The sequence below is a fragment of the Lysobacter sp. GX 14042 genome (assembly GCF_021390425.1).
Taxonomy (GTDB): domain Bacteria; phylum Pseudomonadota; class Gammaproteobacteria; order Xanthomonadales; family Xanthomonadaceae; genus Novilysobacter.
On sequence record NZ_JAJUWY010000003.1, the window covers coordinates 1 to 220,651 of the forward strand.

Genomic DNA, 220,651 nt, shown 5'->3' on the forward strand with positions numbered 1-220,651 from the left:
CACGGCCATCACGCGGTGGAAGCCCCAGGTGGTAACGCGAGGGGAACTGTTCAGGTAGACACCAGGAGCACCCGGGCGAAGGTCCGCTTGCCGACCTGCAACAGGCCCTGGAAGCCGGGCAGCAACACGCGCTGGGCGTCCTCGACCACCTCCCCGTCGATCCGCACCGCGCGCTCGCGCAACTTGCGGTTCGCCTCCGAATTGCTGGGAGTCAGGCCGGCGGCGGTCAGCGCCGCGGCAATCCGCAGCCCTTCGCCCGGGACGGCGACCTCCTGCAGCGGCAGCAGGCGGGTATCGCCCTCTCCACGCACGGCGGCATTCCATCCGGCGACCGCCTCGTCGGCAGCCGCTTCGCCGTGGAACCGGGCCGCCAGCTCGTGCGCCAGGCGCAGCTTGAGGTCACGCGGGTTGAGCTCACCGGCCCCGATCGCCCGCCGCGCCGCCGCCGCCTCGTCCACGCTGATCTGGAAGCTGAGCAGGTCGATCCACTTCCACATCAGCGCGTCACCGATCTTCATCGCCTTGGTGACGATGTCGATCGCCGGTTCGTCGATGCCGATGTAGTTGCCCAGCGACTTGCTCATCTTCTGCACGCCGTCCAGGCCTTCCAGCAGCGGCATGGTCAATACCACCTGCGGCTTCTGCCCGTGGTGCTCCTGCAGGCCGCGGCCCATCAGCAGGTTGAACTTCTGGTCGGTGCCGCCGAGCTCGACATCCGCCTGCAGGGCCACCGAGTCGTATCCCTGCACCAGGGGATAGAGGAACTCATGGATCGCGATCGGCTGCTGCGCGGCGTAGCGCTTGGCGAAGTCGTCGCGCTCGAGCATGCGCGCGACGGTGTGCTGGCCGGCCAGGCGGATCATGTCGGCCGCCGACATCGACCCGAACCACTCGGAGTTGAAGCGCACCACGGTGCGCTCCGGGTCGAGCACCTTGTAGACCTGGTCGGCGTAGGTCCTGGCATTGGCCAGCACCTGCTCGCGGTCGAGCGGCTTGCGGGTGACGTTCTTGCCGGAGGGGTCGCCGATCATCCCGGTGAAGTCGCCGATCAGGAACACCACTTCGTGGCCGAGGTCCTGGAAAACCCGCAGCTTGTTGAGCAACACGGTGTGGCCCAGGTGCAGGTCGGGGGCGGTGGGGTCGAAGCCGGCCTTGATACGCAGCGGTCGTCCGCTCGCCAGGCGCTCGGCCAACTCTTCACGCTTGAGCAGTTCATCGGCACCCCGCTCAATGAGGGCGAGCGCGGATGCCACGGTGGAAGCTGAATTGGGGATCACGGGGTTACCTGTTAAGAGCTCTGAACATTCGCGGTCACGTCATTGAATCCCGGCTGAGCCGGAGACCTGGGTCACGGGTCTGAAAAGCCATGGGGGTCAAGGGTTTGACGCATAATCCTCGCGCCTCTATCGTACCTTCCACACGGCGCCTTCACACAGACGGCCCAGGGGATCCCTTGATGATGTCACCCGGAACCGGTCACGCCCGGCGCGAACGCCTGAAGCAATTGCGCGAAGCCGCCCTGCACCGACCGGTGCCGGCCCACGGCCACACCCACGGATTCACCGGTCGATGGTCGCGCCGGCAGTGGGCCCAGGCCAGCCTGTTGGCCACGATGGCAGCGCTGACGGCGGCCATCGTTCCCGGCTTCGGCGACCTGTCGCCCAGCCACGCGCATGTCCCGCTGCAGTCGACGGTACTGCCGCTGCCGCCGATGCCGGCCCGGGAGGACACCGCACCGGCCGAGCTGTGGCAGACCGTCGAGGTCCGCAAGGGCCAGACCCTGGGCGAGCTGTTCCAGCAGATGGGCGTGCCGGCCACGACCATGCACCGCATCCTTGAACAGCCTGGCGCCGAGCAGGCGCTTACCCGGCTGCGCCCGGGCGCGGAGCTCGGTTTCGAGATCGGCGCCGAAGGCGAACTGCTCGGCTTCCGCTACCAGCGTGACCGCGACAACCGGGTCGAGGTGAGCCTGGCCGATGGCGCGGTCAAGCAGCGCACCATCGAGCTGCCGCGCGAGATCCGCTCGCGCGTGGTCACCGGCGAGATCGGCACCTCGCTGTATGCCGCCGCCCGCAAGGCGGGGCTGTCGCCGGCCTCCATCGCCACGATGACCGACGAGATCTTCCAGTACGACATCGACTTCACCACCTCGCAGAAGGGCGACCGCTTCAGCGTGGTCTACGACGAGGTGTGGCGCGACGGCGAGCGCATCGGCAGCGGCGAGATCCAGGCCGCCACCTTCAGCACCGGCGGCAAGACCTATACCGGCCTGCGTTTCGAGCACGATGGCCAAGCGGGCTACTTCGACGCCGAGGGACGCCCGCTGAAGAAGGCCTTCATCCGCATGCCGATCCCCTACGCACGGGTGACCTCCGGCTTCACCAGTGCGCGCAAGCACCCGGTGCTGGGCAAGACCCGGGCACACAGGGGCGTGGACTACGGCGCGCGTCCCGGCACCCCGATCATGGCCGCCGGCGACGCCCGGGTGACCTTCGTGGGCTGGCAGAACGGCTACGGGCGCACGGTGATCCTCGACCACGGCAAGGGCCACACCACGCTGTACGCGCACATGTCGCGTTTCGGCAACTTCAAGCGCGGCCAGCGGGTCAAGCAGGGCCAGACCATCGGCTTTGTCGGCGCCAGCGGCCTGGCGACCGGCCCCCACCTGCACTACGAGTTCCGCGTCAACGGCGTGCACAAGAATCCGCTGGCGGTGACCCTGCCGCCGCCGGAGCCGCTGAAGGGCTCGGCACTGGTCGCGTTCCGTGCCGCCACCGCACCGGCCCTGGCACGGCTGCAACAGGCCGATGACCGCGCGCGCCGTGCCGCGGCGATGGCGGCGACCGCACCGGCCGACAGCGCGCCCAAGGCCTGACATGACAGATGGCGGTCCGGGGCCGGGCCCTTCAGGGCCGGATCCGTCCGGGCCTGCTCTTCCTGGATTGTTCGTCGGGCTGATGTCGGGCACCAGCGCCGACGGCATCGACGCGGCGTTGGTCGAATTCGACACGGCCGGCCAGTGCCGGCTGGTCCACGGAATCCATAAGGCCTGGGATGACGGGGTCCGCCGGCAGTTGCTGGAGATCGGCCAGGCCCGCGCCGAGCCCGGACTGGACGCGCTGGGAACCCTGGATGTCCGCGTCGCCGAGGCCTTTGCCGCGGCAACCCTGTCACTGCTCGATGCGGCAGCCGTCCCGGCCTCCGCGGTCACCGCGATCGGCTCCCACGGCCAGACCATCCGCCACCGCCCCGCGGGGGCATGCGGCGATGGGCGCCACCCCTTCACCCTGCAGCTGGGCGACGGCAACATCATCGCCGAACGCACCGGCATCGCGACCGTGGCCGACTTCCGCCGCCGCGACGTCGCCGCCGGTGGCCAGGGCGCGCCGCTGCTTCCGGCGCTGCATGCCGCCCTGCTCGCGGCACCCGGCGAGGACCGCGCGGTCCTCAACCTGGGCGGGATCGCCAACCTGACCCTGCTGCCCGGCGCCGGGGAGGGGACCGCCGTCCGTGGTTTCGACACCGGCCCGGCCAACGCCCTGCTCGATGCCTGGTGCGAGCGCCACACCGGCCACCGCTACGACGACGGCGGCCGGTGGGCGGCGGGCGGCACGCTGGACGACACCCTGTTGCAGCGGCTGCTCGCCGAACCCTGGTTCGCGCTGCCGCCCCCGCGCAGCACCGGACGCGAGCAGTTCCACCTGGACTGGGTGCATGCCCGGCTCGCGGGCACGGAACGGGCGCGCGACGTGCAGGCGACGCTGCTGGAGCTGACCGCGTTGACCGTGGCGCAGGCGCTGCAGCGCGAACAGCCCGGCACCTCGCGGGTCCTGGTGTGCGGCGGCGGAGTGCACAACCCGGTGCTGATGGCGCGCCTGGCGGCGCTGCTGCCCGGGACACCGGTGGAGTCGACCGCCGGCCACGGGCTGGACCCGGACTACATCGAGGCAATGGGGTTCGCCTGGCTGGCCCGGCGCACGCTGGCGCGGCTGCCGGGCAACCTGCCGGCGGTCACCGGAGCAGCCGGCCCGCGGGTACTCGGCGTGGTCTATCCAGCGGCGAGCTGACGCGCCGCCGCCCCGCCCTGCGGCTCCTCGCGCGGGGTGCGGGTACGGCCGATCAGCGAGAAACCCGGGTCGTCGGCGATCTGTTCCATGGCATTGATCGCCTCCTGCAGCACCGCCGCGTCGCCCTGGTCGAACCGCGGCATCGCTTCGGCCTCGGCGGCCAGCAGGCCACGCTCGACCAGCTGCCCCAGCGCGTGCTCCAGGCTCCAGCCACGGGAGCCGGCAAACCGGCGCACGCGCTCAAGCAGCAGCGGCTCCAACTCCACCTGTACGTTCCAGCTCATGGTCGTCCACCCTCCTGCGCCGGAGGATATGCCCGGCCGCCGGCCACGCCAACCCGGGGCGTACCCGGGGGCCGGCGGGTGGCCAGCACGATGCACAGCAGCACCCCCGGGATCCCCACCGCGGCGGTGCCGGCGAAGAACAGCGAATAGGCTTCGAGCAGGCCGCGCCCGCTCGCCTCCAGCTGCTCGACCGCCACCCCCGACAGGCCCTTGAGCAGCTTGCCCAGCAAGGCGTAGAACGAGCTGAGCAGCGCGTACTGGGTCGCCGTGTAACCGACGTTGGTCAGGCTGGACATGTAGCCGACCAGGGCCACCCCGGCATAGCCGCTGCAGAAATTGTCGATCACCATCGCCGCGGCGAACACGCCCTCGTCGGCGCCGTGCAGGGCCAGGTAGCTGAAGGCCAGGTTCGACCCCGGCCCGAGCACCGCGCCGGCCAGCAGGGTCGGCATGAAACCGAAACGCACCGCAGTCAGGCCGGCGGCGGCCACCCCGACCACGGTGGCGACCAGCCCGACCGAGCCGCGCACCGCGCCGACGGTTTCCTTGTCGATCCCCAGGTCGGCATAGAAGGGATTGGCCATCGGGCCCATCAGGAAGTCGGGCAGCCGGTACAGGCTGATCACCAGCAGCATCAGCAGTGCCCAGCTGCCGTGCTGGCGGAAGAACGCCACGAATGGCCCGACCACCGCATCGAGCATCCCGTGCCCCGACAGCAGCGGAACCGGCGAGGCGATCGCTGTGGCCGAACCGGTGGCCGTCGGTTCGCGGGCGTACAGGGTCGCGAACACGCCGACGCCCATCAGCACGGCCATCAGCCCGTAGGAAGCCACCCAGCCGACCTGGGCGGCGATGATCAGGATCAGCGCATCGGTGACCAGCAGCGCCCCGCGGTAGCCCAGGGTCGAGGTCGAGGTCAGCAGCCCCTGTTGTTCGGGGCTGCCTGCCGATTCGATGCGCCAGGCGTCGATCACGATGTCCTGGGTCGCCGAGGCGAAGGCCACCACCAGCGCCAGCGCGCCGAACACCAGCAACTGGTCCACGCGCACGCCGGCCAGCAGCAGCGCGCCCTCGCGCGGCTGTACCAGCGCCATGCCGACCAGCGCCGCCGCCACCACCAGCTGCGCCAGCAGCATCCAGCCACGCCGGCGCCCCAGCCAGCGCCCCAGCAGCGGCGCGTCGAGCTTGTCGACCAGCGGCGCCCAGAGGAACTTCAGCGAGTAGGCCAGCCCGACCCAGGACAGGAAGCCGATGGTCGACAGCTCAATGGCGTTTTCGCGCATCCAGAAGCCGAGGGTGTTGCCGACCAGGTAGATCGGCATGCCGGAGCTGAAGCCCAGCAGCAGCATCGCCAGCACCTTGCGCTGGCGCAGGTTGGCCAGGACCGCGCGCCAGCCGGGCGCGACGGTACCGCCGGCCTCAGGACTCATAGTCCACCGTGAACGGCGCATGGTCGGAGAAGCGCGGATCGCGCAGGATCGACCAGCGCTTCAAGCGCTGCGCCAGCGCCGGGGTGACCAGCTGGTAGTCGATCCGCCAGCCGACGTCCTTCGTGTAGGCCTGGCCGCGGTTGCTCCACCAGGTGTAGTCCTGGCCTTCCGGCTCCAGCGCGCGGTAGGCATCGACCCAGCCATCGCCACACAGCCGGTTGAGCCACTCGCGCTCGGGCGGCGTGCAGCCGGAATTCTTCTGGTTGGACTTCCAGTTGCGGATGTCCAGCTCGCTGCGCACGATGTTCCAGTCCCCGCACAGCACGTAGTCGCGGCCGCTGGCCAGCCACTGGTCCAGCACCGGGCGCAGCCAGTCCATGACCTCGAACTTGAAGCCCTGGCGCAGCTCGCCCGAGGAGCCCGAGGGAATGTAGAACGAGACCACCGACAGGTTGCCGAAGCGCGCCTCGATGTAGCGCCCCTCCTCGTCGAAAGGCGCCCAGCCCAGGGCGGTGCGGACCTCGTCGGGCTCGCGCCGGGTGTAGATGGCCACGCCGCTGTAGCCCTTTTTCGTGGTCGCGTCGCGGAAGAAGGCCTGGTAGCCGTCGACCACGAACTCGGGCGCGGCGAGCTGGTGCTCCTGGGCCTTGGTTTCCTGCATGCACAGGATGTCGGCGTCCTGCCCGCGGAACCAGTCGAAGAAGCCCTTGCGGGCCGCCGAACGCACGCCGTTGGCGTTGAAGCTGATGATGCGCATGCACTGCCGGGAATGGTGGAGGGGATGCGGCGGCGCCGCCGGGGCAGGATAGCGCGCCGCCGGCCGGGCGCGGGCAGGCGCGCGGGGCGCGCCGGTATCATCCGGGTTTTCCCCACGCCCGCGACCGCCTTGGACGACCACCGCTCCCGCTTCCTCACGCTGGCGATCGATGCCGGCGCCCTGCGCTTCGGCGAATTCACCCTGAAATCCGGGCGCACCAGCCCGTACTTCTTCAATGCCGGCCGTTTCGATTCCGGGTCCGCCCTGGCCGCCCTGGCGGGCTGCTACGCCGACGCGATCGACGCGGCGGGAGTCGAGTTCGACCTCCTGTTCGGCCCCGCCTACAAGGGCATCCCGCTGGCGACGGCGCTGGCCTGCGAGTACGCCAGGCGCGGGCGCGACCTGCCGGTGGCCTTCAACCGCAAGGAAGCCAAGGCGCACGGCGAAGGCGGGAACCTGATCGGCGCGCCGCTGCAGGGACGGCGGGTGCTGGTGGTCGATGACGTGATCACCGCCGGTACCGCGGTGCGCGAGGCGCTGGCGATGATTGCCGCGGCGGGCGGCGGGGTGGCGGCGGTGGCGATCGCCCTGGACCGCCAGGAGGCACTGGACCCCGACCGCAGCCGGCGCTCGGCGGCCCAGGCGCTGACCGCCGAGGAGGGAATCCCGGTGGTCGCCGTCGCGACGCTCGGGGACCTGCTCGCGCTGTCGGCCGGCAGCCCCGGGCTGGCTGGCCGCCAGCCACTGCTGCAGGCGTATCGTGACCGGTATGGCAGTCGGGACGACACCTGACCGCCAACACTGGCGTGATTCTTGCGTCGGTACTTTGGACGACCCGGGCGCGTCCGACCGCGCCCGGACCGGACCGCAGACAACCGCCTGATGCCATGACCCTGAAGTCGTTCCCGCCCCTGCTTGCCCTCGCCACCGCTGCGCTGCTGGTGGCCCCTCCGGCCGGCGCGCAGAAGCGCGGCGGGGAGACGGCGAAAACCATCTACTGCTGGGAAGAAGACGGCAAGCGGACCTGCGGCGATGCGCTGCCGGTCGACGCGGTGGACAACGCGCGTACCGAGTTCAGCGCCAGTGGCATGCTGACCCGCAAGCTCGGCCGGGCGCTGACCGAGGAAGAGCGCGCCGCCGCCGAGGCATTGGCCGAGATGGAGCGCCAGGCCGCGGCCCAGGTCGCCGCCCGCGCGCGGCAGGAACGGGCGATGGTGCACGCCTATGACAGCGAGCAGGCGCTGGAGCGCGCGTTCGGGGCCCGCCTGGAACTGGTCGATGCCGCCGCGCGAAGCTCCGAGCTGGGCATCGAGAGCATCCGCGGCAGCCTGATGGGCCTGCTGCGCCAGGCCGCGGAGGCCGAACTGGCCGGCCGGCCGGTGCCCGCGACGCTCGCCAGCGGCATCCGGGAACAGCACGGCGGCCTGCGTCGCCAGCAGGCGCAACTGGAGCAGCAACAGGTGCAGCGGCGCCTGCTGACCGAGGAGTTGGAGCAGGCCCTGGTGCGCTACCGCGAACTCAGGCAGGGCACCACGCGCTGAGACACGCCGCCGGCGCCGCGCCCGCCCGCGTCCGGGCGGACCATCGCGCCACGGCGCTCAGAACCCCAGCGGCAGGTCCGGCTCGAGCGCCAGCAGCCGCCGGCGGAACTCGTCCTGGATCCGCTCCAGCGCGGCCTGGTCGTCGGCATCGAAGCGCAGCACCAGCACCGGGGTGGTGTTGGAAGCACGCACCAGGCCCCAGCCGTCGGGCCAGTCCACCCGCAGGCCATCGATGGTCGACAGCCGGGCGCCGCTGAAGTCCGCCTCGGCAACGAAGCGTTCGACGAAGGAGTGCGGATCCTCGCCCGGCGCCGGCACCTTGATCTCCGGCGTCGAGACGCCCTCCGGCAATGCCTCCAGCACCTCGCCGGCGCTCTCCGCACGGGCAGCCAGGATCTCCAGCAGGCGGGCGGCGGCGTAGATGCCGTCGTCGAAGCCGTACCAGCGCTCCTGGAAGAAGAAGTGGCCGCTCATCTCCCCGGCCAGCTCGGCCCCGGTTTCGCGCATCTTCGACTTGATCAGCGAGTGCCCGGTCTTCCACATCAGCGGGCTGCCGCCATGGCGCAGCACGTAGCCCGGCAGGCGCCCGGTGCACTTCACGTCGAAGATGATCTGGGCGCCCGGGTTGCGCTCGAGCACGTCGGCGGCGAACAGCATCAGCAGCCGGTCCGGGTAGATGTTGTGGCCGTCGCGGGTGACCACGCCGAGGCGGTCGCCGTCGCCGTCGAAGGCGACCCCGAGATCGGCTTCCAGCCTGCCGACCATCTGCACCAGGTCGGCGAGGTTCTGCGGCTCGCTCGGGTCGGGATGGTGGTTGGGGAAGCTGCCGTCGATGTCGCAGTACAGCGGCACCACCTCGGCGCCGATCGCCTCCAGCACCTTGGGACCCAGCCCGCCGGCGACGCCGTTGCCGGCGTCGACCACCACCTTGAGCGGGCGCTCGAGCTGGATGTCGGTGGCCACGCGCTGGACGTAATCGTCCTCGATGTCGCGCTGCTCGAGCCCGCCCTCGGCCGGCGCCTCGTACAGGTGCCCGCCGGCGATGCGCGCGTACAGGTCGGTGACCGCATCGCCCGACAGGGTGTCGCCTCCGACCACGACCTTGAAGCCGTTGTAGTCGGGCGGGTTGTGGCTGCCGGTGACCGACACGCACGAGCCGGCGCGCAGGTGGTAGGCGCCGAAGTACACCAGCGGCGTCGGTGCCATGCCGATGTCGACCACGTTGCGGCCGGCCTTGCGCAGGCCTTCGATGAGCGCCGCCGACAGCATGGAGCCCGACAGCCGCCCGTCGCGGCCGACAACGATGTCGGTCAGCCCCTTTTCCTGCATCACGGTACCGATCGCCTGGCCGACCAGGCTGGCGACCTCCGGCGACAGGGTGCGTCCGACGATGCCGCGGATGTCGTAGGCGCGGAAGATGCCCGGGTCGACCTGTACGTCCGGGACGACCGGCGCGGGCGTGGCGGAATCGGACGGGCCGGCGGAGGGGGTGTCGGTGTCGATCTCGTCGTCCTCGGGTTGTGCGGCCGCTTCGGCCAGGGTCGGCGAATCTGCCGTGTCCTCGATATCGGTGGCGTGAGCATGCGCCCGGACGCGCGCGACCAGGCGCGGTGCCAGCAGCACCAGCAAGGCCAGGCCGAGCAGCACCAGCGCGCCGAGTGTGGCGCCCGGCGCGGAAAGCCCCAGCGGCGCCGGGGCCACGTAGGGCACCGCGGCGGACACCCGCAGGCCGCTGCCGGGCACGCGGGTGCCCAGCGCTTCGGCGCTGCCGGACAGGCGGTTGTCGCCACGTTCGAGCACGCTGTGTCCACCCTGGCGCAGCGCCAGGTAGGTCCCATCGGGAATGGCGGCGCTGCTCACCGGAGCGGTGACCACCTCGAGCGGCAGATGGACCAGCGCCACGGCCAGCAGCCGCCCCTGCTCGCCGCGCACCGGGGCGGCGATCGCCATGCGCTCGGCATCGCCCGCGCGCACCACCCAGGCCACCGGGGCATCGGCCGCCAGCGCGGCTTCCATCGCCCCCAGCCGGCCGTAACCGCCGTCCGGCAACGCCTGGTAGGCGGCATCGAGCTCGGCCGGCATCAGCACGCCGTCCACCACGCCGGTCCAATCGTCGTCGAGCAGATCGGCGGCGCGCGGGAAGTCGCCGTCGGCTGCCGCCTGCTGCACCGGCGCCGAACCGACGCGTTCGGCCATCCGTTGCTGCTGCCCACCCAGGGCTGCGCTGATCCCTGCCACCGCCTCGTCGCGGGCACGGGTGACTCCGCTCCGGCGCTCGCCATCGAGGTGTTGCTGCCAGGCGCTCCAGGCAAACCAGGCGGCAAGCAGCACCAGCAACGCCGCCAGCGCTGCGAGCAGCAGGCGCAGCCGGTCCGGGCCGGATCCGATGCCGTTGGTGGTCTTGCTCACTGTCTTCTCCCCTTTTGCCTTTCAGCGCACACCGGTGTGGCCGAAACCGCCGTCGCCGCGGGCGCTCGGCCGGAACGCGTCCACCACCCGCAGGTTCGCACGGACCACCGGCAACAACACCAGCTGCGCGATCCGGTCCCCCGGCTGGATCGTAAAAGCCTCGTGGCCGCGGTTCCACACGCTGATCTTCAGCGGCCCCTGGTAGTCGGCGTCGACCAGCCCGGTGCCGTTGCCGAGCACGATCCCGTTGCGGTGCCCCAGGCCCGAGCGCGGCAGGATCACCGCACACAGCGACGGGTCCCCGATATGGATCGCCAGCCCCGACGGGACCAGCTCGGCGGCGCCGGGCGCCAGTTCCAGCGGCTGCCCGAGCGCTGCGCGCAGGTCCAGGCCCGCGCTGGCATCGGTGGCGTAGGCCGGCAGCGGCCAGTCGTTGCCCCAGCGCGGATCGAGGATCTTAAGTTCCAGCGTATGGTGCATCAGTCGTGTCCCGGAATGGCCGCCAGGCGCGCGGCCAGCAGTGCGACCAGTTCGGTCGCGACGGTGGTTTTCGGTGCCGGACCCAGCCGGCGGTGGCCCCCGGCCCAGTACACCTCGAGGGTGTTGTCGGCCGACTCGAAGCCGCCATCCGCGCCACCGACCAGGTTGCCGCAGACCAGGTCCAGCCGCTTGTCACGCAACTTGGCGAGGGCGTTGGCCTGCAGCTCGCGGGTTTCCGCGGCGAAGCCGACCACCAGCGCCGGTCGCCGCGGATGGGCGGCGACGTCGGCGAGGATGTCGCGGGTGCGGACCAGCTCGAGCACCAGGCCGTCGCCACCAGGCCGCTTCTTGATCTTGTGGCCGGCGACCGTGGCCGGGGTGAAATCCGCCACCGCCGCAGCGCCGATGTAGAGGTCGGCCGGCAGCGCGTCCATCACCGCCCGGTGCATCCGGGCGGCCGAGCGCACGTCATGGCGCTCCACCCCCGCAGGCGTCGGCAGGACCACCGGTCCGGCGACAAGGGTCACCCGCGCGCCTGCCGCGCGCGCGGCGGCGGCCAGCGCGAAGCCCATCCGACCACTGCTGCGATTGCCGAGGAAACGCACGGGGTCGAGGTCCTCGTAGGTCGGCCCTGCCGTGACCAGGACATGGCGGCCGGCCAGCGCGCTGCCAAGCGAAGTGCTCAACCGGCCGCTCCTGCCAGTTCGGCGACCACCTGCCCGGGTTCGAGCATGCGCCCCTCGCCCACTTCGCCGCATGCCTGGCCACCAGCAGCCGGGCCAAGCACCCGCACGCCACGGCCGCGCAGCAGCGCGAGGTTGGACTGGGTGGCCGGGTGCGCCCACATGAGCCGGTTCATCGCCGGCACCACCGCCAGCGGCGCCGCGGTCGCCAGGCACAGGGTGCTGACCAGGTCGTCGGCCAGGCCGTGGGCGAGCTTCGCCAGGGTATTGGCGGTGGCCGGGGCGACCAGCACCTGGTCGGGCCAGCGGGCGAGCTCGATGTGGCCCATGGCGGCTTCGGCGGCCTCGTCCCACAGGCTGGTGCGGACCGGCCGGCCGGACAGTGCCTGGAAGGTCTGCGCGGTGACGAAGCGGGTGGCGGCATCGGTCATGGCGACCTGCACGCGGGCACCGGCATCCCCCAGCCGGCGCACCAGCGCGGCCGACTTGTAGGCGGCGATGCCGCCGCACACGCACAACAGGATCTTCCGGTCCTGCAAACCATCCACGGGCAAAACTCCGACCTTGCGGGCGGCCGTCAGCTTACCCGACCGGCCAAGGCCGCCCGATGTCGGTGATGCCGGGAACCGGCGAAAGTCGTCTACCTGCCCATCAACGCGCATCCACCATGCACATCCGCGACTGGCCGGCGGGCGAGCGCCCCCGGGAAAAGCTCCTTGCCCGGGGCAGCGGCGCGCTTTCCGACGCCGAACTGCTGGCCCTGTTCCTCGGTTCCGGCCTGGCGGGGCGCGATGCGGTCACCACCGCGCGCGAGCTGCTCGCCGCCCACGGCCCACTGCGTGCCCTGCTGGACCGGCCGCCGGCCGAGCTCGCCCGGCTTCCCGGGCTGGGTCCGGCCCGCGCCTGCACCCTGGCGGCCGCCCTGGAGCTCGGCCACCGGCACCTGGAGGCGCAACTGGAGCGTGGCGCCACGCTGAGCGACCCGCAGGCCGCCGGACGCTACTTCGCCCAGCGCCTGCGCGGGCGCCCGCACGAGGTGTTCGCCGCACTGTTCCTGGACAACCGTCACCGGGCGCTCGGCTTCGAGGAGCTGTTCCGCGGCACCATCGACGGCGCCGAGGTGCACCCGCGCGAGGTGGTGCGCCGGGCACTGGCCCACAACGCGGCGGCGGTGATCGTCGGGCACAACCACCCCAGCGGGAACCGGGAGCCAAGCGCCGCCGACCGCGCAGTCACCGCCCGGCTCAAGCAAGCCCTGGCGCTGGTGGACCTGCGGCTGTTGGACCACTTCGTGATAGCCGACGGCCCGCCGGTCTCCCTGGCCGCCCGCGGCTGGGTCTAACGCCTTCACCGCCGTGGACGCCCGGGAGCGGCTAAAATGGGCGGTTCCGTGCAACGCGCAGGTCACCCGTGAAAGCCTCCCTCCACCTCCTGGTCAGCCGGGCCATCGATGCCCTCCGTTCCGCCGGCACCCTGCCAGCGGATGCGGAAACGCCCGATTTCGTCATCGAGCGGCCGAAGAACCGCAACCAGGGCGACTTTTCGACCAACGCCGCGCTGCTGCTGGCCAAGCCGGCGCGCAGCAACCCGCGGGCGATCGCCCAGGCGCTGGTCGACGCGCTGCCGGTCAATGCCGATGTCGCCGCGGTGGAGGTCGCCGGCCCCGGGTTCATCAATTTCCGCATCAGCGAGGCCTCCTGGCGGCGCCAACTCGGCGAGGTGCTGGCGCGCGGCGCCGATTACGGCCGCAACGAGGCCGGGAGCGGCTGCCGCGCCGGGGTGGAATACGTCTCGGCCAACCCCACCGGCCCGCTGCACGTGGGCCACGGCCGCGCGGCGGTGATCGGCGACTGCATCGCCCGGATCCTGGACGCCAATGGCTGGGAAGTGGTGCGCGAGTACTACTACAACGACGCCGGCGCGCAGATCGACAACCTGGCCCTGTCGGTGCAGGCGCGCGCCCGCGGCCTCGGCCCGGATGACCCGTCCTGGCCGGCCGACGGCTACCGCGGCGATTACATCGTCGATGTCGCCCGCGGCTACCTCGGGCGTGCCGCCGTCGAGCTCGACGGCGAGACCGTGACCGCGGCGGGCGATGCCGACGACCTGGACGCGATCCGGCGCTTCGCCGTCGCCTGGCTGCGCCGGGAGCAGAACGAGGACCTGGCCGCCTACGGGGTCGGCTTCGATGTCTACTTCCTGGAGTCCTCGCTGTACACCGACGGCAAGGTCGAGGAGACCGTCAGGACGCTCACCGCCAACGGCCACACCTACGAGGAAGGCGGCGCATTGTGGCTGCGCACCACCGGGTTCGGCGACGACAAGGACCGGGTGATGCGCAAGTCCGACGGCAGCTACACCTACTTCGTGCCGGACGTGGCCTACCACCTGAGCAAGTGGGAGCGCGGCTACGAACGCGCGATCACCGAGTTGGGCGCCGACCACCACGGTTCGCTGGCGCGGGTGCGTGCCGGCCTGCAGGCGCTGGACGCCGGCATCCCGCAGGGCTGGCCGGAGTACGTGCTGCACCAGATGGTGACCGTGGTGCGCGGCGGCGAGGAAGTGAAGCTGTCCAAGCGCGCCGGCAGCTACCTGACCCTGCGCGACCTGGTCGAAGAGGCCGGGCGCGACGCCACCCGCTGGTTCCTGGTCGCGCGCAAGCCCGATTCGCAGCTGACCTTCGACATCGACCTGGCGCGCAGCCAGTCGCTGGACAACCCGGTCTACTACGTCCAGGTCGCGCATGCGCGCATGTGCGGGCTGGAGCGCCAGATGCGCGAGCGCGGGCTGGCATTCGACCGCGCGAACGGCCTGGCCCAGGCGATCGAGCTCGACGACGAGGCGACCCACGAGCTGGTCACCGGACTGCTGCGCTACCCCGACGTGGTGGCCACCGCCGGGCGCGACCTGGAGCCGCACCAGCTGGCCACCTACCTGCTGGAGTTGGCACAGTCGTTCCAGACGTATTACAACGATCACCAGTTCCTGGTCGACGAAGCCGACATCCGCGATGCGCGCCTGGTGCTCGCGGCGGCAACCCGCCAGGTGCTGGCAAACGGTCTTGGTCTGCTGGGCGTCAGCGCCCCCGAGGTGATGTAAGTGGCGGCACGACGCGGCAAGTCCCAGGCCCGGCGCAACAGCGGCAGCGGAGGGCTGCCCGGCTGGGCGTGGATGATCCTGGGCATCCTGCTGACCCTGCTGGCGGTGGCCTTCGTCCCGCGCCTGCTCAAGCCCGGCGGGGACGGCTTCTTCCGCCCCACCCCCAATCCCGATGCCCAGCCTGCGCCGGTGGCGGTGGACGAATTGCCGGCGCCGGCGGCGCGGCGTACCGACGGGCCGGCAGCCGGCGGCGGGAACGCGTCCGGCGAGCAGCCGCGGCGCGGTTCGCAATACGACTTCTACACCGTGCTGCCCGGGCGCGAGGTGCCGATGACCGACGCCGAACTCGCCGCCACCCAGCGCGAGGAGGCCGAGCGCCTGGCGCGCCAGCAGCAGGAGGCGACAGCGGCCGGCAATGAGGACGCCGCCGAGCTGGCACTGCCCGCGCCGGTCCCGGCCGAGCAGGCACCCGCACAGGCTCCCGCCCAGCCGGCCGGCAGCCAGGCGTCCGCCCAGTCACCGGACGCGGCCCCGACCACCGGCGCCGGGATCGGCGATGGCAGCCGCTACCTGCTGCAGGCCGGTGCGTTCGAGGCCTCCGGCCAGGCCGAAGAGCTCAAGGCGCGCATCGCCCTGCTCGGCCTGACCGCGCGGGTGGAGTCGGCGCGGATCAACGACCGCACGGTCTACCGCGTCCGCATGGGGCCCTACGGCACCGCGGGCGATCTCGCCGAGGCCAAGCAGAAGCTGGCCAACGGCGGGCTCGACGCGCTGGCGATCAAGGTCCAGTAACCGGCTTCGGCCCGGCGCGCTTGAGGTCGATGAGCGAGGAGGTGTCCTCCTCGCCGCGGCGGCGCTCGACCAGCTCGCCGTAGTCGGCCAGCGCCTGCTGCAAGGTCGGCAGCTGCAGGCCGGCGGAGGCGGCGATGGCGCTGGCGATGCGCAGGTCCTTGAGCATGTGGGCGTTCTTGAAACCCGGGGTGAAGCGGCTTTCCAGCAGGGTCGCCCCGCGTTTTTCCAGGAACCAGTTGCCGGCCGCACCGGCCATCAGGGTCGGCAACAGGGTCTGCGGGTCCAGTCCGAGCTTCTCGCCCAGCGCCAGTCCCTCGCACACCGCCTCGTTGATCCCGGCCACCAGCACCTGGTTGACCGCCTTGGTCGCCTGGCCGGCGCCGGTGCCGCCCATGTGGCTGATGCGCGCGGCGTAGGCCTCCAGCACCGGGCGCACCTGCTCCAGCACCGCGGCCTCGCCCCCGGCCATCACCGACAGCCGGCCGTTGCGCGCGCCCTCCACCCCACCCGACACCGGCGCGTCGATGAAGCCGATGCCCTCCGCGCCCAGCAGCGCGGCTGCCCGGGTCGCGGTCTGCACCGAGACGGTCGAGTGGTCGACCACCACCGCGCCGCGCCTGAGCACCCGGGCCAGCGCGGCGACGTTTTCCAGCACGTCGGCATCCAGCGAGACGCACAGCGCCACCACGTCGCAGTCGGCGAAGTTGTCCGCGGAACGCGCCGCGCGCACGCCCAGCCCGGCGGCCAGGGCATCGGCCTTGGCCTGGGTGCGGTTGCCGACCGCGGTCAGCAGCCCGCGGGCGTGCAGGTGGCGGGCCATCGGAGCGCCCATTGCGCCCAGCCCGATGAAGCCGGTGCTCATGCGCCACCCCCGTCCATGCCGACCGGTGGGCGGTCCTCCAGGTAGGTGTAGGCGGTAAGCCCGGCCTCCAGCGCGTCCTCCAGCCGCTCGGCCTCCTCCGGCGACAGCTCGGCGCAGGCGACCTTCGCCCGGTAGGCGCGGCGCAGGTCGTCGAGCCTGTAGCCGACGTAGTCCAGCATCACGTCGGCGGTGTCGCCGCGGCGCTGCTGGGTGATCTTCACCCCGTCCCCGTCGATGCGTGCCTCGACCGCATCGGTGTCGCCGAACAGGTTGTGGATGTCGCCGAGGATCTCCTGGTAGGCACCGACCAGGAAGAAGCCCAGCCGGTACGCCTCGCCCGGTACCGGCGCATGCAGCGGCATCGAGCTGTCCAGGCCCTCGTCCTCGACATAGGTGTCGATGCGCCCGTCGGAGTCGCAGGTCAGGTCCTTGATCACCCCCCGGCGGTCCGGGCGCTGGTCCAGCCGCTCGATCGGCATGATCGGGAACACCTGCCCGATCGCCCACACGTCGGGCATCGACTCGAACACGCTGAAGTTGACGAAGTACTTGTCGACCAGCCGCTGGTTGAGTTCCTCCAGTACCGGCTGGTGGGCCTTCTCGCCGGCGTCCAGGCGCGCGCGCACCCCGTGGGCGACCAGGTAGAACAGGTCGTCGATCCGCGCCCGGTGCACCAGGTCGATCTGCCCAAGGGCGTAGGCGGCCAGGCCCTCGCTGTGGAAGTGCGCCGCCTCGTGGAACAGCTCCACCGGCGGGCGCTGGCCCAGCTCGGCGTGGATCTCGCGCAGCTGGCGGATCACCTGCGGCTCGTCGTCGTGCACGTCGGGCACCCGGCCCTCCGGCGCGCGTTCGACCTCGCTGACGTTGGCCACCAGCACCGCGTGGTGGGCGGTCATCGCGCGGCCGCACTCGGTGACGATGCGCGGCGGCGGCAGGCCGTGCTCGGCGCAGGCGGTGGCCAGCGGCTGGACGATGTTGAGCGCGTACTGGTCAACGCCGTAGTTGATCGAGCACTCGCTGCGCGAGCGGGTGCCCTCGTAGTCCACCCCCAGCCCTCCGCCCACGTCCATGTAGCGCAGCTGCGCGCCCAGCCCGGACAGCTCGACCAGGTAGCGGGTCGCCTCGCGCATGCCGCCGGCGATGTCGCGTACGTTGGAGATCTGGCTGCCCATGTGGAAATGCAGCAGCTGCAGGCAGTGGGTCATCCCGCTGTCGCGCAGGCGCTTCCACAGGTCCAGCAGCTGGCGCGGGGACAGGCCGAACTTGGCCTTGTCGCCGCCGCTGTTCTGCCACTTGCCCGCGCCCAGCGTGGCCAGGCGCATGCGCACGCCCAGCAACGGCTCCACGCCCAGCGCGCGCGCCTCCTCCAGCACCAGTGGCAGCTCCGACGGCTTCTCGATGACGATGAACGTCTCCAGCCCCAGCTTGCGGCCGATCAGCGCCAGGCGGATGTACTCGCGGTCCTTGTAGCCGTTGCAGACGATCAGCCCGCCGGGCCGGCTCAGCGCCAGCACCGCCATCAGCTCGGGCTTGCTGCCGGCCTCCAGGCCAAAGGCGGTGGCGGCGGGCGTGGCCGGCGCTCCGGCCACCGCATCGTGGCCGTGCGCGGCCAGCATCCCGGCCACGCCAGCGTGCTGGTTGACCTTGATCGGATAGACCGCGGTGTAGCCGCCGGCGTAGTCCAGTTCGTCCATGGCCCGGGCGAAGGCGCCCTGCAGCCGGCGCAGGCGATCACCGAGGATGTCCGGGAAGCGCACCAGCAGCGGCAGCTTGGCGCCGCTGCCGCGGGCCCGGTCGACCACCTCGGCCAGCGCCACCGAAGGGCCGTCGGCGCCGCGCGGATGCACCCGCACCCGGCCGCTGTCGTCGACATCGTAGTAGCCCTCCGACCAGTAGGGAACGGAATAGGTCTGGCGGGCCAGCTGGGTCGACCAGTCGGTCATTCGTCTCACCGGGGGCAGTGCGTGGGGATGCGCATTCTAGCCGGCGGTCCGGGTGTGTCCCGTCAGTGCCGGTCACGGGGTTCACCGTCCGGCTTGGCTACAATCCGCGGCCCTTACAGCCGTGCCCCGCGCGGCCCCGACCACGGACATCGCATGAACGCTGACACCCAGTGGCACTACGAGAACTTCGAGCCGACCGGTTCGGCCATCGGCTACCGGATCACCCGCAAGCTCGACGAGGTCCGCTCGCCGTTCCAGCGCATCGAAATTTTCGAGACGACCGACTGGGGCAACCTGATGCTGATCGACGGCGCGGTGATGCTCACCAGCCGCGACAACTTCCTGTACCACGAAATGATGTCGCACCCGGCGCTGTTCACCCACGCCGACCCGAAGGACGTGGTGATCATCGGCGGCGGCGACTGCGGCACGCTGCGCGAGGTGCTCAGGCATCCCGGCGTGCGCACCGCGGTGCAGTGCGACATCGACGAGCAGGTTACCCGGATGTCGGAGAAGCACTTCCCCGAGCTGTGCGAGTCCAACGATGACCCGCGCGCGCAGCTGCTGTTCGACGACGGCATCGCCTACATGAGGAACTGCGCGCCGGGCAGCCTGGACATCGTGATCGTCGATTCCACCGACCCGGTCGGCCCGGCCGAGGGCCTGTTCAACCGGGCCTTCTATGAATCCTGCTTCCGCGCCCTGCGCGAGGACGGGATCCTGGTCCAGCAGTCCGAGTCGCCGTTGGCGCTGCTGGAACTGATCCGGGAGATGCGCGCGGAAATGGGCAAGGCCGGGTTCGGCGCGTTCCAGACCCTGTCCTTCCCGCAGCCGTGCTACCCGACCGGCTGGTGGAGCTGCACGCTGGCGCGCAAGCAGGCCGGTGCGGACTTCGGGTTCCGCGAGGCCGACGCGCATGCCAAGGCGTTCGATACCCGGTACTACAGTGCCGGTATCCACCGCGCCGCCGCGGTGCTCCCGCCGTTCGTGCGCGAGGCACTGGACGGCTGAAGCCGGACCTCAGGGCGACGGCGCGTCCACCGGGACGCGCTGTCCGCCGACCTCCAGGTCCGGCCAGCGGCGCGGCAGCACCCCGACCTCGCCGCGGCGCAGGGCCGCCTGCACCTCGCCCTCCTCGCCCGGGGCGACCACCAGCGCGGCGACATCGACCCAGCTGCCGTCCTGCCGCGCGTGCAACCGGCAGTGCCCGGCGGCCCAGCCGGCGCCCAGGTTGCACAGCAGCATGTCGATGGCACCGTCGCCATCCAGGTCGCGGGCGATGGCGATGCAATCACTGCCCGGCTGCAGGCAGGCGATCGAATCCAGTCCCGCATCGCCAAGCAGTGCCGGCCACCAGTCTTCGGGCACCGCGCCCGAAGTCCTCACCAGGTCACGCGCCTGCGCGACATCGTCGATCGTGGCGCCGGCCTCGCGGCCCCAGGGCAGGTAGCGGTACTGGCGCTGCAGCGCGCGGTCGATCCGCTCCAGCAGCGCCGCATCGGCCTGCACCCGCGGTGCGTCCTTCAGCTCGGAGAGGGCCCGGTAACCCGCGCGTCCGGACAGGAAGCGCAGGTAGTCGACGTCGAAGGCCCCGGCATCGGTCCTGCCGTCCAGCAGGCGCTGCACCTGGCTGTGCGCGGCGATCCGTTGCGGATCCAGCACCGGCGAGTTGGCCAGCAGCACCAGTGCCACGCCCAGCAGCGCCGCAGTGACGTTCACCGGTTCCAGCCGGGCCAGCCACGGCCCGCGCCGCGACAGCGCCGCCCAGGCGTAGCCGAAGGCATGCACGCAAAGCACGCAGGCGGCCAGCACGCCCCACAGCCGGTCCACGCTCCAGCCGTACTGGCTGATGCGCAGGCCGAGTGCCACCAGCGCCAGCACCGCGAACACCGGCAGTACCACCAGCCCCGCCAGGGCCAGCAGGCGCAGGGCACGCGGGTACGGTGGCGGCTCGTCGCCGTCCTGGTACACGGCATTGGCGAACACCACCATCGCCAGCACCAGCGACATCAGCACCGTGGCCGCCGAGCGGGTCCCCCACAACGGCGCCAGGCCGGTGAACGGCAGGGTCGCGACGAACAGCAGCGCGATCGCCGCCAGCAGCGGAAACAACCCGGTGAAGATCGCGAACAGCAGGCGCCGCAGCACGCGTACCGGCTTCGACTGGCTGCGCCCGACCAGCACGCCCAGACCGACGATCACCCCGGTACCCAGGTAGACGAACGGGCGGGAGGTGAACAGGTCGGCGAAGAACCCGACCCCGATCAGCTTGAACAGCCCGCCCCACAGGCCCAGCACCGCCCAGCACAGCCCGGTGAATACCGCAGCCACCACCAGCGTCAGCGCGTTCTGCCAGGCATGGGCGAACAGCTCCGGGTACGGCGCGCACCAGCGGCCGTGTTCCTGCCGGCATTGCAGGAACGGGCCGGCGACGAACAGCGCGGCCGCCATGCCCGCCGCGAACGGGGTCAGGATGCGGTTCGGCTCCAGCCCCGGCGCCCCGGTGGCCGCGTGTGCCGCCCAGGCCGACAACGCCAGGTAGACCACGGCGATGAGCGCGGCGTGCTGCCAGAAACGCGCCTCGTCCAGCCGTCGCACCGACAGCGCCATCGCGGTCGGCACCGACAGCACCAGGGTGTACCAGCACACCCGCGGCCCCAGGGTGTCGAGCAGCGGCCAGCCCTGCTCGCCGCCCAGGTGCACCAGCCACAGCGCCAGGCCCTGCAGCAGGGCCAGCAGGACGATGAAGGCGCGGACCTGCGGCTCCAGCCGCAGCGCGGCGTCGTCCGCGGCCGGCGGCTCAGAGCGCGTCGGCATCCAACTCGCCGGTGCGGATGCGCACCACCCGCTCCAGGTCCCAGACGAACACCTTGCCGTCGCCGATCTTGCCGGTGCCGGCGGCCTTCATGACCGCCTCGACCACGGTGTCGAGCTGGTCGTCGGTGACCGCGACCTCGAGCTTGATCTTGGGCAGGAAGTCGACCACGTACTCGGCGCCGCGGTAGAGCTCGGTATGGCCCTTCTGGCGGCCGAAGCCCTTGACCTCGGTCGCGGTGATGCCGGTCACCCCCGCCTCGGCCAGCGCTTCGCGTACGTCGTCGAGCTTGAACGGCTTGATCACCGCCATGACCATCTTCATCGGCTGTCTCCGGCGCTGTCCTGCGACCGGGCGAGGATACGCCAGCCCCGTCGCGCTGCGCTAAAGTGGCGCCACCGGAGTCGGACAATCCCGACCCGCCGGCAGGGCACCCGCCGATGGCGCGGGGCCACCGCGCGGGCGAGGCTGTGCCCCACACCGGAGGAGCCCCAGATGATCGACCTTGCCCACATCGACGACCTCGCCCGGCGCCTGTCCGCGCTGGTCCCGCCCGGCCTGCGCGAGGGCCGCGAGGAAATGCAGCAGAACTTCAAGGCGGTGCTGCAGTCCGGCCTGTCGAAGCTGGACCTGGTGACGCGGGAGGAATTCGAGGTGCAGCGCGCGGTGCTGGCCCGCACCCGCGACAAGCTCGAGTTGCTGGAGCGCCAGGTGGCCGAACTGGAGGCGCGCCAGTCCGGCGCCACGCCGCCCCCCGGCGCCGTGGCGGGCAGCGATATCCCGCGCCACTGATCCACCTCCATGAACCTGGCACTCGTGCACAGCCGTGCGCGGGTGGGCGTGCGCGCACCGGAAGTGCGCGTGGAGGTCCACCTGGCCGGCGGGCTGCCGTCGATGTCGATCGTCGGATTGCCGCAGGCGGCGGTCCGCGAAGCCAAGGACCGGGTGCGCGCGGCGATCCAGTGCGCACAGCTGGAGTTCCCGGCACGGCGGATCACCGTCAACCTGGCCCCGGCCGACCTGCCCAAGGGTGGCGGGCGTTTCGACCTGCCGATCGCGCTCGGCATCCTCGCCGCGAGCGGGCAGATACCGCTGCAGGCGCTGGAGGAGTGCGAGTTCGTCGGTGAGCTCGCACTGACAGGGCAGCTGCGCGAAATCGATGGCGTGCTGCCGGTGGCGTTGGCCAGTGCGGCGTCCGGGCGGCGGCTGGTGGTGCCGGCCGGAAACGGTGCCGAGGCGGCGCTGGCCGGCACTGCAGGGGTCAGCGTGGCGCGCACGCTGTCGGAGGTGTGCGCCGGCCTGGCCGGGCGCAGGCGCCTGCAACCGGCGCAGGCGCCGCAGACAGGGGCGCCGGCCGACGGTCCGGACATGCGTGACGTGCGCGGGCAACTGCATGCCCGGCGCGCCCTGGAGGTGGCCGCCGCCGGGGCGCACCACCTGTTGCTCGTCGGCCCTCCCGGTTGCGGCAAGACCCTGCTCGCCTCGCGCCTGCCCGGCCTGCTGCCGCCGGCCAGCGAGGCCGAGGCGCTGGAGACCGCCGCGGTGCAATCCCTGGCCGGCCGCGCCAGCGGCCGCGGTCTCGACCCGGCACGCTGGCGCCAACGGCCCTACCGCGCGCCGCACCATACCGCCAGCGCGGTCGCGCTGGCCGGCGGCGGCGGCGAGCCACGGCCCGGCGAGATCTCGCTGGCGCACAACGGCGTGCTGTTCCTGGACGAATTGCCCGAATGGGGCCGGCACGCCCTGGAGGTCCTGCGTGAGCCGCTCGAGGCCGGCCGGGTCACCGTGTCGCGCGCGGCGCGCAGTACCGAGTTCCCGGCCCGCTTCCAGCTGGTGGCGGCGATGAATCCCTGCCCCTGCGGGCTGGCAGGCGATCCCTCGGGCCGCTGCAGCTGCAGTCCCGACCAGGTGGCGCGCTACCGCGCGCGCATCTCCGGCCCGCTGCTCGACCGCATCGACCTGCACGTGGACGTGTCGCGCCTACCCCCGTCGGAGCTGCGCGCCGACGCGCCACCGGGCGAAGCCAGCGCGGCCATCCGGGCGCGGGTCTGCCGTGCCCGGGAACGCCAGCTCGAGCGCGGTGGCCGCCCCAACGGACTGCTGGAGGCAGGCGGGACCCACGCCGCCTGCGCGCTGTCGCCGGGCGACCAGCAGCTGCTTGAGCGCGCGGTCGAGCAACTGCAGCTTTCGGCACGCTCGATGCACCGGATCCTGCGGGTGGCCCGCACCATCGCCGACCTGGACGCCAGCACGCATATCGCGACCGCCCACCTGGCCGAGGCGATCGGCTACCGGCGCATGGACCGCAGGAGCGAGGCCCTGGCGGGCTGAACCGGCGGCGGCGGAACTCAGCCCGCCCGCGGCCCGGCCACCTCCCACACCTCTCCGGCCGGATCGAATTCGGCGGTTTCCATCCGTCCGGCACGCCAGCCGAAACCACATACCGCCAGCGGACTCTCCTCCAGTGGGTCCAGCCCGAACGCCTGCTCGATGTCGATCTCGTTGATCGCCGAGGTCACGAACGCGCCCAGCCCCAGCTCGGTGGCCGACAGGTACAGGGTCTGCGACAGGTGGCCGGCGTCCAGCACCAGCGCGCGGTAGGCCTTGGGATGGTGGCGGTACTTCCAGTAGCTGCGGGCGAACCGCGGCACCAGCGCCACCAGCACCGGCGCATCGGCGAACCAGTGCTGGCCCGACAGCGCGAGCAGCGCCAGTTCGTCGAGCGGCGCCGCCGGCGTGGGCAGCGGCTCCAGCGCGTGCTCCACCGGGTGGTAGTGGTACAGGCCGGGCGCCACGTCCTCGACGTTGCGCACCAGCAGGTAGGCACCGGTCGAATGCAGCCCGCCGCCGGAGGGACTGCCCTTCTTCAGGAACGTGGCGCCCGTGCCGGCATCCACGTGGGCACGGGCGCCGAACACCCGCTCCAGCATCGTGGCGAAACGTGCGTGGTCCAGCGGCCGCGCGGTATCGAAGTTGCGGCAGGTCGTGCGCCGGACCAGCAGGCGGTCGAAGTCGGCATCCGGCGTGCGCGGCAACGGCTGCCGTGCCGCCCCGGTCCGGGTGGCCGCCACGTGCGGCGGCGGAGGGCCGAAACGCGACTCCAGGCCCTCGACCGTCAGCAGTCCGGCACGCTCGCTTTCGCCGGCCCCGTCCACGCCCTGCCAGCGCCCGTGGCGATGCGCCACCGCCGACGGCGTCCACCAGCACAACTCGCGCAGCCGGGCATCGGCATCCGACAGGGTCGGATCGGCTGGAGCCTCTTCCAGCATCAGGCCTTCCGCGACCAGGCGCGGCACGGCGGCGGCCAGATCGTCGGGCAGCACGCCGGGCTCCAGCCAATCCGAAGGACTGGCCCGGCCGAGCAGCTCGCGTTCGGCGGCATCGACCTCCACCGGCGCATCCAGGTGCCCGGCCAGCGCAAGCCAGCGCAGCGTGCGAAGCAGCCCGTTGCCGCCGGCCAGCAGGTCCTCCAGCGCGAAGCGCATTTCCTCGCGCGGCTCCAGCAGCAGGACCGCGCATCGACGTATCCGCATGTTGCCCGTCCCCCTTGTGTCCGGCACGTCAGCCACGGCTGCATTATGCTCGGCCCAACCGCGCGCCCGTGCGGCCGACCTGGGGAGGGGAGCCGGCCTACGCGGTGCCGGATCGACAGCTCCATTGAAGTGGCCGACTGACGGGCGCACTCACGTTGTAGCCTGATCATGTGATCCGCCTCGAGGCGGCGGCAAGTACAAGGGGGAAGGGAATGACTGAAAAACGACTGGACCGGTCCGCTCACGAGAGGCTCGCGCCGGAGGTGGCGGACCGACTGCTGGATCTTCTTTCAAGCGACGACGGCTTTCGCGAGCGGTTCCAGAGTGATCCCGCCGCCGCGCTTCGCGAAGCCGGGCATCCGTCTTCAACAACTGAAGGATCAGGGCGACCTGAAAAAGGGCAGCCGTACTACTGCATGACGTCACAGGTGCTCGCCAGCAAGGACGAGTTCAGCCGATCGCGCGAAGTACTAAAGGACTATCTCACGCGTCGCACTGACCACGCCGTGATCTATTACTTCGAAGCCGGGAAGATCGAGGCAATCCTGCGCTCCAAGTGATCTGGCAGGCGGTCACGTGGCCAGGCTGCAAGGAACGCGTTCAGCGCCAACGCCTGCCCCGTGCTGTTGTCCGCGGCCGCGTGTATTTCGGCCAAGTCCAGCAGCGCCAAGCGTGTGTCCATCACATTGAGTGATTGAAGGACCTGCGATGCATTTGCCTCGGCGAATGCACGACCGCGGTTGGCAGCGAGCCACCGCGCGTGCTCTTCTGCCTCGGGCAACCGGCCGGATGCTCGCAAAGCGGAGAGCATGGCCACTCGCGTCTGGACCAACTCCGTGCCGTCCAGTGCTGCGTCCAGTAACTGGACAGCCAGATCGGGCCTGCCAATCAACTCTTGCTCACCAGCCTCGACCAGCAGCGCAATGTCGTCTACAACAGTGCCTGCCAAGCGTTCCCGCAAGGGACGCAGCTCTTCCATTGCGAGGCGCGCAGGCTCCGTGTGTCCCGCGCGCTGCGCCAACCAAGCCGCTGCCATCAGCATCGAAGCGTCCCGAACTTCTTGCCCGCGGGTCGTCCTCAGCTGGTCAGCCATCCGTCTGACCAGACTCCGGGCGTACTCCGCATCGAATGCTTCAGGAGAAACCACCAGCAAGCTGCCCGCTTCAATCAATGCGAACTGCGTGGCGAGCTCTTCGACCGCAAGCCCGCGCTCAATTGCCTTACGCATTGTTGGCCAATCCGCCGTGTCTGCTGCAAACGCTGCCCGGTCGATTTCACGAATGGTGTCATTCACTCCATGTCCTGACGCAGGGATCCCATCGATTACCTGGTACGCAGCTGCATGTTGGCCAAGCACTGCCTGCGTCCATGCGAGTCGCCGCGAGGAGGTTCCAGGCTGCATCGCTTCCGCTGCATGGAACCGTTCCTGCGCATCCCGTATACGCCCCTTTACGAGGTGAATACGCCCGACCCGGTCGTGGGCAAAGAACTGCAGCGGGGCAGCCGGAGCGCCTGAGGCCTCGACGTACGGCAGCGCGTCGTCAAATGCATTGAGTTGAAACAAATGCCACCCTGCATTTGCCTGCCCTGCGTGGTAATCCGGATACATTGAAGCGAGCGTCTTCCATCGCAGCAATGCCAGGCCGGGATCCACCATCTCGGCTTCCCAAGCATCCAGATATAACCGCTCCCGCGGCGGCATCCGGTCACGCCGCGCCAGCGCGGCATCCAGATGCGGCAGGGCGGACGGCCGGTCGCTCAGCGCAACATGCACCTGGCTGATCGCCAGGTGCGCCAAGGCAAACTCACGGTCGATCGCCAGCGCAGCCTCGTACAAGGCGATGGCATCGCGCCATTCACCCTTGGCGAACGCCTCCTTCCCCTGCGCATAGGCCTTCAGTGCATCGAGGCTGGACGTGCTCACCTCGGGCAGCGGCGCATGGTCGCGCTCGATGTTCGCGACCGCTTCCCCCAGCCGGGCGCGCAGTGACGTGGTCACTTGGTCAATCGAGTCCAGCGCCGCCCCCGGGCTACGCGCGTCGGCGAACTCGGTGTAGACGGTGGTCTGGGTGCCCGGCTCTATGACTTCGGCGCTGACGCGCAAGCGGCCACTGACGTCGGCCACGGTGGGCAGGATCACCGCACGGGCACCGCTGCGCAGGGCGACCTCCGAGGCAGTCGCACGGTCCAGCGCCGCGCCCGGCTGCAACTGCATCCGCGCGATGGTGTCCCGCACCTTCATGTCCCCCAGCACGTTCACATGCCGCGACTGCTCCAGGCTCACCCGGAAGGCGAGCGCAAGCGAGTCGTCCAGCAGCGGTTCGCCGGTGAGGTTGCGCACGTCGGCCAGCACCACCCAGTCGCGCTCGCTGAAGGCGATCGCCGGTTGTGGCCGGCCGAGGAACCACATCGCCCCCACCACCACCGACAGCAGGGCCACCTGGGCGACCAGCGCCGCCGGCCGCCGCCACAGCGGCAGGTCGCGCCAGGCCTTGGGGCCGCGGATGGGCATGCGCAGCGGGGCAATGCCCGGTTCGCCGACCTCGATCACTTCCTGGGCTTCCGGCACGCCCTTGAACCGCCAGCGGCCCCAGGACTTCCAGGCCAGGTGCTGGCCACGTTCGCCCAACTCGCGCGCGGCGCGGTGGGCAAGTGGCTCGGCCACCGCCGAGAGCAGGATCTGCCCGGGCCGGGCGAGCCCCATCAGTCGCGCGGCCATCGGCTTGGCCAGGCCTTCCACCTCCAGCGGCTTGGCACCCACGCGCACCGCCTCTTCGCTGTTGCGCCAGGTGAGCACTTCGCCCACGTGCAGTCCGGTGCGGGACTTGAGTTCCGCCTGGTGCGGGGCGCCGACCTCGCGCAACCCGCGCGCATAGTCCAGCGCGAATCCCAGTCCGTCGATCGGCCGCTCGAACAGCAGCAGCATGCCGTCGGAACGGTCGATCAGGCGCCCGTGCCAACGCTGCTGCAGCTGCAGTACCAGGCGGTCGTGGGCGCGGAACAGCTCGGCGGCGGCGCCGTCGCCGAGCTTCTCGACCAGTTCGGTGGAATCGACCAGGTCGGTCAGCAGGATGGTCCGCAACTGCGGCGGGGTCCGCACGGCGGCGGGGGGCGGCGTGGCCTCTGTGTTCGCGGTCTGGTCGATGACGCCCATGCAGACCTCAGCCCGATCCGGTCCCGGCATCCTGCCACTCCACCCGGCCACCGCCAAGGCGCTTGGCCCGGTACAGGGCGGTATCGGCCAGGGCGTACCAGTCGCCCCATTCCCCGCCCTGCGCCAGCAGGCTGGCCCCGACGCTGAGCGCGCACATGCGGGGCGGCAGCTGCGGGATGGTGGTCAGGCTGCGCGCGGTCTCGACGATGAAACGGGCGTAGCGGATGGCCTCCGCGCGGCCGTCGGCCTTGACCAACAGGGCGAACTCGTCGCCACCCAGGCGGCAGGCGAGGTCGCCGGCGCCGGCCACCGAGCTGAGGATGCTGGCCACGCCCTGCAGCACGCGGTCGCCGGCGAGGTGGCCGTGTTCGTCATTGATCTGCTTGAAGCCATCGCAGTCGATCAGCAGCAGGCCCAGGCCCTGCGTGGCGCCATTACGCTGGCGTTCCTGCAGGTGGGCCAGCAGTCCGCGCCGGTTGTACAGGCCGGTCAGCTCGTCGCGCAGCATCAGCGCCTCGGCCTGGCTGAGCTGGTGGCTGGTCGTGCGCAGGCTGTCCAGTGCGCCCTCGAGCTCGGCGTTGCGCCGACGCAGGCGGCGGATCAGCCCCTGCTCGTTGAGCACCACGCGGGCGATCGCCCGGCGCAGGAAATGGGCGACCACCCCGGGTCGCGACTCGACCAGGCGCTGGAATTCCTCGTGGCGGATCTCCAGCAGCTCGCCATCGGCGAGCGCACGCGCCTCGGCGCTGCGCGCGTGGTCTCCGATCAGCAGGCCGAGCTCACCAAAGAACTCGCGCGGGCCCAGCGACTTGCCAACCAGGTCCTGGCCGAAATCGAGCTCCACCCGCCCGCTGGTGATCACGTACATCGTGGTCCCCAGATCGCCGCGGCAGAACAGCACCTCGCCCGCGCGCATCGTCCGCGGCCGGGCGACCGTGGCAAACAACGCGTACTCGGCGTCCGACAGTTCCGGCTCTCCCGGGTCCCCGGGGGACAGCGGGTTGCCTGTATCGGCAGGAGGCTGCGGCGGCTGCGGGTCGACGCCCGCGCGCGCAGCAAGTGCTGTAATGCCCTTCACGCCGGATCCACATGCCTCGGGAACGGCAGCATAGTCTGCCAGACAGGAGTACGCAGTCGACGCGGGTGACCGGCCGCGGGGAAACCCGCGCAACTCCGTCTCAGCCTTGCCGCGCCGAGGCGCCGCGTGAGCGGCCCGGCGGCCGCGGGCGGCGCCAGCGGAAGCGCCGGTCCAGCCAGATCCCGCTGGCCACCCGCAACAGGGCCACGGGAGCGACCAGCGCCACACCCCATCGCAGCGGCGTCGCGACCGCGGCGTGGAGCAACGCGGCACGGCGGGTACCGGGCGCCGCGACCCTGTCCGTCAGCACACCGGCGACCACCGCTTCGCCAAGCGCCAGCAGGCCCAGTGACGGCCACCGGCCAAGGAGCACGAGCACCCAGGCCAGCACCGGCACCGCGACGGCAAGGACCGTCCATGCCAGCAGCCAGCGCCCCAGGGGCCGGCCCTGCAGGCGGGTGATCCGTTCGCCGAAGGGTTCGCGGAACGCATCCTCGATGACCCGCCGCTCGGCGGCGTGCGGGTGCCCGCCTGCGCCGGCGGGCCAGATCCGCCGCCAGGCGCGCAGCGGGCTGCGCAACAGCGGGTCGAACCAGTAGCCCGCCTGCAGCCACCCGACCATGCACGACCAGGCCAGCCGCGGCAGGCGCGACAGCGGCGGTGGCTGCATCCGGGCGGTGACACCGTCCACCCGCACCGCACGGTAGCCCTCGGTGGCGAAGGCACGAGCGATCACCTGCTCCGGCCACGCTCCGAGGTCATCGCCGCGGACCGGCTCGACCCGGTCGAACAGGTCCTGCAGGTAGCGACGCCGGTAAGCCACCGCCCCGCCGGCCGGCAGGGCGATGCCACCGCAGGCGCGCATGGTGGCGCGATCGGACACTTCCAGCCCCAGGCGGGCGACATGCGCCAGCATCGCCGCGGCCAGCCAGGCCTGCAGTCGCCCCAGCCGGCCGCGGGCGGCGAGTGGATCACGATAGACATCGCCGGCGGCCCAGCGGACGAACGGCGCCAGGTGCTCGAGTTGCCGGCGCCGGGCGGGCCACAGCACGGCAGCCCGGCCGCAGGCCGAGGCCACCGCGACCGTTCCGTCCAGGGCGTCCAGGCAGGCCTGCAGGTAGTCCGGGGACTCGAGCACGGTGCAGGGCGACAGCACCAGGAGCACGTCGGCGCCGGACTCGCGGGACTGGCGCTTCAGGGTGGCGACATGGCCGATCGACCAGCGCCGGGCGATGCCGGTCAGCTCCACCCCGTTGGCCCGCGCGAACTCGTGCGCCAGGTTGAGGGCGTGGTCGCGTCTGGCACCGCCATCGTCGACCAGCACCAGGCGTTGCGGCTTCACCGTCTGCTGCAGCAGCGCCGAGAGGCAATGGATGATCGTGGCGTGGTCGCCCGGGCGCAGCGGCACGACCACGTCAAAGGTGGTCCGTTGCGCATCCCCGGCGCGTGCCCTGCCCCGCTCGTCCACCGCCGCCTCCGCCGTTCCCTCCAACGGATCACGCAATAGCCATGCCAAGCCGGGCACGCAGGCTCAGGCGTCGCGGTTCCGCCCCCTGGAAACCTGCCGGTACCAGTGCCTGATCGCGGCGATTTCGCCGTCCATGTCCTCGCCGGTGTGGATCGGCGGGGCGACCACGATGCGCCGGTCCCGGTAATGGAAATAGACCGGCACGATCGGCACCCCGGCGCCGTGGGCGATCTTCCAGAAACCGGTTTTCCAGCGTTCCACCGGCTTGCGCGTGCCTTCCGGCGCCAGGCCGAACCACAGCCGGTCGGACTGCCGGATCATCGCCACCGCCTGGTCGACCACGCCATGCGCGGCGCTGCGGTCGACCGGAATCACCCCCAGCGCCCGGACCAGCCAGCCGACCACGGGTACCCGGAACAGCGAGTCCTTGCCCAGGATCCGCATGTCCAGCCCCAATGCCAGCTTCGCCGCGAAACCCCACACCCCGTCCCAGTTGGAGGTGTGCGGCGCGCCGATCAGCACCGCGCGCGGCAGGTCGGGAAACTCGCCGGCCACTTTCCAGCCGCCGAGCCTCAATACGGCCCGGCCGACGCCGCGGGTAAAACGGTTTTCCGGCACCCGCGGAACGCGGGGCGGCAGCGTCGGCACCACCCCGGTGCCGGGCGTCTTGTGTTCCTGCATAGGCTGGTGCCCCCCTTGTCAGTCCCAGTCGCGCACCGTGCGCTGGCGCTTGAGGTTACCCCGCTGCTGTTTGGTTTCCAGCCGCCGCTCACGCGAGCCGCGGGTGGGCCGGGTGGCAATGCGCCGCGGCGGGGCCTCGCGCCCGGCCTCGATGAAAGCGGCCAGTCGCTCGCGCGCGTCCTGCCGGTTGCGCTCCTGGGTACGGAAGCGCTGGGCATTGATCACCAGCACGCCCTCGGTGGTGACCCGGCGGTCGCGCCGCGACAGCAGCCGCTCGCGGACCGGCTCGGGCAGCGAAGGGGACTGGGCGATGTCGAAGCGCAGCTCGACCGCGGTCGAGACCTTGTTGACGTTCTGCCCGCCCGGGCCCGCCGCGCGCACGAAACGCTCGGTGATCTCGGATTCGGGGATTTCGATCGGCTGTCCAACCATCGGTGCGATTGTAGGCACCCGGCCGGCCCGGCGAGTTGACGGTTGCCCCCCGCGGCCGCACCCTCGTCCGCGGGGATCGCCACAGAAGGAACTACACCAATGAGGGGATTGGGTTTGCTACTTGCCGGCGCACTGGCGCTGGGCGCTGCCACTTCCGCCCACGCGGCGGAACCCGCCGCGGCCGACGTCGACCGGCTGATGGATGCCATGCGCATGCAACAGTCGCTGGACGCGATGTGGCCGCAGATCGGTGCCATGCAGGCGCGGATGATCGACCAGCTGTATGAGGGGGAGCCCGACGCAGAGGCGGAGGCCGAATTCCGGGCTGCCGCCGAGCGCAGCACCGCACGGCTGCGGGACGCCATGTCCTGGGACAAGGTTCGGCCGTTATATCGCGAGATCTACCAGCAGACCTTCGATGCCGCGGACGTGCAGGCGATGACCGAGTTCTATGCCAGCCCGACCGGCCAACGCGTGCTCGACAAAACCCCGCAGCTGATGGCCAACACCATGGCCGCGGCGCAGCAGCTGATGATGCCGCTGTTGCAGGAGATGGAGCGCGACCTGCAGGCAACGGCCGCCGCACTGGAGGAGGGCGACCGGGCGCCGTAAGCCGCGCTCACGGAGCTGCGCGGGGCGTCGGCGACCACGGCCCCGGCCCGAACGGACCGAGCGCCCTGTCGAAGGCACCGTCCGGCGGGGCCTCCACCACCAGCGTGCGGTCATCGCGAGGGTGCTCGAACCTGAGCGCCCGCGCATGCAGCAGCATCCGGTGCACGCCGATCATGCGGAAGGCGCGGTTGTGCCGCCCATCGCCGTGGCTGGTGTCCCCGATGAGATGGTGGGAGGCGTGCTTGAGGTGCCGGCGGATCTGGCGGAAACGCCCGGTCAATGGCTGCGCTTCCAGCAGCGCGTAGCGAGAGGTGTCGAAGCCGGTGCAAGGCCAGTCGCACTCCGCCCGCGCCAGGACCCGGAAGCGGGTGACGGCGGACTTCTTTTCCGGCTTGCCCGGGCCGCCATCGAGTGGGTGGTCGACCTCAAAGGTGTCCTCCGCGGGCCAGCCGCGGCAGACCGCCCAATAACGCTTGTCCACCGTGCCGGCCATCAGCTGCCGGCCCAGCGCCGAGGCGGTGTCGCGGTCGAAGGCCAGCAGCAGGCAGCCACTGGTGGCTCGGTCCAACCGATGGACCAGGAACACCGGGCGGCCGAACTGACGGCGCAGGCGGTCGACCGCGAAGTCGGATTCGCCACGCGCCAGCGCGCTGTCATGGACCATCAGGCCGGCGGGCTTGTCGACTACGGCGAGCGATTCGTCCTGGTGGAGGACGGCCAGGGCAAGGGCGTCCGTGGATTCCCGCGTGCGCGGGAATGACGGTGATGGGCTCAACGCCGCAGCCAACCGGTCACCAGTGCCAACAACCCGGCCACGCCCGGGATCCAGGCTACCAGCGGAATCCCGAGCCAGGCAGGTCCACCTGCCTCCAGTCCGTGCAGTACCGCGGCGGTGACCAGCAGTCCCGCGCCGGCGACCACGCCCGCCAGCCGGCGGCGCGAGCGCTGCAACTCCACGGTGAGCGCCAGGATGTCGGCCGAGCGCATCGCCAGCTGGTGGCGGCCGTCGACCTGCTGCTGCAGCCACTGGTGCACCAGCTGCGGCATGTGCGGGGCCTGGGTGACCAGCTCCGGCAGGCGCTTGCGGATCTCGCCCAGCAGCCGGCGCGGGCTGTAGCGGCGGGCCAGGATGCGCCCGAGCACCGGGCGGGCCACCGCCCAGATGTCGATCTGCGGATCCAGCTGCCGGCCAACGCCCTCGATGTTGAGCAGGGTCTTCTGCAGCAGGATCAGCTGCGGCTGCAGGGTCAGCTGGTAGCGGCGGGCGGTGCTGAACAGCTTGGCCAGCACTTCGGCCAGCGAGATCTCACTCAGCGGTCGGGTGAAGTACGGCTCGCACACTGCGCGCACCGCGGCTTCCAGCTCGTCGACCCGCACGGTGGCGGGCATCCAGCCGGCGGCCACGTGCAGCTCGGCGATGCGGCGGTAGTCGCGGTTGAAGATCGCCATGAAATTCTCCGCCAGGTAGTACTGGTCCTGGTCGGAGAGCTGGCCGACGATGCCGAAGTCCAGCGCGATGAAACGCGGGTTGCTGCGTCGCGCCGGGTCGATGTCGACCCAGATGTTGCCGGCGTGGGCGTCGGCATGGAAGAAGTTGTCGCGGAACACCTGGGTGTAGAACACCCGCACGCCCTTGGCCGCCAGTGCCTTGCGGTCGACCCCGGCGGCGTCCAGCGCGGCGATGTCGTCGGACGGGATGCCGTGCACGCGCTCCAGGGTCAGCACCTGTTCGGCGGTGTGGCTCCAGATCACCTCGGGCACGTACAGGTCGTCGCTGCCGGCCCAGAAGCGGCGCAGCACGCTAGCGTTGGCGCCCTCGCGCTGCAGGTCGAGCTCGGCGGTCAGGGTCGACTCGATCTCCGCCACCACCTCGCGCGGACGGATCTTGTCGGCACTGGGGTGGGTGCGCTCGACCACTGACGCCAGGGACTTCAGCAACCTGATGTCGGCTTGGATCTGCTGCCGGATGCCAGGGCGCAGGACCTTGACCACCACCTCGCGCGGGGCGCCGCCAGCGGCAGCCGGCAGCGTGGCCGCGTGCACCTGGGCGACCGAGGCCGAGGCCAGCGGGGTGGTGTCGAAGCTGGCAAAGGCCTCGGCGACCGGCCGCCCCAGCGCCTGCTCGACGCGCTGCCGGGCAAGCGCGCCATCGAACGGCGCCACCTCGTCCTGCAGCTTCGCCAGTTCGTCACCCAGGTCCAGCGGGACCAGGTCGCGGCGGGTGGACAGGATCTGGCCGAACTTGACGAAGATCGGCCCCAGCTCCTGCAGCGCCAGGCGCAGCCGGACGCCACGCGGCTGGTCCAGCAGCCCCGCCGGGGCGGAAGGCGCGAACGGCCGGACCAGTCCCAGCCAGCGGCGCGCCGGGGTGCCGTCCAGCAGGTCCTCGAGCCGGTACCTGAGCAGCACCCCGCCGATCCGCCAGGCACGCAATGCGGCCCTCACCGGCGGCTCCCCGGGTGCAGGCGCGAGATCCGGGCGGCCAGCCGCCCGACGTCGTCATGCAGCACGTCGACGTCGTCGTTGAAGGCCTCCAGCTCGGCGCGCGCGACCACGTCACGCGATTCCTCGGTCAGGAACTCGGCGGTGCTGGCGGCCAGCGCGGCGCCGGTCTCGCGGGCCTGGCGCAGCGCCGCGCGCACGCCATTGGCCACCTGCACGCCCAGCACGTCGCCGAATACCTCGGTGAATGGCAGGTCCCAGTCCGGGTCGAAGCGGTCGGCCAGCTTGCGCAGCCGGCGGGCGAGTTCGGCATCGCCCTCGATGCGCAGTTCGCCGACCGGCGCGGCGTCGTCGCGGCGCAGCATCGGCAACTGGCCGAGCAGGCCGGCCAGGGTGCCACGCACCGACAGGTCGGCCGGAGCATCGGCAGGCGGCCCGACCCGCAGCCGCTCGCCATCGACGCTCACCTGCAGCGCCAGCGGCGGGCGCGCCAGGTGCAATGCGACGGCCCGGCCGTCAAGCCCCTTGAGGCTGGCACGGGTGTCGGGATCGAGCGCGAGCGCACGGTTGAGCGCCAGTTCCAGCGCGCGGCCGGCGATCGGCTTGAGCATGCCCAGCGGCGAGGGTCGGGTATCGGCCATGCGGGGCATTCTAAGCGTGCGCGGCGGCCCGGCCGCCGCCATCGAGCCACGCCTGGCGCAGCCGTGCCACGCCTTCGTCGAAACCAACCTGCGGCACATAGCCGAAGTCACGCCGTGCCGGCCCCATGTCGTACCAGTGGGTGGTCACCAGTTGTTCGGCGAGGAAGCGCGTCATCGGCGGCTCGCCCTTCAGCGGCAGCAGCGTCCACACCGCCTCGCATGCCGCGCCGAGCCGGTACGCCAGCCTGAAGGAGATGCTGCGCGTCACCTGGGGTGCGTCGACCGCGGCCAGCAGCGCATTCATCGTCGCGCGCATCGTCCTGGGCTCGCCGTTGCTGATGAAGTACGCCTGCCCGGCGCAGCGTGCGCCGGCGGCCAAGGCCTCGAAAGCATCGAAGTGCGCCTGGGCGGCGTTGTCGATGTAGGTGGTGTCGACCCGGTTTTCGCCGTCGCCGACCAGCCGCAGCCGGCCCTGGCGGGCGCGCTCGGCCAGCCGCGGCAGCAACTGGTTGTCGCCCGGTCCCCAGATCAGGCGCGGGCGCAGGGCGACGGTGGCCAGCGCGGCGCTGTTGGCCGCGAGCACGAGCTTCTCGGCCTCCAGCTTGGTGGCCGCGTAGGGCGCCTTGAGGTCGTCGCCATAGGGCACCTCGTGTGCACCGCGGCCTTCGACCGGGTGGGTGGCGCGATGGGTGACGCTGGGGGTGGAGGTGTAGACCAGCCGGCCGATGCGGTGATCGTGGCAGGCCTCCAGCACGTGGCGGGTGCCCACCACGTTGGCCCGGTGGTAATCGCGGTACGGCCCCCAGGCGCCAGCCTTGGCGGCGTTGTGGAAGACCGCATCGCAGCCCTGGGCGGCGGCGAACAGGGCGTCGCGGTTGGCCAGGTCGCCACGGACCTGGGCCACGCCCATCGCGGCCAGCGCCGGGTACTCGCCGCGGTTGAAGCTGACCACCTGGTGGCCGCGTGCGCGCAGGCCGCGGCACAGTGCCTGTCCCAGGAACCCGCCGCCGCCGGTGACCAGGATCTTCACGGCGATTCCTCCAGCTTGCGCGCCGCCCAGGAGGCCAGCTGCTCCCGGCCGATCTTGGCGTTGTGGCGGATGTCGACCGGGAAACCCGGATGCAGGAGCACCCGCTCGATCCCGCTGGTGTGCGTGTGTGCCGCGCCCAGGGCGCGCAGCTCGCCGGCGACGATCGGCCAGTCATTCTCGGGCACGTCCGGCCTGAGTTCCACGCACAGCACCGGCTGCTTCGCACCGGCGATGCCAACCCCCACCAGGGCAGTGCGCAGCACCTTGGAATGGGTGTTGAACACCGGTTCGACCTGCTCGGTGTACAGCGTCCCCGCGGCGCTCTGCACCCGCTGCGTCTTGCGGCCGCAGAACCACAGCCGCCCGCTGTCATCCAGGTAGCCCACGTCGCCCATGCGGTGGACAACGCGCGTGCGCCCGTCGGGCAGCGTCTCGGTGATCTTGGCGGCGCGGGTCTGCGCCTCGCGGTTGAAATAGGTGTCGGTGGCGGTGGGTCCGGCGACGGTGATCTCGCCGACCTGCCCGGCCGGCAGCACCGTGACGTCGTCCCAGTGCCCGAGCGCGGCATCGGTGATGGCGATGATCCGCACCTCGCCCGGCGCGACCGGGCGGCCGACACAGGTGCCGGCACCGTGTTCGGTCGCCTCCCGGGTCGATTGCAGCTCACGGCCTTCGATGATCGACACCGGCAGGCACTCGGTGGCGCCGTACGGCGTCCAGAAACCCGCCTCGTCCGGCAGCAGCCCACGCAGGCGGGCGACCGTGTCCGCCGGCACCGGAGCACCGGCCGACATCACCCGCCTGACCGTCGGCAGCGGCTCGCCGTGCCGCGCCAGCACCGCCATCAGCGCCGGCGAGCCGAACAGCTGGTCGACACCGAAGCGGCGGATCGCATCATGCAGCTTGCGCGCATCGGCTTTGGCTGGCCGCGTGGGGTCCATGTCCGGGATCACCGACGTGGTCCCCAGAGCCGGGTCGAACAGGGCGAACGGCGGGAAGGTCGGCAGGTTCACCCCGCCCGGGCGGATATCAAAGGCCTCGCGCAGCATCTCCACCTGGGCGAGGAAGTGGCGATGCCGGTACACCACGCCCTTGGGCACCCCGGTCGAGCCGCTGGTGAACAGGATCGCCGCGACCTCGTCGGGGGCGGTATCCGCCAGCTGTGGTCCGGCCCCTGCCCCGGCGGCCTCCACCCGGGCCAGGGTGACCCCGGCAAGGAGGGCGCGCCGCCCAGTGGTCACCAGCACCCTGGCCGAACGTGCCCAGCCCAGCAGCCGCCGCGCCAGGTGCGCCAGCGGGATGCCGACGAAGGCGTCCGCCTCCGCCTCGGCCAGGCACTGGCGCAGGGCGCGCTTGTCGATGCCCGGATCCACCAGCACCGGCACCGCGCCGGCCTTGAACAGCGCGAACATCAGCAGGAAGAACTCCGGCGACGGCCGGACCATCACCACCGTGCGGGTGCCCCGGGTGATCCCGTGCCGCGCCAGGCCAGCCGCGATCGCGTCGCTGCGGGTATCGAGCTCGCGATAGCTGAGGGTGACGTCGTAACGCGCCAGGCCATCGCGCCCGCGGCTGCCGGGACAATGCATCGCGATCGCATCCGGCTGCAGCGCCGCCAGCCGCGGCAGGGCCGCGGCGATGTTGCACGGTTCGGTCATGGCGCCAATTGTAGGCGGGACAGGCCGCTCAGCCCTGCAGCCGGTGGCGGTCGAGGAAGCTACGGATCGCCGGCACCAGCACCTCGTGTTTGTCCTCCAGCACGTAGTGGCCCGCATCCTCGAAGGCGTGCACCTCCGCATCGGGCAGCGCCTTGCGGAAGCCGTCCAGGAAGTGACGGTCGAAGACGAAGTCTTTCAGCCCCCAGCCCAGGAACGCCGGCCGGTCCGCGTACTCCGGCAGCCGCCGCGCGACCTCCCGCAGCAACGGCCAGGCCCGGTCGCCTTCCGACAGCGGGATGTCCTGCATGAAGCGCAGCGTGCTGATGGCCTGGCCCCAGCCCTGGTAGGGCGCGATGTAGCCCCGGCGCACCCCGGCCGACAGCGAGCGCTCCGTCCCCAGCCAGGCCGCCCCGCGTGCGAACAGGTTGAAGCGCCGGATCAGCCACCCGCCCAAGCGCGAGTCCCGCCCCATCGAAAGTTGCCAAGGCATCGGCTTGACGTCCGGCAGCGGGAATGCCGCCGTGTTGAGGACCACCAGCCGCTTCACCCGGGGCAGGTGCTCCAGCGCCCAGCCGAAGCCGATCATCCCGCCCCAGTCGTGCACCGCCAGCGTGACCGGGCCGGTGATGCCGAGCGAGTCGAGCAGCGTGCCCAGGTCCTCCACCCGCGACTGCAGCGTGTAGTCGTAGCGCGGCTGCGCGGAGGGTGCATCATCCGGCCGGTCCGACAGGCCCATGCCGACATGGTCCGGGACGATGCAGCGGTAGCGGTCGCGCAGGCCCAGCACCAGGTGGCGCCAGTAGAAGCTCCACGACGGGTTGCCGTGGACCATGACCACGGCCTCGCCATCGCGCGGACCCTCGTCGAGGTAGCTCAGGTGGATGCCCGGGCGGACTTCGACGCGGCGGGGGGTGAAAGGGTAGTCGGGGAGATTGGCGAGCATCATGGCGGCAACACGGGGCAGGTCCGCATTGTGGCCCGGGCGCGGGATGCAGGCACGCCGGTGCCGTTTCCGTTCCGGCCAGCGCGGCGAGGGCTCGACCCGGCATCACCGCGGCGCGGAACCCCAGGCCTCAGCCCCTACCTCCATTGCTGCCGCTGGCGATGGCGCTCGATAGAACGCTCTTCGGTCTCGAGGGAGTCGGCGAACTCCGCCATGTAGGACGGCTCGGGCAGACGATACGGGTCCCCCGGTGCGATAGCACACTCGGCCTCGATCTCCGGAGGGAACACCGGTGCCCGACAGCTCTTCATGGTCAACCAACGGCTCAGCGTCAGTCCCCCATACAGGGGAAACAGCAGGTTCCAGCGAAACGGGTGGAGGTTTGTGCCTGCCATCAGGCACACCATCATCCAGCAATTGCGCCACGTTACACGGGTAGAAAGCGCCACCATCCGGTCGGCGGGGTGATCGAAGCAGTTTTCCGGGCCTTCCTCCATATAGCGCCGGATCAGCTCCCACTCCTCACGCACCCGGTTTTCGTGATCCCAGAAATGCCCGACGGTGAAGGTCTGTTGAACCTTGCGGTCGCGATCCAGCACATGACAGCGCAGGTCCCGCAGCCTCCTGCTCTGCTCACCCCGTCCAATGTGGAAGTAAACGCCTGGATCCCCCCACCGCAGTGTCACTACACCGCCGGTTCCGTTGTGCCGGAAAAAGTGGATCTTGCCGGTCCTGCGGTTGAAACGGACTGGATAGTGGGTGTACTGAAAGAGGTCTTTTCCAAGATATGCCGCCCATATCAATGCCGTGCCGCCTACCGCTATAGGTCCCAACACGAGTACGCTAACTATTAAGGGCCCGACATCTCCGTCAACAAGATCCTCAGCGATGACTAAAAAAAACATCCCCAGCACCAACAGCAGCGAGGCCACGGAGACAGCCGTTACAAGCATTCCCTTGAGCTTGAATGTTCTGTCTACAAACTCGATAAAGGTACTATTGAACCTCACCACACCTATTGCATCATCCGGACTGAATTTCTGTGAAGTGTGGTACGACAGGTGACAGGAGCGCTCGTAATCGTCCAATTCACGATCGACCTTGAACCTGGGAACCCAGCCCGTCAGCATGTCACTGAGCCTGCCTCATAGCCACCAAGGCGTCGCCCTGCATCTCCAAACTGGGAAAAACATCCGAATCGTTCTTGCCAAAGTGCATGACCCGATCCAACCAACGTTGCATTTCATTGGGCTTGAACCATGAAACCACTACCGTTACCACGGCAACCAGGATTAGCAATACGATTGCCACAGGCACAAAGAAGCCGCCAAATATCATGAGGGCTGCTAGTATGGACATGAATCCGACAGCAATCATTGCGGTTCCATACGAATGGTTCAAGGCTCGCTCCTGATAGCCTTCAGCCATCATCACCACCCCTGTAATTACACCGCCAACCCCCGTCAACACGCGCCCCACACCAGCAATCAGCGCGGCGCGCGTGTTTGCGTTGCGCAAGAACCACCTTCCCGGCCGGGACAATGTCTGCGAGAGCCAAGGCAGCCTGTTCCCCGCCGCACCCACGACTTCCGCGCTCCCGCCCAGCAGTCCCACCACGCCGGCCCCGAAGTTGGCTGCCTTCAGGCTCCGTGCTCCCGGTGCCGCCTTCGCGTATTCGCTGCTGAGCTGTCCCAGGCTGCCGCCAGCGAAGATCAGTCCCACCACGCCAAAGCCCAGTGATCGGCTCCCGAGTTGGCCGATGCTTTGCCGCAGCAGCACGCGGAACTCATGGACACGGTAGTGCTGCGGGAGCGAACTGCGATAGCTGTCGCCCGGTGAGATGGCGCGGACGTTCAGTGCATTCATCAACCGCACCTGGCTGGCATTGGCCAGCACCACGTAACCGAACTTCATCCCGCCTGCTCCGCTGGTCGGCGCTCCTCCCGCCCGCAGCGCCTCACGCGCGGGCCCGCGCGCACTCACCTGGTCAGGCAATCCCGCCTGCACGGCGATCGTTGCACCCAACGCACGGGACGCATTCTGCGGGCTGAGGTGACCGACCAGATCGATGATCTCGAGCAACGGGTCGTCGACCTTGACCAGCGCACCCAGCAGGCCGATCTGCATCCTGTGCGGCAGTTGCGTCACGGCGCCGGTCGCCAGGTCGCCCACGTATTTTCCGACCATGCCGGTCAACGGGCCGGCCAGTTGTTCGGTGTACTTGGCGAGGTTCCCGAACGCCCCGGTCACCCTGCCCGCGCCATGGGCATCGAGCAGCTCCTTCAGTGCGACGAACAGTCGGCCCGAAAGCGCGGTCCAATCGACCCGCGGTGCTTCCTGCTGGCCCGCGACTGCGGATTTCCATGCATCGATCGCCGCGTCCTGGTTCCACAGCTGTGCCCGCAGGATGATCGATCCCGGTTGCGCCGGGTCCTGCGCGTGCAGGCAGTGCACGATGTGGTTGTAGACCATGCCACGCGATGCCGCGTCCTGCAGGATCACCGCCACTGCCTCCTGGTACTGGATGCCGCTGTCTACGTTTCCCGGATCGAAGTTGCAGACCATGTGTTCCTGCAGCCGCGGGGCCTGCAGCCATCGCACGAACGCTTCGTCGAGCGCTGCCAGGTTCGCCTGGTAAAACGCCTTCTGTTCCGCCGGATAGGTTTTCGTCAGCCACACCTCGTATGCGTTGCCGTCCTTGAGGTGCTTGCTGTACTTCTCCCAGGATTCACTTCCCAGCCGAAGCACGGCTTCCTCGTCTTCCACCCGGAACCAGTCGTCGTCCCAGTCCTCGGCCGGGACCATCATCCGGCTGCGCGCCGTGGGTCCGGCCAGAACCCCGACGATCGAACGCCCGACCAGGGCCCGGTCCCGGCGCCGGTGCTGCTCGTCTTCCAGTGCACCGTTCCTGATCGCTTCCCGCAATGACACGATGGCCGACGCGGAGGCTTTCTTCTCCTGGCGCTCCGGCTCCTGCTCCCACTCGGCGATGCGCTCCAGCACGATCTGGTTGAGGTCGGCCGCGATCCCGATCGGGTCATCGAGCGCGACGAGCGCCGGGGTCACGCCTTGCGGGTCGTCAGGTGTCGTCTGTCGGGCACATTCCTGCGCCTTCGCCCGCAACTCGTCCACTTGGCCCCTCTCCACGGGAATGCACTCGGTGAGGCTGTGTTCGAAGGGGCGGGCACCCGGCGTCACCACCAGCGTGCCAAGGGTGCGGATGCTCTCCTGCCCGTCGGCGTACGGCCGGTAGCCGGTGGCCAGCCTGAACTCGGCGACCTGGTCGGTTGCCCGGTACAGGCTAGCCAGGTGAGGCTGCGGCGCCGGGGCCTTTGCCCACGCACCCACGTCAATCCGGCGCATGTGCCGCTGCCGGAACGATGCGTCGCGGTGGGCGGCGAGCCGTGCTGCCGTCCACGGCGCAACGCTGAAGGCCAGCCATACCTTCGTAAGCTTTTCCGGATCGGGAAGCACGATGCACCTGGCAAGCGCCGGCGCGCCGTGGCGTGAGCAGACGGCCTGCGGCCCCTCTTCCTGCGGCGGCGGCGACTTGGCCCGGATGTCGAACTCGGCCAGGTCGCCGTAGCTGTCGACCTGGTACGCCTTCCACTCGTCGCCGGCCTCGTTGAAGACATACAGGTAGCCGTTGCGCAGCAGGCGCAGCGTGTAGGTGGCCGTGTCTTGCGGTAGCGCGATCTCCTGAACGCCATCGCCGAACGGCGCCTGGAGACCGGGCGCCCTGTTGCGCACGCTGTCGTCGTTCCGCGCCACCGCGTACCGCACCGGCAGGATCGGAAGGCCGGATCGCGTGCATTGCGGGCAATTGTCCTGTTGTGCCTCTGTCATCGCCATGCGTCCTTGTCTTGCGGCTCCAATACATTCCCCGGCAGGCCCCTGTCGCCGGCTTCCACCAGCTCGTTCAACAGGCGGCGGGCGACCACGTCGTCGGTATCCCCGCCTTCATCGGCCAGTTCGCCCAGGCGGCGGGTCAAAGCCCCGAGTTGCTCCAGCGACCGCCACTGCGCTGGCGACAACGACAGCCCCGCGTGCGGATCAGGCGGAGGGCGCCCGTGCCCGTGCCACTGGGCGCGCAACGGGTCGTACCAGGTCCAGGCCGTAACCGGTCCCATCAAACCGGCCATCTGTGCCGGCGTCAGCAGCCAGCGCAGGTGCCGGAATACGCGTGGATCGTGGAATCTAAGCCAGGCGGAGCTGCCGTCCGGTTTCCGCAGCACCATCCGGCGCCGCAGGTGGAAGACGAGGCGGGATGCCTCGGCCGGGCACGCCAGCAACGCCGAGAACAGTGGCAAGTCGTGTTCGTTGCTCCAGCGTTCCGCGCGCTCCAGCAGTTCCATCCGCCTGCCCTCCGGCAGTCCGCGCAGCTCCGCCAGCAACGGCATCATGCGCTCGTGCCGCTCCAGGCCCGCTGGCAGCACACGTACGACAGCCAGACCGACGTAGCCTTCCGCTCCCACCTGCAGCGGGTTGATGACGGCGTAATCCTGCGCGAGGAACAGGCGGTGGGTCAGTCCCGGCATGGCGTCAGCCCAGCGGTACGACGCCCGCGCCGCCCGCATCCGCCTGCCTGGCGCCCAGCTCACAGAGCTTCGGCTCGGCCGTCCCGAACACCGGTGCCCGCCCGCTGTCCGCCTGCGCCCCCATCCACTCCTTCTTCGCTGCCCTGAACTCCACCGTTCCCGGCGCACCGATCTCGATGTCGCCCCCCTCCAGCTTGAGGTAGGCCCCGGCCGCGGTCGCCAGCAGGTACTTGTTGGGCGCGCCAACCTGGACGTCCGCGGTCGTACTGGCGATCGTGACGCTCTGCTGCGCGGCCACTTCGGCCAGGTTGCTTGCTGCGCGGGCACTCACCCGGCCCTGCGCGGCATGCAGTGCGATCCCGGTTTCCCGGTCGGGCTTGCCCGCTGGCGCGGCGCCACCCTGGGTGTACAGGGCGATGCCGCCGGCGACCGCCAGGACCGCCTCGCCCTGGCTGAGCCACTGCAGGTCATGTGCGGCATCGAGGCTGGTGTGGGTGCCGGAGACCCACAGCTGGTCGGCCGGGGTGACGGTGACGATGCCATCGGGGCTGGTGCCCAGCAGTACCGGGCGGCTCCAGCCCGGCACCTCGCCATCACCGCCGCCGATGCCGGGGCCCGCTGCGCTTCCGGCAGCGGTGGCGGCCAGTGTGTCCTGCAGCCCGTCGCGGGCCTTGGCCGTGGCGAGACGCTCCGGCTCTTCCGGCAGGTCGGCGCCCTGCTGGCGTGCGACCCGGTCCAGGCTTTCGGCCAGCTGGCTTCCCTGCGCCAGCCGGGTCATGGCCCGGGCGGCATCGAGCTGGGTGCGCCCGGTATCGGCGCTCAGCAGCAGCCCGGCGCCGGCGCGCACCACGCCGCTTGCGGCCGTCGCCAGCTCCGCACCGAAACCGCGCTCGGCGTCACGCCGGTTGTCGTTGCCGGCCTTGAGGTGCCCGAGCACCAGCCGGCTGTCGTGCTGGGTGGTGGCGGCTTCCGCACGCCCCTGCCCGGGCGTGTCGTCGAGGCGCAGTTGCTGGTATCCCCCGGCGCCCGCCTGGCTGTCGGCGAGCGCCTGGGATTTGAAACCGGTGAACACCGCCGGATGTCCGTCGCCGTCGAACCAGGCTGGCGCGTTGCCGGTCGCTCCGGCGGCGCCGCCCGGCACCTGGTTGTGCGGGGCATCGGCCTGGCCACGGCCGTTGTAGAGGCTCCCGACCACGACCGGCCGGTCGATGTCGCCCTCGAGGAAGGCGACCAGCACTTCCTGGCCCTTGCGCGGCAGCATGACGCTGCCCCAGTTGTCCCCCGCCCACGCGGTCGCGACCCGGACCCAGGTTCCGGCCGAGCCGTTTCCCGGCGCATTGTCCCCACCGCCGGGATGGGCCAGGCGACTGCTGCCGTCGCGACCGCGCTGCCAGGGAAACTGCACCTTGACCCGATGGTCGCGGTCGGTCAGCAGCGGCCCGCCGTCCGCCACCACCACCGCGGCCTGGCTGCCATGCACCGTGGGTCGGGGATGGATGCGCAGGCCGTGCCCGTCGGCGGTCAACGGGCGGAACGGCACCGCCATCGGCAGCGCCTGCAGGCGGGCCTGGTAGAAGTCCACGTCACCGCTGGCGTCCGCTGTCGACGCGCCCGGGTCAAGCAGTCCAGGCAGCGGCGGTGGCGGCAACGCCACCAGGCCCAGCCGGCGCTCGACTTCGGACCAGACCTCGGCACCCAGGTTGTTGCGCGCGCGGTGGTGCACGTGGATACAGGCGAACCGCGCTTCCTCGCCCGCATACGCGGGATGCCGGGCCAGCTCGAAGTGCCCCCCGGCCGCGACCGTGCGCCAGCTGCCCGACGCGTTGACCACCTCGCGCGACACCTGCAGTGCTTCGAGCTGGCGCCTGGCCACGCGCTCGCCGGTCTCGCGGTCCGGCCATCGGTATGGCCCGGCCGTGTCGATGTCCTCGACCATCACCGGGACGGCCGCGGCATCGAGGGCTTCCGCCGGACGCGCATCCAGCGCGCGATGGTCCCAGCTCGCCCGGCGCAACCGGCCGGCCGTCCAGCGGCGGGCATGCACCCAGGCACACAGGCTGTCCTCCCGCTCGGTCACGTCGCTGCGGTGGAAGCGTATCGGCCCCAGTCCGCTGAAGGCCCCGTTGTGGTCGGCCAGCACCAGGGTGTGCGCGCCCAGGCTGTCGTCGCCGGGGGCGCCGCTGTGCTCGAACCAATAGAACAGCCCCTCCTCCGCCAGCAGCCGCTCGACGAAGGCGAGGTCCGATTCGCCGTACTGGGTCGCCAGGCTGCGCTTGCGGTACACCGGGGGCTCGGCCAGGTCCCAGCGCCAGGCAGGTGCCAGCGCGCCCTGGCCCACGTAGTCGGAGAACACCGACTCGACGATCTCCATGACCGTCATGTCCTGGAACACGTAGCTGTCCACGCGCTGGCGCAGCAGCGCCAGCCAGGGCTCGACCACCAGCCGGTAACGCGCCAGTCCGCCATTGCTGCCGGTGCGCTCGAAGACGGTGACGTGGCCGTGGAAAGGCCGCAGCCGGGTACGCGAAGCCGCGGTCAGCAGCTCCAGCAGCACCGGCTGGCCGGGCAGCTCGGCCAGGTCGATGTGCGCATCGACCGAGAGCGCGGTCAGTTCGAGGCGGTAGCCGGCCGGTGCACCGGGCGCCGGGCCGACGGCCTCGACGCCATCCAGCCGCTCGGCCACCAGCACCTCCGGCCCCAGCGGCGTGTGCAGCCGCAGCAGGCGCCCGTGCTGCCGGGGACCGGCGCCGAGTGCCGACAAGGCTGTTGCGAGGACATCCATGGCATCCGCCTCCGTGCGAATCCGAGCGGCCATCATGGCCACTGCCGGGATGATAGCGTCAGTTGATCCGGTACTTGAAGCCGCCCTTGCGGTCGGCCGACGCCTTGATCCGGGTGATCGTTCCACCCTCGGCCATGGTTGCCAGTACCGAGCCGGCGACCTCCGGCAGCAAGGTCCCGCCGAGGATGTGGTCGACGTTGCGGGCGCCGGAGTCGACCTCGGTGCAGCGGGCCAGGACGGCCTCGACCAGGCCGCCGCTCCACTCGAACGCCGCCTTGTGGTTGGCGAGGACCCGGTCGCGGATGCGGCCGAGCTTGAGCTCGATGATCCTGGCCAGCACCTCGTCGCTGATCGGGTAGTACGGCACCACCTTCATGCGGCCCAGGAAGGCCGGCTTGAAGGTCTTCATCAGCACCGGGCGCAGCGCTTCGGCCAGCGCGTCGGCGGCGGGCAGCTCGCCAGCCGGCCTGTTGAGGCAGGACTGCATGATCTGCGACGAGCCGATGTTGCTGGTGAGGATGATCAGGGTGTTGCGGAAGTCGATGTCCCGGCCTTCGGCATCCTCCATCTGGCCCTTGTCGAAGACCTGGAAGAACATCTCCAGCACGTCCGGGTGGGCCTTTTCGACCTCGTCCAGCAGCACCACCGAGTAAGGGTTGCGGCGCACCGCCTCGGTCAGCACGCCACCCTCGCCGTAGCCGACGTAACCGGGCGGGCTGCCCTTCAGGCCGGACACGCTGTGCGCCTCCTGGTACTCGCTCATGTTGATGGTGACCAGCTTCTTCTCGCCGCCGTAGAGGATGTCGGCCAGCGCCAGCGCGGTCTCGGTCTTTCCCACCCCCGACGGGCCGACGAACAGGAACACGCCGCGCGGCTTGTCCGGGTCTTCCAGCCTGGCCGAGGCGGTGCGCACGCGCTGGGCCACCGACTCCAGTGCATGGTCCTGGCCGATGACGCGCTCGGCCAGCAGCGGGGCGAGGTTGCGGACGGTGCGGATCTCGTCCCTGACCATTCGGCCCAGCGGAACGCCGGTCCAGGCGCTGACGATCTCGGCGACGATGCCGCCGTCGACCTGCAACGGCACCATTGGCGCCTCGCCCTGCAGCGCGCGCAGTTCGGCCCGCAGCAGGTCGAGTTCGGCCAGCTTCGGACTGGCCACCCTGGCGGTTTTCCTCGACTTCGCCGCCTTCGGCCTGGCGACGACCGCGACGTCACCGTCGGCCGCAGCGGCATCGCCCCCGGCGCCGGCTTCGCCCGACGACGCGGCCGCGGTGTTCCCGGCCTGCTCGAGCTCCGTGCGCAGCGCCTGGATCCTGCCGGCGATCCCGCTCTCGGCCTTCAGCCGCTTCTCGTTCCCGGCCAGCACGGTCTGCGCCTGCGACTGCTGCGCCAGCAGTTCGGCCAGGCGCTCGTCATGGCTGGCGCCGCCGGCGGTCTCGCGGCGCAACGCGGTGATCTCGGCAGCGAGGCGGTCGAGGTGCCTGCGGGTGTCCTCGATGACCGCCGGCGTCGCGCTCTGCCCGAGGGCGACCCTGGCGCAGGCGGTGTCGAGCACGCTGACCGCCTTGTCGGGCAACTGCCGGCCGCTGATGTAGCGGTGCGACAGCCGCACCGCCTCGGTCACCGCCTCGTCCATGACCCGGATGCCGAAGTGCTTCTCCATCAGCGGGACCATGCCGCGCAGCATCGCCGCGCACAGCGGCTCGTCCGGCTCCTCGACCTTCACCACCTGGAAGCGACGGGCGAGCGCGGCGTCCTTCTCGAAGTACTTCTTGTATTCGCTCCAGGTGGTTGCTGCGATCGTACGCAACTCGCCCCGGGCCAGCGCCGGCTTGAGCAGGTTGGCGGCGTCGTTCTGCCCGGCCTGGCCGCCGGCGCCAATCATGGTGTGCGCCTCGTCGATGAACAGCACGATCGGGTGCGGGCTCTTGCTGACCTCGTCGATCACGCCCTTCAGGCGGTTCTCGAACTCGCCCTTCACGCTGGCGCCGGCCTGCAACAGGCCCAGGTCGAGCACGTGCAGTTCGACGCCCTGCAGCACCTGCGGCACGTCGCCGGCGGCGATGCGCGCGGCCAGCCCCTCGACCACCGCGGTCTTGCCCACACCGGCCTCGCCGGTGAGGATCGGGTTGTTCTGCCGGCGGCGCAACAGGATGTCGATCATCTGCCGGATCTCGGCATCGCGCCCGATCACCGGGTCGACGTGGCCGTCGCGTGCCCGCCCGGTCAGGTTGGTGGTGTACTGGTCCAGCGCCGGGGTCTTCGACAGGCCGGGGTCGGCCGGTGCTTCGCCGCCACCTGCCGCCGGCGCATCGGCGAAACGCACTTCGGCCGCTTCCGAGGAGCCCTCCGTGAGCCTGGCGAAGTCGTGCTTGAGCTCCTCGCGCCTGATCTTCGCGAACTGCGCGGAGCCGCGACAGGCCAGCTGCGACAGCGCCGGCCCGGTCAACAGCGCCAGCAGCAGGTGGCCGCTGCGGATGCGCGTGGTGTGGGCGTCCAGCGATGCCAGCAACCAGGCGTGCTCGAACAGGCTCGGCAGGTGCGGGGAGAGCACCGGGGTGCGGCTGTTACCGGCCCTGAAGCGGCCCAGTTCGCCTTCAAGATCGCGGCGCAGCGAGTCGAGGCCGATGCCGCTGCGCCCGGCGACCAGGGCGACATCGCCGCGTGGCTCCTCCAGCAGCGCCAGGAACAGGTGCTCCAGGTCGACCTCATAGTGCCCGCGCGCCATGCACAGGTTGGCCGCGCGCTCTGCGGCCCGGCGGCAGGTGTCGTTGAGTTTTCCGATCAGGGTCTTGAGGTTGCTGCTCATGTGCGGTCCTTGCAGGGTTGCTCCATGGGGCTACTGGAGGGTGTTGATGCCATAGGTGGTGTCCGAGCGCGCGGCAGTGGCCGGTCGCGAGCACAGGTAGCTGTCGAAACCGAGCCGGGCGCCCCCTTTCGGTCCCAGGCCGATGCCGCGGACGTGCTCGGCACGCAACACCAGCCGCACTTCGTACTCGAGGCTCGAGCCGGTCAACAGAGTCAGCCACTTGGCCAGCGCCGCGGCGGCCTGGCCGCCGGGCAGGAAGTCGTCGAAGTCCGCGCGGTCCAGCGGGCCGATCCACAGCCGCATGCGCAGATCGCGCTGCCAGACCCGCCCGCCGGCCAGCGCGGTACTGCCGAGCGCGGCGTTGCCGACGCCAAGGCGGGTCCGCTGCGCCTGTGGCACCGGGTACCAGGCACCGACGAACTGCTCGACCTCGAGCGGCACGCGGAAGTAGCCCGCCAGTACCTGCTGCAGGCCTGCCGCCGAGACCGGTTGCTGGCGGATCACTCCCGCGTAATGGGCCACCGCCTGGTCGAATACCGCTCCGTTCCCCCCGCGCATGCGTCCCCGCAGGGACTCCATGCCCAGGCCAGAGAGCGCCAGCACCAAGGGCAGGAACCGTTCCTCGCGATCGAGTTCGTACTGGAAGCCCAGGCGATAGCGTTTCCATGCCGCGTAATGCAGGGCGACCGCACGGTTGCTGAAGATGTCGAGGAAGGCCCGCGCGGCACGGTCGCGACCGAAGGTCTCGCGCTCGTTGAGGGTCTCGGTGTAATGCAGCGGCAGCGCGCCATGGGTCCCGAGCAGGCCCATGAAGGCGGGGGTCAAGTGGACCTCGCCCAGTTCCTCCATGGTCACCGCGTGCTCGACGGCGGCATCGCGGTCGAGCGCGGTGCCGTCGGCGGAGAAGGCGGCGGCGTCCTCGATCTCGCCCGGGGCGAAGCCCAGCGCCGTCGAGTTGCGGAAGCGGATGCGACGGGCAACCACCTCCACGGCCGGAATGCCCTGGCGGACGAACAGCCGCTCCAGGATCCGCATCGCCTGGAAGAAGCCAAAGCGCTGCGGCCGCGCCAGCAGCTGCTGGGCTAGGCCAGGATCGAGTCGCCGCTGCGGGGTGCGCATCGGTGCAGTTCCTCGCCGCTGTTGGCCGATACCAGCACCAGCCGGGTGAAGCTGTTGGCGTGCACGTACAGGCCGAAGAAGTGCTCGAGCACCCGGGCGAAGGCCGCGATGCCATGGCCGACGAACGCCGCCTCGTCGATCTCCAGCCGGATCTCGATCCCGCGCACCACGCTGGCGAAGGTCTTGCCCGGCAGCCAGGCGGTGGCCGGCGCATGGGTGATCGACACCAGCCCGTCGACCTGCCGCCGCGACACGCTGCTGCGGGTCACGTCGTACAGGCGCAGCATCTCCTTCAGTGCCGGCAAGCCGTCCTGGGTCAGCGACAGGTGGTTGAGCGAGAGGTGCGAAATCAGCCGCCACTGCGCCCCACGCCCACGCTCGAAGCGGCGCGGCGGGGTCGGCTTGCGCAACAGGGCGATCGTGCGCGCCGGACCGCCACCCTCCATGGTCAGGTCACCGCCCTGCACCCCGTAGGCGAGCCGGGTCGGCAGGTCGCGGTTGCTGCAGGTCAGCTCCAGGCTGACGACGTCGGCCTGCGGCTGGACCGGGTTGAAGTCCAGGTCGACGAAGGACAGTTCGGTTTCGTAGCCGGGGCTGCTGTGTGCCACCTGTTCGTCGCGCCGGACCAGCCAGTAATGCCCGGTCTGCTCCGGCGTCTCGCCGTGGTGGAGGGCGTAGAACGGGCGGAACTCGGTGACCTGCTCGCCTTGCGGCCCCTGACGGACCCGCTTGACCGAATCGATCGAGACCACCTCGTAGGCGAACGCGCGGCGCGCATCGGCGACCACCGGGTAACCGGTGCTGCGATGGTGCACGCGGATCGGCTCGCCGTGCTGGGCGAACAGGTTGACCACCGGGCTGCAACCGAGGCGGAAGTTGTCCGGTCCCACGCCCTCCAGCAGCCGGTTGGCCGGTTCGTCGGCCGGCTGCGAGGCCAGCACGAAATGGACGGTGAAGCGGGTGCCCGCCAGGCCGCGCAGCGGCCGCAGGTCGAGGTCGAAGAAGCCGAACTTGTCGGGGAAGGCGAACAGTTCGGTGAGCAGGCGGTAGGCCGGCAGCGAGCGTTCGCCGGTGTCGATCAGCGCATGCTCCGGACCGAAGCCCACCTGCTCCAGCGGGACCCCGGCCAGGCGCTGCCAGCGCCCGCTGCCAGCCGGCTCTGCGTAGGCCACCTGGACGCCAAAAGCCAGTCGGTCGCGCAATGCCGCGCAGACCGAGGCCTCGCCATCGATGAACAGGCGCAAGGCGTCGACCCCCAGCCCGTCGATCCCGGTGCAGTCACCCAGCAATTCGAAGCCCAGCGACACCTGTCCGCCGCAGCCCTGCGGCAGGGCAGTCGCCAGCGGCGGCTCGGCGACCGGAACAAAGCGCGCACCGGTCACCCGCACCGGCGCCAGGGCCACGTCATGGGCGGTGCGGAAACGGCAGGCGACCCCGCGGACCGGGCGCGAGTGCAGCAAGGTCCCGCGCGGCACCGTCACCGGGGCGGTCAACCTGGCCAGCCCCGGCCCCATGTCGAAGCTGGCGATGGAACACGACGGGAACGGGCGCAGGTAGTGCGGGTACAGCACCTCCAGCAGCGCTTCGGTCAGTTCCGGATAGTCGTCCTCGACCTTCTTGCTGATCCGCGCGCTCAGCAGCGCGAACGACTCGACCAGCCGCTCCACGTGCGGGTCCTGGCTGCCGTCGGCCGACAGCAGCAGCCGGCTGGCGATCTTCGGGTAGCGTTCGGCGAACTCGCGGCCGTAGGTCCGCAGCCAGGCGAGCTCGCGCTCGTAGTAGGGAAGCAGGTCCTCCATCGCCGCTTCAGGCCGCCGCGGCGCGGCGCAGCCTGCTCACCGAGTACTGCAGGGTGTTGGGCTGCAGCATGGCATCGAAGCTGACCGGCTCGCGCGCCGGGTGCAGGTCCAGCAGGGCGTGAATGGTGAAGTGCAGTGCCCCGGGGCCGCGGCCATTGCCCTCGAGTGCCACCTGCACGTTGTGCAGGCGCGGCTCGTGGCGCGCGATCGAGCGCTCCAGCGAGCGGCAGATCGTAGCGCGGTGGTGGCCGTTGGCCAGGCTCAGGCCGGAGAAGTCGCCCAGCCCGTAGGTCATCATCGAGCGGCGGCAGTTGGGGAACGCTTCCAGCTCGTCCTCGGTGAACGCCGAACGGCTGTTGAGCAGTCCTTCCAGGTCGCGGGCGACCGACTCCTTGTACTGCTCCAGCGAGACCGACTTGAACACGCCGCCGCCGGCACTGCGGGGCGCCTCGTCGAACAGCTTGTCGAGCAGGCTGGGCTCGAATCCCTTCATGTTTCCCCGTCCGCCCGGGCGGCGCCCGTACCGCAAGACGGTGGCGACCCGGAGGCCGCCACCGAACGACACATCAGGCGACCGTGTAGGTCGGCTTGTTGTTGGTGTTGCTCCACTGGGCCACGGTCTTGCCACCGGTGCCGCCACCCTGCTTCTGCTGGGTATAGGACCACTTGATGGCACCGAAGCTCAGCTGGACGTTCTCCGACGGCATGCCGTCATGGCCCATGGTGGTGGCCACGCGGTGCACCAGCACGTTCAGCAGTTCGATCGTGTAGTAGTTGATCGCGTTGCCGTCCTTGTCGGCGCGCATGAACTCGATGCGGGCCTTGGGGAAGGTGGTGCCGTTGGCGCAGGCCTGGAACAACGCGGTGGAGGCGAGGTCGATCCGCTTGTTGAGCTCGATCGGGGCCATCTCCACGCGGGCGGCGGTGGTGCCGCCGGCGCTGGAGGCGGTTGCCGAACGCGGCTGCAGGACGTCCTGGTTGAAGGACTCGATCTCGATCCAGTCCTTGTGCTCGGCGTCCTTGGACTCGCCCTTGATGGTGTCGATCGTCAGGAAGGCGTGTTGCATCATCTGGTTTCCTTTGTTCCGTTCTTCCATGAGGTAGTTACCGGGCAGGCCCGGCGCGGTTTACAGCCAACCACTTGTTGGGAAGTGCGCCGCGGTCAGGACTTCATGCCGGCAGGCAGTTCCGCCACCAGCCGCAGCGACACCGACAGCTCGTCGAGCTGGAAATGCGGCCGCAGGAACGACACGGCGCGGTACACGCCGGGCCTGCCGGGAACCTCCGACACCTGGACCGAAGCCTCTCGCAGCGGGTATTGCGCCTTCGCTTCCTGCGTGGCGTTGTCATCGAGCAGCACGTACTGCGCGATCCACCGGTTGAGGAAATCCTCGACGTTGCCGGCCGAGGCAAAGCTGCCGATCTTCTCGCGCATCATCGCCTTGAGGTAATGGGCTACGCGGGAGACGGCAAAGATGTACTGCAGCTGCGCCGACAGCGAGGCGTTGGCGTTGGCCGCGTCGCTGTTGTACTTCTTCGGCTTCTGCGCCGACTGCGCGCCGAAGAACGCGGCGTAGTCGGTGTTCTTGCAATGGACCAGGGGGATGAAGCCCAGGTCGGACAGTTCCTTCTCGCGGCGGTCGGTGATCGCGACCTCGGTCGGGCACTTGAGCGCGACCTCGCCGTCGTCGGTGCGGAAGGTATGGGTCGGGAGCTCCTCGACCAGCCCGCCGCCCTCCACCCCGCGGATCGCCGCGCACCAGCCGAAGTCCTCGAAGGCCCGGGTCAGGCGCGCGCCGAAGGCATAAGCGGTGTTGCACCACAGGTAGCTGGAGTGGTCGGCGCCGTCGACCTCCTCGACGAAGTTGAAGCCCTCGACCGTGGTGCCTTCCTTCGGGTCGTACGGCAGGCGGCCGAGGAAGCGCGGCAGGGTCAGGCCGACATAGCGGCTGTCCTCGGAGTCGCGGAAGGACTTCCACTTTGCGTACTCGACGGTGTCGAACACCTTGGCCAGGTCGCGCGGCTTGCCCAGTTCGGTGAATGCCTCCACGCCGAACATTTCCTCGGAAGCGGCCGAGATGAAGGGCGCATGCGCGGCGGCGGCAACGTGCGACATCTGCTCGATGAAGTACATGTCCTGCGGCTGCCGGCCGATCTGGTAATCGCCGATCAGCACACCGAACGGGGCGCCGCCGAAGGTCCCGAACTCCTCCTCGTAGACCTTCTTGAACAGCGCGCTCTGGTCGAAGTCGATCGCCGACTTGAAATCCCTGACCACGTCAGCCTTGGGCGCGTTGAGCACCTTGATCTTCAGCAGCGCACTGGTGGAGGTCTGGCTGCACAGGTAGTGCAGCCCGCGCCAGGTGCCCTCGAGTTGCTGGAACTCCGGGGCGTGCATGACCGCGGTGAGCTGCTCGGAGATCATCCGGTCCAGCTCGGCCACGCGGGCATCCAGCGCCAGGTTGAGGTTTTCCGACACCACCACGGTGCCCTCGAGCACCTCGCGGGCGAGCCCGGAAATGATGTCGCGCGCGCGTTTGTGCTCGGCGTCGGAGCGCGCCACCTTGCTCTGCTCGACGATCTGGTCGAGCAGCCCGGGGGTGGCGGCGGCCTGGGCGGCGGGTGCGGCGGCAATGGCCTCAGCGTTCATGGCTTACTCCTGTCCTTCCGGCCCGGGCTGGCCGAGCTGCCGCAGCTGCTCGGTATTGGCGAGTACGTCGTTGAGCAGGTCCTCGAGCTTTTCGTTGCCGGCGACCTTGTTGCGCAGGTCGGCCAGGCGCGAACGGGCTTCCAGCAGCTTGCGCAGCGGCTCGACCTGCTCCACCACCGCCTCCGGACGGAAGTCGTCGATGGAGCTGAACTTCAGCTCGACCGCGAACTCGCCGCCCTCGTCACCGAGTTTGTTGGGTACGCGGAACTGCGCCCGCGGTGCCATGCCCTCCATCACCTCGTCGAAGTTGTCCAGGTCGACATTGACGAACTTGCGGTCCTTCAGCCGTGGCAGCGGCTGCTCGGGCTTGCCGCTGAAGTCGCCCAGCACGCCGACCACGAACGGGATCTCCTTCTGCTCGATGGCGTCGCCCTTCTCGACGTCGTAGGTCAGCTGGACACGCGGTGGCCGCACCTTCTGCAGGCGTTTCTGGGTGCTCTCTTTCTTGGACATCTCATCGTCTCCCTGACGAGAATGGCGGGCGGTACGGCTAGCCGCCGATGCCGCCGAACGGATTGGCGATCTTGTTGCCGGAGCCCTCGGCCGGTGCGGGCTGGCCCGCGGTGCTGCGACGGACCGGGGCGGCGCGCCGGCGCACCGGCGGCTGCGGCTTGCTGGCGTCCGGGTCGGCGAGGATGTCCCCACCCATGGTCGCGCGCATGGTGGTGGCGAGCCGGCCGGCTTCGGCGCGGGCGGATTCGGACGCGATCGCGCCGTTGCCCTGCAGGCGCTGCAGTGATTGCGCGGCGACCCGCAAGCCGGCGACGGTCAGCACGCTGTCGGCGACCGGGTCGGCGGCATCGCGTTGCAGGACCTCCTCGGCGGCCACGATCGCGCGGCCATAGTTGCCGGCGTCGAAATGCAGTTGGGCGATGCGGACCCAGGGCTCCTTGCGCAGCGGATCGGCGCGGGCGGCCTCGTTGAACCCGATCACCGCCTCGTCCACCCGGCCGGCCCCGACCTCGGTCTCGGCCTGGTCCATGAGCTGGGCGAACGGCGGTGCCTCGCGCGTGTCGCCGGTGGTGTTGCAGGCGGCGAGTGCCACCGCCAGCAGCACGGCGGCGGCGATGCGGCAGGCGGATTCCGGACGGAACACGGGCATGGGGTCACTCTCCTTGTGGGCGCGCACGGTGCGATGCGGCCAATCCTTTGGACTTGCGGGCGCCCCGGCCAAACCGGTGGGGCAGGCGTGCACCGGGCGCTAGGTATAGTAGCCTTGCCTGCCCGAAGTCAACCGGCGTCGCACACGCGCGTGTTGCACGGGAGCATGGAAAACGGAGTGGAAACGATGGAGCAACACACCAGGGATGGCGTGGCGCCCGGCGGCCGCACGGGCGTCGGCACGATGCGTCGCGGACTGCTGCTCGCGCTTGCCTGCGCCGGCCTTTGCGCATGTGCCACCGGGGGCGGCGGGGTACGCCAGGCGATGGACACGGCGCTGCAGAAGGTCGGGCTGCAGGACGCGGCGCCGCAGCCCCGGCAGGTGCAGCTGCGCCTGCATGCCGGCGACAACCTCAACGCCGGTACCGGCCCGCAGCCGCTCTCGCTGGTGGTGCGGGTGTACCAGTTGCGTGACCGCACGCGTTTCGAGCAGGCAGCCTTCGAGGTCTTCGTCGACGAACAGCGCGAACGCGACGTGCTCGGTGGCGACGTGCTCGCGGTCACCGAGTTCCTGCTCGCGCCCGGCCAGCGCCACGAAGTGCTCGAACAGCTCCCCGCCGAAGGCCGGCACCTGGGCGTGGTCGCGCTGTTCCGCCAGCCGGCCCCGGTGCGCTGGCGCCTGACCTTCGACCCCGCCGCGGCCGCGCCGGCCGGGATCACCGTGGGGTTGCACGCCTGCGCGATGACCACCCCGTCGGCGGCGGCCCTGCAGACCCCGCTGGCCGGCGAGGCGCACAGCCTGGCCGGCAGCCGCTGCAGCGGCAACCCGGGTTGACCGGCCGCGGTTTGCGGTAACCTGCCGCCGCGGCCGCACGTACGCGGCCACGGACGGCACCAGATCCACGGAAGGAAAACGCATGAGCCGGATGTCGAAGGTCCTGTGGGGCGAGGGTCTCTTCCTGCGCCCGCAGCACTTCCAGCGCCAGGACGCCTACCACGAGGCCAGGCTGCAGGCCATGGCCGCCACGCTGCACCCCTACGCCTGGGGCATGCGCGAGCTCGTCTTCGACCGCGAATCGCTTTCCGGCGGAACACTGCGCGTGCAACGCCTGTCGCTGGTGTTCCCCGACGGGGAGCCCTACGACGCCCCCGGTGCCGACGAGCTGCCCGCCCCGCTGCTGCTGGAACAGCTGCCGGACGGCGTGCAGTCGACCACCATCCACCTGGGACTGCCGTTGCTGCGCGAGCAGGGTGGCAACTGCGTCGATGCCCAGGGTCGCAGCGCGCGCTACCTGCAGTCCAGCCAGCCGGCCGCCGACCTCTATACCGACGCCGGCGAGGCCGAGCTGTCGGTGCTGTGCAAGAGCGTGCGCCTGCTGACCGACGACGAGCCACGGGATGGTTTCGCAAGCCTGCCGGTGATGCGGGTCCAGCGCACCGCGGCCGGCGGCTTCGAGGTCGACGCGGCATTCCTGCCACCGGCACTGTCGCTGCAGGCGCTGCCCGCCCTGCAGGCGCGGCTGCGCCGGCTGCTCGATAGCCTGCAGGCCAAGACCGCCTCACTCCACGGCCACCATCGCGAGCCATCGCAGTCGGTGGTCGAGTTCCGCTCCGGCGACACCGCCTCGTTCTGGCTGCTGCATACGGTCAATACCGCCCATGCGGCGCTGGGCCACCTCCACCAGCACCCCGGCCTGCATCCCGAGCGCCTGCACCAGGAGCTGCTGCGGCTGGCCGGCGGGCTGCTGACCTTCTCCCGCGGGCACACCCTGGCCGACCTGCCGCCGTACCGGCACCGGGAACCGGCGGCGGGCTTCGAACCCCTGCTGGAGATCATCCGCGAGTTGCTCGATACGGTGATCTCGGCGCGCTACACGCGCATCCCGCTGGAGGAAACCAAGCCCTCGTTCCACCTCGGCCGGCTGGATGCGCACGGGATCGACGGCAAGGCCGCGCTCTACCTCGCCGTCGGCGCCGACCTGCCGGGTACCGAGCTGGTCCAGAGCGTGCCGGTGCGTTTCAAGCTTGGCGCGCCGGACGATGTCGAGAAGTGCGTGCTGTCGGCACTGCCCGGGCTGAAGCTCACCCACGCCGCGCAGGTGCCGGCGGCGGTCCCGGTCCGCCCGGGTTGCCAGTACTTCGCCATCGAACCGCGCGGGCCGCTGTACGAGCGCATGCTCAAGGCCGGCTCGCTGTCCGTCTACGTGCCGTCGGGCCTGCGTGAGCTGCGGCTCGAGCTGATCGCACTGACTTCCTGAGCAGGACCCACGGCAGGACGCCATGAACTACCCCAATCCGCCCATTCCGAGCCGCGCCATTCCCTCGCTGGACCCGTCCCTGGCCACGCCCGCGCCCGCGCGCGGCGGCAGCGCGCGCAGCCTGCTGGACCTGATGGCCGACGGCTTCCACCTGCTGATGCTGCTCAGGCGCGGCCGCCTGCCGGGCGACGCGGAGAGCTTCGTCGCCTCGATCCGGCGCTTCCTGGACGAGGTCGAACGCGGCGCCCACAGGCTTGGCATCGCCGCCGAGGACGTGTACGCGGCGCGCTACGCCTTCTGCGCCGCGGTCGACGAGGCGATGCTCGGCCAGCCCTCGGCGCTGCGCGAGGAATGGGAACGCAACCCGCTGCAGCTGCGGCTGTTTGGCGAACACCTCGCCGGCGAGCACTTCTTCGACCGGCTCGAGGAACTGCGCGCCCAGGGCGCCCCGCGCCTGCCGTCGCTGGAGGTCTGCCATTACGTGCTGCTGCTGGGCTTCGAAGGCAAGTACCGGATCGAGGGTCCGGAGAAGCTCGGTTACCTGGTGGCGCGACTGGGCGACGAGATCACCTACCTCAAGGGCCGGCGCGCGGCATTCGCGCCGCACTGGCTGCCGCCGGACCGGGTGGCCCACGCCTTGCGCCGGGTGATGCCGCTGTGGGCACCGGCGGCGGTACTGGCGCTGGTCGGGCTGGTCGGCTGGTTCGGGCTGGACCGGGTGCTGGCCGGGGAGAGCGAAGAGACCCTCGCCGCCTACCAGGACGTGGTGCACATGCCGGGGCGGACTGCGAACCTGACCATCACCCTGCCCTGACGGGCCTAGCGCTCGAGGATTGCCACCACGCCCATTCCTCCGGCGGTGCAGATCGACACCAGGCAGCGGCCGCCCCCACGCACCTTCAGCTCCTTCGCCGCGGTGGCGACGATCCGCGCACCGGTCGCCGCGAACGGATGCCCGGTCGCCAGCGAGGAGCCGTTGGGGTTGATCTTCGACGGGTCGATCCGCCCCAGCGGGGCCTCCAGGCCCAGCCGGTTGCGGCAGTACTCCTCGCTCTCCCACGCCCGCAGGGTGCACAGCACCTGGGCGGCGAAGGCCTCGTGGATCTCGTAGAAGTCGAAGTCCTGCAGGCTCAGGCCGTTGCGCGCCAGCATCTGCGGCACGGCCACGGTCGGGGCCATCAGCAGGCCTTCGCCGTGGACGAAGTCGACCGCCGCCACCTGCACGTCGCGCAGGTGGCACAGCACCTCGTGGCCGTGCTCGGCGGCCCATTCTTCCGAGGCCAGCAGGCAGGCGGCGGCGCCGTCGGTCAGCGGGGTCGAATTGCCGGCGGTCAGCGTGCCGCGGCCGGAGGTCCGGTCGAAGGCCGGCTTGAGCGTCGCCAGCTTCTCCAGCGAGCTGTCCGGGCGCAGTACGTTGTCGCGCGAGACGCCGCGGAAGCTCACCACCAGGTCGTCGAAGAAGCCGCGCTCGTAGGCGGCCGCGAGCTTGAGGTGCGAGGACAGCGCCCACTCGTCCTGCGAGTCGCGGCTGATGTTCCACTGCTTGGCCATGTCCTCGCAGTGCTCGCCCATCGACTTGCCGGTGCGCGGCTCGGCCACGCCCGGGAACTCGGGCTTGAGCTCGCCCAGGCCGAAGCCGCGGAACTGCGCGAGCTTGGACTTCGGGTCCCTGGCGGCGTTGGCCGCCAGCAGGCGCCGGCGCAGCTCCTTGCCATAGACGATGGGCACGTCGGAGGTGGTGTCGCTGCCGCCGCCGATGCCGGCCTCGATCTGCCCGGTGGCGATCTTGGTGGCGATCGTGTTGATGGTGTCCAGCGAGGTGCCGCAGGCGCGCTGCAGGGTGATGCCGGGGGTCAGCGGCGACAGCCCCGACGACAGCGCCGCCTCGCGGCCCAGGTTCCAGTCCGAGGAGTGCTTGATCACCGCGCCCATGGCCACCTCGCCCAGCACCTGGCCGTGCAGCCCGTATTTCTCGACCAGCGCGCCGAGGGTACGCACCGACATCCCGAGGTTGCCGACGTCGGCGTAGGCGGTGTTCTGCCGGCAGAACGGGATTCGCACGCCGCCAAGGATGGCTACGGGGCGGACTGGACGCATCGGGTCACCTCGTGGTCGGCCGTTCGGGGCCGGGTGGGGATCGCGTGCCGCGGCGGCACTGCCCGGACGGGCATAATGGGCCGAGTGTAGCGCCGCCCCTGTGCGTCACCAAACGCCTGCGTACCGTCTGCGTCCCGAATCCATGCCCGCCACCGAAAACCTTCCTGCCGCGGATGCTCCGCGGGTGCTCGGCGCCCTGGCGCTGGAACTGACCGGCCTGTCCCCGGTGGGGCGCGACGCGCTGGCCCGGACCGAGGTGGAGACCCTCGCCGGCCTGGTCGCGCGCGACTTGGCCCGGCTGGCCCCCGAGGCCGCCTCGCTGGAGCTGGTGACGGTGGGCGCGCACTACGATCCGATCGAGCTGCTGCGCCCCGGCTGGCCGCTGCACGCGGAACTGGACCAGCTGGCGGCGCGCGCGCCGCGCGCCGGCATGGGCGCGGACCAGGGCCGGGTGATCGCCTTCGGCAGCCACGAAGGGCGCTTGCCCGGCGCGCTCTCGCCTTCCAGCGAGCATGCCGGCGGCCCGCTGCGGCTGATGCCGTTCCTGCTGGCGGGGGTGGAAGACACCGCCTCGCGGGTGTCGCGCCGGTTCGAAGAGGAACTGCTGGAAACCGGCATGGCCGGTGCGGGCACCGCGCTGGCGGCGCAGGAGGCCTTCGGCCTGCAGGTCGAGCACGCCCGCTACCTCACCGTGCACGACCTGCTGGCGATGACCGCGATGCAGTACGAACACGCCGGCCTCGCGCCGCTCTGGCCGGTGCTCGAGACGGCACTGCTGGCGCCGGCCGAAGAGGTCTGGCTGGACCAGGCGCCCGAGCCGCTGGTGCGCTTCCATGACGGCGAGGCACGCATCGCGATGTTCGATCCGGGCGCCTGGTACGACCGCTACGGCGATGGCGCCCCGCACCAGGCCGGGGCCGAGCGCGAACACCTGCGGCGGATGCACCAGCACTTCGAGGCCCGCCAGCGCCAGCTTGGCGCGGTGCTGGCGGCCCATGGCGTGCCGGTGACCTTCGTGCATTGCGGGCGCGGCGGGGATTGCCGCGCCCTGCTGTCGGGCTGAGTACGGCTTACGGGGCGGCCTTGATGATGCCGCAGGCGACCCGGTTGCCGGCGTCGCCGGTGGGCTGGCTGGTGTAGTCGTCGGCGCCGCCGTGGACGATCACCGCCTTGCCCAGCGCGTCGTTGGGCGCGCCGCCGCCAAGCACCACGCCCATCGCGTGCACGTCCACCCGCGCCACGCCGTTGGCATCGGCGACGATGTTGTCCATGTCGCCACCATGGTGGGCGCCCCGCCCGGCCCGGCCGTGCGGATTGCTGTGGGGATTGAAGTGCCCGCCGGCGCTGCTGGCGTCGGCCGCGCTGCAGTCGCCCTTCTCGTGGATGTGGATGGCGTGGGTGCTGTTGGGCGCCAGGCCGCCGACCTCGCCGGTGACGTGCAGCCCATCGCCCATCGCCATGACCCCCAGGGTGCCGCTGACCAGGCTGCCCGACGCCGAGGCGAGGTTCACCCGGGCGTTGTGCACGGTGGAGGCGGTCGCCATCCGCGGGCTGGCTTCGGCGGATGCCACGGCGGTGCTCGTGGTGGCGGTTTCCGGCGCGCTGGCGCAGGCCGCCAGGCCGGCCACGCCGGCGGCGACCATCAGGGTGCGGAAGGTCTTCATCGCGGTTTTCCTCGGTAGGTGGGGACAGTGGACCCGGGTGGGGACCACCAAAGCTAGCGCAGCACGCACGCCGGGGCAGTGAATCAGTCGCCCTGCTGGCGCCCGAGCTTGCGTCCGAGCGTGTTGCGGCCGATGCCCAGCCGCGCGGCGGCCTGGCTGCGGTGCCCCCCGGTGTGCTCCAGCGCGGCGGCGAATACCGCCTGCTCGAAGCGCTCCAGCGCGCGGGCATGCACGCCGGTGGCGCCCGACTGCAGCTGGGCCCGGATCCAGTCGGCCAGCGGGCGTTCCCAGGCAGGAGCAGCACCCTCCGGCGCGTCCGGGGCGGTGGCGCCGAGCGCGGCTTCGACCTGGGCGCGGTCCACCACTCCCCCCGGCGCGAGGGCGGCAAGGCGCCAGCACAGGTTCTCCAGCTCCCGCACGTTGCCCGGCCATGCATGTGCCTCCAGCCGCGCGGTCGCGTCCGCGTCCAGCCGCTTGGGCACGGTCCCGAAACGCTGCGCCGTCACGCCGAGGAAACGGCCGGCCAGCTCCGGCACGTCGCCGGGGCGTTCGCGCAGCGGCGGCAGGCGCAGGCGCACCACGTCCAGCCGGTGCAGCAGGTCCTCGCGGAAGCGGCCTTCGGCGACCAGCCGCCCGAGATCCTGATGGGTCGCGGCGATCACCCGCACATCGACCCGGATCAGCTCGCGGCCGCCGACACGGAAGAACTCGCCCTCCGCCAGCACCCGCAGCAAACGGGTCTGCAGGGCCAGCGGCATGTCGCCGATCTCGTCGAGGAACAGCGTGCCGCCGTGGGCCTGCTCGAAGCGCCCGGCGCGGCGGCGCACCGCGCCGGTAAAGGCGCCGACCTCGTGGCCGAACAGTTCGCTCTCCAGCAACTCGGCCGGGATCGCCGCGGTGTTGAGCGCCACGAATGGCTGCCGGGCACGCGGTGATTCGCGGTGCAGCGCCCGTGCCACCAGCTCCTTGCCGGTGCCGGTCTCGCCGGTGATCAATACCGACACCGGTGCCTGCGCCAGCCGCCCGATGGCCCGGAACAGCGCGCGCATCGGCGGCGAGCTTCCCAGCAGCGCGCCGTCGGCACGTGCCGGCGGCCGTTCCGCCGGCAACCCGGCACCGGCACCGGCACCGGCACCGGACGCGGCGAGCGTACGCCCGGCCAGCGCCACCGCATCATCGAGATCGAACGGCTTGGACAGGAACTCGCGTGCCCCGCCGCGGAACGCGCCCGCGGTGCTGGCCACGTCGGTCCAGGCGCTCATCACCACCACCGGCAGCTCCGGCAGCCGGTCGCGCAGGCGCCCGAGCAGCACGAGCCCGTCGTCGCCGGGCATGCGCACGTCGGTGAACGCCAGCTCCGGCGGCTCCTCGCCGGCCTGCAGGGCGCCCAGTGCCGCCGCGGCGCGATCGAAGGCCATGACCTGGTAACCCGCCTCGCGCAAGGCGGCCACCAGCACGTAGCGGACGCTGCGATCGTCATCGATGACCCAGATCCGTGCGCTCATGCCGGCCCGTCCGCAGGGGGGTGCTCCCGCGTGAACGGCAGCAGCAGGGTAAATACGGTGTGCCCCGGGCGCGAGCGCCACGCCAGCGAGCCCCGGTGCTCGCGCGCGACCTGCTGGGCCAGTGGCAGGCCCAGGCCGGTGCCCTCGGCGTGGCCGGTCACCAGCGGCAGGAAGATGCGCCCGGCCAGGTCGGCCGGCACCCCGCGCCCGTCATCGACCACCTCCAGCCGCAGCGCCAGTGGCCAGGCCTGGTCACCGATACGCAGCCCATGCTCGGCCCGGGTGCGCAGGACGACCCGGCCGGCGCCGGCCTGGATCGCGTTGCGCACCAGGTTCCACAGCGCCTGGACCAGCCGGTCGGCGTCGCCTTCCAGCTCGGGCAGGCTGGGGTCGTAGTCGCGTACCAGCCGCACCGCCCAGCCGGCGTCACTCTCGGCCAGGCGCAACACCCGTTCCAGCACCACGTGGATGTTCACCGGCGCCTGTGCGGCCGCGGCTTCCGGGTGCAGCAGCTGGTCGACCAGGGTCGCCAGCCGGCCCACCTCGTCCTCGATCAGGCCGACCAGTTCGCGTTCGCCGCCCGCCGCCCGCCGGCCCAGCAGCTGCGCGGCGCCCTTGAGGCCGGCGAGTGGATTGCGCAGCTCGTGCGCCAGGCCCTTCAGCGTCGCCGACAACGCCGACGGCAGCAGCAGCGCGGGGTCGTCGCCGGGAAACTCGTCCACCGGATGGGCCTCCACCAGCACACCGGCGTCCGTCATCGACAGCCACAGGTCGGCGAAACGCTCATCGGCTTCCGGGTGCCGAAGGTGCATCCGGCGCAGCCGCAGCGGGGCGGCATCCACGTGCAGGCGGGCCAGTGCCGCCTGCAGCCGGCCGGGTTCCTCCGCCTCGAGGTCCGGCAGCGGACGGCCAAGCAGGCGCCGCGCCCCCACCCCCAGCCAGCTGGCGAAGGCGGGATTGCAGCCGGCCAGCCGCCCGTCGCCACCGGTCCACGCCACCGGCGTTGCCAGGCTGTCGGACTCGGGTGCGGGCGGTGCGGGCGGTGCGGGCGGCATCTGCACCATGTTAGTGCGCGCCGGGCGGCGTGGGTTGGAACGCCGCGGGGCGCGACGGCGCGTGGATTCCCGCGTTCGCGGGAACGACGCAAGGGGTCACCCGAAGCGGCCGCGCCCGGTGTCGTTGACCGCCAGCACCTGCACCGCGTCATCGCCCACTTCGACGATGCTGACCGAACCCATGTCCACCACCAGGCGCAGCATCAGCTCCAGCGGCATGCCCAGGCAATGCGCCAGTGCCGCCCGGATCATGTCGCCATGGCTGACCACCACCACCGTCTGTCCCGGGTACTGGCAACGCAGCGCCTCCAGGCCGGCGACCACCCGGGCCTGGGCCTGGACCATCAACTCCCCGCCGGGGGCGCCGGAACAGCTGCGCAAGGCGTTGAAGCGGCGGAAGTGCGGGTCACCGTCCAGCGAGTCGAAGCGCCTGCCGGTCCAGTCGCCGGTGTCCAGTTCGAGGAATTCTTCACGGGTGCTGGTCCGCATCCCCAGTACGGTCGCGATGGGCGTCGCGGTCTGGACCGCGCGCTCCAGCGGACTGCTGCAGACCGCGGCGACCGGCACGCCGGCAAAGCGCGAGGCCAGCGCGGCGGCCTGGGCGCGCCCGGCCTCGTTGAGGTCGATGCCGGGACTGCGTCCGGCAAAGGAATGGCCGGAGACGTCGTTGGCGGCGTGGCGGATCAGGAAAAAACGGGTCATGGCAGGGTCCGTGGCGGCAACCGCCATTGTGGTGCGGCCATGGATGAGTGTCATGGCCATGACAGGCATGGCTCACACCGAGCCGGTTGGAGGCGCGCGTGCGGATCGGAGTACTGACGTTCCATCGCTGCATCAATTACGGCAGCTATTGGCAGACCCGCTGCCTGGTGGAGGGACTGCGGGCGCGCGGGCACGAGCCGCTGGTGATCGACCACGCCTCGCGGCGGGTCGACATCGCCGAGTGGAAGTGCGCCTTCCGGCCGACGCTTCCCGACCCGCCCGCCGAGGGCGACCATTTGCGCTACCGGACCAAGATCCATCATTTCGGCGAGGCGATCCGCGCCCTTCCGTTGTCGCCGCCGTATCCGCTCGACGGCCACGTCGAACCGGGCTGCGACCTGGTGGTGGTGGGCAGCGACGAGGTGTGGAACCTCGCCCACCCGTGGTACGGCGGATGCGGGCTGTTCTACGGCCAGGGGCTGCGGGCACCCCGCCTGGTGGCCTACGCGGCCAGCTTCGGCAACCAGGACGCGCAATGGGCGCTGGGCCCGGAACAGGCCGGCTGGCTTGCGGGTTTCGACCGCATCTCGGTCCGCGACGGCAACTCGGCGCGCATCGTGGAGGGCGCATTGGGACAGGCACCGGAACTGGTGCTCGACCCGTGCCTGCAGTTTCCACCCACCGCCGGGGCGATCGACGGCGCCGGCGACCCGGCGCAGCCGGAGGCGCGGTATCTCGCCCTGTATGGCCATGGCTTCTCCCGCGGGCTTTCCCTGCGGGTACGCGAGTGGGCGCGCCGGCGCGGCCTGCAGGTCGTCAGCATCGGCTACCGCAACGACTGGGCCGACCGGCAATGGCTCGACGCCGGGCCGCATGCCTTCGCCCGCTTCATGGCCGGCGCCGAGGCGGTGGTGACCAACTTCTTCCATGGTTGCGTGTTCGCGCTGCTCAACGCGCGGCCGTTCGTGTGCGAGCCGACCGCCTACCGCAGCAACAAGCTGCACGGACTGATGGAGACCGTCGGCGGCCAGCGCCACCTGCTGGAGCCGGATGCGGCCGGCGGCCAGCACCTGGAGGCGCTGCTGGGCCGGCCGCTGGAGGACGCCATCGGCGAGCGCATCGACGCGGCCCGGCTGCGCTCCAGCCGGTTCCTGGACCACGCGCTCGCCGCATGAGCCCCTCGGCGCAGGAAGACCCGGGCCCCGCCGACATCGTCCGCTCCGGACTGTGCATCGGCTGCGGCGCCTGCGCCGGGCTTGCACCTGCCGGGCGCGCCAGGATGGAGTTCGACGCACACGGCCTGCTGCGACCGCGTGCCGATGCCGGCTGGATGGCCACCGGGCCGCGCGGGTTTGCCGGGATCTGCCCGTTTTCCCCCCGCGCCGCCGACGAGGATGCGATCGCCGCCGATGTGTTCCCGGCGGCGCCCCGGCATGCGGCAAGCGTCGGGCGCTACGAATCGGCCTGGGTCGGGCACGCCGCCGAAGCCGACTTCCGGCTGCACGGCAGCTCCGGCGGACTGGTCAGCTGGGTCGCCTGCGAGCTGCTGGACAAGGGCCTGGTCGAAGCGGTCGTGCACGTGGTGCCCTGCGAAGAGCCACAAAAGGAAGGACGCTTCTTCGCCTACCGGATTTCGCGCACCCGCGGGCAGGTCAGGGACGGCGCGCAATCGCGCTACCACCCGATCGAGCTCTCGACGGTGCTGCGGGAGATCGCCGCGCAACCGGGCCGCTACGCGGTGGTCGGCATCCCCTGCTTCATCAAGGCCGTGCAGCTGCTGCGGCGCCACGAGCCGCTGTACCGCGAACGGATCGTCCACACCCTCGGGCTGTTCTGCGGACACATGAAGAGCGCGCGCTTCACCGAGAGCCTGGCGATGCAGATGGGCCTGCCGCGGGAGCGGGTGCGTGGCGTCGAGTACCGCCACAAGGCCGCCGACCGGCCGGCCAACTGGTACAGCAGCCGGCTGACCCTGGACGACGGCTCGCAGCCGACGCAGGACTGGTGGCACCTGGCCGATGGCGACTGGGGCGCGGGCTTCTTCATGGCCCCGGCCTGCAATTTCTGCGACGACGTGGTGGCCGAGACCGCCGACGTTTCCTTCGGCGATGCCTGGGTGGAGCCGCACTCGTCGGACTGGCGCGGGACCAACGTGATGCTGGTGCGCTCGCCGGTGATCGGCCGGCTGGTCGAACGGGCGCTGTCGGAAGGCCGGCTCTCGCTGGACGCAGTCGACGACGCCTACGTCGCCAACACCCAGGCGGCGGGGCTGCGCCAGCGGCGCGAGGGGCTGGCGTGGCGGCTGGCGCATCGCCGCCGCGGCCTGGTGCCACGCAAGCGGGTGGCGCCGGATGCGCGTTCGCCGGCCCCGCGGCGCCGGCTGGTCTACGCGATGCGCCAGGCGATCTCGGCCTGGAGCCACCGGATGTTCCGGCTGGCCCGGGCAAGTGGCCAGGCCTGGATCTACGTGGCCTGGGCGCGGGGGGCGGCCGCCACCTACCACGCGCTGGCGTACCACCGCGGCCGCTTGGGACGGCTGGTCGAGCGGCTGGGACTGCGCTGAGCGCCGGGCGCGCCAGGCGACCGACGCTGGACCGCGCCGGTCGACCGCGGCCGCTCACGCCCGCGAATGCGGGGAGGCAAAGCCGTGCGCGGCCAGCGCGGCCATGACCTGGTCGACCACCCCGGCCCAGTCGCCCGCCGCGCGCTGGCGGAACAGGCGCATGCCCGGATACCAGGGGCTGTCATCGCGCCCCTCCATCCAGCGCCAGTCCGGCTCGTGGTGCAACAGCACCCAAGTGGGCACGCCGAGCGCACCGCCGAGATGGGCGGGCATGGAATCGATGGTCACCAGCAGGTCCAGCGCCGACAGCACGCTGGCGTAGGCCGGTATCCCGAACTCGCCGGGGTACTCGCCGGTGCAGCCGTCCCAGCCGGCATCGCGGGCCTGCGGCTGGACGATCAACGCCCGCACGCCCGGCAGCCCGGCCAGCGGGGCGATCTGCCGGAAGTCCATCGACCGCGCCGGATTCCAGTCTCCGCCACGCCACACCAGGCCGATGCGCGGCCGGACGTCCGGGCCGGGCAGCCCATGTGGTTCGGCATGCAGGTAAGGCACCCGCCCGGGCAGGTCATCGGGCGTGCTGCGGAACACGTGGGCCAGCTCCATCAGTTCCACGTCGACGTCGTAGTCCACCTCCGCATCGCCGTCGTGCAGCGGCAGCAACCGGTCGATGCCGGGGACCTGCGCCAGCAGCGGCAGCAGGCCCGGCTGCGCCCACACGGCCACCTCGGCCGCACGCTGCGCGAGCAAGGGGACATAGCGGATGAACTGCAGGGTGTCGCCCAGCCCGTGATAGCAGCGCACCAGCACCCGCCGGCCCTCCAGCGGGGCCCCGGTCCACACGTATTGCAGGTGTCGCGGCAGATGGTGGCAGGGCCGGGCGGCGCGCGCCGGCAGCCCGGCATCGCCCACCTGCCAGGCCTGCTCCCATTCTCCGCGCCGCATGTGCCGCGTCCACGGGTCGTCCACCCCGCTCCTCCTTCAGGCGTAGCGGCGCATCATCTCGACGCAGAAGTCGGCGAAGCGCCGCGGGTCGCGCGGTGCGCTGGTGTGGTGCGGCTGGATGCCTTCGGATTCAGGGGTGAAGCAGAAGGTCGCGGTCACCTCGAAGCCGTCGAGCGCGGACACCATCCGGTCGAACCAGCGTTCGGCATCCGGCCGCAGCCAGTCCGCCCAGCTCAGGCCGGTGCGCACCCGGCGCACGCCCAGCCTGCGCAACCACGCCACCGCATCGTCGAGCCGGTGGTCCTCGAAGTGGAACCACTGGCACACCCCCATGTCCGGGGTGTACTCGTGGAATTGCCGCGCCGCCATCTTCGGCGTGCCGTCCTCGCGCAGCAGGCCCATGTGGAAGTGCCGGTAATAGGACGAGCCCTCGGCCTCGCGGTGGCGGGTGGTCGCCTCCCAGGCCTGCGGCAGGTCGTACAGGCTGTACCAGTAGATCCGGGGCACCCGCCCCAGCAGCAGTCCGGCGGTGCGGCGCAGGCCGAAATCCTGCACTTCCTCGGCGCCGAAGCTGGACACGCCGACCTCCGGAACCCACACCGGCAGCGGCGTCACCGCTTCGATCTCCGCCACCTTGTCCGGCCAGGAATCCAGCGGCCACAGGTTCCAGTCCAGCGGGAAGCCGTGCACGCCGACCGCATCCATGTCCCGCAGCGCACCGAACTCGTGCATGCGGCCGATGAAACCCGGGTCGATCGGCGAGATGCCTCCCAGTACCCGGGTGACATGCGGCGCCTGGGCCTTCACCGCTTCGGCGGCGAGCCCGACCATGTCCGCGTACAGCCGCCACTCGGGGTCGACCTCCATGTCCCAGTGCGATTTGTTGTTGGCCTCGTTCCAGAAAGTGACGGCTTCGATCATGCGTAGGTGAGCGCTCCCGGGATGTTTCCCGAAGTTGTGGTCAGGTCGTGGCGGCGTGGACGCGGACCGGGCCCGCCGCGGCGTCCTCCGCTGCCGGTGGGCGGTCCGCGATCGTGCGCAGGACCTCGTGCAGGCGGGCGAGCTGGCGGAACACGTCGTGTTCGGGCCGCGCGCCGCCGGCCACCTGCGGCGACTTGAAGTAGAACGACAGCCACTCCTGCACGCCCGCCATGCCGGCGCGCGAGGCCAGGTCGCCCAGCAACGCCAGGTCGAGCGCCACCGGCGCCGCCAGGATCGAGTCGCGGCACAGGAAGTTGATCTTGATCTGCATCCGGTAGCCGAGCCAGCCGAAGATGTCGATGTTGTCCCAGCTTTCCTTGTTGTCGCCGTGCGGCGGGTAGTAGTTGATCCGCACCTGGTGGTGCATGTCGCCGTACAGGTCCGGGTTGAGGTCCGGACGCAGGATGTCGTCGAGCACGCCGAGCTTGGAGACTTCCTTGGTGCGGAAGTTCTCCGGGTTGTCGAGCACGTAGCCGTCGCGGTTGCCCAGGATGTTGGTCGAGTACCAGCCGCGGATCCCCAGAGCGCGGGCCTGCAGCCCGGGCGCGAGGATCGTCTTCATCAGGGTCTGGCCGGTCTTGAAGTCCTTGCCCCCGATCGGCACCCGGCAGCGCTCGGCCAGTTGCACCAGCGCCGGCACGTCGCAGGCCAGGTTGGGCGCGCCGTTGAGGAACGGCACGCCGGAGCGGATCGCGGCGTAGGCGTAGACCATGGATGGCGCGATCGCCGGATCATCGTCCTCGAGCCCCTGCTCGAAGGCGTCGATGTCCTGGTGCACCAGCGAGGCCTGCGTGTAGACCTCGGTGGAGGCGCACCAGACCATCACCGCGCGCTCGCAGCCGTTCGCCGCGATGAAGCCGGCGATGTCGTCCATCAACGCACGCGCGAGCGCGGCCTTGTTTTTCCCGGACTTGACGTGGCTTCCATGCAGGTTGGGAACGAAGGCCGGGTCGAACACCGCCGGCATCGGCCGGATCTGCTCCAGCTCGCCACGGATCGCCCGCAGCGGCGCGTCCTCGAGCACCGCCGCCTTGCGCGCGGACTCGTAGACGTTGTCGGGGTAGATGTCCCAGCCGCCGAACACCAGCTGGTCGAGACCGGCAAGCGGCACCGCCTCGGCGATGCGGACCGGGCGCCCGTCCGTGCCCGGCATGCGCCCCATCTGGGTCAGCGAGCCCACCGGCTCGGCCAGCTGGCGCCGGACCGACACCACGCCCGCGATGAGCGTGGTGGCGACGGCGCCCAGGCCGGGCATCAGTACCGCGAGCCGGCCCCGCGCCGGTTGGATCGTCTGCTCCATTGCTTCGCCTCCTGCGGGAAGGAACAAAGCATGAATGCGCATGGGGTGTTGCGAGGGTGAAGGCGCTCTTGCGGGTGGAACACTGGTTCCGGTGGGAGCGGCGCCGCGGCCGTCAGGTCGCGTAGTACATCTGGTACTCGAGCGGGTGCGTCGCCGCGCGGAACGCGGTGACCTCCTTCATCTTCAGCCCGATGTAGGCATCGATGAAGTCGTCGGTGAACACCCCGCCGGCCTTGAGGAACTCGCGGTCGCCGTCGAGCGCCTCCAGCGCCTGGTCGAGCGAGGCGCAGACCGTGGGAATGCCCTTCTCCTCTTCCGGCGGCAGGTCGTAGAGGTCCTTGTCGCTGGGCGGGCCCGGGTCGATCTGGTTCCGGATGCCGTCCAGGCCGGCCATCATCAGCGCGGCGAAGGTCAGGTAGCCGGACTGGATCGGGTCGGGGAAGCGCATCTCGATGCGCCGCGCCTTGGGGTTGGTGACGTAGGGGATGCGGCAGGAGGCGGAGCGGTTGGAGGCCGAGTAGGCCAGCATCACCGGCGCTTCGTAGCCGGGCACCAGGCGCTTGTAGCTGTTGGTGCCGGCATTGCTGAAGGCGTTGATGGCGCGGGCATGGCGGAAGACGCCGCCGATGTACCACAGCGCGGTCTGGCTCAGCCCGCCGTAGCCGTCACCGGTGAACAGGTTGACCCCGCCCTTGGCCAGGCTCTGGTGCACGTGCATGCCGCTGCCGTTGTCGCCGACCAGCGGCTTGGGCATGAAGGTCGCGGTTTTGCCGTTGCGGTGGGCGACGTTCCTGACCACGTACTTGAGCATCTGCAGCTCGTCGGCCTTGCGCACCAGCGAGTTGAAGCGCGCGCCGATCTCGCACTGCCCGGCGTTGGCGACCTCGTGGTGGTGGACCTCGACCTCGATGCCCAGTGCCATCAGCACCTTGCACATCTCGGCGCGGATGTCGTGCAGCTGGTCGAGCGGGGCCACCGGGAAATAGCCGCCCTTCACCCCGGGGCGGTAGCCGGTATTGCCGCCCTCGTACTCGCGCCCGGAGTTCCACGCCGCCTCTTCGGAGTCGACGTGGAAGAAGGTATGGCCCATGTCGTTGGCGTAGCGCACCGAGTCGAAGATGAAGAACTCCGGCTCCGGGCCGAAGAACGCCTGTTCGGCGATGCCGCTGGACTTGAGGAAAGCCTCGGCCCGGCGGGCGATGCCGCGCGGGTCGCGGTTGTAGGCCTGCATGGTCTGCGGATCGAGGATGTCGCAGGTCAGCACCAGCGTCGGGTCGGCGGTGAACGGGTCGACGAAGGCGGTTTCCGGATCCGGCAGCAGGACCATGTCGGAATTCTGGATGCCCTTCCATCCGGGCATCGAGGAGCCATCGAACATCCGTCCGTCCTCCAGCAGCGCGTCGTCGACGATCGAGGCCGGGAAGCTCACGTGGTGCCAGACCCCGCGCATGTCGGTGAAGCGCAGGTCGATGAACTCGATGCGGTGGTCGTTGATGAGGCGGGTGAGGTTTTCGGTGCTCATGGGTGTCGGCCGGAAGTGTGAGGGATTGCAACGGATGTAGCAGGCGGCATGCCAGGCACACCACCGCGTAAGTTGGCGGCACGGTCCTCAGCCAAGCCGTTGATTCCACGGGCCGTGTCGCGAGGACAGGGTACCCCCGGTGGTGAAGCCCGCGACACGGCCGCACCGGAATGGTGCAGCCGCACCCCGGAATGCCCGCGTCTGGCGCAGCAGGGCGCTGATATCCTTCCGCGTCACGCGCTGCGGCGGCCGCCGCCCGGTGCCTCCTTCCTTCCTGCTGCCGTCCGTGCCCATGCCTGACTACCTCGCCGCGCTCCTGCTCGGCATCCTCGAGGGCCTCACCGAGTTCCTTCCCGTTTCCAGCACCGGCCACCTGCTGATCGCACAGCACTGGCTGGGCGCGCGCTCGGACCTGTTCAACATCATCATCCAGGCCGGGGCGATCCTGGCGATCACGCTGGTGTTCCGGCAACGGCTGTGGTCGCTGGCCACCGGGCTGGGCGAGCGCGCCAACCGCGACTACCTGGCCAAGCTGGCGCTGGCGTTCGCCGTCACCGCGGCGGTCGGGCTGCCGGTGCGGCTTGCCGGCTGGGAGCTGCCGGAAACGATCTCGCCGGTGGCGTGGGCGCTGATCCTGGGGGGAGCGTGGATGCTCATCGCCGAGCGCATCGCGCGCCGGCGGCCGGACTCCGTGCACATCACCTGGACGGTGGCGGTCCTGGTCGGCCTGGCCCAGGTGGTGGCGGGCGTATTCCCCGGCACTTCGCGTTCGGCGGCGGCGATCTTCATGGCGATGATCGCCGGCAGCGGGCGCTCGACCGCGACCGAGTTCGTGTTCCTGGTGGGCATCCCCACCATGTTCGCCGCCAGTGGCTACGCGCTGGTCGAGCACCTGCTTGCCTCCGGCACCGGCGGCGAGGCCTGGGGCGAAATGGCGCTGGCCTTCGTCGCGGCCAGCGCCACCGGGTTCATCGCGGTGCGATGGCTGCTGGGCTACATCAAACAGCACGAGTACACACCGTTCGCGGTATACCGCATCGTGCTCGGCGTGATCCTGCTGGCCTGGTTGCCGATCGGCGATTGAAGGCCCCGCAACGCAACGCCGCGCCCTGCCTTCCAGCAACCGAGGACTGCCCATGTCACGCAAGCTCCCGCTCGCCCTTCCCGCCCTGCTTGCCGCCGCCGTGGCCGGCTGCACTGCCACCGGTGGCGCGGCCCTTGGGGGGGAGCCGGTGACAGACGCCCCGGATGCCGTACTGACCGGCCACAGCTGGGTGCTGGAGGAGGCCACCGGTGCGGACGGGGCGCGCCTGGCGGCGCTGTTTCCGGACGACGACCACCGGCTGAGGATGGTGCTCGACGAGGACCGGATCGGGGTTTCCGGCGCCTGCAACCGTGCGTCCGCCGGGTACCGGCTGCAGCCCGGCGGCACGCTGGAGGTGGGCGAGATGGCTTCCACGCTGATGGGTTGCCCGGAGCCGTTGATGCGCGCCGACCGTGCCATCCACGACCTGCTCGCCGCCGGCCCGCTCCAGCTGCGCATCGAGGCCACGGCCCCGCCGCGGCTGGTGCTGGAGTCCGCCGACGGCACGCGCTCACTGTGGACCGGTGAGCCGACCGCGGAGACCCGCTACGGCGGGCCGGGCGAGTTGATGTTCCTGGAAGTCGCGCCCGCCAAGGTCGCCTGCAACCATCCGCTGATCGCCGGCCACCAATGCCTGCAGGTCCGGGAGCTGCACTACGACGCATCGGGCATCCGCCAGTCACCGCCGGGGGGATGGCAGCCGCTGTACGCGCAGATCGAGGGCTTCGAGTTCGTCGAAGGCGAGCGCAAGGTGCTGCGGGTGAAGCGCTTCACCCCGGAGCGGGTACCGGCGGACGCGCCGGCCGTGGCCTACGTGTTGGACATGGTGGTCGAGGCCGAACGGATGGCGCCGGCCCCGTAACGGCGGACCGGCGGCCACCCCGCGCGGAACGGCTTACCCGGCCGCCAGGTCCGGATGCAGCGAGTACTGCCCGTGCACCTGGGCCTCGGCCAGCACGTGGCCGTGCAGCGCACGTAGCAGGTCGCCGCCGGTGAAGCGGTCCGGCAGCTCCGGCAGCGGGGTATCCAGCGCGAACAGGCGGAAGAAGTAGCGGTGGACCAGCAGGTCGTTGGGCGGCGGGAACGGACCGTCATAGCCCCACCAGTCGCCGGCCAGCGCTTCGTCGCCGGCGAACCAGCCGGTGAAGTCGTTCAGGCCCTGGCGTCCACCTCCGGGGCCTTCCGCCCGTTCCTTGCCTCCCGTGCTGACGCCGGCGCTGAAGGCCCCCTCGGCGATCTCGCGCAGGTCGGCCGCGATCCCCGCCACCGCCCAGTGGCAGAAGTGGGTGCGCGGCAGCGCGGCGGGGATCTGCACGCCTTCCTTGCCGGCCAGCTCGGGCCGGGTCGGCGCATCGGGATCCAGGCACAGCAGGGCGAATGACCGGGTGCCCTCGGGCACCCCGTCCCATGCCAGGTGCGGGTTGCGGTTGGGCCCGAAGCCCACCTCGCCCGCGCTGCGTTGCCCGGCGCAGTACCGCGCCGGGATCGCACCACCGTTGCTGAAACTGTCACTGCGGATCTGCATGGCTGCTCCTGATGTACCGGGACCGGTCCGAGTCTGCCAGAGCCGGTCCCGGGAGCGCTTCAGTCCGCCGGGTACCCGAGCCGCTGCGCCACCGGCGCCAGCATTGCGAACGGACCCTCGAGGGCCTCGGCATAGGCGCGCCAGTGGCCGGAGGGCAAGCGCCGGCTGCCCAGCTGGTTCGCCGGTACCGCGCCGACCTGTACGCCCATGGCATCGGACAGTGCGGCGGCGATGGCCGCCGGGTCTTCCTCGATGCCGTCGAGCCGGACCAGCCGGTGCGGGTACAGGTCCCCCTCGTGCAGCTCGGCCACCTGTTCCAGCAGTCCGGCGAGCCACTGCGCGGCGGCCTCGATGCTTTCCATCGCGTAGGGCGCCGCCGAGCCCCAGGCCAGCCAGTCCAGCAACATGTCGCGCGGATCGCGCAGCGCCACCAGCAGCAGGCCTTCGGGCAGGTGCGGCCGCAACGCGTGCAACACGGCGTTGTCCCACAACAGCAGCAGGTCGATCACCGGCGCGCCCGGCTGCACCCCGCGTGCGGGCAGCGCCTGTCGCCATTGCTCGACCATCGCCGCGGGATCGGCGGTGCCGCCGAGCAGCTCGTCGGCGCTCCGGAAGCGCTGCAGGAAATCATGGGGTGGTTGTGGGCCGAAGCGGTCGGACCTGATGGGTGCGCGCACCAGCGAGAGATTGGTCGCCAGGCGTTCGAACAGGCTCCCCGGCGCGCCCCACAGCAGGACCGTCAGCGGGGCGTCTGCCGGGGGCTGCGCCAGTGCGGGGAGATCCGGGCCGCCACGGCCGCGGGGCGGCAGCGGGAAGCGCGTGGAGGCGACCTCGGCATGCAGCTCCGCCCAGGTGGCGGCGGCGGTGGCGGGATCACCCGCCAGATCCAGGGTACGGCCGAGCATCCGCCGCAGGTCGCGGCGCGCCTGCTCGCTGCCGGCCGCCGAAACCATGCCTTCGACGTGCTCGACCGCCGCCTGCGGATCGGTTTCCAGCAGCGCATCGATGACCCTCGTCTGCGCCGGCATGTACTCCGGGTCGATTCCTATCACCTTGCGCGCCAGCGCAGCGGCCTGCTCGCGCTCGCCGTGGGCGTCATGGATGGTGATCGCCGCCATCAACGCGGGCACGGACTCCGGCTCGGCCACTCGCCAGCGCTCGACCACCGCGCGGGCGCCGTCGCCGGCGAACGGCTCGAACACCAGCCGCGCACGCCACAGTTCGACATGCTGCGGGTTCGCCTCCAGCAGCGCATCCAGGGTGCGGTTGGCCTCATCGGCGGCGCCCAGCCGGCGCCAGGCCTCGACCATCGCCGAGATGGTCCGCGGATCGGCCGGCTGCTCCCGCAACGCCTGCAGCAGATGCTCGCGGGCCTGGGCGTCGCGGCCGGCGCCAAGCGCCAGCTCACCCACCAGCCGTCGCAGCGCGGGGCTGGCGTCGGAACGCGACAGCAAGGGCTGCAGCTCGTCGACCGCATCGCCGGGCCGGCCCTGGCGGGCCATCAGCTGGGCGAGCAGGATCCGCAGCGACAGCGAATCGGGCTGCTTCTCGCGCAAGCGGCGGAAGACCTGCTCGGCGAAGGCATGGTGGCCGGCACCGAGATAGGCGAAGCCCAGCGAATGCTGCAGCACCGCGTCGTCGGGATCGCGGCGGGTGGCGGCGGTCAGGATCGACAGCGCGCGGTCGGCATCGCCCCGGCGCAGGGCCAGGGTGCCTTCCAGGGCCGCGATCTGGGGATGGTCGGGCACGATGCGCGCGGCGGTACGGGTCAGGCGTTCGGCCTCCTCGAGGTCACCGCGTCCCAGTGCCAGCTGCGCCTGCAGTGTGTAGGCCGGGAACATGTTCGGGTCCAGCCCGGAACTGCGTGCCAGCGCCTGCTCGGCCTCGTCCAGCTGGCGGTTGCGCACCAGCGCCGCGGCGCGCTCCAGGTGCAGGTCGGCGCTCTCCGGATCCAGGGCGATCGCCGCGTCGATTGCCTCCAGCGACGCGGGCAACTGTCCCGCCAGTCGCAGCGCGGCCGCCAGCATCCGGTGCGCCTGCGCATCCTGCGGCTGTTGCGCCACCGCCTCGCGGGCGGCGGCGAGCGCCTCGTCTGCAGCGCCGCGGCGCAGTGCGTCGGTGATGTTCTCGTACATGCGGTTCCCGGAAGTGACGGCCAACGCGCGATTGTAGCCGCTGCGCCTCCGCGCTCAGGCCGCCGGCGTCCGCGCCAGCCGGTCGGCCATCCAGCGCTCGCCGAACCCGTTGAGCGCGGCATCCTCGACGAAGCCGCAATGCCCGCCCCAGGGGGAGATCTCGAGCCGGCAGCCGGGCGGCAGCTCCAGGTCCGCGAAATCCTCCACCGGGATCACCGGATCGTCGGCGGCGGTCAGCAGGCTGGCCGGCACCTGGAGCCCGGCGAGGCGTCCACCGGCAATCGAATATCCGTCGAAGTAGCGATCCAGTGTGCCGAAGTCGGTGTTGCGCTCGACCAGCCAGCGGGTGAGTTCGCGCATGCGCTGGGCCAGCACGCGGTCATCGAAGCCGTGCAACTGCGGGTACAGCTCGCGCTTGCGGCGCAGCGAGGCGCGCCACCTGTTCTCGAAGTGGCGCAGGTAGGGCGGGAAGCCCTGCTCCATCGCGTCCATGGTCCGGGCCGGGTCCAGCAGCGGACAGACCACCGCGACCTGCGACAGCGCCAGCCCGGCGGCGGGCGCGCGCAGCGCCAGGCGCAACGCGAAGTTGCCGCCCAGCGAGTAGCCGCCGACCGCCATCGGGCCGCTGCCCAGCCGGTTCGCGAGGTCGCGGGCGGCGCCGACGACCTCGTCGATCAGGTTGGAATGGAACAGGCCCTCGTTGAGTTCGTGGGTCGCCCCGTGGTCACGGAAGTTGAGCCGGAACACCTCGTACCCGGCCTGCAGCAGCTTCGCCGCCGCCAGCCTCATGTAGGTCGACTCGGCGCTGCCTTCCCAGCCATGCAGCAACAGCACCAGCCCATGCGGCTGGCCACGCGCCGGCACGCTGTGCAGCCCGAGCAGGCGCACTCCGCCACCGCCGTCCAGGATCAGTTCGCGGGTGCGCGGCGCCATCTCCAGCAGCTGGCGCGCGCCGCGCCGGCCGCGCAGCGGGGAGCTTCCCAGCACCGTCTGCAGGTGCCGGTTGCGCAGCCAGACGGGGGGAAGGAAGTCGGCCGCGGTCAACACTGCCCGGCTTCCCTCAGCCTTCCATCACCTGGACGATGCGGCTGCGGGCCAGCTCGGCGATCCGCCGCCGGCCCTCCGCCATGCCCGGGGGGATGGGTTCCAGGAAGTGCACCTCGACCACCCTCCCCGGCTCGCCCAGCAGGCGCAGGAAGTTGGACAGGAAATTCTCGCCGCGAGCGAACGCGACGACCGTTTGCGCGCTGCCGCCCTTGCCGTAACGCAGGGCGACCGGCTGCACCGGGACCCCGGCCTCCACCGCGGCCAGGAAGATGCGCGCATGGAACGGTCCCACCTGGTCGCCCGCGCGGGTACCGCCCTCGGGGAACACGCCCACCGCCTGGCCGGCGTTGAGCCGGGACCGCATCTCGCGCAGCACCCCGCCCAGCGACTCGGTGTTGCCCCGGGCGTGGAAGATGGTGCCGGCGCGCTCGGCCATCCAGCCCACCAGTGGCCAGCCGCGGATCTCGCGCTTGGCGACGAAACCCACCATCCGCTGGCTGTGCAGGGAGACGATGTCGAGCCAGGTCACGTGGTTGGCGACGAACATCACCCCGCCGGGCAATGGCGTGCCGGTACGCTGGCTGCGCATGCCGAACACCCGCAGCAGGCCTGACGACCAGGCCCGCACCAGACGGTCGTGCAGCGGCTCGCCGTTCCAGCGCAGGTTGCGGGTGGGCGGGGTGATCAGCAGCAGCACCACCGGCAGGTCGACCAGCAGGTGCCACGCCAGCAACGGCACCCGGTACAGGTAGCGGAGGGCGCGCGCCAGCGGCGACGGGCGCGCCGTGGCGCCGGCGGAAGTCGGCGCGTTCATGGGCACCGAAGATACCAGTGCCGATGACCGGAATGACGGCTCAGGCCGGTGTTCCGGCCACCACCGCGAGGGTCAGCCGCGAGATGCAGCACAGCCGGTCGCGCTCGTCGTGGATGCGGATCTCCCACACCTGGGTGCGTCCGCCGATGTGGACCGGGTGGGCGGTGCCGGTGACCTGGCCCCCGCGCACGGCGCGCACATGATTGGCGTTGATCTCCAGGCCCACGCATACCTGGCCCGGCGGGACGCAGAGGTTGCCGGCGCTGCTGCCCAGCGTCTCGGCCAGCAGGACCGAGGCACCGCCATGCAGCAGGCCATACGGCTGGAGGGTGCGCTGGTCGACGGGCATCGTGGCCTGCAGCCAGTCATCGCCCGCGGCGGTGAAAACGATGCCCAGTGCCTCGATCGCAGTGCCGCGCGAGAGCGCATTGAGCGTGTGCAGTTCGGGCCGCGTGGTGAACCTGCGGCGTTCAGGGGTGGCGGGTTCCATCCGGCCACCATACCGCCGGGTCAGCGGACGCGGAACCGCATCGTCCGCTGGCGCGAGACGGGCTGGGGAGCATAGCCGTGCAGGTAGCCCTGGCTGCGGGCCCGGCGGCGGGGCGCGACGCCTGGAGCGGTGGGGGAAAGAGTGGTGGCTGCGGTTGACTGGACCAGGGGAGCGCGAAGTACAGGAAGGGTATTAGCTCGCATTTCTTTGTTGTTCTCCTTTGCAAGTTATTGAAATAACTGGATTATCTTAGATGAACAGGAGGAAGAAAGCCAGTCCGCTCAGTAGATCCTGAACAGGGGACGGCCCGCTTCCTGGCCGACGTAGGGACGGGGACCGCCGTATCCCTGGCTGCGGCCGTAACCGCGGCCGGCTTCGCGCTCGGCCACGCGATAGGTGCCGGGGTCCACATTCAGGCTGCGCGCGGCGGCCTCGCGGGCGCGGGCGTTGTCCAGGCGGGCGGTGTTGGCGTGCTGGGCGTACATGTCGTTTCTCCTGGGATTCGGCTGTGCCGGTGAGGTGGTGTGTTGGTACGATACAACACCTAATCACAGGCACCATAGGCCATAAGTCACGCGTTCAGCGCGATCTCAGGAACGTGATGCATCTCCGGTTTCAGCCTTGCGGCCGGGCGCTCAGAGAATCGGTGCCAGTCCGACACCGAACGCGGTGAACAGCCTAGTGGGCAGGCCCTTGAGCGCGGGGTTCACCTCGGGGAAGTCCCCCACCGCGCGGTAGCACGCGGAGAAGCCCGGATCGTCGCGCCGCAGCGGGGCCGGACATTCCGGTCCCGGTAGGAATTCGTAGCTGGTGGCGTAGCGCGTCGGCCACAGGTCGAACACCGGCAGGTGCTCGGAGACCTTCGACAGCGAGTACTCCAGCCCGGAAAGGATCGGCGGCCTGCGCGGGGCGATCACCCACGAGTTCGCAGGCAGGATGTCGCGCCCGATGCTGGCCGCGAGCGCGGCGGCGAATTCCTCGTCGACCACCACCACCATGCTCTCGGTGTTGTAGTTGTCCCCGCGCGGATCGAAGTTGTGGGTGCCGATCACTCCGACCCGGTTGTCGATGACCAGCGACTTGGCATGCAGCCCGATGCGCACGCCTGCCCGGCGCAGCGGGACCGGCTCGTTGGCGGCACGCCGGGCATAGCGGGTGGCACCGTATTCCGCCGCCAGCGGGGCCCGGTAGCGCTCGCGCCGCAATACGCTGCGGCGGTCACCGCGGCGCGGCGGCCCGGCACGCGGTGCGCTGGCGGTCGCGGCGGTCGCGGCGGGCAACGGCGGCAGCTGGGCACCGGTGGCCGCCAGGTCGATCGGCGCATCTTCCGGGAACGGTTTGTATTCGTAGATGTCGAAGCCGAACTCGCGCAGGAAGCGGCGCTTGTACTTGAACGACAGCGCGTAGGCGATGAAGGCGTCGGTGGCCGCCAACGAGTTGGTGGAGATGATGATCCGCGGCCCCTCGTCGGAACGGTGCAGTCGGCGGAACAGGTCCTGCGCCGGTTTCGACAGCACCAGGTACGGCGTCTGGATCATCACCCGCTCGTCGGCCGAGGTGATCAGCCGGGCCAGCGAGCGCGAGGCGTTCGCCACGGTGTCGGGCGGTTCGGCGGCGTGCTTGTCCGGGCCGTCGGACACGTAGTGGACCTCGTCGACCTCCATCGCCGGCTCGATCAGCCGTGCGTGTACCTCCGCGGGGTCGGCCGCCGAGTCGCGCATGGCCTGCGCGCGCCTTGGCTGCGCATAGGCATGCGGCGCCAGTTCCGGTACCCCGCGCTCGAGCAGCACCCGGCCGACATCGGTCAGCCGCTCCGGCGGGACCGCGCGCGGGTTGTCCCAGAACGACTGGAAGTCGAGCGCCATCTCGCGCACCACCGGACCGGCCAGCAGGATGTCGCGGTCTCGGAAGTTGTAGTGCGGGTCCCAGTCGTAATAGTCGTCCTGGTAGTTGCGCCCGCCGGTGATGCCCACCGCCCCGTCCACCAGGAACAGCTTGTTGTGCATGCGCTGGTTGAGCTGGCGCCAGCAACAGGCGGCCGCCAGCACGTACTGCGGATAGTTGATGCGCGCCCGGTTGAGCACCGGGTTGTAGAGGCGCACCCGCAGGTTGGCGTGGACGCCGGTCAGCGCAGCCAGGGTGTCGGCCTCGCGCAGCGCCGACAGCTGGTCCATCAGCAGCCGCACGCGCACCCCGCGGCGGGCGGCAGCGACCAGCTCGTCCAGCACCAGCCGCCCGGCGTCGTCCTCGTCGAAGATGTAGGTCTGCACGTCCACGCTGGTGGTGGCGCTGCGGATCAGGTTGATCCGCGCCAGCATCGCATCGGTGCCGCGGTCGAGGATCAGCGCGCGGTGGCGCGGCCGCTCCGGGGTGGACGCGGCGAGCACTTCGGCGGCCATGGCCCGCAGCGGCGACGGCACCGCACAGGCATCGGTGCGGTCGCAGTCGACGGTGGCCGGCCGCGCGGCTTCTGCGATCGCCTCGCTGCGCCGCATCTGCTGCGGGTCCAGGCTTGCGCAGGACGCCAGCGCGAGCAGCAGCAACGGCCACAGCAGGCGCAGGGGCTGGCTCACGACCCGGGCTCCAGCAGCCACAGCCGCAGCTCGAAGAGCACCTGGCCGGTGAGCGCCAGCCGCATCGCGTCCATGCCGTAGTCCGCGCGCTCGATGCTGCCGTGCGCGTGCACCGCGCACCCGTTCCCGGGCTCCGGGCACGCCGACGGCTCCAGGGTGAAGACCTCCGGCCGCCGGATCCCGCGGACCTGCAACCAGCCAGGCACGTCCCCGCCAACCTCCAGCAGGCCGGGCGGGTAGGGATCGGACAGGAACACGATCCGTGGATGCACGTCGGCATCGAAGAACCGGTCGCCACGGGCGATCGCATCGAGCCGGCCCGAGTCCTCCACCTCCACCTGGCGGGCGTCGAGCACTATCCGCACCTGGTGGCGGCCATCGGCCAGCACCCGGCGCTCGCCTTCCAGCAACGGCAGCCGGCCCTCGATCCGCTGGCCCCAGCGGGTGCGAAGCCGGAAGCCCGCCTGGCTGCGCTGCCGGTCCAGCGCCTGCTCCCCGGGTACCGGCGTGACGGCCGCTGCCGGCGACAACGTGCCCGCCTGCAGCAGCAGCGCCGCCAGCAAGGCCCCGCGCCAACGGCTGCGGGGGGCGGGAACGGCAACCGCGATCCTGGGATCCGCCTTCTTCCGCCTCACGGCCACCAGAAGGCGCTGAGCCGCGCGCTGCCCGGCTCCAGCGCACGTGCGGCCGGCAACGCGAGCACCGCGATGCCGGCCGGCGGTATTCCGCGGTAGTCGCCGGACTGTCCGCTGTGCAGCAGGGCGGCCAGCTGTTCCAGGCCCGGGTTGTGGCCGACCAGCATCAGCCGCTCGCTTTCCGGCAGGGCATCGGCCAGCGCGACCAGCGCGCCGGGCGTGGCTTCGTAGATCGCATCCTCGACCCGCTGTTCGACGTAGCCGACCACCCCCAGCACCGCCTCCAGCGTCTCGCGCGTGCGGCGCGCCGGTGAGCACAGCACGCAATCGGGTACCAGGTTCTGCGACCGCAGCCAGTTGCCGGCCGCCTCGGCCTCCGCCAGTCCTTCCGCCGAGAGCGGCCGGTCCAGGTCGGCCTGGCCAAGCGCGGCGGGGTCGGCGTGGGCATGGCGCAGCAGGATGAGTTCACGCATGGCGGGAGTCCGTTTGGGGCCGGCGGTCGGCCGGGGTCAGCGTGCCAGCCACTTCAGCAGCGGCTGCCAGTCCGCCTGGTGCTCGCGCACCTGCGTGGAATGGTAGTCGAACAGGCTGCGTCCAAGGCCGGACAGCAGTACGTATACCTGGCTGTCGCGCAATTGCGCGACCAGCGGGTACGGCCATTGGCGCAGCAGCTCCACGCTGCGCTGGGAGTTCCCGGTCCATGGCCGCAGCTTGTTGCCGACCAGCCCGACCCGCAGTTCGCCCCGGCGCACCCGCGGATGCCCGGCCAGCGAGTCAAGGAAGGGCACGCTGGCCTCGATGTCGAGCGTCGAAGGCGGCACCGGCACCACCAGCGCGTCCGCGGCCTCCAGGAAGGCATCCAGCTGGCGCGCCATGGCCCCGGCCGGGGCATCGATGAAGACCCGCGCGGTGCCTCCCGGCAGCTTCTGCTGCCAGCGGCCACGGGTGCCATCGAGCGGCAGCACCGCGCTGTCCAGTTCCGCCCGCCTGTGTGCCCACTGGGTCGACGAGCCCTGCGGATCGGCGTCCAGCAGCACCGTGTTGTGCCCCTGCAGCGCGGCGTGCGCCGCCAGATGGGTGGCGATCGTGGTCTTGCCGACGCCACCCTTGGAGCTGGCCACCAGCACGGTCTTCATCGGCTCTCCGGCCTGGCCCGGCGCCACCGGGCCTTCAGCGCCATCGAGCGTACACCGGCAGGCCGCCGGGCGGGACCGGGCAGCCGGCGCCGTGCCGGGGGCATGGAGCGGGAAGCCGCCTCAGGGCCAGGCCGGCGGATTCTCCTGCCACGCCTGCTGTACCTGGCCCAGGAGCTCGAGCTCGGCAGGCGTCCAGTCCGGCAGCAACGCCGCATGGCCGTCCGCGCTGCCCCAGCGCGCCGGCTCGCTGCGTACCGCCGCGGCATACCACGCCACCGCCTCCTCCTGGCGCCCTAGGGTCCACATCACCAGCGCGAAGGTCGGCGGCATCCAGGATGCGGTCACCGCACGGCCCCCCAACAGCTCGCGCCATTGCTGCAGCGCGCCCGCCGCGTCGCCGCTGCGGTACAGGTCCCAGCCGTAGTTCCAGCGCAGCGGGCGAGCCAGGCTGTCGCGGCTGCTCACCTGGCCCAGCGCGCGGTCATAGAGCTCGCGTCCCAGCCCGGGCCGGCCACCGTCCATCGCAACGCGGGCGAGCTGGGCGGTCGCACGCACGTCGCGCGGATTGCGCGAGACGGCACGCGCCAGGCGGTCGACGACGGCATCGCCGGAGCCGGGCTGGGCGATGATCGGCGCGATCGTCCCGGCATCGGAATCGAAGTAGAACTCGGAATGCGGCACCAGCCGGTCGGCCTGGGCCGCGGCCGGGAACGCCAGTGCAAGGCAGGCGGCAAGGACGCCGGCGCGGAACAACGGATACATGGTGGATCCCCCCTTTTACAACGGCACCATCTTAGCCGGCAGCGGGCCTAAAGCGTTTGCCGGTGCGGCCGTTAACGACGGCGAAGCAGATCGCCCCGACACCGGACGCCCAGATGAATCCGCCACTCCCGGTTCCGCACAGCCGCCGTCCCCTGTTGTGGGCGGCACGCCGGCGGGCGCGCGGATGAACGGCATGCCGCCCTCGCCCGCCAAGGGGGTCGACTGGCGCCGGCAGCTGCTGGAAGCGAGCGATACCGCCGGGCTGGTCGGCGCCGCCGGGGCCATCGCCGCCGCCAGTCCAGGCGTAGCCCGGGCCTGGGTGGTCTGGGAGCTCGGACATGCGGCACTGGGGGAGGATGCGATCCTGCCGCAGCCTTCGGAACAGGCGATCGCCGCCGCCGACCGCGCCGCCCTGGCCCGCGCCCCGGTCACCGACACCCACACCGGGCTGGTGTCGATCCCCCTGCCGGCCAGTACCGCCACGGTGGTGCTCGAGCCCGCGCCCGGCACCGCGATGGAGCCGGTACTGCGGTACCTGCGCGCGCCACTGGCCGCCGCCGACCGCCTGCTCGCGAGGGAACTGCAGGTGGCCGAGCTGCACTGCGAGGTCGCCCGCCTGCAGCACTCCGAGCAGATCCAGCGCGCGCTGTTCGACATTTCCGAGCTGGCGGTGTCCGACCGCGACATGGCCGACGTGCTGCGCGGCGTGCATGCCATCGTCGCCAGCCTGATGTACGGCGAGAATTTCTTCATCGTGTTGCGCGACCTGTCGGCCGACACCTTCGAGATGCTCTATTTCGCCGACGTGGTCGACGAGTCGCCGTTCGAGGGCAGCCTGCCGCTGGAAACGATCCGCCATTCGGCGACCTGGCACGTGATCCGCGGCGGGCGGGCGTTGCGTGGCACGCCGGAGGAACTCGCCAGGCAGGCGGCCGGTCCGATGAAGACGGTCGGCACCGACTGCCACCAGTGGCTGGGCGTGCCGATCATGCGCGAAGGCCAGGCGCTGGGCGCGATCGTGGTCCAGAGCTACACCGAGGAGGCCGGCTTCAGCAGCGAGGACCAGGCGCTGCTGGAGTTCGTCGCCAGCCACATCCTCACCGCGCTGGAGCGCAAGCGCAGCACCGAGCTGCTGGAGCGCAGCGTGGAGATGCGCACCCGGCAGCTGGCCGCCGTCAACCGCGCGCTGCAGCAGGAAGTGGTCGAGCGCGAACGCGCCGAGCGGCTGCAGTCGGCGCTGTTCGAGATCGCCCGGCTGGCGACCGAGGACATCGACTCCGGGGAGTTCCACGCCCGGGTGCACCGCATCGTCGGCCGGCTGCTCAGCGCCGACAACTTCTACATCGGCCTGCTGTCGGGCGACGGCACCCGGCTCGACTTCCCGTACTACGTCGACGCCTTCCACCCGCGCCGTGCTTCCGGGCGGCCGCTGGCGCGCGGACTGAGCGAGCTGGTGCTGCGCCGGCGCGAGCCGTTCCTGGGCAACCGCGAGGGTATCGCCGCACTGGAGGCCGCCGGCGAGATCGAGCACCGCGACGACCAGGGCCCGCCTTCGGCCTGCTGGCTGGGTGCGCCGCTGATGTCCGGCGAGCAGGTGATCGGCCTGGTCGCGGTGCAGAGCTACACCAGCGAGACCGAGTTCGGCACCATCGACCAGGAGCTGCTGGCCTTCGTCGCCTCGCAGATCGCCTATGCGGTGCAGCGCCGCCGCGCGGCCGAGTTCCAGCAGCAGGCCTATGCCCGGCTGGAGGAGCGGGTCGCCGAGCGCACCGCCGAGCTGCGCCGGGAGATCCGCGAGCGCGAGCGGATCCAGAACCGCCTGCGCCACCAGGTGATGCACGACACGCTCACCGGGCTGCCGAACCGGGCGCAGCTGCGCACCCGCCTGGAGCGCGCACTCGCCTCGCTCGCCGAGCCCCGGCCACGCCCCAGCGCCCTGCTGTACCTGGACGTGGACCGCTTCAAGGTGATCAACGACAGCCTGGGCCATGTCGCCGGCGACGAGTTCCTGCGCGGGATCGCCACCCGGCTGCAGTCCTGCGTGCGCGAGCCCGACCTGGTCGCGCGCCTGGCCGGCGACGAGTTCGCGATCCTGATCGAGGACGTGGCCCTCGATGCCGCCGGGCAGCCCACCGCGGCGATCGCCGTGGCCAACCGCGCACTGGACGTGCTGACCGAGCCGATGGTCATCGCCGGGCGCACGCTTGAACCCTCCGCGAGCATCGGCATCGCGCTCAGCCGGCCGCACCACCGCCACGCCGACCAGCTGGTGCGCGACGCCGATACTGCGCTGTACCGCGCCAAGGCCCTGGGCCGCAAGCGCTGGCAGCTCTACGACCCGTCCCAGCAGCACACGGCGGTGGACGAGCTGACCGTCGAGGCCGAGCTGCGCCAGGCGCTCAAGGGCGACGAGATCGAGCCCTGGTTCCAGCCCATCGTGCGCCTGGGCGACGGCGAGGTGGTCGGCCACGAAGCGCTGATGCGCTGGCACCACCCCACCCGCGGCATGCTCGCGCCCGCCGACTTCCTGCAGGTGGCCGAGGACAGCGGGCTGATCGAGGCGATGGACTGGCGCCTGTTCAAGCGCGCCTTCTCGCTGACCGCCGGACAGGGCGGCGAACAGTACCTGTCGATCAACGTGGCACCGCGGCACCTGCAGCGCAGCGACTTCGCCAACCGCCTGCTGGGTCTGCTCGAGCGCACCGGCCTGGAGCCCCGGCGGCTGCGCATCGAGGTGACCGAGGGCAGCCTGCTGGAGAACCCGGAGCGGGTGCGGGGGGTGCTGCAGCGGCTGCTCGAGCGCGGGGTTGGCGTGGCACTGGATGATTTCGGCACCGGCTACTCGTCGCTGAGCTACCTGCACAGCTTCCCGCTGCGGATCCTCAAGATCGACCGCACCTTCCTTGCCGACCTGCATCGGCACGGCAACAGCAGGGCGGTGATCGAGGCAGTGCTGAACCTGGCCCGCGCGCTCGGCATGGACGTGGTCGCCGAGGGCGTGGAAGTGGAGGCGCAACGCCAGACCCTGCTGGAGCTGGGCTGCGGGTTCGGCCAGGGCTTCCTGTTCGGGAGGCCGGCAGCCATGGACACGGTGGAGCCGACTGTCGGCGCCTGACCGGGCCGCCCGTGCCTACAGGGTCCGCAGGACCTCGCCGGAGGCGGCTTCCAGCACCTCGACCACCCGGGCGACATCCCCGTGCCGGTCGGGGTGGACCACCACCGCGTAACGGCCCTCGCCGATCGCCTCGACCACCCGCATGTTGAGCGGATCGTGGTCGGGCCGCAGCGTCACCAGGCCGCCGGCGAACAGACCGAATGCCAGCGCGAAGCCGCCGATGACCAGCGCCGCCACGACCGGCTGGCCCTGCACGGCGCGTATGTCGAGCGAATACAGGATCCAGAACAGCAACAGCCCGGCCACCAGCCCGACCAGCCCGAGCACGATGTGGGCCTTGATCGCGGTGAACATAATGCCCTTCCCCTCGGGTTCCAGCTTGCGCGCGGCTTGGCGGTCCCCGGGTTCGACCAGCTGGACCTGGGCTTCGGCCAGGCCGAGCTCGCTGCGCGCCTGTGCAGCAGCGGCCGTCGCCGACTCGCGGTCGGGAAAGATCGCCGCCACCGTGCTGAGCGAGTCCTCGCCGAAGATCGGGTCACCGCGTTTCATCACACCTCCGCGCGCCGGCTGGCGCATGCAGCTTCGTGAAGCGAGGGTGCGCGGGAGGCGGTGCAAACCCGGTGAATCCCCAAGCGGCGCCGCCGTGTTCGCACCGTCGCGACCGGCGCATGGCAGCATCGGCCCGATGCAACGTCGCGATCTCACCGAAGGCCCGATCGGCCGCACCCTGCTCGTGTTCGCCCTGCCGATCCTGGGCGGCAACGTGCTGCAGTCGCTCAACGGCTCGGTCAACGCGGTCTGGGTCGGCCGCTTCCTCGGCGAGGAGGCACTCACGGCGATCGCCAACGCCAACAACGTGATGTTCTTCCTGCTCGGGGCGATCTTCGGCTTCGGCATGGCCTCAACCATCCTGGTCGGCCAGGCGATGGGCCGGCGCGACCTGCCCGGCGCGCGCAAGGTGATCGGCACCGCGGCCACCTTCTTCCTGACCCTCTCGGTCGTGCTGGCCGCGGCCGGGCTGCTGCTGGCACGCCCGGTCCTGGCCTGGATGGGCACGCCCGGCGAGGCGATGCCGCTGGCGGTGCCCTACCTGCAGATCATCTTCCTGGCCCTGCCGCTGCTGTACGCGTTCTCGTTCCTGTCGGCGATCCTGCGCGGCGCCGGCGATACCCGCACCCCGTTCGTGTTCCTGCTGGTGGCGGTGGTGCTGGACATCGTGCTGGTGCCCTTGCTGATGTTCGGGATCGGCCCGCTGCCGCAAATGGGCATGGCCGGCAGTGCGATGGCGACCCTGCTGGCCAACGCGATCGCCCTGCCGGCGATGCTGTTGTGGCTGCGCTACCGCCGCAATCCGCTGTGGATCGGCCGTCACGAACGCCACCTGTACCGGCTGGACTGGTCAATCGTGCGCACCCTGGTGGTCAAGGGCGTGCCGATGGGCACCCAGATGGTGCTGGTTTCGGCGGCGATGATCGCGATGATCACCATGGTCAACCACTACGGCACCGACACCACCGCGGCCTACGGCGCGGCCCTGCAGCTGTGGACCTACGTGCAGATGCCGGCGATGGCGATCGGCGCGGCCTGCTCGTCGATGGCGGCGCAGAACGTCGGCGCCGGCAACTGGGCCCGGGTCGAGGGCACCACCCGGGCGGGGGTGGGCTTCAACTTCCTGATGACCGGACTGCTGATCGCCCCGTTGATCCTGCTCGACCGCTACACCCTGGCCATGTTCATGCCCAGTGGCAGCGCCTCGCTGGAGATCGCCCGCCACCTCAACCACATCGCGGTGTGGTCGTTCCTGTTCTTCGGGGTGACCTTCGTGATCGCCGGGGTGGTGCGCTCCACCGGCGCGGTGGTGCCGCCGCTGGTGATCCTGGTGATCGCGCTGTGGGGCGTGCGGGTGCCGTTCGCGAACCTGCTGCAGCCGCAGCTGGGAGTGGACGCGATCTGGTGGAGCTTTCCGGTGAGCGCGTTCCTGTCGATGGTGCTGTCGGCGGCGTACTACCGGTTCGGGCGCTGGCGCGAGGCCACGATGCTGCCGGTCGATCCGGATGCCGTGGCGATCCCGTCGGAAATCCCGGCCCAGGTGCCGGCCCCGGTGGCCGATCAGGGCGCGCGCTTCGACGATGATGCCGGCGACGAGCCGGTGGTGGCGATGCCGCGCTGACGCCAGACCAGGCACCGGTTGTTCGCCGGCATCGCCACGTCGTCCTGCAGGCGCAGGCCCATCCCGCGCGCAAGCGCGTCGACCGCCTCGAAATCACGGATGCCCGACGCCGGGTCGCGCGACCGCAGCCAGGCATCGAACGCGCGGTTGCTTTCGCTGCTGTACGCGCCAGCGTAGTTGAACGGGCCGTACACCACCAGCAGGCCGGCCGGCGCCAGTACTGTTCCGATGCCGGCAAAGAACGCCTGCACCTGCGGCCAGGCCATGATGTGCAGGGTGTTGGCGCTGAACACCGCATCGAACGGCTCCACGGCAAGCGCGGGCCAGCGGTCCACGTCCAGCGCCAGCGGGGCCGGGGTGTTGGGCAGGGCGGCCCCGTCCAGCCAGGCGCGGATCCCCGGCAGGTTCTCCACCCGGTCGCTGGCCTGCCACGCCAGCCAGGGCATGGACGCGGCGAAGTGCACCGCGTGCTGTCCGGTGCCGCTGCCGACCTCCAGCACCCGGCGGGCATTGCCGAGGTATCCACGCAGGACCTCGAGGATCGGCCCGCGGTTGCGCTCGCAGGCGGGGGAGAACGGCTTGTCGGGGGATCCGGTCATGGCACGCGGTGGACAGCGACAACAGCGCACATCATGGGCCATCCGTTCCGGCCGCCGGACTTCATTTGCCTTGTGCCCGGGCGGGCCTAAGCTCGTGCGGTTCCGCCCACCTTCCCAGGGAGCAGGCATGGTCTTCCGCATCTCGCTGTTGCTGGTCGTCGCACTGGCCGTCGTCGCCGGGCTCGCCCCCGGTCCCTTCGAGACCGTGGCCGGCGGGGCGCTGGCCGCCGTCATCAACCAGGCCGGCTGGCTGTACCTGCTGATCGTGTTCCTGACCCTGGTGTTCCTGGTCTTCTTGGCCTTCGGCCCGATGGCGGCGCTGCGCATCGGCGGGCGCGATGCCGAGCCCGAGTTCTCCAAGCCGGTCTGGCTGTCGATGCTGTTCGCCGCCGGCATGGGCATCGGCCTGGTGTTCTGGGGCGCGGCCGAGCCGGTCTCGCACCTGGTCACCCCGCCCGAAAGCCTGCCCGGCAGCACGCCGCAGGCGGCACGCGCGGCCATGCGCTACACCTTCTTCCACTGGGGCCTGCACCCCTGGGCGATCTACGCGCTGATGGGCCTGGCGATCGCCTGGTTCCAGTACAACCGCAATGGCCGTGGACTGATCAGCGACCTGCTGCAGCCGCTGATCGGCGACCGCCACCTCGGCTGGATCGGCCATGTGGTCAACATCATCGCCGTGGTCGCCACCGCGATCGGCGTGGCCACCACGCTGGGCTTCGGCACCATGCAGATCAGCGCCGGCATGGCGCGCGTGTTCGGCCTGCCTTCGGGACTCGGGATGCAGCTGGCGGTGATCGTGGCGTGCTTCGTGCTCTACATGGCCTCCAGTGCCAGTGGCGTGGACCGCGGCATCAAGTGGCTGTCGAGCTTCAATCTCGCCCTGGCCGGCGTGCTGCTGCTGGCGGTGGCGCTGCTGGGGCCCACCGGCTTCATCTTCGAGACCTTCACCACCTCGCTGGGCAGCTACCTCGACCACCTGGTGGGGATGAGCCTGACCATGACGCCGTTCTCCGGCAACAGCTGGGTGGCGGACTGGACGATCTTCTACTGGGCCTGGTGGATCTCGTGGTCGCCGTTCGTGGGCTCGTTCATCGCCCGGGTGTCATACGGGCGCAGCGTGCGCGAATTCGTGCTGGGGGTGGTCGCGCTGCCCAGCCTGCTGGGTTTCGCCTGGTTCGCCACCTTTGGCGGCACCGCGCTGTGGGCGCAGATCTTCGGTGGCATCGACATGGCCGGCGCGCTGGATGCCGGGTACGAGACCGTGCTGTTCAGCATGTACGAGAGCCTGCCGTTGGCGGGATTGCTGTCGGGGCTGTCGATCCTGCTGCTGGTGATCTTCTTCGTCACCTCGGCCGACTCGGCGGTGCTGATACTGGGTTCGATGTCGAGCCAGGACCCCGGCGACCCGCCGCTGGCGCGCAAGTTCGCCTGGGGCATCGCGGTGGCGTTGATCGCCGCATCGATGCTCATTGCCGGCGGCCTGGACGCGCTGCAGACCCTGATCACCGTGGCCGCGCTGCCGTTCGCCTTGCTGATGGTCGGGGTGATGGTCGGGCTTTACCGGGTGCTGGCCCTGGAGGCGTTGCGCGAGAAGGCCGAGGAGCGGCGCGCCCGGCGGGCGATCGAGGACTGGATCGCGCGCGAACAGGAGGCACAGGCCGATGCCCTCGCCGCGGAGGAGGCCATCGCGGGCACCGCCCCGCCAGCGGCGCCGGGACGCTGAGGCGCGGACCGCCACCCCATGCCGCACTTCGACCACACGCTTGTCCTGCCTGTCGCCCCATCGGACTGGGCGCCGCCGCCGAGTGGCCTGGTCGTCGACGGCGTGCGGCTGGAGCCCAAGGATGAGCTGCACGTCACCCTGGTCGGCGGCCGGCTAGGCGCCGAGCTCCGGCGCACGCTGGGGGCACAGCGGGCCTCGCGGGAGGTGGATGCGGTCTTCCGGCGCCTGGACTGGTCGTTCTCCCGGACCGGGCGCTGCCTGCTGCTGCGCAAGCCGTTCCGCGACGGCGGGCGACAGCGGCTCGCCCATTCGGTGATCGAGTGCATCGAAATGCCCGCGATGGCGCCGTTCCATCGTGCGCTCGGGCAGCTGCTGGGCCGCGAGCTTCCGGTACCGCCTTCGCACGTGACGCTGTACGTCGCCGGCAAGGACCAGGGCATCGGCGTCCCGGACCGGCGTCGCCTGCGTGCGTGGACGGTGCGCATGCTGGGGGCTGGCGAACCGGCCCCGCGCCCGACCGCCGCAGCGGCCCACCACGGATAGCACCTGCCGGGTTACTCCTGCGGGTCCGGCGGCCGGTGCTCGCCGGGAACCTGGGTGAAGGTGTGCAGCGCCTCGCGCACATACAGGCGCTTGACCAGCACGAACACCACCACGGTCAGCGGAGCGGCGAGGATCACGCCCAGCAACCCGAACAGCAGCCCGCTGGCGAACAGCGACACCAGCAGCACGGCCGGCGGCAGGCTGACCACCCGCTGCTGGATCAGCGGCTGCAGCACATGGCTCTCCAGTTGCTGGACGGCGGTGAACAGCACCAGCGAACCCAGCCCGACCTCGGGACTGACGGTGAAGCCCAGCAACACAGCCGGGATACCGGCTGCCACCGGGCCGATGAACGGCACGAAGTCCAGCAGCAGGGTGATGATCCCGAGACCCAGTGCACCCGGAACACCGAGCAGCCACAACCCCATCCCGGTCAGCAGGCCGACCACCGCCATCGTCACCAGCTGTCCCAGCAACCAGTAACGCAGGGCGCTCCCGCTGGCGTCGAGCGCGTCGCCCACCAGTTGTCGGCGGTCGGTGGGGAACAGCTTCAGCAATCCGTCGCGGTACAGCCGTGGCTGTGCCGCCAGGTAGATGCCGCCGGCGACCATCAGCAGCAGGTAGGTAATGTTGCCCGAAGCGGACATCGCCAGCGTGCCGGCCTTCGCCGCAAGGCCGGCGGCGCTGGCACGGGCCTGCTCGGCCATCTGCAACACCACCGGCCCGGCGGGACTGGTGGCGAGCCACTCCTGGAAGCGTGCCCATGCTTCGGGCAGCGCGTCCCGCAGCGTTCCCAGCTCGCCCGCCAGCTGGGCACCGAACAGCCAGACCAGGAGCGTCAACACGGCAGCCAGGAGAGTCACCGCCAGCGCCAGCGCAAGCCCGTGCGACAGCCGCAGGTACCGGGCCAGCGGCGACGCCGCCGCATCGAGCATGACCGCGATCACCACCGCACCGAACACCACCAGCAACAGTCCCGACAGGTGCCACGCCAGCAGGAACCCGGCACCGAGCGCCAGGGCGATGAGGACGCGGCCCACGTAGGACCGGATACCGGCGGAGGTCTGCATTGCCCACCATCGTTGTGGATTGCGCCAGCACCGTAGCGGCGGGGATGCGGCGGGCCCGTGAGTGTTCCGGCCGTTCTCATCGGGTGAGACGCGCCCGTGCTGCCATGGCCGATCCTCCATCCGGATCCGTCGCATGCATTCCGCCCTCGCTCCAGCTGTCCAGGCTTCCGGGACGGAGTTGTCCCGCCAGGCCGGCGCATCCGGCGACGGCGGACTGCTGGCCCAGCGGCTGCACCGGCGCTACGCCGACCGGATCACCGGCCGGCTCACCGTCCCGGGTTCGCAGGGTTCCTTTTGCCCGTTGCCCGACAGCCTCCCCGATGCCCTGCGCGCGGCGCTGCAGGCGCGCGGAGTCCACCGGCTGTATTCGCACCAGGCCGAAGCCTGGGAGGCCGCCCGGCGCGGTGGGCACCTGGTGGTCGCCACCCCGACCGCCTCCGGGAAATCGCTGTGCTACACGCTGCCGGTACTGGCCGCGGCGATGGGCGGGCCGCACGGGCAGGCGTCCGGGTCGAAGGCGTTGTTCCTGTTCCCGACCAAGGCGCTGGCCCAGGACCAGGTCGCCGAGCTGCTGGAACTCAACCGCGCCGGCGACCTGGGGGTGAAGGCCTTCACCTTCGACGGCGATACCCCGGGTGATGCGCGGCTGGCGGTGCGCCTGCACGGCGACATCGTGGTCTCCAACCCGGACATGCTCCACCAGGGCATCCTGCCGCACCACACCAAATGGGCGCAGTTCTTCGAGAACCTGCGCTACGTGGTGATCGACGAGGTGCACACCTACCGCGGGGTGTTCGGCAGCCACGTCACCAACGTGCTGCGCCGGCTCAAGCGAATCTGCGCGTTCTACGGCGCGCGGCCGCAGTTCATCCTGTGCTCGGCGACGATCGGCAACCCCGCCGCGCATGCCCGCGCGCTGATCGAGGACGAAGTCACCGCGATCACGCAGTCCGGCGCGCCCAGTGGCGAGCGCCACGTGCTGCTGTGGAATCCGCCGGTGGTCAATCCGGACCTGGGCCTGCGGGCCTCGGCCCGCTCGCAGTCCAACCGCATCGCCCGCATCGCGATCAAGTCCGGGCTGAAGACGCTGGTGTTCGCCCAGAGCCGGCTGATGGTCGAGGTGCTGACCAAGTACCTCAAGGACGTGTTCGACCATGACCCGCGCAAGCCGGCGCGCATCCGCGCCTACCGCGGCGGCTACCTGCCGACCGAGCGCCGCGAGGTGGAGCGCTCGATGCGCGCCGGCAACGTCGACGGTATCGTCAGCACCTCGGCGCTGGAGCTGGGCGTGGACATCGGTGCGCTGGACGTGGTGGTGCTCAACGGCTACCCCGGCACGGTGGCGGCCACCTGGCAGCGCTTCGGCCGCGCCGGGCGCCGGCAGAAGCCTTCGCTGGGCGTGTTGGTGGCCAGCAGCCAGCCGCTGGACCAGTACGTGGTGCGCCACCCGGACTTCTTCGCCGACGCAACCCCCGAGCACGCCCGGGTGGCCCCGGACCAGCCGCTGATCCTGTTCGACCACATCCGCTGCGCGGCCTTCGAGCTGCCGTTCAACGACGGCGAGGGCTTCGGCCCGGTGGAGTCGGCGCCGTACCTGGAGGTGCTGGCCGAGACCGGCGTGGTGCACCACGAGGGCGGGCGCTGGGAGTGGATCGCCGACAGCTACCCGGCCAACACGGTCAGCCTGCGCAGCGTCGCCGATGGCAACTTCGTGGTGGTCGACCGCGGCGAGGGGCGCCAGCGGATCATCGCCGAGGTCGACTATTCCGCCGCCGCACTGACCCTGTACGAGGGCGCGATCCACATGGTCCAGTCGACCCCCTACCAGGTCGAGCGGCTGGACTGGGAGGGACGCAAGGCCTTCGTCACCCGCACCCGGGTCGACTACTACACCGACTCGATCGACTACACGAAGCTCAAGGTGCTCGAGCGCTTCGACGGCGGCCCGGCGGGGCAGGGCGACTGCAGCCACGGCGAGGTACACGTGGTCCGGCGGGTGGCCGGCTACAAGAAGATCCGCTACTACACCCACGAGAACATCGGCTACGGGCCGGTCAACCTGCCCGACCAGGAGCTGCACACCACCGCGGCGTGGTGGCAGCTGCCGCAGGCCACGTTGCTGGCCTGGTTCGCCAGCCGGCAGGATGCGCTGGACGGCTTCCTGGGCGCGGCGTACGCGCTGCACGTGGTGGCCACGGTGGCGGTGATGGCCGATGCACGCGACCTGCAGAAGGCGGTCGGCAACGGCGACGGCGCGTGGTTCGCGGTGGCCGACGCGGGCGGGCGCGGACAGCTGCGCGGAGCCGAGGGGGCGGACGGCGGCAGTGTCGACACGGTGGAGATGCAGCAGTTCGTGCCAACCGTGTACCTGTACGACAACTTCCCCGGCGGGGTGGGCCTGAGCGAGCCGCTGTGGACCCGCCAGGCCGAACTGTTGCGGCTGGCCGTCGAACTGGTCGGGCGCTGCGACTGCAAGGCCGGTTGCCCGGCCTGCGTCGGCCCGGTGCTCGCCGCCGACGAGGACCGCGACACACAGGCAAGCCCGAAGGCACTGGCGCGGCGCGTGCTCGGGCTTCTCGCGGAACCGGCATGAGCTGGCCGTCTCCTGTCATGCCCGCAAACGCAGGCCTCCATGTACGCCCGGTGGCCAGCCATGAGGCCGGCCTGCAATGAGCATCACCCTCGACCGCCTGCGAACACTGAAACAACAGGCCGGTGGGGTGGCACCGCGTCCGCCGGCGCAACCCGCGGAGCACGCCCGGCAGCCGCAGTCCCTCGACTCGCTGCGCCGGCTCCTCGGTGTGCGCGAGCGCGCCCCCGCTTATGCGCCGCCGCTGCGCGCGCCGGACCGCAGCCTGCCCGGCGGGGAGATCGCGCCCGGCCTGCGGCTGATCGAGTCGCACCTGGCGTTTCCACGGCCGGCCGGGCCCTTGCCGCTGGCGTTCGCCCGCCGCGGCGATGCGGTCGATCCGCGCGCGCTGCTGTTCTTCGACACCGAGACCACCGGCCTGGCGGGCGGCACCGGCACCCGCGCATTCCAGATCGGCGCCGCCGACTGGCACCTGCATCCGGTGCACGGCGATGGCCTGCGGATCCGCCAGTTGCTGATCACCACCCTGGCGGCCGAGCCGGCGATGCTGCGCGAGTTCGGCCGCTGGCTGGCTCCGGATACCGTGCTGTCGAGCTACAACGGCCGCTGCTACGACGCCCCGCTGCTGAAGACCCGCTACCGCCTGGCGCGGCTGGACGACCCGATCACCGCCCTTGACCACGTCGACCTGCTGTTCCCGACCCGGCGCCGTTACCGCGGCCGCTGGGAGAACTGCCGGCTGGCGACCATCGAACGCCAGCTGCTGGGCATCGTCCGCGAGGACGACCTGCCCGGCTCGGAGGCACCGGCGGCGTGGTTGTCCTGGTTGCGCGGGGGGAGTTCCACCCTGCTGCGCCGGGTATGCGCGCACAACCACCAGGACGTGGTGACCCTGGCGCGGCTGCTGTTGCGGCTGGTACAGGCGCATGACGCCGCGCCGGAACTGTCCGGCCCGCTGCGCTGAGGGCCGGCCAATGCCCGTACAGGTTTACACCGTGCACACGCCGGGACACGCAGGCTGCAGCCGGACTTTCGAGGAGCCAGCCGCGATGACCCGTCCGATCCTGCCGCTTACCGTCCTGCTGCTGTCGATCGCCGCATGTTCCACCGTGCCCCCGCCGGGCGCGGTGGAGCAGGTCAGCGGCGTGTGCAACGCCGAAGCCGCCCGCTGGGCGATCGGCAAGGCCGCCACCTCCGACATCGTCGAGGACGCGCGGCTGGCCACCCAGAGCCGGGATGTGCGGGTGATCGAACCGGGCCAGGCGGTCACCCTGGATTACCGGGTCGACCGGCTGAACATCGACGTCAACGAACGCGGCGCCATCACCGGCGTGCGCTGCGGCTGAGCCCCGGGGCCCGGTGTGCCGGGGACCGCCGCTCAGGCGCGGTCGTCGACCCCGGTGACGCCCGACTTGCGCGCGCAATGCGCGCAGCAGTAGAAGGTGCCATCCGATTCCACGCCGTGGCCGATCACCTTGCAGCCGCAATGGGCGCAATCGGGGGCAAGCGCATGGATCGCACACTCGAATGAATCGAACGTGCCGCCGCCGTTGTGGGCCTGCACGGTGAAGGCCTTGTCGTAGTCGTTGCCGCAGACATCGCAGATCGCCATGTCGTGTTCCTCCAGGGTGGGACGGAAGGCCCACGCTAACCGGCGGCCGGTAAATACAGGTCAAGGGTCCGGCGCGGGCGCATTGAACCGGGCGCGCTCCCATGCCACGTTCCGGTTCCTGCCGGCGACGCCGGCCTGCCCGGAGTCGCCATGTCCCTGCCCCGTAGTGCCGCCTCGCTGGTCCTTGCTGCCGCCGTCACGCTGCCCTGCGCCGCGGGCGCGACGGCGGTCGTGGCCGACCCGGCGCCGGTCCAGCCACCTGCCTCCGACCTGCGCCTGGACGCGATCGCCCGCGCACCCTCGGCCGGTCGCATCGAGGCCGACATCCGCACCCTGGTCGGCTTCGGCACCCGGCACACGCTGTCGGACACCCGCGCCGACACCCGCGGCATCGGCGCGGCCACGCGCTGGATCCAGGTCGAGTTCGAGCGCATCTCCGCGGCCTGCGGCGGCTGCCTGGAGGTCATGACGGTCAGCGACACGGTCTCCGGCGAGACCCGGATACCGGAACCGACCGTGGTCACCAGCGTCATCGCCATCCAGCGCGGGCAGGCCGACCCGGGCCGCTACGTGATCATGAGCGGGGACATCGACTCGCGCGTGTCCGACGTCATGGACACGACTTCCGATGCCCCCGGGGCCAACGACAACGCCTCGGGAATCGCCGGCACCCTGGAGGCCGCGCGGGTGCTGAGCCGGCACCGGTTCGACGGCTCGATCGTCTACGCCGCCCTGGCCGGGGAGGAACAGGGCCTGTTCGGCGGCAGGATCCTCGCCGAACATGCGCGCGCCAACGGCTGGCGGATCGAGGCCGTGCTCAACAACGACATGATCGGCAACACCCGCGGCATCACCGGCGTGGTCGACAACACCAGCGCCCGGGTGTTCGCCGAGGGCACCCGGGTGACCGAAAGCGCCGACGAGGCCCGCGCGCGCCGCTTCACCGGGGGCGAGGTCGACTCGCCCTCGCGCAACCTGGCGCGCTACATCGACCGCATCGCCGACCGCCACGTCCCCAACCTGGACGTGATGATGGTCTATCGCCTGGACCGCTTCGGCCGCGGCGGCCACCACCGGCCGTTCAACGACCTGGGCTACCCGGCAGTGCGGATCATGGAGACCCACGAGGACTACACCCGCCAGCACCAGGACCTGCGGGTGGAGGACGGCATCGCCTACGGCGACACGATCGACGGCGTGGACTTCGACTACGCGGCGAAGCTGACCGGCCTCAACGCGGCGGTGCTGGCCGGGCTGGCCGCGGCGCCCCCGCCCCCGGCCGGGGTGGAGATCGAAGGCGCGGTGACCGCCCACACCACCCTGCGCTGGCAGCGCCCGGACCCGGCGCAGGCGCCGGGCCTGGCGGGTTACCGGGTGTACTGGCGGCTGACCACCGAACCGCAGTGGACCCACAGCCGCTGGGTCGGCGATGTCGGCGAGTACACGCTGGAGAACGTGGTGATCGACAATTATTTCTTCGGCGTCGCTGCGGTGGGCCGGGACGGCAACGAGAGCCCGGTGGTGTTTCCCGGCGCCGCCGGCAACTTCGGCGACTACCACCCGTAGCCCGGGGTTACGGGCTGGGGGCGCGGGATTTGCGCGGTTGGCGGCGATGCGCGGCGCGCAGGAACTTCAGCGCGGCCTGTTCCCACTGGCGCGCGCCTCGCGCGCCGGCGGCATACCGCTGCAGCCGCCCGTCGCGCCAGCCGTCGAACACCGCCGGGTCGATGTAGGCCTTGCGGCACACCGCCGGGGTGTTGCCCAGCTGGCCGGCCACGGCGCGTACTACCCCGTTGATCGCGCCGGCGATCGCGCGTTCGCTTGCTTCGCCGCCGTCAGGCCCCTGCGGCAGCGGCGTTGCCGCCAGCGCGCGGAACGCCGCCAGGGTGCCGCCCCAGGTGCGGAAGTCCTTGGCGCTGAAGGCTTCGCCCATCGCCTGGTGCAGGTAGTCGTTGACCTCGCCCGAGTCCACCGGCTGCAGTTCGCCTTCCTCGTCGCGGTACTGGAACAGGTCCTGGCCCGGCAACTGGTGCAGCCGCCTGACCTGTCGCGCCAGTCGCTCGTCGTCGAGCACCAGTTCGTGTTCGGCGCCGGCCTTGCCGCGGAAGCGCAAGCTCACCCGGCCGCCGCGCAGTAACGCGACGTGCCGGTTGCGCAGGGTCGTCAGCCCGTAGGAGCGGTTCTCGCGGGCATAGGCGTCGTTGCCGACCCGGGCGAGGGTGTCGGCAAGCAGTGCGACCACGATCGCCAGCACCTTCGCGCGGGGGAAGCCGCGCTGGCGCAGGTCGGCCCGCAGCCGGCGACGCAAACGGGGCAGGGCTTCGGCGAAGGCGACCACGCGGTCGAACTTGCCCGCGCCACGCACCTGCTGCCAGTCGGCGTGGTAACGGTACTGCTTGCGGCCGCGGGCATCGCGCCCGGTCGCCTGCAGATGGCCGTTGCGCTGGCGGCAGATCCACACGTCGGTCCAGGCCGGCGGGATCGCCAGGGAGCGGATCCGCGCCAACAGCGCCTCCTCGCCGACCACTTCGCCGCTGGCATCCCGGTACTGGAAGCCGCTGGCGGCGCGATGCCGGGTGAGGCCCGGCTGGTCGTCGCACACGTAACGCAGCCCGGCCTGCTTCGCTGCGGTGGCGGGGTCGGACTGTATGACCTGTCGCGGCATCGGCAGAGCATCCCGGCGGCGCCGTCCAGACCGCGCGAAGCCGGTGCCCAGCCGGCGGCGTCACCGGCCTGGAACGGCGCTATTCGGCCGGCTGCAGCAGGCGCAGGCCGAACCAGTCGTCGCGGTCGTTCCAGGACCGCGCGACCTGCAACCCGGCGGCGGCACACATTTCGGCGAAGTCATCGTCGGTGTACTTGTGGCTGTACTCGACCCGGATCGCCTCGCCCTCCTCGAAGTCGAAGCGCTGCCCGCCGATCCGCGCCTGCTGGCGGCGCAGGCTGACCAGGTCGGTCTCGATGCGCCGCCGTTCGGTGCTGTAATGCGCCCGGTGGACAAAGCCCGTCGGGTCGAAGTCACCGCCGAGCTCGCGGTTGAGCCGGTGCAGGAGGTTGAGCGTGAACCGCGCGGTGACCCCGGCCGCGTCGTTGTACGCCGCCTCGATGACCGCCGGGTCCTTGTCCAGGTCGATCCCCACCAGGGCCACGCCGCCTTCGCCCATCGTGCGCCGCATCGACTGCAGCAGCCCGACCGCCTCGGGGCGCACGAAGTTGCCGAGGGTGGAGCCGGGAAAGAACACCAGCCGCGAACCGGCCGGTCGCGCCGGTTCCGGCAGCGGCACCGGCCCGGTGAAGTCGGCGCAGACCGGCAGCATCTCGACCGCCGGGAAGCGCGCCGCCAGTCGCCCGACGCTGGCCAGCAGCGCGTTGCGGGAGATCTCCACCGGGGTGTAGGCGATGACCCGGTCCAGGCCTTCCAGCAACAGTCCGGTCTTGTATCCGCTGCCGCTGCCGTATTCGACCAGGTGCAGGCCTCCACCGCCGAGCGCGGCGGCGATCTCCGGCATCCGCGCGCGCAGCAGGGCGGTCTCCATCCGGGTGAGGTAGTACTCCGGCTGCCGGGTGATGCTTTCGAAAAGCGCCGAGCCGCGGTCGTCGTAGAAGTACTTGGAGGGCAGGCTCCGCGGGCGGGAAGACAGCCCGGCGACCGCATCGGCGGCCAGGTCGTGGGGCCGCGGCTGCAGGTCGGTCAGCCTGTAGCGCACGCTCATGCGCGGTCGCGCGCCAGCCGCAGGCCGCTGAACTGCCAGCGCGCACCGGGCGGGAAGAAATTCCGGTAACTGGCCCGCAGGTGCCCGTCCGGGCTGGCGCAGCTGCCGCCGCGCAGGACCTGCTGGCCGCTCATGAACTTGCCGTTGTATTCGCCCGCCGCGCCGGCCAGTGGACGGAAGCCCGGATACGGCGCGTAGCTGCTGGAGGTCCATTCCCAGACGTCGCCGAACACCCGTTGCGGACACCCTGGCGGGACTGCCGGCGCCGGGCCGCCCGGGTGCAGCCGGCGCGGGTCGAAGTTGCCCGCGACCGGCAGCGGGGCAGCGGCCCGTTCCCATTCGAACTCGGTGGGCAGCCGGGCGCCGGCCCAGCGCGCGAAGGCGTCCGCCTCGTAGTACGACAGGTGCACCACGGGTGCATCGGGGTCGAGCGCACGCGGGCCAGCCAGCGTGAACTCGGCATCGAGTCCCGGCTCCCAGTACAGCGGACGGTTCCATCCTTCGGTGGCGACCCGTTCCCAGCCGTCGCTGAGCCACAGGCGTGGCTCGCGGTAGCCCGCGTCCTCGACGAAGTCGCGGTACTCGGCATTGGTCACCGGCAGGCTCGCCAGTTCGAAGGCGCCCACCTGCACCCGGTGCACCGGGGATTCGTTGTCGTAGGCGAACGGCGCCCCTTCACGCGGCCAGGCCGGGGCGCCGATCTCCACCAGCGCCTCGTCGAAGCCGGTCCAGTGCCGGGAGGCCGCGGGGGTCGGCTCCCGCTGCAGGCCGGGGTCATAGGCCGGCTGCAACGGGTTGCACGACAGCGCGTGCTTGATGTCGGCCAGCAGCAATTCCTGGTGCTGCTGCTCATGGTGCAGGCCGAGCACCAGGGCAGTGGACCGCCCGGCACCCAGCCGCCCGCCTGCCAGCACCGCTTCCATCCGCGCGTCCACCTCGTCCCGGTAGGCCAGCACCTCGGCGAGCGAAGGGCGCGACAGGAGCCCGCGCGCCGTGCGCCGGTGGAAGCGGCCGAGCGAGTGGTAGTAGCTGTTGTGCAGGACGTCCCAGTCCGGTCGCAGCGGGACGTGGCGTTCATCCGCGCCAAGGACCATCCGCTCGAAGAACCAGGTGGTGTGCGCCAGGTGCCACTTTGCCGGGCTGGCCTCGGGCATGGACTGCAGCATCGCGTCCTCGGCCGAGAGCGGCGCCGCCAGCGCGCGGGTGTGCGCGCGGACGTGGTGGTAGCCCGCCACCAAGCCGGCGATGTCAGTCGGAGCCGCGACGGCCTTCGTTACCGGTGCCATGCACGCAGCCTAGCGCGGCCGGCGCAGGGCGCGCGTGACAGCCTGCTCAGCCGCCGCCCTTGATGAACTCCAGGAACTCGGCGCGGGTGCGGGCATCCTCGCGGAAGCTGCCGAGCATCTTGGAGGTGGTCATGGCGACGCCGCGCTTGTGCACGCCGCGGGTGGTCATGCACTCGTGGGCGGCCTCGATCACCACGCCGACGCCGCGGGGGGCCAGCGCGCGCTGGATGCAGCCGGCGATCTGCGCGGTCATCTTCTCCTGCACCTGGAACCGGCGCGCGTAGGCATCGACCACCCGCGCCAGCTTGCTGATGCCGACCACCCGTCCGTCGGGCAGGTAGCCCACGTGCGCCCGGCCGATGATCGGCGCCATGTGGTGCTCGCAGTGGCTCTCGAACTGGATGTCGCGCAGCACCACCATCTCGTCGTAGCCGCCGACCTCCTCGAAGGTGCGGCCCATGTACTCGTCCGGATCCAGGGCGTAGCCACTGAACCAGTCGCCGTAGGCGTCGACGACCCGGCGCGGGGTGTCGAGCAGGCCCTCGCGGGCCGGGTCCTCGCCGGCCCACGCCAGCAGGGTGCGCACGGCGTTCTCGGCCTGCTCGCGGGAGGGTCGATGCGTATCGGACATGGCGGTATGCAGCACTGCGGGGGAGTCGGACATGCTACCGCCTGGGCCGCGCGGACGCCCGCCGCGGCCCTGTCGGGCCACGCGCGCAACAGGAAGCGGGGCCGTCCGGCGGCCCCGCGAGGTGGTGCAGCCCTGGTTGTCGCCCGGTGGGCCTCAGCGTCCGTCGTGGTCGGCGTCACCGGGCAATGCACGCTCGATGTGGTGCCAGCCGTCGCGCACCGCATGGCGGGCGTCATTCCAGGCCAGGCGCGAGCTGTTCTCGGCGCGGGTACGCTCCCAGTCGCGCTCCAGGTCGGTCTCCACGTCCTCGAAGCGGCGGCCGCGGTGCTGGCCGTAGGTCTCGTAACCGTACTGGTAGGCCGGGCCGTAGTCGTTCCAGTCGCGGTCCGCGTTGTAGTAGGAAGCGTTGCGGTACTCGCGCTCGAAGTGTTCGCGGTACTCGGTCGGGTTCACCGCCTCGGCAATCGAGTCACCTGCCTTGGCACCGACCACGCCACCGGCCACCGCGCCGATCGCGCTGCCGACCGGGCCGCCGGCCGCGCCAATGGCGGCACCGGCCACCGCGCCGGCCACTGCGCCACTGCCGGCGCCAATGCTGTGGTCCTTCTTTACGTCGTTCATCAAAGCGCTCCTGTGGGGAAGGGGAGCCGGGCAGTTACCCGGAACCCCATGCTCGGGACGCGGCGGTACAACCGGAGTGAAGGAAAGGGCCGAGGCATTCAGCCGTTCAGCCGCCCCGCGAGGCCCGACACCCGCACGACCTCGCGCCCCAGGGCCGCGCGCAGCACGGCCGCGCTGGCGCAGACGTGCAGCCGGCGCCGGGTGCGGGTCACCGCGGTGTACAGCAGTTCGCGCGACAGCACGCGATTGTCGGCAGCCGGGAGCTGCAGCCAGACCTGGTCGAACTCCGAGCCCTGGGCCTTGTGCACGGTCATGGCGAAGGCGCTCTCGTGCGCCGGCAGGGCTGCCGGATGGAAGGCCCGGGGCGCGGCGGCATCGCTCCCCGGGAACCACGCGACCACGTGCCCGCCGCCATCGCGCAGGCAGACCCCGACATCGCCGTTGAACAGCCGGTGGCGGTAGCTGTTCTCGGTGACCAGCAGCAGGCGCCCGTGGAAGTGCGTGGGCGCGCGCGGCCCCGCCAGTGCCTGCTCGATGCGCACGTTGAGGGCGCGGGTGCCCTGCGGGCCGTGGCGCATCGCCACCAGCAGGCGGACCCGGTCGGCCGCCGCGAGCGCGCTGGCCGGGTCGCCAATCCCGGCCAGGTGGCGCCAGTGCCCGGTGAGCGCGCCGCCCTCGACCGCCAGCGGGTCCAGGGCATCCTCGTGGAAGCTCACCCCCTGGAGCGTTGCGGCGCGCAGAAGCTCGACGACCCGGTCGCCATCGCCCGCACGGACCGCCTCGGACAGCGGCGCCAGGTCCAGTGACTCCACCTGCCGGTACGCCCGCCGCAGGTGCACGCGGTGGCCGTGCAGCGGCGGGCGTACGGATCCGCGGGTCTGATTCCCGGCGGGATCGCCACTGGCATCGCAGATCGCGGCAAGCACGTCGCCGGCCTCTACCGACGGCAGCTGGTCCGGGTCGCCGAGCAGGACCAGCCGCCCCCCCTTGGGCACGGCCTCGACCAGCTTGCACATCAGCGGCAGGTCGACCATGGAGGCCTCGTCGACCACCACCACGTCAAACGGCAACGGGTGGTCCGGGTCATGGCGGAAGGCGATGCTGCCGGGGCGCGCGCCAAGCAGCCGGTGCACGGTTCCCGCGCCGTCCGGCAACGCGTCCAGCCAGCCCGGCTCGATGCCGGGCATGGCCCGCAGGTACTCCAGCGCGCTGCGCAGGCTGCCGGCCATCCGCTCGGCGGCCCGGCCGGTGGGCGCGGCCAGGGCGATCCGCGGCGGCTCCCGGCCTTCCAGGACGGCGGCGGCCACCAGCAACACCAGCAACCGGGCGATGGTGGTGGTCTTGCCGGTGCCCGGGCCACCGGTGACCAGCAGCAGGGCACGGTCGAGCGCGCTGCGCGCGGCCAGCGCCTGCAGCGGATCGGAGCCGGCGGCGGGGAACAGCGTTTCCAGGACCGGGGCGAGTACCGCCTCCGGTGGCGCCGGCAGCATGGCCGAGGCAAGCCCGGCCAGCCGCGTGGCGAGCCGGCGCTCGTACTCGCGATAGCGCCGCAGGTAGACCAGCCCGTCCTCGTAGGCCAGTGGCAGCGGCAGGGCGTCGCCCGGGTGCGCTTCGCCCGCCCCGGCTGCGGGGGTGGCGACCCAGGGGGAGTTGCCGAGCGCCTGGGCCCAGGCCTGCGGCGATGGCCAGTCCAGTTCTTCCGTGACCAGCAGCCCGGGCCGGGCCGGGTCGAAGGCGGCGTGGCCCCGGGCCACCGCCAGCGAGGCCAGCGCCGCGGCCGCGGCGACCAGCGGATCGGTACCGGGCCGCAGCCGCGACAGGCTGGCCGCGAGCGCCGAATCCAGCGGCCGCAGGTGGCCGCCCCGCTGCAACACGTCCAGCAGGCTCATGCGGCTTCCCCCGAGAGCAGGGCATCCAGTGCGTGCACCAGCTCCGCGGCAGGCACCTGGGCATGGATGCCTTCACCGCGCCCCTGCGCCAGCCCGCGGCTGAATACATAGCGGATGCCGCCGAAGTCGCGCGCGTAGTCGTACCCCGCGCCCAGCCGGAAACGCAGCCAGCGGTGTACCGCCAGGGTGTACAACAGCGCCTGCAGGTCGTATTCGCTGGCCGCCATCGCCGCCTGTAGGCTGGACGCGTCGTAGGCGGGCAAGCGGTTGGACTTGTAGTCGAGCACGAACCAGCGGCCCCCGGCGGTGTAGGTCAGGTCGATCTTTCCGGTCATCAGCCCCTCCAGCACCGACCGCGAACCGAAGGCGCCGCGGCCACGCAGCACGCCATGGCGATGGAGCAGCGCGAGCAGGGCGTCGACACGGGTGGGCGCGAGCGCGAAGTGGAATTCCATCTCCACCCGTCGTGACTGCGCGGGCACCGCGCATAGGCGCCCGCCTTCCGGCAGGGGCGCGACCAGGGTGTGGCCGACCAGGGCGGCCAGCAGCGCGGCACCGGCATCGAGGTCGGTCTCGGGGTAGCCGCCGCGGATGAGGGCGTCGCGCAGTGCGGCGTCCTCGCCGGCGGGGGGCGGCGCCCCGTCGCGCCAGCCGCTCCAGGCAGCGAAGTCGACGTGCTCCAGCGCGTCGTGCAGGACGTTGCCGAAGCGGCTGCCGGCAAAGCGTGGATCGAAGGCCTCGTCCGCGACCGGCGGACCGGCATCGACCTCGTCGGCGGCACCCTGTTCGGCGCCGGTGGCCCCGGCATCACGCTCGGCCGCCGTTCCCGCATCGGCACGCGCCAGCTGGCTGAAGCTGTAGACCCACCAGTCGCGCCCGATGACCCGGTCCACCCGACGCACTGCGGGCACCGCCTCGGCGGCCAGCGGCGGCAAGGGGGCCGGAGCCGGCGGCACCGGCGAGTCGTCGACCACGACCATCGGGTCCGGCGGCCTCGCGCCCAGCCCACGGACCATGGCCGCGAGCGGCGTGGCCGCGGCGTTGTAGAACCGGCCGGCGGCCACCCACAGGCCGTGCCGGGCGCGGGTCAGGCCGACGTACAGCAGGCGCGCGTCCTCGGCCTGTGCCGCCCGCCGCCGCGCGGCTTCCGCGTCCTTCCAGCGCGGCTCGTCGCTGTCCAGCTTCCAGTGCAGCTCGCGCCCGGCCGCACCGTGCACCGCGCAGTGGCGGCCACCGCCACCCGGCCTGGCCCCGATGCCGGCGAAAGGCAGGAAGACCAGCGGGTACTCCAGTCCCTTGCTCTTGTGCAGGGTGACGATCTGGACCCGGCCGGCATCGGACTCCAGCCGCAGCAGCTGGCTCTCGTCGTTGGGATCGGCATTGGCGATGGCCGCCCGCAGCCAGTCCAGCTGGGCATGCAGCCCGGGCGCCTGGACCTGCGCCGACTGCATCCGCTCGCCCAGCTGCAGGTAGTTGGTCAGCCGGCGCTCGCCGTCGAGCACGCCGAGCAGGCGCTCCCCGGCCGCCGCGGCCAGGTCGGACACCAGGGCGAAGGCGCCACTGCGCTGCCAGCGCTCGCGCCAGTCCTGCGCCTGCCGCTGGAGCCCGGCATGGACCTGGCCATCGGTCTCCAGCGCGTCGATCTGCGTCGCGTCCAGGCCCACCAGGACGGTGGCGAGCGCGGTGCGCAACCGGGCATCGTCGGCCGGGTGCACCAGTGCCTCGAACAGCGCCAGCAACTCGCGCGCCTCTGCGGTGGCGAACAGGCTCCGGCGGCCGGCGGCCACCGCGGGGATCCCGGCCGCTGCCAGCGCCTGCTGGACTTCGGTCGCCTCGTGGTGCTTGCGCACCAGTACCGCGATGTCGCCCGGCTGCACCGCCCGCCCCTCGAGCACCGCCTGTCCGCCGCGCGCGTCCGCCAGCAGCTGGTGGATCGCCGCGACGCAAGCGCGGGTGGCCAGCGCGCGCGCGCGGCCGGCGCGGATCGTGCCTTCGGTCCCGGGATCGTGGATCTCCCGCACTACCAGTGCCGGTGCGGGGTTGCCGCCGCGCAGGAAATCGGCGTCCCGGCGCCGGCCACCCGGCAGCACCGGATGGAAGTCGATGCGCTCGTCCACGAACGGCGGCGGAAGCCTGGCATCCCCGGCCGCGACCGCCGCGGCGCCCGCGTACAGGGCCGCGATCGTCCCGAGCACCGCGGGCCGGGAGCGGAAGTTGCGGTCCAGCGCGGGCGCCACGCTCGCGGCCTGCCGCGCGGCCAGGTAGGTTTCCACGTCACCGCCGCGGAAGCCGTAGATCGCCTGCTTGGGATCGCCGATCAGGAACAGCGCGGCCGGCTGGTCCCCGTGGGGAGCAGCGAACACCTGGCGGAAGATCGACCACTGCCGCGGGTCGGTGTCCTGGAACTCGTCGACCAGCGCCACCCGGTACTGCGCCCGCAGGGCCGCGACCAGCGCCGGGGCGCCCTCGCCGGCCAGCGCATCGGCCACCCCGTCGATCATGTCGTCGTAGGTCTGCAGCCGGCGCACCCGCTTGAGCGTGGCGAGTCGCCCGCGGCCAAGCTCGCGCACCCGGTGGAGCAGGGTCGCCGCGCGCCCCTGGAGCCAGGCATCACGGGCATCGCGCGCGGCCACGTACCGGTCCATGGCGCCGCACAGCGGCGACTCCGGCGTGCGGCCGGCCGCGGCCTTGTTGGTCTTCTCCCGCAGCGTGGCGCTGCACAGGCGCCGGGTCTCGGCAGCCAGCGCCGCGTGGAAGTCGCCGGCGACGGACCACTGGTCGAGCGCCGCCCAGCACTTGTCCAGCCAGGCGGTCTTGTACACCGAGCCGTTGAGCACGCGCTGGTCGATGGCCTGCGCCAGTTCGGCGCGGAAGCTGTCGCCATGTTCGGCGAAGGCGGCACACAGCGCCCGGGCCGCGGCCTCGAGGCCGGGCCCCGGATCGGCGACCTCCGTCGTCGGCGGCGCAGGCAGCAGCGGCTCGCGTGACAGCAGCACGCGCAGGTCGGCGGCCAGCTGCGGCGGCGCGCTCCAAAGCCGCGCCAGGGGGTCGATCCACTGCGGATCGGCGGCGAAATGGCGCCACAGGTCGGCCGCCAGCTCCTCGCGCAGCGCGGCATCGCTGGTGAGCACGGTGGGGGTGTCGAGGCCGTGGCCGCTTTCCAGTGCGTGCTCGCGCAATACCCGCGCGCAGAAGCCGTGGATGGTGAAGATCGCCGCCAGGTCGGCCTCCCAGGCCGCCTGGCGCAGGCGGCGCCGCAAGCGGTCGCGGTCCTCGCCGCTGCCCGCCAGGTGGCGTGCGACGATGTCGCGGCACAACGCGGCCTCGGCGCCCTCGTCGGCCCCTGGTTCGCGCTCCAGTACCGAGGCGGCCAGGTCCAGGCGCGCGCGGATCCGCTCGCGCAGTTCCTGGGTGGCCGCCTCGGTATAGGTCACCGCCAGCACCTGGCCGATGCGCAGGCCCTGCTCGACCACCATCCGGGTGACCAGCGTGGCCAGGGTGAAGGTCTTGCCGGTACCGGCACTGGCCTCGACCAGTTGCACCCCCTCCAGCGGCAACGCCAGGTAGGGATCGATGTCTGCCACCGGTGCGTTCATGCCGGCACCCCGGCACCCGCCACCGGATCCGCGGCCCATCCGCCCGCCACCAGCGCACCGAAGACCTGTCGCGATACGCGCTCGAAGCGCTCCCGCAACACCTCGTCCGCGAACACCTCGCGGCCCCGCAGGATCATCCGCAGCGCATCGGTATCACCCTCGGCCCAGCCATTGAAACCGCCGGTCCATGCCGTGCAGGCCTCGTCCAGGCCCTTGTCCGGATCATCCTCGCAGAACAGCTTCCAGCCCGAGTACGGACCCCAGGCCAGCGGTTCGGCCAGGCCGTGCGCACGCAAGCCAAGCAGCCCTGCGAGTGCCTCGCGTGCCCGGTCCGGCTCGACGGGGGCGCGGGAGACAGCGACCGGCCCGGCCCCGTCATCGTGGAACTGCTGCAGCCCGACCGCCTCGCCGGCGGCATTGGCGAACAGCCACTCCAGACCGGCGCGCAGTTCGGCATTGCCGTTGGTCCTGCCCGCGCGCAGCCGGGCGATGGCGTCGCCGTAGACGCCCTCCACCCGGCCCTGCAGGCGCACGTCGCCCAGATCGACTTCCAGTGACAGGACGCGCTCCTCCCGGTCGCCGCGCCAGGCGCGGAACAGGCGGGCGTAGCCGCCGGCCCTCGCCATCGCGGCGTCCAGCTGGCGCTCGCCCAGCGGGCCGGGCGGAAGCAGGCCGCGGGCCCGCAGGCGCGGCGCCAGGTCGGTGGTGCAGTCCCCGAGCAGGGCCTGGAGCAGCGCGTCGTCGATCCGCGTGCGGTCGATCCCGCCGCCGGGCACCACCAGCGGCTCGACGTCCTCGAGCACCTGCGGCTGCTCCGGCAAGCGCATGCCCAGCCGCTGGCGCAGGTACTCGCCGGCCGGATCGCGATAGAAGCGCCGCAACCCGTCCAGGGTGAGCACCTCCTGCGCGGCCCCCGCCATCGGCGCGGGTACCTGGACCCACCGGGCCAGCGGGGCCTGTCCCGCGCCTGCCTGGCCGGCGGCCGGGTGCCAGTCGCGGCGGTAGCTGAAGCGGCGCGGGTCCCCGCCGCCGAAGGCCGCCGCGGCGAACGGCTGCAGCGGGTGCCGGACCGGCCACGCCTGCCTGGCCGTATCCGGATCGGCATGCTGCCGCGCGGCCGTGTCCAGCAGCTCGGTGACCAGCACCGAGGGCTCGCGCTGGCTGCCGTCGCGGGCATCGGCACCGATGTAGCTGAGGTAGAACACGTCCTGCGCCGAGGACAGCAGCTGCAGGAACAGGAAGCGGTCGTCCTCGCGCCGCGAGCGGTCACCATGGCGCCGGCGCGCGGTGCCCAGTTCCGCGGTGAGCCGGTTCAGCCCGCCCTGCGGATCGCGCCCCGGGTAGTCGCCGTCGTTCAGTCCCAGCACGCAGATCACCCGGAAAGGCAGCAACCGCATCGGCACCATGCGGCCGAAGCTCACCCCGCCGGTCAGCAGGGGCGCGCGGGTGTCGGCCTCGCCCAGCACCGCGGCAAAATGGGCGCGGACCACGTCCGGCTCCAGCGACGCCTGGAAGCCCGCGGCTTCGGCATCGGCGGCGAACTCCACCACCAGCTGGCGCAGCCGCTCCAGCGCACGCACGGTGGCCGGCGCGGCACGTGCGGCCGGCACCAGCACTTCCAGCATCTCGAGCAGGCGGTCGCGCCACTGCACCGGCGTTGCCTTGGCGCCGAGCAGCCGCTCGTGGCGCTCGAGTACCCGCAACAGGCGCAGCAGGGTATCGAGCGCATCCAGCGCGCCGCCTTCCAGGTCGGCCCACGGCGCGATGAATCCCTGGTCGCCAAGGGCGATCTCCTCCCCGCTTCCGCTGGCGTGACCGAGCAGCAGCCGGTCCAGGGCGAAGCGCCAGGTGAACGCGTCCTCGGCCGGCGCGTCGTGGCGCTGCCGGTGCGCCGCGTCCAGACCCCAGCGCGCGCCGGCGGCCCGCAGCCAGCCGTGCAGCCGTTCCAGCGCCGCCGGGTCCAGGCCGGCGGCATCGGCCAGCGGCGGACTGGCGAGCAGGTCGAGCACCTCGCCCAGGCCGAAGCGCGACACCGGCAGCGACAGCAGGCGCAGGAACACCTCCGCCAGCGGATCGCCGGCAAGCGGACTGGCGTCGGCGATGGTCCACGGGATCGCCTCGCCCGGATGGCTGCTGCCAAACACCGCTTCGATGAACGGCACGTACGGGTCGATGTCGGGGGCCAGGACGGCGATCTCGCGTGGCTGCAGCGGCGGGTCGAAACGCGGGTCCTCCAGCAGGCCGCGCAACTGGTCATGCAGCACCTGCACCTCGCGCAGCGGGGTGTGGCAGGCATGCACCTGCAGGCTGGGGTCGTGGCGGTCCACGTCCGGACGCGGTGGCAGCACGGGCGTCGCGCTGCGATGGAACAGGTCGAGCTGCAGCCGCGCCAGCAGCGGCTCCGCCAGCGGATCGTCTGCCGTCCGCCGCGGCTCGACGTAGGCCGGGATGTCGCCGGAGGGATGGACCACCTCGTAGCTGCCCAGCACCGCCATGAAGTCCCGCCCGGCGGTTCCCCAGGCCTGCAGCAGCGGGTTTTCGCCGTCGTCGAAGGCGGTCGCGGCATCGGCCTGCAGCCGTTCGCGCAGGGTCTGCAGGTCGCCCCAGTAGGCCGGGGTGGGCGAGGGCAGGTAGAAGTGCAGCGTGCCGACCCGCGCCTGGGTCGCCACCATCCGCAGCACGTCCGGGGAGATGTTGAGGGTGGCGAAGGCGAACAGCCTAGGCGGCAGCCCGGCCGGCACCGCATCGCCCGCGCCGAAGCGCGCCAGGTAGTCGTCGACCCGCCGGGCCCGGTGCCGCCGGCCGCCGGCGACATGGCGCCAGAGCACGGCCTGCGGATCGCCCGGATCGTGCCCGTCCTCCCATGCAAGCAGCCAGTCGCGCCGCCAGGCCTGGTACTTCTCGAACACCGCCGCCAGCTCACCGGCCAGGCTCCAGGCCCGCAGCGGGTCGCCGGCTTGCAGGGAGTGCCGCATCCCGGACATCGCCGGCGTGCGCATCACGGCATCGGCATGCAGCGCCGCGTAGAGGCGCCAGCGCAGTGCCGCTGCGTCCAGGTCCTCGCCGGCGCCCGCGACGTTGGCATCCAGGGCGCGCCGGACCAGCTCGCCCGGGGTGAGGAATTCCAGGTTGGCGGCGATGCCGTGGGCTTTCGCCAGTCCGGCCTGCAACCAGCGGCGCATCGCCACCTGCGGGATCAGCACCACGTCCGGCGCGAGCAGCGGCTGTCCCGGCGCGGGCGTGCGCAATTGCTCGGCCAGCAGGCTGGCCAGCACCTCCAGCGAGTTGGAGTGGTAGAGGCGGAAGTCGGTTGCCGCGGCGCGGGAGGACGAAGGCATGCGGCCATCTTGCCGCAGCCGCGTCGCAGCCCGCGAGACACGCCGGCCCGCGTGCCGCCGCAGCGCTCGACCCACGGCGAAGCGGGCAGTACCCTTTGCGAGCGGGTGAACGCCCGTTCAGCGCCTCGCGGCCATTCTGTCGCGCTTGCCTGCCGTGACCTCCCTGGCCTCCGCACCGATGCCCGATTCCACGCCCATCGTCGAGCTTTCCGGCGTCCGCCTCGACCGCGGGGGCCGGCGCGTGCTCGAGGGCATCGACCTGCGGGTACCGCGCGGTCAGGTGGTGGCCGTGCTGGGTCCCTCGGGCAGCGGCAAGTCGACCCTGCTGGCCGCGCTGACCGGCGAGCTGGAACCCGCCGCCGGCCACGTGCGCCTGTTCGGCCAGCCGATGCCGACCCGCGCCCGCGAGCTGCTGGAGTTGCGCAAGCGCATCGGGGTGATGCTGCAGGGCAACGGTCTGCTGACCGACCTGACCGCCGCGGAGAACGTCGCCCTGCCGCTGCGTGCGCACACGAAACTGCCCACCGCGCTGATCGAGCGCCTGGTGCTGCTCAAGCTCAACGCGGTCGGCCTGCGCGCGGCCGCCGATGCCTTCCCGCGCGAGCTGTCCGGCGGCATGGCCCGGCGCGTGGCGCTGGCCCGGGCGCTGGCGCTGGACCCGCCGCTGATGATCTACGACGAGCCGCTGACCGGGCTGGACCCGATCGCCTCCGGGGTGGTGATGGAACTGGTGCGCCGGCTCAACGACACCTTGGGACTGACCAGCATCGTGGTCACCCACCACGTGCACGAGACCCTGCCGGTGGCCGACCACGCGATCGTGATCGCCAACGGGGCGATCGTGTTCTCCGGCACCCCGGCCGAACTGCAGGCCACCGCCGACCCGCTGGTGCGGCAGTTCCTGGACGGCGAACCGGACGGTCCGATTCCCTTCGATGCCGCGCCGCGCAACGTGGAGGCCGCCTGATGGCCCTGGCGTCCACCGTGCGCTCGGTCGGCCGTGCCGGCCTGTTCACCCTGTCGGTGCTGCGCGCCTCGCGGCCAACCGCGGACCTGTTCCGGGAGTTCGTGCGCGAGATCTACAAGATCGGCGCGCGCTCGCTGCCGATCATCGCCGTCGGCGGCGCCTTCGTCGGCCTGTCGCTGACGCTGCTGGCCTACCGCGCGCTGGATACCTACGGCGCGACCAGCCAGGTCAGCCTGATCCTCGGCCTGGGCCTGTATCGCGAGCTCGGCCCGGTGCTGACCGCGCTGCTGTTCACCGGCCGCGCCGGCTCCTCGATCGCCGCCGAGCTGGGGCTGATGCGTGCCACCGACCAGATCACCGCGCTGGGGCTGATGGGCATCGACCCGGTCGGCCGGGCGGTCGCGCCGCGGTTCTGGGCGGCGGTGCTGTGCGTGCCGCTGCTGACCGGCTTCTTCATCAGCTTCGCCATCAGCGCCAGCTACCTGCAGGCGGTGCATGTCATCGGCATCGACGGCGGGGTCTTCTGGCAGGTGCTGCGCGATGCCGTCGACCTGGCCGAGGACTTCGGCATGGCGATGATCAAGTCCGCGGTGTTCGGCGCGGTTGCCGCGCTGGTCGCCGCGTATGTCGGCTACCACGCCGAGCCGACCATCGAGGGCACCTCGGTGGCGACCACCCGCGCGGTGGTCAACGCATCGCTGCTGGTGCTGATGCTCAACTTCGTGATGTCCGCCCTCCTGTTCGTGTGAGATAGACCATGGCCTCCCGCGCTCCGCGTATCGAATTCGCCGTCGGTGCCTTCCTGCTGCTGGCCCTGGCCTCGCTGCTGGTGCTGGCACTGGGCTCCACCAACGGCCGGCTGGGCTGGTTCAGTCCCGACAGCTACGAGGTGACCGCCCGCTTCACCAACCTCGGTCCGTTGCGCACCAATGCGCCGGTCAAGGTCGGCGGGGTGACCATCGGCCGCGTCTCGGGCATCGGCCTGGACCCGGTGAAGCTGGACTCGGTGGTGACCCTGGCCATCGACGGCCGCTACTCCGACCTGCCGGCCGACACCAGCGCCGCGATCCTGACCTCCGGGCTGCTGGGCGAGAGCTACGTCGGCCTGCAGCCGGGCGGCGACCCGGACCCGCTGCGCGAGGGCGACGAGATCTTCCTGACCCAGTCCTCGGTCGACCTGATCCAGATGGTGGGCAAGTACATGTTCAGCGGCGGCGGCGACAATGCCGGCAACGAGGCCGCCGACCCGGCACCCGCCGACGACCTGCCCGACTACCTGCAGTAACGACCGCCGCGGTAACGCCGTTGCGGCGATGACCCGGTCCCCCCTGCTCCCCCACGGAGTGACGCCATGAACACGCTTTCCTTCCGTCCGCTGCTCGCCACCGCGATCGCCGCCGCCCTGCTGGCCGCCGCGCCGGCCACGGTGCTCGCCGCGCCCGCCCCGCAGGCGGCCGCCGCGCAGGCCGGCACCCCCGCCCAGCTGGTGCAGGACAACTTCAGCCGCATCCTGTCGACCCTGCAGCAACGCCGGGCCGAGTTCACCGCCGACCGCGGCAAGCTGCGCGCCTTCATCAGCGCGGAGTTCGAGCAGATGTTCGACCGCGAGTACTCCGCGCGGCTGGTGCTGGGCCGCCATGGCCGCGGGGCCTCCGACGCCGAGGTCGCGGCCTTCGCCGACGCCCTGGCCGAGAGCCTGATGTCGCGCTACGGCGACTCGCTGCTGGACTTCAACTCCAGCCTCACCCTGCGCATGAAGGGCGAGACCCCGCTGCGCGACGGCGCGATGGTCCGCGTGGCCACCGAGATGGAGCGCCCGGGCGGCGAGCCGATCCCGGTCGACTACCTGCTGCGCCAGAGCGGCGGCCAGTGGAAGGTCTTCGACGTGATGGTCGAGGGGGTGAGTTTCGTGCAGACCTACCGCAACCAGTTCGATGGCCCGCTGACCCGCGGCTCGATCGGACAGGTCACCGCCGACCTGAAGGCCGGCCGCGTCCAGGCCGGCAACTGAGGCCCGGCTCGCGCATGGACGCACGCGTGCAACGTGAGGGCGACGCCCTGGTCTTCACCGGCCCGCTGGACCGCGAGGCGGTCCCGGGGCTGTGGCGCGCCATCGGCGGTGCACCGGAAGTGATCCGCGTGGCCCGGTTGCAGCAGGTGGAGTCGGTGGACAGTGCCGGCATCGCCCTGCTGGCCGAACTGGCCTCGCGCCACCCGGAGGGCCTGGTGGTGGAAGGATCACCGCCGGGCCTGTCCGAGCTGCGCGCCGCCTACCGCCTCGGTGACCGCCTGCGCTTCGGTTGAACGATGGACATGAACGCCACCCGCGGCGCTGTGGTGCCGGCCCTGCTTGCCTCCATCCTGCTCGCCGGCTGCGCGAGCGGCGGCAACGTCCGCCCGGCGCCCGCCGCTGCACCTGACGCGGTCGCGCCGATGCCGGTGCCCGCCACGGCGACCGATCCGGCACCCCCCGCCGCCGATTCCGGCGACAGCCCCGGCGCCCCCGTCGCCGACAGCGAACCCACCGCGGCGGAGCTGGACTTCGAGGCGATCTACGGGACCCCGGCCGACGCCGGCGGCCCCGTCGGCAGCACCCCTCAGGACCCCTGGGAGCGCTACAACCGCCGGGTCCACGGCTTCAACAACGTCCTCGACCAGACGCTTGCCCGGCCGCTGGCGCGGGCCTACGTGGCGGTGGTGCCGGACCCGCTGCGCACCGGCGTGCGCAACTTCTTCAACAACCTGCGCCAGCCGGTCTCCGCGCTCAACGCGCTGCTGCAGGGCAAGCCGAAGGAAGCCGGGAAGTCGGTGGGCCGCTTCGTGCTCAACACCACCCTGGGCGTGGGCGGGCTGTTCGACCCGGCCAGCGACGCCGGGCTGCCCTACAGCAGCGAGGACTTCGGCCAGACCCTGGGCGTCTGGGGCTGGAAGAACTCGCGCTATGTCGAGCTGCCATTCTTCGGGCCGCGCACGGTGCGCGACGCCGTCGGCCTGGCCGGCGACGCGCCGCTGTCGCCGGTGCGCCAGATCAACGACGACACCGTCCGCATCGGCGTCCAGGGCCTGCAGCTGCTCTCGCTGCGCGAGCAGCTGATGGCGATCGACAGCCTGCGCGAGGGCGCGGCCGACGACTACGCGCTGATCCGCGATGCCTGGATGCAGCGCCGGCAGTACCAGATCTTCGGCGACCGCGGCGATGACAGCGACCTGCCGGACTACCTGCTCGAGGAAGAGCCGCCGACCATCCCGGCCGACTCGATCCCGCCGGACTACTTCTGAGCGGCGGGTTCAGTCCTCCCGGTCGCTGCCTTCGAGGGCGGCGCCGAGCAGCTTGCGCACCGGTGCCGGCGCCGCCTCCAGTTCCCCGTCGTTGCCGCCCGGCTTGAGCTCCGCGGTCAGGGCCTTGCGCCCGCGCGCGCCCAGCTCGGCCAGGCGCCGGGCCCGGGGAATGACCGCCTGGTTGGATTCGCTGAGCCGGTGCCGGGCCTTCTTGAACGATTCGCTGGCATCGTCCAGGCGCTTGCCCACCAGGTCGAACTCGGCGACGAAGCCCATCAGCGCATCGAGCACCTTGCCGCCGGTATCGCTGATCGCCACCGCCTCGCGCTGGATCTTGTCCCGCGTCCACAGCCGCTCCACTACCCGCAACAGGGCCATCAGGGTGTTGGGCGAGGCGAACACGATGCGCCGTTCGAAGGCATCGGTCTGCAGGTCGGGATCGCTCCCGAGCGCGGCCGACAGCGCCCCTTCGATCGGCACGAAGGCGATGGTGATCTCCAGCGCCGAGTCACCGATGGCCTTGGGGTAGTTCTTCGCCGCCAGGTCGCGCATGTGCTGGCGCAGGCCGGCGGCATGGCGGCGCAGGCCGTCGTTCTGCACTTCCGGGGTCCCGGCGTTCATCGCCTCCTGCCAGGCCACCAGGTTGACCTTGCTGTCGACCACCACGCAGCGCTCGTCGGGCAGCCGCACCACGATGTCGGGCTGCAGCCGCGCGCCGTCCTCGCCGGTGGTCCCCTTCTGGCGGTCGTAATGGACGCCATCTTCCAGCCCGGAGCCGCGCAGCACGCTCTCGAGCATCAGCTCGCCCCAGTCGCCACGCACCTTGGAGCTGCCCTTCAGCGCGCGCGTCAGCGCCTCGGCCTGGGTGGCCATCTCCTGGTTGAGGCCCTTGAGCTCGGTGACCGCGCCCAGCAACGAGGCGCGCTCCTTGGCCTCGTCGCCGTAGAGCGTGTCGACCCGTTCGCGGAAATCCTTGATCCGCTCGCCAAAGGGCCTGAGCAGTGCCTCGATGTCGTTGCGCGACTGCCCGGTGGCATGGCGGATGTTCTTTTCGAACTGCTGGCCCTTCTCCTCGAAGACCTTGCCGGCCAGTTCGCTGAACGCACCGGAGAGCTTGACCTGCGCTTCGTCGAGGAAGGCGCGCATCTGGGTGTTGGCGCGCCCGGCGTGCTCGAGGTTGGCACGCGCGCCGGCCAGTTCGGAATCCAGCTCGGCAAGCCGCGCCTGCGACTGCTCCAGGCGCGCCTCGAGGCTGGCGGCGCGGGCGCGCGACTCCTCCAGCGCGGCCTGCAGCCCGCCGAGCCGACCGTGCACGGTGCCGGCTTCCTGCGCCTGTGCACGCAGAGCCTCGCGTGCCGCATCCAGTTCACTGGCCAGCCGCCCGCACTCGCCGTGCAGGCGCTCCACCTCGACGGCCGCGCCGCCGCGTGCCTGCCTGCGCACGGCCAGTCCGAGGAACACCAGCGCCGCGGCCACCGCCGCCAGCACCCCCACCACGAGCATCTGCGAATCCATGTCGCCAGTGTACCGGCGGCGTTCGCAGCCGCTGCGACGCATCCGGCTTCGCGGCGCGGCCACGCCGCCTGCCGGAGGCTCGCCGGACATGATCCGGGCCTTCCCGCCATTGCAGCCCTACGCCAACCGCAGCGGCGATTCCGGGGTGACCCGCTACGCCGTGGTCGGCGAAGCCATCGTGGTCGGGTTCGAGGGAGGCGACTGCTACCTGTACGACGGCGTGCGCCCCGGGCCGGACGAGGTGCGGCACATGCGGGAACTGGCCGTGGCGGGCAGCGGACTGAGCAGTTACATCAGCCGCCACGTGCGCGGGCGCTATCGCGCCCGCCTGGCGGGTCGCCTGGATTGAGCATCGCTCAGTCGAGGACGCGGCAGAACACCGCCTTGAGGTAGCGCGATTCCTGCGCCTGGGCCAGGAACGGATGGTCCGGTCCAGCGCCCGACACCCGCAGCACCTGCACCGTGCGGTTGGAGTAGAACGCCGCGCGGCGCAGCATGTCGAGGAACTGCTCCTCGCTGACCAGTCCGGTACAGGAGAAGGTCGCCAGCAGCCCGCCGGGCTTCACCACCGACAGCGCCAAGCGGTTCATGTCCAGGTACTTTTTCAGCGCCGGGATCACCTGCTCGCGGTCGCGGGTCATCTTGGCCGGGTCGAGCACCACCACGTCGAACAGCTCGCCTGCGTTGGCGGCATCGCGCAGCCACGGGAAGATGTCGGCCTGGACGAAGCGCGGACGCACGTTGTTGAGCCGGGCATTGCCCTTGGCGATCTCGATCACGTCGGCATCGATGTCCACGCCGGTGACCTCGGCCGCCCCGCGCACCGCCGAGTACACCGCGAAACCGCCGGTATTGCAGCACAGGTCCAGCACCCGCCTGCCGGCGACGTGGCGGCTGAGCCACTCGCGGTTCTCGCGCTGGTCGGCGAAGAAGCCGGTCTTGTGCGCCCCGGCCGGGTCGGCGCGGAACTTCACCCCGTGCTCGGTGATCACCGCCGGCGGCGTCGGACCCTGGCTGCTGGTGAAGCCATGGAAATCGAAGCTCTCCTGCTTCTGCACGTGCTCGTCGGCGAAGGCGTGGAAGCGGCAGCCGGGGAACTGCGCGGCCAATGCCTCCATGATCCACTCGCGGTAGCGGAACGCGCCGGCGCTGAAGAACTCCAGCACCAGCAGGTCGTCGTAGCGGTCGACCACCAGGCCGCTGATGCCGTCGCCCTCGCTGTGGAACACCCGCCAGGCGTTCGAGACCTGATCGAGCTGCAAGACCTCGCGGCGCAGCCCGACGGCGCGGGCGATGGTGCGGGCGAACCAACGTGCATCGACCGCGACCTCCGGGTCGGTCTCCAGGATCCGCAGCGAGATCCGCGAGTGGCCGTTGTAGAAACCGCGGCCGATCCAGTCGCCGTCGACCCCGACCACATCGACGATGCTGCCCGGTTTCGGGCGCTGGGCCGGTTTTTCGACCAGGCGCTGGAAGATCCACGGATGCGAGGATTTCCACGCGTTCTTGAGGCGTACCACGGGATTGGCGTTGTCCATGCGCGCATTATCGCCCCTTGCATCACTGCACGGCGTCGCCATTCAAGCTGGATGCACATCCCCGACAGCGCCGCTTCCGACGACCCGCGGGCCCAGCGCCACGCCGACCGCCGGCGCTGGCTGCGCGCCTTCAACCTGAGCCTGGCATCGGTGCTGGGGCTGCTGGTGGTGTTCTGGCTGCAGGCGCACCTGGACCTGCGCGGCTGGGCGGTGCAGCCGGGGTCGGCGGCGGGCCTGAAGGGGCTGCTGGGCGCGCCGCTGCTGCACGGTTCCTTCGAGCACCTGGCGGCGAATGCGATCGCGCTGTTGTTGCTGGGTACGCTGGCGGCCGGTCTCTACCCGCGCGCCTGCGCCCGCACCGTGCCCCTGGCCTGGCTCGGGTCGGGAGTGGGTGCCTGGCTGCTGGGCGAGCCCGGCTCGTACCACCTGGGCGCGAGCGGGGTGACCCACGGCCTGATGTTCCTGGTGTTCTTCCTCGGCCTGTTGCGCCGGGACCGGGCCGCGGTGGCGGCGGCGATGATCGCCTTCTTCCTGTTCGGCGGGATGCTGATGACGGTGCTCCCGCGCGAGGCCGGGGTGTCCTGGCAGGCGCATCTGGGCGGCGCTGCCGGCGGACTGGCCGGGGCGCTGCTGTGGCGCCGGCTGGACCCGGCCGCAGCACGACGGCGCTACAGCTGGGAGATCGAGGAAGAGGATGCCGCCGTCGCCGGGGCTGAGGCCCTGGAACCCCCGTCGCCCGACGAGGTACCGGTCATCTGGGACCGCCCGCCGGAGGAACGCGGGGTGGTGCTGCCGTTCCGCAGGCGTGACCCATAGTCGGCCACGGCGGCCGCCCGATCACCCTAGACTCGTTTGCCCGTGACCGCCCAAAAGGAAACCGACATGGAACGCCCGTACTTCAGCGCCGGCAGCACGCACGGTCGCGACGACGAGATCGACTACCGCATCGTCGGCACCGACATGCAGTTCGTCGAGGTCGAGCTGGACCCCGGCGAGAGCGCGATCGCCGAAGCCGGGGCGCTGATGTACAAGGATGCGTCGGTGCGCATGGACACCGCCTTCGGCGACGGCCGCTCCGGCGGCAGTTTCGTGGACAAGCTGTTCACCGCCGGCAAGCGGGTGATCACCGGCGAAAGCCTGTTCACCACCGTGTTCACCCATACCGGGCAGGGCAAGGCGAAGGTCGCCTTCGCCGCGCCGTACCCGGGCACCGTGCTGGCGATGAAACTGTCCGACCACGGCGGCCGGCTGGTCTGCCAGAAGGATGCCTTCCTGGCCGGCGCCCGCGGGGTGCAGGTCGGCATCCACTTCCAGCGCAAGATCCTCACCGGCCTGTTCGGCGGCGAAGGCTTCATCATGCAGAAGCTCGAGGGCGACGGCTGGGTGTTCGTGCACGCCGGGGGCACCGTGGTCGAGCACGACCTGGCCCCGGGCGAACGGCTGGACGTCGATACCGGCTGTGTCATGGCCTTCCACCACGGCGTGGACATGGACGTGAAGCCGGTCGGCGGCATCCGCAGCATGATGTTCGGCGGCGAGGGCGTGTTCCTGGCCACGCTGACCGGGCCGGGCAAGGTCTGGCTGCAGTCGCTGCCGTTCTCGCGCATGGCCGGGCGGATGCTGGCGGCGGCGCCGGGCGGCGGGGGCCAGGACCGCGGCGAGGGCTCGGTGCTGGGTGGGTTGGGACGGTTGCTGGATGGGGACAACCGGTTTTGAGGCATGCGGTGCGATACGCCGCCCGGGGGCGGCTGTCGCACTCACCGCTCGGGATGGGGGCGGCGTTCAAGCGGCCGGAGGTACGCTCGGCGGTCCGATGAGCGTGGGCCGGGTTCGATGATCAAGTTGCGTTGCGTGCGGCCGGCGCTGCTGGCCGGGCTCACCCTGCTGCTGGCGGCGTGCCTGGGCACGCCCGAGCGGTCGGCCCCGCCGCCGGTCGCCACGCCGGTCCAGGTGCCGGAGCCGGTGCGCATCGGCCTGGCGCTGGGTGGCGGCGCGGCCAAGGGTTTCGCCCACATCGGCGTGATCAAGATGCTGGAGGCCAACGGGCTGAAGCCCGACGTGGTCGCCGGCACCAGTGCCGGCAGCGTGGTGGGCGCGCTGTACGCCAGCGGCATGGACCCGTTCGAACTGCAGCAGCAGGCGTTCGGCCTGGACGAGGACAGGATCCGCGACGTGCGGCTGTTCTCCGGTGGCGTGCTGCAGGGCCGCAAGCTGCAGGACTACGTCAACGAGCTGGTCGAAAACCGTCCGCTCGACCGGATGCGGATCCCGTTCGCCGCGGTGGCCACCCGGCTGGAGACCGGCGAGCGCGCGGTGTTCGTGCGCGGCAATACCGGCCAGGCGGTGCGTGCCTCCAGCAGCATCCCGGGCGTGTTCGAACCGGTGGCCATCGCCGGCAAGCACTACGTGGACGGCGGCGTGACCAGCCCGGTGCCGGTGGACGCCGCCCGCGGGCTGGGCGCCGACGTGGTGGTCGCGGTCGACATCTCCAACCGCGCCAGCGGCAGCACCCCGACCCACCTGCTGGGGATCGTCAACCAGTCGATCGCGATCATGGGCAGCAAGCTGGGCGAGCAGGAACTGGCGCGCGCCGACGTGGTGATCCGCCCTGCCGTGTCGGACATCGGTCCGGCCGACTTCACCCGCCGCAACACCGCGATCATGGAAGGCGAACGCGCGGCCCTGGCGGCGCTGCCGCAGCTGCGGGCACGGATCGCCGCGATCCAGCGCGAGCGGGCCGAGGCGGCCGCCGCCGAGGCCCGCGAGGCCGCGCGCATCGAGGCGCTCGCGCACTGTGAACGCGAGCGCCCGCGCCTGCACGATTGGCTGCGGCTGGCCGACTGCGCCGGACAGGCCGCGCCTGCCCGTTAGCCCCGGGAGCGGCCCCCGGGCGCCGGGTCCACCCCGGCATCCACCACCGCCCGGTCCCGGCCCTCGCGCTTGGCCCGGTACATCGCCCGGTCGGCGCGGGCGTACCAGCTGGCGACGCTGTCATCGGGCCGCACCGGGGTGGCGCCAATGGAGACCGTCACCGGCTCGCCACCACAGCGCACCTGGTCACGGACGGCACGCCGCAGGCCGCGGGCGATCCGGGCCAGGGTTGCCGCGTCCGCGCCCGGCATCAGCAGCACGAACTCCTCTCCGCCGGTGCGGTACAGGCGATCACTGGCCCGGGTGGCGCGCCGCACCAGTTCGGCGAACTGCACCAGTACCCCGTCGCCGGCCTCGTGGCCGTGGCGGTCGTTGACCTGCTTGAAGTCGTCCAGGTCGAGTACCGCCAGGCCCGCCGGCGCCCCGTCGCGCCCCGCGGCCGCGATCACCGCCTGCAGCTCGCCGTCCATGCCGCGCCGGTTCAGTGCCCCGGTGAGCGGATCGCGGCCCGCCAGGCGTTCCAGGTGGAGGCGCTGCTGCTCGGAGTGGTTGCTGAACAGCCAGGCGAACACGGACAGCACGATCGCCGAGGCGGCAAACGAGCCCCGCGCGGGCCAGTCGCCCAGCGAATCGCCGCTCACCATCGCCAGCACCGCTCCGGCAGAGATGGCGATCGCCGTCATGCGCCCGGCAAGCAGGAAGTTCGCCACCAGTACCGGGTACAGCCACAGCGCGCCGGCCAGGCCGCCCACGGTCCCCACCGCGACACAGCCAGCCGAGGTGGCCAGGGAAGCGAGCAGGCCCGCGCGGTCCATGTTCCCGCTGCGCCAGGCATAGGCGACGATCGCGACGATCACCAGTTCGATCAGCACGTCCACCAGCCCGGCGACCAGTTGCCCGGAAGCAAACCGGTACACCGCGAAAGGGGTGATCGCCAGCACTGCCAGGCCGCCGAACAGGACCATCAGGGCGAAGCGGAAATCGGCGCTCAGCCTTGGTTTCATGATTGCCAGCTTCCCCGCCCCCGGTGCCCGGGCCGCACCTTCCCGATACCGTATCGGCCACGCTTGGCAAACCTTGAGGGCGGGTTGCGACCCGGTGGCTCAGCCGCCGTCGAGCGGCAGGCCGCGGTCGGCCTTCACGGTTCGCAGCACGAAGCTCGAGTTCACGTCGTCGACCCCGGCCTGGGCCAGCAACCGGTCCAGCAGGAAGCGCGAGAAGTGCTCCAGGTCGCGCACCGCGACGTGCAGCAGGTAGTCCATGTCGCCGGTGAGCGCGTGGCAGGCGATCACCTCGTCCCACTGGTTGACGAAGTCGCCGAACGACGCGATCGCGGCGCTGTCGTGGTGGTCGAGCTGGACCCGGACGAAGGCGTGCAGGCCCAGGCCCAGGCGCTCGGGGTCGAGCAGTGCGCGGTAGCCGGAGATCACGCCCTCGCGCTCGAGCCGCTGCACCCGGCGCAGGCAGGCGGACGGCGACAGGTTTACCCGCTCGGCCAGTTCGGCGTTGGTCTGCCGTCCCGCACGCTGCAGTTCGGCGAGCAGCAGAATGTCGGTCCGGTCCAGTGAATCCGCAGCCATATCGCCTCCGCAGGGTGCGATGAAATCGCACCACACCAACGCCATTCCGCAACCATACCCCCAACGCAACATCCTTGCGCCTACCCACGCGTTCCCTGCAATAACGCAACCCGATTGCGGCCCAGCTGCGCTAGCGTAGGCAGTCCACCCGATCCTGCCCGCAAGGAGCGCGCCATGAACCTGCCCAATCGCGTCGAACACCAGATGACCGACAAGGGCTACGTGCCCGTCTACACCACCTCCGTGGTCGAGCAGCCCTGGGGCAGCTACACCGGCACCGACCACCGGGTCTGGGCGCAGCTGTTCGAGCGCCAGAAGCAGGTCCTGCCCGGCCGCGCCAGCGACGAGTTCCTGTCCGCGCTGGCGGCGATGGAGATGACTCCGGACCGGATCCCCAGGTTCGACGACCTCAACCCGATCCTGCGCGCCGCCACCGGCTGGGAGCTGATCGGGGTGGAGGGCCTGCTGCCGGAACTGACCTTCTTCGACCACCTCGCCAACCGCCGCTTTCCGGTGACCTGGTGGATCCGCAAGCCCGAGCAGATGGACTACCTGTCCGAGCCGGACCTGTTCCACGACCTGTTCGGCCACGTGCCGCTGCTGATGAACCCGGTGTTCGCCGACTACATGGAGGCGTACGGCCGTGGCGGGGTGAAGGCACACGGCCTTGGCGAGGACGCGCTGGTCAACCTGACCCGGCTGTACTGGTACACGGTGGAGTTCGGCCTGATCCGCCAGAAGGACGGGCTGCGCATCTACGGCAGTGGCATCGTCAGCTCCAAGGGCGAGTCGATCCATTGCCTGGAAAGCGAAGCGCCCAACCGGATCGGCTTCGACCTGGAGCGGATCATGCGCACCCGCTACCGGATCGACACCTACCAGAAGACCTATTTCGTGATCGACAGCTTCGAGCAGCTGATGGAGGCCACCGGCCCGGACTTCGCGCCGATCTACCAGCGGCTGGCGAAGCTCGATTCGGTTCCCGCCGGCACCGTGCTCGACAGCGACCGGGTCTACAACCGCGGCACCGGCGAGGGCTGGCTGGAGGACGGGGACGTCTGACGCCCACGCAGCCGCTCAGGCCGGTTCGGGCACGCGGACCGGCTTGACAGTGTTTCCACCGGGCGCTCACAGGCGACGGGTGACCATTCGCGGTCCCCCGCACCGCCAGCAGCCAATCACCCATGCCGTCCTGTTCCCCCGCACTCCCGTATCCACTCCGGACCCGCACTGCCAACCTGCTCACGCGGGAACTCGAGCGCCTGGACGACACGCTGGACGAAGCGGTATCGCGGGCCGGCCAGGGCGAGGACCCGCGCTTCGCCCGCCGCGCCGGGGCCCACCTGCGGCGCCTGGCCGATTACCTGGATGCGGACGCGTACGCCGCCGCCGAGCAGGCCCTTGAAGACGCGCGGCGCCTTCTGGACGCGGCCGAGCCGGCGGCCCCCCTCCTGATGCTTGAACACTCGCGGGCGCGGTTCGCGGATACCCTGCGGCGCATGCGGCGGCTGCACCAGGCCGCCTGAGCCGGCGCGGAGCCCGGCAGCGGCGGCCTACAATGAGGCTCCCGCCACTGCATCCGAGCGCCATGTCCCTGACGCCCAACGACCCCCAGCCCTGCTCGCTGACCCGGTTCCTGATCGAGGAGCAGCGGGCCGGCCACATCGAACCCGACCTGCGCCTGCTGATCGAGGTGGTGGCGCGCGCCTGCAAGCGGATCTCGATCGCCGTCGGCAAGGGCGCGCTGGGGGGCGTGCTGGGCGATGCCGGCCGGCCCGGCGAGGCCAGCGTCAACATCCAGGGCGAGGCGCAGAAGAAGCTCGACGTGATCGCCAACGACGTGCTGATGGAAGCCAATGCCTGGGGCGGCCACCTGGCCGGCCTTGCCTCGGAGGAAATGGACCACAGCCAGCCGATTCCCGACGAGTTCCCGCGCGGCCGCTACCTGCTGCTGTTCGATCCGCTGGACGGCAGCTCCAACATCGACGTCAACGTCTCGGTCGGCACCATCTTCTCGGTGTTGCCGTGCCCGCGCCAGGGCTGCGACCCGGTCGATGCGGACTACCTGCAGCCGGGCACCGCGCAGCTGGCCGCCGGCTACTGCGTGTACGGTCCGCAGACCACCCTGGTATTGACCGTCGGCCACGGCACGCATGTTTTCACCCTGGACCGCGAGGTGGGCAGCTTCGTGCTGACCGGCCGCGACATCCGGATCCCGCAACAGACCGCCGAGTTCGCGGTGAACATGTCCAACCAGCGCCATTGGCAGCCACCGATGCAGGCCTACATCGGCGACCTGCTGGCGGGGAAGACCGGCCCGCGCGGCAAGGACTTCAACATGCGCTGGGTGGCCAGCATGGTCGCCGACGTGCACCGCATCATGACCCGCGGCGGCATCTTCGCCTATCCGCTGGACGCCAAGTGCGAGGCGAAGGGCGGCAAGCTGCGCCTGATGTACGAGGCCAACCCGATGGCCTTCCTGGTCGAACAGGCTGGCGGTGCGGCGACCACCGGCCGCCAGCGCATGATGGAGGTGGCCCCGGCCGCACTGCACCAGCGGGTCCCGGTGTTCCTGGGTTCCAGGACCGAGGTCGAAGAGGCAGGCCGCTACCACCGCGAGCACGACGCCGGCACCGGCTGAGCCGCGACGCTGTCCGCTTCCGGGTACCGGCCGCGTTGTCCGACAGGCACACACAGGACCGCCGCGGCGGTTCCGGAGGCCCGCTCCGGGCCCTGCCTTCCGCCGCCATGGACACCCAGACCGCTTCGGGGGAGGCATGGCCGCAGTTACCGCCGGGCCCGGACAATGCGTGGTCTGGTTTGGAGAGCCGCTTGCGCGCGAGCGCAAGGCGCTCGCCGCCGCCGGCTGGCAGCTGCGGGCGATCCCGCCCGGCCGCGGCCGCGACGGCATCGGGCTGCGGGCGGGCGACACCGTGGTCGGGATGCTGGACCTGCGCGAGGCGGATGCGGCGGCCGCCGGGCACGCCGCGCAGCTGGCCGGTGAGTACCGGCACCTGCCGTTCCTGGCCATCATCCCTCGGCGGCTGGCGCAGGCCCCGGCCCTGGCTCCCCTGCTGGCGCAGTGCCGGCGCCACTTCACCCGCGCCCCGGATACCGAGGCGCTGATCGCGGCGGTCACCGAACTGGCCGGCCCGCCGGCGCCGCAGAGCACCGGCGGACTGGACGCGCTGGTGGGGCGGAGCCCGGCAATGCTGGCCACCATCGCCGCCATCAGGAAGTTCGCCCCGATCGACCTGCCCACCCTGATCACCGGCCAGACCGGCACCGGCAAGGAGGTCGCCGCGCGCGCGCTGCACGACCTGTCGCCGCGCGCCGGCAGGGTGTTCGCGCCGCTCAACTGCGGCGCGATTCCGGACAACCTGGTGCAGTCCGAACTGTTCGGGCACGAGCGCGGCGCCTTCACCGGCGCGACCGCCCGCCGGACCGGGCTGTTCGAAGCCGCGCATGGCGGCACGGTGTTCCTGGACGAGATCGGCGACCTGCCCCTGGATGCGCAGACCAACCTGCTCCGGGTATTGCAGGAGGGCACGATCGAGCGGGTCGGCAGCCACCAGCCGGTGGAAACCGATGTGCGGGTGATCGCGGCCACCCACGTCGACCTCGAGCAGGCGATCGCCGCCGGGCGCTTCCGTGCCGACCTGTACTACCGCCTCAACGTCCTGCGGCTGCGGATGCCGCCGGTGGCCGACCGCGGCGAGGACATCGTGCTGCTCGCGCAGCATTTCCTCGACCGTTTCCGCCAGCTGCATGCCACCCGCGCCCGGGGTTTCAGCGCCGGGGCACGGCGTGCCATGGCCGCCTTCGACTGGCCGGGCAACGTGCGCGAACTGCTCAACCGGGTGCAGCGCGCGGCCGTGGTGGCCGAGTCCGAGCTGATCAGCGCCGGCGAGCTGGAACTGCCGGAGGCCGGGCCGGCGCCAGGGGGACGCGGCCTGGACCGCGCCCGCATCGACGCCGAACGCGACATGCTGCTGGGCTGCCTGCGCGACAGCGGCTACAACGTCAGCCAGGCCGCGCGCCGGCTCGGAGTCTCGCGGATGACCGTGTACCGGCTGTGCCGGAAGCACCAGCTGCCTGTCACGCAGCTGCGCCGCACTGGCGGCCGCGGGCACTAGAGCATGTATGGCACCTTGAAGATCAGGCTGAAGTCGGGGGCGTCGGGTGTCAGGCCGATCCCGAGCTGGGTGACGAAGGTGGCATTCGGGCTGAGCGCATAGGTCACGCCCAGGTTGAACATCGCCGCGTTGGCGTCGCTGCCGATCACCTTCAACCAGTTGCCGTCGCCCTCGTCGTAGCGGGTGCGCGCGCGCGCGCTCAGCTTGTCGCTGACCGAAAGGCTCAGGCTGGTGCGCTCGTTGAAGGCGAACGCCAGGCCGGCTCCGAAGTAGAACGACCGGCCCAGCCAGACCTCGCCGGGATTGACCGTGTCGGGGTTGTTGTCCAGGTCGTCGAAACGCCTGGCAAACGGGTGCATGTAACCGAAGTTGGCAAACAGGATCGCCGGGTCGGCGGTCTTGACGAAGGACATGCCTACGTTGGCCTGCCAGGCCCCGCTGCCGGTGGGCTCCTCCTCGGGCACCGCGAAGCGGATGAAGCCGTCGTCGTCGCGCTCCAGCACCCGCCACGACACCCCGTAGGGTTCCTGCCCGGTGGGCGCGGTCACGCCCACGGTCAGCACGGTGTCGGGCCAGTTGGCCCGCTCGGTGAACACGCGGTAGTTCGCGCTCAGGGTGATGTCGCCCAGGCCGGTGCCGGTGGTGTGCTCCTGGGCGATCGCGCTGGCCGCGCCGCCGGCGCCGCCCTTCTGGTAGACGGTCTTGCGCGCCAGCCACGGCACCTCGATGTTGAGCGAGGTGCGCGGGTTGAGGCCGTAACGTGCGGCCGCGGTCCAGGTCAGGGTGTCGGATTCGACGTTCTCGATGGCGATGTTGCCCAGGAAGATCGCGTCCAGCGCCAGGAAGCCGGTCAGGGTCAGCTGCTTGCGGTCGTAACGGTTGTAGGAAAGGCTGTTCTCCAACGTCAGGCGGCGGTTGAACAGGGCCTGCTGCTGTTGCTTGACGTCCTGCACGCTGCGCATCGTCGCCTGCTGGGCGCGCTCGGCCTCCTCGGCGGTGCCGGCATGCCCGGGCGGCGGCTCGGCCGCTGCGGCGGCCGCGGCGGTGCCGGGGGCAGACGGCGGCATCGGGGGCGGCGGCGGTTGCGGAGGTGCCGGGACCGGCGCCCCCGATTGCGGGTCCGGAGCAGCCGCGGTACCGCGCTCGATCCGCGACTGCAGGGCCTGCAGCTGCATGTCCAGTTCGCGCAGCCTGCGAACCTCCTGCGCGTAGCTGTGCTTCAGCGCCTCCAGCTGCGCGGTCAGCGCCTGCAGTTCCCCGGCCTCGTCTCCTGCCGGTTGGGCGGGCTGCGCCTGCGTTGCCGGCGGTGCCTGCGGGCCGACGGGCGACTGGGCCTGGGCGGCGCCGGCGAAACCGCCGGCTCCCAACCCCGCGAGTGCGGCGGCGGCAAGCGCGCGTACCGCGGTGGATGCGTTGGTGTCCATCGACTTCCCCCGGTCCGGCGCCCCCTGCCGGCGCCGGACCTGCCTCAGATGCCCGGGCCGATGCCGCGGGCCGTGACCATGGCCTGGGCGACGGTCTGCGCGAGCATCGCCTGCGCCGCCAGCGGCTGCTGCACCAAGTCGATCTGCAGCCGGTTGGCGGCGACCTGGTGGTCGGCCGCCAGCTGGATGCTCTGGCCCAGGCTGCCGCTGCGGATCCACTGCTCGACCGCGCCCTGGCCGTCGATCTGCAACTTCACCCTGGCGGTGCTGCCATCGAAGCCGGCCAGCACGGTGGCATCGCCGAGCCGGCTCACCGCGTCATGCCCGTACATCGGCATGGCGCTGCCGTCCGGCGCGCCGCTGCCCTCGCGCACCCGCAAGTGGGCCAGGTTGCTGGCGGTGTTGCCGTCACCGGCGACCTGCACGCTCTGCAGCAGGCCCGACGCATTGGCCAGGCCGGATGCATCGATGCTGCGCGCGCCGCCGCCGGTCACCGGCAGCGGAGCGTCGGCATCGGTGATGCTGACCACCGGGGTGAAGCTGACCACCGGCACCTGGGCGCCGTCGCTGAAATCCAGGCCCAGGGTCATGCCGCCCTCGAGCGTGCGCCCGGCGGCATCGGTCCAGGTGGAGATCATGGTGACCCCGAACCAGGCGACCGAGTTGCCGCCGACCGTGTAGCGGCCGCGCATGAGCTCGAGCTCGGGGTCGGGGATTTCGGTCAGGCCGCGGCCGGGCTGTGTCGCGGCCGCCGGGGCCGGGCAGGCGAGCGCCAGCAGGGTTGCGAGCGCGCCTCCGGCCAGGATGAGGAAAGATCGGGTGAGCATGGCCACCACTCCCTAGAAGAGATCCGCATGGGTGAACCCGAAGTCGAGCAGCTCGGCGTCGGTGACCGGTACCTGGCGTGCCAGCAGCCGCCGCGCGCTGGGGCGCTCCATCGGCTCCAGCAGTACCGTGTTGCGGTCGAAGTCACTGCCTATCACGACGAATACGGCGCGCGACGGCCACGAGGCGAGGAACTCGTCCAGGGGCACGCTGCGGTTGCCGAGGATCGGATCGCCGAGCTCCACCCGGTCGCCGATGACCTGCTTGAGCACCACGAAGTGCCGGAAACCGTTGACGTCCATCAGCACGATGCCGGGGACCCGCAGCGAACGCAGCCGCTCCTCGTCGACCCGGTAGCCGCGCCCGCGCATGCCCAGCGACTCCACGTACCGCTTGATATCCAGCAACGAGAACCCGCGCTGGGCCACCAGTTCCGCGTCCGCGTTCCCGAGCATCCCCTCGATCACCATCGGCTCGTCGGCGTCCAGGTGGTAGGCGTACTTCAACAGGGTCGCCAGCGATGCCGCGCCACAGCTGTAGTCGGTCTGCTGCCGCACCAGGTGGCGGAAGCGGCGCTCGGTCATGCTTTCGACCGGGGTGGTGTAGACCGCCCCATTGGGCAGCACGCCGCTGAAGGCCACTTCCGCCGCACCGGCCGGATCGCTCCCGGCGGCGAGGAAAGCGCAGGCCGCGAGCACGCGGAGCCTGTTCCGGGAACCCATCGGACCACCTCCTGGAAGGGAAAGCCCCGCTCCCGGGGGAAGTGGAGCGGGGCTTTCGGGGAACCCGGCCCTCAGGGAAGGGCCGGGCTTGACGCACGTGCTCCGGTCAGGCGACGCGCAGCTCAGCCACCCGGGCCCGGATCGACCGGCGGGGTACCACCGGTGGACGGCTGCGCGACCGCCAGCGACAGGCTGTTGGACTGCAGGTTGCCGCTGCCGGAGGCGATGTTGACGCCGATGTTGCCGGAGGCGCCGTTGAAGGCCGCACCGGTCAGCGTGGCGCTGTTGGTCGCCGCGACCGCCACCTGGTAGCTCATGTCCAGGGTGCCGGTGAGGGCAGCGGCCATCTCGGCATCCGACAGGTCGATGGTGCCGGCCTCGTCGGTGTCGAAGGCGATGCCGCCGATGCTCCCGAACTCGTCGGAGTCGCGGTACGGGTTGTCGATCGAGCCCTGCATGTCGCCGTCCATGTCGAGGTGGCCCAGACGCGGCGAATCGGGATGGTTGCCGTCGTTGCCGTCGGCGCCCCAGACCTCCGGATAGATGTTGCCCATCTGGTAGGCCGCGCCACGGCCGGCATAGCTGCCCGCCGAGCCGTCGGTACCGGTGAGCGTGCCGCCGATGGTCAGCGTCAGGGTGTCCTGGACCTCGGTCATGGTGCCGGCGTTGTTGGTCACGTTGCCGGTCGAGACCTGGTCGGAGGCCACCGAGGCCTGCGCATAGGCGCTGGTGGCCACCGAGGCGGCCAGCGAGTTGCGCTGGGCGTTGTTGTTGCCCGAAGCGGCGTTGACGTTGATATTGCCCGACGCGCCGCTGAAGGCCGCTCCGCTGAGGCCGGCGGCGTTGGCGACGCCCGCGTTGTTGGTGACGTTGCTGGCGCCCAGCTGGTTGTTGAAGATCTCCGCATCGGCCATGCCGAAGGCGAAGCTGGCGTCGGCCGCCGACAGCGCCGCGGCGTTGTCCTGGGCGTTGTTGTCGCCAGCGGCGACGTTGAAGCCCAGGTTGCCCGAGGCGCCACCACCCGCGTCGTCGCCGATCGCGGCGATGTTCTCGAGCGTGTCGTTGTTGCCCTCGTTGCCCACCGTGGTCTGGCGGCCATCGACCACCGCGATCGCGGCCGAGTCGAGGTCGATCGAACCGGTGATCTCGGGGGCGCCGGTGAACGCGATGTCCGAACTCACCGACAGGTCCTTCGACAAGTAGACCGAGCGGCCGTGCTCGTTCTGCTCACGACGGATGTCGGAGTCGACATCGACGTTCTCGTACACCTCGTTGGTCGACATGCGCTGGTCGACGACGTAGTTCTCGCTGGAGGTGAGACGCTGGTCGACGAGGTAGTTCTCGCTCAGCGCGCCGGTGACCCGGATGTCCTCGGCGTAGGTACGGCTCTCGTTGACCGAGTAGTCCTGGTCCACGTCCAGGGTGTAGTTCTCGGTGTTGTTGACGGTGTTGTTGAAGGTATCGCTGGCGGTGTTGGTCACCGTGTTGGTTTCGCTGTTGGCCAGCGTGTTGGTGATCGTGTTGGTCTCGGTGTTGTCGAGCGTGTTGGTCACCGTGTTGGTTTCGTTGTTGGTGACGGTGTTGTCGTAGGTGTCGTTGTAGCGGATCACCGCGGCGGCATCGAGCACCAGGTCGATGTCGGCGTCGATCGCGGCATTGACATCGGCATTGACGTTGATGTTCTCGGTGTAGTTGCGCTCGGTGGTGTTGGTTTCCATGTTGCGGATGTCGTCGACGGTGATGTCCCAGTCCTCGACGACCACGTGGTTGTGCAGGATGTCGGCGTCCGCGTTCGGGTCGTCGACGCTTTGCGCGAAGGCGGCGGGGCTGGCCACCAGGGCAGCCACCGCGACCGCCATCGCGGTTTTCCTCAGGTTGACGTTCATGGTTCTCTCTCTCTTTGGTACCACGGGTGGAACGGGTGTCACCTGCCCCGGAAATCCAGTGCGAGCTGATTGCTCGTCGCATTGCCCGAGCCGGCGACCTGGTTGAGTTGCAGCACTCCCGAGAATCCCCGCAGTGCCGTGGCTTCCACCGCGACTGAGCGCGAGCCGCTGGCGGTCGCGCGCGGATCCATGGAGGTCTGCTCCCCCGCCGACGCGGAAACGAGCGACAGACCTTCGTCGCCCGTCTCGCGTATGCCCTGTGCCGCCAGCGTCGCGGTGACGAGGTTCACCTCGGCATTGCCGCTCCCGCTGGCCTGGTTGATCGATACGATTCCGCTGGCGCCCGCCAGGGCCCGGCCGCCGATGCCGGCTTCGGCCCGGTGCGGCGTGTCGAAACGGTCGCCGCCGCGCGACTGGCGCGCGGTTGCCGCCGCATCGGCGTGCCCGCCGCTGGCGAGGGCGTGCACGTTGGCCTGCATGTTCAGGTCGCCGGCGGCCTGGTTGACCGCGATGGCGCCACTGGCACCGGCCAGCGCGCTGTCACCGATGTGGCTGTGGGCGAGATAGCCGAGCAGCGCCTCGTAGGATTCGGCCGCCGGCTCGTCGGCGGCTGCCGGAGCGGCGCAAGCGAGACAGGCCAGGAGCAGCAGCGGAAACCGCGTCGCCATGGTTCAGGGGCCTCCCGGCGGGGTGGTCGACTGCGATGCCTGGCCCATGAGCGGGAACTGCGCCAGCGCACCATTGATCTGGTCCGCGATCCCGCCGGTGGCGCGGTGCACGGCGCCGATCGGCACCGAAACGCTGCCGCTGAGCGAGGCGCCCGACAGCGGCCCCGAATTCCCGGTGAGCACATCCAGCGAGCCGCCCACGGCATGCCGGGTCATCCGCTCGACGGTGGTCGGCCCGGCAACCGGTCCCGCGCCGGTGCTGGCGCCCAGGGCGGCGAACTCGGCGTCGGTCAGCTCACCGGTGCCGAGGACGCGTTCGAGCTCGGTGCGCGGCGAGGGATCCACGATGACCGCCATTCCCGGCGGCATCGAGCGGTACGCGTGGCGGGCGTGCACATCACGCAGGACCACGATCTCGCCATGCCGCGCCTTGTCGGAGTGGCGCGCGCCGGATGCCTGGGCGAGCAGGGGCGCCAACGCCAGCAGACTCACGGAGACGATCAGGGCCCCGCTGCGGAGACGGGCTTGGCTTGACATGGGGGTGGTTCCCGAATGGATGCAAGGGAACCAACGCACGGTGCATGCCAAGCATAAATGTCCTTTTACTTCAATCAGTTACGAACAACGCGAGATGTTTTCGCGTCCGCTGGTGTAACACCCGTGTGCCATCCCGGAGGCCGGGTGGCGCCCTGGCACGGCGCACATCCAGGCAGCAGCGGTCGCATCGGCAGGTGTAACCCGCGTGCTACACCCGTACCCGGGTCGTTTACACATCCGTCGTGGCGCGTGGTCCGGCACCCCTGGACGTGGGACCATCGGCCACCAGTTCACATCGGACCCGCACATGGACGGTGACCGCCGCGACGACTTCATCCACGTGACCGAGGACGCGCTCGACGCCGCCAGCTGCCGCACGCTGGTGGAGCGCTTCGAGGCGAGCGGCGACCTCGGCCGCGGCCGGGTCGGCGGCGGTGTCCACGTGGAACTCAAGGACAGCCACGACCTGACCATCAGCGGCCGTCCGGAATGGCTGCAGCTGGAAGGCCTGCTCAACGCGGCGATGCTGCGCGGCCTGATGGACTACGTGCGCCGCTGGCCGTACACGCTGATCGCGCCCCTGATGCTCCAGGTCACCGATGCCGGCGGCCGGCCCACGCGACTGGACGCGGAACGGGTCCGGGGGATGGCCGACGCCGAGCTGGCGCCGCTGCTGCGCCTGGTGTTCCGCCCCGGCGCCATCAACCTGCAGCGCTACCGCGCCGGACAGGGTGGCTACCCCTACTGGCACTGCGAGCTGTTCCCGCGTGATGGCCAGGCCGAGACCCTGCACCGCCACCTGCTCTGGACGGTGTACCTCAACGACGGGTTCGCGGCCGGCGAGACCGAGTTCCTCCACCAGCGCCGCAGGATCGCGCCGCGGACCGGGTCACTGCTGATCGCCCCGGCCGGGTTCACCCATACCCATCGCGGCAACCGGCCGGAGGGGGGCGACAAGTACATCGCGACCAGCTGGGTGCTGTTCCAGCGTGCCGAGCACCTGTACCCGCCGGGATAGTGCTCAGCTGCCCTGCGGGTGGTTCAGCACCAGCCAGTACAGGCCGACCTGCTTGACCGCCCAGACGAACTGCTCAAAGTCGACCGGCTTCTGGATATAGCTGTTCACGCCCAGCGCGTAGCTGGCCTCGACGTCGAACGGCTCGGTGCTGGTGGTCAGCACCACCACCGGCAGGGTACGGGTGGCCTCGTCGGCACGGATCGCCTGCAGCACCTCGCGGCCGTCGACCTTCGGCAGGTTCAGGTCCAGCAGCACGATCGAGGGCAGGTCGCCCTGGTCCCGGCCGGCGTGCGCACCCCGGGCGAACAGGTAGTCCAGCGCCTCCGCGCCGTCGCCGACCACCACCAGGCGATTGGCGATCTTCGCCTCGGCGAAGGCAAGCCGGGTCAGCTCGACGTCGTCGGGGTTGTCTTCGACCAGCAGGATGTCCTTGTGCATTGCGATACCCGTCTGTCAGGCCGCGGCGGGAAGCCGGAGGTGGAACGTGGCACCGCCGGCGCCGGCGGATTCCGCGTCCAGGCTGCCGCCATGCCGTTCCACGATGCGTTGCGCCACCGCCAGCCCGAGCCCGTGGCCGGCGCCCTCCGCAGGCCCGTGCAGGCGCTGGAAGGGCTGGAAGATCTTGTGCAGGTAACGTGCGTCGAAACCGCTGCCGTGGTCGCGGATCCGCAGCTGCACCTGTCCCTCCGCATGGGCGCCGTGCAGCTCGATGCGCACGGCCTCCCCGGCCGGCGTGAAGCGCCACGCGTTGTCCATCAGCTTGCCCAGCGCGAGCCGCAGCAGGCGCTCGTCGCCCTGGGCCAGCAGGCCGTCGAGGCCTTCAGTGAGCACCTCGGCGCCGCGTTCCGGCTGCGCGTCCTGCAACTCGGCCAGCGCCCAGTCGCACAACAGGCCCAGGTCGACCGGCCCGGAGCGCAGCTCGGCGCCGGTGGCCTGCGAGAGTTCGCCCAGTCCGGTCAGCAGCCCGTCCATGCGATCGGCGGCCCGGCGGATGCGCTGGAGGTGGTCGCGCGAGGTCTCGTCCAGCTGCGCGGACGCCCGGCTTTCGAGCAGGCCCGAGAAGCTCTGGATCGAACGCAGGGGTGCCCGCAGGTCGTGGGCGACCGCATCGGCGAACAGCTGCAGCTGGCGCCGCGAGGCCTCGTCGGCCTCACCGGTCGCGGCCTGCGCGTCAGGAGGGTGGGGAGCTGGAAACTGGGACATCTAGAGGCAATGCACGTGGTTCGCCGGAAGATACAAACGCAACCGTGATGGGGCGGTGCAGCACACCCGGCCCTGGGCCCTGGACCGTGACCGCGCGGTAAACCCCATGACCTTGGACCCCACCGGGGCCGGATTGCAACCCGCGGCCGGGTCAGAACAGTTCTCCCTGCGGTGAGGGAATGCGCGGGGCCACGAACCGGGCGACCTCCAGTGCCGGGAGACGGCCGAAGCCCAGCCGGCGGCTGGCGGTGGCGAAGCGCTGGCCCAGCAGGCGGGCGAACGGGCCCTCGCCGCGCATGCGGGTCCCGAAGCGGCTGTCATAGTCGCGCCCGCCCCGCATCTGCCGCACCAGGCTCATCACGTGCGCGGCGCGGTCGGGGTAATGCAGTTGCAGCCACTCGCGCCAGACCTCCTTGAGCTCGTGGGGCAGGCGCAGGAGCACGTACCCGGCGGCGCGGGCGCCGTGTTCGTGGGCGGCTTCGAGGATGCGCTCCAGCTCGTGGTCGGTCAGGGCGGGCACCACCGGCGCCACCATCACGCCGACCGGCACGCCGGCCTGGTACAGCGCCCGCATCGCACGCAGCCGGGCATGCGGCGCGGAGGCCCGCGGCTCCATGCGCGCGGAAAGCCGGTTGTCCAGGCTGGTGACCGAGAAGTACACCGTCACCAGCCGCTCGCGGGCCATCGAGGCCAGCAGGTCCAGGTCGCGCGTGATCATCGCGCTCTTGGTGACGAAGCTCACCGGGTGCCGGCACTCGGCGAGCACTTCCAGCAGTTCCCGGGTGATGCGATAGCGGCGCTCGATCGGCTGGTAGGCATCGGTGTTGATGCCCAGCGCCAGCGGGCGGGGCTGGTAACCGGGCTTTGCCAGCTCGGCGCGCAACCGCTCGGCGGCATTGGTCTTGGCGTACAGCCGGGTCTCGAAATCCAGCCCCGGCGAGAGGTCCAGCCAAGCATGCGAGGGGCGCGCGAAGCAATAGACGCAGCCGTGCTCGCAGCCGCGGTAGGGATTGACCGACTGCCCGAAACCGACATCGGGCGAGTCGTTGCGGCTGATGATGCCGCGGGCCTGCTCCTCGGTGACGGTGGTGGCGGGGCGGGGTGCCTCGGCCATGTCCTGGTACACCGAGCCCCATCCGTCGTCGCTGCCGACCGCGGTCGACGTCTCGTAGCGTCCGGCGACCCGCGAGGCGGCACCGCGGCCCTTGATCGGCTGCAGGGGTTTGCGGGCGTCTTCCATCGGGCTAGCCTAGTCCGGCACCGTCGCAGCACGCGCGACGGTGCGCGCGATGCCCGGGGCGCCGTTCAGGCCCGGAGCGCCTGCCGCCGAGCCGATGCCCGACAGCCTGCCTGCCCTGTGGAGCCAACTGCTCGACTTCCAGCACCTGGAGGTCGCGCTGGTCGCCGGCTGGGCACTCTACGTGGCCGGCCTGGGCATGTGGATCGTGCTGCAGAAGCGCGAACCCGCCGCCACCCTGGCGTGGCTGATCGGGCTGGCGGCGCTGCCGTACCTGGGCTTCCTGGTCTACTACGTGTTCGGCCCGCAGAAGATCGACCGCCAGCGGCTGCGGCGCAACCGCGCCCGGCGCGCGCTCCCGGCGCTGCCGGCGGGGATCGCCGCCAGCGACGAGGCGGTGGAAATGGCGCACATGGTGAACGCGACCACCGGCCTGCCGCCGACCAGCGCCACCTCCGCGGCGGTCCTGGTCGACGGCGCGGCGAAGTACCAGGCATTGCTGGAGGCGGTCGCCGGCGCCCGCGACCACGTCCACCTCGAGTACTACATCTTCCAGCCCGACCGCACCGGTACCGCCCTGCGTGACGCCTTGGCGGCCAAGGCGCGCGAGGGCGTCCAGGTGCGGCTGCTGCTCGATGCGGTCGGCTCGTCGGCGCTGCGGCGCAGCTTCCTGCAGCCGCTGCTGGCGGCCGGCGGCGAGGTGGCCTGGTTCCACCCCATGCGGCTGCGCTGGTTCTGGAAGCGCCCCTGGGTCAACCTGCGCAACCACCGCAAGCTGGTGGTGGTCGATGACCGGATCGGCTTCACCGGTGGCATCAACATCACCGACGAGCAGGACGAACGCCTGTGCGGGGCCGCCTACCGCGACCTGCACATCCGCCTGGAGGGCCGGGTGGTGCGCGAGCTGCAGCTGGTGTTCGTGGAGGACTGGGCGTACGCCACCGGAACCGCGCCCCTGCCGTTGTCCGACTTCGATCCGGGCCGCGGCTCGATCGCCACCCAGGTGGTGACCTCCGGGCCGGATTCCTCATGGGAGAGCATCCACCGCGCGCACGTCGGGGCGATCCATGCCGCCCGGCGCCGGGTCTGGCTGATGACCCCCTACTTCGTTCCCGGCGAGGCGGCGATGATGGCGCTCACCTCGGCCGCGCTGGGCGGGCTGGACGTGCGCCTGCTGGTCCCGCGCATGAGCGACAGCCGGCTGGTCACCTATGCCGCTCGCTCCTACTACGACCGGCTGCTCGCGGCCGGTGTCGCGATCCACGAGTACGGGCCGCGCCTGCTGCACAGCAAGGTGCTGGTCTGCGACGACGAGCTGGCGATCGTCGGCAGCGCGAACTTCGACCACCGCAGCTTCCGGCTGAACTTCGAACTCTCCCTGCTGATCCGCGACCCGGCCCTGGTCGCGGCCCTCGCCCGGGTGGTGGAACACGACTGCGGTGCCTGCAGCCCGGTGTCCGCGCAGCGGCCGCGGCCGTTGTGGCGCGCGCGGCTGCCCGAAGGCCTGGCACGCCTGGTCTCACCGTTGCTCTAGCGCGGCCCGGGCCTGCCCGGCGCTACACTGGTGCGCCCACTTCCCGCCTGTCCATGACCGCCCTGAGCGTCAACGTGAACAAGGTTGCGGTGCTCCGCAATTCCCGCGGCGGCGGCGAGCCCGATGTCCATCGCGCGGCCGCCACCTGCCTGGATGCCGGCGCCAACGGCATCACCGTGCACCCGCGGCCCGATGCCCGGCACATCCGCGCCGACGATGTCCTGCAACTCGCCCGGCTGACCGCCAGCCGGGGGGTCGAGTTCAACATCGAGGGCAACCCGTTCGCCGCCCCGCGCCCCGGCTATCCCGGCTTGCTGGAGCTCTGCCGCCAGGCCCGCCCGGCGCAGGTGACGCTGGTCCCCGACTCCGACGGCCAGCTGACCTCCGACCACGGCTTCGATTTCGCCCGCGACGCCGCGCGGCTGCGGCCGCTGGTGGCGGGGTTCAAGGCCCTGGGCTGCCGGGTCAGCCTGTTCGCCGATGCCTGGGACGAGACCCGCAGTGCCGGCATCGAGCATGCCGCGGACACCGGCGCGGACCGGGTCGAGCTGTACACCGGACCCTACGCGGAAGCCGCCGCCGCCGGGGCCGCGGCGCCCCTGCTGGCGCGCTTCGCCGGCATCGCCCGGCGCGCCCGGGCGGTCGGCCTGCAAGTCAACGCCGGGCACGACCTGACCCGCGACAACCTCGGGCCGTTCCTCGCCGCGGTTGCCGACGTGCGCGAGGTGTCGATCGGCCACGGGCTCATCTCCGAGGCGCTTTACCTGGGGCTGGAACGGACGGTCCGCGGCTACCTGCAGGTCATTGCCGACGCCGGGAGCAACTCCGCCGCATAAAAAAACGCCGCCCGGTGGGCGGCGTTTCCATTCGACAGTAAGCGTCTATCAGTCGTTCTGCACGAAGCCGATCTTCTTCATGTCGGCGGTCTTCGCGTGGGCCAGTACCTTGGCCAGGATGCCGTAGTCGGCGTCCAGGTTGGTGTCGATCTCCAGCTGCGGCTGGTTGGTCGGATCGGCCGCCACCGTCTGCTGCATCATCTCGGCGATGACCGGCAGCGGGTGGGCCGAGTTGTTCCAGAACACCTCGCCGGAGGCGTCGATCCGCAGCCGGATCGGCGGCGGCGGCTCGGACGTCGGCGGCGGGGCGTTGGTGCGCTGCGGCAGGTTCACCTCGATCGGGTAGGACGCGATCGGGGCGGTGACCATGAAGATGATCAGCAGCACCAGGAGGACGTCGACCAGCGGGGTGACGTTGATGTCCGACATCGAGCCGCCGCCGGAGTTTGCACTGAAAGCCATCTGCGTTGTCTCCGGTCAGTTACGGTCCTTGATGGCGACGAAGCCGACCTTGCGCATGCCTTGCTGCTGCGCGGTCTGCACCACTTCGCGAACGATGCGGTACTTGGTCGTCTTGTCGCCACGGACATTGAGCTGCGGCTGCGGCGTCTTCTGCGCCTCCACCGAGAGCCTGCTCTCGAGCAGGTCCCTGGTGATCTGCTCGTCGTTCCAGTACAGCGCACCGGAAGGCTCGATCGCGATCGTGATCGGCGGCACCTCCGGTGCCTGCTGGTCAAGGTGGCTCACGTCGGCCTCGGGCAGGTCAACCTGGATCTTGTGGGTCATCAGCGGCGCCGTGATCATGAAGATGATCAGCAGCACGAGCATCACGTCGACAAGCGGGGTGACGTTGATCTCGGCCATCGGCGTACCGCCGCCGCTGTTGCCTGAACTGAAGGCCATATCGGGCTCCGACTGGAACTGGGGGACTTCGCGGGATCAGCGCCGGGACACGCCCACGCGCGAACCGGTTGCGAAGAAGTCGTGCAGGTCGTGCGCGAAGGTGTCGAACCGGCTGTTGAGCGAACGGTTGGCCTTGTTGAAGAAGTTGTAGGCCAGCACCGCCGGGATCGCCACGAACAGACCGAATGCGGTCATGATCAGTGCCTCGCCGACCGGACCGGCGACCGCGTCGATGGACGCGTTGCCGGTCGCACCGATGCGGATCAGCGCGTGGTAAATGCCCCACACGGTGCCCAGAAGGCCGACGAACGGCGAGGTGGCGCCGACGGTGGCCAGCAGGGTCTGGCCGGACTCGAGCTTGATCGACTCGCGGGTGACGGCCTGGCGCAGCGCCCGGTCGACGAACTCGGAGCGGGTCAGCGACTCGGCCAGGCGCGAGCCTTCCTGCTGCTGGTGGTGGGCGGCGGCTTCGGCGGCGTCCAGGGCGATCTTGGAGAACGGCTCGCTGCGCGACTGCTCTTCCATGTAACGGATCGCGTCCTGGGCATTGTTGGTTTCCCAGAAGGTGCTGACGACGCGGTCGCTGCTGCGGCGCAGGCGGGCATTGCGGATCAAGTTGACCACGATCCAGTACACCGACAGCACCGAGAACAGCACCAGGGTGAGGAACACGACCCAGGCGACGGTGTCGAAGTTCTGGATCATGTGGGAGAAGCTCATCTGCTGGAAAGCAGCGGCATCGTTGGCGCCGGTTGCGGCGGTGGTTTCCTGAAGCATGACGCTTACCTTTAGGTGTCGTGGAAGAAAAAAGGACTACTTAGAGGACAACTGAAGAACCGGCTTGAAGCTGCGGCCCGCTTCAACTGCTCAGGTTGAAGTCGACCGGGACACGGACCCGGCTTGGCACCGCCTGGCCATTCTCCGTGGCCGGGTTGAAGCGCCACTTGCGCGCGGCCTGGACCGCGGCGCGATCGAGGTCACGGTTGCGGCTGGACTGCTCCACCTCGACATCGAGCACGTTGCCCTGCGCGTCGATGCTGATCACCAGGATCACCGTGCCCTCGATCTGCGCGCGGATGGCGCTGGGCGGATAGCGCGGCGGGTTCTGTGCACGCGAGGACGGATCCACCGAGCCAAGCGTATCGACCGGCGCCGGCGGTGACGGCGGTGCCGGAGGCGGTGCCGGCACGTCCACCGGGCTCGGGTCGTCGACCACGATCGGCGGCGCTTCGGGCGGCGGCGGCAACGGCGTCGGCTTGGGCGTGGTCAGCGTGCGCGGCGGCGTGATCGGCTTGGGCTGCTCCGGCGGCGGCGGCGGCGGCGGGGGCGGGGGCGGCGGCGGCTTGATGATGTTGACGATGGTCGCCTGTTCCGGCTCCGCTTCCGGCGGCGGGGCCTTGGGAGGCGCGAGCATCATCAGCAACGCGGCCGCGTGCACCGCGATCGCCATGGTGATGCCGGCGACACGGGCCCAGTTGAGCTCTTCGCGCTCCGGGCGGTTTTCTATGGGGTTTTCCAGGTCTTGCGTCATGCGCCGTCAGCTCGGGTTTGATGCCGGGCGCAAGACGCCACGGGCTTCGAAGATGGCTCCCGCCTCGGCGGACGGGAACTTCCAAGGATATAACAAAACAGGTTGGCGGAAGGTTGCCGGAATGTGTCGCGTGGGCGGGAAGTCCGTCAGTTGCCCGCCGAAATGATGGCGCGCGCGTCGTCGGGGCTCTTCACGCCCTTGTCCAGGGCCTGGCGTGCGGCCTGCACCGCTTCGGCCATGCGGTCTTCCTGGAACAGCACCTTGGCCAGGTTCAGGTAGGTCTCCCCGTCATCGTCCAGCGGGGCGGCCTTCTGGTAGGCCTCGATCGCCGGGCCGGGCTGGTCGGAGAAGTAGTACGCCTGGGCGAGCGCGACGTAGGTGTTGTGCTCGGGCGGAAGCACGCCACGGTCCAGGCCTTCAGTGATGACCTCGGCGGCCTTGCGTTCCTGCCCATCCATGTTGAGGTAGGTGACGTACAGCTGGTTGTACTCGGCGGCGGTCTCGAGCTGGCCGCCGGCACGCAGGCGCTCGAGCACTTCGATCGCCTTGTCGGTCATGCCGGCCTGGTCGTAGACCACCGCCAGGTTCAGCAGCGCCCGACGGTCGTCAGGCTTGGCCTCGGCGACTTGCTCGGCCATGCGGACCGCCCCGGCGGTGTCACCGCTCTCGGCGTAGACCTGCATCAGCAGTGCCTGCCATTGCGGATTGGGGTTGTCGCTGGCGGCGATCGCCTCCTGGATCACCTGCGCCGCCTCTGCGTAGCGCTCCAGCAGGTACAGCGCCTGGCCTTTCATCACCAGGTCCTGCGGGTTGTTGCTGCCACTGCCGGCGAAGAACTGCTCGAAGGTCGCCAGGGCGGCCTCGTTCTGGTCGGCGGCCTGCTGCATCTGCGCCAGGTTGAGCATCGCGCCGAAATGCGAGTTGTTGTCCAGCGCGTTCAGGTCCACGGCCTGCTGCATGTAGTCGATCGCGGCCTGGACGTCGTCGGCCTCGTAGGCGGCCTGGGAGGCGAACTGGGCCGCGTAGGCCTTCTCGTAGTCGTTGGCCTTCGGGTCGGCGAGGATCTCCTCGGCCACCACCCGGGTACCGGCCATGTCGTCGTTGGAGTACCGCTCGTTCATCTGCTCGAGCTTCTTTCCGACCGCGCGCGAGGCCGTTCCGGTGGGAGCTTTGCGGGTCGCGTTGGGGTAGCGCTCTTCCTGCTTCTGGCTGCGCTGGTCGGAACGCTGCTCACGACGGTCCTTGCCGCGGGCCTGGGGGTCGGCGTGGACCGGCGCCGAGGCCAGTGTGCCGAAGGCGAGGACAGCGCCGATGGCGGCAGCGAGGATGGTGCTGGAAGTGGAGACAGAAGCAGTCATGACAACCTCGTATGTTCCTTGCGGCGCAGGGTGACCGCGGCGTGAAAACGCCAGATCGACGAAACTAGCAGAAACGCGGTGGAGGAAGAAACCGTTTGCCTTGGCCGAATCTGCCGGGACTCAGCCGCAGTTGGGACGCTTGCCGGCGCTGCGCGCGCGTTCATATACGGGAACCAGGTCGGTCGCCCGCGCACCGAGTTCGGCGATCCGCGACTGCGGGTTAGGGTGGGTGGACAACCACTCCGGCCCTTGGCTGCCGCCGGCGGAAATCATGTTCTGCCAAAGCCCGACCGCCTCGCGCGGGTCAAAGCCCGCCTCCGCCATCAGCCGCTGGCCGACCACGTCGGCTTCGGTCTCCTGGGTGCGGCTGTTGGGCAGCAGGAACGCGGTCTGCAGCGCCGCACCGCCCAGCTGCTGGGTGGCCTGGGCAGCATTGGTACCGTACTGCGAGCCGACCAGGGCGCCGAGGATCCCGAGGCCGGCCTGGGCACCGTACTGGCGGGTGATGCGCTCATCATGGTGGCGCGAGACCACGTGGCCGACCTCGTGCGCGATGACCGCCGCCAGCTGGTCCTGGTTGCGGGCGACCTTGAAGATCCCGGTGTAGACGCCGACCTTGCCGCCCGGAAGCGCGAAGGCATTGGGTGAATCGTTGCTAAACAGCGCCACGTCCCAGCCGGTCTGGGCAGAGGCCGGAAGCTCACGCACCACCGCACCGACCACGCAGCGCACGTAGTTGGTCTGGGCCGCGTTGCTGCTCAGGGGCTGCTGCTGCCGGTATTCCTGGAACGCCTGCTCACCCATCTGGTCCAGTTGCTGCTGCGACACCGCGCCCACGGTCTGGGTGCGCCCGGTGGGCGAGGTCGTGGTGGCACAGGCGGCAACCGCAAGACTCACCGCGCAGGCCAGGAGTAGACGCTTCATAGAAGGGCGGTCCTCGAAAGGGAGGCAACGGTGATAACGCCACGACCATGAATGGGCCGTCAAGCGGCCCACCGTGGTCAGTAGTCGAGGTTGCCGGCCTTCAGCGCGTTGTCTTCGATGAACTCCCGGCGGGGCTCGACGATGTCGCCCATCAGGGTGCTGAAGATCTGGTCGGCAGCCACCGCGTCCTCGATCCGTACCTGCAGCAGGCGACGGGTCTCGGGGTTGACCGTGGTCTCCCACAGCTGCTCGGGGTTCATCTCGCCCAGGCCCTTGAAGCGCTGGATCTGGCGCCCCTTCTTGGCCTCGTCCAGCAACCAGGCATGGGCCTCCGCGAAGCTGCCGATGTCCTGGTGGCGGTTGCCGCGGGAGATCGTGGCACCCTCGCGCACCAGGCCGTGCAGCTGCGCCGCGGCCTCGCGCACCGGCCGCAGTTCGCCGGACTCGAAGGCGGCGAGCGGCAGGACCTGCAGAAGCTCCTCGCCCATGTGGCGGCGGCGAACCAGCAGCGCCGGGGGATGCCCCTCGCTGGCCGGCTGCAGGTCCAGCGAGTAGCGCGGACGACCGGCGCCGGAGCGGTTCAGGCGTTTTTCCAGCGCGTCGAGCTCATGCCGCTCATCGATGTTGCCGGCCAGGTGCTCGGCGTCCAGCGGGGTGAAGTCGATCAGCGCCTCGAGCACCGCCGGGTCATAGCGGTGGCTGCTGCGGGCGATCATGTCCCGGGCCCCGGCGAATGCCAGCAGCAGCCGCTCCAGCGCGGCGCCGGTGACCGGCGGCTCGCCCTCGGCCGGCACCAGCGCGGCGCCCTCGATGGCGTTGCTGGCCAGGTACGCGTTGAGCGCGGCATCGTCCTTGAGGTACAGCTCGGTCTTGCCCTGCTTGATCTTGTACAGCGGCGGCAGGCCGATATAGACGTGGCCGCGCTCGATCAGCTCGGGCATCTGCCGGTAGAAGAAGGTCAGCAGCAGGGTCCGGATGTGGCTTCCGTCCACGTCCGCGTCGGTCATGATGATAATGCGGTGGTAGCGCAGCTTGTCCGGGTTGTACTCGTCCTTGCCGATGCCGGTACCGAGCGCGGTGATCAGGTTGCCGACCTCGGCCGAACCGAGCATGCGGTCGAACCGCGCCCGCTCCACGTTCAGGATCTTGCCGCGCAGCGGCAGCACGGCCTGGTTCTTGCGGTTGCGGCCCTGCTTGGCCGATCCGCCCGCGGAGTCACCCTCGACGATGAACAGTTCGCTGTGGGCGGGGTCCTTTTCCTGGCAGTCGGCCAGCTTGCCGGGCAGCCCGGCGATGTCCAGCGCGCCCTTGCGGCGGGTCAGGTCGCGTGCCTTGCGCGCGGCTTCGCGGGCACGCGCGGCATCGATCACCTTCTCGGTGATCGCGCGGGCCTCATTGGGATGTTCTTCGAGGAACTCCTGCAAACGTGCGCCGAACTGGCTCTCAACTACCGGCTTCACGTCGGAACTGACCAGCTTTTCCTTGGTCTGGCTGGAGAAGCTCGGGTCCGGCACCTTCACCGACAGCACGGCGATCATGCCCTCGCGCATGTCGTCGCCGGAGAGGTTGATCTTGGCCTGCTTGGCCAGGCCATTGGCCTCGACGTAGTTGCTGAGCGTGCGGGTCAGCGCCGCGCGGAAACCGGCCAGGTGGGTGCCGCCGTCCTTCTGTGGAATGTTGTTGGTGTAGCAGAACATCGTTTCCTGGTAGGCGTCGGTCCACTGCAACGCCACCTCGACGGTGATGCCGTTCTGCTCGCCGGTCAGGTCGATCACGGTCGGGTGCAGCGGGTTCTTCAGCTGGGCAAGGTGCTCGACGAAGGAGCGGATGCCGCCTTCGTACTGGAACACGTCGCGGCGGCCTTCCCCGCGCTCGTCCACCAGGCTGATGCGCACCCCGGAGTTCAGGAAGGAGAGCTCGCGCAGCCGGCGCGCAAGGACCTCGTACTGGAACTCGGTATTGGTGAAGATGCTGGCGGCCGGGCGGAAGCGCAGCAACGTGCCGCGCCGTTCCGACGCTTCGCGCCTTTCCAGCGGGTACAGCGGCTCGCCCATCGAGTATTCCTGGCGGTGGTGGTGACCGTCGCGCCAGATGTCCAGCCACAGGTGTTCCGAAAGCGCATTGACCACCGAAACGCCGACACCGTGCAGGCCGCCGGACACCTTGTAGCTGTTGTCGTCGAACTTGCCGCCGGCGTGCAGCACGGTGAGGATCACCTCGGCCGCCGAGACCCCCTCCTCCTTGTGGATGTCGGTGGGTACGCCGCGACCGTTGTCGGAGACGCTGACCGAACCGTCTTCATGCAGCGTCACCACGATGTCGTCGGCGTGGCCGGCAAGCGCCTCGTCGACCGAGTTGTCGACCACCTCGAACACCATGTGGTGCAGGCCGGTGCCGTCGTGGACGTCGCCGATGTACATGCCCGGGCGCTTGCGGACCGCCTCCAGGCCGCGCAGCACGGTGATCCGGCTGGAGTCATAAGCCTGCCCGCTGGGGTCCTGCGCGGGCTCGGCCGGCGCATCCTGCGCAGGCTGGGAGGGGTCGACGTGCTCGGTATTCTGGGTCATGCAGTGTCCTGCTCCTGGTGGCGCATGCGGCGGGCGCAGCACGCGTCAGGATCAATGGAATCAAGCATCGCAGTATACCAGCCCGCTTCCCTCACCCCGGGGTCGCCCGGGGCCCCGGCTGCCGCCGGCAGCGGCGCATTCAGCACGGAACACCCGGTCCGAGCTGCCCATGTTCCACGTGGAACCGTATGCAGCCCGTGGTTCCGGGTGCGCCCGCCGGAACCCCGGTGCCGGTCACGAACACCTGTGCGCCGCTGCCGGCGAGGTAGTCCAGTACCCGTGCCTGATGGGTGCGGTCCAGCTCGGACGGGAGATCGTCCAGCGCAACGACCGGCCACTCTCCCGTGACCTCCGCATGGTGGCCGGCCTGGGCGAGCAACGCCGACAACGCGGTAAGTTTCGCCTGGCCACGCGACAGCGCATCCCGGCCTGGAATTCCGGAGAACCCGATCTTCCAGTCGGCGCGGTGCGGGCCGACCGAGGTAAAGCCGGCCTGCCGGTCCCGCTCGCGCGCGAGCAGCAGCGCATCGGCAAGGCCACTGTCTGTTTCCTTCCAGCCTGGCTGGTACTGCAGTGCGACTTCACCGAGTGCGGGTGCCAGTTCGCGTGCGAGCGCCGCCATCCGTGGCTCGAGGGCCTGCAGGTAGTCGCTGCGCATCGCACCGAGCCGCTCCCCCGCGCCTGCCAGCTCGGCCTCCCACGGCGCAAGCTCCGCATCGCCCGCACGGCGCTTGAGCAGTGCGTTGCGCTGCTTGAGCGCACGGGAATAGCGGCGCCAGGGAACCATGAAATCGCGTTCCACGTGGAACAGTCCCCAGTCGAGATAGCGCCGCCTGTTGTCCGCGCCGCCCGCTACCAGCGCGTGACTCCCTGGTTCAAAGGTCACAACGGCGAATGCCGCACAGATGTCGCCGAGCTTGTCGACCTGCGATCCGTCGAGACGCCCGGTCCACGCGTGTCCGGAATGCCGAAGCCCCGCCTGGCGCGCGGTGGGCGCGTCGCCTCGCGGATCCGGAGCTGATGTCCATTGCGCGAAGACCTCCAACGCCTCGTGCCCCTCGCGCACCAGGCCTTCGCGCACACGGCCGCGGAAGCTCCTGCCGTAGCCAAGCAGGTGCAAGGCCTCCAGCACGCTCGTCTTGCCCGCACCGTTGTCCCCGACCAGGACGTTGAGACCGGGCCCCGGGGCGAGGCTGACTTCTCCGAAACGTCTCAGGTTGCGGATATCGAGCCGGGTCACACGCAACGGAACCACCCTCTGGCGCCTGGCATCCCGACAGCATCACGCCCGGACGTGCCGGGCGTGAAAAGGTGCGGTTCCACGTGGAACACCCTTAAAGCCTGAGCGGCATCACCACGTGACGGCAGCGGGCGTTGCTGGCTTCGCGCACCAGCGCCGAGGAGTTCGCGTCCCGCATGGCCAGGATCACCTGCTCCTCCTTCAATGCGGACAGCGCGTCCAGCAGGTAGTTGACGTTGAAGCCCACCGCCAGCCCGTCCACCCGGGTTTCGGCCTCGACCTCTTCCTGGGCTTCCTCCTGCTCCGGATTGTGGGCACTGATCTTCAACTGCGACGGTGACACCTCGATGCGGACGCCGCGGTACTTCTCGTTGGAGAGGATCGCCGCACGCTGCAGCGAAGCGCGCAGCACCTCGCGGTCGATCTTCACTTCCTGATCGGCCCCGATCGGGATGACGGCCTCGTAATCGGGGAAACGCCCGTCGATCAGCTTGCTGGTAAAGGTCACATCATCGCGCTTGACCCGCAGGTGGCCGCGCCCCATCTCCAGCTCGACCTCGCGGTCCCCGCCCTCGAGCAGGCGCTGCAGCTCGGTCACGCCCTTGCGCGGGACGATGATCTGGCGCTTGGCCTGCGCGCCGCCGCCGTATTCGGCCTCGCACAACGCCAGCCGGTGGCCGTCCGTCGCCACGCACCTCAGGCTGCCGTCGCGAAGGTCGAACAGCAGCCCGTTGAGGTAGTAGCGCACGTCCTGCTGCGCCATCGCGAACGAGGTCCGCTCGATGAGTTCCTTCAGCGTGGCCTCGGGCACCGTGACCCGCTCGGTCGCCTCGACCTCGTCGATCGACGGGAAGTCGTTCGCCGGCAGGCTGGCCAGGGTGAAGCGCGAACGCCCTGCCTGCACCGTGACCTTCTCGGCGCTCTGGCTGACCGTCACGCGGCTGCCGTCGGGCAGGGCGCGGATGATGTCGAACAGCTTGCGTGCCGGGATCGTGGTCTCGCCGTCCGACGCGTCGTCGACGGCGACACGGGACACCATCTCGACTTCCAGGTCGGTACCGGTCAGCGACAGCTGGCCATCCCGGACCTGCACCAGCAGGTTCGCCAGCACCGGCAGGGTCTGGCGACGTTCAACCACGTTGACGACCTGCGCCAACGGCTTCAGAAACACTTCGCGTTGCAGGCTGAAACGCATTCGGTCCTTCCCCTATGCCCAGTACAAGAGAATGTATAAATCAAAAGCTTGGAGGCGGTGGAGTCACTGGATAAGTCCTGAAACGACCGCAACTTGCTGATTCGTCTATTGTTTTGCCGCCGTGAAACCCATGTAGAACCCGGGGCCGAGCCTCGGTACAAGCTGTGGACAACTTTCGTCCGCTGGCGCCGGTTCAGAGTTGTCCACAAGTTGTGAGCAGGCTCCCGGAGCTTATTCACTGAGCTTGCGGATCAGCTTTTCCCAGTCCTCGCGCAGCTTGCCATCGCTCTCGCTGAGGTTGCGGATCTGCCTGCAGGCGTGCAGCACCGTGGTGTGGTCGCGCCCGGCAAAGGCATCCCCGATCTCCGGGAGGCTGTGTTCGGTCAGTTCCTTGGTCAGCGCCATTGCCACCTGTCGCGGGCGGGCCAGCGAACGGGTGCGGCGCTTTGACAGCAAGTCCTTGACCTGCAAGCCATAGTAGTCTGCCACGGTCTTTTGTATGTTGGTGATGCTGACCGCCTGCTGCTGGGCGCGCAGCAGGTCGCGCAGGGTCTCCTGGGCGAAATCGGTGGTGATCGGCTTGCCGGTGAAGTTCGCCCGCGCCGTCAGCGTGTTCAGGGCGCCCTCCAGGTCGCGTACGTTCGAGCGCATCCTCTTGGCCAGCAGGAACGCGACGTCCTCCGGAATCCGCGTCCCCCGCTCGGCGGCCTTCGACAGCACGATCTGCGCCCGGGTCTCGAAGTCCGGTGGCTCGATCGCCACGCTCAGCCCCCAGGCCAGGCGCGATTTCAGCCGCGGCTCCAGGCCCTCCACCTCGCGCGGGTAGCGGTCGCAGGTGAGGATGATCTGCTGGCGGCTGTCGAACAGCGCGTTGAAGGTGTGGAAGAACTCCTCCTGCGTCCGGTCCTTGCCTGCGAAGAACTGGATGTCGTCGATCAGCAGCGCATCGACCCGCTGGAACTGGCGCTTGAACGCGTCCATGTTCTTCTCCTGCAGGGCACGCATCATGGCGCTGAAGAACTGGTCGCTGCGCAGGTACATGACGCGGGCGCCGGGCGCGTTGGTGCGCATCCGGTTGCCCGCGGCGAACATCAGGTGGGTCTTGCCCAGTCCCGTGCCGCCGTAGAGCAGGAGCGGATTGTGCGCCCGGTCGCCCGGCTTGAGCGCGGCCTGCATGGCGGCCGCGCGGCCCAGCTGGTTGCTGCGGCCCTCGACGAAGTTGTCGAAGGTGTAGTGCGAATCCAGGTTGCCGTCGAACGGTTCGACCGGCGCGGGCGCGCGGGCGGCGGCACTACCGGCCGGCGGCGCCACGACCGGTGGCGGCCGGCGTGGCAGCGAACCGACTTCCAGGTTGACCGCGCCGGAGCCACCGAAGTGCGCCAGCAGTTCGCGGATCCGGTCCAGGTAGCGCTCGCGCACGTGTTCGACCACGAAGTCGTTGGGCGCGTACAGCACCATCGCGTCCGCGCGCGGGCTGGCCTGCAGCGGGCGCAACCAGGTGTGGACGTCCTCGGCCGGGAGTTCGGCTTCGAGGCGTTCCAGGCAGCGGGGCCAGGCGTCGAGGGTCGGGTTGTTGTCCACGTGGCGGATCGTTCGGGCGCGGGTCGGCCGCACGCGCTGGCGGACAGCGGGTGCCGGACGGATGCGGGGACCAGGCAGACTATCATGGCGGCCGGTCCGGCGGCCGACCGGGGCGAGCGGATTACACGTTTGACCCGGGAGCCGGGGCCGGACTAGACTTGTCGGTCTTTCTCCGCAGAATCCAGAGCCAACGTCATGGCCACCAAGCGCACCTACCAGCCCAGCAATCTCAAGCGCAAGCGCGACCACGGTTTCCGTGCGCGCATGGCGACTGCCGACGGCCGCAAGATCCTGGCCCGTCGCCGCGCCAAGGGCCGCAAGCGCCTGAGCGCCTGATCGCGGTCGTGGACCAACGGCCGCCCGGTGCCGCCGTTGCCACTTCCATGACAGCGGCCCGCTTCCCGCGCTTGGCGCGGGTCCGCGCCAAGGCCGAGTACGACAGGGTATTCAAGCACGGACGACGTACCGCGTCGCCCGTTCTTGTGCTGCATGTCTACCGCGAAGACGCGTCCCCCGGCCCGCGAATGGGACTGGCGGTCTCGCGGAAAGTGGATCCGCGCGCGGTCGGCCGCAACCGCATCAAACGTGTGTTGCGCGAGACCTTCCGCCATTACCGCGACCGGTTGCCCGCCGGTGACTATGTCCTGGTGGCCCGCACGGCTGCCCGCGACCTGCCCAATCCCGAACTCGCCGACGCGTTCCTGAAGCTGTTGCGGCGGGCCGGTGCGTTGCCCCCTACCGGCCACGCCGGCACAATGCCGACGCCGCGTCATCCGGCGCCTCCCACTTCCACCGCTCCCGTCCCGTCATCGGACGGTGGCCGAGCCTGTCCGCCTGCCCGCCCATGAACCAGACCCGTGTATTCCTGATCATCGCCTGGCTGATGGTGGCGACGCTGCTGTGGATGGAGTGGAACCGGGAGCAGGCCGCCCCGCCCGCCAAGGCCCCGGTCGCCAGCGGCAGCACGGTACCGCAGGCGATCCCCGCGGTTCCGGCCGCCGACGGCAGCGTGCCGGCGGTGCCGCAGGAGTCGCCCGCGGCCGTGCCCGGGGCGGCCCCGGCGGCCTCCGCCGCGGTCCTGCCGGCGGCCACCGTGCGCACCGATGTGCTGGAGGTCGACCTGGACGGCGGCGGGATCACCCGCGCCGACCTGCTGGCCTACCCGGCCAGCAATGATCCCGAAAGCCCGCCGGTGCGCCTGTTCTCCGACGCCCCGGAGGACTACTTCGTCGCCCAGAGCGGCTGGGTGAGCAACACCGGGGCGGCGCCGACCCACGAGGCAGGCTGGGTGCTCGACCGTGCCTCGCTGCCCGCCGGCGCCGACTTCCACCTCGACGAGGGCGAGCAGCAGCTGGTGGTGCCGTTCCTGTGGCAGGGCCCGGACGGGGTGCTCATCCGCCGCAGCTATGCCTTCGAGCGCGGGCAGTACGTGGTGCAGGTCCGCGACGAGGTCATCAACCAGGGCACGCAGCCGTGGCAGGGGTTCGTCTACCGCCAGCTCGCCCGGGTGCCGCGTGGCATCCAGGCCAAGGGGCCGATGAGCCCGGAGGGCTACAGCTTCCAGGGCGCGGCCTGGTACAGCGCCGGTGACAAGTATCAGCGCCGCCCCTACGACGACTTCATCGACGACGGTCCGCTCAACAAGCAGGTCACCGGCGGCTGGATCGCCTTCCTGCAGCACCACTTCTTCGCTGCCTGGATTCCCGGAGCCGACGACACCGCCACCTTCTCGCTGGCCACGCCCCCGGCCGACGGCGGCAGCCGCTACCTGATCCGCGAGGTCGGGCCGGGCGTGTCGGTCGCCCCGGGTGGCAGCTCGCAGACCAGCGCCCGCCTGTGGGTCGGTCCCAAGCTGTCGGAGCAGATCAACGCCCAGGCCGTGCCGGGGCTGGAGCGGGCAGTCGATTTCAGCCGCTTCAGTGTCATGGCCACGCTGGCCGGCTGGCTGTTCTGGGTGCTCGAGAAGCTCCATGGGCTGCTGGGCAACTGGGGCTGGGCGATCGTCGGCCTGGTGGTGCTGCTGAAGCTGGCGATGTACCCGCTGTCGGCCGCGCAGTACAAGTCGATGGCCAAGATGCGCCGGTTCCAGCCGCGCATCGCCCAGCTCAAGGAGCGCTACGGGGACGACAAGCAGAAGTTCCAGATGGCGATGATGGAGCTGTACAAGAAGGAGAAGATCAATCCGGTCGGTGGCTGCCTGCCGCTGCTGCTGCAGATGCCGGTGTTCCTGGCGCTGTTCTGGATGCTGTCGGAGTCCGCCGAACTGCGCCACACGCCGTGGATCCTCTGGATCAACGACCTGACCGCGCGTGATCCGTACTTCGTGCTGCCGGTCATCAACATGGTGCTGATGTGGGCGACCACCCAGCTCAATCCGACGCCGGGCATGGACCCGATGCAGAAGCGGATGATGCAGCTGATGCCGATGGTATTCGGGGTGATGTTCGCCTTCTTCCCGGCTGGCCTGGTGCTGTACTGGGTGACCAACGCCGGGCTGGGCCTGCTGCAGCAGTGGTGGATGATCCGCAAGTACGGGGACAAGCCGCCAGTGGCATCGCCGCCGGCGAAGGCCTGACCGCCGCCCGCGCCTGACCCTGGAGCCCGCCTGACCGGCGGGCTTCGCTTTTTCGTGCCGTTGCGCGCCTCGTGCTTGTGTACCGGACGCGTACTGCGATCATTGCCCGATGGCCGACCGCGACACCATTGCCGCCATTGCCACCGCCCCGGGGACCGGCGGGGTCGGGATCGTGCGCCTGTCGGGTCCGGCGGCACGGCACGTCGGCGAACTGCTTGCCGGGCGTCGCCTGGTGCCGCGCCACGCCCACCACGCGGTGCTGCGGGACAGTGATGGCGAGCCGATCGACGATGGCATCGTGCTGTACTTCGCCGCACCGGCCAGCTACACCGGCGAGGACGTGGTCGAGTTGCAGGGCCATGGCGGGCGTGCGGTGCTCCAGGCCCTGCTGGCACGCTGCCTGGCACTGGGCGCCCGGTTGGCCCGGCCCGGCGAGTTCAGCGAGCGCGCTTTCCTCGAGGGCCGGCTGGACCTGGCCCAGGCCGAGGCGGTCGCCGACCTGATCGCCGCCGGCGATGCCCGCGCGGCCCGTGCGGCACGGCGGACCCTGGACGGCGAGTTCTCCACCCGGGTGGAGGCGATCGCGCAGGGGCTGCTGGAGGTGCGGATCCACGTGGAGGCGGCGATCGACTTCGCCGACGAGCCGATCGACACCCTGGGCGGCGGGCAGTTGCGCGCAAGCCTGGTCGAGCTGGACCGCCAGCTGGACGCCCTGCTGGCTGCCGCCGAGCGCGGCCGCCGGCTGCGCGAGGGCCTGCACGCGGTGATCGTCGGGCCGCCCAACGCCGGCAAGAGTTCGCTGCTCAACGCGCTGTCGGGGAGCGAGCGCGCGATCGTCACCGACATCGCAGGCACCACCCGCGACCTGCTGCACGAGCAGGTCCATGTCGAAGGGGTCGAGCTGACCCTGGTCGACACCGCCGGGCTGCGCGAGGGAGGCGACGCGATCGAGCGCGAGGGCATGCGCCGTGCCCGCGACGAACTGGGCCGGGCGGACCTCGCCCTGGTGGTGCTGGATGCGCGCGAGCCGGATGCCGGGCTGCACGCGCTTGGGGATGCGCTGGAACGGGTGCCGGCGAAGGTCGTGGTGCTCAACAAGGTGGACCTGCTGCCAGGCAGCGCGAGCGAGGACGCGGGAATGGCGTTCCCGGGTGCGCTTCGCTTACCCGGGCTACGGGGTGGGGTGCCGGTGTCGGCGCGTACCGGCGAAGGACTGGAGGCGCTCCGGGCCGCGCTGGCCCGGGCGGTCACCGGGGACGATGCCGGGGACGGCGAGTTCACCGCCCGCACGCGGCACGTGGAGGCGCTGCGCGAGGCCGCCGGCCAGCTTTCGGCGGCGCGCGGATGGCTCGCGACCGAGCAGCTCGAACTGGTCGCCGAAGCCCTGCGCCTGGCGCATGACGCCCTGGGGACGATCACCGGGCGGGTCGATGCCGATACCCTGCTGGGGCACATTTTTTCCAGCTTCTGCATCGGCAAATGAGGCGCCGGTCGCGTTCCCGGACGCCTTAGCCACTATCATCCGGGCTGCGGCCCCCCGGGAGGGGGAGGGACGCGATGGCCTGGATCAGGTCGCACAAGGGGGAACATCAGATGAGCAACACAGACATTCAGGCGTGCCCGCGCGCGTCCGGCTCGACGGGCGTACTGGCCCGGCTGACGCTTGTCGCCGCGCTCGGCGTGGCGCTGGCCGCCTGCGGCGGCGCCGACGAGCCGACGGCCGCACCGTCGACGCCGCCGGCCCCGGCTGCCGCCACGGCAGCACAGGGCAGTGACGAGGCCGCCGCCGCCGCGGCCCAGGCCGAAGGAACCCTGGCCGCAATGGGCGCCGACGAGCTGCGCACCGCCGCGCGGGCGGCCTACTCCGAAAACCGCCTGTACGCGCCGGCGGGCGACAACGCCGTGGAGTACTTCCTTGCCCTGCGCGGGAAGTCGCCCGGCGATGCGTCGGCGTCCAGCGCGCTGACCGACCTGCTGCCGATGACGGTGATCGCCACCGAGCAGAGCCTGGCGCGCGAAGACTTTGAGGAGGGCGAGCGGCTGATCGCCCTGCTCGGCCGCGTCGACGCCTCGCACCCGGCGCTGGAGCGCCTGCGGCACTCGGTCGAGACCGGCAAGCGCGACATGGCCAACCGGCTGGCACGTGAGCAGGTCAGCGCGGAGGAGCAGGCGCGCCGCCAGGCGGAGCTGGAGCGCCAGCGCGCCGCCGAACAGCAACGCCAGCAGGAGGCGGCCGCCCGCGAACTGGCCGAACAGCAATCCGCCGCGGAGCAGGAAGAGGCCGCCGCCGCCGCGCGGGCGGCCGCGGCGCAGCGTGAGCAGGAGGCGGCCGAACGACTCGCCGCCGAGCAGCGTGCCGCCGAGCAGCGCCGTGCCGAGGCCCAGCGTCGCCCGACCGCGGCGGACCTGAGGCCGCTGTCGACGCCGGCACCGGAATACCCGCGTACCGCGCTGCGTACCGGCCAGTCGGGGGAGGTGGAAGTCGAGATCACCATCGGCACGGACGGTGCAGTGAGCGCGGCGCGGGTGATCCGTGCCGACCCGGCCCGCGTATTCGACCGCGCCGCGCTGTCGGCGGTGGAGCGCTGGCGCTTCCAGCCGCTGTCGGAACCGGTCACTGCGCGGCGCACGATCGCCTTCAGTCCCGACTAGGCGGCCGGCCGCCGATGGCACAAGGAAAAGGCCCGGTACGCACCGGGCCTTTTCCGTTTTCCCCGCGGGGTATCCCCCGTCAGGCCGAGATCGCCAGCTTCTCGCGGTGGTACAGCCGTCCGGCGGCAAGCCACAGCAGCAGCGCCAGTCCAAGGCCCGCGCCCAGGTAGATCGCCCATTGCTGGGCGCTGATGGCGTCGCTGCGGACCAGTGCCATGATCATCTGGTTCTGGGCCAGGAACGGCACCGCGAACTGCCACGGCTCTTCCTTGACCGGATTGATCAGCAGGATCAGCGTCGGGATGATCGGCAGCAGCATGAGCACGCTCATGTAGCTCTGGGCTTCCTTGACCGATTTCACGCTGGCCGCGATCAGGGTCAGCAGCGTGGTGCCGATCAGGACCATCACCAGCAGCACCAGCAGCAGCTGCGCCATCACCGGCCAGCTCACGTCCACCTGGGCCAGCGGCCCGGGCGCGAACATGAAGCTGAGCTTGAAGGCCAGCAGGATCAACAGCAGGCTGAGCATGCCGAAGGCGCAGGCGGCGACGATCTTCCCGCTCATGATCGCGCTGCGCGGGGCCGGCGTGGCCAGCAGCGGTTCCAGCGACTGCCGCTCGCGCTCGCCGGCGGTGACGTCGATCACCAGGTAGGCCCCGCCCAGGAATGCCGACAGGATCAGCAGGTAGGGCAGGAAGGCAAGCATCATCCCGCGCTTGGCCTCCGGGGTCGCGACATCGCGGTTGGCGGCGGTGACCGGCGCGGTGGCCACCGGGCTGATGCCCCGGGTCATCAGCCGCAGCACCCCCACCGTGCCGGCGTATTCCTCGATCGCCGCGCGCACCCGGCTGACCGGGATCGACGAGTCGCTGCGCGAGCTGTCGTGCACCAGTTCCACCCGCGCATTGCGCCCGGCGCGCCACGCCTCCGGGTAGCTGGCGTCGATCACCAGCACGACGTCGTGTTCCTGGTCGCGGATGACCGCCTCGGCGTCCTGCGGTGCCGGCAGGATCTCGATGTTCCGGCTGCGCAGGTGGTTGACCAGGTTGGGCGCGTGGTCGGCGCCCACCACCGGCAACTCCAGGGTCGATTCCAGCTGGGTGCGCATGCGCTTTTCCATCATCCCGCCCATGCCCAGGATCAACGCCGGCAGCAGGATCGGTCCCATCAGCAGGCCCAGCAACACGGTCCGGCGGTCGCGGAACAGGTCCAGGAGTTCCTTGCGGGCGACCGACAGGATCGTGCCCATCGCATTGATGCGTGGCGTGTTCATGCGTGCAGGCCCTCCTCCGAGCCGATCAGGCGGACGAAGGCGTCCTCCAGGTTCTGCTCGCCGGTGCGGGCGCGCAGCTCGTCGGGGCTGCCCTCGGCGCGGACCTCGCCGTCGGCGATCACCACGATGCGGTCACACAGCGCGGCGACCTCCTGCATGATGTGGCTGGAGAAGATCACGCAGCGCCCCTCCTGGCGCAGCTGCTGCAGGAACTCGCGCAGCCCGCGGGTGGTCATCACGTCCAGGCCGTTGGTCGGCTCGTCCAGGATCACGTTGCGCGGGTCGTGCACCAGGGCGCGGGCAATCGCGGTCTTGGTGCGCTGGCCCTGGGAAAAGCCCTCGGTGCGGCGGTCGAGGAAGTCGTGCATCTGCAGTGCCGTCGCCAGCGTGTCGGTGCGTTCGGCGATGGTGCGCTCGTCCAGGCCGTGCAGCCGGCCGAAGTAGGCGATGTTCTCGCGTGCGGTCAGGCGCTTGTAGACCCCGCGGGCATCGGGCAGCACGCCCAGCCGTGCGCGTACCGCGGCCGCCTGTTCGCGGAAATCCAGCCCGTCGACCCTGACGCTGCCGCGGTCGGGATTCATCAGGGTGTAGAGCATCCGCAGCGTCGTGGTCTTGCCGGCGCCGTTGGGGCCGAGCAGGCCGGTGATCTCCCCGTCGCGTGCCTTGAACCCCACCCCGCGCACCGCGTGGACGGGGCCGCTGCGGGCCTTGAAGGTCTTGTGCAGGTCGTGGACCTCGATCATCTCAGGGCTCCCAGCCGTAGGTGCCGGCGAAGGGCGGCACCGGTTGCAGGCGGTCCAGGCACGAGGCGTCCAGCGCCCCGGCGTCGGCGGACTCGATGAACTGCGCGGCCAGCGTCGGCATGCAGCCGGCCGGCAGCACGTTGTGGCCCTGCCCGGGCAGCACCAGGTGGCGGCCGTTGGGCAGGTGTTCGACCACCGCATCGCCGTAGCGGGCCGGGGTGACCGGATCGAACTCGCCGCTGATCGCCAGCAGCGGCACATCGGTGGCCAGCGGCTCGCGGAAGGCGGGTACGCGCTCGCCGCGCGGCCAGGCCTCGCACTGGGCGCGGGTGAAGTCGAGCAGTTCGGTGCCCATCACCGTCCCGGCATCGCCGTCCCCGGCCGCCATGTCCGGGTAGTCCTCGGTGCAGGTGACCGACAGCTGCATGCCGTGGGCGATCTGCCCGCCCAGGTCGGTCATCAGCATCTGCGCCTGGGCCATCAGCGACTGGTAGCGGCCACCGGCCGCCTCGTGCAGCAGCAACGGCAGGGTCGCGGTCGCCGCCGGCTGGTAGGCGTACATGCGCAGAAGCGCGGCAAGGTGGCCGTAGGTCGGCGTGTCGCGGGTCCATTCGCCGGTGACCGGGTCGCGGTAGTCGACCGCGTCAAGGCCACCGGCCTCCAGCTGGCCGCGGACCTTCGCCAGGTTGGCCGCCGGGTCGCCCAGGTTGCCGGCGCATGCGGCGTCCTCGCGGCAGCGCTCGAACAGGCGCTCGAGCGCGGCCTCCAGGTTGGCGGCGTGCTCGTTGCCCAGTGGCAGTGCGTTGGGGACCACCGAGTCCAGCAGGACGGTCCGGGTGTGCTCCGGCCAGGCGGCCGCGTACTGCTGCGCGACCCGGGTGCCGTAGGAGATCCCGACCAGGTTCAGCTGTGGCGCGCCGATGAGCGCCCTGACCTGCTCCAGGTCGCGGACGTGGTCGGCGGTGCCGTAGAAGCGCAGGTCCGCGTGGGTCGCCAACTGGTCTCGGCAGCGTTCGGCGAAGGCGCGGGCGGCCTCGACGGTGTGCTCGTCGGGGTCGCTGAAGGCGGTGTTGCCGTCCTCGTCATGGCAGGCGAGCAGGTTCGAGCCGCCGGTGCCGCGCGCATCCACCAGCAGCACGTGGCGGTTGCGCCGGATGTCGCCGAACGCCGCGTGCAGCATCGGATAGCTCTGCAGCGCCGACTGCCCGGGTCCGCCGGCGATCATCACCACCGGATCGGGCTGCGCGTCGCCGGAGGACTCGATCCAGGCCACCGCGAGCTCGATCGCGCGCCCGTCAGGGTCAGCACGGTTCTCGGGCACGCTGACCTTGGCGCAGCGGGCCTCGACCGCACTGCCGAGGGGTGCGCTGAGCGAACACGGCTCGAAGGCAATGTCACCGTAGTACACGCCACCATCGGTGGTGACCTCTGGCCCTCTGGGCTCCGGTGCGGCGGCCTGGCACCCGGCCAGCACCACGGCAGCGGCCACGACGAGCAAAGCCGCGGGCCGGGGCAGGGAAACGACAGGTCTCATCTGGAGTCCTCTGCAGGAGAGTGAAAGAAGCGCCCGGCTTCGCAGCCACGCGATACACCGGACATGTGTATTAATAAACCAATACACACGGCTGTCAATGGCCGTGCGTCACTGCGGCTCGTCATACAGGAAGATCGTCTCGATCGGCTCGGCGAACAGCCGCGCGATTCGGAAGGCCAAGGGCAGGCTTGGATCGTACTTGCCGGTCTCGATGGCGTTCACGGTCTGCCGGGAGACCTCCAGCCGCTCGGCAAGGGCGGCTTGCGACCATCCCGCGGCCTCGCGGAGATCGCGTACCCGGCTGCGCATTTCAACGGTACCTGCGCACGGCAGCGAACTTGGCCAGCCCGAACACGGCGAACATCGCCGGCAGGATCCACAGCCACCAGTCGCCGCTGACCGTCAGCACGTCCGCCGCCGCCAGCATCCCGAGGCTGAAGGTCCCCAGCCCGACGACAAGCGCGGCGATGGCGATCGCTTCACTGTCGATCCGGCGCTGCAGTTCGTCCTCGTCGCGCACGTACCGCAGTACCGCCCGCAGCACCAGGCCGACCGGCAACACCGGCAGCAGCGCGACAACGGCCCGCACTGCTGGCCCCGCCGAGGCGAGTGGCCCGTTGAGGGCCGTGATCGAGGCGACCAGTACCAGGACGTAGGCCGACATCGCCACGCCGAACTCACGCATGTAACGCCGGTGGATGTGCTGCACGGCCCTGTCCTGTAAAGCGAACTTGACATCAAGGATTGGCTTCGCGGCCCCACGTGTCAAGGACTCTTTACAGCTGGCGCCCTCCGCCCCGCGTTTATTTGCTGCTGACGTACTTCTCGCGCCGGATCCGGCGCGGCTCCAGGCCGGCCTCGCGCAGGGCCTCGAATGCGGCATCGACCATGTTCGGGTTGCCGCACAGGTAGCTGATGTCGCGCGCCGGGTCCGGCGCGAGCTCGCCGATGAACTGCTGGACGTACCCGTGGCGGACATCCGCATGGGCATGCGAGGAGTCCGCCGCCGGCAGCTCGCGCGAGAAGCACGGCAGGTAGCGGACGCGGTCCGGGTGGCGGTCGGCGAAGGCGCGGAACTCCTCGCCATACAGCAGTTCCTCCGGTCGCCGCGCGCCCTGCAGGAACGCCACCTGGACGCCACGTTCGGTGACCGCCTGCTCCAGCAGCGGCAGCATCGACCGGTAGGGCGTGACGCCGGTGCCGGTGGCGATCAGCAGGTAGCGGCTGTTGTCGTCCTGCGGCATCAGGCAGAAGCGCCCGAACGGCCCGCTGGCCTCCAGCGTGTCGCCCGCTTCCAGCCCCTCGAACAGCGCGGTGGCCGCGCCGCCGGGCACGAAGCTCACGGCGATCTCCACCTGCGTCGCCGGTCCGCTGCCGGGCGGGTGCACCGTCGCCAGCGAGTAGCTGCGCTTGGTCTCGGTACCGTCGGCATAGCGGAAATGGACCTGGATGAACTGCCCGGGCAGGAACGGCAGCGGCTGGCCGTCGCCCCGGCGGAACACGTAATGGCAGATGCCCGGTGCCAGGGGGCGCCAGGATTCGAGCACGAGGGGAAAACGCTGGATCGGCAAGGGAGGGCCTGGATGCGGGGGAACGGGCCTGCGGCGGGGCGGGACACAGCGTGCCGCGGGCCGCAGCGGCGAGCCGCCTATACTAACGCGGTCCTGGCGGGACAACGTGCGCCCGCCTCCCCCCGCACTAAGGCTGCATGCGCATGAACCCAATCCCGACGGCATCCGCCGACGGGCACGCGCCGGCTTCCGCCGGCGTGGTCCCGGCCCTTTCGATCAGCGACCTGCGAAAGACCTACGACAACGGCGTGCAGGCGCTCAAGGGCGCCTCGCTGGAGGTCGCCGAGGGCGACTTCTTCGCCCTGCTCGGCCCCAACGGCGCCGGCAAGAGCACCCTTATCGGCATCGTCAGCTCACTGGTGAACCTGACCGGCGGCAGGGTCGAGGTGTTCGGCATCGACATCACCCGTGACCGTGACGCCGCGATGCGCCAGATCGGGCTGGTGCCGCAGGAGATCAACTTCAACACTTTCGAGAAGCCGGTCGACATCCTGGTCAACTACGCCGGCTTCTATGGCGTCTCCCGTGCCGAGGCGATCCGCCGGGCCGGGGAGGAACTGCGCCGTGCCCACCTGTGGGAGAAGGCGGAAGTCTCCAGCCGCACCCTGTCGGGCGGCATGAAGCGCCGGCTGATGATCGCCCGGGCGATGATGACCCGGCCGCGCCTGCTGATCCTCGACGAGCCCACCGCCGGGGTGGACATCGAGATCCGCCGGGACATGTGGCGCACCCTGCGGCGCATCAACGAGTCGGGCACCACGATCATCCTGACCACCCATTACCTCGAGGAAGCCGAGTACCTGTGCCGGAACCTGGCGATCATCAACCACGGCGAGATCGTCTCCAGCGGACCGATGAAATCGCTGCTGGCCAGGCTCGACGTGGAGGGCTTCGTGCTGGATGTCGACGGTGAGCTGCCGGCCACCCTGCCGGTGGTGGAAGGCGCGACGCTGGCGGCCGCCGACCGCCACACGCTCGAACTCGACATGCCGCGCACGATGAACCTCAACCGGGTGTTCGCCGCCCTCGACGCCGCCGGCATCCGGGTGCGCTCGATGCGCACGCGCAGCAACCGGCTGGAGGAACTGTTCGTGAGGATCGTGGCCCCGGCGGGAGAAGGCGCATGAGCGGCAGCCCCAACCTGGTCGCCCTGTACACCATCGCCCGCCGCGAGATCACCCGGATCATGCGCATCTGGGCCCAGACCCTGGTGCCGCCGGCGATCACCATGACCCTGTACTTCCTGATCTTCGGCGGGCTGATCGGCTCGCGGATCGGGACCATGGACGGCATCGCCTACATGGACTTCATCGTCCCCGGGCTGGTGATGATGAGCGTGATCCAGAACAGCTACGGCAACATCGCCTCCAGCTTCTTCGGCGCCAAGTTCGGGCATTACGTCGAGGAACTGCTGGTCAGCCCGATGCCCAACTGGGTGATCCTGGGCGGCTACGTCGCCGGTGCGGTCGCGCGCGGCCTGGCGGTGGGCGTGATCGTGATGCTGATCGCCTCGCTGTTCACCGACGTGCGCATCGCCCACCCGTTGGTGACCGCGACCACGGTGTTCCTGGGCTCGGTGATCTTCGCCCTGGCCGGCTTCATCAACGCGGTGTTCGCACGCAAGTTCGACGACGTGGCGATCGTGCCGACCTTCATCCTGACCCCGCTGACCTACCTGGGCGGCGTGTTCTATTCGATCACCCTGCTGCCCGACTGGGCCCAGGCGATGACCCGGGCCAACCCGATCTTCTACATGGTCAACGCCTTCCGCCACGGCCTGCTGGGCAGCAGCGACGTGCCGCTGTGGATCAGCTACGCGTTGATGGTGGGTTTCGTGGTGCTGCTGGCCTCGACCGGGCTGGTGCTGCTGCGGCGCGGGGCCGGGTTGCGCAGCTGAGGTCGCGCGGGTCCCGGGTGCGGCCCCTCATTCCACCGCTGGCAACCGGAAAAACGCGCGCGTGGTCGCGGTCGCATTCGCCGCCGTCACCGCGACCTCCTCGCCGCGGTCGCGGGCCAGCTCCTCGACGATGTGCGGCAGGAACATCGGTTCGTTGCGCCGGTCCTTCGGCATCGGCTCCAGGGTGCGCGGCAGCAGGTAGGGCGCGTCGGTCTCCACCATCAACCGGTCGGCGGGGATGTCCCTGACGAACCCGCGCAGGTGGCGCCCGCGCCGCTCGTCGCACAGCCAGCCGGTGATGCCCACGTGCCAGTCCTGGTCGAGGTAGTCGTACAGCTCCTCGCGGGTGCCGGTGAAGCAGTGCACCACGGCGGGCCCGAGCCGGCCCTGGAAATTGCGCATGACCGCCATGAAGTCGGCATGCGCATCGCGCTGGTGCAGGAACAGCGGCTTGCCGGTCTCGACCGCAATCTGCAGCTGCATCTCGAACGCGCGCCGCTGCGCCGGCCGCGGCGAGAAGTCGCGGAAGTAGTCGAGCCCGCACTCGCCCACCGCCACGACCTCGGGGTGGACATGCAGCGCACGTATTTCCGCATCGCACTCGGCGGTGTACTCGCTGGCGTGGTGCGGGTGGACCCCGGCGGTGGCGAACAGCTCGCCGGGGTGCGCACGCGCCAGCTCCAGCGCCATCGGCGAGTGCTCGCGGCTGGCGCCGGTCACCACCATCTGCACTACGCCCGCCTCCCGGGCGCGCGCCATGACCGCACCGCGATCGTGGTCGAAGGAGTCGTGGGTGAGGTTCGCGCCGATGTCGATCAGTTCCATGGGGCGCATTGTAGGAGAGGTGCTTCGGAGAGTTCGCGGGGGAGCCGGCTGCCGCCTGCGGCCTTACCCCCGGCTGCGTGGCGGGGGATTGCCACACACACAAACACCTCCTCCACCGTCATCCCCGCGTGCGCGGGGATGACGTGGCCTGCCATCATTTGCGGGTGAGCAAGACCGCGCTGCCCATCGACGAGGTGCTCCCGCAGATCCGCGGCAGCCTGCGTGACCACACCCGCCTGGTGCTCGAGGCGCCGCCCGGCGCCGGCAAGACCACCCGGGTGCCGCTGGCGCTGCTGGAGGAACCATGGCTGCAGGGGCGCAGGATCGTGATGCTGGAGCCGCGGCGGGTGGCCGCGCGGGCGGCGGCGCGGTTCATGGCCGGCGCGCTCGGCGAGCAGGTCGGACGGACGGTGGGATACCGGATCCGCTTCGAGAACCGGACCTCGGCCGACACCCGCATCGAGGTCGTCACCGAGGGCATCCTGACCCGGATGATCCAGGACGACCCGGCGCTGGACGGCGTCGGCGCGGTGCTGTTCGATGAGTTCCACGAGCGCCACCTGGCCGGTGACCTCGGCCTGGCGCTGGCGCTGGACGTGCAGGCCGGGCTACGCGAGGACCTGCGGGTCGTGGTGATGTCGGCGACCCTGGACGGCGCGCGCCTGTCGCAGCTGGTCCAGGCACCGCGGGTGTCCAGTGCCGGGCGCGGCTTCCCGGTCGAGGTGGGGCATTTCCCCGCCCGGCGCGAGGAGAAGCTGGAGCACCAGGTGCGCCGTGCGATCGACCATGCGCTGGCGGCGCACGCCGGCGACGTGCTGGTGTTCCTGCCCGGTCAGCGCGAGATCGGGCGGGTGCTGGCCTTGCTCGCCGGCCAGTTGCCGGCGGAGGTGGAGGTCCTCGCCCTGCACGGCGAGTTGCCGGTGGAGCAGCAGTCGCGGGTCCTGCAGCCTGCCTCCGAGGGCACGCGGCGGGTGGTGCTGGCGACCAATGTCGCCGAGTCCAGCGTCACCCTGCCGGGGGTGCGGGTGGTGGTCGACAGCGGGCTGGCGCGCGAGCCGCGCTTCGATCCCAACAGTGGCTTTTCGCGACTGGACGTCGTGGCCATCAGCCAGGCCTCGGCCGACCAGCGCGCCGGCCGCGCCGGACGGGTCGCGGAAGGCTGGGCCTACCGGTTGTGGCCGCAGTCGCAGCGGCTGGAGCCGCAGCGCCGGCCGGAGATCACCCAGGTCGACCTGTCGGGGCTGGCGCTCGAACTCGCCGCCTGGGGCTCGGACCGGCTGTGCTTCGTCGATCCGCCGCCGCCGGGTGCGTTGGCCGCGGCGCGCGACCTGCTCGCCCGGCTGGGCGCACTGGACCAGGACGCGTTGACCACGGCTGGCAGGCATCTCCTCGCCCTCGGCACCCATCCCCGGCTGGGCGCGATGCTGGGTGCCGCGGCCAACCCGGTCGAGGCCGCGGTCGCCTGTGACCTCGCCGCGTTGCTGGAATCACGTGATCCACTGCGCGGCAGCGGCGATGCGCTCGCCGCCCGCTGGCGGGCGCTGGCCGGGTTCCGTGGCAACGCTCGTGGCGCCGTGCCTGTGGGTGGCAGCGCCGGTGCGCTCGCGGCCATCGATACCCTCGCCCGGCAATGGCGCCGACGCCTGCGCCTCGATGCACCGCCGCCGCCCAGTGTCCCCGCCCACCTGCTCGGCGACCTGCTCGCCCATGCGTTCCCGGAGCGCATCGCCCGCCAGCACCCTGCAGATCCGGACCGATACCAGCTTGCCAGTGGCCGGGGCGCCACCCTGCTGCCGGACAGCATGCTGCGCGGGGAGCCATGGCTGGTGGTCGCCGGCCTGCGCATGCCCGTTGCAGGCGACCGCGGACAGGCGCGGATCCTCCAGGCGGCGCCGCTCGACCCGGCGCGGCTGGAGCGGGAGTCGCCGGCACGCTTCACCAGGACCGACGAGGTCCGCTGGGATGCCGCCACCCGGCGCATCGTCGCGGTGCGCGAGCAGCGCTTCGATGCCATCGTCCTCGATGCCCGCCCACTGCCGGCGCCGGACCGCAGCCGCTACGCCGAGGCCCTGGTGGACGCGGTCCGCCAGCTTGGCCTGGCGGCGTTGCCGTGGAGCCCGGCACTCGAGCAGTGGCGTGCCCGGGTACGCTGCCTGGGCGCCTGGATGCCCGGGCTCGGGCTGCCGGCGCTTTCCGACCAGGCACTGCTCGACACCGCGGATCACTGGCTGCAGCCCGCGCTCGACGGGATGAGCCGGCTGGACGCACTCGGCCCGGATGCGTTCGCCAACGCACTGCACACCCTGCTGGGCTGGGACCGGCAGCGCGACCTGGATCGCCTCGCTCCGGTCCGGGTGACTGTGCCTTCGGGGCTCGCGCGTCCGCTCGTGTACGCCTTCGACGACGCCACCGGCGGGCCGGCGGAGCCGGTGCTGGCGGTCAAGCTGCAGGAGCTGTTCGGCCTGGCCGAAACCCCGTGCATCGCCGACGGCCGGGTACCGCTGATGCTGCACCTGCTCTCGCCCGGCGGCCGGCCGCTGCAGGTCACCCGCGACCTGCGCGGATTCTGGGAGCGCACCTACCCCGAGGTACGGCGGGAAATGAAGGGCCGCTATCCCCGGCATCCGTGGCCGGAGGACCCCTGGACGGCAGCCGCGACCCACCGGGCCAAGCCGCGCCCGCGCTGAGCCTGCGTTCAGCGGGCCGGCAGGCGGCTCACGCGGGAAAAACGCGGCTGTGGGCAGACTGCGTGCATCCCATCTGCCAGGTAGACCGTGATGAGCCGATTCGATCGCATTTCCGACCGTGCGCTGGACCTTGCCGGCGATGTCGGCGACCGCCTCCGCCATGCGATTCCCGATGACGTCGGACAGCGCCTGCGCGGCGCGCTGCCCAGCCGTGCCGGCGGCGGGCTGCTGGAGACCGGTGTCGCGCTAGGCGCGATGCGCAGCGGCGCGAAGGTCGCAGGCAGCTTCGCCCGGCGCCATCCGGCCGCCCTTGCGGCGACCGTCGCCGGTGCCGGCCTGCTGTGGTACGCGGCGCAGCGCCGCAAGAAGCGCCAGGCCGGCGGCACCACCTACGAGGGCACCGCCACCCGCCTGGATGGCAACGGCAACCCGAGCCGCGACGGCGCCCCGCACGTGCGGCAGGCGCCGGCCGAAGGCTGAGCGCGGCTCAGCCTGCCGCCCCGACCTCGGGCAACTCGATCACGAAGACCGCCCCGCCTCCAGGGCGGTCTTCGTACCAGAGCTGGCCGCCGGCATTGGCCACGATCTGTTTGGCCAGCGACAGGCCCAGCCCGCTGGAAATGCCGTCATCCTCGTCCTGCAGCCGGGTGAACGGCTTGAACAGTTCCCGCTGGCGGCCCGGCGGAATGCCCGGGCCCCGGTCCGCGGCCACCAGTTGCAGGTAACCCGGTGCTCCGGGACGCCCGGCGAGCAGCAACTCGCCCTCGCGGGCGTACTTCATCGCATTGGACACCAGGTTCTCGCCCAGCTGGCGCAGGACCCGGGGGTCGATCGCCACGTGCGCCGGCTCGGGCGGCAGTGACAGCCGCAACGCGATGCCGTGGGCATCGAGCTGGATCTCGTAGCGCTGCTGCAGCCATTCCAGCGTCTCGCGCAGGCAGGCGCTGGCGCTGCCGGGGCCGTCGCCACGGCCGCTGCGGCTTTCCAGGTAGTGCCGGATGTAACCCAGCGCATCGTCCGCGCTTTCGTGGATCATCTGCAGGTAGCGCGGGACACGCTCGGGCCGGCAGCCGTCCTGGCGCAGGATGTCGCTGGCGAACAACACGCTCGACAACGGGTTCTTGAGGTCGTGGGCGACCAGGTTGACCAGTTCCTCGCGCTCGCGGGCGACCCGCTCGAGCCGGTCGCGGGTGAGCTTCAATCCGACGTGGGCGTTGACCCGCGCCAGCAGTTCCTCGGGCAGGAACGGCTTGGTCACGTAGTCGACCACCCCGGCGTCGAAGGCGCGCAGCAGCAGGTCGCGGTCGTGCGCGGCGGTGACGAACACCACCGGCACGTCCAGCCCGCGCTGGTGCAGCGCCTCCAGCACCTCGAAGCCGTCCATGCCCGGCATCATCATGTCGAGCAGGATCAGATCGGGGACCGAAGCGTCGTACAGCGATAGGGCCTGCTCGCCGGCTTCCGCGGTTTCCACCGCGTATCCCTGGCGGCCAAGCAGGGTGCTGACCACGCGCAGGTTGGCCGGCTGGTCGTCAACGACCAGGATGCGGCCGGCAGCGGCGACGGGGGTATTCATTGCGTACAGATGCCATTCACCCAGCTGAACAGGGAAGTTAGCAGAACGGCGACGCCACGGGGCGTCGCGCGCGCCGGTCGGCTGAACGGTTCAAGTCCCCCCATGGCGATCATCGCTGCGCCACTCCCCCGGCGCCAGTCCCTGCAGACGGTGGCGTCCAATGGCGACCCTCACCAGGCGCAACGTGGGAAGCCCCACCGAAGCGGTCATCCGCCGCACCTGGCGGTTGCGGCCCTCGGTGATCACCAGCTCCAGCCAGGCATCGGGCACGGTCTTGCGGAAACGCACGGGCGGGTCGCGCGGCCACAGTGCGGGGGGCGGGTCCAGGCGCCGCACCTCCGCTGGCCGGGTGGGTCCGTCGCGCAGCAGCACGCCCTGCCTGAGCGCCTGCAGTGCTTCCCCCGTTGGTTCGCCTTCCACCTGCACCCAGTAGGTCTTGGCCAGCCTGTGGCGCGGGTCGGTCAACCGGTGGGCGAGCCGTCCGTCGTCCGTGAGCAGCAGCAGGCCCTCGCTGTCGTGGTCCAGCCGGCCGGCCGGGTACACCCGCGGCGGCAGCCCGAAGCCGGCCAGGGTCGGCCGGGGCGGAGTCCCCCGGTCGGTGAACTGGCACAACACCCCGTAGGGCTTGTTGAAGGCGACCAGCAAGTGCGTGGGATCAGTCGGCGGGCTTGCGGAAGCGGAGCGTCATCCGGTCGCTCTCGCCGATGGCGGCGTAGCGCTCGGCGTCGGCCTGGTCGTGGTTGTTGCCTGGCGGCAGTGTCCACACGCCGTTGGGATGGTTGCCGGTGTCCTTCGGGTTGGCGTTGACCTCGCTGGCCTCCTCGAGCACGAAGCCGGCCTCGCCGGCCAGCTCGACCACGCGTGCCTGCGGCACGTAGCCGCTGTCCCTGGTGGCACGCGCGTTGGCCCGGTGCTCGACCACGCCCAGTACGCCGCCAGGACGCAATACTTCGAAGAAGCCCTCGAACATGGCTTCGGCCTGGTCGTTGGACAGCCAGTTGTGCACGTTGCGGAAGGTCAGCACGACGTCCGCGCTTTCCGGTGCGCCGAACACCGGCGCCGACGGGTCGTAGGCCACCACGCCGGCGCGGTCGAACTGCTTCGGCGCCCCGGCGAACAGGGTTTCGAGCTGGTCACGCGCGCGCTGCTGGTAGTCCCGGCCGCCGCCCTCGGGCAGCGCGTCGGGATCGACCACCGCCGCGACGTAGCGGCCGTGGTGGTACAGGTACGGCGCCAGGATCTCCGCGTACCAGCCGCCGCCCGGGGTGATCTCGACCACGCTGTGGGTCGGCTGGACGCCGAAGAATTCCAGGGTCCGGACCGGGTTCCGGAAGGCATCGCGCTCACGGTTGTCGTGGCTGCGCCAGTCGCCGGCCACGACCTGCTGGAGGGTGGGGGCCTCGACGGAGGCCTGGGCCGGATCGTCCTGCTTCGAGGCGGGCGCGGCCAGGCCGGTGGGACGCTCGGCGGGCGCGTCCTGGGCGCAGCCCAGCAGCAAGGCGGGCAGGAGTACGGCGGGCAGCAGTCGTCTCATGGCATTTCCTCACCGTCGTCAGGGAGGCGGCAAGCCTAGCGCAGCCACGGGGCTTGACAAGCGAACCGTGTATTGGTCAATTAATACACATGGACGCAACCATGCTGCACATCCAGCCGGGCGCTGCCGAGCCCATCTACCGGCAGATCATGGAGCAGGTCCGCCGCCTGGTGGCCGGAGGCCAGCTCCAGGCCGGCCAGGAGTTGCCCTCGGTACGTGAAGTGGCTTCCGTGCACGCGATCAACCCGATGACCGTCTCCAAGGCCTACAGCCAGCTGGAAGGCGAGGGCGTGCTCGAGCGCCGGCGCGGGAAGGGAATGGCGGTGGCGGCGCGGGCGGCGGGCAAGGGATCCGCCGGGCACCGGTGGGAACTGATCGGGCCCGGCCTGCAGGTGGTGGCACGCCAGGCGCGGGAACTGGAGCTGCCGGCCGACGAGGTCCTCGACCGGTTGCGGCGGCTGATGAAAAGCGAACCAGGGGAGTGAAGATGGAAGCGACGATTGCCCATGAAACCGCGGTGGCCGGCATGTCGGCCCTCGACCCGCCCCTCGACCCGGCGGGGAACGTCCCGCCGCTGGCGGCCCGCCAGCTGGTCAAGCACTACGACGGGCGGGCTGCCCTGGCCGGCGTGTCGCTGTCGCTGGAGCCGGGAGCCGTGCTGGGCCTGATCGGCCGCAACGGTGCCGGCAAGTCGACCCTGATCCGCGCGCTGCTCGGATTGCTGGAGCCCGAGGCCGGGGAGGCGTGGGTCTGGGGCCAGCCGGCCCTGGCGATGGGGGACGCGGCCAAGGCCCGGCTGGGCTACGTGCCGCAGCAGCCCGAGGCGTTGTCCTGGTTGAAGGTCGGCGACATGCTCGAGTTCGTCGGCCGCTTCTATCCGCGATGGGATGCCGGGTTCGTGCGCAGCACCCTCGCGCGCTGGGAGTTGCCGGCCAACAAGGTGCTGGCCAGGCTTTCCCCGGGCGAGCGCCAGCGGGTCGCGATCATCCGCGCCCTGGCCAGCCAGCCGGAGTTGCTGGTGCTCGACGAGCCGGTCGCCGCGCTGGACCCGGTCGCGCGCCGCGAACTGCTGCGCGAGATCGCCACCCGTGCCGGGGAGTTCGGTACCACCGTGCTGTTCTCCACCCACATCGTGTCCGACCTGGAGCGCGTGGCCTCGCACGTGGCCTTCATGCACCACGGCCAGCTGCTGTTGCAGAGCGAACTCGGCAGCCTCAAGGAACGCCACCTGCGCCTGCATGTCCCGGCCGCGGTCGCCGACCCGCTGGTGGGGCCGGTGCCGGGGGAGGTCGCCCGGCGTCCGAATCCATACGGGGGCCTGAGCGTGGTGCTGGTGCGCGGCGAGGACGGGCCATGGCCGAAGATCGCCCAGGCGCCGGGGGTGCGCCGCGAGGTGTTGTCGCTGGAGGACCTGTTCGTCGAGGTGGCGGGGTGAGCGGCCGGCCAGGCGCGATCCCCGGTGCGTGGCCGAGCCTGCGGGCCGCCGCGCCCATGCCGCTGCGGCTCGCCACCACCCTGGCGGCACTGGTCGGTGTCGCGGGCGCGGTGCTCGCGCGGGTCGCGATCCCGGGTCCGGAGCTTGCAACGCGGGTTGCGGTGATTGTCACGGCCGCCGCGGTCTGCTCGTTCTGGGCCGGCTGGGTACCGCGGTTGTTGCTGCTGCGGATCGACGGCATGGAAGGATGCATTCCCGGGATCGCGCGCGCGGCGCATCGTGCCCTGGCCGTCGCCGCGGTCGCCACCGTGCTCCTGCCTGCGGCGCTGCTGGCGGTCGCGGGGGCCGAGCCGGGGCTGGCACTGGCGGCGCTGGTCGCGGCCGCGGCGGCGGCCATGCTGCTTGCCATGCTCCCGGCGTGGATCTGGCTGGCGGCCTGCTTCCTGCCGCTGGCGGCGATGCTGCTGCATGTCGTCGTTGTGCGGCTGCCGCTGGTATCCAACCTGCAGGTCGACGCGGGTCGGCTTTTCCAGCTGCCCTGGCTCTCCGCCGTGGCGGCAGGGCTGCTGGTGCTGGCGAGCTGGCGCTGGACTGCGGTGGTCCGTGGTCAGGCCCGACCCGGGCGCGGGCTGTGGAGCATGCCCACGGTGCTGGCGAACCGGTCGGGCGCCTGGGGCAGCGCCTGGATGGTCGAGTCGGCGGGGCAGTTGCCCGAGTGGTTCTGGCCCTCCGGGCAGACTGCCGGCGCCGGACCGGACAATGCGGTGCGCACGATCAGGGTGCTCCTGGGCACGCCGTTCGCGCCATTGACCCGCCGGCAATGGCTGTTCCAGTGGGGCGTGGGCGGGATCGCACTGGTGGCGGTCGCGCTTCATCTGATGCCCGGCGGGCAAGGGCACGGCTCCACGGGCGCGGTGTCGGGCTTCATGAAGGGCTTCGTCGAAGGCGGCCTGGCAGGCGGCGTGCTGGGAGGCGCCGGGGTGCTGATCGGCATGTTCGGCACGCGGCTGGACCGGATGGTCCGCAGGCGATCGGGCGAGTTGTCCGAACTCGCGCTGCTGCCCGGGCTGGATCGGTCCGCGGCGACCACCAGCCTGCTGCGCGCCGTCGTCGGCACGCCGGTGAAAAGCCTGCTCGCCGGTACGGTGATCCTGCTGGCGTTCATGGCCGGTGCCGGCGTGGACACCTCCGGCCTGGCCTGGACTGCCGCCGCGTGCGCGGGCATCGGGCTGCTTACCGCGCAGGTTTGCCTGCGGCCGCTGGCGGGACTGCCGATGCTGTGCTGGTGGGGTTACCTGCAGCTCGGGTTCGCCTTGCTGCTGGTGCTGGCCACCACCGGCCTGGCGGTCAACGGCCGCTCTTCGGAGCCAATATTGGCCGGCCTGCTCGCGGCGCTCTGGATGCCCGTCCTGCTGGCCTCGGGCCTGCAGGTCGCCCAGGCCTGGCGGCGGATCAGGGCACGCCCCCACCCCTTCGTGCAGGACTGAGCCAGCCGGCGGGTACTATCCGCGCATGGGGATCGGATCGCTACTGCGCGGATGGCTTCTGGCCGGACTGGCAATGGCCGCGTTTGCGCCCGCCGCCGCGCGGAGCGCGGACGTGCCGTCGTCGGCGGCGGACACGCGGGTCCGGGCGGTGACTCCCGCCGGGAACTTCCGCTATGCCTACCTGCCACCGCGCTCCCCGGACCTCGAGCCGGTCCATGCACGCATGGAAAGCCTGGACCTGCTGCGCCGCCTGCCCGAACTGCACTGGCTGGACGGCCTGCTGGTGCTGCCCGGGCCGGTGACCTACATCGCCGCCGAGTGCGGCGAGGCGGACGCGTTCTATGACCCGCGCCGCGCCAACGTGGTGCTGTGCTACGAGATGCTCACGGTGCTGTATCGCCAGGGTGGGGAGCGCGCGGAAGTGCTGGGCATCACCGGCGTGGATGCGGTCGAGGCGGCCGAGGACTATGTCTGGGCCAACCTGCGTTTCATCGCCTCGCACGAGACCGGGCATGCGCTGATCGACCTGCTGGACCTGCCGGTGACCGGCCGGCAGGAGGACGCGGTCGACCAGTTCGCGACCTCGCTGATGCAGCACATCGGCGAGGAGGGCGAGTCGCGGCGCCAGGCGGTCGACAACCTGCGCATGGCCGCGCACTGGTTCCTGACCCGGGTCGAGGAGCAGGCCGACGACGAGGGCGGGTTCTCGCTGGATGCCTACGCCGACACCCACTCACTCGGGTTGCAGCGCTACTTCAACCTGCAATGCCTGCTGTACGGCTCGGATCCGCAGCGCTTCGCCGCCATCGTTGAAAGCGGCGACCTACCGGTCTCCCGCGCGCGCTATTGCCCCGGGGAGGCAAGGCGCGCGCAGGAAGCTTGGGTGCGGCTGCTGCTGCCGCACTTCTCGCCAGCCCGCCCGGAGCTGCGCCAGGAAGCGGAAGAGTGGCTGCGCCGGCGGGCCGGCGAACGCTCGACCCGCAGGAGCGGCTTCATCCGCGACTGACGGCCAGCGGGGCAATCACAGCGCGGCCAGCGCCTGGTTGAACGTCGCCGACGGCCGCATCGCACTGGCCAGCTTCTGCACGTCCGGGTGGTAGTACCCGCCCAGCCCGACCTCCTGCCCCTGCACCGCGACCAGCTCGCCGACGATCTTCTGCTCGTTGCCGGCCAGCGCCTGGGCCAGTGGGGCGAACCGCGCCTTCAGTTCCGCGTCCTCGTCCTGCGCCGCCAGCGCTTCGGCCCAGTACAGCGCCAGGTAGAAGTGGCTGCCGCGGTTGTCGATGCCGCCCAGCTTGCGGGTGGGCGAGCGGTTCTCGTCGAGGATCCGCGCGTTCGCCGTATCCAGCGTGTCGGCCAGCACCCGGGCCCTGGCGTTGCCGGTGGTCTGCGCCAGGTGCTCGAGCGAGGCGCCCAGCGCCAGGAACTCGCCCAGCGAATCCCAGCGCAGGTAGTCCTCGGCCTGGAACTGCTGCACGTGCTTGGGCGCGCTGCCGCCGGCGCCGGTCTCGAACAGCCCGCCGCCGGCCATCAGCGGCACGATCGAGAGCATCTTGGCGCTGGTGCCCAGCTCCATGATCGGGAACAGGTCGGTCAGGTAGTCGCGCAGCACGTTGCCGGTGACCGAGATGGTGTCCTCGCCGCGGCGGATGCGCTCCAGCGAAAACGCCATCGCCTCGGCCGGCGACAGGATGCGGATGTCCAGGCCGTCGGTGTCGTGGTCCTTGAGGTAGGCCTCGACCTTTTCGATCAGCTGGGTGTCGTGCGCGCGCTGCGGGTCGAGCCAGAACACCGCCGGGGTGTTGCTCAACCGGGCGCGGTTGACCGCCAGCTTCACCCAGTCGCGCACCGGCGCGTCCTTGGTCTGGCACATGCGGAACAGGTCGCCGGCCTGCACCGGCTGCTGCAGCAGCACCTTGCCGGCCTCGTCGACCACGCGGATGGTGCCGTCGCGTGGAGCGCGGAAGGTCTTGTCGTGGCTGCCGTACTCCTCGGCCTTCTGCGCCATCAGGCCAACGTTGGGCACGCTGCCCATGGTCGCCGGGTCGAAGGCGCCGTTCGCCTTGCAGTCCTCGATCACCGCCTGGTAGATGCCGGCGTAGCTGCGGTCCGGGATGATCGCCTTGGCGTCCTGCAGCTCGCCCTCCGGATTCCACATCCGGCCGCCGTCGCGGATCATCGCCGGCATCGAGGCATCGACGATCACGTCGCTGGGCACGTGCAGGTTGGTGATGCCCTTGTCGGAGTTGACCATCGCCAGCGCCGGGCGTTCGGCATACAGCGCGTCGATGTCGGCGCGGATGCTCGCGGCCAGTTCGGCGGGCAGCTGGTCCAGGCGCGCGTACAGGTCGCCGATGCCGTTGTTGGCGTCGAAGCCGGCTTCCATCAGCTCGCGGTCGTACTTGGCCAGCACCGGGGCGTAGAAGCGGTTGACCGCCACGCCGAAGATGACCGGGTCGGACACCTTCATCATCGTCGCCTTCAGGTGCAGCGAGAACAGCACGCCGGTGGCCTTCGCGTCCTCGATCTGGGTGTCGATGAACTGCGCCAGCCGGCGGGTGTCCATCACCGCGGCGTCGATCACCTCGCCCTCCATCAGGGCGGTCTTGTCCTTGAGCACCGTGGTGACGCCATCCGTGCCCAGCAGTTCGATGCGTACGTTCCCGGCGGCATCGACGGTGAGCGACTGCTCGCTGCCGTAGAAGTCGCCGCCGTCCATGTGCGCGACGTGCGACCGGCTGTCGGCCGACCAGGCCGCCATGCGGTGCGGGTGCTTGCGGGCGAACTGCTTGACCGCGGCCGGCGCCCGGCGGTCGGAGTTGCCCTCGCGCAGCACCGGGTTGACCGCGCTGCCCTTGACCCGGTCGTAGCGCGCCTTGGCGTCGCGCCCGGCGTCATCCTTCGGCTCCTCCGGGTAGTCCGGCAGCGGGTAGCCCTGGGCCTGCAACTCCTTGATGGCGGCCTTCAGCTGCGGTACCGAGGCGGAGATGTTCGGCAGCTTGATGATGTTGGCCTCGGGCGTCTTCGCCAGCTCGCCGAGCTCGGCCAGGTCGTCCGATACCCGCCTGTCGTCCGGCAGCACGTCCGGGAACTGCGCCAGGATGCGCGCGGCCAGCGAGATGTCGCGGGTTTCCACCTCGACCCCCGCGGTCTCCACGAAGGCCTCGACGATCGGCAGCAGCGACTGGGTGGCCAGGAGCGGCGCTTCGTCGGTGAGGGTGTAGATGATCCGTGGGGACTGGGACATGGAGCCTCCGAAGGATGCGCGCCGGGAGCGGGCGCGCGGGAAGGTGGGCCGGCCATTGTCGCGCCGTGGGAGCGGTTGGGCAAAAAGAACTCCGCAGTGGCCGGGGACACAAGCCGCAGGGACGAACTGTTCGGTCCTGACCGGTGTTCTGGCGGCGGAGATCGTCGACAATCCCTCGAGAACTTACGGAACGTCAGCGCAGGGCTGAGCGGTGAGGAGCAGGAATGAGCAAGTCAGCGGTGCACACCACGGGCGCAAAGGTCTTCTTCTGGCTGGCGGTCATCCTCGCCGGCCTGAACCTGTTCCGGTTCGTGTTCTCCGGGTGGGCGCTGGATGACCTGCTCGCCGGCGCCGGTTTCGCACTGATCGCCTACGGGGCCACCCGCAACGGCTTTGGCCGCCCGGTTGACGGCGAAGGACAGCCGCTGCCGGTGGACCCGCATGCGCGGATCGCGACGCTGGCCGGCATGGCGTTGGTGGTCGTCGGGCTGGTGCTCGAAGCCGGTGCGCGCGGATGAACATGCAGGAAATCGGCTGGGAGGACTTCAGCCGCGTCGAGCTGCGCGTCGGCCGCGTCCTCCGCGTCGAACCGTTCCCGGAGGCACGCAAACCGGCCTACATCCTGCAGGTCGACTTCGGTCCGGAGATCGGCGTCCGCAAGTCGAGTGCGCAGATCACCGCGCTTTACACGCCGGAGGAACTCGTCGGCCGCCAGGTGGTGGGGGTCGTGAACTTCCCGAAGAAGCAGATCGGGCCGCTGATGTCGGAGTGCCTGGTGACTGGCTTCCACAACGCGAACGGTGAGGTCGTGCTGTGCGTCCCCGACCGCGAGGCGCCACTGGGGACGAAGCTGCTGTGATGCCCCGCGCCCTTGGGGGCGGGGCTCAGGACGACAGCTTCATCAGCACCAGACCGGACACGATCAGCACCGCGGCGGTCACCCGCATCGGGGTGAGTGGCTCGCCCAGCACGGCGGCCCCGACCACGAAGGCACCCACCGCGCCGATGCCGGTCCAGATCGTGTAGGCGGTGCCCAGGGGGAGGGTGCGCATCGACCAGGCCAGCAGCACGAAGCTCACGATCATGGCCACGAGGGTGACCGCCGTGGGGACGGGGCGGGTGAACCCGGCGGATTGCTTCATCGAGAACGCCCAGACGACTTCGAACAGCCCGGCGATGAAAAGGGAGATCCAGGCCATGTGGCCCTCCTGTCATGGGGCCGGGCCGTCCCGGTCGTGTGCGCCCGCGATGGGGGAGGTCGTCCTCTCTGCGGGCGATTCTACCGCCTGGTCGCGGCGACGCAGGGCGCAACCGCTCCCCTCTTGCGGGCGGCGCGTCGCACCGCCCGCTTCAGGCACTCCTTGGCAACGGCGACCAGCCCGGCCCGTGCGGGTCGTTCCAGGTTCCCGGCGTCAGTGGCGCCAGCCCATGCGCGGCCCGTGCGCGGTCGCATTGCGGGCTGGGCTGGCCGCTCTCCCAGGCGGGCTGCAGCGCCCGGCAGGGCGAGGGCCGCCGCTCGTAGATGCCGCAACTGGCAGCGGTGCCGACTTCGCCTTCCAGCGCGATGCAGCGCGGGCTGGGCCCGCCACGCGTGCCACGCATGGCCACGCGGTGGGGATCCAGCTTCGCGGTAAGGTCCGCGGGCGTGTTCCCACCCATGAAGGGCTCGGTCTCGGACCAGTGGAAGGCGACACGGAAGTGGGCGCAGCAGGCGCCGCAGGTCAGGCAGGGGTGTTCGGGCATGGCACTGGCGCCGTCGTTCAGTCCGCCCCGCAACACTTCTTGTACTTCTTGCCGCTGCCGCAGGAGCACGGATCGTTGCGGCCGGGCGCGGCTTCCTGGCGCAGCGGTTCGCGCGGGGTCATCGCCTGTACCCGGTGGTGGTTGAGGTCGCCAAGGATGTCCGGCAGCCGGGCGACGATCTCCAGCCGCTCCCTGTATCCGATGGGGGTGCCTTCGGCGGTCGGGTCCTCGGCCATGATCTCGCCGCTGGCGAGGCGGTCGAGCAGTTCGAAGGCATGGTCGATCCAGTCATGGTCGTCCAGCCATTGTTCCCATTCCATCTCGCGCAGTTCGACCGCGGTGAAGAAGCCCAGGGCCCAGTCGCGCCCGACATCGAGCTCATCCAGGTCGTCCTGCTCATCGGCTTCCTCGTCGGTGGGCAGCCACAGCAGCGGGGCGAGGTGGTCGGGCAGGCTGTCGCCGTCGTGGCGCACGCGGGCGCTGGCCATGGCGTGGTGGCTGGCCAGCAGCTGCTCGATGTCGGCGCGCTCGGCGTCGTCGTCCCAGCGTGGCGGGGTGCCCCAGACCGCCGGCTGCCACTGTTCCAGCGGCAGGGGTTCGCCCGGGCTGACCGCCAGCGCGGACAGGTAGCCGTCGAGTGCCTCGAGGTTGAAGCCGCGATGCGGGACCGCGCGCTGGTCGAGCAGGTCGGCCAGGCGCTCGATGGCGGCATCGTCCAGGTAACGGGATGTGCTCATGCAGCCTCCGGCGCTTGGGAGTCCGCATGGTAGCGGGCGCTGCGCAAAAAAAGGGGCGCGGACCCACCCGCGCCCCGCATGCCCGCCCAGGGCGGGAGAGAGAAGGTCCTACCGCACCGTGAAGCTGGTGGAATCGGCGCGCGCGCCGTCGACCGTGACCTCGACCGTGTAGGTGCCGGCGGGCCAGTCGTTGGCGTTGTTGAAGGTGATGTTGGTGGTTTCCGAACCGGTGGTGTTGAGCGTCTGGCGCTCTTCGCCGGCCACCTGGCCGTCCTGGTACACCAGACGGGCGCCGAGCTCGACGTTGCTGGCCGCACCGTCGGTCCGGACCGAAACCACGACCGGGTCGCCGGCGGCGAAGGTGGTGGTCGGGTTGCTGATCGAGCGGTCCGCTCCGGCCCTCGTACCCAGCGTTACCGAAGTGACGTTCACCGCGGTTTCCGGGGCCCGGGTCGCCGGCGGCATGCCGGTGTCGGGCGGGGTCATCGGGCTGGTGGCCGCGGGGGCTGTCGCCGGCGGCAGTTCACCGGCGTGGTCGCGGTTGGCGTCGCGGTTGCAGCCCGCCAGTGCGGTGGCCGCCAGTGCCGCGGCCAGGGTCAGGTGAAGGGGCTTGAGGGTCATCGGGTGCTCCTTGGAACGTGGGGGTCCGGGCGGCTCAACGCTCTGGACTGATCTGCGGAATCTTCAACACCTGCCCGGACTGGATCCGGTCGGGGTCGTCGAGCTGGTCACGGTTGGCCTCGTAGATTTCCCGCCAGCCACTGGCCTTGCCGTAGAAGTGCTGGGCGATGTGCGACAGGGTGTCGCCGCGCTGGACCACGTAGGTCTGGGTGGCCGGTTCGCCGACCTGCTCGGCGCTGCTGTCGGTGCGGCTGCTCACCCTGGAGAAGTCGGCCTTGCCCTGTCCCGCGCTGCGCGGGGCGCTGCTGTCAGTGCTCGATCGCACTCCCGAAAAATCGGGCTTGTTGTCACGGGTACTGATCATCGGGGTCTCCTGCCCTGGGGCTGGCGACCACGATGGCAGCGGGTTTGTTAATGGAACATCGCGCCGTGGTGAAGGTGCGGCTACTGGCGCAGGTCGCGCCCGGCGGCAGGAGCCGAGGTCCCGGGCGTCGCCCGCCAGGGATTGATGTCCAGGCCGCCGCGGCGGGTATAGCGCGCCTCGACCGACAGCCACTGCGGGGCAGCGACGCGGCCCAGGTCGGTGAAGACCTGTTCCACGCATTGCTCGTGGAAGCCGCAGTGGTCGCGGAAGGACACCAGGTAGCGCAGCAGCCCGGCGCGGTCCAGCCGCGGCCCGCGGTAGGCGATCGACACCCGCGCCCAGTCCGGCTGGCCGGTGACCGGGCAGTTCGACTTGAGCAGCGCGCTGGTGAGCGTCTCCTCGACCAGCGTGGCGTGGTCGGCCGACAGCAGGCCGGCGTCCGGCGGGCCGTAGCTGCCGATGGCGACGTCCAGAGCATCGATGCAGGTGCCCGCCGGCGCCGCGTCGAAGGCAGGGAGGCCGAAGGCGACCTGTACCGGCGCTCCGGCCGCGGTCGACAGGTCGGTGGTGATACGCGCGAGCACCTCCCGCGCGCTGGCGAAGCGGGTGGCGTTGAAGGAATTCAGGTACAGCTTGAGCGACTTGGATTCCACCAGGTCCGGCGAATCGGCCGGCACGAGGATGGTGGCGGTCTCCACCACCGGCTTGCCGCGTCCGTCCAGCCAGCCCAGTTCATAGGCGTGCCAGCGGTCATGGCCGGTGAACGGCAGGGCGCCGTCCTCCAGCCCGAGGCTGGCGCGCCCGGTACTGCGCGGGATCGGAAACAGCAGCGAGGCGTCGTACCGGCGCGGGTAGTCGACCTGGCGGCCGAGCGGGAGGTCGGAGCTGGACATGCCGCCATTATCGCCCCGTTCCGCGGTCATGCCCGCGCACGCGCGGCTCCACCAGCGCTCACCGCGACGACTCCGGTATCACCGAAATCGATCCGTCCCGCTCCAGCACCGCGTACTTCACCTGCCGCATGTTCTCCAGCCCGTGCAGGCCCCGGGCCGCCTCCAGGATGTCGTCCTCTTCCACCCGCGCCTTGTCCATGCGTCCGGTCAGCGGCGTGCCGTTCTCGACCAGTATCAGGGGCACGTCGTCGAGCAGCCGGCTGGCGACATCCGAGCGCCCCTTGAGCCAGGCGAAGCCCAGTTCCATCAGCACCAGGGTGACGACCAGGATGAAGGCGTGGGTCAGCGACGGGTTGCCGCTGGCGAGGGCGTTCGACACCGCCTCGCTGATCAGCAGCAGCAGGATCATGTCGAACGCGGTCATCTGCGCCAGCGTCCGGCGACCGCCGACGCGGAACACCACCATCAGGAACAGGTAGATCACCGCCGCACGCAGCACCGCTTCCATGGGGTCTCCTCAGGGATAGACAAAAAGCCGGAGTGGTACCGCCTCGCCGCGGCCGCCATCCGCGGCGACCGCGCGCACCGTCGCCTCCAGGCGGCCGATCCCGTCGGGCTCCAGCTGCAATGCGACGGCCGCGGTGCCCTCGGCGAAGTGGCATTCGATCGAGCCGGCGCTGTGCCGGACCTGCTCGGGCTGGGGCGTGACGTGGTCGATGTCGACCTCCCCGACCAGCGGACCCTGCAGCACCAGCACCAGCGGTGCGCCGCCCGGAGCCGGGTCCAGCTGCACCTGCACCGGAACCCGGGCATGGCGCTGCGCGAAGCGGGGGTGCTCGACCCGCAGCGGTCCGGAGTCCACGTGTGCCCGGCTCAGCGGGCCGCCGTCGCCGAGCAGGCCGCTGAGCGCCCCCGCCAGCAGCAGGACCATCAGGCCCACGCCCACCATCCGCACCACGCGGAAGCGGCGCTGGAAATCCAGGTGCTGGTGGATCTGCAATGAGGGCGGCGCGTCCGTATTCATGTCCGGACTGTCGCCACGGCAATGTGGAAGCCGCGTGTGCTTGCTCAGCAGCGGTGGTCGAGCGCCAGGTACTCCGCCGAGCGCATCTCGATCAGTCGCGAGGCGGTGCGGTCGAAAGCGCCCAGCAACCTGCGGCCGCGGTACAGGTGCGTGGGCGTGGCGGCGGCGGTGCAGACCAGGTTGACCTGGCGGTCGTAGAGCTCATCGACCAGGTGCACGAAACGGCGTGCCGGATCGTCGTTGTTGCCGTCGAACAGCGGGATGTCGCCGACCAGCACGGTGTGGAATTCGGTGGCGATCTCGATGTAGTCGGCGACCGACCGCGGGCCGTCGCAGATGGCACCGAAATCGAACCAGGCATGGCCGTCGGCGAGCCCGCGCACCGGGATCGGCCGCGCCTCGATCACCAGCGGCCCGCGCTGGCGCGCCGCGCCGGCGGTCAGCTCGGCCCAGCGGCCGGCAAGCCAGGCATCGGCCTCCTCGTCCAGCGGCGAGCGGTACACCGGCGAGCCGGTCAGCGCGCGCAGGCGGTAGTCGGTGTCGCTGTCCAGGTGGAGCACCCGGCAGTGTTGCTCGATCAGCGCGATCGCCGGCAGGAAACGCTCGCGCTGCAGCCCGTCCCTGAACAGGCCGGAAGGCTCGATGTTGGACGTGGTGACCAGTGCGACGCCTTCGGCGAACAGGTGCTCGAGCAGCCGCCCGAGCAGCATCGCATCGCCGATGTCATGGACGAAGAACTCGTCCAGCACCAGCACCCGCAGCTCGTCGCGCCACTCGCGGGCGATGGTCCGCAGCGGATCGGACTCGCCGGCGTGCCCGCGCAGCCGGGCGTGGATCTCGCGCATGAAGCGGTGGAAATGGGTCCGGCGCTTGGCACTGATCGGCAGGCCGTCGAAGAACAGGTCGATCAGGAAGGTCTTGCCGCGGCCGACCCCACCCCACAGGTACAGCCCCTGGGGCGCCGGCGCCGGTCGCCCGCGCAGGCGGTCGAGCAGGCCGCGCGGGTCGAGGGCGATCAGGGCGGCGTGCAGCCGGTCGAGCTCGGCCAGGGCCCGGTGTTGCGCGGGGTCGTCGTTCCAGTCGCCGCGGGCGACGCCCTGCGCATAACGCTGGCCCGGCAGTGCCGCATCGGCGGCTTCAGGCATCGTTGCCGTCCACCGGCGGTGGCAGCCACGGGCGTACGCCGTTCTTCACCGCACCGCGCAGGTCGATCAGCTTGCGGTGGAAGAAGTGGCTGCTGTCGGGGATCCGGACCAGCTCGGGGCGCCGCGGCAGCGAGTCGACCCAGGCGTAGACCTTCTGCGGATCGACCACCTCGTCGGCCTCGCCCTGGATCACCAGCCAGGGGCCGTCGAACGGCGCGATGTCCTCGAAGCCGTAGCTGGAGCGGCCGGCCGGCGGCGCGATCATGATCAGCCCGCCCGGCTTCACGTCGGCCGAGACCTTGTAGGCCATTCCCGAGCCGAAGCTGAAGCCGGCCAGCCACAACTCGGCATCCGGGCGCTGCTCCCTCACCCAGGCGACCACCGCGCGCACGTCGTCGGCCTCGCCGTTGCCCTCGTCCCAGCTGCCCGCGGAAGCGCCGACCCCGCGGAAGTTGAAGCGCACCGTGGTGGCGCCGCACTGCTGCAGGGCGCGGGCGGTCATGGTGACCACCTTGTTGTGCATGGTGCCGCCCTCGGTGGGCAGCGGGTGGCAGATCACCGCCACCAGGTTGCGGCGCGGGCAATCCGGGTCGTGTCCTTCGACGGCGGCCTCGATGTCGCCGGCCGGCCCCTGCAGGGTGACCGGGACCGTTTTGCCCTCGTCGAGCAGGGCCTGGGCGGGGAACACGGGGTTGCTCATGCTTGCCATGATAAGCGCCCGGGAACGGCAACGCCGCCCGGAGGCGGCGTCATGCGGGCGCGGCATGGCGCGGGATCAGTTGAGGTTGTCGAGCATCCAGTCGACGGTGGCGATGACCTGCTCGTCGGTCAGGGCCGGGTTGCCGCCCTTGGGCGGCATCACGCCGGCGCTGCCGGTGAAGCCCTCGATGGCGTGGTGGTGCAGGGTGTCCACGCCCTGGGCGATGCGTGCGGTCCAGTCGGCGCTGACCATGGTCGGGGCACCGCCGGCGCCACTGGAGTGGCAGCCCGAACACAGGTTGTTGAAGATCACCGAGCCGTCGAGGGTGCCGTCGTAGGCCACGTTGGCGGTGGCCGCCGCCGCCGCCGCGGCAGCCGCCGCGGCCTGCGCCGCCGCGCCGGTGCTGCCCGCGTAGACCGCGCCGGCCGGCGCGATGCGCATCTCGGTGCGCCGGGCCATGCTGTCGGGCACCTCGGTGGGCAGCGACTTGTGGACCATCCACGAGCCGATCAGCAGCCCCAGCGCCAGCAGCACCAGGAAGCCGATCATGACGGAGAACTTCTTCAGGAATTCCAGGTCGTAGTTGCGCACGATCCACCCTTTGCAGCGCCCAGGGCCGGGCGCATGGCCATTGTGTGTTGGCGGCAGCCGCCGCGCCGCGCGCCAGTATAGCCCCGCAGGTCCGCGGTACCGGGCTGGCGCAAGGGGCGGATTATTCCAGAAAGCGGGCCGTCGAGGCGAGCGGGGAAGCTTGAATGGCGCGCCTGGAGGGATTCGAACCCCCGACCAATGGCTTCGGAAGCCACTACTCTATCCGGCTGAGCTACAGGCGCGCTGGCCGCCGCGGCCTTGCGCCGGGCGGACCGGCATTCTAGCGGCAAACGCGGGCGCGCTGCACGCCCGCGATACGGCCCCTTCGCCGCGGTGCTCCATAATGGCGGCCATGAGCTCCCCCGCTTCGCAGGCGCCGGTCCGTCCGGCGTGGAAGTCGCGCCTGGATGCGTATTGGCGCCTGACCCGCAATGACCGTCCGATCGGCTGGCTGCTGCTGTTGTGGCCGACCTGGTGGGCGTTGTGGATCGCCTCCGGCGGAGTGCCGGCGCCGTGGACCTGGTTCGTGTTCACCGCCGGTGTCTGGCTGACGCGTTCGGCGGGCTGCGTGATCAACGATTACGCCGACCGCTGGCTCGATCCGCACGTGGAGCGCACCCGCGGCCGCCCGCTGGCCACCGGCGAGGTGTCCGGACGCGAGGCGCTGGTGCTGTTCGCGCTGCTGATGCTGGCGGCGTTCGCGCTGGTGCTGACGCTGAACCGGCTGACGGTGCTGCTCAGCTTCGTCGGCCTGCTGCTGGCCGCGACCTATCCCTATCTGAAGCGCTACACCCACCTGCCGCAGGTGTACCTGGGGATGTCCTTTGGCTGGGCGATCCCGATGGCCTTCGCCGCGGTGCTGGGGGAAATCCCTCCCGTGGGCTGGCTGCTGTACGTGGCCAACATCGTCTGGTCGACCGCCTATGACACCTGGTATGCGATGGTCGACCGCGAGGACGACCTGAAGGTCGGCGGCAAGTCCACCGCGATCCTGTTCGGCCGCCTGGACCTGCAGATCCAGGGCGTGCTGTACGCGCTGGTGTTCCTCGCGCTGGTGCTGGTCGGCCAGCGGGCGGGACTGGGGGTGCCGTATCGCGCCGGTCTGGGCGTGGCGCTGGTGCTGGTGGCCTGGGAGTTCTGGATCTGCCGCGGACGCGAGCGGGCGCCGTGCTTCCGCGCCTTCCTGCACAACCACTGGGTGGGGATGTCGGTCTTCGCCGGCATCGCCGCGGAATTCGCCCTGCGCGGCTGACCCCCTCAAAGCGCCCGTCCGCAGACCCAGGCGTCGACCCGTCGCACCCCTGCGTCCAGCAGGGCTTCGGCGGCGGCGTGCAGCGTGGCCCCGGTGGTCATGACGTCGTCGACCAGCACCACGTGGCCCGGCAGCCCGCCGGAGCCGGATACGACGAAGGCATCGAGCAGGTTCTCCCGCCGCGATGCCGCGTCCAGCGTCGATTGCGCGCGGGTGTGGCGCTGGCGCCGCAGCAAGCCGGCCTGCAGGTCCACCTCCAGGACCGCCGCCAGCGGTTTTGCCAACTCCAGTGCCTGGTCGTAGCCACGCTGGCGCAGCCGCGCGCGGTGCAGCGGGACGGGTACCAGCGCGGCCGGCCGTGGCAGCCCGGCGAAAGCGCGCGCCATGAGCTGCGACATCAGCCGTCCGGCGGCCAGGTCGCCGTGGAACTTGAAGCGGGGCAGCAGCCGGTCCAGGGGCGCCTGGTAGCGGCATGCGGCGTGGCAGGCGGCCAGCGGCGGCGGCTCGGTCAGGCAGGCCGCGCAGGTGTCGTCGCCGGCAGGTTGCGGCAGCGGCAGGGCGCAACGGATGCATGCCCGCGGCTGCCAGGGCAGCGCCGCCAGGCAGACGGGGCACAGGTCCAGGCCCTCCACTCCGGGCGCTTCGCAGGCCAGGCAGCGCGAAGGGAACAGCAGGCGGGCGGCGTCGTTGCGCAGCCAGAAGCCGAGCCGCTCGCGGATCCCGAATGCATGTTCCCTCTGGTTGACAGCCTCTTGCATGCTTCCGAGACTGCCGCGCCGGTCGCCCGGGCACAGTCGGAAAACCCCCTTGAATGCTGTCCGCCGCTGGCGCGGCCTGGCGCCGGTCAGCACCCGCATGCGGCGGCCGTCGCGGCGGTCCCACCGGAGCTGCAATGCATATCGAAACCCGTGGCCACGGTCCATCCCTGATCCTGCTGCACGGCTGGGCGATGCATTCCGGACTGTTCGAGCCGCTTGTGGCGCGGCTGGCGGGGCGGTTCACCCTGCATTTTGTCGACCTGCCCGGCCATGGCCACGCCCGCAACGATGACCGCGCGCTGGAACCGGCGGCCTTGGGGCGTGAACTGGCTGCGCGGTTACCGGGTGCGGTATGGCTGGGATGGTCCCTGGGCGGGATGGTCGCGCTGCGTGCCGCGCTCGACCATCCGGGCCAAGTGCGTGGGCTGGTGATGGTCGCCTCCTCGCCGCGCTTCGTGCAGGGCCGGGACTGGCCGCACGGCGTGCGGCCGAGCCTGTTCCGCGAGTTCGGCGACGCGCTTGGCCGTGACTTCCGCGGGACCCTGGACGGCTTCCTGGCACTGGAAGCCCTGGGCTCGCCCGAAGCCACCCGCGAACTGCGTGGATTGCGGGCCCAGGCCTTCGAGCGTGGCGAGCCCGCCCCCCACGTGTTGCAGGAGGGGCTGCGGCTGCTGGAGCAGGTGGACATGCGCGACGAGCTCGGCCGCCTGCGGGTGCCCAGCCTGTGGCTGTCCGGCCGCCGCGACCGCCTGGTGCCGCCGGCTGCGATGACCGCCGCCGCGCGGCTCGCGCCCGGCGCCCACAGCGTGCGGATCGACAATGCCGGCCACGCGCCCTTCCTCGGCGCCCCCGATCGGGTCGCCGCGGAGGTCGCCGCCTTCATCGGTGCCCTCGACCTGCCCGCAGGCCTAGCCCCGTAGGCGTGCCTTCGGGCGACAATGCCGCCCATGCCCGCGCTGTTCGACACCCGCCAGATCCGCCGCGCCTCGTCCCGCGCGGCTTCCACCTACGAAGACGCCGCGATCCTGGAGCGCGAGGTGGGTTCGCGCCTGGCGGAATCCCTGGACTACCTGGACGACCCTTCCTTGGCCCGCCCGGCGCCGGAACTGGTGGTCGACGTGGGCAGCGGGCCCGGCCAGGGCACCGCGCTGCTGCAGGCACGCTGGCCCAAGGCCCGGGTGGTCGCCATCGATCCCGCCCCGGGCATGCTGGCCGCGGTACGCCGCCAGGGCGGGCACAGGCTCAACCCGTTCGTCCGGCGTCCGCACGCCCTGTGCGCCGATGCCCGGGCGCTGCCGCTGGCCGATCGCAGCGTCGACGTCCTGTTCTCCAACCTGTGCCTGCAGTGGGTCGAAGACCTGCCGGGCGTGCTGGCCGGCTTCCGGCGGGTGCTCAAGCCCGGCGGCATGTTGCTGGTCTCGACCTTCGGCCACGACACCCTGTTCGAGCTGCGCCAGGCCTTCGCCGCTGCCGACGAGGCGCCCCATGTCAGCCCCTTCGTGCAGATCGGCCAGTTCGGCGATGCGCTGATCGAAGCCGGCTTCAGGGATCCGGTGATCGACCGCGACGTGTTCCGTGACAGCCGGCCGGACCTGGCTTCGCTGATGCGCCACCTGCGGGCGCTGGGGGCGACCAATGCGCTCGCCGCGCGCCGCCGCAGCCTGACCGGCCCCGGACGCTTCGCCCGGGCGGCAGGCGCCTACGAGGCGATGCGTGCGCCCGGCGGGTCGCTGCCGGTGACCTGGGAAGTGATCTACGCCCAGGCCTGGGGGCCGCCGCCGGGCGCGCCGATCCGCGTCGGCGGGGTGGACGAGGTCCAGGTGCCGGTCACGGCGATCCCGATCCGGCGCCGTTGAGGGGCCTGGCTTGAACCGCCGCACCACCGCGCTGGTGGCCGTCGCGCTGGCGCTGGCCTCGGCATTGTTCTTCACCTCCAGCTACGTGCTCAACCGGGCCGCCGCCAACGTCGGCGGGCACTGGGCGTGGACGGCGAGCCTGCGCTACCTGATTACCCTGCCGCTGATGCTGCCGCTGGTCTGGTGGCAGGGCGGGGTCGGGCCGGTGTGGCGGGCGATCCGCGCCCACCCGGGGGCGTGGCTGCTGTGGAGCACGATCGGCTTCGTAGTGTTCTACATCGGCCTGAGCTACGCCGCCGGGAGCGGGCCGTCGTGGCTGGTGGCCGGCATGTTCCAGCTGACTGTCGTCGCCGGCACGCTGTGCGCGCCGCTGCTGTACGACGACGAGCGCCGGAAGATTCCCCTGTCGGCCCTGGTCGTTGGCCTGGTGATCGTTGCCGGGGTGCTGCTGATGCAGGCCGGCCAGGGCGGCGGGATCGGCCGCGAGGGCTGGGTCGCACTGGCGGTGGTCGCGGTCGCCGCGTTCGCCTATCCGCTGGGCAACCGCGGGCTGCTGCTGCACCTGGAGCGCCACGCCGGCGAGGTGCCGGCGCTCAATGCCACCCAGCGCGTGTTCGGTCTGACCCTGGCCAGCCAGCCGGCGTGGATCGCCCTGGCGCTGTATGCCGGCGCGGCCGCGGGGCCACCGCCGGTGGAGCAGGTGTGGCTGACCGCCGGCGTCGCCCTGGGGGCGGGCATCATCGCCACGGTGCTGTTCTTCCAGGCCACCGGCCTGGTGCGGGACCAGCCGGTTCCCCTGGCGGCCGCCGAGGCGATGCAGGGTTCGGAGATCCTGTTCGCCACCTTGATCGGGGTGCTGTGGATGGGCGAAGCCTGGCCCAGTGGGCGCTCGCTGCTGGGCGCCGCGGTGGTGGTCGCCGGCATCGTGGCCTTCAGCTGGATCGCCGCGCGCAGCGCTGCGGGCGACGACCGGGCGGTGCGGGCCCTGCGCAGCGCGCGGGGACGCTGACGCGGCGCGGTGTTCAGCCGTGGCGCACTACAGTCCACGGTGCCACCCCCTTCTGCAGTTCTCCGTCCGGATGCGCACGATCCCAGCCTCGCTCCTGCTGTCCGCCGCGATCGTGTCGCTGGCGCCTGCCGCCGCTTTCGCGCAGCCCGCGGGCCCGGCCGCCGATGGCACGTCGGGCTGGAGCTTCGATCCCTCGGTACTGGTCGGCGACGGGCGCGAGATCGTCCGTCGGGCGCCGGCCGGGGCCGTCGACGAGCTGTTGCAGGCGATCACCGCCAGCGCCCGTGAGCCCGACGAGGCCGAGGCGGTCTGCCGGCTCCTCGATCCGGACGCGGACCGCAGCCTGGCAGGCCTGAACGAGGCCGCCGCACGTCTGCCGCCGCGGAGCCGGGAGCGGCTCGCCGGCGCAGTGGCGAACCTGCTGGTCGCCGCTCTCCAGGCGCCGCCCCAGGTGTATGACGAAGGGGCCGCGCGGCAGGCACTGAAGCAGGCCGGGGTTCGGGCGGCGCTGATGCAGGACGGTTTCATGGCGGGCCTGCAGGGCGATCACCATCCCGCCCGCTGCCGCTCGGTCGGTACACTGCTCGAGGTCATGGCGGACCGGCCGCGCTCCGAACGCGTGGCGGTCGCCCGCCTGCTGATGGACGAGGGCCTGGACCGCCTGCAACTGGTCGCCTCCGGCCCCTGAGCGGTGCCACGGATGGCCGCGGCGATGCTGAATGCTTTACCTGTCGCACCGGCGGTGGCGTCAACGCCGGGAATCCCGCGACGTTGACGTGGGGAGTCGCGCACTCCCGACCGACCCCGGAGATACCCACATGGTCCGCAAACTCCTGCTTCCCGCCCTGGCGATCGTGCTGCTGGGCGGCTGCGTCAGCACCGGCTACGGCTACCGTAGCGCGCCGCGTGGTGACTACTACTACGGTCATCCCACGACCGACTACCGCTACTACGGCGATTTCCGTTACGGCAGTGGGGGCTATGGCTACTGGCCCTACCGCGGCTACAGCAGCTGGTACTCCCCGTACCGCCATCCCGGCTACTACTACGGTTATCCGGGTTACCGCCCGCCGATCGTGGTGCATCCGCGCCCGGACAACGGCCACGGCCACGGCCGCCCCGACCAGGGCCGCGACCGCGCCCCGTGGCGTGACCTCGACCGGCTGCGCCAGGACCGTACCCCGACCGTCGAGCGTCGCCCCCTGTCGACCGCGCCGCGCCCGGCCGTGCAGCGGCCGGCCAGCCCGGCGCCGCGTCCGCCGGTGAACCGTGGCGGCAACGACCGCGGCTCGCGGATGGGCCAAGCGATCCGCAAGGCCGGCGGCGAGTCGCGGCGCGTCGAGTAGGCGACCCCGTCACGTTTCGGCCGCTCCGGGCGACGTCATTGGGGCAGGGTGTTGACAAGATGCGTCCAAATGCGACGTAATCCGGTTGCAGCTTCAATGTCGGCGCCCGACGAGGAATCACGGATCCCCCCTGTTCCGGCCTCGTCAGGCGCCGGCGCCTACAAACGACAAGCCCCGCCTGGTGCGGGGCTTGTCGTTTCCGGGATTGTCCCGGCGCATAAAAATGGGGCCGGACGTCCCCCGACATCCGGCCCCTGGCTTCCCTTGCGGGCACGTGGTCAGCCCCTGTTCCAATTCCGACCGGCGTCGCGCGCCTGCCCCGCAAGGTGCAGGAATAAACGTCGCATGAACCATGCCAACGCCACGTGGCCAAGCGGGTCCCATGCCCGCGCCGGTAGCCCCGCGTAGAATCGACAAGCTGATGAACGACTTCTTCCGCTACGACGTGATCGTGGTCGGTGGCGGCCATGCCGGCACCGAGGCCGCGCTGGCCGCCGCCCGCGGCGGTGCACGCACCCTGCTGCTGACCCATGCCATCGAGACCATCGGGGCGATGAGCTGCAACCCGGCGATCGGCGGGATCGGCAAGGGTCACCTGGTGCGTGAGATCGATGCACTGGGCGGGGTGATGGCGCGGGCGGCCGATGCCGCCGGGATCCAGTGGCGCCGGCTGAACGCCAGCAAGGGTCCGGCGGTGCGTGCCACGCGCTGCCAGGCCGACCGCAACCTCTACCGGGCCTTCATCCGCCGCGCGGTCGAGCGCCAGCCGGGGCTGAGCGTGTTCCAGGCCGGGGTGGACGACATCTGCTTCGATCGTGGCCGAGTGACCGGCGTGCTGACCCAGACCGGGCTGCGTTTCCAGGCTCCGGCCGTGGTGCTGACCGCGGGCACTTTCCTGGCCGGCAAGGTCCATGTCGGCCAAGCCACGCATGCCGCCGGCCGGGCCGGCGAGCCGCCGGCGAACACCCTGGCGCAGAAGCTGCGCGAAGGGCCGTTCACCGTGGACCGGCTCAAGACCGGTACCCCGCCGCGGATCGACGGCCGGACGATCGATTACGGCGTGCTCGAGCGCCAGCCCGGCGACGACCCGCGCCCGGTGTTCTCCTTCATGGGCAGCCATGCCGACCAGCCATCCCAGGTCGACTGCTGGATCGCCCACACCAGCGAGCGCACCCACGACATCATCCGTGGCGCGCTCGACCGCAGCCCGCTGTACACCGGCCAGATCGAGGGCATCGGCCCGCGTTACTGCCCCTCCATCGAGGACAAGGTGGTGCGCTTCGCCGAGAAGGCCAGCCACCAGGTGTTCGTCGAACCCGAAGGCCTGGATGTCACCGAGATCTATCCCAACGGCATTTCCACCTCGCTGCCGTTCGAGGTCCAGACCGAACTGGTGCGCAGCATCCGCGGCTTCGAAAACGCGCATGTCACCCGGCCGGGCTACGCGATCGAGTACGACTTCTTCGACCCGCGCGGGCTCCGGCACACCCTGGAGACCCGCGCGGTCGGCGGACTGTTCTTCGCCGGCCAGGTCAACGGCACCACCGGCTACGAGGAGGCCGCCGCGCAGGGGCTGCTTGCCGGGCTCAACGCCGCCCGCCATGCGCACGGGCTGGATGGCTGGTACCCGCGCCGCGACCAGGCCTACCTGGGCGTGCTGGTCGATGACCTGGTCACCCACGGCACCAGCGAGCCCTACCGCATGTTCACCAGCCGCGCCGAGTACCGGCTGCAGTTGCGCGAGGACAACGCCGACCTGCGGCTGACGCCGGTGGGACGCGGGTTCGGCCTGGTGGACGACGCGCGCTGGAGCGCCTTCGAGGCCAAGCGCGAGGCGATCGGGCGCGAGTCGGCACGCCTGGCCGGCGCATGGGCCTCGCCCGGCAACGCGCTGGGGCGTGAGATCGCCGACACCCTGGGTGTCGAGCTCAGCCGTGAAACCAGTGCCCGCGACCTGCTGCGCCGGCCGGAACTGGACTACGCGCGCCTGGTGGCGGTGCCTTCGCTGGCGCCCGGGGTGGACGATCCGGCCGTGGCCGAGCAGGTCGAGATCGACGTCAAGTACGCCGGCTACCTGGAACGCCAGCGCGGGGAGATCGAGCGCGCCAGGCGGCATGAGGAAACCGCGATCCCCGAGGGCTTCGACTACGCCGGCGTGCGCGGGCTTTCGGCCGAAGTGACCGCCAAGCTGGGGCAGCTGCGGCCGCTGACGATCGGACAGGCAAGGCGGATCCCCGGCATCACGCCGGCGGCGATCTCCCTGCTGCTGGTGCACCTGGAGCGGGCGCGGCGCAGCCGGGTGGCCTGAGTTCCGCCGTCGTGCCCGAGCGCGCGGGCGTCCATGGACGTTCCCGGGTGCACTGCGCTTACCCGGGCCACGGCCTACACGCCTGCCCAACGCGCGCTCTGCTTTGCTCGGTGGCCCCCACCAGGAGCGAGCCAATGGCCACCAGCAAGACCGCCAAGAAGGCGACCGCGAAGAAGACCGCCGCGTCTGGCGGCAAGCCGGTCGAAGGCAAGTCCAGGCAGCAGCTTGCGCGCCAGGCCGGACAGGTCGCGCAGCAGCAGCGCGAGGTCCAGGACGCCATCGATGCCAAGCCGGAGAAGAAGGCGAAAAAGGCCCCGGCGAAGACCGGCACGCGCAAGCAGCCGCGCAACCCGATGCCGGCCCAGCACCTGGACAAGCCCGGCAACGAGCACGAACTGGAACTGGCCCCGCGCTACATGGCGCCGGACTACAGGGGCAGCGGCAAGCTCGAAGGCATGGCCGCGATCGTCACTGGCGCCGACTCCGGCATCGGCCGCTCGGTTGCGGTGCTGTTCGCCCGGGAAGGCTGCGACGTGGCGGTGCTGCACCTGGACGAGGACGAGGACGCCGAAGCCACCCGCCAGGCCGTGGAAGCCGAAGGCGCACGCTGCCTGGTGATGGCCGGGGATGTCGGCGACACGAAGTTCTGCGAGAAGGCGGTCCGGCAGACCCTGAAGGCCTTCGGCCGCCTGGACGTGCTGGTCAACAACGCCGCGTTCCAGCAGCACGCCCAGTCAATCGGCGACATCACCGACAAGCAGTTCGACCAGACCCTGCGCACCAACCTTGGTGGCTATTTCCGCATGGCGCGCGCGGCGGTCCCGCACATGGGCGAGGGTGCCAGCATCATCAACACCGGCTCGGAGGTGGCGCTGTTCGGCAGCGCGCAACTGCTGGACTACTCGATCACCAAGGGCGGGATCCACGCCTTCACCAAGTCACTGGCCTCGCAGCTGCTGGGCAAGGGCATCCGGGTGAACTGCGTGGCCCCCGGCCCGATCTGGACCCCGCTCAACCCCGCCGACCGCCCGGCCGACAAGATCCCGGACTTCGGCAAGGACAGCGACATGGGACGCCCGGGCCAGCCCGAGGAGATGTCACCGGCGTATGTGTTCCTGGCCTCGCCGGTGTGCTCGAGCTACGTCAACGGCGCGATCCTGCCGGCGATGGGCGGGCCCACGGGCTGACCGGCAGGCGTCCAGCGCCCGCCGCGGACGCCGGTACCGGGCCATGGCGGTCGTCACGGTCATTCTGGTGTTCCTGCTGGCGGTCATCGCCAGCCACTTCCTTGCCCGGCTGTTGCCGTTCGCGGTGCCGCTGCCATTGCTGCAGATTGCGCTTGGTGCCGGGCTGGCGACGATCGGCTTCGATGTGCGCTTTGAGCCCCACCTGTTCCTGTTGCTGTTCATCCCGCCGCTGCTGTTCCTCGATGGCTGGCGGATCCCGAAGGGGGCGCTGTTCCGTGACTGGAAGCCGATCCTCGCCCTGGCGATCGGGCTGGTGGTGTTCACCGTGGTCGGAATGGGCTGGTTCATCGGCTGGCTGGTGCCGGGAGTGCCGCTGGCGGTGGCGTTCGCCCTGGCGGCGATCCTGTCGCCCACCGACCCGGTCGCGCTGGGCGCGATGACCGCCGGCACGCCGTTGCCCTCGCGGCTGACCCACGTGCTGGAAGGCGAGTCGCTACTCAACGATGCCACCGGGCTGGTCTGTTTCAGCTTTGCCGTAGGCGCGGTAATGACCGGAACGTTCTCGCTGGGCAGGGCCTCGCTCAGCTTCCTGCTGGTGGCCGGCGGCGGCTTGCTTGCCGGGCTGCTGGTGACCTGGCTGACCGGATGGCTCAACCACCGCCTGGTACAGCGTACGGGCGAGGAGCCGGGCATCCAGATCCTGCTCAGTCTGCTGGTCCCGTTCGCGGCGTACCTGGTTGCCGAATCCATGCACGTGTCGGGCATCCTGGCCGCCGCGGTGGCCGGGATCGCGATGCACTACAGCGAGCTGGCCGGGCGGCCACGGGCGGCGACGCGGATGCAGCGCACCGCAGTCTGGGACACGGTGCAGCTGGCGCTCAACGGGACCATCTTCGTACTGCTGGGCGAACAGCTCCCGCGCCTGGTACTCGAACTTCCGCGAGCCGCCAGCGAAGCGGGAACGAGTGTCAGCAACTGGGACCTGGCCGGCTACGTCCTGGTGATCACCCTGGCGCTGGGGTTGCTGAGGTTTGCCTGGGTCTGGGCCGCGCTGAGGATGACCGTGCTGCGCCGCACGCTCCAAGGCACACAGGCCCGGATGCCACAGAGCCGGTTGATCGCGGTGATGGCGGCAGCGGGGGTGCGCGGGGCGATCACCCTGGCCGGCATCCTGACCCTGCCGCTGGTACTCGACGACGGCCGCGCGTTCCCGGCGCGGGAGCTGGCGGTGGTGCTGGCCATGGGGGTCATCCTGACATCGCTGCTGGTCACGAGTGTCGTCCTGCCATGGCTGGCCCGCGGACTCGACCACGACCTGCCGGACCCGGGCCGGGCCGACGCCGAGGCCGCGGCGCGCATTGCCGCCACCGAGGCGGCGATCCAGCGGATAGAGCAGGCACTCGCCAGCCAGGCCGGCCGGGAAGACGACAGCCAGGCGGCGTACTCGGAAGCCGGGGTCCAGGTGCTCGAGCTGTACCGCCGGCGGCTGGAGTACGGCGACCACGGTGGCGAGGATGCCGCGGCCGCCCGGCGGCGGTTGCACGCCGGACGCAAGCTGCGGGCCATCGGCCTGCGCGCCGAACGCGACGAACTCTACCGGCTGCGCCGCGCCCGGGTGATCGATGACGAACTGCACTCGCGGCTTGTGCGCGAGGTCGACCTGGCCGAGGCTGGCCTGGAGCCAGCCCCCGCCCGTTGACGGCCGCAGGTCAGCGCTCCCTCCGCCAGTTCACCGAACCGCGGTTCTCCACCGTGCTCGACTCGATCTCGATGTCGAAGCCGCGTTCCAGCAGGTACTTCAGCGTCAGCACCTGCCCGGTTCCCAGCAGTGATACGCCGTAGCTGACGTACAGCTTGGGCGACAGGTACTTGCCCACGCCCAGCACGCTGCCGCCCAGGGCGCGGCTCTGCATCAGGCCCGCGTCGTCCAGGCCGATCTGCTCGCCCACGCGCGAGGCCAGCAGGCCGCTGCCGGCGGTCAGGGCCGCGCTGGCGGCATTGAGTTCGCCGCGCTCGGCGCCGGACAGGCTCGACAGCGGGCGGCCCAGGGTGAGGTAGGCCAGGGCCTCGGACTGCGAGGCCGCCGGATTGGCCCAGACCTCGGCTTCCAGGCTGCTGACCCGGCCGGTGACCCTGACCCCGGCGGTGACTTCGCCGACCACCCGCTCGGCGGACAGGTTGACCACCGGGTCGGCGATCGGATCGGCGGACCAGCTCAGCCGGCCCTGGCGCACCGTCAGGTCCTGGCCGTAGGCGCGGTAGCGGCCACTCACGTCCAGGTGCCCGGACGCGGTCATCTCGCGGCCGGGCTGGGACAGGATCCGCAGCTGCCCACCGAGCTGGGCCGCCAGGCCGAAGCCGGTCAGGTTCACGTCCTCGCCCACCCGCACCAGCAGATTCATCTGCAGCGGGGTGGCCGGGCCGCCGGCATCCTCCGGGTCGACAGGATCGAGCACCACCACGTCGTCGGACGGCGAGACGCCGCTGTCCAGGCCTTCCAGGTTGATGTCGGCCTCGGGCACGGTCACCGAGCCGGTCAGCCGCAGCGGCTCGCCGGCGCGGTAGCGCACCTGCAGGTCGGGGCTGGCGGTGGCGTGCAGGTCGGCGGTGTTGGCCACCAGCACGTCCTCGCCGGTGATCGCCAGCTCGAGCGGGGTTTCCTGGCCGCGCCAGCCCAGGCTGCCCTCGACCCGCAGCACCCCGCCGCCGTCGCCGCCGGCGGCCGGAGTCGTGCGCAGGCCGCCGGCAATGCGGGCGTTGCCGTCGGGCAGCGCGTCCAGTTGCACGTTGCCGTCCTCGACGCGGATCGCCAGCGCGGGAATCTCGGTGCGGAAGCCGCTGAGCCGGGCCTGGCCGCCCACCGTCGGGGCGTCGCGGGTACCGCCCAGTTCCACCTGGCCGACCAGCTGGCCCTCCGGCTCGACGATGTCGGGCGAGAACAGCTCCAGCCAGGTCAACTCGTGGATTTCCAGGCCGAGCCGGCCATTGAGTGGAGAGTACGCGTCCCAACCGGTGACCACGGTGGCATCCAGCCTGCCCTGCTCGTTGAGGTCGGCGGCAAGCGTCGCGTCGATCCCCTGCGGGCGCAGCTCTGCGTCCAGGCGCAGGTTGCGGTAGCCGAACAGGTTGCTGCGCGCCCGCTCGCTGCCGCGCAGCCCGCCAGCGGCGGAGTCGACCCGCACGTGCCCGGCCCAGCCGCCGCCCTGTGGCCGCAGCAGGGCATCGATGTCGATTTCACCGTCCAGCACCCAGGGGCGGCCGGATTCCTGCTCGGGCAGCCAGGCCGACGCCAGCGACAGCGGCAGGCCGTTGCCGTCCAGCTGCAGGCCATCGCGCGGCCAGTCGGCACTCGCGCATACGCTGCCGCCCGCCGAGGAGGCCAGGCAGGCACCGTCGAGCCGCAGGTCGCCGCCACCGAAGGCGAAGCCGGCCGGCTGCTGCAGCGTCCAACCGGCGCCGCGGGCCGGGTCCAGCTGCAGGCTCGCCAGCTGCCCCTGCCACCCCGGACCGCCCTGGCCGATCCGCCCGGTCAGGGCCAGCCGTCCGAGCGCACTGCCGGCGCTGCCCTGCAGCTGCATGTCCTGCAGGGTGCCGGTGGCGGTCAGGTCGACCCGCTCCAGGGCGATCCCGGCATTCACGCCGCTTGCGCTCACCTGCAGGGTGCCGGCGCGGCCGGCCGGGGGCAGCCTGCCGTCCAGGCGCAGCGAATCCGCGCTGTAGCCTTCCCACGCAACCCCGCTGCCGTCCAGGTCGGCCTCGATGCCGGGCAGCGGCAGCGCGCCATCGAGCTGCACCCGGCCCTGCAGCGTGCCACCGGCGCCGGGCAGCAAGTCGGACAGGTGCAAGGGCCGCAGGTCGATGTCGGCTTCGATCGCCTCGGCCAGGCTGCCGCGCGCGTCGATCCGCGAGCTGCCAATCGACAGGGCCGCCTCGCCCTCGAACCGGCTGGCGGTCTCCCCGGTCGCGGTGCCGTGCATGGCGAAGCGGGCCTCGCCGTCGAGCGCCCGCCCGCGCAGCTTGCCGCCGATCCGGTCCAGCGTCGCCTCCGCTTCCAGCCCACCGTCGTCGCGGGTGTGGCCGCTGGTGGCGAGCCGGCCGTTGACCGCCCCGTCCCAGCCGGGTGCGAAGTAGCCCGGGTCGAAGCCCTGCAGCTCGCCCTGGATGTCCCAGCCCAGCGTGGGGGCCCAGGCCACCTGGCCGGCGCCCCGCAGGGCGCCGCCGGGCATCTCGACTTCGAGCGCGGGCAGCTGCACCTGCTGTTTGTCGCCGCGGCCGTCCAGCCGCACGGTGGCCTGCTGCTCGCCACGGTCCAGCCGCGCCTCGCCGGTGACCGCCCAGTCGTCCATCACCCCGGAAATCCCGAACTCGCCGGAGCCGCGCACCGGCGGGGCCTGTTCCGCGCCGCCCCATTCCAGGCCGCGGGCGGCGACGCCGGCACGGAAGCGCCCGGCGCCCGGTTCGCTGAAGTCGCCACTGCCGGTCACCCGCACGGTGCCGCCCAGCAGTTCCAGTTCCAGCGGGTCGACGTCGATCACCTGCTCGGCCAGGTGCACGCGCGAGGGCAGCAGGCGGACCTGGAAATCGCCCTGGCGCAGCTCGCCACGCAGCCGGGCGTCGCCGGCCAGGCCGTTGGCCTGCAGCCGCAGTTCGAGCGGGTCGGTGGCCGGCGCGGCCCCGGGGTCGGTCACCAGGCCGATGTCCAGCGCGTCGGCGAAGGCATCGAGCTGCCACTGCGGTGTCTGGCTGCTGGCCATGCCGGGGCCGCCGGCGGTCGCGGCACCGGGCTCCCCGCGCAGGGTCAGGACCGCGCGCACCTCGCCGGGGGCGCGGCCGGCCACCGCGACCTCCATCCGCGAAAGATCGCCACGCGCCACCAGCCCCAGCCGCGCCGGAGTGCGCCCGGCGGCGGCCGGGAACACCGCGGTGGCCAGCAGGTCGGTGCGGTAGTTGCTGCCCGGCGCGTACTCGCCCCCGGCGGTGAAGCGGCCGCGATCGGTGTCCGCGACGACACCGGTCAGCTCCAGCCGGCCGTCCTCGGCCAGCAGCCCGCCGCGGAGCCGGCGCACCCGGATCACGTGTTCGCCAGGCGCGGCATCCTCGTTGAGCACGGTGAAGTCATCGACCTGGATGTCGTCGGCCTGGATGGCCAGCGGCGGGGCGATGTCGGGCAGGACCTCCGGCCACTGCGGCAGCCGGAACGGCGCCTCGGTATGCGGCAGCAGCAGGCTCGCGCCTTCCAGCTGCAGGGCATCCAGCCGCAGCCGCTTGCCCAGCAGCGGGCCGAGCGCCGGGTCGAGCATCACCCGATGGGCGAAGAACTCCAGGGTGCCGCTGTCACAGGGGGTATCCGGCGCCGGCACGCACTCGGCATCGCGCTGGCGTGGCATCGAGAAGCGCACGTCATACAGGGTCAGCGGGCCCGACGCCGGGCCTTCCGCCCGCTCCCAGGTCAGGGTGGTGTCGGCCGGCAGGCGGGCGACGATCTGTGCCATCAGGAAATCACGGCCGCCCACGGTGCTCAGCAACCAGTAGCCGACCACCACCAGGACCAGCACCAGCGCGCCGGCAGCGAACACCGAGCGCAGCGCGAGCCGGCGCAGGCGGCCTTCGCGGCGGGCGCGCAGTTCGGCGATCCGCGCTTCGCGCTCCGCGGGCGTGGGCTCGCCGGGACCGGGCTTGCGGAATACCGGGGCCATTACAGGTCCGCCCCCACGCTGAGGTAGAGCTGGAACGAAGAGTCCGGATCATCCAGCCCGTGGGCGACGTCCAGCCGCACCGGCCCGACCGGCGAGCGCCAGCGCACCCCGGCGCCCACGCCGGTGCGCCAGTCGGGGGTGCTGTCGAAGGCGCTGCCGCTGTCGACGAACACCGCCGCCCCCCACTGCTCGGTGAAGTAGCGCTCGAACTCCACGCTGGCGGTGGCGACGTTCTTGGCGCCCAGCGCGTAGAGCTTGCCGTCCGGGCCTTCGTGGCGCGGACCGACCTCGCGCCAGGCGTAGCCGCGGATGCTGCGGTCGCCGCCGGCGAAGAAGCGCAGGCTGGGCGGCATCGCCACCAGCTGGTTGGTGAAGGTATGGCCGAGTTCCCCGCGCACGATCAGCCGGTTGTCCCCGCCGACGCCGCGGAACCAGCTCGCGGTCGCCCGGGCCTGGCCGAAGCTGGCATCGGTGCCCACGCCCTCGATGCCGCCGCGGACCATCAGCGTGCCGGCCAGGCCATCGCGTGGATAGACCAGGTCGTCGGCGTCGACGTACTCGGCGCGCAGCGAGGGAAAGGTGTAGGTGGCGTAGCGGTAGTCCGGCGGTTCCGGGCCGCCATCGCCGTTGACGGCCACGTAGGACCAGCGCTCGCGCAGCGCGTGCAGCGAGGCGGTTGCGGTGAGGTGTTCGTTGATCCGGCCGTTGCGGCTGGCGACGAACTCGACCCGGCGGTTGTCCAGCCAGTCGCTCTGCTCGTCGGCGGCCTGTGCGCTGAAGGTGTACCAGCCGTCCACCCAGGCGAAGGCGGGGATGCGGTACTGCGCGGTCAGGGTCTTGCGCCGCTGGGCGTAATCCAGCTGGGCCAGCGCCTTGTGGCCGCGGGAATTCACGTAGCGCCGCTCCAGTCCCAGCCTCACGCCGGCGCCGGAATCGGTGCCGTAGCTCAGGCCGGTGCTGTAGATGCTGCGCTTGGCCGGGGTCAGCACCACGTCGATCGGGACCTCGTTGTCCACCGCGTCCTCCGGCCGGGGCTGGATGTCGATGGCGGCGAAGTAGTCCAGCCGGGTCAGCGAGTCGCGCAGCCGGTCCAGCTTGCCCTGGTGGTAGTAGCTGCCCTGTTCCCAGTAGACGAGCTTGTCCAGCAGCGACTGGCGAATGATCGCCTCGGGCGTCTGCTCGAAGTTGATCGGGCCCATGTCGTAGCGGGTGCCGCTGTCCCAGACCAGCTCGATGTCGGCGGCCTGGTCGGCGCGGGTGACCTCGACCCGGCGGCTGATGAAGTCGGCATCGAAGTAGCCACGCACGCCCAGCCGGCGGCTGATGCGGGTCTTGCTGGCCTCGTAGAGCAGGTGCTCGAAGACGTCGCCCTGGCGCGGCAGGAACGCGGCCAGGTCCTGCTGCAGGTAGTAGTCGTCGCTGCCCTCGCCCTCGATGGCGATGTCGGTATGGCGCACCCGCACCGGCTCGCCGGGCGCCACGGTGATGTCGACCACGAAGCGGTCGCTGCGGCCGCCGTCGCCGGAGGCGGTGCGCTTGACCTGGATCTCCGGGGAGTAGTAGCCGAACGGCTCCAGCGCCTCGCGGGTCTCCTCCTCGGCCTCCCGCACCAGGTAGCCCAGGCGCCGCCAGGACAGCTCGCGGCCCTGGGTGCGCACCAGCGACAGCGAAACCCGGACGTTGTCCTCCATCGTCTCGTCCAGCCCGTGGATGCGGACGGCGGTGACCTCGGCCGCATGGGCCAGGCCGCCGCCGGAGGCGAGGATCAACGCGGCGGCGGCGAAACAGGAGCGTGGGCGCATCGGGGCAGCATACCGTCGGGACGTCCAGATGCCGTCACGGAGGGCGGCGTCCTTTTTGCGCGCGACCGCCGCCACCGGCGGGCCGCGCCAGGTGGATCACGCGGACAGGTGCTCGATCGCCGCCACCGAGCCGAGCCGGTCGCTCAGCCGCCGCAGCAGCGCCAGCCGGTTGCGGCGCAACGCGGGATCCTCGGCATTGACCATCACCGCATCGAAGAACGCGTCGACCTGCGGCCGCAGCCGGGCCAGCCGCGCCAGCACGGCAACGTAGTCGCCCGCGGCCAGCAGCGGGTCGGTGTCGGCGATTGCGGCGTCGACCGCGGCGGCCAGCGCGCGTTCGGCGTCCTCGGCCAGCAGCGCGGGGTCGACCTGCCCGGGTACTTCTTCCTCGGCCTTGCGCAGGATGTTGCGGCTGCGCTTGTTGGCGGCGGCCAGCGCTTCGGCTTCCGGACGTCCGGCGAAGCCGGCGACGGCGTGGAGGCGCCGGTCGATATCGGGGAGGGAGAGGCCCCCGGTGCCGGTGCCCCCGCCCGCACCCGGGGTCGCGGCTGGAGCCGCTCCCGTGGCGGCGATGGCATGCACCGCCTCGAACTGCTGCGGGGTGATGCCGCGCTCGGCGTAGTAGCCGCGCAGGCGGTCGAAGATGAACTCCCGCAGCTCGGCGACGTCGGCGCGCCCGGTCTTCTTGCCGAGCAGCACGTCTCCCACGCCCTCGGCGGCCGCGCCCAGCAGCGCATCCAGCGGCAGGTCGATGCCGCCTTCGATCAGGGTGCGTGCCAGGCCCAGCGCGTTGCGGCGCAGCGCGAACGGATCCTTGTTGCCGGTCGGCCGCAAGCCGGCGGCAAAACCACCGGCCAGGGTGTCCAGGCGCTCGGCGATCGCCAGCACCCGGCCCAGGGGCGAGGGGGCGATGGCGTCGGCGGCGAAGCGCGGCATCCACGCCTCGTCCAGCGCTGCGGCCAGTTCCGCCGGCTCGCCGGCGGAACTGGCGTAGTGGCGCCCGGCGATGCCCTGCAGCTCGGGGAACTCGCCGACCATGCGCGACTGCAGGTCGGCCTTCGACAGGCCCGCGGCGCGCCTGGCCAGCGCGGCATCCACGCCGACCTGCGAAGCGATCCGCTCCGCCAGCGCCCGCACCCGCGCGACCTTGTCGGCCATGCTGCCCAGCGAGGCCTGGTAGGTGACGCTGGCCAGCCCCTCGTTCATCGCGGCCAGGCCTTCCCTCAGGTCCTCCTCGAAGAAGAACTGCGCATCGGCGAAGCGCGGACGGATCACCCGTTCATAGCCCTTCCGGACCTCCTCGACATCACGCGACTCGATGTTGGCGATGCCGACGAAGTGGCGGGTGAGCCGGCCCTCCGGGTCGAGCACCGGGAAGAACTTCTGGTTGGCCTCCATGGTCGCGACCAGCGCCTCGGCCGGCACCTTGAGGAACGCCTCGTCGAAGCTGCAGGCCACCGCGGCCGGCCATTCGACCAGCCCGTTGACCTCTTCCAGCAGGCCCGGGTCGATGCGCGCGCTGCCGCCGGCGGCGGAGGCGGCGACCTGCGCCTGTTCGACGATGCGCCCGCGACGCTCGTCGGAATCGACCAGCACCTTCGCCGCGCGCATGGCCTCCGCGTAGTCGCCGGGGGCGTCGATGCGTACCGCGGCCGGGTGCATGAAGCGGTGGCCGCGGCTGTGGCGGTCGCTGGCCACGTCCATCACCTTCGCCTCGACCACCTCCTCGCCCAGCAGCACCACCAGCCAGTGCACCGGCCGGGCGAAGGCGTGTTCGTGGTCGCCCCAGCGCATCGGCTTGGGGATCGGCATGGCGTCGATGGCCTCGGCGATGACGTCGCCCAGCAGCGCCGCGGTGGTCGCGCCGGGCTTCACCGAGCGGTGCACGAAGCGCTCGCCCTTCGCGTCGGTGGTGCGCTCCAGTGCCGTCCACTCCACCCCGGCCTTGGCGGCAAAGCCCTGCAGCGCGCGGGTCGGTTGGCCGTCGGCGTCCAGGGCGATGTTGAGGTACGGACCCGGCACTTCCGAGCGCTGCTCCGGCTGTTCGGTCGCCACGCCCGGCAGCAGCACCGCGAGCCGGCGCGGGGTGTACAGCGGCTTCGCATCGCCGCGTTCGACGGCGATGCCGCGCCTGTCCAGCGCGGCCAGGACGCCGTCGAAGAACGCGTGCGCCAGCTCCGGCAGCGCCTTGACCGGGAGTTCGTCGGTGCCCAGTTCTATCAGCAGTGGTTGGGTCTGGCTCATGGAATGTCCTTGTGGATCGACAGGTGCTTGCCCAGGTCCTCGCCGGCGGGCGCTGGCGCCCGGTCACGATTGAGCATGAGCAGCAACACGCCCGCCAGCGGCATGGCCACCAGTCCCAGTACGAACCACAGCCAGGGATTGCGACCGGTCTGCTGTGCCCACCACGCGGAGAAGAAGGCGAACGCCGCGGGAGCCGAATAGAGCAGGAGGAACGTGCCGCCCAGCAGTTCGGTCATGCCGCGGCCTGCTTCTTTTTCAGACCGGGGAAGCCCATCTTCTCGCGCTGGGCGTAGTACGCCTTGGCCACCGCCTGGGCGATCTTCCTCACCCGCAGGATGTAGCGCTGGCGCTCGGTGACGCTGATCGCGCGGCGCGCGTCGAGCAGGTTGAAGCAGTGGCTGGCCTTCATCACCTGCTCGTAGGCCGGCAGTGGCAGGTCCAGCTCGACCAGCTTCGCCGCCTCGGCCTCGCACTCGTCGAAGCGGCGCAGCAGCACCTCCACGTCGGCGTGCTCGAAGTTGTAGGTGCTCTGCTCGACCTCGTTCTGGTGGTAGACGTCGCGGTAGTGCACCGGCGTGCCGTCCGGGCCGTGGGTCCAGACCAGGTCGAACACGTCGTCCACGCCCTGCAGGTACATGCACAGGCGCTCCAGGCCGTAGGTGATCTCGCCCAGCACCGGCCTGCACTCCAGCCCGCCGGCCTGCTGGAACCAGGTGAACTGGGTCACCTCCATGCCGTTGAGCCACACCTCCCAGCCCAGGCCCCAGGCGCCCAGGGTGGGCGATTCCCAGTTGTCCTCGACCAGCCGCAGGTCGTGCACCAGCGGGTCCACGCCGAGTGCCTTCAACGAGTCGAAGTACAGCTCGACGATGTTGTCCGGGCTGGGCTTCATCGCCACCTGGTATTGGTAGTAGCGCTGCAGGCGGTTGGGGTTCTGGCCGTAGCGGCCGTCGGTGGGACGGCGGCAGGGCTGCACGTAGGCCGCGTTCCACGGCTCCGGGCCCAGCGAGCGCAGGAAGGTGGCCGGGTGGAAGGTGCCGGCGCCGACCTCCAGGTCGAGCGGCTGGACCAGCACGCAGCCCTGCGCCGCCCAGTAGTCGTCGAGGCGCTGGATCAGCTGCTGGAAGGTCGGCGGCGCGAGGCCGCCGGACGGGGCGTGGGCCATGGTCATCGGCAGGTGCGGGAAGCCCGGTAGTATACGGCGCGACCCCGTTCATCCCTTTCCTGGCAGGCAGCACCTTGGCATCCCGGTTGGACTCCCCGTTCCTGATCCTCGTCGCCGGCCAGCCGGCCGCCGAACTGCGCCGCCACGGCGGCTTCGACCACTGGATCCGTGTTGCCGCCGGCCTGGAGCGCGACGCTGCGGTCGCCATCGACGTCGCCGCGGGCGCGGCGCTGCCCACCTTCGACGCCTTTGCCGGGGTGATCGTCAGTGGCTCGGCGGCGATGGTCACCGAGCGCCAGGAGTGGAGCGAACGCACCAGCGCCTGGCTTGCCGGCGCGGTGGAAGCGGGCCTGCCGGTGCTGGGGATCTGCTACGGCCACCAGCTGCTCGCGCATGCGCTCGGCGGCACGGTGGTCGACAACCCGGCCGGCCGGCGCATGGGCACCTTCGACGTCGAGCTGCTGCCGGCCGCCCGCGAGGACGCGCTGCTGTCACCTCTGCCAGGGCGCTTCCCGGCGCAGATGACCCACGTCCAGCACGTGTCGGTGGCCCCTCCCGGCGCGGTGGTGCTGGCCCGGGCCGAACACGATCCCTGCCATGCCTTCCGGGTCGGCGACAGCGCCTGGGGCATGCAGTTCCACCCGGAATTCAGCGCCGCCCACATGCGCGGCTACATCCGCGCCCGGGCGCGGGTGCTGGTGGAGGAAGGTTTCGACGACCGCGCGCTGCTGCGGCAGGTCGGCGCGACGCCGCAGGCGCGGCGGGTGCTGCGCCGCTTCGTGCATCATTCACGCAACGCGGCGCGCTGAGCCGGCGCACCGCCAGACTACTTCGGGGAAGCTCATGGAATACAACAAGGTCAATGCCGGCAGCGGAGCGCAATGGCTGCTGGACGGGATCGCCCTGCTGCGCCGCCATCCCGGCACCCTGCTGGTGATCGGCCTGGTCTACGGGGTGCTGGCCAGCATCCCGGTGGTCAGCCTGCTGGTGGGCGCACTGGGCGTGGTGCTGATGGGCGGCGTGCTGCTGGCGGTGCGCCAGGCCGACGAGGGGCGGTCGCCGGGGGTGGGCATGCTGTTCGCCGGCTTCACCTCCGGCAAGGTCGCCCGCCTGCTGGTGCTGCTGCTGATCGGCGTGCTCTTCATGCTGGTGGTCTCGGTGCTGCTGGTGGCGATGCTCGGCGGTGAGGGCATCTCCCTGATGCAGCGGATCATCGAGAGCACCCCGGCCGGCGGCCAGCCCGACCCGGCGCTGATCGCCCAGCTTCCGGCGGGCCGCCTGCTGGGCTGGTTCGCACTGTTGCTGCTGCTGGCGGTGGTGGTCGGCATCTACACCTTCTTCTACATGGCCCTGGTGATGTACAGCGACCTGACCGCGGGCCAGGCGCTGCGCACCAGCATGAAGGCCGGCGCGCGCAACCTGCCGGCGTTGCTGGTCTACATGCTGGTTAGCGTGGTCTTCAGCGTGGTGGTGATGCTGGCCAGCCTGCTGGTCTCCTCGCTGCTCGGGCTTGCCCTGGGCCCGCAATGGGCGGGAATGGTCTCCAGCGTGCTGGTCAGCATGGTGGTGGTGCCGGTCGCCGTGGGCGCGATGTACTACGGCTGGCGCCAGGTGTTCGCCGACCGCCTGCCGGGCGCGCCGCCGGCGTTGCCCGAAGACACCGGGGCGGGCTTCCACGCCTGACCTCCAGCGGCGCCCGCGCGGTGGCCGCCGCGCGCGGGCGCCTGCCTTGGGGAAGGCGGCTGGACAAGGAACAGGGGACAAGGGATGACTCGATCGGTAGCGGCAACGGCCGGCGTCGACTGGCTGAAGAAGGCAATCAACCTGGGCCGCGGGAATCCGGGCGCGGTGTTCGGGGGCGCGGCACTGGGCGTCATCGCCATGGTCGCGGCGATGATCGGTGCGGCACTCGCGCAGTGGGCGCTGGTCGCGGCGCTGGGAACCGGCGCCGGCATGGTGCTGGGCGCGGTGTTGACGACGGTCGTGGTGCTGGTGGCGGTATCGATGCTGCTGGTCGGCTTCCTGCGCCTGCTCGACGCGGCCGAAAGCGGTCGGCCGGCGCGCGCCACCGGCGTGTTCGCCGGCTTCGGCGACCTGCCGACCTCGCTGCGGGTGATCGGCCTCACCCTCCTGCTCACGGTGCTGCAGTACGCGGTGTTGGCGCTGGTGCTGGCGGTGCTGGCGCGTGGAGCGCTGGAGTGGTACCTGCGGATGGTCATGGCCTCGCCCGAAACCCTGGATCCGTCGATGCTGGCGCTGCCGGACGGGCTGGGCATCGCCACCGTGCTCTCGATCGCCCTGGGGCTGGTGTTCTACGGCGCACAGGCGATCGGCACCGGGCAGATCGCGCTGCGCGGACGCGGCGTGTTCGCGGCGGTCGCCGACGGTTTCACCGGTGCCTTCCGCAACCTGCCCGCGCTGCTGGTGCTGCTGGTGGCGGTGATCGCCGCAGCGGTCGTGGTCGCCATCCTCGGGGTCATCGTGGCGATGGTGGTCGGCGTGCTGGCGAAGTTCGCCGGGGCCTGGCTCTTCGTGGCGCTCGGCGTTCCTCTGTACCTGGCGTTCATGCTGGCGGTCTGGGTGGTCGCGTTCGGCGTGGCCTACCACCTGTGGCGCGACGTGTGCGGCGGTGCCGGTGATGCACGGCTGCCGGTGGAGCCGGTGGCGGTCGGCGCCTGACGCGCACCGGATCGTGCAACAGGGAAGGGCGGCCAGGTGCCGCCCTTTTTCAGTACCAGAGGGCCTGGTCGAGCAGGTACTGCAACCGGGCGACCAGACCCATGGCCGCGGCCAGGCCTGCCGCGGCCGGAGCGACGATCGCCACCGCCAGCCAGCCCCGGGCCCAGCGCGGCAGCCCTGGCCGGTCGGCGAGCATCCGGGTACCGGCGAGGCGGTCGTGCAGCGCGCGGTACTCCGGTCCGGCCAGCGCCATCGCGTGCCCGAGGTTGAGCACCAGCCAGGACAGGCCGCCGGCCAACTGGCGTGCGAACGCGCGGCCGATGCCGGGTCGCGTCCCATCCGCGGCCACGACCCGCAGCCCCAGCAGCCGCTTGCCGGGACTTGCCTGCCAGTGCGAGGCTTCGAAGCTGCCATGCCACAGCACGGCCAGCCCGGCGAAGGCCAGCAGCGGTGGCCACAGGAGCGACCACAGCAACGGGGTCAGGGTCGTGGCGGCGCTGGTCGCAGCCGGCAGCAAGGCGAACGGCAGCCCGGCCGGATCCGGGCCATTGGCGACCTGCGCGCGCAGTACATCCGCCATCGCGTCGGCAAGCGCGTGGAGTGCCGGGTCACCCGCCGGGGCGAGGCGCGCCAGTGCGGGCCGCAGGCCAGGCCAACTGACCACCAGTGCCAGCAGCGCGACCGGCACCGCATCCAGCGACCACGCCGCCGCGCGCTGCCAGAAACCGGCCGGTGCCGGCCTGTGCCACATGCCTAGGCCCCCGACCGTGGTCGCACCCAGCCGGCGGCAACGATGCCGACCTCGTAGAGCAGGCACATCGGGATCGCCAGCATCAGCTGCGAGACCACGTCCGGCGGGGTGATCACCGCGGCGATGATGAACACCCCGACGATGGCGTAGCCCCGGGCATGCCGCAGCTGCGCCGGGGTGACCCAGCCCAGCGCCGCGGCGATCACCAGGGCCACCGGCAGCTGGAAGCACAGGCCGAAGGCCAGCATCACCACCAGCACGAAGTCCAGGTAGGCATTGATGTCGGTCATCATCGCCACCCCTTCCGGCGCCACCATCACCAGGAAGCGGAACACCATCGGCAGCACCAGCCAGAAGGCGAAGGCGCAGCCGGCGTAGAACAGCGTGACCGCCGCGGCCAGCAGCGGCGCCGCCAGGCGCTTCTCGTGCCGGTACAGTCCCGGGGCCACGAACGCCCAGGCCTGGTACAGCAGCCAGGGCATGGTCGCGATCGCCGCCACGAAGAAGGCCAGCTTGAGCGGGGCGAAGAACGGGCTGGCGACCTCGACCGCAATCAGCTGCCCGCCCGGCGGGAGCTTTTCCAGCAGCGGGGTGGCCAGCCAGCCGTACAGCCGGTTGGCGAACGGCAGCAGGCCCAGCAGCACCAGCAGCAATCCGGCGATCGCCCGCAACAGGCGTGCCCGCAGCTCGACCAGGTGGTCGATCAGGCGGGCTTCGCCGGCTTCGGGGCCGCTGCCTGGCAAGGGTCCGGGCGCGGTCATGGCGCCTCGCGCGGGGCGGGTGGCCGGTCGGGCTCGCGGACCGGCTCGGGTGTGCCGGGCTCGTCGGGAGCCGGTTCGCCGGAACCGGGATCGCGGACGGGCGGCTCCGCGGGCGCCGGGTCACGCAGCGGCGGGTCGGACGGTTCCGGATCCCGTAAGGGCGGGGAGGCCGGCCGTGGGCCGGAGGGTCCGTTCAAGTGCGGCTCCAGCTCCGCGGGACGCAGCCTGGAGGCCTCGCGCTCGATGTCGTTGCCCGCCTGGCGGACCGCGGCGCGGGTCTGCTCCAGGCTGCGGCGCATCTCGTCGTCGGCGAGTTCACGCTCCAGCTCCGCCTTCACCGAATACCACTGCGCGCGGGCGCGGCGCACCCACAGGCCGGCGAACTTCGCCGCCCGCGGCAGCCGCTCGGGGCCCAGGACCACCAGCGCGACCACCGCGGTCAGCAGCAGTTCGGAGAAACCGATATCGAACATGTCGTCCGGCGCCCGCCGCGCCGGTCAGCGGCGGGTGCGGGTATCGCGTTCGCGGTCGTCCCCGCCACTGCGCGATGCGGTGTCCGTGCGCTCGTTGCGCTCGTCGGACAGTTCGCGGCGCGGGGGCTCGTCTTCGCCGGACAGGCCCTGCTTGAAGCCCTTGACCGCCTCGCCAACGTCGCGGCCGACGTTCTTAAGGCGCCTGGTGCCGAACACCAGCACCACGATGACCAGCACCACCACCCAGTGCCAGATGCTGAAAGTGCCCATGGTTGAACCCGCCGGTCTTCGAAACGGTGCTCAGGATACCGCAGCGTTCCGGCATCCACGCTGAGCGCCAGGCCTTACGGCAACGGCTCGCTGCGGATGCGGTCCTCGGCCTGGTCCACCGGCTGGAAGCCCTGCTGCGCAGGCGCGGGCGGGTGGTCCTGGGCGGCCGGCACGTTCAATGGCTGGCTGCGCCAGTCCTGGTCGTCGTACGCCGGCGCGGTGCCGGGAGCCGGCGCGGCTGGCGCGGCGACGGACTGCGCGGCGGGGGCGCTGCCGGCGCGACTGGCATGTGCATTGGCCGAGGCCTCCTCGAGCTGGTCACGGAAGCCCACCACCTCGGCCGAGGGGCGCTGCGGCGCACGGCCCTCGAGGATCATCCGCGGCGTGGTGCCGGCACCGTAGACCGCCTGGTTGGCGCCGTCGTCGATGCTCAGCACCGCGCCATCCAGGGCCACGCCGGCGAACAGCCCACGGGCGCGCGACCAGGACCAGATCTCCGCCTTGAGCTGGCCGTCGGTGGCCATGCCGGTGGTGCGGCCGATCGGCCCGGCGGCCACCGATGCATCGGCGCCGAGGGTGAGCTTGCCATTGACGATGGAGTCCAGCCCGCGCTGGGTGGTGAAGGCCAGCACCACGTCGGAGGACTGCACCCCGGCCTGGAAACCGATGCTGCCGCCGGTCAGCTTGACGAAGGCCGGGTTGGACCAGGTGCCATCGGCGGTCTTCACCGACAGCAGGCCGTGGCCGCGACGCCCGCCGATCACCAGCCCGATCTTGAGCGTGTCGGGAATGACCACGATCGCCCTGGCTTCGTCGAACATCGCCGACGGGATGCCGGATTCGGGGATTGCCTGGATCTCCTGCAGCACGCGCGAGGAATTGCGGGCACGTTCGTCCTCCTGGACACCGGCGCTGGCAGGCAGCGCCAGGACGAGGGCGAACACGACGGTGGCAAGGCGCGGCAGGATCGGCATGGGGACTCCGGCGGTGGATGGCGGGACCGGGCCAATATAGAGGCCCGCGGCGACTTGGACCGCAGGTGGTGGCAAACGTTCAGCCACCGGTCGGGACGGCAAGCCGGGCGAAGCCGGTGTGGCTGCGCCCTAGTATCCTCTGCGCCCATGAATTCCGTCCCTGTTGTTCCGCCGGCGTCCGGCCGCGCACCCACGGCCGCCGTCGTGCTGGCCAACCTCGGCACCCCCGATGCTCCCACGCCGCAAGCGGTGCGACGCTACCTGGGCGAGTTCCTGTCCGACCGCCGGGTGGTCGACCTGCCGCGCCTGTTCTGGCTGCCGCTGCTCCACGGCCTGGTGCTGCCGCTGCGCGCGCCGAAGGTCGCGCCCAAGTACGCCAGCATCTGGCTGGAGCAGGGCTCGCCGCTGGCGGTGTACACCCGGCGCCTTGCCGACGCGGTGGGCGAGCGCCTGCCCGGCGTACGGGTGGTCGACGCCATGCGCTACGGCAATCCGTCGCTTGCGACGGTGATCGGCGGGCTGCGCGCGGAAGGCATCGGGGACATCGTCGTGCTGCCGCTGTACCCGCAGTACTCCACCACCACCACGGCTTCGATGGACGACGTGGTTGCGCGGGCAGGTGGCCCGGGGACCCGGCTGGCAGGGGACTACCACGACGATCCGGCGTGGGTGGCGGCGGTGGCCGACTCGATCCGCGGGCACCGCGAGGCGAACGGGCCGGCACACCTGCTGTTCTCGTTCCACGGCATCCCGCAGAAGCTGGTCGAGGCCGGCGATCCCTACCAGCGCCAGTGCGAGGCCAGCGCCGCGGCGATCGCGGCAGCGCTGGGGCTGGCAGCGGACGAGTGGGACTGGTCCTACCAGTCGCGCTTCGGCAAGGCGAAGTGGCTGGAGCCCTCGACCTCCGGCACCCTGCAGCGGCTGGCCGACCGGGGCGTGAACCGGGTGGACGTGGTCGCGCCGGGCTTTGCCGCCGACTGCCTGGAGACCCTGGAGGAGATCTCGATGATGCTGGCGGAGGAGTTCGCCGCCCGCGGCGGACGCCTGCGCTACATCCCCTGCCTCAACGACAGCCCCGCCCATGCCGACGTGATCGCGGCTCTGGCCCGCCGGCAACTGCGGGGGCGCTGATGCGCGAGATCGCGCTCGACACCGCGTTCGGCCGCCTCTCGGGGCTGCGCTGGCCGGGACCGGCGGGGGCGCCGCGGGTGCTGGCCCTGCACGGGTGGCTGGACAATGCCGCCAGTTTCATCCCGCTGCAGGCGCGCTTGCCGGGTATCGAACTGGCCGCGCTGGACCTGCCGGGCCATGGCGCCAGCGCCCACTTGCCGCCGGCCGCCGAGTACACCGTGCCCAACGCCGCGCGTGCGGTGTTCGCCGCCGCCGACGCCCTGGGATGGGACCGCTTCGTGCTGCTGGGGCATTCGCTGGGCGGTGCGATCGCGAGCCTGATGGCCGCCGCGATGCCGGCACGGGTGGAGCGGTTGGCGGTGATCGAAACGCTCGGCGCACTCGGCGAGGACGAGGCCGACAGCGCCCGCCGCCTGCAGGAGGCTTTCGCCGCCGGGGCCGCGCCACGGCGCCCGCTGCGGCGCTTCCGGGATCCGGCACTGGCACTGAAGGCCCGCCTGGCCGCCGGCGGCATCGAAGAAGCCGCCGCCCGCCTGCTGGTCGAGCGCGGCATCGCCCCGGTGCGTGGGGCCGACGGCCCGCCCGGCTACGCCTGGCGCAGCGACCCCCGGCTGACCCGTCCCACCGCGGTGCGGATGAGCGAAGGCCAGGTGCACGCGATGCTCGCCGCGATCGAATGCCCGGTGCGGGTGGTGTACGCCAACCCGCCGCAACCCTACTTCCCGGAGGCCCAGCGCCAGGCCCGCTACGCCTGCCTGCGCGATGCCTCGCTGGTCACCCTGGAGGGTGGGCACCACCTGCACATGGAACAACCCGAAGCAGTAGCCGCCGCCCTGCAGGCCTTCCTCAGGCCTGCCTGATCCGGGTTACGGGCGGCTGCCGAGCAAGACGCGCAGGCGGGCCTTCGCCCGGCTTCCATGTTCGCGCAGCCAGTCGCGCTCGTCGCGCCAGGCCGGGAACCGTGCCTCCACCTCGGCCCAGAACCGCGGCGAATGGTTGGCCTGCAGCAGGTGGCACAGCTCGTGCACCAGCACGTACTGGAAGGCCGAAGGCCGCGCCAGCACCAGCGCCAGGTCCAGCGACACCGTCCCGTCCGGCGCCAGCGAACCCCACTGCGAACGCACCGGCCGGATGCGGAAGGTCCGCGGCGGGCGCGGCAGTCCGGGCAGGTAGGAAGGAAGCCAGCGCCCCACCTGCGCCCGGGCGTGGGCGAGATAGAAATCGCGCAACACCCGCACCGCGGAGGCCGGCTCGGCGTGGGCCGGGAACTCGAACAGGAGCGCGTCCGGCTGCTCCGGATCCTCGCCCAGCCGCGCCAGGCGCGCGGGCTGCCAGCGCAGCGGACGTTCGGTGTCCTGCAGTGGCAGCGACGGCGTGATGAAAGGATCCAGCGGTCGTTGCAGCGGCGGTGCGTGGCGTTGCAACTGGGCGGCGAGCCAGTCCGCGTGCTCGGCCACGAAGCGCTCGCCCGCGGCCAGGCTCGCGCGCGGCGGCAGGGTCAGCCGCGCGCCGCGGTCATCGACCGACAGCTTGATCCGCCGCGCGCGCGGGTGGCGGGCGTAGGCCACTTCGATGTCGCGGCCGTCGGGGAGGACGGCCTGCAAGAACCCCCGCGTGGCTGGAGGCGACGGGAGGGGGTCCCTGGATCCCCGCGTGCGCGGGGATGACGGATCGCGGGGATACCGGGATGGTGCCGGGAGCCGCCTCACCCCTCGGCGCGGCTCAGCTTCATCGCCGACTCCAGCACCGCGAACAGGCGCTTCACCTCGGCGGCCATCAGGATGAAGCGCGCGTCCATCTCCGCGTGCACGTCATCGGCGTCGGTGGATTCCAACTCGTCGACGGCGCCTTCCAGCAGCTTGAACTTGCGCACCACCAGGTCCTCGCCGAGCACGAAGCTGACGTGGTCGTCCAGGCTCAGCGCCAGCCGGGTGACCTGCTTGCCGGACTCCAGGTGGCGGGCGATCTCGTCGCTGTGCAGGTCCATGCGCTGCACCTTGACCACCGCGCCCTGGTCGACCGGATCGCGCAGCTCGCATTCCTCGCCGATCACCAGGCCCTCGGGCATCTCGCCGCCGGCGACCCAGCCGGTCAGCACCGAGCGCGGGGCGATCTCGGCATTCAGCGGCAGCGCCGGGAAGCTGCCCAGGGCGCGGCGCACCTCGCTGACCACCGCCTCGCCGGTCTTGCGGCTGGAGGTGTCGATGGCGATCACGCCATGGCCGGTGTCGACCAGCGCGTCGGTACGCGACGGTTTGACGAACGCGCGCGGCAGCAGCTCGGTGATCAGCTCGTCCTTGAGCCGCTTGCGCGTGCGCCCGCCGGGGCGCTGGCCTTCCTTCTGCTCGATCTCGTCGAGCTTGCGCGACAGCATGTCGTTGACCACCGCGCCCGGCAGCAGCCGGTCCTCGCCGCCCAGGGTCAGCCACAGCGCGTCGCCCTGGCGGGCGGCCAGCGCTTCGGAATCACGGCCATAGGGGGAGACGAAACCGCGGGTGGACAGCTCCAGCGGGCCGACGGGGCGGAGCTGGCATTCGTCCAGTCCGGCGTCGAGGGTGTCGAGCTTGAGCGAGGTGGGGTAGCGGAAGAAGGTCAGGTTGCGGAAGAACATGCAGTAGGGTCCGTATCGGGATGATCGTCATCCCCGCGCACGCCGGGATCCATGGACGTCCGCAGTGGACAGCAACGTCCATGGGTTCCCGCGTGCGCGGGAACGACGGGAAGGGTCAGCCGGGCCTGAGCCCGAGGAAATCAAACAGTTTCGGATCGCTGAGCTGCGAGGGGCGGATGTCGCCGAGCGCCCGGGAAATCGTCTCGATCCGCCCCGGCGTCCCGCGCTCCCAGTCGGCCATCATCCGCTGCACCTGCTTGCGCTGCAGGTTCTCCTGGCTGCCGCACAGGTTGCAGGGGATGATCGGGAAGTCCTTGAGCTGCGCGTAGCGGGCGATGTCGGCCTCGGCGGCGTAGGCCAGCGGGCGGATCACCACGTGGCGGCCGTCATCGGACAGCAGCTTGGGCGGCATGCCCGAGACCTTGGCGTGGAAGAACAGGTTGAGGAAGAAGGTGGCGACCAGGTCGTCGCGGTGGTGGCCCAGCGCGATTTTGGTGATGCCGTTCTCGGCCGCCCAGGTGTACAGCGAGCCGCGGCGCATGCGCGAGCACAGCGAACACATCGTCTTGCCTTCGGGCACCACGCGCGTCACCACCGAATAGGTGTCCTGCTCGATGATGTGGAAGTCCACCCCGATCGAGCGGAGGTATCCGGGCAGCACGTGTTCCGGGAAGCCGGGCTGCTTCTGGTCCAGGTTCACCGCGATGATCGAGAACGACACCGGCGCCTTGCGCTGCAATTGCAGCAGCACGTCCAGCAGGGTGTAGCTGTCCTTGCCGCCGGACAGGCACACCATGACCTTGTCGCCGTCCTCGATCATCCCGTAGTCGGCGATCGCCTGGCCGACCTGGTGGCGCAGGCGCTTGCCCAGGCGCTCCAGTTCGCCGGCGCGCGGCAGCGGGTCGGTGAGTGGCAGGGCCGCGTCGGGTGCGGGCCCGGACGGGTCCAGCAGGGGCAGGTCGGTCTTCATGGGACCGGGGATTCTACCGGTCGCCATCGGCTCCGAGCCGGTCGGCGGTACGGTCCTGGAAGTCGCTGGCCGCGTGGCGCTCATGAAGCTGTTCAGTCAGATCGCCCCAGGTGCGGTTCACCCTGCGCCCGCGCTGCACGGCGGGGCGGGCGAAGATCTCCCCGGCCCAGCGCGCCACGTTGCGGTAGCCACCGGCGTCGAGGAACTCGGCGGCACCCTCGTACACCTCGCCGCGCACGATCTGCCCGAACCACGGCCAGTTGGCGATGTCGGCGATGGTGTACTCATCGCCCGCGACGTAGCGGTGGTCGGCCAGCTGCCGGTCGAGCACGTCGAGCAGGCGCTTGGTTTCCATCGTGTAGCGGTTGATCGGGTATTCGTACTTCTCCGGCGCGTAGGCGAAGAAGTGCCCGAAACCGCCGCCGACGAAGGGCGCGCTGGCCATTTGCCAGAACAGCCAGTTCAGGCACTCGGTGCGGCCGGCGGGGTCGGTCGGCAGGAAAGCGCCGAACTTTTCCGCCAGGTACAGCAGGATCGAGCCGGACTCGAACACCCGCAGCGACGGATCCATGCCCCGGTCGAGCAGGGCCGGGATCTTGGAGTTCGGGTTGACCTCGACGAAGCCGGTGCCGAACTGCTCGCCCTCGCCGATGGTGACCAGCCAGGCGTCGTACTCGGCACCGGCATGGCCGGCTTCCAGCAGCTCCTCCAGCAGGATCGTCGCCTTCATCCCGTTGGGGGTGGCCAGCGAGTACAGCTGCAGCGCGTGCTCACCGACGGGCAGCTCCTTGTCGTGCGTCGCCCCGGCGACGGGTCGGTTGATGCTGGCGAACTTGCCGCCACTGGCGGCCTCCCACTTCCAGACGCGGGGCGGGGTGTAGGTGGGGTCGGTCATGGCGGACTCCATGCGTGGGGGAGTGGCCCATTGTGGGCCAGCAGCGCTTCCACCGTCCGGGCCGGGTAGTGCACCACCATCGGCGTGCCCGGCCGCGGAGGCAGAGCGTCCGCCGCCCTGGGCACCGGCTCCAATCCGCTGTCGCTTCCGTAGATCGGCGCCTTCACCGGCAGCGGCGCAGGCCCCGGAAGCGTTCGAACCGCACGAATCGTCAGCCATCGCCCTGCGGTTGCGTGAACTGCGCAAATACCTGCTCGCCCGTCAACTTGGGCGTGTCATTCGCAAGCTCGTAGTACTCCGGCTTCTCGTCGAAGAAGATCTGATTTGCTACGTCAAAACTCTGCTCATGGAACAGGCCGGCCGGAAGGATGTACTCGTCCGACGGCAACAGGTGATAGAAGAGGTGCGTGCCGCAGGTCGGGCAGAAGCCGCGTTCAGCCCACTCGGAAGAACGGTAAGTGGCCGGGGGTTGCTGTCCCGAGAAGGCAACACCCGGCCCGCAGTGAACGGCAAACATCGGGCCGCCGCTCCACCGTCGGCACGTGGAGCAATGACATACGCCAATTTCTGTGGCAGTGGGGGCTGAAACGGTGATCGAGTTGCACAGGCACGAACCTTCCACAGGCGTCCTCCTTGGACTTGCGGTTACGCAGGACTCGGCATCCTGGCACCCGCCGATGCCGGGCGACAGCGGCCAAAGGACAGGGCAAACGACGGGCATCCTCAATGCAAGGCGCCGAGAGGCGGCGTGGGCTTGGACGAACTGCTAGACCTTAGCGATGGTTGCGAGCCGAAGGCCCAGCCAGACTGCCGCGACGCCTACCGCAACACTGCCGAGAATGTATAGCAGCGCATACCCGAGGTCGCCGCGCCGCAGCAGCGTGACCGCCTCGAGGCCGAATGCCGAGAACGTGGTGAAGCCACCGAGACCCACCCACCAGTACGTGATCATTTGTGCCTGGACCTAACGCCAGAAGTAAGCCGTGCCGGGAAGCGGCTTCGGCACGGAAATCATGGACCCGCGGTTGGCGGGAAGCTCATTACGGAACTGGTAGGCGCCAACCTAGTAGCCCTGCTTCTCCGCGACCAGTGCTCCTCCGACGAAAACCTTGATGTTCTGCGGCCTGGCCCCGGCGAGCCACAAGCGGCGACGCTTCTCCACAGTCACAGTCTGCCCCACCACCGTCCCGGTCCATTTGTCTGTGAGTCCGACACTGAAGTGCGTGAGTGGGTGTAACGGGTGCTGCACCCAGTGAGATTCATCGGGCGTCTCGATCTTCATGCCACCCCAGAACCAGCCACGCGTCAACTTTGCGGGGATGCTTCCGATTGAGAAATCAATATCCATGTGATCTCCATCCTGCGCCTGACGACTGACGACTGGCGGCTTAGGCGCGACGGGGGCGCGTGACTCACCCGCCAGTCGCGCGTACCCCGTGCGCCCGAACGAGCGAGATGGTGTGGTCAAGCAAATCCGGCCCACCGGGGACACCGTGGCCCGGTACGATGATCTCGGCTTCAGGGTACCGCGCCTGGACGCGACGGACCGAAACGGCCCATGCGTCGAGATCGGCGTCCGCCACGTTCCCCGCCGACTGGCGGGACGCCTCGTGGATAGCACAGCCGCCGAACAGCACGCGCGCCCCAGGCACATAGACGACGAGGTTATCCGGGGCGTGACCCGCACCGGGGTAGAACACCTCTACGGGGCCGAGGTCGACGGCATCGCCCGGCGCCGAAAGGTTGTCGAGTGCGCTGGCGGGAACCTCGTTTCCTTCGGCCGCGGCGAGTTGTCGCGTCAATGGCGCGGCGAACGTGGCTACGCCCGCTCCTTCGAGCGCGCCCACCCCTCCTACCCGGTCGTCGTGGAAGTGCGTTGACAGGGCACGGCGGACGGGGAGTCCGATTTCAGTTTCGATCGCGGCCAGCAGCGCAACCGTGCTCTCGGTCCCCCATGCCGTGTCAATGAGCAGCAGCCCGTCACCGTCGCGGACGATAAGGCCGTTGGAGGGGTAGACGGTGCCGCCCACGACCTGCGTTGAAACGTGGACCCACACTCCGTCCCGAATCTGGTGGAGTTGCACCTCACCCATCGGAACCTCGTCTGCGCTGGGGTGCCGGGTGGCGATAGCGGCGACGGGGGCCGGGGCGTCGGTAGACGTGCCGGATCGGACGGGAGCCGTGGCGCACCCGGCGAAGGCAACGAGGAGCAGGGCGAGGCGAACCATAAGGCAGCGTAGTAGTGGGAAAAAGTAGTGGGAGAAAGACCAGACGCCGGCGACGAGCCCAAGGCCGACGTCTTCAACTACATCGAGATGTTCTACAACACCCGCAGGCAGCACGGCCACAACGACGGGCTGGCTCCGGTAGAGCTCGAGAAGCGGCAATCAATTTGAGGCTTCGGGGTGTCTACAGAAGCCGGGGCGATTCAGCTTGCTCTTTGTTGCGAGTTGGAACGCCATGTAGGTAGCAACCAGCGCGAGCAAAATTGAGACGCATAAGATGGCAGGAAGAAGCCACTCCGGTGCGCCCTCAAATGCCCCTACGATACGAGGCCCAGCCAGAGTCCCGGTCAGTGATCCTACGAGAGCGAAAAGGAAGAATGCTAGTGCCCGGCGAGGTGTCAATTTACGGGGATTAGTCATCGTCTCTCCCGAAGCTGCTTGTGAGGCCTAACGCTCAAGTTAAGCCGAATTGCAGCGCGTAGCTGGCCACATGGCAAGCTCTTTCTGCCATGTGGACGGCGTAGCGATGCAATTTCGGCTTGAACGCATTGTTAGGGCGCACTACGGCACACATTCATTGTACCGACAACTGCCTGACCCACTGTTGCAGCTATCAATCGATCCATATATCAGCAGGAGTATCACAAAAGCGAAAGCGATCGATCCTCTAGATCTGTTGGGAGTACTCTGTTTTTCATCCGGAATGGTAAGCAAGGACTTACAGCTGCCGCAGCGGTACTCACCAGTCGTTCGCTGCGCGACCAAGCGATTCATTCGCCCGCAAGACGGACATTCAACTGCCTTTGTCGGATCGCTTGTCATCTGAAGTGCGGCCTAACGCCGCGCCGCGAAGCGGCGTCGGCTTGAATGAATTGTTAGGTGCCACGCCGGTACTCCGGAATGGACACTAAGCGAACGCCCGCCAGCAGACCCACACCTATACATCCGGGAAGTACCCATGCCCAGTCAGTTGGCACTTGGAGCAGTCCGGCCAGGAGCAATGCGAAAGCACCGGCCATGAAAGACCAAGCAGCAAGGTGAAAGCCTTGAAGTGGGCGACTCAAGTCAAGAGGATTGTCGCGCCAGTTTGGGGCCGCCCACTCTTTGTCGGAGCGCAGGACGGACATCAAGACAACTCCGAACAACGAGAAACCGGCTAGTATGAGAGGGAAGTACCACGTTGGCGGAACCGAAAAATCGTCCGGCATCTGGGCTCGGGCGAGCAGCCATGCCGGCGCAGAGAGGACAACTAAAGCGATCCGAACAATCAGCCAAGTAGACGATCTACTTCCCATGGCACCTAACACCTAAGTTAAGCCGAGACGCGTAGTGGAGCGAAGCACATGGCAAGCTGTATCTGCCATGTGCTTTGCGT

The 220,651-nt window shown here is 70.9% G+C and carries 202 protein-coding genes, 1 tRNA gene and 4 pseudogenes; 75 read left to right on the forward strand and 132 right to left on the reverse strand.

The window, feature by feature from the left end; translation table 11 throughout:
* Nucleotides 1-50: 50 nt before the first annotated feature.
* Nucleotides 51-1,274, reverse strand: coding sequence for a tyrosine--tRNA ligase (tyrS, locus tag LY625_RS06230; RefSeq protein WP_233739069.1), 1,224 nt, complete (start codon nucleotides 1,272-1,274; stop codon nucleotides 51-53).
* A 338-nt stretch (nucleotides 1,275-1,612) separates the two neighbouring features.
* Between tyrS and LY625_RS06235 the strand changes: the two genes are divergently transcribed.
* On the forward strand, nucleotides 1,613-2,875 hold the full coding sequence (locus LY625_RS06235) for a peptidoglycan DD-metalloendopeptidase family protein (RefSeq protein ID WP_233739071.1): 1,263 nt from the start codon (nucleotides 1,613-1,615) through the stop codon (nucleotides 2,873-2,875).
* A gap of 82 nt (nucleotides 2,876-2,957) precedes the next feature.
* The gene (locus tag LY625_RS06240) at nucleotides 2,958-4,067 is read left to right on the forward strand and encodes an anhydro-N-acetylmuramic acid kinase (protein WP_233738355.1); all 1,110 of its coding nucleotides are present in this window, start codon (nucleotides 2,958-2,960) and stop codon (nucleotides 4,065-4,067) included.
* On the opposite strand, the gene LY625_RS06245 is transcribed toward LY625_RS06240, so the two are convergent.
* Genes LY625_RS06245 through LY625_RS06255 form a run of 3 tightly spaced genes read right to left on the reverse strand, consistent with a single transcriptional unit; the run spans nucleotide 4,049 to nucleotide 6,538 of the window.
* The gene (locus LY625_RS06245; protein ID WP_233738356.1) at nucleotides 4,049-4,351 is read right to left on the reverse strand and encodes a hypothetical protein; all 303 of its coding nucleotides are present in this window, start codon (nucleotides 4,349-4,351) and stop codon (nucleotides 4,049-4,051) included. The genes LY625_RS06240 and LY625_RS06245 overlap by 19 nt on opposite strands.
* Complete coding sequence (locus tag LY625_RS06250; RefSeq protein ID WP_233738357.1) at nucleotides 4,348-5,781, reverse strand: MFS transporter; 1,434 nt, start codon at nucleotides 5,779-5,781, stop codon at nucleotides 4,348-4,350. The genes LY625_RS06245 and LY625_RS06250 overlap by 4 nt, the downstream gene beginning before the upstream one ends.
* Nucleotides 5,771-6,538, reverse strand: a complete 768-nt coding sequence (locus LY625_RS06255) for an exodeoxyribonuclease III (RefSeq protein WP_233738358.1) — start codon at nucleotides 6,536-6,538, stop codon at nucleotides 5,771-5,773. Before LY625_RS06255 ends, LY625_RS06250 begins: the two co-directional genes overlap by 11 nt.
* Nucleotides 6,539-6,667: 129 nt before the next feature.
* Here LY625_RS06255 and pyrE point away from each other — a divergent pair, with 129 nt between their 5' ends.
* Nucleotides 6,668-7,330, forward strand: a complete 663-nt coding sequence (gene pyrE / locus LY625_RS06260) for an orotate phosphoribosyltransferase (RefSeq protein ID WP_233738359.1) — start codon at nucleotides 6,668-6,670, stop codon at nucleotides 7,328-7,330.
* Nucleotides 7,331-7,425: 95 nt separating this feature from the next.
* The gene (locus LY625_RS06265; RefSeq protein ID WP_233738360.1) at nucleotides 7,426-8,079 is read left to right on the forward strand and encodes a hypothetical protein; all 654 of its coding nucleotides are present in this window, start codon (nucleotides 7,426-7,428) and stop codon (nucleotides 8,077-8,079) included.
* Nucleotides 8,080-8,136: 57 nt separating this feature from the next.
* Here the strand turns inward: LY625_RS06265 and LY625_RS06270 are convergent, their stop codons facing one another.
* From LY625_RS06270 to coaBC, 3 genes and pseudogenes are all read right to left on the reverse strand, one after another.
* Nucleotides 8,137-10,488, reverse strand: a complete 2,352-nt coding sequence (locus tag LY625_RS06270) for a phosphomannomutase/phosphoglucomutase (protein ID WP_343223469.1) — start codon at nucleotides 10,486-10,488, stop codon at nucleotides 8,137-8,139.
* Between the two features lie 21 nt (nucleotides 10,489-10,509).
* Nucleotides 10,510-10,968, reverse strand: coding sequence for a dUTP diphosphatase (gene dut / locus LY625_RS06275; protein ID WP_233738361.1), 459 nt, complete (start codon nucleotides 10,966-10,968; stop codon nucleotides 10,510-10,512).
* Nucleotides 10,968-12,205, reverse strand: a pseudogene (gene coaBC / locus LY625_RS06280) (bifunctional phosphopantothenoylcysteine decarboxylase/phosphopantothenate--cysteine ligase CoaBC). Before coaBC ends, dut begins: the two are co-directional and overlap by 1 nt.
* A 113-nt stretch (nucleotides 12,206-12,318) precedes the next feature.
* On the opposite strand from coaBC, the gene radC reads away from it, so the two are divergent.
* The 3 genes from radC to LY625_RS06295 all read left to right on the forward strand — a co-directional run bounded on the left by radC (nucleotide 12,319) and on the right by LY625_RS06295 (nucleotide 15,542).
* Entirely contained in the window at nucleotides 12,319-12,993 is a 675-nt protein-coding gene (gene radC, locus LY625_RS06285) for a DNA repair protein RadC (protein WP_233738362.1), read from the forward strand.
* 68 nt (nucleotides 12,994-13,061) lie between these two features.
* Complete coding sequence (gene argS, locus LY625_RS06290; RefSeq protein WP_233738363.1) at nucleotides 13,062-14,750, forward strand: arginine--tRNA ligase; 1,689 nt, start codon at nucleotides 13,062-13,064, stop codon at nucleotides 14,748-14,750.
* Nucleotides 14,751-15,542 carry an SPOR domain-containing protein gene (locus LY625_RS06295; RefSeq protein ID WP_233738364.1) on the forward strand — a complete coding sequence of 264 codons (792 nt, stop codon included), beginning with the start codon at nucleotides 14,751-14,753 and terminating at the stop codon, nucleotides 15,540-15,542.
* Here LY625_RS06295 and LY625_RS06300 read toward each other — a convergent pair.
* Entirely contained in the window at nucleotides 15,529-16,404 is an 876-nt protein-coding gene (locus LY625_RS06300) for an NAD(P)-dependent oxidoreductase (protein ID WP_233738365.1), read from the reverse strand. The genes LY625_RS06295 and LY625_RS06300 overlap by 14 nt on opposite strands.
* A complete protein-coding gene (gene speA / locus LY625_RS06305; RefSeq protein ID WP_233738366.1) occupies nucleotides 16,401-18,347 on the reverse strand; it encodes an arginine decarboxylase in 1,947 nt (648 codons plus the stop codon). The genes LY625_RS06300 and speA overlap by 4 nt, the downstream gene beginning before the upstream one ends.
* A gap of 153 nt (nucleotides 18,348-18,500) precedes the next feature.
* Here speA and speE point away from each other — a divergent pair, with 153 nt between their 5' ends.
* The gene (speE, locus tag LY625_RS06310) at nucleotides 18,501-19,358 is read left to right on the forward strand and encodes a polyamine aminopropyltransferase (protein WP_233738367.1); all 858 of its coding nucleotides are present in this window, start codon (nucleotides 18,501-18,503) and stop codon (nucleotides 19,356-19,358) included.
* 9 nt (nucleotides 19,359-19,367) lie between these two features.
* Here speE and LY625_RS06315 read toward each other — a convergent pair whose 3' ends face one another.
* Nucleotides 19,368-21,164, reverse strand: a complete 1,797-nt coding sequence (locus LY625_RS06315) for a DUF4153 domain-containing protein (RefSeq protein ID WP_233738368.1) — start codon at nucleotides 21,162-21,164, stop codon at nucleotides 19,368-19,370.
* Complete coding sequence (locus LY625_RS06320) at nucleotides 21,148-21,486, reverse strand: P-II family nitrogen regulator (protein WP_233738369.1); 339 nt, start codon at nucleotides 21,484-21,486, stop codon at nucleotides 21,148-21,150. Before LY625_RS06320 ends, LY625_RS06315 begins: the two co-directional genes overlap by 17 nt.
* Before the next feature lie 171 nt (nucleotides 21,487-21,657).
* On the opposite strand from LY625_RS06320, the gene LY625_RS06325 reads away from it, so the two are divergent.
* Entirely contained in the window at nucleotides 21,658-21,954 is a 297-nt protein-coding gene (locus tag LY625_RS06325; RefSeq protein ID WP_233738370.1) for an accessory factor UbiK family protein, read from the forward strand.
* Nucleotides 21,955-21,963: 9 nt separating this feature from the next.
* Nucleotides 21,964-23,493 carry a YifB family Mg chelatase-like AAA ATPase gene (locus LY625_RS06330; protein ID WP_233738371.1) on the forward strand — a complete coding sequence of 510 codons (1,530 nt, stop codon included), beginning with the start codon at nucleotides 21,964-21,966 and terminating at the stop codon, nucleotides 23,491-23,493.
* 17 nt (nucleotides 23,494-23,510) lie between these two features.
* Here the strand turns inward: LY625_RS06330 and LY625_RS06335 are convergent, their stop codons facing one another.
* Nucleotides 23,511-24,695 carry a putative peptide maturation dehydrogenase gene (locus LY625_RS06335; RefSeq protein ID WP_233738372.1) on the reverse strand — a complete coding sequence of 395 codons (1,185 nt, stop codon included), beginning with the start codon at nucleotides 24,693-24,695 and terminating at the stop codon, nucleotides 23,511-23,513.
* Between the two features lie 212 nt (nucleotides 24,696-24,907).
* Between LY625_RS06335 and LY625_RS06340 the strand changes: the two genes are divergently transcribed.
* The gene (locus LY625_RS06340; protein WP_233738373.1) at nucleotides 24,908-25,255 is read left to right on the forward strand and encodes an NHLP-related RiPP peptide; all 348 of its coding nucleotides are present in this window, start codon (nucleotides 24,908-24,910) and stop codon (nucleotides 25,253-25,255) included.
* Here the strand turns inward: LY625_RS06340 and LY625_RS06345 are convergent.
* The 5 genes from LY625_RS06345 to arfB form a co-directional block, all read right to left on the reverse strand.
* Nucleotides 25,210-27,849, reverse strand: a complete 2,640-nt coding sequence (locus LY625_RS06345) for a putative peptide modification system cyclase (RefSeq protein ID WP_233738374.1) — start codon at nucleotides 27,847-27,849, stop codon at nucleotides 25,210-25,212. The genes LY625_RS06340 and LY625_RS06345 overlap by 46 nt on opposite strands.
* A 7-nt stretch (nucleotides 27,850-27,856) precedes the next feature.
* A complete protein-coding gene (locus LY625_RS06350) occupies nucleotides 27,857-28,927 on the reverse strand; it encodes a GGDEF domain-containing protein (protein WP_233738375.1) in 1,071 nt (356 codons plus the stop codon).
* 100 nt (nucleotides 28,928-29,027) lie between these two features.
* Complete coding sequence (locus LY625_RS06355) at nucleotides 29,028-30,395, reverse strand: glycosyltransferase family A protein (RefSeq protein WP_233738376.1); 1,368 nt, start codon at nucleotides 30,393-30,395, stop codon at nucleotides 29,028-29,030.
* A 63-nt stretch (nucleotides 30,396-30,458) separates the two neighbouring features.
* Entirely contained in the window at nucleotides 30,459-31,076 is a 618-nt protein-coding gene (locus tag LY625_RS06360) for a lysophospholipid acyltransferase family protein (RefSeq protein ID WP_233738377.1), read from the reverse strand.
* Between the two features lie 18 nt (nucleotides 31,077-31,094).
* A complete protein-coding gene (gene arfB, locus LY625_RS06365) occupies nucleotides 31,095-31,508 on the reverse strand; it encodes an alternative ribosome rescue aminoacyl-tRNA hydrolase ArfB (RefSeq protein WP_233738378.1) in 414 nt (137 codons plus the stop codon).
* Nucleotides 31,509-31,607: 99 nt separating this feature from the next.
* Here arfB and LY625_RS06370 point away from each other — a divergent pair, with 99 nt between their 5' ends.
* Nucleotides 31,608-32,120 carry a DUF2059 domain-containing protein gene (locus LY625_RS06370; protein WP_233738379.1) on the forward strand — a complete coding sequence of 171 codons (513 nt, stop codon included), beginning with the start codon at nucleotides 31,608-31,610 and terminating at the stop codon, nucleotides 32,118-32,120.
* A 7-nt stretch (nucleotides 32,121-32,127) separates the two neighbouring features.
* Here LY625_RS06370 and LY625_RS06375 read toward each other — a convergent pair whose 3' ends face one another.
* The 18 genes from LY625_RS06375 to LY625_RS06460 all read right to left on the reverse strand — a co-directional run bounded on the left by LY625_RS06375 (nucleotide 32,128) and on the right by LY625_RS06460 (nucleotide 55,693).
* Complete coding sequence (locus tag LY625_RS06375) at nucleotides 32,128-32,895, reverse strand: pseudouridine synthase (protein ID WP_233738380.1); 768 nt, start codon at nucleotides 32,893-32,895, stop codon at nucleotides 32,128-32,130.
* Nucleotides 32,892-34,565 carry a ubiquinone biosynthesis regulatory protein kinase UbiB gene (gene ubiB, locus LY625_RS06380; RefSeq protein WP_233738381.1) on the reverse strand — a complete coding sequence of 558 codons (1,674 nt, stop codon included), beginning with the start codon at nucleotides 34,563-34,565 and terminating at the stop codon, nucleotides 32,892-32,894. Before ubiB ends, LY625_RS06375 begins: the two co-directional genes overlap by 4 nt.
* A complete protein-coding gene (locus tag LY625_RS06385; protein WP_233738382.1) occupies nucleotides 34,562-35,203 on the reverse strand; it encodes an SCP2 sterol-binding domain-containing protein in 642 nt (213 codons plus the stop codon). Before LY625_RS06385 ends, ubiB begins: the two co-directional genes overlap by 4 nt.
* A 10-nt stretch (nucleotides 35,204-35,213) precedes the next feature.
* Complete coding sequence (gene oleD / locus LY625_RS06390) at nucleotides 35,214-36,233, reverse strand: 2-alkyl-3-oxoalkanoate reductase (protein WP_233738383.1); 1,020 nt, start codon at nucleotides 36,231-36,233, stop codon at nucleotides 35,214-35,216.
* Nucleotides 36,230-37,891: an olefin beta-lactone synthetase gene (gene oleC, locus LY625_RS06395; protein ID WP_233738384.1), complete on the reverse strand. Its 1,662-nt coding sequence runs from the start codon at nucleotides 37,889-37,891 to the stop codon at nucleotides 36,230-36,232. Before oleC ends, oleD begins: the two co-directional genes overlap by 4 nt.
* A gap of 28 nt (nucleotides 37,892-37,919) precedes the next feature.
* Nucleotides 37,920-38,834 carry an alpha/beta fold hydrolase gene (locus LY625_RS06400; RefSeq protein ID WP_233739076.1) on the reverse strand — a complete coding sequence of 305 codons (915 nt, stop codon included), beginning with the start codon at nucleotides 38,832-38,834 and terminating at the stop codon, nucleotides 37,920-37,922.
* A 137-nt stretch (nucleotides 38,835-38,971) separates the two neighbouring features.
* On the reverse strand, nucleotides 38,972-39,964 hold the full coding sequence (locus LY625_RS06405) for a DUF6708 domain-containing protein (protein ID WP_233738385.1): 993 nt from the start codon (nucleotides 39,962-39,964) through the stop codon (nucleotides 38,972-38,974).
* Between the two features lies 1 nt (nucleotide 39,965).
* Nucleotides 39,966-42,686 (reverse strand): T6SS effector BTH_I2691 family protein, encoded by a 2,721-nt coding sequence (locus LY625_RS06410; protein WP_233738386.1) that lies wholly within the window; start codon nucleotides 42,684-42,686, stop codon nucleotides 39,966-39,968.
* Nucleotides 42,677-43,372: a DUF4123 domain-containing protein gene (locus LY625_RS06415; protein WP_233738387.1), complete on the reverse strand. Its 696-nt coding sequence runs from the start codon at nucleotides 43,370-43,372 to the stop codon at nucleotides 42,677-42,679. Before LY625_RS06415 ends, LY625_RS06410 begins: the two co-directional genes overlap by 10 nt.
* A 4-nt stretch (nucleotides 43,373-43,376) precedes the next feature.
* Nucleotides 43,377-46,154 (reverse strand): type VI secretion system Vgr family protein, encoded by a 2,778-nt coding sequence (gene tssI, locus LY625_RS06420; protein WP_233738388.1) that lies wholly within the window; start codon nucleotides 46,152-46,154, stop codon nucleotides 43,377-43,379.
* Nucleotides 46,155-46,212: 58 nt separating this feature from the next.
* Nucleotides 46,213-48,963 carry a type VI secretion system ATPase TssH gene (gene tssH, locus LY625_RS06425; RefSeq protein ID WP_233738389.1) on the reverse strand — a complete coding sequence of 917 codons (2,751 nt, stop codon included), beginning with the start codon at nucleotides 48,961-48,963 and terminating at the stop codon, nucleotides 46,213-46,215.
* Between the two features lie 30 nt (nucleotides 48,964-48,993).
* Nucleotides 48,994-50,082 (reverse strand): type VI secretion system baseplate subunit TssG, encoded by a 1,089-nt coding sequence (gene tssG, locus LY625_RS06430; protein WP_233738390.1) that lies wholly within the window; start codon nucleotides 50,080-50,082, stop codon nucleotides 48,994-48,996.
* Entirely contained in the window at nucleotides 50,046-51,881 is a 1,836-nt protein-coding gene (gene tssF, locus LY625_RS06435; protein WP_233738391.1) for a type VI secretion system baseplate subunit TssF, read from the reverse strand. The genes tssG and tssF overlap by 37 nt, the downstream gene beginning before the upstream one ends.
* 7 nt (nucleotides 51,882-51,888) lie before the next feature.
* On the reverse strand, nucleotides 51,889-52,374 hold the full coding sequence (tssE, locus tag LY625_RS06440; RefSeq protein ID WP_233738392.1) for a type VI secretion system baseplate subunit TssE: 486 nt from the start codon (nucleotides 52,372-52,374) through the stop codon (nucleotides 51,889-51,891).
* Nucleotides 52,375-52,447: 73 nt separating this feature from the next.
* Nucleotides 52,448-52,951 (reverse strand): type VI secretion system tube protein Hcp, encoded by a 504-nt coding sequence (locus LY625_RS06445; protein ID WP_233738393.1) that lies wholly within the window; start codon nucleotides 52,949-52,951, stop codon nucleotides 52,448-52,450.
* A 92-nt stretch (nucleotides 52,952-53,043) separates the two neighbouring features.
* Nucleotides 53,044-54,531 (reverse strand): type VI secretion system contractile sheath large subunit, encoded by a 1,488-nt coding sequence (gene tssC, locus LY625_RS06450; protein WP_233738394.1) that lies wholly within the window; start codon nucleotides 54,529-54,531, stop codon nucleotides 53,044-53,046.
* 3 nt (nucleotides 54,532-54,534) lie between these two features.
* The gene (tssB, locus tag LY625_RS06455; protein ID WP_233738395.1) at nucleotides 54,535-55,044 is read right to left on the reverse strand and encodes a type VI secretion system contractile sheath small subunit; all 510 of its coding nucleotides are present in this window, start codon (nucleotides 55,042-55,044) and stop codon (nucleotides 54,535-54,537) included.
* A 37-nt stretch (nucleotides 55,045-55,081) separates the two neighbouring features.
* Entirely contained in the window at nucleotides 55,082-55,693 is a 612-nt protein-coding gene (locus tag LY625_RS06460) for a hypothetical protein (RefSeq protein WP_233738396.1), read from the reverse strand.
* Between the two features lie 186 nt (nucleotides 55,694-55,879).
* On the opposite strand from LY625_RS06460, the gene tssJ reads away from it, so the two are divergent.
* From tssJ to LY625_RS06475, 3 genes are all read left to right on the forward strand, one after another.
* Nucleotides 55,880-56,527 carry a type VI secretion system lipoprotein TssJ gene (gene tssJ / locus LY625_RS06465; protein WP_233738397.1) on the forward strand — a complete coding sequence of 216 codons (648 nt, stop codon included), beginning with the start codon at nucleotides 55,880-55,882 and terminating at the stop codon, nucleotides 56,525-56,527.
* 82 nt (nucleotides 56,528-56,609) lie between these two features.
* Entirely contained in the window at nucleotides 56,610-57,950 is a 1,341-nt protein-coding gene (gene tssK, locus LY625_RS06470; RefSeq protein WP_233738410.1) for a type VI secretion system baseplate subunit TssK, read from the forward strand.
* A gap of 22 nt (nucleotides 57,951-57,972) precedes the next feature.
* A complete protein-coding gene (locus LY625_RS06475; protein WP_233738412.1) occupies nucleotides 57,973-58,764 on the forward strand; it encodes a DotU family type IV/VI secretion system protein in 792 nt (263 codons plus the stop codon).
* Nucleotides 58,765-58,769: 5 nt separating this feature from the next.
* Here the strand turns inward: LY625_RS06475 and LY625_RS06480 are convergent, their stop codons facing one another.
* Entirely contained in the window at nucleotides 58,770-60,047 is a 1,278-nt protein-coding gene (locus tag LY625_RS06480) for an acetyl-CoA C-acetyltransferase (RefSeq protein WP_233738414.1), read from the reverse strand.
* A gap of 142 nt (nucleotides 60,048-60,189) precedes the next feature.
* Here LY625_RS06480 and LY625_RS06485 point away from each other — a divergent pair, with 142 nt between their 5' ends.
* Nucleotides 60,190-61,110, forward strand: a complete 921-nt coding sequence (locus tag LY625_RS06485) for a hypothetical protein (RefSeq protein WP_233738416.1) — start codon at nucleotides 60,190-60,192, stop codon at nucleotides 61,108-61,110.
* Nucleotides 61,111-61,117: 7 nt separating this feature from the next.
* On the opposite strand, the gene LY625_RS06490 is transcribed toward LY625_RS06485, so the two are convergent.
* The 4 genes from LY625_RS06490 to LY625_RS06505 form a co-directional block, all read right to left on the reverse strand.
* Nucleotides 61,118-61,711: a superoxide dismutase family protein gene (locus LY625_RS06490; protein WP_233738424.1), complete on the reverse strand. Its 594-nt coding sequence runs from the start codon at nucleotides 61,709-61,711 to the stop codon at nucleotides 61,118-61,120.
* An 83-nt stretch (nucleotides 61,712-61,794) separates the two neighbouring features.
* Nucleotides 61,795-63,216: a nitrogen regulation protein NR(I) gene (gene ntrC, locus LY625_RS06495; protein WP_233738426.1), complete on the reverse strand. Its 1,422-nt coding sequence runs from the start codon at nucleotides 63,214-63,216 to the stop codon at nucleotides 61,795-61,797.
* Nucleotides 63,213-64,271, reverse strand: a complete 1,059-nt coding sequence (locus tag LY625_RS06500) for an ATP-binding protein (protein ID WP_233738435.1) — start codon at nucleotides 64,269-64,271, stop codon at nucleotides 63,213-63,215. Before LY625_RS06500 ends, ntrC begins: the two co-directional genes overlap by 4 nt.
* 96 nt (nucleotides 64,272-64,367) lie before the next feature.
* The gene (locus LY625_RS06505; protein ID WP_233738437.1) at nucleotides 64,368-64,973 is read right to left on the reverse strand and encodes a histidine phosphatase family protein; all 606 of its coding nucleotides are present in this window, start codon (nucleotides 64,971-64,973) and stop codon (nucleotides 64,368-64,370) included.
* 98 nt (nucleotides 64,974-65,071) lie between these two features.
* On the opposite strand from LY625_RS06505, the gene LY625_RS06510 reads away from it, so the two are divergent.
* On the forward strand, nucleotides 65,072-66,148 hold the full coding sequence (locus tag LY625_RS06510) for a polysaccharide pyruvyl transferase family protein (RefSeq protein WP_233738439.1): 1,077 nt from the start codon (nucleotides 65,072-65,074) through the stop codon (nucleotides 66,146-66,148).
* On the forward strand, nucleotides 66,145-67,536 hold the full coding sequence (locus LY625_RS06515; protein ID WP_233738446.1) for a Coenzyme F420 hydrogenase/dehydrogenase, beta subunit C-terminal domain: 1,392 nt from the start codon (nucleotides 66,145-66,147) through the stop codon (nucleotides 67,534-67,536). Before LY625_RS06510 ends, LY625_RS06515 begins: the two co-directional genes overlap by 4 nt.
* A gap of 54 nt (nucleotides 67,537-67,590) precedes the next feature.
* Here LY625_RS06515 and LY625_RS06520 read toward each other — a convergent pair whose 3' ends face one another.
* The 4 genes from LY625_RS06520 to glnA form a co-directional block, all read right to left on the reverse strand.
* Nucleotides 67,591-68,481 (reverse strand): hypothetical protein, encoded by an 891-nt coding sequence (locus LY625_RS06520; protein ID WP_233738456.1) that lies wholly within the window; start codon nucleotides 68,479-68,481, stop codon nucleotides 67,591-67,593.
* 36 nt (nucleotides 68,482-68,517) lie between these two features.
* Entirely contained in the window at nucleotides 68,518-69,402 is an 885-nt protein-coding gene (locus LY625_RS06525) for a hypothetical protein (protein WP_233738458.1), read from the reverse strand.
* A gap of 40 nt (nucleotides 69,403-69,442) precedes the next feature.
* The gene (locus LY625_RS06530) at nucleotides 69,443-70,762 is read right to left on the reverse strand and encodes an inositol-3-phosphate synthase (RefSeq protein ID WP_233738460.1); all 1,320 of its coding nucleotides are present in this window, start codon (nucleotides 70,760-70,762) and stop codon (nucleotides 69,443-69,445) included.
* Nucleotides 70,763-70,874: 112 nt separating this feature from the next.
* On the reverse strand, nucleotides 70,875-72,284 hold the full coding sequence (gene glnA, locus LY625_RS06535) for a type I glutamate--ammonia ligase (RefSeq protein ID WP_233738462.1): 1,410 nt from the start codon (nucleotides 72,282-72,284) through the stop codon (nucleotides 70,875-70,877).
* A 292-nt stretch (nucleotides 72,285-72,576) separates the two neighbouring features.
* On the opposite strand from glnA, the gene LY625_RS06540 reads away from it, so the two are divergent.
* Nucleotides 72,577-73,368 carry an undecaprenyl-diphosphate phosphatase gene (locus LY625_RS06540; RefSeq protein ID WP_233738464.1) on the forward strand — a complete coding sequence of 264 codons (792 nt, stop codon included), beginning with the start codon at nucleotides 72,577-72,579 and terminating at the stop codon, nucleotides 73,366-73,368.
* A 52-nt stretch (nucleotides 73,369-73,420) separates the two neighbouring features.
* Nucleotides 73,421-74,230 carry an META and DUF4377 domain-containing protein gene (locus tag LY625_RS06545; protein ID WP_233738466.1) on the forward strand — a complete coding sequence of 270 codons (810 nt, stop codon included), beginning with the start codon at nucleotides 73,421-73,423 and terminating at the stop codon, nucleotides 74,228-74,230.
* 33 nt (nucleotides 74,231-74,263) lie between these two features.
* On the opposite strand, the gene LY625_RS06550 is transcribed toward LY625_RS06545, so the two are convergent.
* The 11 genes from LY625_RS06550 to LY625_RS06600 all read right to left on the reverse strand — a co-directional run bounded on the left by LY625_RS06550 (nucleotide 74,264) and on the right by LY625_RS06600 (nucleotide 84,485).
* The gene (locus tag LY625_RS06550; RefSeq protein ID WP_233738467.1) at nucleotides 74,264-74,893 is read right to left on the reverse strand and encodes a YbhB/YbcL family Raf kinase inhibitor-like protein; all 630 of its coding nucleotides are present in this window, start codon (nucleotides 74,891-74,893) and stop codon (nucleotides 74,264-74,266) included.
* Between the two features lie 59 nt (nucleotides 74,894-74,952).
* On the reverse strand, nucleotides 74,953-77,028 hold the full coding sequence (locus LY625_RS06555) for a tetratricopeptide repeat protein (RefSeq protein ID WP_233738469.1): 2,076 nt from the start codon (nucleotides 77,026-77,028) through the stop codon (nucleotides 74,953-74,955).
* A 54-nt stretch (nucleotides 77,029-77,082) separates the two neighbouring features.
* Complete coding sequence (locus LY625_RS06560) at nucleotides 77,083-78,072, reverse strand: alpha/beta fold hydrolase (protein ID WP_233738478.1); 990 nt, start codon at nucleotides 78,070-78,072, stop codon at nucleotides 77,083-77,085.
* A gap of 16 nt (nucleotides 78,073-78,088) precedes the next feature.
* Nucleotides 78,089-78,889, reverse strand: coding sequence for a lysophospholipid acyltransferase family protein (locus LY625_RS06565; protein ID WP_233738480.1), 801 nt, complete (start codon nucleotides 78,887-78,889; stop codon nucleotides 78,089-78,091).
* 40 nt (nucleotides 78,890-78,929) lie between these two features.
* Nucleotides 78,930-79,379: a hotdog fold thioesterase gene (locus tag LY625_RS06570; RefSeq protein WP_233738488.1), complete on the reverse strand. Its 450-nt coding sequence runs from the start codon at nucleotides 79,377-79,379 to the stop codon at nucleotides 78,930-78,932.
* A 281-nt stretch (nucleotides 79,380-79,660) separates the two neighbouring features.
* The gene (locus LY625_RS06575) at nucleotides 79,661-79,864 is read right to left on the reverse strand and encodes a hypothetical protein (RefSeq protein WP_233738498.1); all 204 of its coding nucleotides are present in this window, start codon (nucleotides 79,862-79,864) and stop codon (nucleotides 79,661-79,663) included.
* Nucleotides 79,865-80,014: 150 nt separating this feature from the next.
* Nucleotides 80,015-81,952, reverse strand: coding sequence for a phospholipase D family protein (locus tag LY625_RS06580; RefSeq protein ID WP_233738500.1), 1,938 nt, complete (start codon nucleotides 81,950-81,952; stop codon nucleotides 80,015-80,017).
* A complete protein-coding gene (locus tag LY625_RS06585) occupies nucleotides 81,949-82,515 on the reverse strand; it encodes a YceI family protein (protein WP_233738509.1) in 567 nt (188 codons plus the stop codon). Before LY625_RS06585 ends, LY625_RS06580 begins: the two co-directional genes overlap by 4 nt.
* A gap of 68 nt (nucleotides 82,516-82,583) precedes the next feature.
* The gene (locus LY625_RS06590) at nucleotides 82,584-83,060 is read right to left on the reverse strand and encodes a histidine phosphatase family protein (protein WP_233738511.1); all 477 of its coding nucleotides are present in this window, start codon (nucleotides 83,058-83,060) and stop codon (nucleotides 82,584-82,586) included.
* Between the two features lie 36 nt (nucleotides 83,061-83,096).
* Nucleotides 83,097-83,723, reverse strand: coding sequence for a ParA family protein (locus LY625_RS06595; RefSeq protein ID WP_233738513.1), 627 nt, complete (start codon nucleotides 83,721-83,723; stop codon nucleotides 83,097-83,099).
* A gap of 120 nt (nucleotides 83,724-83,843) precedes the next feature.
* The gene (locus LY625_RS06600) at nucleotides 83,844-84,485 is read right to left on the reverse strand and encodes a tetratricopeptide repeat protein (RefSeq protein WP_233738514.1); all 642 of its coding nucleotides are present in this window, start codon (nucleotides 84,483-84,485) and stop codon (nucleotides 83,844-83,846) included.
* Between the two features lie 193 nt (nucleotides 84,486-84,678).
* Here LY625_RS06600 and LY625_RS06605 point away from each other — a divergent pair, with 193 nt between their 5' ends.
* On the forward strand, nucleotides 84,679-87,600 hold the full coding sequence (locus tag LY625_RS06605) for an EAL domain-containing protein (RefSeq protein WP_233738515.1): 2,922 nt from the start codon (nucleotides 84,679-84,681) through the stop codon (nucleotides 87,598-87,600).
* Nucleotides 87,601-87,615: 15 nt separating this feature from the next.
* Here the strand turns inward: LY625_RS06605 and LY625_RS06610 are convergent, their stop codons facing one another.
* Nucleotides 87,616-88,149 carry a hypothetical protein gene (locus tag LY625_RS06610; RefSeq protein WP_233738517.1) on the reverse strand — a complete coding sequence of 178 codons (534 nt, stop codon included), beginning with the start codon at nucleotides 88,147-88,149 and terminating at the stop codon, nucleotides 87,616-87,618.
* 136 nt (nucleotides 88,150-88,285) lie between these two features.
* On the opposite strand from LY625_RS06610, the gene LY625_RS06615 reads away from it, so the two are divergent.
* Nucleotides 88,286-89,770 (forward strand): MATE family efflux transporter, encoded by a 1,485-nt coding sequence (locus LY625_RS06615; RefSeq protein ID WP_233738519.1) that lies wholly within the window; start codon nucleotides 88,286-88,288, stop codon nucleotides 89,768-89,770.
* Here the strand turns inward: LY625_RS06615 and LY625_RS06620 are convergent.
* Nucleotides 89,710-90,369 (reverse strand): DUF938 domain-containing protein, encoded by a 660-nt coding sequence (locus tag LY625_RS06620; protein WP_233738521.1) that lies wholly within the window; start codon nucleotides 90,367-90,369, stop codon nucleotides 89,710-89,712. The two genes, LY625_RS06615 and LY625_RS06620, sit on opposite strands and share 61 nt — an antisense overlap.
* 127 nt (nucleotides 90,370-90,496) lie before the next feature.
* Here LY625_RS06620 and LY625_RS06625 point away from each other — a divergent pair, with 127 nt between their 5' ends.
* A complete protein-coding gene (locus tag LY625_RS06625; protein WP_233738531.1) occupies nucleotides 90,497-92,095 on the forward strand; it encodes a BCCT family transporter in 1,599 nt (532 codons plus the stop codon).
* A gap of 18 nt (nucleotides 92,096-92,113) precedes the next feature.
* Nucleotides 92,114-92,638 carry a hypothetical protein gene (locus tag LY625_RS06630; RefSeq protein WP_233738541.1) on the forward strand — a complete coding sequence of 175 codons (525 nt, stop codon included), beginning with the start codon at nucleotides 92,114-92,116 and terminating at the stop codon, nucleotides 92,636-92,638.
* A gap of 11 nt (nucleotides 92,639-92,649) precedes the next feature.
* On the opposite strand, the gene LY625_RS06635 is transcribed toward LY625_RS06630, so the two are convergent.
* Nucleotides 92,650-93,708 carry an AI-2E family transporter gene (locus LY625_RS06635; RefSeq protein ID WP_233738543.1) on the reverse strand — a complete coding sequence of 353 codons (1,059 nt, stop codon included), beginning with the start codon at nucleotides 93,706-93,708 and terminating at the stop codon, nucleotides 92,650-92,652.
* A gap of 133 nt (nucleotides 93,709-93,841) precedes the next feature.
* Here LY625_RS06635 and LY625_RS06640 point away from each other — a divergent pair, with 133 nt between their 5' ends.
* From LY625_RS06640 to LY625_RS06650, 3 genes are all read left to right on the forward strand, one after another.
* Entirely contained in the window at nucleotides 93,842-96,301 is a 2,460-nt protein-coding gene (locus tag LY625_RS06640; protein ID WP_233738545.1) for a DEAD/DEAH box helicase, read from the forward strand.
* A gap of 76 nt (nucleotides 96,302-96,377) precedes the next feature.
* The gene (locus LY625_RS06645) at nucleotides 96,378-97,262 is read left to right on the forward strand and encodes a ribonuclease H-like domain-containing protein (protein WP_233738561.1); all 885 of its coding nucleotides are present in this window, start codon (nucleotides 96,378-96,380) and stop codon (nucleotides 97,260-97,262) included.
* 85 nt (nucleotides 97,263-97,347) lie between these two features.
* A complete protein-coding gene (locus tag LY625_RS06650) occupies nucleotides 97,348-97,644 on the forward strand; it encodes an I78 family peptidase inhibitor (RefSeq protein ID WP_233738572.1) in 297 nt (98 codons plus the stop codon).
* A gap of 32 nt (nucleotides 97,645-97,676) precedes the next feature.
* On the opposite strand, the gene LY625_RS06655 is transcribed toward LY625_RS06650, so the two are convergent.
* Nucleotides 97,677-97,910 (reverse strand): hypothetical protein, encoded by a 234-nt coding sequence (locus LY625_RS06655; protein ID WP_233738574.1) that lies wholly within the window; start codon nucleotides 97,908-97,910, stop codon nucleotides 97,677-97,679.
* A gap of 150 nt (nucleotides 97,911-98,060) precedes the next feature.
* On the opposite strand from LY625_RS06655, the gene LY625_RS06660 reads away from it, so the two are divergent.
* The gene (locus LY625_RS06660; RefSeq protein WP_233738583.1) at nucleotides 98,061-99,476 is read left to right on the forward strand and encodes a M28 family metallopeptidase; all 1,416 of its coding nucleotides are present in this window, start codon (nucleotides 98,061-98,063) and stop codon (nucleotides 99,474-99,476) included.
* Between the two features lie 7 nt (nucleotides 99,477-99,483).
* Here LY625_RS06660 and LY625_RS06665 read toward each other — a convergent pair whose 3' ends face one another.
* From LY625_RS06665 to recC, 8 genes are all read right to left on the reverse strand, one after another.
* Nucleotides 99,484-100,575: a DNA topoisomerase IB gene (locus tag LY625_RS06665; protein ID WP_233738585.1), complete on the reverse strand. Its 1,092-nt coding sequence runs from the start codon at nucleotides 100,573-100,575 to the stop codon at nucleotides 99,484-99,486.
* Between the two features lie 79 nt (nucleotides 100,576-100,654).
* Entirely contained in the window at nucleotides 100,655-101,623 is a 969-nt protein-coding gene (gene egtD, locus LY625_RS06670) for an L-histidine N(alpha)-methyltransferase (RefSeq protein ID WP_233738599.1), read from the reverse strand.
* A complete protein-coding gene (gene egtB / locus LY625_RS06675; RefSeq protein WP_233738635.1) occupies nucleotides 101,620-102,909 on the reverse strand; it encodes an ergothioneine biosynthesis protein EgtB in 1,290 nt (429 codons plus the stop codon). The genes egtD and egtB overlap by 4 nt, the downstream gene beginning before the upstream one ends.
* Before the next feature lie 46 nt (nucleotides 102,910-102,955).
* Nucleotides 102,956-103,573, reverse strand: a complete 618-nt coding sequence (gene folE / locus LY625_RS06680; RefSeq protein WP_233738636.1) for a GTP cyclohydrolase I FolE — start codon at nucleotides 103,571-103,573, stop codon at nucleotides 102,956-102,958.
* Between the two features lie 120 nt (nucleotides 103,574-103,693).
* The gene (locus tag LY625_RS06685; protein ID WP_233738648.1) at nucleotides 103,694-104,161 is read right to left on the reverse strand and encodes a hypothetical protein; all 468 of its coding nucleotides are present in this window, start codon (nucleotides 104,159-104,161) and stop codon (nucleotides 103,694-103,696) included.
* A gap of 98 nt (nucleotides 104,162-104,259) precedes the next feature.
* Nucleotides 104,260-106,050: an exodeoxyribonuclease V subunit alpha gene (recD, locus tag LY625_RS06690; protein WP_233738650.1), complete on the reverse strand. Its 1,791-nt coding sequence runs from the start codon at nucleotides 106,048-106,050 to the stop codon at nucleotides 104,260-104,262.
* Nucleotides 106,047-109,646, reverse strand: a complete 3,600-nt coding sequence (locus LY625_RS06695) for an exodeoxyribonuclease V subunit beta (protein WP_233738652.1) — start codon at nucleotides 109,644-109,646, stop codon at nucleotides 106,047-106,049. The genes recD and LY625_RS06695 overlap by 4 nt, the downstream gene beginning before the upstream one ends.
* Complete coding sequence (recC, locus tag LY625_RS06700; protein WP_233738657.1) at nucleotides 109,643-112,984, reverse strand: exodeoxyribonuclease V subunit gamma; 3,342 nt, start codon at nucleotides 112,982-112,984, stop codon at nucleotides 109,643-109,645. Before recC ends, LY625_RS06695 begins: the two co-directional genes overlap by 4 nt.
* 178 nt (nucleotides 112,985-113,162) lie before the next feature.
* Between recC and LY625_RS06705 the strand changes: the two genes are divergently transcribed.
* From LY625_RS06705 to LY625_RS06730, 6 genes are all read left to right on the forward strand, one after another.
* Nucleotides 113,163-113,951 (forward strand): ATP-binding cassette domain-containing protein, encoded by a 789-nt coding sequence (locus LY625_RS06705; protein WP_233739081.1) that lies wholly within the window; start codon nucleotides 113,163-113,165, stop codon nucleotides 113,949-113,951.
* On the forward strand, nucleotides 113,951-114,700 hold the full coding sequence (locus LY625_RS06710) for an MlaE family lipid ABC transporter permease subunit (RefSeq protein ID WP_233738671.1): 750 nt from the start codon (nucleotides 113,951-113,953) through the stop codon (nucleotides 114,698-114,700). The genes LY625_RS06705 and LY625_RS06710 overlap by 1 nt, the downstream gene beginning before the upstream one ends.
* A gap of 8 nt (nucleotides 114,701-114,708) precedes the next feature.
* Nucleotides 114,709-115,236 carry an outer membrane lipid asymmetry maintenance protein MlaD gene (gene mlaD, locus LY625_RS06715; RefSeq protein ID WP_233738672.1) on the forward strand — a complete coding sequence of 176 codons (528 nt, stop codon included), beginning with the start codon at nucleotides 114,709-114,711 and terminating at the stop codon, nucleotides 115,234-115,236.
* 66 nt (nucleotides 115,237-115,302) lie between these two features.
* Nucleotides 115,303-115,962, forward strand: coding sequence for an ABC transporter substrate-binding protein (locus LY625_RS06720; protein WP_233738674.1), 660 nt, complete (start codon nucleotides 115,303-115,305; stop codon nucleotides 115,960-115,962).
* 14 nt (nucleotides 115,963-115,976) lie between these two features.
* Entirely contained in the window at nucleotides 115,977-116,255 is a 279-nt protein-coding gene (locus LY625_RS06725) for an STAS domain-containing protein (protein WP_233738680.1), read from the forward strand.
* 9 nt (nucleotides 116,256-116,264) lie between these two features.
* A complete protein-coding gene (locus tag LY625_RS06730; protein WP_233738681.1) occupies nucleotides 116,265-117,230 on the forward strand; it encodes a VacJ family lipoprotein in 966 nt (321 codons plus the stop codon).
* Between the two features lie 9 nt (nucleotides 117,231-117,239).
* Here LY625_RS06730 and rmuC read toward each other — a convergent pair whose 3' ends face one another.
* Nucleotides 117,240-118,745 carry a DNA recombination protein RmuC gene (gene rmuC, locus LY625_RS06735; RefSeq protein ID WP_233738682.1) on the reverse strand — a complete coding sequence of 502 codons (1,506 nt, stop codon included), beginning with the start codon at nucleotides 118,743-118,745 and terminating at the stop codon, nucleotides 117,240-117,242.
* Nucleotides 118,746-118,833: 88 nt separating this feature from the next.
* Here rmuC and LY625_RS06740 point away from each other — a divergent pair, with 88 nt between their 5' ends.
* On the forward strand, nucleotides 118,834-119,094 hold the full coding sequence (locus LY625_RS06740) for a hypothetical protein (RefSeq protein ID WP_233738683.1): 261 nt from the start codon (nucleotides 118,834-118,836) through the stop codon (nucleotides 119,092-119,094).
* A 7-nt stretch (nucleotides 119,095-119,101) separates the two neighbouring features.
* On the opposite strand, the gene LY625_RS06745 is transcribed toward LY625_RS06740, so the two are convergent.
* Nucleotides 119,102-120,283 (reverse strand): class I SAM-dependent rRNA methyltransferase, encoded by a 1,182-nt coding sequence (locus LY625_RS06745; protein WP_233738685.1) that lies wholly within the window; start codon nucleotides 120,281-120,283, stop codon nucleotides 119,102-119,104.
* A 51-nt stretch (nucleotides 120,284-120,334) separates the two neighbouring features.
* Between LY625_RS06745 and LY625_RS06750 the strand changes: the two genes are divergently transcribed.
* The 3 genes and pseudogenes from LY625_RS06750 to LY625_RS06760 all read left to right on the forward strand — a co-directional run bounded on the left by LY625_RS06750 (nucleotide 120,335) and on the right by LY625_RS06760 (nucleotide 123,154).
* Nucleotides 120,335-121,099, forward strand: coding sequence for a rhomboid family intramembrane serine protease (locus LY625_RS06750; RefSeq protein ID WP_233738687.1), 765 nt, complete (start codon nucleotides 120,335-120,337; stop codon nucleotides 121,097-121,099).
* A gap of 87 nt (nucleotides 121,100-121,186) precedes the next feature.
* Nucleotides 121,187-121,999: pseudogene (locus tag LY625_RS06755) on the forward strand (TIGR00266 family protein); the annotation flags it as partial.
* A 117-nt stretch (nucleotides 122,000-122,116) separates the two neighbouring features.
* On the forward strand, nucleotides 122,117-123,154 hold the full coding sequence (locus LY625_RS06760) for a patatin-like phospholipase family protein (RefSeq protein ID WP_233738696.1): 1,038 nt from the start codon (nucleotides 122,117-122,119) through the stop codon (nucleotides 123,152-123,154).
* On the opposite strand, the gene LY625_RS06765 is transcribed toward LY625_RS06760, so the two are convergent.
* Both LY625_RS06765 and LY625_RS06770 read right to left on the reverse strand, forming a co-directional pair.
* Nucleotides 123,151-124,158, reverse strand: coding sequence for a GGDEF domain-containing protein (locus LY625_RS06765; RefSeq protein ID WP_233738705.1), 1,008 nt, complete (start codon nucleotides 124,156-124,158; stop codon nucleotides 123,151-123,153). The genes LY625_RS06760 and LY625_RS06765 overlap by 4 nt on opposite strands.
* 99 nt (nucleotides 124,159-124,257) lie before the next feature.
* A complete protein-coding gene (locus tag LY625_RS06770) occupies nucleotides 124,258-124,734 on the reverse strand; it encodes an Lrp/AsnC family transcriptional regulator (protein WP_233738706.1) in 477 nt (158 codons plus the stop codon).
* Between the two features lie 174 nt (nucleotides 124,735-124,908).
* On the opposite strand from LY625_RS06770, the gene phhA reads away from it, so the two are divergent.
* From phhA to LY625_RS06790, 4 genes are all read left to right on the forward strand, one after another.
* Nucleotides 124,909-125,796: a phenylalanine 4-monooxygenase gene (gene phhA, locus LY625_RS06775; RefSeq protein WP_233738707.1), complete on the forward strand. Its 888-nt coding sequence runs from the start codon at nucleotides 124,909-124,911 to the stop codon at nucleotides 125,794-125,796.
* 122 nt (nucleotides 125,797-125,918) lie between these two features.
* On the forward strand, nucleotides 125,919-126,260 hold the full coding sequence (locus tag LY625_RS06780; protein WP_233738715.1) for a hypothetical protein: 342 nt from the start codon (nucleotides 125,919-125,921) through the stop codon (nucleotides 126,258-126,260).
* Between the two features lie 62 nt (nucleotides 126,261-126,322).
* On the forward strand, nucleotides 126,323-127,375 hold the full coding sequence (locus tag LY625_RS06785) for a class 1 fructose-bisphosphatase (RefSeq protein WP_233738719.1): 1,053 nt from the start codon (nucleotides 126,323-126,325) through the stop codon (nucleotides 127,373-127,375).
* A 136-nt stretch (nucleotides 127,376-127,511) separates the two neighbouring features.
* Entirely contained in the window at nucleotides 127,512-128,870 is a 1,359-nt protein-coding gene (locus LY625_RS06790; RefSeq protein WP_233738721.1) for a sigma-54 dependent transcriptional regulator, read from the forward strand.
* Here LY625_RS06790 and LY625_RS06795 read toward each other — a convergent pair.
* The 6 genes from LY625_RS06795 to LY625_RS06820 all read right to left on the reverse strand — a co-directional run bounded on the left by LY625_RS06795 (nucleotide 128,867) and on the right by LY625_RS06820 (nucleotide 134,932).
* Entirely contained in the window at nucleotides 128,867-130,294 is a 1,428-nt protein-coding gene (locus LY625_RS06795; RefSeq protein WP_233738723.1) for a transporter, read from the reverse strand. The two genes, LY625_RS06790 and LY625_RS06795, sit on opposite strands and share 4 nt — an antisense overlap.
* 44 nt (nucleotides 130,295-130,338) lie before the next feature.
* Nucleotides 130,339-131,121 carry a hypothetical protein gene (locus tag LY625_RS06800; protein WP_233738725.1) on the reverse strand — a complete coding sequence of 261 codons (783 nt, stop codon included), beginning with the start codon at nucleotides 131,119-131,121 and terminating at the stop codon, nucleotides 130,339-130,341.
* 12 nt (nucleotides 131,122-131,133) lie between these two features.
* The gene (locus tag LY625_RS06805) at nucleotides 131,134-131,841 is read right to left on the reverse strand and encodes a C39 family peptidase (RefSeq protein WP_233738727.1); all 708 of its coding nucleotides are present in this window, start codon (nucleotides 131,839-131,841) and stop codon (nucleotides 131,134-131,136) included.
* Between the two features lie 122 nt (nucleotides 131,842-131,963).
* Nucleotides 131,964-133,727: an adhesin gene (locus LY625_RS06810; RefSeq protein ID WP_233738729.1), complete on the reverse strand. Its 1,764-nt coding sequence runs from the start codon at nucleotides 133,725-133,727 to the stop codon at nucleotides 131,964-131,966.
* 38 nt (nucleotides 133,728-133,765) lie between these two features.
* Entirely contained in the window at nucleotides 133,766-134,395 is a 630-nt protein-coding gene (locus tag LY625_RS06815; RefSeq protein WP_233738731.1) for a hypothetical protein, read from the reverse strand.
* Nucleotides 134,396-134,398: 3 nt separating this feature from the next.
* The gene (locus LY625_RS06820; RefSeq protein WP_233738733.1) at nucleotides 134,399-134,932 is read right to left on the reverse strand and encodes a hypothetical protein; all 534 of its coding nucleotides are present in this window, start codon (nucleotides 134,930-134,932) and stop codon (nucleotides 134,399-134,401) included.
* A gap of 307 nt (nucleotides 134,933-135,239) precedes the next feature.
* Here LY625_RS06820 and LY625_RS06825 point away from each other — a divergent pair, with 307 nt between their 5' ends.
* A complete protein-coding gene (locus LY625_RS06825) occupies nucleotides 135,240-135,950 on the forward strand; it encodes a 2OG-Fe(II) oxygenase (RefSeq protein ID WP_233738743.1) in 711 nt (236 codons plus the stop codon).
* Between the two features lie 3 nt (nucleotides 135,951-135,953).
* On the opposite strand, the gene LY625_RS06830 is transcribed toward LY625_RS06825, so the two are convergent.
* From LY625_RS06830 to LY625_RS06840, 3 genes are all read right to left on the reverse strand, one after another.
* Nucleotides 135,954-136,388 carry a response regulator gene (locus tag LY625_RS06830; RefSeq protein ID WP_233738745.1) on the reverse strand — a complete coding sequence of 145 codons (435 nt, stop codon included), beginning with the start codon at nucleotides 136,386-136,388 and terminating at the stop codon, nucleotides 135,954-135,956.
* A 15-nt stretch (nucleotides 136,389-136,403) separates the two neighbouring features.
* Nucleotides 136,404-137,153 carry a HAMP domain-containing sensor histidine kinase gene (locus tag LY625_RS06835; RefSeq protein WP_233738747.1) on the reverse strand — a complete coding sequence of 250 codons (750 nt, stop codon included), beginning with the start codon at nucleotides 137,151-137,153 and terminating at the stop codon, nucleotides 136,404-136,406.
* Nucleotides 137,154-137,304: 151 nt separating this feature from the next.
* Nucleotides 137,305-138,393 carry a PA0069 family radical SAM protein gene (locus LY625_RS06840; RefSeq protein WP_233738749.1) on the reverse strand — a complete coding sequence of 363 codons (1,089 nt, stop codon included), beginning with the start codon at nucleotides 138,391-138,393 and terminating at the stop codon, nucleotides 137,305-137,307.
* Nucleotides 138,394-138,487: 94 nt separating this feature from the next.
* Here LY625_RS06840 and cls point away from each other — a divergent pair, with 94 nt between their 5' ends.
* Nucleotides 138,488-139,924, forward strand: coding sequence for a cardiolipin synthase (gene cls, locus LY625_RS06845; protein WP_233738751.1), 1,437 nt, complete (start codon nucleotides 138,488-138,490; stop codon nucleotides 139,922-139,924).
* A 53-nt stretch (nucleotides 139,925-139,977) separates the two neighbouring features.
* Complete coding sequence (locus LY625_RS06850) at nucleotides 139,978-140,760, forward strand: pyridoxine 5'-phosphate synthase (protein ID WP_233738753.1); 783 nt, start codon at nucleotides 139,978-139,980, stop codon at nucleotides 140,758-140,760.
* A 48-nt stretch (nucleotides 140,761-140,808) separates the two neighbouring features.
* Here LY625_RS06850 and LY625_RS06855 read toward each other — a convergent pair whose 3' ends face one another.
* The 10 genes from LY625_RS06855 to dnaA form a co-directional block, all read right to left on the reverse strand.
* On the reverse strand, nucleotides 140,809-141,222 hold the full coding sequence (locus tag LY625_RS06855; protein ID WP_233738763.1) for a biopolymer transporter ExbD: 414 nt from the start codon (nucleotides 141,220-141,222) through the stop codon (nucleotides 140,809-140,811).
* Between the two features lie 15 nt (nucleotides 141,223-141,237).
* On the reverse strand, nucleotides 141,238-141,663 hold the full coding sequence (locus LY625_RS06860; RefSeq protein ID WP_233738774.1) for a biopolymer transporter ExbD: 426 nt from the start codon (nucleotides 141,661-141,663) through the stop codon (nucleotides 141,238-141,240).
* A 36-nt stretch (nucleotides 141,664-141,699) separates the two neighbouring features.
* On the reverse strand, nucleotides 141,700-142,440 hold the full coding sequence (locus LY625_RS06865; protein WP_233738776.1) for a MotA/TolQ/ExbB proton channel family protein: 741 nt from the start codon (nucleotides 142,438-142,440) through the stop codon (nucleotides 141,700-141,702).
* Between the two features lie 82 nt (nucleotides 142,441-142,522).
* Nucleotides 142,523-143,194 (reverse strand): energy transducer TonB, encoded by a 672-nt coding sequence (locus LY625_RS06870; protein WP_233738778.1) that lies wholly within the window; start codon nucleotides 143,192-143,194, stop codon nucleotides 142,523-142,525.
* A gap of 146 nt (nucleotides 143,195-143,340) precedes the next feature.
* Nucleotides 143,341-144,552, reverse strand: coding sequence for a tetratricopeptide repeat protein (locus LY625_RS06875; RefSeq protein WP_233738786.1), 1,212 nt, complete (start codon nucleotides 144,550-144,552; stop codon nucleotides 143,341-143,343).
* Nucleotides 144,553-144,672: 120 nt separating this feature from the next.
* Nucleotides 144,673-145,476 (reverse strand): M48 family metallopeptidase, encoded by an 804-nt coding sequence (locus LY625_RS06880; protein WP_233738788.1) that lies wholly within the window; start codon nucleotides 145,474-145,476, stop codon nucleotides 144,673-144,675.
* A gap of 77 nt (nucleotides 145,477-145,553) precedes the next feature.
* A complete protein-coding gene (gyrB, locus tag LY625_RS06885; protein ID WP_233738790.1) occupies nucleotides 145,554-148,043 on the reverse strand; it encodes a DNA topoisomerase (ATP-hydrolyzing) subunit B in 2,490 nt (829 codons plus the stop codon).
* A 139-nt stretch (nucleotides 148,044-148,182) separates the two neighbouring features.
* Nucleotides 148,183-149,289, reverse strand: a complete 1,107-nt coding sequence (recF, locus tag LY625_RS06890; RefSeq protein WP_233738792.1) for a DNA replication/repair protein RecF — start codon at nucleotides 149,287-149,289, stop codon at nucleotides 148,183-148,185.
* Between the two features lie 88 nt (nucleotides 149,290-149,377).
* Complete coding sequence (gene dnaN, locus LY625_RS06895) at nucleotides 149,378-150,478, reverse strand: DNA polymerase III subunit beta (RefSeq protein WP_233738802.1); 1,101 nt, start codon at nucleotides 150,476-150,478, stop codon at nucleotides 149,378-149,380.
* Nucleotides 150,479-150,709: 231 nt separating this feature from the next.
* Nucleotides 150,710-152,059, reverse strand: coding sequence for a chromosomal replication initiator protein DnaA (dnaA, locus tag LY625_RS06900; protein ID WP_233738818.1), 1,350 nt, complete (start codon nucleotides 152,057-152,059; stop codon nucleotides 150,710-150,712).
* Between the two features lie 195 nt (nucleotides 152,060-152,254).
* Here dnaA and rpmH point away from each other — a divergent pair, with 195 nt between their 5' ends.
* From rpmH to LY625_RS06925, 5 genes are all read left to right on the forward strand, one after another.
* On the forward strand, nucleotides 152,255-152,395 hold the full coding sequence (gene rpmH / locus LY625_RS06905; RefSeq protein WP_027070414.1) for a 50S ribosomal protein L34: 141 nt from the start codon (nucleotides 152,255-152,257) through the stop codon (nucleotides 152,393-152,395).
* Between the two features lie 47 nt (nucleotides 152,396-152,442).
* The gene (gene rnpA, locus LY625_RS06910; RefSeq protein ID WP_233738830.1) at nucleotides 152,443-152,907 is read left to right on the forward strand and encodes a ribonuclease P protein component; all 465 of its coding nucleotides are present in this window, start codon (nucleotides 152,443-152,445) and stop codon (nucleotides 152,905-152,907) included.
* Entirely contained in the window at nucleotides 152,904-154,634 is a 1,731-nt protein-coding gene (gene yidC, locus LY625_RS06915; RefSeq protein ID WP_233738832.1) for a membrane protein insertase YidC, read from the forward strand. The genes rnpA and yidC overlap by 4 nt, the downstream gene beginning before the upstream one ends.
* Nucleotides 154,635-154,743: 109 nt before the next feature.
* Nucleotides 154,744-156,117: a tRNA uridine-5-carboxymethylaminomethyl(34) synthesis GTPase MnmE gene (gene mnmE / locus LY625_RS06920; protein ID WP_233738841.1), complete on the forward strand. Its 1,374-nt coding sequence runs from the start codon at nucleotides 154,744-154,746 to the stop codon at nucleotides 156,115-156,117.
* 110 nt (nucleotides 156,118-156,227) lie between these two features.
* Nucleotides 156,228-157,286, forward strand: a complete 1,059-nt coding sequence (locus tag LY625_RS06925) for an energy transducer TonB (RefSeq protein ID WP_233738843.1) — start codon at nucleotides 156,228-156,230, stop codon at nucleotides 157,284-157,286.
* Nucleotides 157,287-157,365: 79 nt separating this feature from the next.
* On the opposite strand, the gene LY625_RS06930 is transcribed toward LY625_RS06925, so the two are convergent.
* The 6 genes from LY625_RS06930 to LY625_RS06955 form a co-directional block, all read right to left on the reverse strand.
* Complete coding sequence (locus LY625_RS06930; protein ID WP_233739083.1) at nucleotides 157,366-158,544, reverse strand: ABC transporter permease; 1,179 nt, start codon at nucleotides 158,542-158,544, stop codon at nucleotides 157,366-157,368.
* An 11-nt stretch (nucleotides 158,545-158,555) separates the two neighbouring features.
* Nucleotides 158,556-159,302, reverse strand: a complete 747-nt coding sequence (locus LY625_RS06935) for an ATP-binding cassette domain-containing protein (RefSeq protein WP_233738851.1) — start codon at nucleotides 159,300-159,302, stop codon at nucleotides 158,556-158,558.
* Nucleotide 159,303: 1 nt separating this feature from the next.
* A complete protein-coding gene (locus LY625_RS06940; RefSeq protein ID WP_233738853.1) occupies nucleotides 159,304-160,836 on the reverse strand; it encodes an alpha/beta fold hydrolase in 1,533 nt (510 codons plus the stop codon).
* Between the two features lie 108 nt (nucleotides 160,837-160,944).
* Nucleotides 160,945-161,145, reverse strand: coding sequence for a helix-turn-helix transcriptional regulator (locus LY625_RS06945; RefSeq protein WP_233738855.1), 201 nt, complete (start codon nucleotides 161,143-161,145; stop codon nucleotides 160,945-160,947).
* 1 nt (nucleotide 161,146) lies between these two features.
* Nucleotides 161,147-161,545: a hypothetical protein gene (locus LY625_RS06950; RefSeq protein WP_233738857.1), complete on the reverse strand. Its 399-nt coding sequence runs from the start codon at nucleotides 161,543-161,545 to the stop codon at nucleotides 161,147-161,149.
* A 94-nt stretch (nucleotides 161,546-161,639) separates the two neighbouring features.
* Nucleotides 161,640-162,407: an FAD-binding oxidoreductase gene (locus LY625_RS06955; RefSeq protein WP_233738859.1), complete on the reverse strand. Its 768-nt coding sequence runs from the start codon at nucleotides 162,405-162,407 to the stop codon at nucleotides 161,640-161,642.
* 143 nt (nucleotides 162,408-162,550) lie between these two features.
* Here LY625_RS06955 and LY625_RS06960 point away from each other — a divergent pair, with 143 nt between their 5' ends.
* Both LY625_RS06960 and LY625_RS06965 read left to right on the forward strand, forming a co-directional pair.
* Complete coding sequence (locus tag LY625_RS06960) at nucleotides 162,551-163,534, forward strand: ABC transporter ATP-binding protein (protein ID WP_233738868.1); 984 nt, start codon at nucleotides 162,551-162,553, stop codon at nucleotides 163,532-163,534.
* Nucleotides 163,531-164,304, forward strand: a complete 774-nt coding sequence (locus LY625_RS06965) for an ABC transporter permease (RefSeq protein WP_233738870.1) — start codon at nucleotides 163,531-163,533, stop codon at nucleotides 164,302-164,304. Before LY625_RS06960 ends, LY625_RS06965 begins: the two co-directional genes overlap by 4 nt.
* Before the next feature lie 27 nt (nucleotides 164,305-164,331).
* Here LY625_RS06965 and LY625_RS06970 read toward each other — a convergent pair whose 3' ends face one another.
* Entirely contained in the window at nucleotides 164,332-165,129 is a 798-nt protein-coding gene (locus tag LY625_RS06970) for a TatD family hydrolase (RefSeq protein WP_233738880.1), read from the reverse strand.
* Nucleotides 165,130-165,293: 164 nt separating this feature from the next.
* Between LY625_RS06970 and hrpB the strand changes: the two genes are divergently transcribed.
* Both hrpB and LY625_RS06980 read left to right on the forward strand, forming a co-directional pair.
* The gene (gene hrpB, locus LY625_RS06975; RefSeq protein ID WP_233738887.1) at nucleotides 165,294-167,816 is read left to right on the forward strand and encodes an ATP-dependent helicase HrpB; all 2,523 of its coding nucleotides are present in this window, start codon (nucleotides 165,294-165,296) and stop codon (nucleotides 167,814-167,816) included.
* A 90-nt stretch (nucleotides 167,817-167,906) separates the two neighbouring features.
* A complete protein-coding gene (locus LY625_RS06980; protein ID WP_233738889.1) occupies nucleotides 167,907-168,296 on the forward strand; it encodes a hypothetical protein in 390 nt (129 codons plus the stop codon).
* 7 nt (nucleotides 168,297-168,303) lie between these two features.
* On the opposite strand, the gene LY625_RS06985 is transcribed toward LY625_RS06980, so the two are convergent.
* The 3 genes from LY625_RS06985 to LY625_RS06995 all read right to left on the reverse strand — a co-directional run bounded on the left by LY625_RS06985 (nucleotide 168,304) and on the right by LY625_RS06995 (nucleotide 170,926).
* Nucleotides 168,304-169,392, reverse strand: a complete 1,089-nt coding sequence (locus tag LY625_RS06985) for a hybrid sensor histidine kinase/response regulator (protein WP_233738891.1) — start codon at nucleotides 169,390-169,392, stop codon at nucleotides 168,304-168,306.
* Nucleotides 169,393-169,482: 90 nt separating this feature from the next.
* On the reverse strand, nucleotides 169,483-170,037 hold the full coding sequence (locus LY625_RS06990) for a pseudouridine synthase (RefSeq protein ID WP_233738893.1): 555 nt from the start codon (nucleotides 170,035-170,037) through the stop codon (nucleotides 169,483-169,485).
* A 10-nt stretch (nucleotides 170,038-170,047) separates the two neighbouring features.
* Entirely contained in the window at nucleotides 170,048-170,926 is an 879-nt protein-coding gene (locus LY625_RS06995) for a methyltransferase (protein WP_233738895.1), read from the reverse strand.
* 89 nt (nucleotides 170,927-171,015) lie between these two features.
* On the opposite strand from LY625_RS06995, the gene LY625_RS07000 reads away from it, so the two are divergent.
* The 4 genes from LY625_RS07000 to LY625_RS07015 all read left to right on the forward strand — a co-directional run bounded on the left by LY625_RS07000 (nucleotide 171,016) and on the right by LY625_RS07015 (nucleotide 174,854).
* Nucleotides 171,016-171,411, forward strand: coding sequence for a GntR family transcriptional regulator (locus LY625_RS07000; RefSeq protein ID WP_233738905.1), 396 nt, complete (start codon nucleotides 171,016-171,018; stop codon nucleotides 171,409-171,411).
* Between the two features lie 2 nt (nucleotides 171,412-171,413).
* Complete coding sequence (locus LY625_RS07005) at nucleotides 171,414-172,361, forward strand: ABC transporter ATP-binding protein (RefSeq protein WP_233738907.1); 948 nt, start codon at nucleotides 171,414-171,416, stop codon at nucleotides 172,359-172,361.
* Nucleotides 172,358-173,848, forward strand: coding sequence for a hypothetical protein (locus LY625_RS07010; RefSeq protein WP_233738909.1), 1,491 nt, complete (start codon nucleotides 172,358-172,360; stop codon nucleotides 173,846-173,848). The genes LY625_RS07005 and LY625_RS07010 overlap by 4 nt, the downstream gene beginning before the upstream one ends.
* Before the next feature lie 73 nt (nucleotides 173,849-173,921).
* Nucleotides 173,922-174,854, forward strand: coding sequence for a DUF4344 domain-containing metallopeptidase (locus tag LY625_RS07015; protein WP_233738911.1), 933 nt, complete (start codon nucleotides 173,922-173,924; stop codon nucleotides 174,852-174,854).
* 15 nt (nucleotides 174,855-174,869) lie between these two features.
* Here the strand turns inward: LY625_RS07015 and LY625_RS07020 are convergent, their stop codons facing one another.
* Entirely contained in the window at nucleotides 174,870-177,095 is a 2,226-nt protein-coding gene (locus LY625_RS07020) for an NADP-dependent isocitrate dehydrogenase (RefSeq protein WP_233738913.1), read from the reverse strand.
* Between the two features lie 224 nt (nucleotides 177,096-177,319).
* On the opposite strand from LY625_RS07020, the gene LY625_RS07025 reads away from it, so the two are divergent.
* The gene (locus tag LY625_RS07025; RefSeq protein WP_233738915.1) at nucleotides 177,320-177,613 is read left to right on the forward strand and encodes a hypothetical protein; all 294 of its coding nucleotides are present in this window, start codon (nucleotides 177,320-177,322) and stop codon (nucleotides 177,611-177,613) included.
* Nucleotides 177,614-177,615: 2 nt separating this feature from the next.
* Nucleotides 177,616-177,954 (forward strand): tRNA-binding protein, encoded by a 339-nt coding sequence (locus LY625_RS07030; protein WP_233739085.1) that lies wholly within the window; start codon nucleotides 177,616-177,618, stop codon nucleotides 177,952-177,954.
* 25 nt (nucleotides 177,955-177,979) lie between these two features.
* On the opposite strand, the gene LY625_RS07035 is transcribed toward LY625_RS07030, so the two are convergent.
* From LY625_RS07035 to LY625_RS07090, 12 genes are all read right to left on the reverse strand, one after another.
* Entirely contained in the window at nucleotides 177,980-178,294 is a 315-nt protein-coding gene (locus LY625_RS07035; protein WP_233738917.1) for a multidrug efflux SMR transporter, read from the reverse strand.
* A gap of 151 nt (nucleotides 178,295-178,445) precedes the next feature.
* Nucleotides 178,446-178,838 (reverse strand): YkgJ family cysteine cluster protein, encoded by a 393-nt coding sequence (locus LY625_RS07040; RefSeq protein WP_233738919.1) that lies wholly within the window; start codon nucleotides 178,836-178,838, stop codon nucleotides 178,446-178,448.
* 17 nt (nucleotides 178,839-178,855) lie between these two features.
* Nucleotides 178,856-179,575 carry a UPF0149 family protein gene (locus LY625_RS07045; protein ID WP_233738921.1) on the reverse strand — a complete coding sequence of 240 codons (720 nt, stop codon included), beginning with the start codon at nucleotides 179,573-179,575 and terminating at the stop codon, nucleotides 178,856-178,858.
* A 108-nt stretch (nucleotides 179,576-179,683) separates the two neighbouring features.
* Nucleotides 179,684-180,196: a hypothetical protein gene (locus LY625_RS07050; RefSeq protein WP_233738923.1), complete on the reverse strand. Its 513-nt coding sequence runs from the start codon at nucleotides 180,194-180,196 to the stop codon at nucleotides 179,684-179,686.
* 34 nt (nucleotides 180,197-180,230) lie between these two features.
* A complete protein-coding gene (locus LY625_RS07055) occupies nucleotides 180,231-180,560 on the reverse strand; it encodes a LysM peptidoglycan-binding domain-containing protein (protein ID WP_233738934.1) in 330 nt (109 codons plus the stop codon).
* Between the two features lie 80 nt (nucleotides 180,561-180,640).
* Complete coding sequence (queF, locus tag LY625_RS07060) at nucleotides 180,641-181,453, reverse strand: NADPH-dependent 7-cyano-7-deazaguanine reductase QueF (protein WP_233738936.1); 813 nt, start codon at nucleotides 181,451-181,453, stop codon at nucleotides 180,641-180,643.
* 58 nt (nucleotides 181,454-181,511) lie between these two features.
* Nucleotides 181,512-181,961 carry a YetF domain-containing protein gene (locus LY625_RS07065; RefSeq protein ID WP_233738938.1) on the reverse strand — a complete coding sequence of 150 codons (450 nt, stop codon included), beginning with the start codon at nucleotides 181,959-181,961 and terminating at the stop codon, nucleotides 181,512-181,514.
* A gap of 9 nt (nucleotides 181,962-181,970) precedes the next feature.
* Complete coding sequence (locus LY625_RS07070) at nucleotides 181,971-182,477, reverse strand: hypothetical protein (RefSeq protein WP_233738940.1); 507 nt, start codon at nucleotides 182,475-182,477, stop codon at nucleotides 181,971-181,973.
* A gap of 44 nt (nucleotides 182,478-182,521) precedes the next feature.
* The gene (zapE, locus tag LY625_RS07075) at nucleotides 182,522-183,622 is read right to left on the reverse strand and encodes a cell division protein ZapE (RefSeq protein ID WP_233738941.1); all 1,101 of its coding nucleotides are present in this window, start codon (nucleotides 183,620-183,622) and stop codon (nucleotides 182,522-182,524) included.
* Nucleotides 183,615-184,322, reverse strand: coding sequence for an alpha/beta fold hydrolase (locus LY625_RS07080; RefSeq protein WP_233738943.1), 708 nt, complete (start codon nucleotides 184,320-184,322; stop codon nucleotides 183,615-183,617). Before LY625_RS07080 ends, zapE begins: the two co-directional genes overlap by 8 nt.
* Nucleotides 184,323-184,397: 75 nt before the next feature.
* A complete protein-coding gene (locus tag LY625_RS07085; protein ID WP_233738944.1) occupies nucleotides 184,398-184,913 on the reverse strand; it encodes a c-type cytochrome in 516 nt (171 codons plus the stop codon).
* A 165-nt stretch (nucleotides 184,914-185,078) separates the two neighbouring features.
* Nucleotides 185,079-185,155 (reverse strand) — tRNA-Arg (locus LY625_RS07090).
* A gap of 110 nt (nucleotides 185,156-185,265) precedes the next feature.
* On the opposite strand from LY625_RS07090, the gene ubiA reads away from it, so the two are divergent.
* Complete coding sequence (gene ubiA / locus LY625_RS07095; protein WP_233738946.1) at nucleotides 185,266-186,165, forward strand: 4-hydroxybenzoate octaprenyltransferase; 900 nt, start codon at nucleotides 185,266-185,268, stop codon at nucleotides 186,163-186,165.
* A gap of 5 nt (nucleotides 186,166-186,170) precedes the next feature.
* On the opposite strand, the gene LY625_RS07100 is transcribed toward ubiA, so the two are convergent.
* Nucleotides 186,171-186,923 (reverse strand): ComF family protein, encoded by a 753-nt coding sequence (locus tag LY625_RS07100; RefSeq protein ID WP_233738948.1) that lies wholly within the window; start codon nucleotides 186,921-186,923, stop codon nucleotides 186,171-186,173.
* 134 nt (nucleotides 186,924-187,057) lie between these two features.
* Between LY625_RS07100 and bioH the strand changes: the two genes are divergently transcribed.
* From bioH to LY625_RS07140, 8 genes are all read left to right on the forward strand, one after another.
* Nucleotides 187,058-187,843 carry a pimeloyl-ACP methyl ester esterase BioH gene (gene bioH, locus LY625_RS07105; RefSeq protein WP_233738950.1) on the forward strand — a complete coding sequence of 262 codons (786 nt, stop codon included), beginning with the start codon at nucleotides 187,058-187,060 and terminating at the stop codon, nucleotides 187,841-187,843.
* Between the two features lie 27 nt (nucleotides 187,844-187,870).
* Nucleotides 187,871-188,779 (forward strand): malonyl-ACP O-methyltransferase, encoded by a 909-nt coding sequence (locus LY625_RS07110; RefSeq protein WP_233738952.1) that lies wholly within the window; start codon nucleotides 187,871-187,873, stop codon nucleotides 188,777-188,779.
* 10 nt (nucleotides 188,780-188,789) lie between these two features.
* Nucleotides 188,790-189,788, forward strand: a complete 999-nt coding sequence (locus LY625_RS07115) for a multidrug resistance efflux transporter family protein (RefSeq protein ID WP_233738954.1) — start codon at nucleotides 188,790-188,792, stop codon at nucleotides 189,786-189,788.
* Nucleotides 189,789-189,858: 70 nt separating this feature from the next.
* On the forward strand, nucleotides 189,859-190,476 hold the full coding sequence (locus LY625_RS07120; RefSeq protein ID WP_233738956.1) for a hypothetical protein: 618 nt from the start codon (nucleotides 189,859-189,861) through the stop codon (nucleotides 190,474-190,476).
* Between the two features lie 130 nt (nucleotides 190,477-190,606).
* Nucleotides 190,607-191,134, forward strand: coding sequence for a hypothetical protein (locus tag LY625_RS07125; RefSeq protein WP_233738958.1), 528 nt, complete (start codon nucleotides 190,607-190,609; stop codon nucleotides 191,132-191,134).
* Between the two features lie 418 nt (nucleotides 191,135-191,552).
* Complete coding sequence (gene mnmG / locus LY625_RS07130) at nucleotides 191,553-193,442, forward strand: tRNA uridine-5-carboxymethylaminomethyl(34) synthesis enzyme MnmG (RefSeq protein WP_233739086.1); 1,890 nt, start codon at nucleotides 191,553-191,555, stop codon at nucleotides 193,440-193,442.
* 110 nt (nucleotides 193,443-193,552) lie between these two features.
* Nucleotides 193,553-194,629, forward strand: a complete 1,077-nt coding sequence (locus tag LY625_RS07135) for an SDR family oxidoreductase (protein ID WP_233738960.1) — start codon at nucleotides 193,553-193,555, stop codon at nucleotides 194,627-194,629.
* A 43-nt stretch (nucleotides 194,630-194,672) separates the two neighbouring features.
* Complete coding sequence (locus LY625_RS07140) at nucleotides 194,673-196,328, forward strand: Na+/H+ antiporter (protein ID WP_233738962.1); 1,656 nt, start codon at nucleotides 194,673-194,675, stop codon at nucleotides 196,326-196,328.
* 10 nt (nucleotides 196,329-196,338) lie between these two features.
* Here the strand turns inward: LY625_RS07140 and LY625_RS07145 are convergent, their stop codons facing one another.
* From LY625_RS07145 to glyQ, 5 genes are all read right to left on the reverse strand, one after another.
* Nucleotides 196,339-200,325, reverse strand: coding sequence for a translocation/assembly module TamB domain-containing protein (locus tag LY625_RS07145; RefSeq protein WP_233738972.1), 3,987 nt, complete (start codon nucleotides 200,323-200,325; stop codon nucleotides 196,339-196,341).
* Nucleotides 200,325-202,127, reverse strand: coding sequence for an outer membrane protein assembly factor (locus LY625_RS07150; RefSeq protein ID WP_233738979.1), 1,803 nt, complete (start codon nucleotides 202,125-202,127; stop codon nucleotides 200,325-200,327). The genes LY625_RS07145 and LY625_RS07150 overlap by 1 nt, the downstream gene beginning before the upstream one ends.
* Nucleotides 202,128-202,223: 96 nt before the next feature.
* Nucleotides 202,224-204,371 (reverse strand): glycine--tRNA ligase subunit beta, encoded by a 2,148-nt coding sequence (gene glyS / locus LY625_RS07155; RefSeq protein ID WP_233738981.1) that lies wholly within the window; start codon nucleotides 204,369-204,371, stop codon nucleotides 202,224-202,226.
* Nucleotides 204,368-204,607 (reverse strand): hypothetical protein, encoded by a 240-nt coding sequence (locus LY625_RS07160; protein ID WP_233738983.1) that lies wholly within the window; start codon nucleotides 204,605-204,607, stop codon nucleotides 204,368-204,370. The genes glyS and LY625_RS07160 overlap by 4 nt, the downstream gene beginning before the upstream one ends.
* Entirely contained in the window at nucleotides 204,604-205,542 is a 939-nt protein-coding gene (gene glyQ / locus LY625_RS07165; RefSeq protein ID WP_233738985.1) for a glycine--tRNA ligase subunit alpha, read from the reverse strand. The genes LY625_RS07160 and glyQ overlap by 4 nt, the downstream gene beginning before the upstream one ends.
* An 80-nt stretch (nucleotides 205,543-205,622) precedes the next feature.
* On the opposite strand from glyQ, the gene LY625_RS07170 reads away from it, so the two are divergent.
* The 3 genes from LY625_RS07170 (at nucleotide 205,623) to LY625_RS07180 (ending at nucleotide 208,215) form a co-directional block, all read left to right on the forward strand.
* On the forward strand, nucleotides 205,623-206,345 hold the full coding sequence (locus LY625_RS07170; protein ID WP_233738986.1) for a glutamine amidotransferase: 723 nt from the start codon (nucleotides 205,623-205,625) through the stop codon (nucleotides 206,343-206,345).
* Between the two features lie 34 nt (nucleotides 206,346-206,379).
* Nucleotides 206,380-207,219, forward strand: coding sequence for a BPSS1780 family membrane protein (locus LY625_RS07175; RefSeq protein WP_233738996.1), 840 nt, complete (start codon nucleotides 206,380-206,382; stop codon nucleotides 207,217-207,219).
* Between the two features lie 84 nt (nucleotides 207,220-207,303).
* The gene (locus tag LY625_RS07180; RefSeq protein WP_233738998.1) at nucleotides 207,304-208,215 is read left to right on the forward strand and encodes a hypothetical protein; all 912 of its coding nucleotides are present in this window, start codon (nucleotides 207,304-207,306) and stop codon (nucleotides 208,213-208,215) included.
* 49 nt (nucleotides 208,216-208,264) lie between these two features.
* On the opposite strand, the gene LY625_RS07185 is transcribed toward LY625_RS07180, so the two are convergent.
* From LY625_RS07185 to LY625_RS07205, 5 genes are all read right to left on the reverse strand, one after another.
* Entirely contained in the window at nucleotides 208,265-208,966 is a 702-nt protein-coding gene (locus tag LY625_RS07185; protein ID WP_233739000.1) for an RDD family protein, read from the reverse strand.
* A 2-nt stretch (nucleotides 208,967-208,968) separates the two neighbouring features.
* On the reverse strand, nucleotides 208,969-209,727 hold the full coding sequence (gene tatC, locus LY625_RS07190) for a twin-arginine translocase subunit TatC (protein WP_233739009.1): 759 nt from the start codon (nucleotides 209,725-209,727) through the stop codon (nucleotides 208,969-208,971).
* Nucleotides 209,724-210,200, reverse strand: coding sequence for a Sec-independent protein translocase protein TatB (gene tatB / locus LY625_RS07195; protein ID WP_233739017.1), 477 nt, complete (start codon nucleotides 210,198-210,200; stop codon nucleotides 209,724-209,726). Before tatB ends, tatC begins: the two co-directional genes overlap by 4 nt.
* A 24-nt stretch (nucleotides 210,201-210,224) precedes the next feature.
* On the reverse strand, nucleotides 210,225-210,470 hold the full coding sequence (tatA, locus tag LY625_RS07200; RefSeq protein WP_233739026.1) for a Sec-independent protein translocase subunit TatA: 246 nt from the start codon (nucleotides 210,468-210,470) through the stop codon (nucleotides 210,225-210,227).
* 74 nt (nucleotides 210,471-210,544) lie between these two features.
* Nucleotides 210,545-211,444 (reverse strand): lipid-binding SYLF domain-containing protein, encoded by a 900-nt coding sequence (locus LY625_RS07205; protein ID WP_233739028.1) that lies wholly within the window; start codon nucleotides 211,442-211,444, stop codon nucleotides 210,545-210,547.
* A gap of 147 nt (nucleotides 211,445-211,591) precedes the next feature.
* Between LY625_RS07205 and hemH the strand changes: the two genes are divergently transcribed.
* Entirely contained in the window at nucleotides 211,592-212,575 is a 984-nt protein-coding gene (gene hemH / locus LY625_RS07210) for a ferrochelatase (RefSeq protein WP_233739045.1), read from the forward strand.
* A complete protein-coding gene (locus tag LY625_RS07215) occupies nucleotides 212,575-213,435 on the forward strand; it encodes an alpha/beta hydrolase (protein ID WP_233739047.1) in 861 nt (286 codons plus the stop codon). Before hemH ends, LY625_RS07215 begins: the two co-directional genes overlap by 1 nt.
* Nucleotides 213,436-213,441: 6 nt before the next feature.
* Here the strand turns inward: LY625_RS07215 and LY625_RS07220 are convergent, their stop codons facing one another.
* The 8 genes and pseudogenes from LY625_RS07220 to bla all read right to left on the reverse strand — a co-directional run.
* On the reverse strand, nucleotides 213,442-214,179 hold the full coding sequence (locus tag LY625_RS07220) for a SprT family zinc-dependent metalloprotease (RefSeq protein ID WP_233739049.1): 738 nt from the start codon (nucleotides 214,177-214,179) through the stop codon (nucleotides 213,442-213,444).
* Between the two features lie 101 nt (nucleotides 214,180-214,280).
* Nucleotides 214,281-215,186, reverse strand: a complete 906-nt coding sequence (locus LY625_RS07225) for a recombination-associated protein RdgC (RefSeq protein ID WP_233739057.1) — start codon at nucleotides 215,184-215,186, stop codon at nucleotides 214,281-214,283.
* A 115-nt stretch (nucleotides 215,187-215,301) separates the two neighbouring features.
* On the reverse strand, nucleotides 215,302-216,156 hold the full coding sequence (gene ttcA / locus LY625_RS07230) for a tRNA 2-thiocytidine(32) synthetase TtcA (protein ID WP_233739059.1): 855 nt from the start codon (nucleotides 216,154-216,156) through the stop codon (nucleotides 215,302-215,304).
* A gap of 13 nt (nucleotides 216,157-216,169) precedes the next feature.
* Nucleotides 216,170-217,051, reverse strand: coding sequence for a glutathione-dependent disulfide-bond oxidoreductase (gene yghU, locus LY625_RS07235; RefSeq protein WP_233739061.1), 882 nt, complete (start codon nucleotides 217,049-217,051; stop codon nucleotides 216,170-216,172).
* A 211-nt stretch (nucleotides 217,052-217,262) separates the two neighbouring features.
* Nucleotides 217,263-217,772 carry a GFA family protein gene (locus LY625_RS13380; RefSeq protein WP_255703363.1) on the reverse strand — a complete coding sequence of 170 codons (510 nt, stop codon included), beginning with the start codon at nucleotides 217,770-217,772 and terminating at the stop codon, nucleotides 217,263-217,265.
* Between the two features lie 45 nt (nucleotides 217,773-217,817).
* A complete protein-coding gene (locus tag LY625_RS07245) occupies nucleotides 217,818-218,003 on the reverse strand; it encodes a CrcB family protein (protein WP_233739065.1) in 186 nt (61 codons plus the stop codon).
* 111 nt (nucleotides 218,004-218,114) lie between these two features.
* Nucleotides 218,115-218,399, reverse strand: a complete 285-nt coding sequence (locus LY625_RS07250; RefSeq protein WP_233739067.1) for a hypothetical protein — start codon at nucleotides 218,397-218,399, stop codon at nucleotides 218,115-218,117.
* 64 nt (nucleotides 218,400-218,463) lie between these two features.
* Nucleotides 218,464-219,168 (reverse strand): annotated as a pseudogene (gene bla / locus LY625_RS07255) (subclass B1 metallo-beta-lactamase); the annotation flags it as partial.
* A gap of 162 nt (nucleotides 219,169-219,330) precedes the next feature.
* Here bla and LY625_RS07260 point away from each other — a divergent pair.
* Nucleotides 219,331-219,447: pseudogene (locus LY625_RS07260) on the forward strand (IS3 family transposase); the annotation flags it as partial.
* Between the last annotated feature and the right edge of the window lie 1,204 nt (nucleotides 219,448-220,651).

Excerpts from the sequence above, each read along its gene's own strand:
- LY625_RS07225 (WP_233739057.1), bottom strand. The coding sequence starts at position 215,186 with ATGTTCTTCCGCAACCTGACCTTCTTCCGCTACCCCACCTCGCTCAAG.
- tssB (WP_233738395.1), bottom strand. The coding sequence starts at position 55,044 with ATGTCCAAGAAAGAGAGCACCCAGAAACGCCTGCAGAAGGTGCGGCCA.
- LY625_RS06880 (WP_233738788.1), bottom strand. The coding sequence starts at position 145,476 with ATGAAGCGTCTACTCCTGGCCTGCGCGGTGAGTCTTGCGGTTGCCGCC.
- gyrB (WP_233738790.1), bottom strand. The coding sequence starts at position 148,043 with ATGACCCAGAATACCGAGCACGTCGACCCCTCCCAGCCTGCGCAGGAT.
- LY625_RS06875 (WP_233738786.1), bottom strand. The coding sequence starts at position 144,552 with ATGACTGCTTCTGTCTCCACTTCCAGCACCATCCTCGCTGCCGCCATC.
- LY625_RS06710 (WP_233738671.1), top strand. The coding sequence starts at position 113,951 with ATGGCCCTGGCGTCCACCGTGCGCTCGGTCGGCCGTGCCGGCCTGTTC.
- LY625_RS07050 (WP_233738923.1), bottom strand. The coding sequence starts at position 180,196 with ATGACCCTCAAGCCCCTTCACCTGACCCTGGCCGCGGCACTGGCGGCC.
- dnaN (WP_233738802.1), bottom strand. The coding sequence starts at position 150,478 with ATGCGTTTCAGCCTGCAACGCGAAGTGTTTCTGAAGCCGTTGGCGCAG.
- LY625_RS06935 (WP_233738851.1), bottom strand. The coding sequence starts at position 159,302 with ATGATCGAGGTCCACGACCTGCACAAGACCTTCAAGGCCCGCAGCGGC.
- oleC (WP_233738384.1), bottom strand. The coding sequence starts at position 37,891 with ATGACCGAACCGTGCAACATCGCCGCGGCCCTGCCGCGGCTGGCGGCG.
- LY625_RS07005 (WP_233738907.1), top strand. The coding sequence starts at position 171,414 with ATGGAAGCGACGATTGCCCATGAAACCGCGGTGGCCGGCATGTCGGCC.
- LY625_RS06860 (WP_233738774.1), bottom strand. The coding sequence starts at position 141,663 with ATGGCCTTCAGTTCAGGCAACAGCGGCGGCGGTACGCCGATGGCCGAG.
- LY625_RS06315 (WP_233738368.1), bottom strand. The coding sequence starts at position 21,164 with ATGCCGACGCGCTCTGAGCCGCCGGCCGCGGACGACGCCGCGCTGCGG.
- LY625_RS06660 (WP_233738583.1), top strand. The coding sequence starts at position 98,061 with ATGTCCCTGCCCCGTAGTGCCGCCTCGCTGGTCCTTGCTGCCGCCGTC.
- LY625_RS06345 (WP_233738374.1), bottom strand. The coding sequence starts at position 27,849 with ATGGGCGTCATCGACCAGACCGCGAACACAGAGGCCACGCCGCCCCCC.
- LY625_RS07000 (WP_233738905.1), top strand. The coding sequence starts at position 171,016 with ATGGACGCAACCATGCTGCACATCCAGCCGGGCGCTGCCGAGCCCATC.
- LY625_RS06485 (WP_233738416.1), top strand. The coding sequence starts at position 60,190 with ATGCCCGCCACCGAAAACCTTCCTGCCGCGGATGCTCCGCGGGTGCTC.
- LY625_RS07025 (WP_233738915.1), top strand. The coding sequence starts at position 177,320 with ATGAGCAAGTCAGCGGTGCACACCACGGGCGCAAAGGTCTTCTTCTGG.
- LY625_RS07205 (WP_233739028.1), bottom strand. The coding sequence starts at position 211,444 with ATGCCGATCCTGCCGCGCCTTGCCACCGTCGTGTTCGCCCTCGTCCTG.
- speA (WP_233738366.1), bottom strand. The coding sequence starts at position 18,347 with ATGACCGACTGGTCGACCCAGCTGGCCCGCCAGACCTATTCCGTTCCC.
- cls (WP_233738751.1), top strand. The coding sequence starts at position 138,488 with ATGCCCGACAGCCTGCCTGCCCTGTGGAGCCAACTGCTCGACTTCCAG.
- rmuC (WP_233738682.1), bottom strand. The coding sequence starts at position 118,745 with ATGGATTCGCAGATGCTCGTGGTGGGGGTGCTGGCGGCGGTGGCCGCG.
- LY625_RS06555 (WP_233738469.1), bottom strand. The coding sequence starts at position 77,028 with ATGTACGAGAACATCACCGACGCACTGCGCCGCGGCGCTGCAGACGAG.
- LY625_RS06525 (WP_233738458.1), bottom strand. The coding sequence starts at position 69,402 with ATGATCGAAGCCGTCACTTTCTGGAACGAGGCCAACAACAAATCGCAC.
- LY625_RS06665 (WP_233738585.1), bottom strand. The coding sequence starts at position 100,575 with ATGCCGCGACAGGTCATACAGTCCGACCCCGCCACCGCAGCGAAGCAG.
- LY625_RS06500 (WP_233738435.1), bottom strand. The coding sequence starts at position 64,271 with ATGCCGCCCGCACCGCCCGCACCGCCCGCACCCGAGTCCGACAGCCTG.
- LY625_RS06570 (WP_233738488.1), bottom strand. The coding sequence starts at position 79,379 with ATGGAACCCGCCACCCCTGAACGCCGCAGGTTCACCACGCGGCCCGAA.
- LY625_RS06790 (WP_233738721.1), top strand. The coding sequence starts at position 127,512 with ATGGCCGCAGTTACCGCCGGGCCCGGACAATGCGTGGTCTGGTTTGGA.
- LY625_RS06865 (WP_233738776.1), bottom strand. The coding sequence starts at position 142,440 with ATGCTTCAGGAAACCACCGCCGCAACCGGCGCCAACGATGCCGCTGCT.
- tssH (WP_233738389.1), bottom strand. The coding sequence starts at position 48,963 with ATGAGCAGCAACCTCAAGACCCTGATCGGAAAACTCAACGACACCTGC.
- LY625_RS06740 (WP_233738683.1), top strand. The coding sequence starts at position 118,834 with ATGATCCGGGCCTTCCCGCCATTGCAGCCCTACGCCAACCGCAGCGGC.
- arfB (WP_233738378.1), bottom strand. The coding sequence starts at position 31,508 with ATGGTTGGACAGCCGATCGAAATCCCCGAATCCGAGATCACCGAGCGT.
- LY625_RS06400 (WP_233739076.1), bottom strand. The coding sequence starts at position 38,834 with ATGCTCGCCAATCTCCCCGACTACCCTTTCACCCCCCGCCGCGTCGAA.
- LY625_RS06695 (WP_233738652.1), bottom strand. The coding sequence starts at position 109,646 with ATGAACGCACCGGTGGCAGACATCGATCCCTACCTGGCGTTGCCGCTG.
- rnpA (WP_233738830.1), top strand. The coding sequence starts at position 152,443 with ATGACAGCGGCCCGCTTCCCGCGCTTGGCGCGGGTCCGCGCCAAGGCC.
- LY625_RS07035 (WP_233738917.1), bottom strand. The coding sequence starts at position 178,294 with ATGGCCTGGATCTCCCTTTTCATCGCCGGGCTGTTCGAAGTCGTCTGG.
- LY625_RS06235 (WP_233739071.1), top strand. The coding sequence starts at position 1,613 with ATGGCAGCGCTGACGGCGGCCATCGTTCCCGGCTTCGGCGACCTGTCG.
- LY625_RS06595 (WP_233738513.1), bottom strand. The coding sequence starts at position 83,723 with ATGAAGACCGTGCTGGTGGCCAGCTCCAAGGGTGGCGTCGGCAAGACC.
- LY625_RS06820 (WP_233738733.1), bottom strand. The coding sequence starts at position 134,932 with ATGTCAAGCCAAGCCCGTCTCCGCAGCGGGGCCCTGATCGTCTCCGTG.
- LY625_RS06625 (WP_233738531.1), top strand. The coding sequence starts at position 90,497 with ATGGTCTTCCGCATCTCGCTGTTGCTGGTCGTCGCACTGGCCGTCGTC.
- LY625_RS06785 (WP_233738719.1), top strand. The coding sequence starts at position 126,323 with ATGTCCCTGACGCCCAACGACCCCCAGCCCTGCTCGCTGACCCGGTTC.
- LY625_RS06685 (WP_233738648.1), bottom strand. The coding sequence starts at position 104,161 with ATGAACGACGTAAAGAAGGACCACAGCATTGGCGCCGGCAGTGGCGCA.
- LY625_RS06490 (WP_233738424.1), bottom strand. The coding sequence starts at position 61,711 with ATGAAGACCTTCCGCACCCTGATGGTCGCCGCCGGCGTGGCCGGCCTG.
- LY625_RS06335 (WP_233738372.1), bottom strand. The coding sequence starts at position 24,695 with ATGCGGATACGTCGATGCGCGGTCCTGCTGCTGGAGCCGCGCGAGGAA.
- LY625_RS06550 (WP_233738467.1), bottom strand. The coding sequence starts at position 74,893 with ATGCAGATCCGCAGTGACAGTTTCAGCAACGGTGGTGCGATCCCGGCG.
- LY625_RS06725 (WP_233738680.1), top strand. The coding sequence starts at position 115,977 with ATGGACGCACGCGTGCAACGTGAGGGCGACGCCCTGGTCTTCACCGGC.
- LY625_RS06995 (WP_233738895.1), bottom strand. The coding sequence starts at position 170,926 with ATGAGACGACTGCTGCCCGCCGTACTCCTGCCCGCCTTGCTGCTGGGC.
- LY625_RS06800 (WP_233738725.1), bottom strand. The coding sequence starts at position 131,121 with ATGCTCACCCGATCTTTCCTCATCCTGGCCGGAGGCGCGCTCGCAACC.
- LY625_RS06795 (WP_233738723.1), bottom strand. The coding sequence starts at position 130,294 with ATGGACACCAACGCATCCACCGCGGTACGCGCGCTTGCCGCCGCCGCA.
- tatC (WP_233739009.1), bottom strand. The coding sequence starts at position 209,727 with ATGACCGCGCCCGGACCCTTGCCAGGCAGCGGCCCCGAAGCCGGCGAA.
- rpmH (WP_027070414.1), top strand. The coding sequence starts at position 152,255 with ATGGCCACCAAGCGCACCTACCAGCCCAGCAATCTCAAGCGCAAGCGC.
- zapE (WP_233738941.1), bottom strand. The coding sequence starts at position 183,622 with ATGCCTGAAGCCGCCGATGCGGCACTGCCGGGCCAGCGTTATGCGCAG.
- LY625_RS06250 (WP_233738357.1), bottom strand. The coding sequence starts at position 5,781 with ATGAGTCCTGAGGCCGGCGGTACCGTCGCGCCCGGCTGGCGCGCGGTC.
- LY625_RS07040 (WP_233738919.1), bottom strand. The coding sequence starts at position 178,838 with ATGCCCGAACACCCCTGCCTGACCTGCGGCGCCTGCTGCGCCCACTTC.
- LY625_RS07145 (WP_233738972.1), bottom strand. The coding sequence starts at position 200,325 with ATGGCCCCGGTATTCCGCAAGCCCGGTCCCGGCGAGCCCACGCCCGCG.
- LY625_RS07250 (WP_233739067.1), bottom strand. The coding sequence starts at position 218,399 with ATGGATATTGATTTCTCAATCGGAAGCATCCCCGCAAAGTTGACGCGT.
- LY625_RS06410 (WP_233738386.1), bottom strand. The coding sequence starts at position 42,686 with ATGGCGATGACAGAGGCACAACAGGACAATTGCCCGCAATGCACGCGA.
- LY625_RS06765 (WP_233738705.1), bottom strand. The coding sequence starts at position 124,158 with ATGAAACCAAGGCTGAGCGCCGATTTCCGCTTCGCCCTGATGGTCCTG.
- LY625_RS07055 (WP_233738934.1), bottom strand. The coding sequence starts at position 180,560 with ATGATCAGTACCCGTGACAACAAGCCCGATTTTTCGGGAGTGCGATCG.
- LY625_RS06970 (WP_233738880.1), bottom strand. The coding sequence starts at position 165,129 with ATGGAACTGATCGACATCGGCGCGAACCTCACCCACGACTCCTTCGAC.
- dut (WP_233738361.1), bottom strand. The coding sequence starts at position 10,968 with ATGCACCATACGCTGGAACTTAAGATCCTCGATCCGCGCTGGGGCAAC.
- LY625_RS06855 (WP_233738763.1), bottom strand. The coding sequence starts at position 141,222 with ATGGCTTTCAGTGCAAACTCCGGCGGCGGCTCGATGTCGGACATCAAC.
- LY625_RS06980 (WP_233738889.1), top strand. The coding sequence starts at position 167,907 with ATGAGCCGATTCGATCGCATTTCCGACCGTGCGCTGGACCTTGCCGGC.
- LY625_RS06325 (WP_233738370.1), top strand. The coding sequence starts at position 21,658 with ATGATCGACCTTGCCCACATCGACGACCTCGCCCGGCGCCTGTCCGCG.
- LY625_RS07185 (WP_233739000.1), bottom strand. The coding sequence starts at position 208,966 with ATGTGGCACAGGCCGGCACCGGCCGGTTTCTGGCAGCGCGCGGCGGCG.
- LY625_RS06650 (WP_233738572.1), top strand. The coding sequence starts at position 97,348 with ATGACCCGTCCGATCCTGCCGCTTACCGTCCTGCTGCTGTCGATCGCC.
- LY625_RS06245 (WP_233738356.1), bottom strand. The coding sequence starts at position 4,351 with ATGAGCTGGAACGTACAGGTGGAGTTGGAGCCGCTGCTGCTTGAGCGC.
- LY625_RS06600 (WP_233738514.1), bottom strand. The coding sequence starts at position 84,485 with ATGTATCCGTTGTTCCGCGCCGGCGTCCTTGCCGCCTGCCTTGCACTG.
- LY625_RS06810 (WP_233738729.1), bottom strand. The coding sequence starts at position 133,727 with ATGAACGTCAACCTGAGGAAAACCGCGATGGCGGTCGCGGTGGCTGCC.
- LY625_RS07110 (WP_233738952.1), top strand. The coding sequence starts at position 187,871 with ATGCCCGCGCTGTTCGACACCCGCCAGATCCGCCGCGCCTCGTCCCGC.
- LY625_RS06530 (WP_233738460.1), bottom strand. The coding sequence starts at position 70,762 with ATGGAGCAGACGATCCAACCGGCGCGGGGCCGGCTCGCGGTACTGATG.
- LY625_RS06940 (WP_233738853.1), bottom strand. The coding sequence starts at position 160,836 with ATGAGACCTGTCGTTTCCCTGCCCCGGCCCGCGGCTTTGCTCGTCGTG.
- LY625_RS06240 (WP_233738355.1), top strand. The coding sequence starts at position 2,958 with ATGTCGGGCACCAGCGCCGACGGCATCGACGCGGCGTTGGTCGAATTC.
- LY625_RS06590 (WP_233738511.1), bottom strand. The coding sequence starts at position 83,060 with ATGCGTGAACTCATCCTGCTGCGCCATGCCCACGCCGACCCCGCCGCG.
- tatA (WP_233739026.1), bottom strand. The coding sequence starts at position 210,470 with ATGGGCACTTTCAGCATCTGGCACTGGGTGGTGGTGCTGGTCATCGTG.
- LY625_RS07100 (WP_233738948.1), bottom strand. The coding sequence starts at position 186,923 with ATGCAAGAGGCTGTCAACCAGAGGGAACATGCATTCGGGATCCGCGAG.
- LY625_RS07080 (WP_233738943.1), bottom strand. The coding sequence starts at position 184,322 with ATGAGCAACCCCGTGTTCCCCGCCCAGGCCCTGCTCGACGAGGGCAAA.
- LY625_RS06965 (WP_233738870.1), top strand. The coding sequence starts at position 163,531 with ATGAGCGGCAGCCCCAACCTGGTCGCCCTGTACACCATCGCCCGCCGC.
- LY625_RS06745 (WP_233738685.1), bottom strand. The coding sequence starts at position 120,283 with ATGGACAACGCCAATCCCGTGGTACGCCTCAAGAACGCGTGGAAATCC.
- yidC (WP_233738832.1), top strand. The coding sequence starts at position 152,904 with ATGAACCAGACCCGTGTATTCCTGATCATCGCCTGGCTGATGGTGGCG.
- LY625_RS07150 (WP_233738979.1), bottom strand. The coding sequence starts at position 202,127 with ATGCGCCCACGCTCCTGTTTCGCCGCCGCCGCGTTGATCCTCGCCTCC.
- LY625_RS06830 (WP_233738745.1), bottom strand. The coding sequence starts at position 136,388 with ATGCACAAGGACATCCTGCTGGTCGAAGACAACCCCGACGACGTCGAG.
- LY625_RS06385 (WP_233738382.1), bottom strand. The coding sequence starts at position 35,203 with ATGGCCGATACCCGACCCTCGCCGCTGGGCATGCTCAAGCCGATCGCC.
- LY625_RS06605 (WP_233738515.1), top strand. The coding sequence starts at position 84,679 with ATGCCGCCCTCGCCCGCCAAGGGGGTCGACTGGCGCCGGCAGCTGCTG.
- LY625_RS07065 (WP_233738938.1), bottom strand. The coding sequence starts at position 181,961 with ATGGAAGCGGTGCTGCGTGCGGCGGTGATCTACCTGTTCCTGATGGTG.
- LY625_RS06545 (WP_233738466.1), top strand. The coding sequence starts at position 73,421 with ATGTCACGCAAGCTCCCGCTCGCCCTTCCCGCCCTGCTTGCCGCCGCC.
- LY625_RS06610 (WP_233738517.1), bottom strand. The coding sequence starts at position 88,149 with ATGAAACGCGGTGACCCGATCTTCGGCGAGGACTCGCTCAGCACGGTG.
- LY625_RS06805 (WP_233738727.1), bottom strand. The coding sequence starts at position 131,841 with ATGGGTTCCCGGAACAGGCTCCGCGTGCTCGCGGCCTGCGCTTTCCTC.
- LY625_RS07160 (WP_233738983.1), bottom strand. The coding sequence starts at position 204,607 with ATGACCGAACTGCTGGGCGGCACGTTCCTCCTGCTCTATTCGGCTCCC.
- LY625_RS06415 (WP_233738387.1), bottom strand. The coding sequence starts at position 43,372 with ATGCCGGGACTGACCCACCGCCTGTTCCTCGCGCAGGATTACGCCGTC.
- LY625_RS13380 (WP_255703363.1), bottom strand. The coding sequence starts at position 217,772 with ATGCCCGTCGTTTGCCCTGTCCTTTGGCCGCTGTCGCCCGGCATCGGC.
- LY625_RS07020 (WP_233738913.1), bottom strand. The coding sequence starts at position 177,095 with ATGTCCCAGTCCCCACGGATCATCTACACCCTCACCGACGAAGCGCCG.
- egtD (WP_233738599.1), bottom strand. The coding sequence starts at position 101,623 with ATGAGCGTGCGCTACAGGCTGACCGACCTGCAGCCGCGGCCCCACGAC.
- glyS (WP_233738981.1), bottom strand. The coding sequence starts at position 204,371 with ATGAGCCAGACCCAACCACTGCTGATAGAACTGGGCACCGACGAACTC.
- LY625_RS06635 (WP_233738543.1), bottom strand. The coding sequence starts at position 93,708 with ATGCAGACCTCCGCCGGTATCCGGTCCTACGTGGGCCGCGTCCTCATC.
- LY625_RS06730 (WP_233738681.1), top strand. The coding sequence starts at position 116,265 with ATGAACGCCACCCGCGGCGCTGTGGTGCCGGCCCTGCTTGCCTCCATC.
- queF (WP_233738936.1), bottom strand. The coding sequence starts at position 181,453 with ATGTCCAGCTCCGACCTCCCGCTCGGCCGCCAGGTCGACTACCCGCGC.
- LY625_RS06445 (WP_233738393.1), bottom strand. The coding sequence starts at position 52,951 with ATGATGCAACACGCCTTCCTGACGATCGACACCATCAAGGGCGAGTCC.
- LY625_RS07045 (WP_233738921.1), bottom strand. The coding sequence starts at position 179,575 with ATGAGCACATCCCGTTACCTGGACGATGCCGCCATCGAGCGCCTGGCC.
- LY625_RS06840 (WP_233738749.1), bottom strand. The coding sequence starts at position 138,393 with ATGGAAGACGCCCGCAAACCCCTGCAGCCGATCAAGGGCCGCGGTGCC.
- recD (WP_233738650.1), bottom strand. The coding sequence starts at position 106,050 with ATGAGCCTGCTGGACGTGTTGCAGCGGGGCGGCCACCTGCGGCCGCTG.
- LY625_RS06515 (WP_233738446.1), top strand. The coding sequence starts at position 66,145 with ATGAGCCCCTCGGCGCAGGAAGACCCGGGCCCCGCCGACATCGTCCGC.
- ttcA (WP_233739059.1), bottom strand. The coding sequence starts at position 216,156 with ATGAAGACCGACCTGCCCCTGCTGGACCCGTCCGGGCCCGCACCCGAC.
- LY625_RS06770 (WP_233738706.1), bottom strand. The coding sequence starts at position 124,734 with ATGGCTGCGGATTCACTGGACCGGACCGACATTCTGCTGCTCGCCGAA.
- tssJ (WP_233738397.1), top strand. The coding sequence starts at position 55,880 with ATGGAGCAACACACCAGGGATGGCGTGGCGCCCGGCGGCCGCACGGGC.
- LY625_RS06475 (WP_233738412.1), top strand. The coding sequence starts at position 57,973 with ATGAACTACCCCAATCCGCCCATTCCGAGCCGCGCCATTCCCTCGCTG.
- LY625_RS06565 (WP_233738480.1), bottom strand. The coding sequence starts at position 78,889 with ATGAACGCGCCGACTTCCGCCGGCGCCACGGCGCGCCCGTCGCCGCTG.
- tssF (WP_233738391.1), bottom strand. The coding sequence starts at position 51,881 with ATGGAGGACCTGCTTCCCTACTACGAGCGCGAGCTCGCCTGGCTGCGG.
- speE (WP_233738367.1), top strand. The coding sequence starts at position 18,501 with ATGAACGCTGACACCCAGTGGCACTACGAGAACTTCGAGCCGACCGGT.
- LY625_RS06750 (WP_233738687.1), top strand. The coding sequence starts at position 120,335 with ATGCACATCCCCGACAGCGCCGCTTCCGACGACCCGCGGGCCCAGCGC.
- LY625_RS06370 (WP_233738379.1), top strand. The coding sequence starts at position 31,608 with ATGAGGGGATTGGGTTTGCTACTTGCCGGCGCACTGGCGCTGGGCGCT.
- LY625_RS06330 (WP_233738371.1), top strand. The coding sequence starts at position 21,964 with ATGAACCTGGCACTCGTGCACAGCCGTGCGCGGGTGGGCGTGCGCGCA.
- yghU (WP_233739061.1), bottom strand. The coding sequence starts at position 217,051 with ATGACCGACCCCACCTACACCCCGCCCCGCGTCTGGAAGTGGGAGGCC.
- LY625_RS06655 (WP_233738574.1), bottom strand. The coding sequence starts at position 97,910 with ATGGCGATCTGCGATGTCTGCGGCAACGACTACGACAAGGCCTTCACC.
- LY625_RS06630 (WP_233738541.1), top strand. The coding sequence starts at position 92,114 with ATGCCGCACTTCGACCACACGCTTGTCCTGCCTGTCGCCCCATCGGAC.
- ntrC (WP_233738426.1), bottom strand. The coding sequence starts at position 63,216 with ATGAGCGCACGGATCTGGGTCATCGATGACGATCGCAGCGTCCGCTAC.
- LY625_RS07015 (WP_233738911.1), top strand. The coding sequence starts at position 173,922 with ATGGCCGCGTTTGCGCCCGCCGCCGCGCGGAGCGCGGACGTGCCGTCG.
- LY625_RS06405 (WP_233738385.1), bottom strand. The coding sequence starts at position 39,964 with ATGCTGACGGGCTGGGTTCCCAGGTTCAAGGTCGATCGTGAATTGGAC.
- glnA (WP_233738462.1), bottom strand. The coding sequence starts at position 72,284 with ATGAGCACCGAAAACCTCACCCGCCTCATCAACGACCACCGCATCGAG.
- LY625_RS06615 (WP_233738519.1), top strand. The coding sequence starts at position 88,286 with ATGCAACGTCGCGATCTCACCGAAGGCCCGATCGGCCGCACCCTGCTC.
- LY625_RS06870 (WP_233738778.1), bottom strand. The coding sequence starts at position 143,194 with ATGACGCAAGACCTGGAAAACCCCATAGAAAACCGCCCGGAGCGCGAA.
- LY625_RS06255 (WP_233738358.1), bottom strand. The coding sequence starts at position 6,538 with ATGCGCATCATCAGCTTCAACGCCAACGGCGTGCGTTCGGCGGCCCGC.
- LY625_RS06620 (WP_233738521.1), bottom strand. The coding sequence starts at position 90,369 with ATGACCGGATCCCCCGACAAGCCGTTCTCCCCCGCCTGCGAGCGCAAC.
- LY625_RS06575 (WP_233738498.1), bottom strand. The coding sequence starts at position 79,864 with ATGTACGCCCAGCACGCCAACACCGCCCGCCTGGACAACGCCCGCGCC.
- LY625_RS06520 (WP_233738456.1), bottom strand. The coding sequence starts at position 68,481 with ATGCGGCGCGGAGAATGGGAGCAGGCCTGGCAGGTGGGCGATGCCGGG.
- tssG (WP_233738390.1), bottom strand. The coding sequence starts at position 50,082 with ATGCGCACCCCGCAGCGGCGACTCGATCCTGGCCTAGCCCAGCAGCTG.
- tssE (WP_233738392.1), bottom strand. The coding sequence starts at position 52,374 with ATGAAGGGATTCGAGCCCAGCCTGCTCGACAAGCTGTTCGACGAGGCG.
- LY625_RS06985 (WP_233738891.1), bottom strand. The coding sequence starts at position 169,392 with ATGAATACCCCCGTCGCCGCTGCCGGCCGCATCCTGGTCGTTGACGAC.
- LY625_RS06265 (WP_233738360.1), top strand. The coding sequence starts at position 7,426 with ATGACCCTGAAGTCGTTCCCGCCCCTGCTTGCCCTCGCCACCGCTGCG.
- LY625_RS07215 (WP_233739047.1), top strand. The coding sequence starts at position 212,575 with ATGCGCGAGATCGCGCTCGACACCGCGTTCGGCCGCCTCTCGGGGCTG.
- LY625_RS07180 (WP_233738998.1), top strand. The coding sequence starts at position 207,304 with ATGACTCGATCGGTAGCGGCAACGGCCGGCGTCGACTGGCTGAAGAAG.
- tatB (WP_233739017.1), bottom strand. The coding sequence starts at position 210,200 with ATGTTCGATATCGGTTTCTCCGAACTGCTGCTGACCGCGGTGGTCGCG.
- LY625_RS06460 (WP_233738396.1), bottom strand. The coding sequence starts at position 55,693 with ATGCCCGTGTTCCGTCCGGAATCCGCCTGCCGCATCGCCGCCGCCGTG.
- radC (WP_233738362.1), top strand. The coding sequence starts at position 12,319 with ATGCACATCCGCGACTGGCCGGCGGGCGAGCGCCCCCGGGAAAAGCTC.
- tssK (WP_233738410.1), top strand. The coding sequence starts at position 56,610 with ATGAGCCGGATGTCGAAGGTCCTGTGGGGCGAGGGTCTCTTCCTGCGC.
- mnmE (WP_233738841.1), top strand. The coding sequence starts at position 154,744 with ATGGCCGACCGCGACACCATTGCCGCCATTGCCACCGCCCCGGGGACC.
- ubiA (WP_233738946.1), top strand. The coding sequence starts at position 185,266 with ATGAGCTCCCCCGCTTCGCAGGCGCCGGTCCGTCCGGCGTGGAAGTCG.
- tssC (WP_233738394.1), bottom strand. The coding sequence starts at position 54,531 with ATGAACGCTGAGGCCATTGCCGCCGCACCCGCCGCCCAGGCCGCCGCC.
- hemH (WP_233739045.1), top strand. The coding sequence starts at position 211,592 with ATGAATTCCGTCCCTGTTGTTCCGCCGGCGTCCGGCCGCGCACCCACG.
- LY625_RS07140 (WP_233738962.1), top strand. The coding sequence starts at position 194,673 with ATGGCGGTCGTCACGGTCATTCTGGTGTTCCTGCTGGCGGTCATCGCC.
- tssI (WP_233738388.1), bottom strand. The coding sequence starts at position 46,154 with ATGGATGTCCTCGCAACAGCCTTGTCGGCACTCGGCGCCGGTCCCCGG.
- folE (WP_233738636.1), bottom strand. The coding sequence starts at position 103,573 with ATGTCCGACTCCCCCGCAGTGCTGCATACCGCCATGTCCGATACGCAT.
- LY625_RS06825 (WP_233738743.1), top strand. The coding sequence starts at position 135,240 with ATGGACGGTGACCGCCGCGACGACTTCATCCACGTGACCGAGGACGCG.
- LY625_RS06300 (WP_233738365.1), bottom strand. The coding sequence starts at position 16,404 with ATGAGCACCGGCTTCATCGGGCTGGGCGCAATGGGCGCTCCGATGGCC.
- bioH (WP_233738950.1), top strand. The coding sequence starts at position 187,058 with ATGCATATCGAAACCCGTGGCCACGGTCCATCCCTGATCCTGCTGCAC.
- LY625_RS06705 (WP_233739081.1), top strand. The coding sequence starts at position 113,163 with ATGCCCGATTCCACGCCCATCGTCGAGCTTTCCGGCGTCCGCCTCGAC.
- LY625_RS06760 (WP_233738696.1), top strand. The coding sequence starts at position 122,117 with ATGATCAAGTTGCGTTGCGTGCGGCCGGCGCTGCTGGCCGGGCTCACC.
- LY625_RS07125 (WP_233738958.1), top strand. The coding sequence starts at position 190,607 with ATGGTCCGCAAACTCCTGCTTCCCGCCCTGGCGATCGTGCTGCTGGGC.
- LY625_RS06505 (WP_233738437.1), bottom strand. The coding sequence starts at position 64,973 with ATGACCCGTTTTTTCCTGATCCGCCACGCCGCCAACGACGTCTCCGGC.
- LY625_RS07245 (WP_233739065.1), bottom strand. The coding sequence starts at position 218,003 with ATGATCACGTACTGGTGGGTGGGTCTCGGTGGCTTCACCACGTTCTCG.
- LY625_RS06360 (WP_233738377.1), bottom strand. The coding sequence starts at position 31,076 with ATGCAGGAACACAAGACGCCCGGCACCGGGGTGGTGCCGACGCTGCCG.
- LY625_RS07175 (WP_233738996.1), top strand. The coding sequence starts at position 206,380 with ATGGAATACAACAAGGTCAATGCCGGCAGCGGAGCGCAATGGCTGCTG.
- LY625_RS06340 (WP_233738373.1), top strand. The coding sequence starts at position 24,908 with ATGACTGAAAAACGACTGGACCGGTCCGCTCACGAGAGGCTCGCGCCG.
- LY625_RS06645 (WP_233738561.1), top strand. The coding sequence starts at position 96,378 with ATGAGCATCACCCTCGACCGCCTGCGAACACTGAAACAACAGGCCGGT.
- LY625_RS06640 (WP_233738545.1), top strand. The coding sequence starts at position 93,842 with ATGCATTCCGCCCTCGCTCCAGCTGTCCAGGCTTCCGGGACGGAGTTG.
- LY625_RS06850 (WP_233738753.1), top strand. The coding sequence starts at position 139,978 with ATGACCGCCCTGAGCGTCAACGTGAACAAGGTTGCGGTGCTCCGCAAT.
- LY625_RS07120 (WP_233738956.1), top strand. The coding sequence starts at position 189,859 with ATGCGCACGATCCCAGCCTCGCTCCTGCTGTCCGCCGCGATCGTGTCG.
- LY625_RS06925 (WP_233738843.1), top strand. The coding sequence starts at position 156,228 with ATGAGCAACACAGACATTCAGGCGTGCCCGCGCGCGTCCGGCTCGACG.
- LY625_RS06945 (WP_233738855.1), bottom strand. The coding sequence starts at position 161,145 with ATGCGCAGCCGGGTACGCGATCTCCGCGAGGCCGCGGGATGGTCGCAA.
- LY625_RS07030 (WP_233739085.1), top strand. The coding sequence starts at position 177,616 with ATGCAGGAAATCGGCTGGGAGGACTTCAGCCGCGTCGAGCTGCGCGTC.
- LY625_RS06540 (WP_233738464.1), top strand. The coding sequence starts at position 72,577 with ATGCCTGACTACCTCGCCGCGCTCCTGCTCGGCATCCTCGAGGGCCTC.
- LY625_RS06835 (WP_233738747.1), bottom strand. The coding sequence starts at position 137,153 with ATGTCCCAGTTTCCAGCTCCCCACCCTCCTGACGCGCAGGCCGCGACC.
- egtB (WP_233738635.1), bottom strand. The coding sequence starts at position 102,909 with ATGGCACCGGTAACGAAGGCCGTCGCGGCTCCGACTGACATCGCCGGC.
- glyQ (WP_233738985.1), bottom strand. The coding sequence starts at position 205,542 with ATGACCATGGCCCACGCCCCGTCCGGCGGCCTCGCGCCGCCGACCTTC.
- mlaD (WP_233738672.1), top strand. The coding sequence starts at position 114,709 with ATGGCCTCCCGCGCTCCGCGTATCGAATTCGCCGTCGGTGCCTTCCTG.
- LY625_RS06815 (WP_233738731.1), bottom strand. The coding sequence starts at position 134,395 with ATGGCGACGCGGTTTCCGCTGCTGCTCCTGGCCTGTCTCGCTTGCGCC.
- LY625_RS06480 (WP_233738414.1), bottom strand. The coding sequence starts at position 60,047 with ATGCGTCCAGTCCGCCCCGTAGCCATCCTTGGCGGCGTGCGAATCCCG.
- recC (WP_233738657.1), bottom strand. The coding sequence starts at position 112,984 with ATGCCTTCGTCCTCCCGCGCCGCGGCAACCGACTTCCGCCTCTACCAC.
- LY625_RS07070 (WP_233738940.1), bottom strand. The coding sequence starts at position 182,477 with ATGAATACGGACGCGCCGCCCTCATTGCAGATCCACCAGCACCTGGAT.
- LY625_RS06320 (WP_233738369.1), bottom strand. The coding sequence starts at position 21,486 with ATGAAGATGGTCATGGCGGTGATCAAGCCGTTCAAGCTCGACGACGTA.
- phhA (WP_233738707.1), top strand. The coding sequence starts at position 124,909 with ATGAACCTGCCCAATCGCGTCGAACACCAGATGACCGACAAGGGCTAC.
- LY625_RS06960 (WP_233738868.1), top strand. The coding sequence starts at position 162,551 with ATGAACCCAATCCCGACGGCATCCGCCGACGGGCACGCGCCGGCTTCC.
- LY625_RS06720 (WP_233738674.1), top strand. The coding sequence starts at position 115,303 with ATGAACACGCTTTCCTTCCGTCCGCTGCTCGCCACCGCGATCGCCGCC.
- LY625_RS06780 (WP_233738715.1), top strand. The coding sequence starts at position 125,919 with ATGCCGTCCTGTTCCCCCGCACTCCCGTATCCACTCCGGACCCGCACT.